This is a genomic window from Actinotignum urematis, from assembly GCF_051264595.1.
Classification (GTDB): Bacteria; Actinomycetota; Actinomycetes; order Actinomycetales; family Actinomycetaceae; genus Actinotignum; species Actinotignum timonense_A.
In genome coordinates this window covers 57,672-283,235 of sequence record NZ_JBOZBG010000002.1, presented here as the reverse complement: position 1 = coordinate 283,235, position 225,564 = coordinate 57,672, and the positions used below count along the sequence as shown (strand labels likewise).

Here is a 225,564-nt window from a genome sequence, read left to right as displayed (position 1 = left end):
GTTGAAACGGTTGGTGCGGACGTTGAAGAAGTACCGCTCGTTCACGCTTGAGGTCGGCGGGCAGGTCGTTCATGCTCGCACCCCGCTGCCGGCGGATGTGGCCGTGCTTATCGAGTCACTGCCAAAGTCGCACTAAATGAGCCAAGTCAGGTTATAACGCGAGGTTTGTGGCGACCACGTCCGCGAGTTCATGGGCCACGGCATCTGCCTCCTCCTGGGTGGCGGCCTCGACCATGACGCGCACCAGCGGCTCGGTACCCGAGGGGCGCAGCAGCACCCGGCCGGTCTCCCCTAGGCGTTCCTCGGCCTCGCGGACCGCGCGCTGGACCTGCTCGTTTGTGGAGGCCGCGGCTTTATCCACATTCGGCACATTGACGAGGATTTGCGGGAGGCGGGTGACCACGCTCGCGAGTTCACGCAGGCTGCGCCCGGATGCCGCGACCTGTTGGGCGAGGAGCAGGCTGGTGAGGGAGCCGTCGCCGGTGGTGGCTTTTTCGAGGGAGATGACGTGGCCGGATTGTTCGCCGCCCAGGCTGTAGCCCCCGCGGCGCATTTCTTCGAGGACGTAGCGGTCCCCCACCCCGGTTTGGATCGTGCGCACGCCGTGCTCCTTCATGGCCAGGAGCAGGCCGAGGTTGGACATGACTGTGACGACGAGGGTGTCTTTCGCGAGTTTGCCGGCGTCTTTGAGGGCGAGGGCGAGGATCGCCATGATTTGATCGCCGTCCACGAGCTCGCCTTCGTGATCGACCGCGAGGCAGCGGTCCGCGTCGCCGTCGAAAGCCACTCCGAAATCGGCGCCGTTATCGACGACCGCGCGCTGGAGGGCTTCCGGGTGGGTGGAGCCGCAGCCGTCGTTGATGTTGTATCCGGAAGGATCGGCGTTAATAACAATAACCTTCGCTCCCGCGCGGCGCAGCGCCTCGGGGGCGATAGCGGAGGTGGCGCCGTTCGCGCAATCGGTCACGATGGTCAGGCCGTCCAGCCGGGTGGTGATCGCGGTGGTGAGGTGGTCGAGGTAGAGGCGATCCCCGAATTCCGCGGTATCGCTAATGCGGCCAATGCCGGCACCGGTGGGGCGGCCCCAGTCCGTGCCGAGGAGTTCTTCGATTTCGTCTTCGAGGCTGTCTTCGAGTTTGAAGCCGCCTTTGGCGAAGAATTTAATGCCGTTGTCCTGCATGGGGTTGTGGGACGCGGAGATCATGACGCCCAGGTCATAGCCTCCTTCCGCGGTGAGGAAGGCGATGCCGGGGGTGGGGATAACATCCACGTGTTCCACGTCCACTCCGGCGCCGGCGAGCCCGGCCGCTACCGCCTGGGACAGCATCCCGCCCGAGACGCGCGAATCCTGGCCGATGACCGCGCGCGGGCGGCCCTCCCCGTCGAATTCGCGGGTGAGGACCCGGGCGGCGGCCTCACCCAATTTCACAGCGAGGTCCGCCGTGAGCGCGCGGTTTGCGAGTCCGCGGACGCCGTCTGTTCCAAAAAGTCGTGGCATTACTCAGCCTTTCGCCGGGGCGCGGCCGGTGCCGCGCCACATGTGCTTCCCTCTGTTCTTACTTCGCCCGCGGGCCAGGAACCGGGGCGGCTGTGGAGCTTGTTGAAGCTAGCCGCTCTGGCTGACACCGCGGGTGCGCTGTGTTCTACTGTAACGCGCGCGGCCGGCCGGCGGAAAAAGGAACGCGGGGTGGACGCGTGATGGCCAAAGGGTGAAAGGCGAACGGGGCGCGGGGCACAGGGCACGGCGAACCGCAAACCGAGAACCGCAAACCGAGCACACCCACCCCGCGCACATACAACAAGGGAGGCCCCGAATGGGACCTCCCTTGTAAAAACTGAGCGCTGCGCCGAAATGGCGCATAGCCCCGAAGCTTAACGCTTGGAGAACTGCGAAGCCTTGCGGGCCTTCTTCAGGCCGGCCTTCTTGCGTTCCACCGCGCGAGCATCGCGGGTGAGGTAACCGGCCTTCTTGAGGGCCGGGCGATTCGCTTCGCGGTCAATTTCGTTGAGGGCGCGGGCGATGCCAAGACGCAGCGCACCGGCCTGGCCGGAAATGCCACCGCCGTTGATACGGGCGATAACATCGAAACGGCCTTCGAGATCAAGCAGGGTGAAGGGGGACTTCACGAGCTGCTGATGGATTTTGTTGGGGAAGTAATCGGCCAGGTCGCGGCCGTTCACCTTCCATTCCCCGGAGCCGGGGACGAGCCGGACGCGGGCAACGGCTTCCTTGCGGCGGCCGAGTGCCTGACCCGGGACAGCGGCGGATACACCCTGACCGACCTTGGGGGTTTCGGTCTCTGTGGTGTAGGAGCCGCTGAACTCCTCCTCCACCTGGGTGTCAATTTGAGTTTCTGACATTGATGTAAATCCTGTTCCGAAAAAAGCGGCCGAACGCGACTCGCTTATTGGGCGATCTTCTTCAGCTCGTAAGGTTCGGGCTTCTGAGCTCCGTGCGGATGCTCAGCGCCGGCGAAAACCTTCAGCTTCTTCAGCTGCTGGCGGCCGAGAGATGTGTGCGGAAGCATGCCGCGCACCGCCTTAATAACGGCCTGCTCGGGATTCGAGGCAAGGAGTTCGGCGTACGAGGTGGCCTTAAGGCCCCCCGGGTAACCGGAATGCCGGTAAGCCATCTTCTGCGTTGCCTTGCTTCCCGTGAGGGTCACCTTGCTCGCATTCGTGATAATAACGAAATCGCCGGTATCCATGTGAGGAGCAAAATTCGGTTTGTGCTTCCCACGGAGCAGGGCGGCAACCTGAGCTGCCAAACGCCCGAGGACAACATCGGTGGCGTCAATGATGTACCACTTCTTCTCAATGTCGCCGGGCTTAGGAGTGTACGTGCGCACGTGCGTAGCCTTCGTTTCTGATATTGGTTCCGAACATCCGCCGTGGTGGCGGGCGAAACCGTAACGGTCAAAAGTTAGATGTGCCCTTCACAGCGCGCGACGAGTGGGAATAAGCATCGCGCCGATGGTATGGACAACAACGCTCTATCATACCCGTAGCGCCTATGCCGGTCAAAGCTTTGCCGGCGCTGTGAGGTACTCCACCGGCGCTTCCGCGCGGGAAAGTACGACGACGCCGCACCGGCCCGCCGCCTCACTTTCCCGCGCGCCGCGGCAGTTCGGGTGGGAGCTAAAGAAGCGCGGGTGGGAGCTAAAGAAGCGGGCATGACAGGATCGGGTATTACAGGATTGGGGTGGGCAGATCCACCACGGGTTCGGCCCGGCCTTCTGTGACCCACAGGCGCACATGCGGTGCGGTGATTGCCAGCACCACCAGCACCGAGATCCCGGCCGGGTACATGGCCGCGGTTTCCCCCGTGGTTGCAAGCAATAGGTAGAGCAGCGCAATACCCGCTTCGCAGGCGAGGAAGAGCACCCAGGCCACCCGGGAATGGTTGGCCACCCCGAACAGGAGCAGCAGCATAACCAGGTAGAGCACCACATCTACCGCGGAAGCCGGGAGCATATCGGTGACCAGCGCGGCCCCCAGCAGCACCGTGATCGCCACGGCGGAAAAGAGCAGAGCCCCGGGCGGGACGCGGTGTTCGGCCGCGGTGCGCGCCAGCTCGGTGGCCTTTTCTGCCATAGCACTGGAATTGCGCCACCCCGGCTTGCCCGCCGGGCCAGCGTGCCGGCGCCGGCCCGGGTATCCCGAACCCCGCCGGCCCGCGCGCGGATGGCCAGAGCGCCCGCGGCCCGGCAGCGCCGTCGTACCATTACCGGAACCACGCTCACCACGCGTTCCCTCACCGTACGTTCCCTCCGCATCGGGGAAGCTCTCCTCTACGCCCTCTTCCAGACGCGCGGCCGCGCCGGTGACATCGAGGATGGGAAGATCGCCGTCGGTTTGAATCTCATCCCCGCCGCCGTTACGCGAGCTATAGGCGTTGAAATACTGCTCGATCACGCTCACGTGGCTATCGGGATCCGCGTAACGCACCGTATTGATAATGAAATCCCGCTCGGCATCAATATTCGGATCGATTTTGTGGGTGAATTGCCCGGTGAAAATGGATAGCCCCACGCTGCGATCAAAGGTTCCGGCCGCGAGCCAGGTGATGCGTTCCCCGCCCGGGAGCGTCCAATCCGGCGGGCAGCGCCAAAAGCGTACGTGGTGGCGCCGGGCCGCATTGCCATCCACTTCCTGCTGGTAGGCGAATTCCTGTTTTCGAGAAAACAAATACAGATCGGAGACCGGCGCCGAAGGATAGGAGCGGCGCAGCACCGCGGCCACGATAATGCGCCAAGAAGTGCGGAAAGTAACGGGTTCGGCTTCGATCCAGCCCGCGGCCCGCATGGCGGCGTGAATATCCGCTTCGCTGCCCTCCCAGCCGATATTGACCGGGTCCCCGAGGATGCCGTCCGCAGTTTTGGTGCGCCCGAAGAAATAATCCGGCACATACATCAGCGAAAACAGCTGGTGCAGGCGCGGGAAAGCGAAATACGCCGCGAGCGCCCAAAATACCAGCAGGTGGAGCCACCACAGCGGTTGCCCGGGAAGCCCGCGCAGCAAAAGCAGCACGGCCAGCCAGAAACTATAAATCAGGGCGACGACGACGAACAGGCCCGCCAATACCGCATACAAAGGGAAGCCGCGCCGCAGCCGCTGCCGGGGCAGGCGGGTATAGGCGGGCGGGCGCGCGGGGACTGGCCAGCGCTGATCAGCGCTGTGCCGCACCGAGAGCACCGGCGTTGTTTGCCCGACATCGCTTTGTTCCTGAGTCACGCCTCGATTTTACTCGGAGCCTACGACACATTAAATCGGCCTGAATTGACGATGCTCGTCACGCGGGGAGCAGCGGGGGTACGTTTCGCCGCGCCGAGCTTGCGCAATGGTAGCGCCCGGCTAATCCTCGAGCAGGGTGCGGATGGCCCGGGATGCCGCGGCGCGCGCGGCCCACTGGCTCGGTTCGGGATAATTCACTTTTTCCAGGGTGAGGGGATGGGGCGGGGCCACCACCACCTCGCCGTCGCGGCTCGCTTCGCGCAGGCGCCGGAGTGGCCAGGCGGCGTCGCGCTGCCCCTCGCCCACCCGGAGCAGCGAGCCGACCAGGGTCCGCACCATGGAATGGCAAAAAGCATCGGCCACCGCGTGGATGGTTACTAGCTCGCCTTCTTCAGCCACGTCCAGAGCCAGGAGCTCGCGGACCGTCGTCGCTCCCGGGCGCGGTTTGCAATAGGAGAGGAAATCGTGTTCGCCCAGGAGGGAGGCCGCGGCCTCCCTCATCGCGTTGAGGTCGAGCGGGCCGGCCAGCCAGAGGACGTCGCGTCGTCGTAAGGGATCAAAGTGACCCACCGCAATGCGGTACGTGTATTCGCGCGAAACCGCGGAAAAACGGGCGTCGAAATCGGGGGAAACTTCGCGGGCGCTGTGGAGCACAATATCGGCACTCCCTCGCGGTCCGCCCGCACCCCGCGCGAGCAGGCCCTGCACGCGCCGCACCAGCACCCGGGTGGGGTCATCTTGAGAGCGCCCCGCCACCGCAGCAAGAGCCGTGCGCGGCACATCCATATGAGCGACCTGCCCGCGGGCATGCACCCCGGCGTCGGTGCGCCCGGCAACGGTGAGGGCGACCGGCACGCGCAGCACCGTGGCGAGGGCTTCGGTGAGAGTGCCTTCCACGGTGCGCAGGCCGGGCTGCGCCGCCCAACCGTGAAATTCAGTACCGTCGTAGGAAAGATCAAGCCGAAGCCGAAGGTTTTGCGCTAGCGTGTCACTCATGGATCCAGTTTCCCACGCCGAGCCCTCCGCCCGCATACCCGCGAGCCGCGCGCCAGAAGGCCGCGGGCTCGAGGGGCACGTAGCCGAGGCCTGTGTAGCCGAGGCCTGTGTAGCCGAGGGCCGTGCACTCGAAAGCGAAGAGCCGGCCCTCCCACTCGGGACCGCGCCACTGTACGCGAGTGCACCCAGCCCGGAGGACGCCGCGAACGCCACCACCGCGGCCGCTGTTTCCGGGCCGCGCACTTTCGCGGTGGATTGCGGCGGGGGCGGTATCAAAACGGCGCTGCTGGACGCGGCCGGCACCCAGATCGGGCCGGCCCGGCGCACCCCGGTCCGCTACCCCTTCTCCCCCGCGGCCCTGGAAAATATCATTGCCGCGGATGCCGCCGCACTGCGCGCCGAGGGCTGCGATTTTGAGCGCCTCACGGTAGGAATGCCGGGGATGCTCCGCCACGGCGTGGTGGTTTATACCCCGCATTACATTCGCCGTGCCGGCCCGCACACCCGCCTCGACCCGGAGATGGAGGCCGCCTGGAACGGCCTGGATATTCGCGCCGCACTCACCACGCGTTTTTCCCGGTCCACCCTGGTGCTCAACGACGCTGAAGTAGCCGCCGCCGCAACCGTGACCGGCCAGGGCCTGGAAGTGGTGCTCACCTTCGGAACCGGGCTGGGCAATGCCATTGTTGATAACGGGGTTCTGGCTCCCCACCTGGAGTTTTCGCATGCCCCGCTGCGCTGGGGCCTCACCTATGATGATGTGATCGGCGAAATTGAGCGCATCCGCCTGGGCGATGCCGCGTGGAGCCGCCAGGTGGCCCGCGCTATTGAGTCCCTCTACCCGGTGATCCGCTGGGACACCCTCTACCTCGGGGGCGGCAACGCGGCGCGCATCACCGAGAGCGTGCGCGAACGCTTGAGCGGTTCGGTGGTCTTTATTCCGAATGCCGCCGGGATGAGTGGCGGGGTGCGCGCTTGGGATCTGGTGGCCGCTTCCGAGCGGGCTCGTGCGGAACAGTAGCCCCGCTCCCCGCAGGCAACAGTAGCCCTGCGTCCTGCGGGCAGCGAAAAGGGCTCCGGAAACTCACGTTTCCGAAGCCCTTCTCTCAAGCTTCCCGGCGGTTCGGTTTACTCACGTGACCGAACCAACCGCAGGCGCTTCTCTGGCTTACTTAGCTTCTTCGGCCTTCTCGGCCTCCGCAGCTTCGTCCGCGCTGGGAGCCGATTCCGCAGATTCGGCGCTTTCCGCAGATTCAGCAGATTCCGCAGACTCCGCGCTTTCGGCCGACTCAGCGGATTCCGCGGATTCAGCCGACTCGGCTTCTTCCGCGGCAGCGGCGCGCTCGGCGGCCTTTTCCGCTTCCTTGACAACGGCCTGCTTCGGGGAAACCTTCTCGGTCACCAGCGAAATAACGGCCATCGGGGTGTTATCACCGCGGCGGTTGCCCACCTTGGTGATGCGGGTGTAGCCACCCTCGCGTTCCGCGAAGAGCGGGGCGAGTTCCTCGAAGAGGATGTAGGCGGTTTCACGATCGCCCAGCACCTTGAGGGCCAGGCGGCGATTGTGGGTATCACCCTTCTTCGCCTTCGTGATGAGCTTTTCGATATGGGGACGCACCGCGCGAGCCTTCGCTTCGGTGGTCTTAATCGACGTGTGATGAATAAGTTCCTTGCACAGGTTGGCAAGAATCTTGCGCTGGTGGGCGGGGCTACCGCCGAGGCGCGGACCCTTGGTGGGCTTAGGCATTGTCTACTCCTAGTAAATTATGTGGCTGCTCAGGCCTGAGAATCGTCGCTGAACTGCATCCCGAAATCATCGAATCCGCCACCGAGGAAGCTCGATCCGGAATCCTTGAGGCTCAGGTCCATCTTCGCCAGTTCATCCTTGACATCATCGATGGACTTCGCCCCGAAGTTGCGAATATCGAGCAGGTCGGCTTCCGAGCGCTGCACCAGTTCCCCAATGGTGTGGATACCTTCGCGCTGCAGGCAGTTCTGGGAACGTGCGGGCAGGTTGAGGATGGTGATCGGGCGCTGCAGATCCGAGGAGCGCTGCTCGGTGACCGGTGCCGGACCAATTTCGATGCCTTCGGCTTCGTCATTGAGATCCACGGCCAGGCCGAAGAGCTCCACGAGGGTCTTGCCGGCAGAGGCGAGGGCGTCCCGCGGGGTCGTCGATTCCTTGGTTTCCACATCCACCACGAGGCGATCAAAGTCGGTGCGCTGTTCCACACGGGTGGCTTCCACCTTGTAGGAAACCTTGAGCACCGGCGAGTAGATCGAGTCAATCGGAATGCGGCCGATCTCATCGTTATCGCCCTTGTTGAGAGCCGCGGAAACGTAGCCGCGCCCGCGTTCAACCGTGAGGTCGATTTCGAGCTTGCCCTTGTCATTGAGGGTGGCGATATGCAGATCCTGGTTGAGGATCTCCACGCCCGCCGGCGGGGTGATATCCGCGGCGGTCACTTCGCCCGGGCCCGTCTTCCGCAGGTACATGAGGACCGGTTCGTCGTTATCCGAGGAGACAACAAGTTCCTTGAGGTTGAGGATGATTTCCGCAACATCTTCCTTCACACCGGGAATGGTGGAGAACTCATGGAGCACCCCATCGATGCGGATCGAGGTGACCGCAGCACCGGGAATGGAGGACAGCAGGGTACGGCGCAGGGAATTACCCAGCGTGTACCCGAATCCGGGTTCGAGCGGTTCGAGGACGAACCGGGACCGGAATTCGGAGATCTTCTCTTCACTCAGAACGGGACGTTGTGCAATAAGCACGATTCTTTCCTTTCCGCAAACAACCGCTATATGAGGTTTGCGTAGCCTCGCGAAACTCCGTCTGTCCGCGAGGTTCGGGCGCGGCTTTTCCTGTCAAAGCCCGCGCCCTGGGAGGGGTGCCGCAGCGGCCGGTGCCGCTGCGGGCGGCGTCGTACCTACAAAGGCGACGCCGCTGCACCGCGCCGCTACTAGACGCGACGGCGCTTGGGCGGGCGGCACCCGTTGAAGGCCTGCGGAGTCACATCGGAAATGGAGGTGACTTCCAGCCCGGAGGCGGTCAGGGAACGGATCGCGGTTTCGCGCCCGGAACCCGGACCCTTGACGAACACATCAACCTTCTTCATGCCCTGTTCCATGGCCTGACGCGCGGCGTTTTCCGCGGCGAGCTGCGCGGCGTAGGGAGTCGACTTACGCGAGCCCTTGAAGCCAACCATCCCGGAGGACGCGGAAGCGATCACCGCACCGGTGGGATCGGTGATGGACACGATGGTGTTATTGAAGGTGGACTTAATGTGGGCCTGACCCACGGTGACATTACGACGCTGATTGCGACGCGGACGGCGCGCACCGGCGTTAGCAGAACGAGTCTGACGAGCCATAATCTATTTCTCCTGAACTACGACGAAGCCTACTTGGCCTTCTTCTTACCGGCCACGGTGCGCTTGGGGCCCTTGCGGGTGCGCGCGTTGGTCTTGGTGCGCTGCCCGTGCACGGGCAAGCCGCGACGGTGACGCAGGCCCTGGTACGAACCGATTTCGATCTTGCGGCGAATATCGGCCTGGACTTCGCGGCGCAGGTCGCCTTCAACCTTGTAGTTCTCGTCGATATGGTTCTTGAGTTTCACCAGATCGTCTTCAGTGAGATCACGCACGCGGGTATCCGGGTTCACCCCGGTAGCGGCGAGGGTCTCGTGGGCGCGGGTGCGTCCAATGCCAAAAATGTAAGTGAGCGCGATCTCAATCCGCTTTTCGCGGGGGAGATCAACGCCGGAGAGACGTGCCAATTTCTTAGCTCCCTTAGTTATGCCGGAGGTGTCGGGCACTGCTGTTCCCACGGGTCTCTAATCCGTGAGCCCCGGCCTCCGGACCGGGGGTTGCCTTGCGGCTAACAGTGCTGGTGCAACGGGGCTTTAGCCCTGACGCTGCTTATGGCGCGGATTCGAGCTGCAGATCACCATGACGCGACCGTGGCGCCGAATGACCTTGCAGTTATCGCAAATGCGCTTAACGCTCGGCTTGACCTTCATGAATAACTTTCCTTGTTGATCACTTGTAGCGGTAGACAATCCGCCCGCGGTTCAGGTCATAGGGCGTGAGCTCTACAACCACCCGATCCTCGGGCAGGATACGAATGTAGTGCTGACGCATTTTGCCGGAAATATGGGCCAGAACTTCGTGCCCGTTTTCCAGCTCGACCTTGAACATCGCGTTGGGCAGCGCTTCGATCACGCTACCTTCAACTTCGATGACGCCGTCTTTCTTCGCCATGTTCCTCGCTAACAGTGTTGCCCGCACCGGATTGTGCGGGACATCAAAATCGGTGCGCAAGCGTGCGCCATATGGGCACACGGCACCGACGTTCAATACTACTGCACGAAGCCGCCCCTACGTAAGGGGCGGCAGCGATGTTATGGGTCACGTGTAGCGCGGGAATTGCGCCGGGAACGGTTGTGCGCGGCGCGCTTTTAGTACGACGGCGCAGCTGCGGCGCGTGGGTTCGTAGCCCTGCACCGCGCTATTAGTACGACGACGCAGCTAGTCCCCGAGGGGAACCGGCACCACACCGTACTTCGCAAGGCGGGCCGCTCCCCCATCGGGCTCATTGAGCACCCAAATACCGCCGGCGTGCTTCGCGATTTGGCTTTCCCAATGGCAGGCATCCTGGCCATCCGCAGTTTTGACCGTCCAGCCATCGGCCAGGGTGATGTTCTCCTGGGAGCCGGCGGTAAGAATCGGTTCGATGCACAGCACCATGCCGGCCTTGAGCCGGGGCCCGCGCCCGCGGGTGCGGTAATTGAAGACCGTGGGGTCTTCGTGCATGGCCCGCCCAATGCCGTGCCCGGTGAATTCTTCCACGATGCCCGGTTCGGGATCTTGGGATACCACGAAATCGTCAATGGCTGCCCCGATATCGGAGACGAATTTGCCGGTGGCCATCGCGGCGATACCCACCCACATGGATTCTTCCGTAATATCGGAGAGCCGCTGGCGGGCGGCCATCTGCTTCTCATCCCCACCCGGAAGAACAATGGAGAAACAGGAATCCCCATTCCAGCCGTTGAGGAGTGCCCCGCAGTCAAAGGAAACCAGGTCCCCCGGCTTGAGGATTTCCTCTTCGCTGGGGATACCGTGCACCACGGTGTTATTCACCGAGATGCAGGTCTGGGCCGGGTAATCGTAATACCCGTAAAAATTCGAGACGGCCCCGTGTGCCTCCAAGACGGCCTTGGCGCGCTGGTCGAGCTGCGCCGTCGACATTCCGGCTTTCACGTGGGCGCGCAAGTCATCGTGAATCGCGCGCACCACGAGCGCGGCCTGGCGCATGCCCAGGATATCCGCCTCGCTGCGAAGATTAATCATCGGTACGCCTACCGGCCCAGGAAATCGCGCAGCGCGGTATCAATCGCGGCGGCGACTTCCTCCACGGTGCCCAGGCCATTGACGGAGACCACGAGGCCGCGGCTGGCGTAAGCGTCGATAATCGGCTTGGTGGTGGCGTGGTAAACCTCGATGCGGTGGCGGATAACATCCTCGGTATCGTCGGCGCGGCCCTGCTCAAGAGCGCGCCCGAGGAGGCGCTGGACCACCACGTCGTCGTCGGCCTGCAGTTCCACCACGGCGTCCACGTTCTTCTCACCGAGCATGGTATCCAGAGCGCTTACCTGATCAAGATTGCGCGGGTAACCATCGAGGAGGAAACCGGCGGCCGCATCGGCTTCGCCCAGGCGCTCCTCCACCATCTGGTTCGTCACGGAATCGGGAACCAGCTCGCCCTTTTCCGAATAGGAGGCCGCCAGGCGCCCGAGTTCATCCTGAGCCTTGGCGTGCGCGCGGAACAGGTCACCGGTGGAAATCGCCGGGATACCGTAGCGCTGCGCAATACCGGCCGCCTGGGTGCCTTTGCCCGCGCCCGGGGGGCCAACCAAAATAAAACGTACTGACATGAGTGGCACCTTTCTGTGTTATCGATGCGGAGCGCCCGCGCGCCCCGCCGGAAAGAAGGGGCGAGGCCGCGCTAGCGGATACCGCCGAGGAAGCCTTCGTAGTGGCGCTGCTGGAGCTGTGCGTTGATGTCCTTGACGGTCTGGAGGCCCACACCCACCAGAATCATGATGGAGGTACCGCCGAAGCCGGACTGTACGATGCCGAGCGCGCTGAAGAGCAGCAGCGGGATGAGGGCCACGATGGTGAGGTAGGTGGCACCCACCCAGGTGAGGCGATTCGACACAAAGTGGAGGTAATCCGCGGTGGGTTTGCCGGCGCGCACATTCGGAATGAAGCCGCCGTACTTCTTCATATTGTCCGCCACTTCGTCCGTATCGAAAGCGATGGAGGTGTAGAAGAAGGTGAAAGCGAAGGTGAGAAGCGCGTAGGTGAGGATATAGGCCCAGCCATTGTGCTGGAAGTTGCGCTGGATCCAGACCACCCACGAAGAGTTCTGATTCCCGAAGGTGGAAATCATGGTGGGGAGCATGAGGATCGAGGAGGCGAAGATCACCGGGATAACGTTCGCCATATTGATCTTGATGGGCAGGTAGGTGGTGGACCCGCCGTAGGTGCGCCGGCCGATCACGCGCTTGGCGTACTGAACCGGAATGCGGCGCTGGGATTGCTCCACGAAAGTAACAACCAGGGTGATGAGCGCGAAGACCACGATCACGATGAGAAGGGTGCCGATGCCGTGCCCGGCGTAGATCTGGCCCATCATCGAGGGGAAGCCGGCGCAGATACCGGTGAAGATAAGGATGGACATACCGTTGCCCACCCCGCGTTCGGTGATGAGTTCGGCCATCCACATGATGAGGCCGGTGCCGGCCGTCATGGCGAGGATGGTCATGGTGTAGGTCCACCAGGTGGCATTCGGGATCACCGGTTCTTTACACCCGGCGAAAAGCGTGAAGTTCGCGGTGGCCACCACCACCGAGGACTGGAGCAGGCCCAGGCCGATGGTGAGGTAGCGGGTGTATTCCGTCAGCTTCGCGGTACCCGACTGGCCCTGCTTATGCAGTTCCTGGAAACGCGGGATGACCACGCGCAGCAGCTGCACAATAATCGAGGCCGTAATATAGGGCATAATTCCGAGGGCGAAAACGGAGAGCTGCATCATCGCACCACCTGAGAACAGGTTGAGCATATCGATGAGATCCTGCGCGCCCGACTGCTGCGTGGTGCACTCCCGAATATTACTCAGGCTCACGAACGGAGCCGGGATGAAGCTGCCCAAGCGGTAAATCACCATAATCATCATGGTGAAAAGCAACTTGCGGCGCAGATCCGGGGTGCGGAAAGCAGCTGCGAAAGCCTTAATCAAGATTCCTCCTGATGGTGACGGATCGCGCGGGGCAGTCCGTTATCGTCGAGAACCGTCGGGTGACGGAAATGGGGACAAGCGTATTTTCTGGGAAAGTACGTACGACGGCGCACCGGCAGCTCTGCTTATTCGCCACTGAAAGCAATCTTTCCGCAGCAAAGCAATGCTTGAGCGGCGCTGCCTGCGCCCAGAAAAAAGCTCGCCCCCGCCATAATAGCGGGGACGAGCAAATTTCGCACTGTTCATCCACAGAGTGTGGGTGAGTGCTCAGTCAAACGGTGGCCCGCAGGCCAACGCGTATTACTTGGATTCGACCTGCGGCGCGGAGATGGAACCCCCGGCAGCTTCGATCTTTTCCTTAGCCGAATTCGACCACGCTTCCACTTCGACGTCGAGCTTGACGGAAATCTCACCGGTTCCGAGAACCTTGACCGGGGAGTTCTTGCGAACCGCGCCCTTGGCCACGAGATCCGCCGAGGTCACCTTCCCACCTTCGGGGAAGAGCTCGCCGAGCGCCGAAACGTTAATGACCTGGTATTCGACCCGGAACGGGTTCTTGAAACCGCGCAGCTTCGGAAGGCGCATATGCAGCGGCATCTGGCCACCTTCGAAACCGGGACGCACGGTATTACGTGCCCGGGTACCCTTGGTACCGCGACCGGACGTCTTACCCTTGGATCCTTCACCGCGACCAACGCGAATCTTCGCCTTGTTCGAACCCGGAGCCGGACGCAGGTCGTGCAGCTTAATGATGGAATCCTTTTCTGCTTCCGCCATTAGTCAACCTCCTCCACGGTAACGAGGTGAGCCACGGCGCGAACCATGCCCTTCACCTCGGGGGTATCCTCGCGCACAACGGACTGACCGATCTTGCGCAGACCGAGCGTGCGCAGGGTGTCCTTCTGGCGCTGGATCGCACCAACAACACCCTTCACCTGGGTGATCTTAAGATTTGCCATTACGCACCAACTCCCGCGGCCGCGGCCTCATTTTCCGCCTTAGCGGCTTCAGCCTCTTCGATCTCGCGTTCCTTGGCTTCCGCTTCGGCGCGGGCCCGCAGCATAGCTTCGGGAACAACGCGCTCGATGGGGAGCCCACGCCGGGCGGCAACCGCTTCGGGCTGCTCAAGCTGCTTGAGGGCAGCCACGGTGGCGTGCACGATATTGATCGCGTTCGAGGAACCGAGCGACTTGGAGAGCACATCGTGAATACCCGCGCACTCCATAATGGCGCGCACCGGACCGCCGGCGATCACGCCGGTACCGGGAGCGGCCGGGCGCAGCAGCACAACGCCGGCGGCGTCTTCGCCCTGCACCACGTGCGGGATGGTCCGCGCGATACGCGGGATGCGGAAGAAGTTCTTCTTCGCTTCCTCGGTACCCTTGGCGATAGCGGCGGGAACTTCGCGGGCCTTGCCGTAGCCGACACCCACGAGGCCGTTACCGTCACCCACCACCACGAGGGCGGTGAAGGACATCCGGCGGCCACCCTTGACCGTCTTCGCGACGCGGTTAATGGTCACCACGCGCTCGATATAAGCGTTCTTTTCTTCACCGCGACGGTTGTCACGGCGGTTCTCACGACGGTTATCGCGGCGGCCGCGACGACCTTCGTTGCGATTTTCCCGGCCGTTCTGGGCCGGATCCTGCTGCTCTGCAGCCATTTTCCTCTGCCTTTCCTCAGCCGTTAGAAATCGAGTCCTGCTTCGCGCGCACCTTCGGCGACAGCTGCAACGCGACCGTGGTACTGGTTGCCACCGCGGTCGAAGACCACGGCGCTGATACCAGCATCCTTGGCGCGCTGACCGACGCGTTCGCCGACCTTCCGCGCGATTTCTGTCTTGGTACCCTCCGCTTCGCGCAGGTCAGCCTCGTAGGACGAGGCAGCCGCGAGAGTGCGGCCCACGACGTCGTCGATAACCTGGGCGTAAATATGGCGGTTGGAACGCGAGACCACGAGACGCGGCCGCGCGGCGGTACCGGAAATACGCTTGCGCAACCGGAAGTGGCGGCGCGCACGAGCGATGTACTTGCCCTTGCCCTTGATGGTAACAGCCATCACTTACCAGCCTTTCCAGCCTTGCGACGAATAACTTCGTCCGCGTACTTGACACCCTTGCCCTTGTAGGGTTCGGGCTTACGAAGCTTGCGAATCTTCGCTGCGGTTTCACCCACGAGCTGCTTATCGATACCCGAGACTGTGAACTTGGTCGGGGTCGTCACCGTGAAAGTGATGCCTTCGGGAGCTTCGAAAAGAATCGTGTGGGAGTAGCCCAGCGAGAATTCCAGATCAGAACCCTTAGCGACGACGCGGTAACCGGTTCCGACGATTTCCATCGCCTTGGCGTACCCGTTGGTGACGCCCTCGATCATATTCGCGACGAGGGTGCGGGTCAGGCCGTGCAGCGAACGCGATTCGCGCTCGTCATTGGGCCGGGTCACCAGAACCGTATTGTCATCAACATTCACCGCGATCGGCTCGGCCACGGAGAGCGCGAGCTGACCCTTGGGGCCCTTGACGGTGACGTCCTGGCCGGAAACCGACACTTCAACGCCGCCGGGGATAGCGATGGGAAGCCTACCAATTCGAGACATTATTGCACCTACTTCCCATTACCAGACGTAAGCGAGGACTTCCCCGCCAACGCCCTTATCCTTGGCCTCGCGGTCCGTCATGAGGCCGGAGGAGGTGGACAAAATAGCCACACCCAGGCCGTCAAGAACGCGCGGCAGGTTCGTGGACTTCGCGTAAACGCGCAGGCCCGGCTTGGAAATACGCCGGACGCCAGCGAGGGCGCGCTCACGGTTCGATCCGTACTTCAACGTGAGGGTGAGAGTCTTGCCCACCTGGGCGCTCTCCACCTCGTAGGAGTCGATGTAGCCTTCGCGCTTCAAGATGTCCGCGATATGGGACTTAATCTTGGAGTACGGCATAGACACCGACTCATGGAACGCCGAATTGGCGTTACGCAGACGCGTCAGCATGTCTGCGATTGGGTCAGTCATTGTCATTTTGGGCTGTGGCCCTTCCTCGTCGCGGTTTCCGATGGACCTGCGACGTAGTCTTTACCAGCTGGACTTCTTAACACCGGGGAGTTCGCCGCGCAGGGCCAACTCACGCAGGCAAATACGGCACAGGCCGAACTTGCGGTAAACGGAATGCGGACGGCCGCACCGGTTGCAACGGGTGTACGCACGAACGGCGAACTTCTGCTTACCGGCGGCCTTTTGCTTCAGAGCGGTCTTTGCCATATTTAGGCCTCCTTGAAGGGGAATCCGAGATGCTTGAGAAGAGCGCGCCCTTCGTCGTCGCTCCCGGCAGAGGTCACCACGGTGATGTCCATACCGCGCACGCGATCAATCTTGTCCTGGTCGATCTCGTGGAACACGGTCTGTTCGGTCAGACCGAAGGTGTAGTTCCCGTTGCCGTCAAACTGCTTGGGCGAAAGGCCGCGGAAGTCGCGGATACGCGGCAGCGCGGTGGAAATAAGCCGGTCGAGGAATTCCCACATGCGGTCACCGCGGATGGTGACGAAGCACCCGATGGCCTGGCCTTCACGCAGCTTAAACTGCGCGATGGACTTCTTGGCCTTGGTGATCATCGGCTTCTGGCCGGTAATCGCCGTCATATCGGCGACGGCGCCGTCGAGCACCTTGGAGTCGCGCGCAGCATCACCCACGCCCATATTCACCACGACCTTGACGATCTTGGGAACCTGGTTGACGTTGACGTACTTAAATTCTTCCTGGAGTTCCGGGATGATGTGTTCCCGGTACTTCACCTTGAGACGGGGGGTATCGCTCACAGTTCGATTTCCTTCCCGCCGCGGCGTCCGATGCGCTCACGGACAATCTTCTTCTTACCGTCGCGCTCCACCTCTACCTCGCGGTAGCCCACGCGAATCGGCTTGCCATCGTGAACGAGGGCAACGTTCGAAATGTGAATCGGTGCTTCAACGGTTTCAATACCGCCGGTGGTGCCGCCCCGCGAGGTCTGCCCCACACGCACGTGCTTCTTCACGCGCTGGACGCCTTCCACGATGACGCGATCACGCTTGGTATCAACGGAAAGCACGCGCCCCTGCATACCCTTATCGCGCCCGGCGATAACCTGGACGAGATCATCCTTCTTAATCTTCGCCATTAGATCACCTCCGGAGCCAGCGAAATGATGCGCATGAACTTCGCGTCGCGAAGCTCACGCCCAACGGGCCCGAAGATACGGGTGCCGCGGGGTTCGCCGTCGTTCTTCAACAGCACGGCTGCGTTTTCGTCGAACTTGATGTAGGACCCGTCCTTGCGGCGCGTTTCCTTAACTGCACGGACGACGACCGCCTTGACGACGTCGCCCTTCTTTACGTTTCCGCCCGGAATAGCATCCTTGACGGTGGCGACGATGGTGTCACCAATTCCGGCGTAGCGCCGGCCGGAGCCGCCGAGCACGCGGATGCACAAAAGTTCCTTGGCACCGGTGTTATCGGCGACGCTAAGCCGCGTCTCCTGCTGGATCATGTGTTTCTATCTCCTATTGTCGTGCCGGTTCTCGGATTCGAGCCTTGCCGAACGAATGGGTTCGCGCGAACTGCGCCGGCCCAAACGCCTTTGGCCCACATGCGAGGGCCGCCTGCGTTCAGGCCGGTCACATTCGCTCAAGCTAGGAAAGCCCTAACTACTTCGCCTTCTCGATGATCGTAACGACCCGGAAGTGCTTGGTCGCGGAGAGCGGGCGGGTTTCCATAATGGAGACCAAATCGCCTACGCGAACTTCGTTATTTTCGTCGTGCGCCTTCACTCGCTTGGTGCGGGTGATAACTTTACCGTATAGCGGGTGCTTTACGCGATCTTCAACTTCAACAACAACGGTCTTGTCCATTTTGTCGGAGACCACGTAGCCGCGCAGCGACTTGCGATGATTACGTGTTTCGGTGCTTGCGTTCTCGCTCATCTCATCCTCACTTACTGAGCGGCCGGAGCGGTTCGAATGTTCTTCTCCCGCTCGCTCTTAATGGTGTAAATGCGAGCAATCTCGCGACGAACTTCCCGCAGGCGGCCACTGTCCTCCAGGCGGTGAGTCACCGCCGAGAAGCGGAGGTTGAACAGTTCCTTCTTCGACTCGGCAAGCTTCTCGAGAAGCTCCGCGTCGGTCATCGCGTCGAGTTCCGCGGTGGTCAGTCCCTTAGCCATTACTCAACCTCCTCACGGGTGATAAAGCGGGTCTTGATGGGCAGCTTGTGCTGGGCGCGGCTCATGGCCTCACGGGCGAGAGCCTCATCCACACCGGCCATTTCGAACATGACACGGCCGGGCTTGATATTGGCAACCCAGGTTTCCACCGGGCCCTTACCCGAACCCATACGCACGCCGAGCGGCTTCTTGGTGAGCGGGCGATCCGGGAAGATGTTGATCCAGATCTTGCCGCCACGCTTGACGTGACGCGTCATGGCGATACGGGCTGCTTCAATTTGACGATTGGTGATGTAGGCCGGCTCGAGCGCCTGGATACCGTATTCACCGAAAGCCAGCTGAGTTCCGCCCTTGGCCATACCCTTACGGTGCGGACGGTGCTGCTTGCGCCATTTAGTACGACGAGGAATCAGCATGAGTTATGCCTCCGTTCCGGTTGATTCCGGCGCGGCCACCGGAGCTTCGGCTCCGGCTGCCGGGCTCTGAGCCTGTTCGCTGCGGGCTTCCCCACGCTGGCCACCGCGACCGCGCCCGGCGCCGCGGCGACCGCGACGATCCGAACGGCCCCCGCGCCCACCGCGCGGAGCTTCCGCGAGGCTGCGGTAGTACTCAGCGTCGGTCAGATCACCGCGGTAGATCCACACCTTCACGCCGATGCGGCCGAAGGTGGTACGCGCTTCGTAGAAACCGTAGTTGATATTCGCGCGCAGGGTGTGCAGCGGCACACGCCCTTCGCGGTAGAACTCGCTACGCGACATTTCGGCGCCACCCAGACGGCCCGAGCACTGCACGCGGATGCCCTTGGCACCGGCGCGCTCGGCGGACTGGATGCCCTTGCGCATGGCGCGGCGGAAGGACACGCGCGAGGCGAGCTGTTCCGCGATACCCTGCGCCACGAGCTGGGCGTCAGCTTCCGGGTTCTTCACTTCGAGAATATTGAGCTGCACGGCCTTGCCGGTCAGCTTCTCCAGATCGGCGCGGAGGCGATCAGCTTCCGCACCGCGCCGGCCAATGACGATGCCGGGGCGAGCGGTGTGGATATCCACAACCACGCGCTCGGCGCGGCGCTCGATGTGCACGCTGGAAATCCCGGCGCGCTCAAGCGTCTTTTCGATCATGTCACGGATTTTGACATCTTCGAGGACGTAGTCCGAGTAGCGCTGCCCCTTCTTGGTGGAATCAGCGAACCACTTGGAGCGGTGGTCAGTCGTGATGCCGAGACGGAACCCAATAGGGTTGACTTTCTGTCCCACTAGCGGGCCCTCCTCTGCTTCTTGGCCTTCGGCTTCTCGTCGGTAACGATAACGGTGATGTGACTCGTCCGCTTGTTGATGCGGTTCGCCCGGCCCTGGGCACGCGGCTGGATACGCTTCATCGTCGGGCCTTCATCGGCGTAAATCTCGCCAATGAACAGCTCGGACTCATCGAAGCGCTCCCCCGCCTGCTCGGCGGCGTAGCGCGCGTTGGCGATGGCCGACTCCACGATCTTACGAACCGGAGTGGCGGCCGCAAACGGTGCGAACTGCAGTACGTCAATAGCGTCCAGGGCGCGCCGGCCGCGGATGGTGTCCACGACACGACGGGCCTTCATGGGCGACACGCGCACGAAGCGCGCCTGCGCCTTTGCTTCCATAGTTCTGCCTTACTCTCTCGCTCGAGGCCCCGGCTTAGCGCCGGCGGCCCTTTCGGTCGTCCTTGTCGTGCCCGCGGAAGGTGCGGGTCGGGGCGAACTCCCCGAGCTTGTGGCCAACCATGGATTCGGTAATGAATACCGGCACATGCTTGCGTCCATCGTGCACTGCAAAGGTGTGACCCAGGAAATCGGGGGTGATAACCGACCGACGCGACCAGGTCTTGATTACGTTCTTGGTGTTCTTCTCGTTCTGCTCGTCGACCTTCTTGTAGAGGTGCTCGTCGACGAACGGACCCTTCTTCAAACTGCGGGGCATCAGCTAATCCTTCCTCAGCGCTTCTTGCCGGTCTTGCGACGGCGCACGATGAGCTTGTCGCTGGCCTTGTTCGGACGGCGGGTACGGCCTTCCTTCTTGCCCCACGGGCTAACGGGATGGCGCCCACCGGACGTCTTACCTTCACCACCACCGTGCGGGTGGTCCACCGGGTTCATCACGACACCGCGGACGGTCGGGCGCACGCCCTTCCAGCGCATACGGCCGGCCTTACCCCAGTTGATATTCGCCTGCTCGGCATTACCGACTTCACCGACGGTGGCGCGGCAACGCACGTCCACGTTACGGATTTCGCCGGAGGGCATGCGCAGCTGCGCGTACTTGCCTTCGCGGGCAACCAACTGCACGGAAGCGCCGGCGCTGCGGGCGATCTTCGCCCCGCCCAGCGGCTTGAGTTCCACATTGTGCACCGTGGTACCGAGCGGGATATTGCGCAGCGGCAGGTTGTTGCCGGGCTTGATATCCGCATTCGGGCCGGTTTCGATGAGATCGCCCTGCTTCACGCCGCGGGGAGCAACGATGTAACGCTTCTCGCCATCAACGAAGTGGAGCAGCGCGATACGCGCGGTGCGGTTCGGATCGTATTCGATGTGCGCAACCTTGGCCGGCACGCCGTCCTTATCCCAGCGACGGAAGTCGATGAGACGGTACTGGCGCTTGTGCCCACCGCCCTTGTGACGGGTGGTGATGCGTCCCTGGTTGTTACGCCCACCGGTCTTCTTCAGGGGACGAACGAGGGACTTCTCCGGGGTCGAACGAGTGATCTCGGCGAAGTCGGCAACGCTCGCACCGCGACGACCCGGGGTCGTCGGCTTGTACTTACGAATTCCCATGAGTTCTTATTCCTCAGTTCCTCGAATCGCCTATTAGACGATTTCGCCGTAGATGTCGATGGAGCCTTCACGCAAGGTGACGATGGCCCGCTTGGTATTCTTGCGCCGCCCGATGCCGTTGCGCGTACGCCGGGTCTTGCCCTGGCGGTTCTGCGTATTGACGGAGGCAACCTTGACGCCAAAAATCGCTTCGACGGCCTGCTTGATTTCGGTCTTATTCGAACGCGGATCAACGAAGAAGGTGTACTTACCCTGTTCTTCGAGCAGCGCGCTCTTCTCCGACATCACCGGGGCGAGGATGACATCGTGCGGGTTCTTATTCCAGAAGTTACCGTTCTCAGTCATTACTTCTCATCCTTCTTGGTGTTCTTCTCCACGAACGCGCCCAGCGCGGCTTCGGTGAAGATAACGTCGTCAGCAGCAAGAACGTCGTAGCTATTGAGCTGATCAACGTAGAGGACGTGGATCTGCGGGAGGTTGCGCACGGAAAGCACCGAGGCATCATCTTCACGCTGGACCACGACGAGCGCCTTGCGCCCCTCGTTCATCTTCTCGATGAGCGCACGCGCCGCCTTGGTGGACGGGGTCTCATCGGCAACAAAAGCGGTCACGGCGTGAATACGCTCGTGGCGAGCCCGATCCGAGAGGGACTGCAGCAGCGCGGCCGCAATCATCTTCTTGGGGGTGCGCTGCGAGTAGTCACGCGGCTGCGGGCCGTGGACAACGCCGCCACCGACCCACTGCGGAGCGCGGATCGAACCCTGGCGGGCCCGGCCGGTTCCCTTCTGGCGCCACGGCTTCTTGCCGCCGCCGGACACCTGACCGCGGGTCTTCGTGGCGTGGGTACCCAGGCGAGCGGCAGCTTGCTGCGCGTTAACGACCTGGTGGACCAGCGCCATATTGAAGTCGAGATCAAAGAGCTGAGCCGGGAGGGTGGCCTGCGAGGTCACCTTGCCGGTTTCATCGAGAACGTCAATCTTGAAGTCTGCCATTGTTAGGCTCCCTTCACGGACGTGCGGACCACAACCGAGCCACCCTTTGCACCGGGGATGGCGCCAACCACGAGCAACAGGCCGTTCTCGAGGTCAACGGAGTGGATGGACAGATTCTGCACCGTGACGCGATCCTGACCCATGCGACCAGCCATGCGCAGACCCTTGAAGACGCGCGAAGGGGTGGCGCAGGCGCCGATGGAACCGGGCTTGCGGTGGTTGCGGTGCGCACCGTGGGAGGCCGACACACCGGCGAAGCCATGACGCTTCATCACACCGGCGAAGCCCTTACCGCGGGAGGTACCGATAACGTCAACGGACTGACCGGCTTCAAAGATATCCGCGGTCAGTTCCTGCCCGAGCGTGTATTCACTGGCATCGGGGGTGCGGATTTCCGCCAGCTTCTTGCGCGGCGTAACACCGGCCTTAGCGAAGTGGCCCTGGAGCGGCTTGGTGACGTTCTTCGTCTTTTCATCGCCCGAGGCGAGCTGCACGGCGGAATAGCCGTCAACCTCGGGGGTGCGAACCTGGGTCACCACATTGGTGCCCACGCGCACAACGGTAATGGGAAGGAGGCGCCCGTCCTCATCCCAGAGCTGGGTCATCCCCAGCTTCGTGCCCAGCAACGCCTTCACGGGCTTGCTGGCAACAGCTTGCTTGGAGTTCATTGCGTATTACCTCAGAGCTTGATTTCCACGTTGACGTCAGCCGGAAGATCGAGACGGCGCAGGCTGTCAATCGTCTTCAGGGTGGGATCCACGATGTCAATAAGGCGCTTGTGTGTGCGCATCTCAAAGTGATCGCGGGAATCCTTGTACTTGTGGGGCGAGCGGATAACGCAAAAAACGTTTTTTTCCGTCGGCAGCGGGACGGGTCCCACCACGGTCGCGCCGGTACGCGCAACTTCATCGACGAGCTTCTTGGCCGCGCTATCAATGACCTCATGGTCATATGACTTCAGCCGAATGCGGATCTTCTGTCCCGCCATGGCGCGTCTACCTCTCTTTAGCTTCGGTGCCCGGTACCCGCACTCGGGCGTGTCGTACCGGAGGTAAATCTAGTAGCCATGCCCTATGTGAGGTTACGGAGAACCCTTTATACGATAATCGGCGTTGGGTAACCGATTAAGTTCCTTCGCTCGTAATCCGAGCAACTTGTTAAGTATGCCAAAAACTTCGGCGTACTTTCAAGACTTTCACGGCGAACGTGCGCCGTTTCTCATTCCCAGCGAGCCCGAAGGCCGGCCGGCACGGGTAAAAATTTTACCGAAAGACCACGTTTCGTGCAAGAAACGGTTGCGGTGAAGCGCTTCACGTCACGGTACGACGACGCCGCAGCCTCCCGGACTCTCGGCCACGCGGGCCGCCAGCGGCGCCGTCGCCCCACCCTTGCCCCGGATGCCGCCACCACCTAGCATGGCTTTAAGTGATCTACATCGCTAAGCGGCGCAGGTGCCGCGAGCGGGTGATCATCCACCATACCGAGGAGGTAGACAACGATGTCCTATCGATCAACAAATCCCTATACCGGTGAGGTGCTCGCCGAATTCCCCTATGCCACCGACGACGAGGTGGATAAGGCACTCGAGCTGGCGCACGGAACATTCCAGACGTGGAGCCGCACCTCCATCGCCGAGCGCGCCGCTATTTTGCGCCGCGCCGCGGATATCGCGGAAGAACGCGCGAGCGAACTCGGGGCGCTGGCCACCCTGGAAATGGGCAAACTCATTGGAGAAGCCACCGGGGAAGCCGGCGGCACCGTTCCAACAATGCTGCGCTGGCTCGCTGATGAAGCGGAAAATATTTTAGCTCCGCGCCCTGTCAGCTCCACCGCCGCACCTTTTGAAGGCTATATTGACTATCGCCCGGAGGGCGTCGTCGTCGAAATTGAACCGTGGAACTTCCCGTACTACCAGGCCATTCGCGGTTTCGCGCCCGCAATGCTCTGCGGCAATACGGTTATCCTCAAGCACGCGTCGATTCTGCCGCAATGCGCCGCAGCGATTGTCCAGGTGCTCTACGATGCCGGGCTGCCGCGCGGGGTATGGCAAAATCTGTACGCCACCCACGCGCAGGTGGAGCGGCTCATCAGCGACGACCGGGTACGTATTGTTACGCTCACCGGTTCGGAAGCAGCGGGAGCGAAAATCGCGCAGCTCGCTTCCCGGCACCTGAAGAAATCCGTCATGGAACTGGGTGGTTCCGATCCCTTTATTATTTTGGACGACGCCGATATCGAGGCCACCATCCAGCTGGCAATTATGGGACGCTGCTTCAATGCCGGCCAGGTATGCGCCTCCCCCAAACGCATGATTGTTCCCGATGCGCTCTATGACCGTTTCGTCGCCGGCCTCAAGGAAAGCACCGCGCAGCTGCGGCCCGGGGACCCGGCAGCGGAAGAGACCACCGTGCCGCCCATGTCGTCCCGCGAGCAGGCCGCCACGGTCAATGATCAAATCCGGCGGGCTATCGAAGGTGGAGCGAGCGCCACTCCCCTGGGCCATATCGTTCCGGAAGGAGATACCTGGGTGCAACCCACCCTCCTCGAAAACGTGGAGCGGGATAACCCCGTCTTCTACGAGGAGATTTTCGGGCCGGTCTGGAGTGTGTACCGGGTATCCTCGGAAGAAGAAGCAATCCGACTGGCTAATGACTCGTGCTACGGGCTGGGCGGAACGGTTCATTCGGTCGACGTTGCGCATGCCGCGCGCGTCGCCGCCCGGGTAGATACCGGCACCGTTGCCATTAACTCCCCGGTTCCCGCTGTTCCCGCCGGCATGCCTTTCGGCGGTGTCAAGCGCTCCGGTTTCGGGCGCGAGATGGGCTACGAAGGGGTACGCGAATTCGCCAATATCCAGTCGATTCTTCTCCCGGAGGGAATCTCCGCGGCGGAGTTCCTCTCCTCGCTTTCACGAAAGGAGTAAGAATGAAAGCAGCAGTAGTTAATTCTGTGGGCGGTGGGTTCACCACCGAAGATATCGAGATTGCCGAACCCATCGGGCGCGAGGTACTTTTCGACGTCAAGGCTTCCGGCCTGTGCCGCTCGGATCTTACGCTCTCCACCACCAATTTCGGATTCCCCTTCCCGCAGGTGCTCGGGCACGAAGCCGCCGGCGTGGTTACTGCCGTCGGCCCGGACGTGAAGGAAATCAAGGTGGGTGACCACGTGGTTGCCTCCCTCATCCAGTATTGCGGGCACTGCCGGGCCTGCCGTGAATCGCGCATGTACGAATGCGAATTCCCGGAGGAAACACTGCGCGGCCCGGATGAAGCCCCGCGGCTGAGCCGGAACGGCGAACCGATTTTCCAGACCTACGGTATTGCCGGCTTCGCGGAGCAGGCGCTCGTGCACGAACACCAGGTCGCGAAGATCAATCCGGACATGCCTTTCCCGCAGGCCTGCGTGATCGGCTGCGCGGTCATTACCGGCGCGGGCGCGGCTCTCAATACCGCGCAGGTGCGCCCGGGTGACACCGTGGCGGTGGTGGGCTTGGGCGGGGTGGGCCTGAGCATCGTCAACGGCGCCCGCATTGCCGGGGCCAGCCGGATTATCGGGGTGGATACCAACCCGGAGAAGGAAGAATTTGGAAAGAAATTCGGGATGACCCACTTCGTGAACGCGGGCGACCGGGATGTTATCGAGCAGATCTTCGCCGCGACCGAGGGGCGCGGGGTGGATAAGTCCTTTGAGGCGCTCGGCATCGTGCCTACGATGGAGACGGCTATCGCCGCCACCCGCCAGGGTGGAGACGTGTACGTAGCCGGGGTCTTCAAGCCGGAGATGGAGTGGACCATTAATCCGCTCAATGAATTCTTCGTGCACCGGCGCCATATCCACGCGGTATACATGGGGAATACCGATATTAAGACGGATATTCCCCAGTACGTGGAGTTCTACCAGCAGGGGCGCCTCCACCTGGATGACCTTGTTGCCACGGAGATTGCCCTCGATGATATCGACGCGACCTACAAGGCAATGGTGAATCATCACGCCGGGATTGGCCGCGTGGTTATCACGTCCTTCTAGCGGGTGGGCTGCGCGGCGGCGCGCTAGAGCTCGACGGCGCGCGAGTGCAAGGCCGCGGCCCCGCAGAACCGCGGACCGCAATATGGCTACAAGCTAAAGTAGCGCCGCGAGTTCAGCCAGGGGGAACTCCCCCACATCCACGGTGAAAGCGCCGGCACTCCGGGCCGCGGCCAGCCCCGGCCCAGAATCCTCGAAAGCAAGGCAGCTATCAATAAGGACGCCGAGGCGCTGCGCACCCAGGAGGTACGGGGCGGGATTCGGTTTACCGGGGACGTCATCGTCCCCGGTAACCGCCGCCTCCAGCCGGCTACCCGGCCCGGCCAGGAATATTTCCACCGGGCGGCCCGGGGTGGCCGTGACCAATGCCTGCGGAATGCCGGCCGCGGAGAAAGCATCGAGGAGCTCAGCCGCCCCGTCGATGAGTTCCGCATCGGCCATATGATCGGCCATGGCCCTTAGCACCTCGGCAAACATTTTCCAGGGATCCACTTCTCCCCCGCCGCGGCGTACCGCGGCCATCATGCGCCGCCCGTGCGCAATCGTATCCGCACCGCGGATAGCCAACACATCCTCATCGGTCCAGATTCCACCGTGGGAACGCACCACATTTCCAGATACCCGGGCCCATTCCTCTTCGGAATCCACCAGGGTTCCGTCCATATCCCAGAACACCGCTGCCGGGGCTGCGTTTCCTGCTGCCGGGGTAACGCTGCCCGCCACATCACCGGGAAACCCGATTTTCTTATACACATCCTCAAGAGCCATAGCGCCACTCTGCCAAGTTCTGCGTCGTCGTGCAAATATACGGCGGCACGCAAGCATCAAGCGTAACGGCGCACCGCACAGCGCCCCTAACACCCACGCATAGCAAAGGGACCCTAGCGCAGTGCTAGGGTCCCTTCCCGCCTCGCGGCGGACGTTTTGCTCAGTTACCCGGTGACCGGGTAGCTGCGCCCAGATGCATCAAAGTTACTTGATGATCTTGGTGACACGCCCTGAACCAACGGTGTGGCCGCCCTCGCGGATAGCGAAGCCGAGGCCTTCTTCCATGGCGATGGGCTGGATGAGCTCAACCGACATCTCGGTGTTGTCGCCGGGCATAACCATCTCGGTGCCTTCGGGCAGCGTGATGACGCCGGTGACGTCCGTGGTGCGGAAGTAGAACTGCGGGCGGTAGTTGGAGAAGAACGGGTTGTGACGGCCGCCTTCTTCCTTCTTCAGCACGTAGACCTGAGCTTCGAACTGGGTGTGCGGGGTAATGGTGCCGGGCTTGGCCACAACCTGGCCACGCTCAACATCTTCACGCTTGGTGCCGCGGAGCAGCAGACCGCAGTTTTCGCCAGCTTCGGCGTAGTCCATCTGCTTGTGGAACATTTCGATACCGGTGACGGTGGTCTTCTGGGTATCGCGGATACCGAGAATTTCCACTTCCTCGTTGAGGTTGAGGATACCGCGCTCCACACGGCCGGTGACCACGGTGCCACGGCCGGTAATGGTGAAGACGTCCTCAATCGGCATGAGGAACGGCTTGTCGGTGTCACGCACCGGATCCTCGAAGTAGTTGTCCACCTGGTCCATGAGCTCTTCGATGGAAGCAACCCACTTGGGATCGCCTTCCAGCGCCTTGAGAGCGGAGATCTTCACGACCGGGAGGTCATCGCCCGGGTAATCCTGGGAGGACAGAAGTTCGCGAACTTCCATTTCCACCAGTTCGAGCAGCTCTTCGTCGTCAACCATATCGGACTTGTTAAGAGCAACGATGATCTGGGGCACGCCCACCTGACGGGCGAGCAGCACGTGCTCGCGGGTCTGGGCCATCGGGCCGTCGGTCGCCGCAACCACGAGGATCGCGCCGTCCATCTGGGCCGCACCGGTAATCATGTTCTTGATGTAGTCCGCGTGGCCGGGGGCGTCAACGTGTGCGTAGTGACGCTTCTCGGTCTGGTATTCCACGTGGGACACGTTGATGGTAATACCGCGCTGGCGCTCTTCGGGAGCGTTGTCAACCTGATCGAACGGGGTGTACTCGTTCAGATCCGGGTACTTATCCGACAGAACCTTGGTGATCGCAGCGGTCGTGGTCGTCTTTCCGTGATCGACGTGACCGATGGTGCCAATGTTCATATGCGGCTTGGACTTATCGTACTTGGCCTTCGCCACTGGGCCCTCCTGGGACTCTAGAAATTACTTACAGCTATGTGGATGATGCTCGCGCATAATCCGGTCTGTTCCGAACAGTTACCTATTGTAAACGAAACCGGCGACTATTCACCACGAGATTCCGCGATGATCTGTTCCGCAACGGCCTTCGGGACCTCGGCGTAGGAATCCATCTGCATGGAATACACCGCGCGCCCCTGGGTCTTCGACCGCAGGTCACCAACGTAGCCGAACATTTCGCTCAGCGGCACGTTGGCGCGCACGATCTTGACGCCCGTCGCATCCTCCATGGACTTGATCATACCGCGCCGGGAGTTCAGGTCGCCGATAACGTCGCCCATGTACTCTTCCGGGGTGCGGACTTCCACGTCCATGATGGGCTCCAGGAGCACCGGGTTGGCGCGGCGTGCACCTTCCTTGAACACCTGGTTACCCGCGATCTTGAACGCCAGCTCCGAGGAGTCGACGTCGTGATAAGCGCCGTCTTCCAGGGTGGCCTTGACGCCCACCACCGGGAACCCGGCGAGGACACCATTCTGCATGGCTTCCTGGATACCCTGATCAACAGACGGGATGTATTCACGCGGAACGCGACCACCGGTCACGGCGTTGACAAATTCGTAAGTATCGCCGTCTTCGTTGGAGTCAAGCGGCTCAAACGTGACGATGACACGCGCGAACTGGCCCGAACCACCCGTCTGCTTCTTATGGGTGTATTCGACGCTATCGACCTTCTTGCGGATCGTCTCGCGGTAGGCAACCATCGGAGCACCGACGTTCGCATCAACCTTGAACTCACGCTTCATACGGTCGACGAGGATGTCGAGGTGGAGTTCGCCCATACCGCCGATAACGGTCTGGCCGGTTTCCTCATCCTGACGAACCGTGAAGGTCGGATCCTCTTCCGCGAGCTTCTGAATAGCCACGGAAAGCTTTTCTTGGTCACCCTTCGACTTCGGCTCAATTGCCACGTGAATCACGGGCTCCGGGAAGGACATGGACTCAAGAATAATCGGGGCGTCCTGGGCGCAGAGGGTATCACCGGTGGTGGTGTCCTTCAGCCCAATGAACGCGTAAATATGCCCGGCATGCGCTTCTTCAACAGGGTTTTCCTTATTGGAGTGCATCTGGAACATCTTGCCCACGCGCTCCTTGCGGCCCTTGACTGAGTTGAGCACCTGGGTTCCGGCCGAAACCTTACCGGAGTACACGCGGATGTAGGTGAGCTTGCCGTAGAAGGGGTGCACCGCAATCTTGAAGGCCAGCGCGGAGAACGGTTCGTTCTCGCTCGGGTGGCGTTCTTCGGTTTCACCGTCTTCTTCGTGGCCCGGCTTGAAGCCCTTGATAGCGGGAACGTCAATCGGGGCGGGCAGGAAGTTCACCACGCCGTCCAGCGCGGGCTGAATACCCTTGTTCTTGTAGGCCGAACCGGCGTACACGGGGTAGATTTCCGAGGCGATGGTGCGGATACGCAGACCCTTGATCATATCCTCGGTGCTCAGCTCGCCGTCCTCAAGGTACTTCTCCATGAGTTCATCGGAGGCTTCGGCGGCATCTTCCATGGCGGCCATGCGCAGTTCTTCGGCCTTGGCCTGCAGTTCCGCGGGGATATCCTCTTCCACCACCACGGCGCCCCAGGTGTCATTACCCTGGGCGTCCTTTTCGGGGAAGCGGATCGCCTTCATCTTGAGAACATCCACCACGCCGGAGAAGTCATTCTCCGCACCGATCGGGAAGGTGATGACCGTCGGGTGCGCGCCGAGGCGATCCCGAATGGTCTGGACGGAGAAGTCGAAGTTGGCCCCCAACTTATCCATCTTGTTGATGAGGCAAATACGCGGCACATGGTACTTATCAGCCTGGCGCCACACGGTTTCCGACTGCGGCTCCACGCCTTCCTTACCGTCGAACACCGCGATGGCGCCGTCCAGCACGCGCAGGGACCGCTCCACTTCCACGGTGAAATCAACGTGGCCAGGGGTGTCGATGATATTGAACTGCGTACCCTTCCAGAACGCGGTCACAGCGGCAGACGTAATCGTAATGCCGCGTTCCTTTTCCTGTTCCATCCAGTCGGTCGTCGAGGCGCCGTCATGGGTTTCACCCAGCTTGTGGTTGATGCCGGTGTAGAGCAGGATGCGTTCGGTGGTCGTTGTTTTGCCGGCATCGATGTGCGCCATGATGCCGATATTGCGAACCTTGGAAAGGTCCGTAAGCACTTCTTGTGCCACTTTTCGCTCTCTTCTATATCGCGGGTCAGATAACCCTGGTGATTACCAGCGGTAGTGGGCGAAGGCCTTATTGGCTTCCGCCATGCGGTGGGTATCCTCGCGGCGCTTCACAGCACCACCAAGGCCGTTGGAGGCATCGAGGATTTCGTTGAGGAGACGTTCCGTCATGGTGTTTTCGCGGCGCTGGCGCGCGAATTCCACCAGCCAGCGCAGGCCGAGGGCCGTGGAACGGCCAGCCTTGACTTCCACCGGCACCTGGTAGGTGGCGCCACCAACACGGCGGGAACGCACTTCCAGCTGCGGACGGATGTTATCCATAGCGCGCTTGAGAACCGCCAGGGCATCCTGCCCGGACTTTTCCGCCACGCCTTCCATCGCACCGTAGACGATGGACTGCGCCAGGGACTTCTTGCCATCCACGAGGACGCGGTTGACCAGCTGGGTCACCAGCTGGGAATTGTAAACCGGATCGCTAACCAGCGGACGCTTCTTAACCGGACCCTTACGAGGCATTACTTCTTCTCCTTCTTGGCGCCGTAACGGGAACGAGCCTGATTGCGGCTCTTCACGCCCTGGGTGTCAAGGGCGCCGCGGACGATCTTGTACCGCACACCGGGGAGGTCCTTCACGCCACCGCCGCGAACGAGGACGATGGAGTGTTCCTGCAGGTTGTGACCTTCACCGGGGATGTACGCCGTCACTTCGATACCAGAGGACAGGCGAACACGGGCAACCTTACGGAGCGCAGAGTTCGGTTTCTTGGGGGTGGTGGTGAACACGCGGGTGCACACCCCACGACGCTGGGGGCTCCCCTTAAGCGCCGGGCGCTTAGGAGCGCGCTTCTTCTTCGCGCGGCCCTCGCGGACCAGCTGCTGAATTGTAGGCACTACTTCTCCTGATAGACAGATGAATATTATAACGTTTGCCAAATCTGCCCGAACGCACACCGCTCATTACGGGACGGCCGAGGGCCGCCACAACAGACCCGCAAACAGGCAACCTAAACAAGAATAGCGGTTAATGCGAGGAGCCGTCAAAGCTTCGCGGGCTGAGGTGTTAGGAAACACACGGGCTACGGGCCCGCCCCGGCACTTCTTTTTACGACGACGCCGCAGCGGGGCGGCCACACCGTGGCCGCCCCGCTGGGAACTCCCCCGCTACCGGGGAACTTATTTAGGAGAACATTCCGTAGCCGGCTCCGAGATCGAACTCTTGGAAGTCGGTATACGGGAAGGTGTCATCGAACATATCGAAATCGGTGGCGGCGAAGCCGTTGTTCTTTTCGAACTCCACCCGAGCTTCGGCAGTCGGTTCGATCTTGGCCGAGCGCATCGTCTCCAGGCCGGTACCGGCCGGGATGAGCTTACCGAGGATAACGTTTTCCTTCAGGCCCTCGAGCGGATCGGACTTGGAATTGAGCGCGGCCTCGGTGAGAACGCGGGTGGTCTCCTGGAAGGAGGCCGCCGAGAGCCAGGAATCCGTGGCCAGGGAGGCCTTGGTAATACCCATGAGCTCGGGGCGCCCGGAGGCGGGCTTGCCACCTTCGGCCATCGCCGCGCGGTTCTCATCTTCAAAGCGCGCCACATCCACGAGTTCGCCCGGGAGCAGCTTCGTGGTTCCGGCTTCCAGCACGGTAATACGGCGCAGCATCTGGCGCACGATGACCTCGATGTGCTTGTCGTGGATTTCCACGCCCTGGGAGCGGTACACCGCCTGCACTTCGGAAACGATATGTTCCTGGGCCACCCGGCGCCCGGAAATACGCAGCACCTTCTTGGGGTCCACGCTACCTTCCACGAGCTGCTGACCAACGTTGACGTGGCCACCTTCGGGAACGAAGAGCTTGGCTCGCTTGGAGACCTGGTAGACAAGGTCCTCTTCGGCGTCGTCGCGCTGAATAATGAGGCGACGTACGCGCTCCCCGTCCTCGATCTGGAGGATGCCGGCCGCTTCCGCGATCGGGGCCTCGCCCTTCGGGGTACGGGCTTCGAAGAGTTCCTGCACACGGGGAAGACCCTGGGTGATGTCGTCCGCGGAGGCCGAACCACCGGTGTGGAAGGTACGCATCGTCAGCTGGGTACCCGGTTCACCAATGGACTGGGCGGCCACGATACCCACCGCTTCGCCGATATCCACGAGCTTGCCGGTGGCCATGGAGCGCCCGTAGCACTTGGCGCAGGTACCGGTGCGCGACTGGCAGGTCAGCACGGAACGCACCGAAACCTGAGTCACGCCATTCTCAATGAGATGCTCAATAATCGCATCGCCCAGATCGGTTCCGGCAGCCGCCAGCACCTCGCCATCCTCGGATACAACATCCTTGGCAAGAGTGCGAGCGTACACGGAGGTATCCAGCTGCGGATCGGGAATGAGGGTGCCGTCGGCGCCCTTTTCCGCGATGGTCTTGGTCAGGCCGCGGCTGGTTCCGCAATCGGATTCGCGCACGATAACATCCTGGGCCACGTCCACGAGACGGCGGGTGAGGTACCCAGAGTCGGCGGTACGGAGCGCGGTATCCGCCAGGCCCTTGCGGGCACCGTGGGTTGCCACGAAGTATTCCAGAACCGAGAGGCCCTCGCGGTAATTCGAGGTAATCGGGCGGGGAATAATCGCGCCTTTCGGGTCGGCCACCAGGCCGCGCATACCCGCGATCTGGCGGACCTGTTCCCAGTTACCGCGCGCCCCGGAGGACACCATGCGATTGACGGTGTTATCCGCGGTGAAGTTTTCGCGCATCTCCACGGCAATCGCATCCGTCACTTCCGACCAGAGGTCCACGAGGTCGCGGCGGCGATCCTCGTCCTCGATACGGCCGGTGAGGAACTGGTTTTCGATAACCGCGGCCTTCTTTTCGGCTTCCGCCAAAATTTCCGGCTTCGATTCGGGTACGACGACGTCCGATACCGCAATGGTGGCGCCGCTGCGCCCGGCCCAGTAGAAACCAGCTGATTTCAGGGCGTCCAGCGAGGCGGCTACGTAGACCTTCTCGTAGCGTTCGGCTAGCCGATTGACGATCCCGCCGAGTACCTTCTTATCGACAGTCTCATTGACGTAGGGGAAGTCCACCGGGAGCGAATCATTAAAGATCGCCCGGCCCAGGGTGGTTTCCAGCAGCAGCCGGTCGCCTTCTTCGAAGTTCTCCGGGGCCTTCCAGCCGCGCGGGGGAACAACGTCCGCTTCGAAACGAATCTTCACCTTCGCATTGAGGTCAAGACTGCCCATGTCATAGGCCATCTGCGCTTCATCAATGGAGGTGAAGTAGCGGCCTTCCCCGGTGGCGCCGTCGACCTGAGATGTCAGGTAGAACAGCCCGATCACCATGTCCTGCGAAGGCATGGTCACGGGGCGCCCGTCGGAGGGCTTGAGAATGTTATTCGAGGAGAGCATGAGGATGCGCGCCTCGGCCTGGGCTTCCACGGAAAGCGGGAGGTGCACGGCCATCTGGTCGCCGTCGAAGTCCGCGTTGAAGGCGGAGCACACCAGCGGGTGCAGACGGATCGCCTTGCCTTCAATCATGAGCGGCTCGAAGGCCTGAATGCCCAGGCGGTGCAGGGTAGGTGCGCGGTTGAGGAGCACCGGGTGCTCGCGCATAACCTCTTCGAGAACGTCCCACACTTCGGGGCGCTGGCGGTCGATGAAACGCTTGGACGCCTTGATATTCTTGGCGATTTCCAGGTCCACCAGGCGCTTTTGCACGAAGGGCTTGAACAGTTCGAGGGCCATCACACGCGGCAGCCCGCACTGGTGCAGTTTCATGGTCGGGCCCACCACGATCACGGAGCGGCCCGAGTAGTCCACGCGCTTACCCAGCAGGTTCTGGCGGAAGCGGCCCTGCTTGCCCTTGAGCATATCGGAGAGCGACTTGAGGGGGCGGTTGCCCGCGCCCTGCACCGGGCGCCCGCGCCGGCCGTTATCGAAGAGCGCGTCCACGGATTCCTGGAGCATGCGCTTTTCGTTATTGACCATGATTTCCGGGGCGCCCAGGTCCAGCATGCGCTTGAGGCGGTTATTCCGGTTGATCACGCGGCGGTAGAGGTCGTTGAGATCGGAGGTCGCGAAGCGGCCACCGTCCAGCTGCACCATGGGGCGCAGGTCCGGCGGGATCACCGGGAGGGCATCAAGCACCATCGATTCGGGCTTGGTATCCGAGTGCAGGAAGGCGTTGACCACCTTGATGCGCTTGAGGGCGCGAGCCTTGCGCTGGGCGGTACCCGATTCGATGACCTCCACGAGGCGGTCATGTTCGGCCTGCAGATCGAAGGAACGCAGCCGGGCCTGGATCGCTTCCGCACCGCGGGCGGCCTTGAAGTAGTCGCCGTAGTGCGCGTCCATTTCGCGGTAGAGGTCTTCATCGCCTTCCAGATCCCCCACCTTGAGCTTGGTGAAGCGATCCCACATGGTTTCCAGGCGCTCGAGTTCACGCTCTGTATTCTTGCGGATCTTGGCGAGGTCGTTATCGGTCGCGCGCTTGATCTTCTGCTTCTGGGAATCGGTGGCGCCATCTTTTTCCGCCTGCGCGAGCTCCTTTTCTTGCTCTTTCTGGCGGTTTTCGAGGGCAACATCCCGGTTCTTTTCCAGGGCGCGGCGCTCCAGTTCGTATTCGGACTGGAGGGTGGGCATATCCGCGCGGCGGGCCTCTTCATCAACTTCGGTCACCATATAGGCGGCGAAGTAGATGACCTTTTCGAGGTCCTTGGGGGCTACGTCCAGGAGGTAGCCCAGGCGCGAGGGCACGCCCTTGAAGTACCAAATATGGGTGACGGGAGCGGCGAGCTCAATATGGCCCATCCGTTCGCGCCGCACCTTCGAGCGGGTGACTTCCACGCCGCAGCGTTCGCAGACGATGCCCTTGAACCGCGGCCGCTTGTACTTACCGCAGGCACATTCCCAATCGCGGGTAGGCCCGAAGATCTGTTCGCCGAACAGGCCGTCCTTTTCCGGCTTGAGGGTGCGGTAGTTGATAGTTTCCGGCTTCTTCACCTCACCGTGCGACCAGGCACGGATATCATCCGAGGTTGCCAGACCAATGTGGAGCTGGTCAAAACGATTAACGTCGAGCAAGATTCCTACTTCCGATGTTGTGCGCCACTAAGAAGATTTGAGAGTTTAGAAGTCGGCTCCGGTGGACAGATCCTCCAGACCGGTCTGCAGCACGGGCTCCTCAGGGCCGGCCGCAGCGCGCATGCGATCTTCTTCCGCATCCTGGAGGTCAATGACCTGACCGGATGCATCGAGAGCTGCCACATTCAGGCACAGCGACCGCATTTCCTGCATAAGAACCTTGAAGGATTCCGGAATACCAGCTTCGGGGACGTTATCGCCCTTAACGATGGCTTCGTACACCTTGACACGGCCTACGGTGTCGTCGGACTTGATCGTGAGCATTTCCTGCAGGGTGTGCGCGGCACCGTAAGCTTCCAGGGCCCACACTTCCATTTCGCCGAAGCGCTGGCCGCCGAATTGTGCCTTACCGCCCAGGGGCTGCTGGGTCACCATCGAGTACGGACCGGTGGACCGGGCGTGGATCTTATCATCCACGAGGTGGTGCAGCTTGAGCATGTACATGTAGCCAACCGAGACCGGATCCGGGAAGGGATCGCCGGTGCGCCCGTCGAAGAGCCGAGCCTTGCCGAAGCGATTGACCAGGGTGTGGCCTTCCGCATCCGGGAGGGTGGACTGGAGCAGTCCGTCCAGCTCATCGGCCTGGAGGCCGTCGAATACCGGGGTGGCAACCCGGGTACCCGGAGCGGCCTTGACGGTATTTTCGGGCAGGCGCAGGGCCCATTCTTCGCCCGCTTCCCGGGCGGCGCTGGCATCCCAACCGCGGGAAGCGACCCAGCCCAGGTGCAGTTCGTACACCTGACCGAGGTTCATACGGCCGGGAACGCCCAGCGGGTTGAGGATGATATCAACCGGGGTGCCGTCTTCCATGAAGGGCATATCTTCCACCGGAAGAATGCGGGAGATAACACCCTTATTTCCGTGGCGGCCGGCCATCTTATCGCCCACCGTGATCTTGCGGCGCTGGGCGATGTACACGCGAACGGTCTCATTAACATCCGAGGGCAGTTCGTCGTTATTTTCCTTATCGAACTGGCGGATATCGATGACGATGCCGGATTCGCCGTGCGGGACGCGCAGCGAGGTATCGCGCACTTCCTTGGCCTTTTCCCCGAAGATGGCGCGCAGCAGGCGCTCTTCGCTGGTGAGTTCTGTTTCACCCTTGGGGGTAATCTTGCCCACGATGATATCGCCGGCGCGCACTTCCGCGCCGATGCGAATAATCCCGTGATCATCGAGATGCGAGAGCATTTCCTCGGACACGTTGGGGATATCGCGGGTGATTTCCTCCGGGCCGAGCTTGGTATCACGCGCATCGACCTCGTGTTCCTCGATATGGATCGAAGTGAGGAGGTCATCGCGCACGCAGCGCTCGGAGAGGATGATGGCGTCCTCGTAGTTGTAGCCATTCCAGGACATGAAGGCAACGAGCAAGTTCTGCCCCAGCGCGAGTTCGCCACCTTCGGTAGCTGCGCCGTCGGCAATAAGAGTTCCCGCTTCCAGGCGGTCCCCAGCGGAAACAACCACACGCTGGTTAATGCAGTTGCCGGGGTTGGAACGCTCGAACTTGGACATCTTGTAGATAACGTGGCGGCCGTCGTCCTGCTCCACGTGCACGGCGTCGGCATCCACTTCGGTGACCACGCCGGGGGCCGCGGCCACCGTCACGTCACCGGAGTCAACCGCGCAACGCATCTCCCAGCCGGTACCCACGTACGGGGAAACCGGGCGGATGAGCGGCACGGCCTGGCGCTGCATATTCGCACCCATGAGGGCGCGGTTGGCGTCGTCGTGCTCGAGGAAAGGAATCATGCCGGTACCGATGGAAACCATCTGGCGCGCGGACACGTCCATGTAATCGATTTCGTCCACCGGAACGAGGGCCGGTTCGCCGCCCGGTACGCGCACGAGCGCTTCTTCTTCCAGGAAGTGGCCGTCCGCATCGATGGGCGCTTCGGCCTGGGCGATATTGTGGTTATCTTCGTCGCCGGCCTGGAGGTAATCGATCTCATTCGTGACCCGGCCATCGACCACGCGCCGGTAGGGCGTTTCGATGAAGCCGAAGGAATTAATCTGCGCGAAGGAGGCCAGCGAACCGATCAAGCCGATGTTCGGACCTTCCGGAGTTTCGATGGGGCACATGCGCCCGTAGTGCGAGGGGTGCACGTCGCGCACTTCCATGCCCGCGCGATCACGGGACAGACCGCCCGGACCGAGGGCCGAGAGGCGGCGCTTGTGGGTCAGGCCCGCCAGCGGGTTGTTCTGATCCATGAACTGCGAAAGCTGGGACGTTCCGAAGAACTCCTTAATCGCGGCAACAATCGGGCGGATATTGATGAGCGAGGAGGGCGTAATCGCTTCCACTTCCTGAGTGGTCATGCGTTCGCGCACCATCCGGTCCAGGCGCGCCAAACCGGTGCGAACCTGGTTCTGGATGAGCTCACCGACCGCGCGCACGCGCCGGTTGGAGAAGTTGTCAATATCATCGGTGCTCACGCGCACCGGGGTGGCACCTTCGGCGCACAGGATGGTCGGGAATTCGCCGTCCTCCCCCATGCGATCCATGCCCTGGTGGAGGGCGAGCAGGTAGCGCAGCGCCGCGGTGATATCCGTGAGCGTGAGCTGGCGGGCGGTGTTATCTTCCGGCAGGCCCAGCTTCTTGTTGATCTTGTAGCGCCCCACCTTCGCGGTGTCGTACCGCTTGGGGTTGAAGTAGAAGTTATTGAGCAGGGTACGGCCCGCTTCCGCCGTGGGCGGTTCGCCCGGGCGCAGCTTGCGGTAGAGATCCTGCAGGGCTTCTTCCTGGTTGTGGACGGTGTCCTTTTCCAGGGTGTCAATGAGGATGGGGAATTCGGAGAAGGTTTCGCGAATTTCCGATTCCGTCATGCCCAGGGCCTTGAGGAAGACGGTCACGGACTGCTTGCGCTTGCGGTCCACGCGCACGCCCACCGCATCGCGCTTATCGATTTCGAATTCCAGCCAGGCACCGCGGGAGGGAATCACCTTGGTGTTGTAAATGTCCTTATCGGAGGTCTTATCCGCGGTGCGCTCGAAGTACACGCCCGGGGAACGCACCAGCTGGGACACCACCACACGCTCGGTACCGTTCACGATGAAGGTACCGCGGTCCGTCATGAGTGGGAAGTCGCCAATGAAGGTGGTCTGCGACTTGATTTCGCCCGTTTCGTAGTTCTGGAATTCCGCGGTGACGTACAGGGGGGCCGAATAGGTGAGGTCACGTTCGCGGCATTCGAGGATGGAGTACTTCGGTTCCTCGAGATGCGGGGCGGAGAGCACCAGGCCCATGGTTTGCGCGGCATTTTCGATCGGGGAAATTTCTTCGAAGATTTCTTCGAGCCCGGACTGAACGCCGGGGTTTTCCGCGACCCATTTATCCGAGCCGATCAGCCAACCGAAACTATCGGTTTGGAGGCCGAGCAAATTCGGCACTTGCAGTGGTTCATGGATTTTCGCGAAAGATACGCGGTCAACAACCGGCTTGCCGTTATGTGCAGCGAGCGAGTATGTGCGCGAAGCAGCCAAAGTGGATCCTTCCCTGACGAATCTGGCAGAAGGACAATCCAGTCACCCTCACCGAAAACCGCGATATCACGCCGAAAAGCGCTGCGGAGGTGATCAAGGGCATAGGAGTGTCAACGCAAGTTTCTACACTACACGTTTTAACGGCAAGAACCAAGACCCCAGGCCTATGCGAGGGGTCACACATAGGGATACCAGCGCTTGGCGGTGCCGGTATCTCAGCTGAACTTCATCGTCCGAAAGTACTTTCGCACAAGAACGGCGTACATGCAAGTGCGGGCGCGCCGGGGCACCGTTGCGCGGGGTGTTCGCGCAGGTCTGCGGGTGCGTGCGTATGTGGCGCGGCCCGGGCCGGGTGGCGAGCTTGCGTGCGCCGGGGTACCGTTGCGCGGGGCGTTCTAGTAGCACGACGACGCCGCAGCCCCGCGTGGTCACCTCCCCTAGCGCAAGCGTTTTTCGAGGGTCACCTCGGCGCAGTAGCCTTCAAACCCGTGGGCGGTGTACAGCCGGCCGGCCCCGGTGGAGCTATGGGTATCAACGTCTAGGCCAACGGTGGCATACCCGGCCCGCGCCGCATTGGTGATGACACGATCCACGAGTTGGCCGCCCACCCCGCGCCCACGCACGGCTCGCAGCGAGCCGAGGTATTCGATATAGAGCTCGGTGCCGTAGTCATTGGCGAGCGCGTAGCCCACCACCGCGCCGGTTTCTTCGCTGAGCGCCACGACGGAGCAGTCCAGGCGCATGCGCCACCCGGTGAGGAAGGAGTGCCAGGATGCGGCGTCGTAATCGTAACGCCCGTAGTGGTCACGGAAAGCTTCGGCGTGGGCGAGGCGCAGCGGCTCTTCGTCAGCGAGGGTGGGGGCGCGGAAGGTCACGCCATCAATGTGGACGGCGGGGATTTGCGCGGCCGGGCGGCGCATCACTTCGTATTTTCGGGTGAGGCGGTAGCCGAGCTCCCCCAGCGCCGCGTTGGTTTCTTCTGCGTCATCATCGCGCGCTACCTGCACCGACAGCCCGGAGTAGCGGGTTTCGGAGCGTTCGGCGAGCCCGATGGCGAGCTGCTCGCAGCGGCGGAGGAGTTCGGGGAGGTACGTGAGGTCCGGGCAGGCATAGCCAATATAAATATCGAGGTCATCATCTTGGTCGACGTCGCCCATCGTGGACACCGTGGCTCCGGCGAGGAGGTGTTCCCCGCGGTACAGCGCGAGGGTTTCGGTGGCCGGATCGACCTCAGGATTGGCGAGGAAATCGCGCAGATCACGCTCTGTGGCGGAGTGAAGCAGGGAGGGATCCGCGGCGCCCAGCGCAGCCCAGGCCGGGATGTCGCTCGGGGTGAGGGGGCGCCAGCTCAGGGCTTCGCTTGAGCACTGGTTCGGGCTTTGCTTCGGGTTTTGCTCCTGGGGCGATTCGGAGCTGTGATTCGTCGTTGTTTCCTGCGTCATCTTCACGTTCGTCTTCGTTATCATCGTTGAGTTTGTATCCGGGGCGCTTCCGGGGCGTTTCCGGCTCGTTTCCGGGGCGAGCTGCTCTCCGTTCCCGGCCCTGTCTCCGGCTTTGCATCCGCCTATGCGCCGATGCTCACTCGTGCCAGTGTAGCCGGCTACAACCTTCTTGCGTACCTTTGCGACAAAGTGGTACTGGAGAACATCGGGCCTTACAAAGTGGTACTCCACGACAGGAAATCGGGGATTGACTGTAGCTCCAGTACCACTTTGCGATCCAGCAGGGCGCCGGACGGCCCGCATCGCAGAGCCTCACAGCCCGGAAACCAAACAAGCGGATACGCCGGGGCGTATCCGCTTGTGGAGTGGAGCGCGGGCATGAAGCCCGCGCTCCGATGGCTGATTGTTCAGCCGACTAGCCGAGTTTTCGGCGTGCCGTGTTACTTGAGGGTAACGGTGGCGCCGGCGCCCTCGAGGGCTTCCTTGGCCTTTTCGGCGGTGTCCTTGTCCACACCTTCGAGGACGGCCTTGGGAGCCGAGTCCACGAGGTCCTTGGCTTCCTTGAGGCCGAGGGAGGTGAGGGCGCGGACTTCCTTGATGACCGCAACCTTCTTGTCGCCAGCGGCTTCGATAACAACATCGAAGTCGGACTTCTCTTCGGCGGCAGCACCGGCGTCGCCACCGGCAGCGGCCGGAGCGGCAACGGCGGCAACGGGAGCCGCGGCTTCAACGTCGAATTCCTCTTCGAACGCCTTGACGAAATCGTTGAGCTCAACGAGGGTGAGCTCCTTGAAAGCTGCAATGAGCTCTTCGGTCGAGAGCTTAGCCATGATGGCCTTCCTTTCCGCTCTAGCGAGCAGACTCTATCTGATGGGCAGAAGTACCTGCCGTGCAGATCTAACTGGGTGCGCGGCTGGGGGCCGCTCCGCGACGCGTATGCCGAGCCGCGAAAACTCCGAAATATCCGTGATAGTCGCTATTCGATACCCGTGATATTCCGAGGTGGAAGTGGCTACGCAGCCGCTTCCTGCTTGGCGCGCAAGGCGTCGATGGTGCGAACGGCCTTGGTGGCCGGCGCGTTGAGTACGTACGCTGCCTGGTACATGAGCGCCTTGAGAACACCGGCGGACTTGGCCAGCAGGACTTCGCGGGATTCGAGTTCCGCGAGCTGCTTGACGTCGTCTGCGGACAGCTGGGCACCGTCCATCACGCCGCCCTTGAGGATAAGGGCTTCGTTCTCCTTGGCGAAGGTCTTGAGGGCCTTCGCGGCTTCCGGAGCTTCACCGGTAACGAAAGCAACGGCGGTCGGACCCTGGAAGGTCCCCTCCGCTACCTCGACTCCGGCCTGCTTCGCGGCGATATCAAGAAGGGTGTTCTTGGCGACCTTGTAGACAGCTCCACCCTGGAACGACCGGCGCAGATCTTTCATCTGGCCGACCGTCAGGCCACGGTACTCAGTAAACAGCACAGCGGTGGAGTTCTCGAAGAGCTCCTTGAGTTCCGCAATCGCTGCAGACTTATCGGTCCGTGCCATGGGGCCTCCTTCCGGTCTTACCCGCAGGATCGGCAACGAAAAAGCCCCGCGCGGTAAGGCACGGGGCTTGGATGACCTGCCGTGAGCACGGCAACATTCAGCTCTGTTCTTACCTGCGCTGGCCTCGCGGTGCGAGTTTGATCCCGTTGGAACCTGCGGTCTTTGGCATCGGTTAGTCTATCGTTTTCGCGCGGCCACGCCAAGGCCGTTCCGCGTGGCTTGCCTCACGGGCGCGGATAGGTGGCCCTCCGCGAAGATCCACTTCCGGCCCGTGCCCCGCCGGCGGTCCGACACACGCACTGAAGGCGTACATATAGCGTGTGCCGGCCCCGTCCATATAGGTACGACGGCGCAGCTACGCCAGCACCGGCCCGGCGAGCAAACACAGGTACCCCAGCGCCCCGGCCCCCATGAGCACACCGCGCCAGATAGGCCGGTCTGCCAGGTGGGCGATAGCGGCCAGCGCCCCGGCCACATTGGCGATCCCGTAGCGGCGCGGAATGGAACGGAAGTAAAGGCCGCCGTTGATAATTTCCCGCGCCTGGACCACCACGCCCACAATAAGGGGCCCGGTAGCGCCCGATAGACCGAGCACCCGCCCGCGCACCGAGCGCAGCCCCGCCACCAGGGCGAGGAGCGGCCCGGCCAAGAGAATCCCGTAAGCCACCGTGCCCCAGATCTGGGTGGAAGCGGAGATGAGCTCCGGGGAGAAGTGGTACTTAGCCCCGGGATTGGTCAGGCCATAAGGATTGAGAAGGCTGAGAAGGAGGCGCCCGGTACTGGCTTCGCTGACCGGGGAGGTGGAAATCGCGTTGATGGCCGGCACGTAGCCTTCCGGGGTACGGGCGCCCTGGATAGCATCCCAGCCCAGGTAGCAGGCGGCCACCGTAAGCACCTGGGTACCGAGCAGCACCGCGAGGGGGCGCCGCTGCACCCGCCCGAAGCCCACCAGGCCCGGCCAACAAATCGCCAAGGTGACCGGCACCAGAATTGCCAAAATTCCGGTAATAGAAATGACCCGGGAGAGGCAGATAGCCGCGGTTATCAACGCGGGCAGCACCCAGCCGGTTTTCTTACCTACCACGATGCGCGCGCTCAGCCATACCGCGGCCGCGCCGGCCAGCGGGCCCACGGCGTCGTTATGCACCATGGTGGCGCTGGCCGCCACCGAGGGCACCGCCAGGAAGAACAGCGCCGCGGCGAAGGACACCGCCGGACTCAAGCGCCAGGCGCGCAGCGCGGCGTAGAAAAGCCCCACACCGGCGGCTACCAGCACCGCCGAACCCAGGCGGGCGCCCGTGAGGAAGCTCAATCCCGACAGGCCACCCAGGCGCGCGATGGCGCCGTCGACCAAAAAATACAGGGGCGGGTGGAAAGCATTGTAGTTTTCCGCGCGATAGGGCCAATCTGCCGGGGCCACCTGATCCCAGGTATCGCAGGGTGGTGGAGTGATGGCGGTGCCGGCCGGGGCATGGCAAGCCCACGCCTGCCGGGCCTGCGGGGCCATCACATCCCCGGGGGCGGGGACGGTGCCGCTGGATGCCTTGAGGGAGTAGTCCAGGTAGGTCCACTCCCCCACCGGGTTGATGGACGGGTTGTGCGCAAAGGCCCACGCCGCCCACCCTAGGCAGAGCAGCATGAGGAGGCAGGCGAGCAAAGCGTCACGTACACGCGGATGGAAAGTCACGGCTCTAGCCTAAAGCACGGTTACGACAAGAAAAAACGGCGGAACGCGCGCGCCCAAAGCCCGCGGAACGCGCGGGCCCGTCACAGCCAGGTATGCGCGCAGATACGCGAACCGCCGTACATATAACAAAGGGCGGAGACCCCTGAGGATCCCCGCCCTTCGCGTTACGCGTATATCCGCTTAATCGCCAACCGGCCCTTAGGCTTCGGCGCGAGTCTTGGTGGCATCAATCGGGATGCCGGGGCCCATCGTGGTGGACACGGTGGCCTTGAGGATGTAGCGGCCCTTCGAGGAGGAGGGCTTGAGACGCATGATCTCCTCGTAGGCGGCAGCGTAGTTCTCCAGGAGCTGCTGCTCGGTGAAGGAGGTGTTGCCGATGATGAAGGGCAGGTTGGAGTTCTTGTCCACGCGGAATTCGATACGCCCGCCCTTGATATCGCTGACGGCCTTCGCCACGTCCATGGTGACGGTGCCCGTCTTGGGGTTCGGCATGAGGCCGCGGGGGCCGAGCACGCGGCCGAGGCGGCCGACCTTGCCCATCATATCCGGGGTGGCCACAGCCGAATCGAAATCGGTCCAGCCGCCGGCAACGCGTTCAATGAGTTCGTCGCCGCCAACTTCGTCCGCGCCGGCGTCAATAGCCTGCTGGGCACGCTCGCCCTGGGCGAAGACGATCACCCGGGCGGTCTTGCCGGTGCCATTGGGCAGGCTCACGGTACCGCGAACCATCTGATCCGCCTTACGCGGATCCACGCCGAGACGGAACACAACTTCCACGGTTGCGTCAAACTTCGTCACCGACGTTTCCTTCGCGAGGCGCATTGCCTCCACGGGGGTGTAGAGCACACCGGGCGCAATCTTTTCTGCTGCGGCGCGGTATGCCTTCGAGCGCTTTGCCATTTCTGCTTCTCCTTTAGTGCAGGTGTGGTCAACGAGCCTGCGTGGCCCTTCCACGGTTCCACTCGGGAACCTGCGGATGCTAAGAGCGCGGTTGCTCGATGCTCTTAGCTCCGGTTACGTTGTGGTCTCAGATTGCGGTGGAACGACGGCGCTGCCGCCTTCCAGCACGCGCTATTTAGATAGCGTCCGAGGTGATGCCCATGGAGCGGGCGGTGCCGGCGATGATGCGGGCGGCGTTGTCAATGTCATTCGCATTGAGGTCCGGCTCCTTGATCTTCGCGATTTCGCGAAGCTGATCGGCCGTGAGGTGCCCAACCTTCTGGGTGTGCGGAGTGGGCGAACCCTTCTGCACCCCGGCAGCCTTCTTGATGAGCTGCGCCGCCGGCGGGGTCTTGAGAACGAAATCAAATGTGCGGTCTTCGTAGACGGTGATTTCCACCGGGACGATGTTTCCGCGCTGGGATTCGGTCGCGGCGTTGTACGCCTTCGTGAACTCAACAATGTTCACGCCGTGCTGACCGAGAGCCGGACCAACCGGCGGGGCCGGGGTGGCCTGGCCGGCAGGAATCTGTAGCTTAATGAAGCCTGCAACCTTCTTCTTCGGTGCCATATCTGGTCCTTTTCTCATTGAACAGCCGTCGCAATGGCTAGCGACGGCACGCCTATCTATATTACGGGAAAGTGAGCGATGCACAAAGCCCCGCCTGTGTGAGACACACCGCGGAGCTTGTGTTGAATTGCGCGAGATACGAGCCTGCGTTGCCGCCGTGCTCGCGTTTCTGCGCTCTTACGTCTATGCGTGCGCCGGTTTACGGAAGTACGACGACGCCGCAGCTGCCACGTGGAACTTAGTCTTCCTTGCGCACCTGGGCGAAGGAGAGCTCCACCGGGGTTTCCTGACCGACGAGCGTCATCATCACGGTGAGGCGCTGGTTTTCCGCGTCGATTTCCGAGACGGTGGCCGGCATTCCGGCCCACGGTTCGGCGGTGAGGGTGACCGGATCGCCCACTTCGAAGGGAGCGATGGTTTCCGGAGTGGCGCCGGTGGGCAGACCCGCGGCGCGTGCCTCATCTGCCGCGGCGGCTTCCACCACCGGGGTCAGCATGGTGACAACCTCATCAAAGGTGAGGGCCACCGGGGTACGGCCATTGCCTACGAAACCGGTCACGCCATTGGTGGATTGCACCACGCGCCAGGAATCATCGGTGAGGTTCATGCGAATGAGCACGTATCCGGGCATGCGCACCCGCGATACCAGCTTGCGCTGCCCGCGGCGCACTTCGAAGACTTCTTCCATGGGGACTTCGATCTGGAAGATGTAGTCCTCCATGTTCATGGAGACAAGGCGGACTTCCAAGTCCTGCTTGACGCGCTTTTCGTAACCGGAGTACGTGTGGAGAACGTACCAGCGGCCTTCCAGGCCCTTGAGCTTGGCCCGCACCTCTTCTTCGGTGACGATGCCGTCCTTCTTCTTGCCCTTCTTGGAGGAAGCCGGAGCGGTTTCCTCACCGGGCGCAGCATCCGCGGTTTCTTCCGCGGCTACGCTTTCCGGGGTGGTGGTATCGGTGAGGGAATCCGCGCTGGGAGCAGCCTCCTCAGCGGGCGCGCTTGCACCCGGTTCCATAAAAAGATCGTCGTGCGCGGTATTGTTCTCAGACACGCTGTTCCCTCACTGTTCTTGGGGCCGGCCCTGGTTCTGGACCTACCCGAAGATCCAGACGGTGGCGCGACCGAAAATAAGATCGAAGATTCCGATAAAGACCATCACGGCGAGGATGAAGAGCACCACCGTGGTGAACAGCTGCCCCAGTTCCTCCCGGGAGGGGCGCTGGACGCGCTTCAATTCACCGAAGATTTCGTGGAAGAACTGCGCGAGCCGGGCAAAGAAGCCCTTCTTCTCCGCAGCGCCCTTGGAGGACTTGGATGCTGCAACTTCCTTCACAGTGCGTCCTTTTCCTCGTCGTAACAATGCCCCGTCAGTATTGGCGGGGCAGGAGCAGGGTAGGAGGGACTCGAACCCCCAACCGCCGGTTTTGGAGACCGATGCGCTACCAATTGCGCCACTACCCTAGGTTGGCAACTCCACCATTATGCCTGAAACCGGGGTGCTCCGCGAGCTCCGGCCGCCAGGTGGACGTTGGAGTATCACGACCGCGAGGCCGTCATACCCGGAATAGCATAGTCGATAACGCCCCGGCCGTCCACTTCCGCACCTTCCCTTGGAGAAAGGTCACAGCCTCGGCCGGGACAGTGTTTAATGGGAGGGTGAGTACTACACCGAGCCCCCATACCCCGCGCCGCGTTTCCGCGCGCCTGGAAGCCCTTGCTCCCTCCGCCACCCTCGCGGTGGATGCCCGCCAGCGTGAACTGCGGGCCGCCGGCCGCCCCATTATTTCCTTCGGGGCCGGGGAACCGGATTTCCCCACCCCGGATCATATTGTTGCCGCCGCGGCTGCCGCCACCGGCGATATCCGTAATCACAAATACTCCGATCCCAACGGCTTGCCGGAGCTGCGCGAGGCGATTTGCGCCAAAGTCGCTTTCGATGCCGGGGTGCGGATTGACCCGAGCTGCGTCGTCGTTACTAATGGCGCGAAACAGGCCAATTTCGAAGCGTGGGCGGCGCTCATCGACCCGGGCGATAATGTGCTCCTCCCCTCCCCCTACTGGGTGACCTACCCGGAAGTCATTAAGCTCTTCGGCGGTACCGTCACCGAGGTGTACGCGCCCCCGGCGCAGGGCTTCAAGGTGAGCGTGGAGCAGCTTGAGGCCGCCCGCACCGAGAAAACGAAGGCGCTGCTGCTGTGCTCGCCCACCAATCCGACCGGCGCGGTCTACAGCGCCGCGGAAGTGCGCGCTATCGGCGCTTGGGCCCTTGAGCACGGGATTTGGCTGGTGGTCGATGAAATTTACGAACACCTCACCTACGACGGCGTGCGCACCGCCTACCCGCTGGCCGAAGTGCCCGAGCTGGCCCAGCAAGCCCTGGTGATCGGCGGGGTTTCGAAGTCCTTCGCGATGACGGGTTGGCGGGTTGGGTGGCTCTACGGCCCGGCGGATGTGATGGCCGCGGTCAAGCGGGTGCATTCGCATCTGACCGGGAACGTCAATAACGTGGCGCAGCGGGCCACCATCGCCGCGCTCACCGGCCTGCGCGACCGCATCGAGGAAATGCGCGAGGGCTTCGCGCGCCGCCGCGGCCGCATCGTGAGCGAACTGGCCAGTATTGACGGGGTGGAGGTCGCGCCCCCGGATGGCGCCTTCTATGTTTTTGCCGACGTCGCAGGCCTGCTGGGCGGGGCGGGCCCCCGCCGCGCCACGAGCTCCCTGGAGCTGGCCGATCAGCTCCTGAGTGATATTAATGTGGCCGCGGTGCCCGGGGAAGCCTTCGGGGTGGGCGGCTTCCTGCGCTTCTCCTACGCGCTTTCCGATGCGGAGCTAGCCGAGGGCATGGCGCGGCTGCGCGATTACTTCGCCTAGCAGCCGGAGAGCTGCCTAGCCGGCCGGCTGTGCTCCGCATGGTCAATCCGGCACGTTTCCAACACCTGTGGGCCGCGACGTTTCCGCCGCGGCCCACAGTGCTTGACCCGTTATTCAGGCAGCTGAGCGCCAGTATTGACCGCCGGTGCGCAGTGCCGTGTTTATCGTGCCGGCGTACAGTGCCGGCACCTAGCGCCAGTACTTAGCGCCGCACCGCCGGGGTATCGGTGCCGTTACCGTCCCAGTCACCAACGAAGAGCTCGTCGGCCACGCATCCGTAGTGGAGCGTGAGATCGGCCGGGCCGGCGTTGAGGGAGTTCTTCACGAGCAGCGCGTTGCCGCGGCGCACCGCGAAGGTATCCGTGCCGTTACCGTCGAAATCTCCGGTGAAGACTTCGTCCGCGGCCTTGCCGTAGGAGAACTGGGTATCGGCGTTACCCGAGACAATGGCGTTCTTGACGAAGATGACATTGCCGCGGCGTACCGCGAAGGTGTCCTTGTCATCGCCATCCCAGTCACCGACCAGCGGGGTATCTCCGTAGCGGCCGTAGCTGATGACCTCATCCGCGTCCCCGCTCTTGAGGGAGTTCGCCACGTAGAAGGTGTTGCCGCGCTGAACCGCGAAGGTGTCCTTACCGTCGCCATCCCAGTCACCCACGAGCACGGTGTCACCGGCCTTACCGTAGGAGAATTCGATGGGGGCCTTGCCGCCCGCGAGGGTATCGGAGACGTAGAAGGTGTTTCCGCGGCGCACCGCGAAGCTATCCTTGCCATCCCCGTTCCAGTCGCCTACGAGCACATCGTCGCCGGCGCGCCCGAAGCTGAAGACCGCCTGGGCCACGGTGGCGGTCCAGTTATTGGATACGTAGAAGGTGTTGCCGTTATCGGACGGCTCGGCTGGAACGGTGGGATCACCGCTCGGGTCCGTACCCGGTTCCGGAGTCGGATTCACGCTCGGATCCACGCTGGGCTCCGGCTTCGGCTCCGGCTTGGCACCTTCCTTGACGAACTGATTGACAACCGGCTGCGATTCCTTATCCAGGCCGAGCGCATTCGCTACGGTGTAGTGCAGGTCGGTCTGGTCGGTACGCCCGATTACGTTTTCCGCACCCGGGCCCGAGGCCGCGATACGCAGCTGGGCACCGGTGTGGCCCTGGCCGCCGCGCGCCACCTCATTGGAGGCCGCGGTGTTATAGGACATCTGCATGTAGTCGCCATCAACCGTCTTGAGGATGGTGTTCACACCGGAGGTCGTGCTTCCCGCACCCACGATCTGCGAGGTGTGGGCATGATCGGCGGTCACGAGGATAAGAGTGGGTTCACCATTCTCTTTGGCCCAGCGCTGCGCTACCGCAACTGCCTGGTCCAAATCGTCCAGTTCGCCAATCTGACCGCAGGCATCCGCCCCGTGATCAGCCTTATCAATCGAGGCGGCTTCCACCTGGAGGAAGAATCCGGCGTCGTTCTTGAGCAGATCCATGGACTTCTGGGTCATGGCCGCCAGGGTGGGAACATCGGCGGTCCGGGCTTCGTTAATCGTGCAGGTTTCGTAGGTTGTCGGCTTGCCCGGGGTGGGCACCGACTCGTTGAACATGCGCGGCATATTGCCCGGGGTGAAGAGGCCGAGGACCGGCTTATCCTGGTTGGCTTCGGTCAGGGCAGCCATCTGCTCCGCCGTCGTCACAATCTGGAAGTCATTATCGCGCGCGTTTTCCAGCACGGATTTACCGGCCGTCCACCGCGTCGTCTCACCCCAGGTACCGGACACCTGGACTTCGGCATCGAAGTACTTCGCGCCGCCACCCATCGTCACGTCCGCACGGGTATCCACGAGCTGTTCGGAAATCGAACCCATCCCGCCGTTTTCACGCAGATCGGAACCCTTGGCGGGCTTTGCGTTCCCGGAGGGCGCGTAATGCGAGCGGCTGGTCACGTGAGCACCCATAACCGCCGGGGTGGCATCCTGCACTTCCGAGGTGGTGATATTACCGGTCTTGAGCCCGGCCCGCTTCGCCTTCTCCAGGAGGTTCTCCTGGGGCTTCTGGGCCAGGTCCACGCCGATAGCGCCGTTGTACGTCTTGGTGCCGGTGGCCCAGGCGGTACCCGAAGCGGCCGAATCGGTCACGTAGTTGATGGCGCCGTCGCGATCAATGGAGAAGTGGGTGTAGGACCCGGTGTAGTCGAGGTTATCGATACCGGGCAGGCGCCCGTTCGCCCCGTAAAGGTAGTTGCGGGCGGAGGTGATTTCCGAATCGCCCATCCCGTCACCGATGAAGAGCACCACGTTCTTAGCCTTGGCATCCGAGCGCTGCTCGCCGTCCTTGCCGTACTGGGCGAAATCACCGGGGGCCGGCACGGTCACCTTGCCGTTTTCGTCCACGGCGATGGCCATCTTGGCCCCGCCGGCTACCGGCTTGGCCAGATTGGCATCGCTGGCGGCGGTGGAGGCTTCGGCGTTGAGCGAGAGTGCGTTACCGATGGTGTAGAAAAGATCGGTCTGGTCGGTTTGACCCAGCACATTTTCTTCACCGGGGCCGTAAGCAGCCACGCGCAGCTGCGCGCCGGTGTGCTGCTGGGAACCGGCATTCGTGCCATCCTCGGCGACCTTCGTGGTGCCGTAAAGGATGGACATGGGCGAACCATCGGCGGTGGTCAGGCGGGTCACGGGGCCCACGTGGTCGTCGCCGTCGGACACAATCTGCGCGGTATGCGAGTGATCCGCGGTCACGATAACGAGGGTCTGCCCGTCCTTCTTCGCGAAGTCCAGGGCAACCTTGGTGGCCTGGTCGAGGCGGTCAGTTTCCCCGATCTGCCCGCAGGCATCCGAAGCGTGATCGCGCTTGTCAATGGAGGCGGATTCAACCTGGAGGAAGAAGCCCTTCTCCGCGCTCGGGTCATCGAGAAGTTCAATGGCCTTGCGGGTCATATCCACGAGTTCAGGCTCGGTGCCAATATCTTGCTTTTCGCAGGTGAGCGGATCAGCCTTCGCCCCGCCGACCTTCGCCTGGGAGGACTTGTAGGCCGTGGTCATATTCGAGGGCGCAAACAGCCCGAGAACCGGAGAATCCTGGTTCGCCTTGGTGATTCCCGCGAGTTCATCGGCGGTGGTCACCACTTGGAAATCATTCGCGCGGGCATTGTCCAGAACCGACTTATTGGCTTCCCACTGGGTGTTGTACTTGGCCGCACCCTCGAGGAAGGGGTTGGTGTTCCCGGAGGCGGTGGTCACCATGGCGTCGAAGTACTTCGCGCCGCCGCCCAGGGTCACGTCCGCGCGGGTGTCCACAATCTGCTCCGAGATGGAGCCGAGCCCGCCGTTTTCACGCAGGTCCGCGCCCTTGGCCGGCTTCGAGTTACCGGAGGGAGCGTAGTAGCTGCGGCTGGTGGAATGCGCACCCATCACGGCCGGGGTGGCGTCCTGAATATCGGAGGTGGTCACGTTGCCGGTACGCATCCCGGCGTTCTTGGCCTGCTCGATGAGGTTCTGCACCGGCTTGCCGGCCAAATCCACGCCGATGGCTCCGTTGTACGTCTTCGTACCGGTGGCCCAGGCGGTTCCCGAGGCGGCCGAATCAGTCACGTAATTGAAAGCACCATCCTTGTAGAGGGAATGGTGCGTGTACATACCTTCGGAGGTGAGTTCGTCAATACCTTCGAAACGCCCCGAGGCGCCCTTGAGGTAGTTGCGGGCCGCGGTGATTTCCGACTGGCCCATGCCATCACCAATAATGAGGATGACGTTGCGGGCCTTGGCGTTGGAACGCCCCTGACCCGCCTTACCGAATTGCGCGCAATCGCCGGGTTTGGGCGGAATAACGTTGCCTTGCGAATCAAAAATAACGCAGTTTTCCGGCCCGTTCGCGGTGCGGTAGGTGGTATTTTCCGCCGAAGCGGCACCTCCCGCGAGCGCCGAGAAGCCGACGGCGGCCACAGCTGCTGCTGCCACCGCGCGCCGGGCAGTGAAATGTGAGGATCCCATTGTCCTTTTATCCCTTCTAACAGAACGTGGGCCCTCTAAGGTTCACTTAACTCATTTACCGGAAAGCAAGCACAATGTAACGAGCGGGTGAACAGTATTGTTTGTGCGTGGTGGTTGCGGCACTGTCAGGTGACGAAAATTCCGGGGTTTTAACGACGACGCCGCTCGCCGGGCAGCGGGTGTATCGGGAGCGCAGCTAGCCCCGCGGGTAGGCATTTCCTCCATATCCGGCCAGGTAGCGCGCCCGGGAGAGCCAGTATTCAGCTTCGCGCAGCCGCCCGAGGGCATCGTGTTCCCAGCGGGTGCCGTCGGTGCGGGCGGCCCCGGCAACGAGGGAGAGCGTGACCCCGGCTGCCCGCGCGTACACGGGCGCGGCAGGTAAACGCTGTTCCAGCAAGGCGCACCACTGGCCCAGGATGGAACGCAGGTGCGGGTAGGCGGCCGGGGCCAGGTGGGGCAGCACGCTCATATGCCCGAGCAGGCAAGCCCAGTCATCGGCGCGGTAGCCCGGGCCGAGGGAATCCACGTCAATAACGCCGGCCATCCAGCCGGTGGGGCTTCCCGCCGCGCGCCCCGTTGGCGTGGGCACGTCTACGGCAGTCCCCATTGGCGCGGGCGCGCCTACCGCCGGCCCGCGCTGCACGAAAATATTGGCTTCGTAAAAATCGCCGTGCACGGGCACGATGGGCCCGGGATCGAGGCTGGCCATCATCTCCGTGACTCCGCTGGCCACCGCGTGGGCGCGAGCCGCGATACCGGGGAGGGCTACCGCGGCGGCGTGCGCGTAGTGGCCCACCCGATCCGCCCAGGCAGGCCGGTGGGTGAGGTGGATGGCCGCGGCCGGCAGGCTTTCTTGCAGATTCCACAGGGTGTCGAAAAGCGCGACGCTCTGCTCCCCCAGCCCTCGGGCCAGCCAATTGGCCAGCGGCTCGCCCGGGAGGGTGGAAATAAGAACGAGGCCGCTCGAATCTTCGCGCACCACCCGCGGGGCGAGCACCCCGGCCTCCCCTAGCATGCGATGGCGTTTGGCCAGGGACTGCGCGGCCGGTGGGCGCAGCACTTTCGCGAAAGCACTTCCGCCGCCCGCGGTGGTGACTTTGACGACGGCACGCCTGGTGGGCCGGTAGCTTTTGAGCTCCACCGCTACTTTTTCTCCCAGGAATGCCGACATTCGGCTCGGGGTAACGGCCAGCGGGAGCGCGGGAAGCTCGGGATCATGGGGGTATTCCCAGACCCACACGGCAGTATCGCGGTGGGTGAGGCGCACGAGGCTCGGGGTGAAAGTTTGGGAGAGCTGCGCGGTGGAGGCGCACACGTATTTTTCGCGCGCTTGGCCGGTGGGGCGCCCGCCTTCCCCGCGGGCGCGCGCGGTCACGGTGTAGCTCACGGTCACGCCGGCCCCGGGGCGGTGATTGACGCGGTGGACCGCCCAGGAGATGAGCTGCCAAGCGGGAAGCGCGGTGGCGAGCATCGACCCGGCGTCCGGGCCGGTCAGCAACGCTAAATCAGCGCTTTCCGAAGATGCAGCCATAGAACAATAGTGCCGCATCCACCCCGGTGGCACAATGCGGGCGCGCGCCACGCTGCGGGTGCCCGCACCTCACGCGTGCCGCCGGCGTGGGAAGATGGAGTGGTGCGTGACCTTGCTGCCCTTCCCAAAGCCCATGTGCATCTGCACTTCACCGGTTCGCTGAGCGTGCCCAGTCTCGTGGATATGGCCCGCCACGCCGGGGTGCGCCTGCCCGAGAACCTCACCGATAACGTGGCGATGCAGGTGCCCGCGGACCAGCGCGGCTGGTTCCGATTCCAACGTGCCTACGATGCCGCGCGCGCCGTCGTTCGATCTGAAGAAGCAATGCGGCGGATCGTACGCGAAGCGGCTCGGGCCGACCGGGCGGAAGGATCGCGGCGCCTGGAAATTCAAATCGACCCGACCTCCTACGCCCCTTACGTCGGCGGTATCACCCCGGCCCTCGAAATTGTTCTCGACGAGGCGAAAGCGGCCACCCGGGATACCGGTGTGGAGGTGGGTGTTATTGTGGCGGCCTCGCGCACCCGCCACCCGCTCGATGCGCGCACCCTGGCCCGTCTGGCCGCCCGCTACGCCGGGGATGCTCCCGGCGAGGTAGTGGGTTTCGGGCTTTCCAATGATGAGCGGCGCGGGCACACCGCGGAATTCGAGGCAGCTTTCCGCATCGCCAGGCGGGCCGGCCTGCGTTCGGTTCCCCACGGCGGGGAGCTGCTCGGCCCCGAGCATTTGCGCGAGGTCATCACGCACCTGAATCCGGACCGGCTCGGCCACGGGGTGCGGGCCGCCGAGGATCGCGCCCTCATCGATGAGATTGTGGAGCGCGGGATCGCGCTGGAGGTATGCCCCGCCTCGAATGTGTCGCTCGGGGTATTCCGCGAAAATGACGATGTTCCCCTGCGTACCCTTTTCGACGCCGGGGCAATCATCGCCCTGGGTGCCGATGACCCGCTGCTCTTCCTGGCCCGCCTCAATGACCAGTATGAGATTGCGCGCCGGCAGGGCTTCTCCGATGCGGAGCTGGCCGAATTAGCCCGCCGTTCCATCCGCGCTTCCTTCGCCTCCGCTTCCTCCAAACGGGCCTGGCTCGCGGAGGTTGATGCCTGGCTGGCAGAAGAGGACTAGGCTTCCAGGCCGCCGAGCACCACCGGCTCGGGATGGAGCACCACCCCGAAGGCTTCTTTCACACCGGCCTGGATTTCCCGGGCGAGCGCGCGCAGCTGAGAACCGGTGGCTCCCCCGGCATTGGTGAGCGCTAGGGTGTGCTTGGAGGAGAGCCGCGCCGGGCCGTGCCCGTAGCCCCGGGTGAACCCGGCATGCTCAATCAACCAGGCGGCTGAGGTCTTGACCAGCCCGTCTACTACGGGAACACCGCCGCTCAGAGTTGCGTGTGCGGCGTCGTGCACCTCGTAACGCGGGGCGTCTTCCGGCAGCCGCTGCGCCTGCGCGGTGGTGAGCACCGGGTTGGTGAAGAAAGAACCGCACGAATACGTATCGCGGTCGGCATTATTGAGGACCATGCCTTTGCTACCGCGCAGCTCCAGTACCGCCTCTCGCACCGTTTCCGAAGGCACCCGCGCCCCGAGCTCCACCCCGAGGTGGCGGGCCAGCTGCGCGTAGCCGATGGGATCGGACACATTGGATAGCTTGGTTTGGAAAGTCACCTCAAGGACGATATACCGCGGGCTCGGCCCGTATTCCCCGATGGTTTCCTTGAGGATTGAGGTGCGGTAGCCCAGGCGCATATCCGCGAGGAACAGCGTGCGGATGCGTTCTTCGCGCCGGTCATAAACCTTGAGACGCGCGAGGGTCGCGGCGACTTCCTGCCCGTAGGCCCCGATATTTTGCACCGGGGCCGCGCCAACCGTTCCCGGAATCCCGGAGAGCGCTTCAAAACCGCCCCAGTCCTGGGAAATCGCGTGGACCACGAGGTCATCCCACGGGGTTCCCGGCAGCGCGGAAAAATTCGCGCCTTCGCAGCTGCCCAGCGAATCCAACACGATCCCGGAGCGCATATCGCGCAGCACAATCCCGTCAAAATGGCTATCCGCGGGCAGGATATTCGAGCCGCCCCCAATAACGAGGAGCGGGGTGCCGGCCGCGTCCGCCCGGCGTACGGTATCCACCACCTCGGTTTCGGTGGTGGCTTCCACGAGTTCGGTGAAGGTTCCGCCCACGCCGATGGTGGTGAGTTCGGCGAGGGTGGTAGCTCCGCTGCGGGCCCGGGTGGAGAGCACCGGCGCGCTCACGTGATGCGGTTCGGGTGGTTCGGGAAGAGTACAGCTCATTGTTCTAGCCTACGGCTTTCACGGCGACGGCGCATGCGCTGCGCGCGCGATTGGTACGACGGCGCAGCTTCAGCCCGAGCGCGATTGGTACGACGGCGCAGCTGGAGCCACCAGATACGCAAAAAGGGAAGCCCGTTCAGGCTTCCCTTGAGCTGTGCATCCCGGCCGGGGTTCATCCCGGGTGGGATACCGTCACGCTACCGCGCTATTAGCGGGTTTCGCGATGGTTCGTGGAGGCATTGCACCGCGAGCAGTACTTCTTCAGCTGCAGACGATCCGGATCGTTGCGGCGGTTCTTCTTCGTGATGTAATTACGTTCCTTGCACACCTCGCAGGCGAGGGTGATCTTGGGACGCACGTCAGCAGACTTGCTAGCCATTCCTTTTTCTCCTCAAGGTTGTGCCCTACTGGTAGTCAGTAGCGGGGGCGGGGATTGAACCCGCGACCTCACGATTATGAGTCGTGCGCTCTGACCATCTGAGCTACCCCGCCTCATGTCACCGCATGAGGCGGCAACGGAGCCCCGAAAGAGAATCGAACTCTTGACCTTCTCCTTACCATGGAGACGCTCTGCCGACTGAGCTATCGGGGCGATGCCGATTTCGCAACGAGTACCAAGCTTACTCGATTCACGCTGAAAAACCAACAATGCGAGAAATGTGAAACAGATCAACCATTTCGACATTTCGTGGCGGGTGTAGGATTCGAACCTACGAAGCGTAACGCATCTGATTTACAGTCAGGTCCCTTTGGCCGCTCGGGAAACCCGCCAATATAACTTCCGAAGAAGTGTTTTTCACCCCGCGGAAGAAAGGCTTCGTGGCCGCCCTTCCGTAAGGCACCAGATGAGATTACCCAGGGAGGAAAGTTACTGTCAACTTTTGAGGCGGGAACGTGGCCACCACCACTCCCCCGGCTGCCCGGCGAGCGCGCCGACCGCTAGCTGCGCCGTCGTACCTACGCGTGCAAGGGTGCGTACGCACGTGCCGGAGCGCGCATACACACGCTTACGCGCACGCACGCGCACTACCGCGCACGTACGCAATGCAATAGCGCGCCCATGCGCCGCAACCGAACTTAGGGCAGGCGGTGAATCCATTCGGGCGTGGAGAATTTCGCCTCGTAGCGTTCCTGGGCCACGCGCAGGTCCTCCGCGGTGATCTGCCCCTGGCTCGCGCCGTATTTCTGGGTGAATACGTCCTTGAATACCTCGATAATGGCGTCGCGTTCCATCCCGGTCTGGCTCTTCATCGGGTCCACGCGCTTGTTCGCGGAGCGGTGCCCGCGGTTCTTTTTGCCCGCGCTGCCCATATTGAGCACGTCCATCATTTTGTCCGCGTCGATGTCATAAGCGAGGGTGACGTGATGAACCATATAGCCGGTCGCGAAATGCTTCTGGGCCGCGCCGCCGATTTTGCCGCGGTCGGAGGCGATGTCATTGAGGGGAACGTAGTGGGCTTTCACCCCCACCCGCGCGAGGGCTTCGATCACCCAGGCATCCAGGAAGGGATAGGACTCCAGGAAGGACATCCCGTCCACGAGCGCGGTGGGCACTACCAGCGAATACGTGATGCAATTGCCCGGCTCCATGAACATGGTGCCCCCGCCGGTAATGCGCCGGCCCACGGTGATCCCGTGGCGATCCACCCCGTCCTGGTTGATCTCATTGGAATAGGACTGGTAGGAGCCCATGACCACGAGCGGGCGGTCCCATTCCCAGATACGCAAGAAAGGCTTGTGTTCCCCGCGGGCCACCGCTTCGGGGAGGGTCTCATCCATGGTCATATTGAGAACCGGGTGGATAACCGGGGTGTGAAGGACCTCGAAATCGATATCTTCCCAGGCCAGGGCATGGCCGACGGCGCGGCGCACCGCCACGGCAACCCCGCGCGGGCTCAGCCCGAAGAGGTTATCGGTGGGGAGCACCGCCGCTTCCACCGCCTGGGCAATATCCTCCGCGGAAGCATCCGCGCTCAGCCCCTCGATGGCATCGGTGATGCGCCACAGCGCGCTATCCGGTTCGATGAAGAAATCACCAGAGAGGCGAACATTCGCGAGTTTGTTATCGACCACGTCCAGGTCAACAATGGCCATTTTCTGGCCGAGTTCCTTGTATTCGCCGTGCATAAGCGTTCTTCTTTCTGTCGCGGAAGGTGAGGGATGAGCGGATGGTTAGAGAAGTGCGCCGTCGTGCGACTCCCCGCGGGAAATCGCGGTCATCGTGTCACGATTGACCACCTTGACGCGGGCGCGGCCCTGCTGGGCGCCGAGGTTTTCCTCGAAAGCTTCCAGGAGTTCCCAGCCTTCCCAAGTGGTCCATTTCACGCCGCGTTCGGTGAGGAGGTCGAGGAGCCCGCGCCCGCCCGAGCCGTCCCCGGTGGCGCGCGCGATGCCGGCTTGAGCGTCGGCAACGAGGTGGCGGATGGTTTGGCGCGCATCGGATTTCGTGGAGCCGATCAGGCCCACGGGACCGCGTTTGATCCAGCCGGTCACGTAGTAGCCGGGGATAGCCTCCCCCGTATCGGTGACGATACGGCCTTCCTCATTCGGGATAACCCGGTGGATGGGATCCCAGGGAAGTCCGTCCAGCGGTTCGGAGGCGTAGCCGATAGCGCTATAGACGGCCTCCACCGGGTAATCGACGGTTTCGCCGGTGCCGGTCACGGTACCATCCCCCTGGAGCTGGGTACGTTCCATGCGGATGCCGGTCACGTGATCCGTGCCGAGGATCTCCACCGGGGCCTGCATGAGGTGGATATGGATCCGGCGCGGGGCGGTCATTTCTTCCGGGTCGTTGAAGACCCAATCTGTGAGAAGATCCACCACCTGACGGGTCATCTTCGAGGAATCGAGGGCTTCTTGGGAGCCGGCATCATATTGGAAATCTTCGGGGTAGACCTGGATATCCACCCCGGCCACTTCGCTCAATTCTCGCAGCTCAAGCGGGGTGAACTTTACCTGGGCCGGGCCGCGCCGCCCAAAGATATGCACGTGTTCGACGGGGTTGGCGCGCAGCCCGCGCTCCACATTCTCCGGAATATCGGTGTGGGCGCGCAGGTCATCGGCGGAACGCACGAGGATACGGGAAATATCGAGGGCCACATTCCCCACCCCGATAACCGCGACGTTGCGGGCGTTCAGGGGCCAGGTGCGCGGCACATCCGGGTGGCCGTCGTACCAGGAAACGAAATCCGCGGCCCCGTAGACTTCCGGAAGATCGGCGCCCGGGATGGTGAGAGGTACGGATTGATCGGCGCCGGTGGCGACGACGACGGCATCGTAAAACTCGTGAATTTCGGACATGTGAACGTCTTCCCCGATTTTCACATTCCCGAGGAAGCGGATATCGCCGCGTTTGAGGATGGCGTGGAGGGCTTTGATAATCGAGCCGATGCGCGGGTGGTCAGGCGCAACCCCGTAGCGGACCAGGCCGTAGGGAGTGGGCAGCTTATCGAAAAGGTCAATGCTGACCGGGATATCGGATTTGCTGAGGATATCCGAGGCGTAAATCCCGGCCGGTCCCGCGCCGATCACCGCTACCCGATAGGTGCGTTCCGGGGTGGCTTGCTCGGGGGCGGGGGATGCATGTGTCACGGCTAACTCTCCTTCTGCGTTCACCTCCCCTATCTTAGCGAGCCGTGCGCACGGCGGGCAGGGTGGTACTGGGGAACATCGAGCCACACAGAGTGGTACTGCACGACAGAAAATCGGGGATTGGCTGTAGCTCCAGTACCACTTTGTTATCCGACCCGGTCTCTCTCCTCCTCAGAGTGCGCATTTCGAACCGTCAACCCCGTCAAGTGCGCGTAAGGAACATGAAACCGGGTGAAAACGGTGCTCTTATGCGCACTTTGTTTTCGGAGGCGGCTGCGCATGGTCAGTTACGATCTGGGAAATAGGGCGAGGGGCCGAGCACAGGGCGAGGGACCGGGCATGATGCTCGGTCCCTCGCCTTGGTGTGTATTCGTGGCTTCGGCCCGTTTGGAATTCCGCTGCTAGCCCGCTACTCAGCGCGGGAGGCGCGGCGCGGGCCACACCCGGGTGCGGTCTTTAGTGCACCGTGGTGTCGAGACGAATAATCCCGTAGGTCCAGCCGTGGCGCAGGTAGACCGCGCACGGTTGCTTCGTTTCTTCGTCGATGAAGAGGTAGAAGGGGTGGCCCACCATTTCCATTTCGTAGAGAGCCTGGTCCACGGACATGGGATTGGCTTCGTAGAGCTTATCGCGCACCACAACCGGGGAATCCCCCAGCTGGGTTTCTACCGCTTCCCCGGTAGTTTCGGGGCGGGTGGGATGCGCTGCTTCCACCTCGACTTCGGGCGCGGGCTCTGCCTGGGCTTCGGCCGCGAGGTCCTCCGCGGTGAGCGTGAGCGGTTCGCCCACCTTCTCAACCACGCGCCGATGGGACTTGCGGCGATCACGCGAGCGGCGCAGCCGCTCAAAAAGCTTTCCGGATGCTAGATCGAGGGCGCTGTACTGATCAGCGGCTGAGGCCTCAGCCCGGATAACCGGGCCCTTATCAATAACCGTGATTTCGATAACTTTCGAGTTATCCGCTTGGGCGGGGTTCTTTTCCTTCGACACCTCTACCTCAACGCGCTGAGCGCGCGGAGCGAACTGTTCCACCTTCGCGATTTTTTCTTCAATGTGATTGCGGAAACGGTCCGAAACTTCAGTGTTCCTACCCTTGACGATAATCTCCACGGTGTCCTCCTTGGGATGTAGTGGCGGGCGCACGGCCCGCTGAAAAAAATGCCCGCTTCTCACGCGGATAAGAGAGGCACCACCCCCTATCCTGGGTCACCCGGCACGCATGCGGCTCAACGTTCACCATTGCTCGTTTCGCCCGCTCGCGCGGCCGGCACCGTTATTTCTTGGCATTAAGTGTAGTTCAGTTCACAACATTCTGAAAGGGCTGGAGCAGCGATAACGCTGTGCGCGAGTTCGCTGGACGCGGATCCGGAGCGAGGGCTAGGACCAATGCCGCAACCACCTGCCCACCCACCTGCGCGATGGCTCGGGCACACCCGGCCAGGGTAGATCCGGTGGTGAGCACATCGTCAATAAGAATGACCCGCCCGGGAATGGTGATGCCCGGGCTCAGCCGAATCCCGCGGCCTTTCGCAGCCCGCTCCCGCTGACCGGCAAGGTGGCGCTGCCCGGCCCGGGCCCGCTTTTCTTCCGCCGCGTGTTTTGCGCGGGCCAGGAGCCGCGCCGGAAGCGCGCCGAGTGCCCCGCCGCCAGTTCCTTCACCGCGCAGGATGCCGCCGAGTAGCCCACTACTAGCGCTTTCCCCGCTGATGAGCACCGGTGCGGCCTGCGCATCTACTCCCCCGGCAACCAGCCCCCGCGCGGCGGCCTGCGCCAGGTGCCCGGCAACGAAACGCCCGGCCCGATGGCGAGCCGCGCCCGAGGGCGCGGGAATAACGCTGAGCGCCGTGCCCTCCCAGAGCGGAGCGAGCTGCCGGCAGCGCTGCGCAAAAAGAGTGGCGAAGCGGGAGGTGAGTGCGGCGTCGTTCCCGTGTTTCCAGGTGAGGAGTGCTTGCCGGCGTACCCCGACGTATTCCCCCAGGGCGAAAACCGGGAAGAGGGCTTCTTCATCGCCGTTGGGGAGAACTTGCATGAGGGCGGGGGCGCGGCCTTCCCCGCCGCGCCAGCTGCCGGCTACCGCGCGGGTGCAGGCCGGGCACAGGGTGGCATCCCAGACCCCGCATCCGGCGCACCAGCGCGGGAAGATGAGGTCGCCCAGGGCACCGGCCCAGGAGCGCAGCGCGCCGGTAACGCCACCGCAATGTGCGAGCAGGGCGCGGGGTGGCGAGGGCGGCGTCGTACCAATAAACATGGCTCCAGCGTGCCGCACGTGCTCCGAAAACGCAGCCACCCGTAAACGGCCTGTGGATACGCGCGACGTTTGGGAACTTGTGGACAGTTCCGCGACAAGCGCAGCTACCCGAGAAACCCAGCCCCGCGACAAGCGCAGCTGCCCGAAAACCCAGCTACCCCGGCAGCACAATATCCGTGACGCCGGTGGCAACCGGGCGCCACGCCCCGCCGTCGCGAGTGGCAACCACCTGCTGGTCGGTGAGGACCACGATGGATTGTTCCCCGCGCCCGGCGGTGAGCCGCACCGAACCGGGATAGGGAGTGACGTTGAGGCGTTCCATGGGCCCGCCCACCTGAACCGCGAAAATCAGCGGATCGGTGCCGGCGGTGGCGCGCCCGAGCACCGCGATATCCGTGCTGGAAATCCAGGCCACCGAGCTCACATCCGCCAGGCGCTGGCCCACTTCCAGGGGATCGCCGAGCGCCGTCGGCTCGTGGCGGGCATCGCGCTGGATGGGAGCAATGAGCATCTGCACGGTATCCCCCACCTGCGCCACGATAAGCAGCCGCGCGCCCTCACGCGAAGCCCGCACCTCGCGAATCCGCGCCCCCTTGAGGAACGGCGCGGTCAACTCGCGCACCCGGCCGTCATCGGCCGCGGCCAGCACCACGCCCTTATTATCGGTTTCGGAGGTCCACACCCAGCCCCAGTAGTCGTAGGAGGGCTCCACCAGGCGTTCCCCGCGCACCATCGTGAAGGGCTGGAAACCATCGCTTCCCACCCGCACCAGGGCATCGCGCTGGGCAGTGAGCAGGGCGTAGGAGGCCACCGAATCGGAATAGTTCCCGGCCATGCGCGCCACCTGGATATCGTCGAAGACCCCGCTGCTGAAGACCGGGCGGGTCTTGCCTTCTTCTACCTTGTAGGGCCGGTTATTTTCCAGCACCGTGAGGTCATAAGCCCCGTAAGGATACGTGGGCAGGTCAGCGATGGCGATGGTATCGAGCGGCTCACCGGACACCGTAATATTCACCGAATGCACCGGCACCACGCTCTGGCCGGTGAAGGAACGCTGGATTTGCTGGACGGCACGCGCCTGGGATTCCCGGCTGAGGGTGGAGATTTCCGCGGTGACATCCAAGGTCAGCACCCCGCTTTCCAGTTTCGGGCTGGAGGCCATGCGCAAACTGGTAGGAATTTCCGAGTGCACCGCATCGGCAAGCCACGGCGAAGGCCCGGCCAGCAGCCCGGCAATCGTGGAGGAAATAAAGGTCATCCTCGGGTAGAAACGCAGGTCGGGCACCATGGTATCCGAGCCGGGACCGATGAAATACAGCGGGGTGCGCACGTACATGGAGGCGAAGAGGCTATCGGTCATCATGATGCCGTCTTCCAGTTCCGCGATGCGCCATTCGCCGCTGGCATTGCGGTCCAGTTTGAAGGTGGTGGAGTGGATGGCGTCCGTGGAGGCTTCGGTGTAGCGCCCGCCGGTATCCACGGTTCCCTGCGCGGTCACCGAAATAACGTAGGTGCCGTCCTCGCGTTGGGTGGGGGAAATATTTTGAGAATTCGGGTAGACCCGCACCTGGGAGCGCGGGTTCCAGGTGCGGCCGGCTTCTTTGGTGAGGAATTGGCGGGCGGTGGCATAATCGTCGCCCGCCCCGCTGCTCCCGGCCAGCAGGAAACCGCGGATCACTTCTTCGGGTGAGGCGCCGGTGGCCGGCCCGGCCGGGGTGAGGCCGAAAACAGCTTCTTCGGTGGGAGGCACGCTCGCCTCATTGACCGGCCCGGAGCGCGGCAGCCGCCCGCAGCCGGCCAGCGCCAGGATCACCACGCTGAGCAGCACCGCGAGGGCACGCCCCCGCCCCGCTTTCTTCAGCACCTGCGTGTTCATGCGTCCTCCTTCCCCGCCGGCCCGGTAGGCGCCGCCGAACCGGTGGGCGCCATTGTTCCGGTGGGCGCGCTTGGGGTGTGCGTCGTCGTACCGGAAACGCCCGTGCCCGGTACCGCATTTTTCGGCGACGCCGCCGCAGCGGCCCCGCTACTTGCGTCCACTGGCGCTACCGCAGTTGCGCGGATAGCTGGAATCGTGCCGGTGGTACCCACCGCGGGCAGGGACCCGGTGGTATCCGCCCGCGCGATCTCAATGGGAATATCCCCGCTGTCCTGCCAGTCTTCGGCGGCCGCCACCCGCAGGGGCAGCGGCGGGGTGAACGCCGCTTTTTGGGTGCGGGGCACGGTGAGGAGGAAGGTGGATCCCACCCCCAATTCGCCGGTGGCTTGCAGGCGCCCTTCGTGGAGCAGGGCGTCCTCGCGGGCGATGGTCAGGCCCAGGCCGGTTCCCCCGGATTTGCGGACCCGGGAGGTATCCGCGCGCCAGAAACGGTCGAAAACGTGGGAGGCCTGCTCGGGGCTCAGGCCGATACCGCGGTCGGATACTTCCACCGCCACCGCGGTATCCGAACCGACCACCCGCACTTTGACGGGCCCGCCTTCGGCATGCTCCACCGCGTTCACCACGAGGTTGCGCACGATGCGTTCGATGCGGCGCGAGTCCACGCTCGCCACGGTTTCCCCGCGCGCGGAGAGCGTGACGGGCACCCCGTTCGCTTCGATCAGAGGCGCCTGGGAGATAATCACGCGCCGCACAATTTCTACGACGTCGATTTTGCTGGTTTCCAGCACCATCGAACCCGCATCGAAGCGGGAAATCTCCAGCAGATCGGAGAGCATGGTGTCCAGGGAAATAAGTTGGGAATGCTGGAGTTCGGCCGAGCGGCGCAGGCTGGAGGGCAGTTCGGAGCGCTTATCGTAGATAAGCTGGCCGGCCATTCGGATCGTGGTGACCGGGGTACGTAATTCGTGCGAGACCGCGGATACGAAATTCTGCTGCACCTGGGAAAGCCGCTCGAGGCGGGTGAATTGGTCCTGGAGCGATTCGGCCATCTGATTGAAAGCGGAACCGAGCTGGGCCAATTCGTCTTCCCCGCGGTCATCCATGCGAACATCAAAAGCGCCCCCGGCTAGCTGGCGGGCATTTTCCGCCGCCGCCCGCACCGGCTTCAAGACCACATTGACGAGCACCCCGGTGGCCACCGCCACGATGGTGAGCAGGGCGATGGTGGCGAGCATAAGCACCCGGGAAACCTGCGCCACCGTCACTTCTTCGTTTTCCAAGGAATAAAGCGTGTAAAACTCATACATGCCGGCATTGGGCAGGCGCACGGTCGCGCCGATAAGAATCCCGGGGAGGGTGTATTCCTCCCCTTTGGCAATCGCCACCGCCTGCCATTGCGGGCTGGAGGATTCCTGCACGGCTTCGCGCAATTCGGGGGTGAGCACATCCATAACGGTTGCCGGGGTGGGTGCCCCCACATCCGCCACCAGATAGTTACCGGTATTCTGCCCCGGGGAGCGGATGAGGGCCGTGCCCACCACTCCGCGGATCGGCTCGAATTGGGAACGCACCTGCGCGTTGGCGATTTCTTGGACCGCTCCGGAGGTCTGGGCGTTCGCGGAGTCAAAAACGTACTGGGCTTGGGAGCGGGCGCCATAGAACTGTTCGGTGGCGGCGCTCACCGCGCGCTCATAGAGTTGCGAACGCGTTTGGTTGGCAACAATCACCGCGGTGACGATACTGGTGAGCACCCCGATCGCCACAATTGCGGAAACCACCCGCGCGTTGAGGGAGGTGCGCCACGATTGTGAAAATGAGGTGAGGGCGCCACGCCCCATGCTCCCGAGGCTGCGATGAATATAGCCGCGCCGCGAAAATTGACTCACTCCTGGGTTGCCCCCGCCCGGTAGCCCACCCCGCGCACCGTAATAACCACCTCGGGATTATCCGGATCCTTTTCCACCTTGGAGCGCAGGCGCTGGATATGCACATTAACGAGGCGGGTATCGGTGGAATCGTGGCGGTAGCCCCACACCTGCTCCAGGAGTTCTTCGCGGGAAAACACCTGGTAGGGCTTGCGCGCCAGGGTGGTGAGCAGCTCGAATTCGAGGGGTGTCAGGTGCAGATCTTCCCCGTTACGGGTGACCTGGTGGGCGCGCGGATCGATAACCAGATCGGCAACCCGCAGGGTTTCCGCTTCCGGTTCGGTGCGCCGCAGCCGCGCCTTAATGCGGGCCAGCAGCACCGAGTTCTCAAAAGGCTTGGTGACGTAATCATCCGCCCCGGCCTCCAGGCCGGCCACCACGTCCACCGAATCGGTGAGCGCGCTCATCATAATGATGGGCACATCGCTTTCTTCGCGCAGCTGGCGGGCCACTTCCACCCCGCTCATTCCGGGCAGCATGACGTCCAGCAGCACAATATCCGGTGTTTCCGCCCGGAAAATAGGCAGGGCATTGGTGCCGGTGGCACACACCGTCACGGCGTATCCTTCCGATTCCAGCAGGATCGCCACCATTTCAGAGATACCGGGATCGTCATCGACCACAAGAACGCGCATAGTCATAGCGCCATTTTCTCACGTTCGTGCCAATCGTGCAGAAAAACGCACGAATGGGGTGCGCGGTTGCGTGCGGCGGCTGCGGGGCGTGCGGCGTGCGGCGTGGGTACGAAGCCGGGACGCGGTAGGCGCGGGGCCGACGATGCGCCGTCGTACCTCTAGTTGTCTTTCGGCGTTTCCGGCTCTTCACTGCGCACCACGCTCAGGCGCGGGCGCACCTCCACATCGGAGGGGCGGCTCACCCGCCGGGTAGCGCGGGTGGGTTCGGGTGGCTGGCGGGTGGCGGTTTCGCGGATGGCATCCGCGAGCGCCATGAGGTCGGTATCCGAGGGCGGGGCCGGTTCAAATTCGGTGCGCAGGCGGATCATCTGCCAGCCGCGCGGGACGGTCACCGATTCGGCGTGGGCTTCGCACAGGTCGAAGGTGCCCGGGGAGGCCACCGGTGAGAGCGGCCCGATCACGGCGGTTGCTTCCGCGTACTGGTACGTCAGCGTGGCAACGGCCGGCTGCTGGCACGTGGTGCGGGAACACTTTCTCAACGGACTCACGCCTTAGACGTTAGCACGCCCGTGTAACCTTGGGGTATGGACACTTTTCCTTCCCAGCCTCGCCCCCGCCGCCGTGATCGGCACGGACGGGGCATTCGAGGACCGGTGATCCCCTATACCCTGCCGGCCTGGCGCACCCGCGCCGATAAATTCGACGATATTATCGCCGCCGAACTCGCCACCTACCGCGCCCATTTCGGTGAGGATATGCGCGATCTTGATTTCGCGGTGATGGATGTTCCGGCCTCGGATCCTTCGCCGTGGGAGGATGGCGTGCCGCTCGCGCGCCTGCTGCCTTTCGAACGCGGCGGCGCGGTGCGGGCGCGGCTGCTGTTTTACCGGATGCCGATGATGCGCACCGCGATGGCCAGTCCCTTCCCGCGTATCGTCATCCACGATATCGTCACCGAGCAGCTCGCCGCGGCGATTTCCCGCCACCCCGAAGACATCGATTTTTTGCGGCGCGGTTTCTAGTTTTTGGTACGACGCCGCAGCTGCGGCCCGCGTGCCTGCGTTCCTGCGCGCCGCGGCGACGCGGTGGTGCGCTTTTATGTATCGCGCACGCCTAGGTGGCTCGCCCCGTGGTTTCTAGTTCTGGCGCACCGCAACACGGGCAGAGAGCGCTTCGCGCTGGTCGGCCACCGCGCTCACCCAATCAATTCCGCTGGCCCCGCCGGCTTCCCCATTCGGGGCTAGGATCAGCGCCGCGGCACTCACCGGGTTTTCCGCCTCGATGCGGTAGCCGCGGGCCGCCTCAGGTAGCTCAACCGTGGCGTATCCGCGCACCTGGGCATTCACGGGATCGAGGTCCACGCCGTCGGCTCCCACCGGGGTGATGTCAACGTGGCCGCGCCCGGCCAGTGCCAGGCGGGCCGGGCCGGGCCCGAAGCTTCCCGCGGTGCGAGCGGCCGGGGCAACCGGACTGGCCCACGCCGCATCTCCCCCACCGCTCAGTAACGCGCCCGCGGCGAGGGGCTGCGCCCCGCGCACCTGCACCGCGTAGGTGCCCGGGTCGATACCGGCCAAAGTGAGGTCCATAACGGAATTCGCGGCGATCTGCACATCTTCCCCACCGGGCAGGGTGCGGGTGGTGCCATCTTCCCCGGTGAGCTGCACCGTGAAGGTGGTGGCCTCCCCGGGGTTGGCGATGCGCAGGGTGGAGCCCTCCGGGATTCCCGGAATGGTCAGCTCCGTGGCGGCCGGGGCGCCGGTCGCGAAGTCCACCCCGGCGCCGCTGGTTCCGGAAATATGCTGGTTTTGCAGGGTGGCTCCGAAGGTGCCGGCCTGGGTGCTCAGGTGGAGGGCCAGGCGGGAATCTTCGGCGAGCAAGCCGTCCAGGGTGTGGCGTACGGTGGAGCGCCCGGGTACCGCCACTCGCACCGTGCCGAGCGGCCCGGCCCCGCCCAGGCCATCCACCCGCACGGTAATAGGCGCGGCTCCCGGATTGGTGAGGAGAAGCTGGTTGGAGTACCCCACGCTGGTGGCCGAGGCGGTAATCCACAGGTCTCCCGCCCCGCTCACGCAGGTATTCGTGGCCAGACCGCGCCCGTTACCGCCCTGGGCGCTATAGGCGACCGCGCCGGAAAGAACCTCGCCGGGATCGGCGCTGAGGATGGTGCCGGTGGGGAGCGCCGCGCGCGCTTCCTTATCCGCGGTGCCGAAAAGCAGCACCTGGGTGGCGATATTTTCCGCGTTTCCCCCGGGGGTGCCCTCCACGGTCATGCCCGCGGAAATGGTTTGTTCGAATCCGCCCCCGCAGAGCAGCTGGGTGGGGGCTTCTCCCGCGCTCGCCACTTCGGCTTCTACCGCGCGCGGCGCCCCGGTGGGAAGAACGACGCCGGCCGCCGCTACCGCGGCGGCGATTCCCGCCGCCGCGAGCGCACTACCGGCCCGCACCGTGAGGTGGCGCCAGCGCGCCCCGCGCCCGTTGGCACGCCCCACTTCGGCTTCATCGCGAACCTGGTCCATTACTCCACCACCTTCCGACGCACCGGAATAGCCACCACGAGCGCCGCGGCCACGGCCAAGATCCGCGCGGAGGCCACCAGGGCGTCCCCGGTGCGGTTATAGGTAATCGTGAGGCGCCCGGAGCTCCCGGCCGGTATCTCAAAAGCTTGGGCCCACCCGGCGTTATAGACGGGGAGGCGCTCGCCGTCCAGGCGGGCTTCCCACAGCGGGTCCTGGCGTTCGGCCAGCCGCACAATTCCGCCGCTGCGGCCCGCGCTCGCGGGTAGTTCGGTGTCCACACTGTAGCGCCCGGCGGGTAGCGCGCTGCCGTCCAGGGTGAGGCGCGCGGCATCCACGGCGCTCGCCTCGCTGCGGGTCAGTCTCCAAGAAAGCTGCTGCTCAGTGGCGCTAATCATATCGAAACGCCCGGTGGAACCCAGGGCGCGGGCGAGCTCCCCGGCCCGGGGTGCCTGGGCGGGGATCACCACGTAGGAGATGGCGTGTTCGGCCAGGATATCCGCGGCGCGCGGGTTTCCAGCGTTCATATCGGCGACGGCGCTGGCCACGTCCGCCGCGGCGGCATCCCCGGAGTAGGTTCCTTCCAGGGCCGCGAGCGCGCCGGCCATGGTGTTATCGGTGAGTTGGCGGCCCGGCCCGCGCCAGATTTCGGCGCGAATACCGTTCTCGGCCGGATAGAGGGCGAGGACTCGCACCCGGTCCGGGGAGGTGGCTTCGAGGGTGGCAGCGGCCGGCACCGGCCTCCCGGTTTCCTGCTGGAGCTCGGTGGTGCCGGTGAGGGCCCGGCTGAGGTAGAGGCCCGATCCGGCCAGGGCGCTCAGGATCAGTACGGCGACCGAGCCCAGGCCGAAGAGCTGGTAGAGCCCGAAGGAGCGGCCGCTCATATCGGTACGTAGGCCATCCCCGGCGCTCACCAGCGCGATCCACAGCCCGCCGAGCGCCACGCTCAAGCCGATACCGCTCCAGGCTGGCGCGCTGAGTGCGGTGGCGCCGTCGTACACCTGGGCCACGGATACGCGAGTGGAGGCAAGCGCCCAGGCGAAACCGGCCGCGGCGATCAACCAGCCGGCGCGGATGCGCTGCCAATTGCGCGCCCGCCCCAGGGCCAGTACCGCGATCACCACGAGGCAGGCCGCGCAGATGAGGGCGATCTCCCCGAGCCACGGAAGGGCCTCAGGTTGGGCGAGGGGGAAGAAGGAAAGGAGGTCGAGGGTGCCCGGGCGGGCCGCGAACGGCTCCCCCGGGGTGGCAAAGAGCAGCCGCCAGGAAGCTTCGAGCCCGGGAATAACCACCACGGCCGCGGGAATCACCACCCACAGCCAGCGCAGGCGCCGCCAGCGCAGCGCCCCCACCAGAGCAATGAGAAGAAGCACGGCGAGCATGACCGGGGCGGCGGCGGCCAGGTAGATGCCGGCGAGCGCCGCGGTGCCCAGGCCCGCGGTGGATTCGATGCGGTCGCGGGTGCGGGGTAGGCGCCACACGGAGAGCACCGAGGCGGCCAGCACCGGCACAAGTATATGGACAAGCGCCCCGGCCACGTGGCCCGCGCTCAACGCCCCCACCAGGGGCCCGGCCCCGGCCCACACCAGGCCGGCCACCGCGCGCACATGCGGGGAGAAAGTGAGGGTGCGGGCCGCCCAGAAAGCCGTCATGCCGGCCAGCACGGGGGCGCTCAGGAGCAGGAGCACCGCGGCGTCCCCCAGGGTGCCCCCGAAGGGCTGGAGTGCCAGGGCGAGCGGGGAGAGCAGGGTCCATAGCGCGTCGATGCGCCCGGGGCTGCCATCCCCCACCGCGAGCCAGCCAGGCAGGCTGGCTCGCAACACTTCGGTGCCGGTAAGAGCATCGGGGCGCAACGCCCCGCCGCTCAGGTACCCGCCGCGCAGCAGCGGGAAGGCCGCCACTCCCGCCACGAGGGCGGTCAGAAGGAGGACGGTGCGCCGGGCACGTGCGGTGGACCGGTGCCAGCGCCGTCGTTCCGCTTCTTCGAGCGGATTCGGGCGCGCCACCAAACGGATTTTCTCCCGCTCGCTGCGTGTCATTTCGCGCCGTGCCGCGCGCACATCACGCCCGCGCGCTTCGAGGGCCGCGAGTCCGGCACGGCTTTTTTCGGTGCGCCGGCGCCGCCGCCGAGCCCGCATCAGCGCAGGAAGGCTCCCGAGCAAGCGCGCGGCCCCGCGTATTTCACCGTCCGCGAGCCGTGCCTCTTTGCCCAGCAGCCGCACCAGTGCCCGCACCGGGCCGAGCAGCACATACCCGAGGAACAGGAAGGGCGCGAGCAGCGCGGGGGCGGCGAGCACCGCGTTGTAGAGTTGCGCGCCGCGGCGGGCCGCGAAAGAATCGCGGCCGTCGTTGCCGAGGGAGACGCGCGCGTGGCGCACGGTGGCGGAAGGTTCAACGACGACGCGCCAGCCCGCTCCGCGCAACCGCCGCGAGAGTTCGAGCCCGTCCCCGAAGGGCCCCAGCCAGGTATCGAAACCGCCCACCTCGCGCAGGGCGCTGGCGCGCACGAGCATGCCGGCACTTCCCACCGCGAGCACGTCGGAGCGCCCGTCCAGCTGCCCACCGTCGCGGTCATCGAGGGCGACTTCCGGGACTCGCCGCGCGCTGCGAGTGGCGCGGATGCCGACTTCCAGGAGGGCGCCCGGGTCCGCCCAATCCACCTGTTTGCAACCCACCGCGCCAATATTGGCGCCGTTTTCCAGAGTGCGGGCGAGGTTCGCGAGGGCATCCGGGGCGGGTGCGCTATCGTCGTGCAGGATCCAGTAGGCGTCATAGCTGCCGGTGGTGGATTCTGCGGCAGTCGATTCAGCCGGGGCGGACTCGCCGGTGCCGCGTGCTTCGCCGCTTGGTGTGTCACGGGCATCCGCGGCAACCGCGTCATTGACAGCTACCCCGAGTTTTCCGGTGAGCACGCTGATGGCATCGGGTTTTCGGGTGGAGGATTCCAGCGCGGCGAGGGTGTCCTCCAGGTAGGCGGAGCCCGGCCGGGTAATAACGAGAGCGCGAATTCTGAACTGCATTGCTGTTGATGCTACGCCAGCGCGGGCGCTGGGCGGTTATGCCTCGCCGACGCGGCGGCGTTGCCGGCTCAGGCGCCGGCGGTCATTATCCGACATACCACCCCAAATACCGTGACGAATATCATGTTGGAGGGCGTATTCTAGGCATTCCTCCCGCACCGGGCATTCGTGGCAGATCGACGTGGCAGGGGCGGTTGAGCCACCTTTTTCGGGGAAGAAAATATCGGGATCGGTTTGGGCACACAGCGCGGATTCACGCCAATGCAGCGATGCCGAATCCGCTTTATCGTAACCGAGGTCGAAGATATCGAGCATGGCATCCTGGGCGTCCTGCGGTGTCAATCCGCCGCTCCCCGCGACGCGCAAGCCGGGGTTAATCCTCCGCACATGTCCTCCTCTAACCAAGGTCTCTTTGTAAATTACAAGCGTGTCATACCCAAAAAGTCAAGCGAAAGCGGTATATTGCCCACCCGAACTTTCGTTCGAGTCCGGCGTGTTGCCGCGGCCAGGTGCGCTTTAGGCCACGTGAGCGATTTGCTCACAATCACGAGGAGCGTAACCGGCCGGCGGCACTCGAACCCGGCCAGCAGTACCAGAAACCGGCCTGAAGGCACTGAAACCGGCCCGGCAGCCCCCGAAAGCGGCCCGGCCGGTGGCGCCCGGCCTGCAAATAAGCAAAAATGACCCTATGCGTGGAATCATTCTGGCCGGAGGCTCCGGCACTCGACTTCATCCCGTTACGCTGGGCACCTCCAAGCAGCTGGTACCCGTGTATGACAAACCGATGATCTACTATCCCCTGAGCACGCTCATGCTCGCCGGGATTCGCGATGTCATGGTTATTACAACGCCCGAAGATGCCCCGGCGTTCCACCGGCTCCTCGGGGACGGCAGCCAATTCGGCATCAGTATTTCCTTCGCGGTGCAGGAAGTTCCTAACGGCCTGGCCACAGCTTTCACCATCGCCGCCGATTTCATCGGTAACGAACCGGCCGGCCTGGTGCTGGGCGATAACATTTTCTACGGCCCCACGATGGGACGCCGCTTGGAACGCAATACCAATCCGGATGGTGGCGCTATCTTTGCGTACCATGTTTCGGATGCGCGAGCCTACGGCGTCGTCGAATTTGACGAGAATTTCAAGGCGATCTCCATTGAAGAAAAGCCCGCCCACCCGAAGTCCAATTTCGCGGTACCGGGCCTGTACTTCTACGACAATGATGTTATCGAAATCGCCCGGAACCTCGAACCCTCCGCGCGCGGGGAATACGAAATCACGGACGTCAATCGCAAGTACCTAGAGGCAGGCAAGCTCAAAGTTGAGGTGCTCGACCGCGGTACCGCGTGGCTGGATACCGGCACTTTCGATTCCCTCGCGGATGCCACCAGCTTCGTGCGCACCATCCAGGCCCGCCAGGGTCTCTCGGTGGGCTGCCCGGAGGAAGTGGCGTGGCGGCGCGGATTCCTCAGCGATGAGGAGCTGCGGGTACGCGGAGAGAAGCTGCGTAAATCCGGGTACGGGGACTACCTGCTCGGGCTACTGGAAGCCCAGCACGATATTCCTTCCGCGAGCTACTAGAGCGGGCGCTCGCGCGAACGCGGCGGGCGAGTAACTCGGACCCATTCACACAATCGGGGCGGCTGACATGGTGTCGGCCGCCCCGTTCGTATGCCGCGCTAGTCCACTGCTAGCCCAAGTACTCCGCGAGCACGCTCGGGGCCGCGGTCTCCCAGCGTTCCTTCCAATCCCCGATGGGCTCGATACCGGCCCGGCGCAGGGCGCCGTGGGATAGCACCGAGAAATGCGGGCGCGGAGCGGGCCGGTTGAAGGCAGCCGCCGTCGTCTCCCCCACCATCGCGGGGTCTTTACCGAGCGTCGAGACGATCTCGCGGGTGAAATTCCACCAGTTCGTCTTCCCCGAGGACGTGCCGTGGTAGGTCCCGGAGGGAATATTCGCCTCGACCATGCGGTAGATAAGATCGGCAAGATCCACGGTCCAGGTGGGCTGCCCCACCTCATCGGTCACCACGGACAGCGCATCGCGTTCGGAGGCCAGGCGCGCCATGGTTTTCGGGAAGCAATTGCCCTGGGCGCCGTACAGCCACGCGGTCCGCACGATGTAGTAGTCCTCCGTTTCGGCGCGTACCGCCCACTCCCCGGCCGCTTTGGTGCGCCCGTAGGCGCCCTTGGGGTTCATAACGTCATTTTCTTCGTAGGGGTCCACGGCGTCGCCGGAAAATACGTAATCTGTGGAGACCTGTACCAGTTTCGCGCCGATCTGCGCGGTGCGCCGCGCCAGGATTTGCGGGCCGGTTGCGTTAATGGTGAAGGCTGCCGCCTCCTCACTTTCGGCTTTATCTACGGCCGTATGCGCAGCAACATTAACGACGACGTCGACCTTATCGACCAGGTGCGCCACCGCGGCCGGATCGGTAATATCCAGCTCGCTCTTATCCACAGCGAGCACGTTCTGCCCCCGCTGTGCCAGCAGAGCAACGAGATCCTGGCCGAGCATTCCCCGGCTTCCGGTAACCATCCAGCGCATGGGTGTCCTTTCCTTGGTCTATACCCGCGTTATTGTACTCATTGGACCGCAGCCGCGGCAGGGTGGGAGGAGCCGGCGGGGCAGTACGCCAGCTCCGCGGGGCGAAACTGGGGTAGTAGTTCCACCCGGGTGAGCCGGTAGCACACCAGTCCGGCACCCAGAAGCGCGGCGTATCCGAGCGCCAGTGCCGCGCCGAGCACGGGTACCGGCAGCCCCGCCGCGAGCGCCCAGCGCTCCAGATTCATCCCGAAAAATGCTCCCGGGTAGCACGAACGCAGCCACAGCAGCATCGCGTACGCAGAGAGCAGCATGCTTGCGGCCACCACTGCGGGCAGGAGGAAACTGCGCCATCCAGCTTCTTCACGGTAGCGCGGCCGGCCCGCGGGCGCCGTGAGCGGCGGATCCCAATGGCGCCCGGCTGCCCCCATCGCAATAACCACCAGCAAGCCCAGGGCTCCGGCGAAAAGATAGCGGCCCTGCACCCCACCGATAATTCCCAATCCGCGGTACTGGTTGTAGGCCTGCACGATGAGCATGCCCAGAACCAGCACAATATTCGCGGTGAAGAGAAGGAGGCGCCAGCTTTTATCCGGATGGGTGCCAAGGGCACGCGCGAGGAAAAGAACGGTGAGGAGGGTGAGAAGAATGAGGAGGAGCGGTGCGAAGGTGATATCCAGCCACCCGAAATCCGACCAGAAAGAGTCCACGAAAGAGGTGGTCACCCGCTCGGCGAAGAAACCGATATCGGTGCCCGGCTCCGTGGCTTGGGCCTGGAAACCATCGGGTTGGATCACCCCGTAGCGCACGATATTACGCAGCCACCAGTAGCCGCCGGTGAGAACACCGATGAGTCCCGCGCTCAACCCCTGAGCCAGGCGCCGCCCCCATCCACCTATACGCGGATTAGCGAGGAAGGCGAGGAAAACCACCAGCCCCATGGGGATGAAGGTTCCTTTGCTCCACAGGCCAAGCCCTAAGGCAAGCCCGGCCGCGAGCACGGTGCGCCACTGCCCGGCACCGAACATAGCTGCACTCACTGCCGCTATGGTGAGTGCCCCGGCCCCGATGAAGAGGGCGTCGTTAGTGACCGAAGCGGAGATAAAGCTGAGCATGGGGATGGCGTATACCGTGCCGGAAGCCAGGAGCGCACCGCGCCGGCTCAGTCCGGTGCGCCGCGCCGCGAAAACAAGGCAGGGCACCAGAGGTGAGGTCAGCACAATGGAGTAGAGCCGCAGGATAAGAATCTGGCGGTCCCAGGGGGCATCCGTCATTCCGGTGGCGCGTAACACCAGGGCCCCGCCGGCGTAATAAAGCGGGGGGTGCTGGGTCATCTGATCCAGAATAGGGACTGTGCTTTCAGCTCGCGCAGAGCGGCGTTGCTCGTGCGGGAGGAGTTTCTGGCTGCGGTAGGAATCCGGATCCGCGCCGATCCAGGCATCTCGCCCCAACCGGGTGCGGTAGTGCAGGGAGTAGCTGGGAGCTCCTTCCACCAGCAGGCCGCTGGCCCGGGAGGCTTCAAAAATATCGCGGTAGAGCCAGCTTGTTCCCGGATCGGGCCACTGCCCGGTCTGCTCGAGTCGAATAACGGAATTGAGGTGGTGAGGTTCATCCGGGGTGCGCAGCGGCGGGCTGGCAAGCGCCCAGAGCATCTGCCAGATAAGGAAGAGAACCGTGAGGAGCCCCGCGCACGTATAGAAACGGCGTGAGCTCATGGTGGTATCACTGGTTCGCATACGGTCCTTCGGGGAATTCACGGGGCGCCCGGCGATCCCCTCCTCACCGGATGGTACCGGTAGGGCCGCGGGAAACGCGCTGGTTATCCCAGTCTAGCTTCCGCATCACCGGCGCGGAGAAGGTATCGTAGTTCCCGTACATCGAGTAGCCGAGTGAGGGAACATTATGGAGATTCGGGAATTAGCGATTGCGGGCGCATGGGAAATCACCACCAAGCATTTCCCCGATGAACGCGGTATTTTCTTGGAAGCCTACAAATCCTCTGTTTTTGAAGAAACAATCGGCCACCGTTTGGATGTGCGCCAGGTGAATACCTCGGTATCCAAGGCCGGCACCGTTCGTGGTATCCATTTCGCCGATGTGCCGCCCAGCCAGGCGAAGTACGTAATGTGCCCGCGCGGTGCAGTTCTCGATTTCGTTATTGATATTCGGGTGGGCTCCCCCACCTTCGGGAAGTGGGATTCCGTTCTTCTCGATGATGACACCCGGAAGGCGATTTATATTTCGGAGGGCCTGGGCCACTGCTTCGTGGCCCTGGAAGATGATTCCACCGTGGTTTACCTGTGCTCGGCGCAATACGCTCCCGGGCGGGAACACGGGGTGAATCCGCTGTGCTCGCAAGTGGGCCTGGTATTCCCGGAAACTGATCGCCAGGGTAAGAAGCTTGAGCTGCTGCTCTCCCCGAAGGATACCGATGCTCCCGACCTGGATGAGGCCGAACGCAGCGGGCTCCTCCCGCGCTATGAGGATGTCCAGGCTTTCCTCGCCACCCTGCGGAGCTAAATATGAAGCGGGCTGAACTGTCCGCCCTCGCCAACCAGGTCACCGCGGTTGTCATTACCTATAACCCGGACGGGAACTGCGAAACCCGTCTCACCGCGTTGGTCTTGCAGGTGGGGCACGTGGTGGTTATTGATAACGGTTCGGAAGAATCGCGCCGGGCAGCTGTAGCGGAAAGTGCTCGTGCGGTGGGTGCCCAGTTCGTTCCGCTCGCCCAGAATCTCGGGATTGCGGCGGCCACGAATATCGGTATCGAACAGGCCCGGGCTCGCGCTGCTCGTTTCGTGCTGCTCATGGATCAGGATTCCCTGGTTGGCTCGGATATGGTGGCCCGCCTGCTTGAGGTACTGGCCGGCAATCCGCAGATCGGTGCGGCCGGCCCCCTCCCCAGCGAAGAACGCGAAGGGGAGGATCAGCTGGTTTACGTTGCCCGCGAGTGGGCCCCCAAGCGTGCCACCGCGGCCGAGCTGGAACGCCCGGTGCTTGACGTGGCTTTCCTTATTGCCTCCGGGTGCCTCATCCGGATGGAAACGCTCGATGACGTGGGGGGAATGGGCACCGCTCTCTTTATTGACCACGTGGATCTGGAGTGGGGCGTGCGAGCCCGGAGCCAGGGGTGGCGCCTGGTATGCGTGACGGCCGCCCGGCTCTACCATTCCCTAGGTGACGCCGTCGTTCTTCTTCCCGGTCGCACGCAACCGGTGCACGTGCACGCCCCAATCCGCAATTATTACCTGGTGCGCAATACCGCCCGCGTTATTGGCAGTTCGCTATTCCCGGGCAAGTGGCGGGTGCGCTATGCCTGGTGGCTGGCGAAATACCTGGCCTTTAACGGCTTCCTCCTGGACCGCGGGGCCGAGCGGCGCCAGCTTATGCGCCAAGGCTTACGCGATGCGCGGCGGCGGCGCGGCGGGCGCATAGGTGACGCGGCAGTATGACATCGCGCTCGCACCGCCAAGCTCATCCAGCTCATCCAGCTCGCCCCGCGGACCCGCAAGCTCCGGATGCGCCGCCCTCCCGCGGGCTGTGGTCCCCCCGGGTTTTCCTTTTTTCTTTCCTCGCTTTTCTTTGCTACACCACCGGCTTGAGCCTGCTCACTCCGCTGCACGGTTCCCCGGATGAACCCGTGCATGAAATTTACGGCTACCAGGTGGTCACGGGGAATATTCCCCTCGAATCGGAGCGGGTGCTCGCCCCGCGCTACCTGCGTTCGGGTGCGCCCGATTGCTGGCGTACCACCCGCTCCCAAACCGCGTGGTGTTCGCCCCCGATCAGCTCGGATGCCACCCTGCGGGAAATGGGAACAAGCGCGGTCAATTACCCGCCCCTCTACTACGCCCTCACCCACCAGCCGCTGCGCTTCCTCAGCGGAGCGGCGGCGCTCTGGGCGGTGCGCCTGTGTTCAGCGCTCCTCTTTTCCCTGCTGGCGGCTTTCGGGGTATCGGCTTTCGCGGCCGGCCTGCCCCACCGCCTCGAATCCTTTATTGCCCTCACTGTCCTCACCCCGGCGTTCTTCACTTTCGCGGGTTTTTCCAATCCCCAAAGTCTGGAAATCGGGGCGGCCCTCGCCATGGCCGGATGCCTCATCCCGCTCCTCCGGCCCCTCCCCCCTCGGGAAACAGCGCGGCGCTGGATCGCGGGGGGCTGCGCGGCGCTGCTGCTCATTATGGCGCGCCCGGTGGGCCCGTACTGGGCTATTGCCATGTGCCTGCTCCTGGCCGGGGTATTCGGGCGCGAGCGGGTGCGCACGTATATTCGCACCCGCGCCTTCGCGATATTCATGGCCCTGTGCGCTGCCGGCTGCCTGGCCTGGCTGGCCTGGACCCGCATCTCCACCATCTACGGCCCCACCCCCACCGAAGTCACCAATGACGGCTGGAGCGCTCTCACCCTGCGCCTCCTCGGGAATTTCCGCTACTACATGCACGAGACGATCGGCACGGGCGGGTGGCGCTCCGTGACTACCTCGGTGCCGGTCACGGTGCTCTACTGGGTGGTCCTCTTCGCCGTGGTGGCGGCCGCGTGGCGCTGGGGGCAGCGGCGGCACCGCCTCTCCATCGCCCTGGCTTTTATTTCCCTGCCGCTCAGCGCCATCCTTATGAATACCCTGGTGCTCAGCCGCACCACCTTCCCCATCTGGCAGGGCCGCTACGGCTTCCCCTTCCTCTTCCCGCTCTTCTGGGTGTGCGTGGCTGTTATAGCAACCTCCGGGCGCCGTCGTACCAATATAAGCGGGGCCCTGGCGCGGGCAACCTCCACCCTCTTTTTCCTGGCGACCGTTGATATTACGGTGCGGATGGCCTGGCGTTTTTACGCGGGTATCACCACGGCGCCGCTGTGGCGGGTCCTCACCGATACCCCGCCGCACGCCCTTATCGGCGCCGCGCTCGCTATCGCGGTAGCGGGCACGTACCTGGTGCTCACGTGGCGTTCCACCCGCAGATGTGCCGATTCTTGCCTGCCCGTCATATAATTCCAGGGGCTTATTTGTTATGAGATGTACGTCAATCAATAACTCATCGAGGTGATCATGGGCGGCAATGCTGCTGAGGCGCGTTCCATCGATTTTTCGCAGGACCGCCGGCGGGTAGTGCACGGGAAAATGTTCCTCCTCGCATTCGTCGGGTTCTTTATCTATGCGATGGGGCTCAGTTTGCTCACCCCGCTCAACGGCGGCCCCGACGAAACCCAGCACGAAATTTACGGCTACGCGGTGGTCACCGGGCAAATCCCCCAAAAAAGTATTCGCGTGGAGGCCCCCGCGTTTTTGCGGCGCGGCGCCCCGGATTGCTGGCGCCACGACCCGGCCGCCACCGCCTTCTGCTCGCGCATTTTCACCACGAACGACGAACTTATCTCCCAGGGCACCTCGGCGGTTAATTACCCGCCGCTCTACTACTACCTCACCCACTGGCCCCTGCTGTTCGCTTCCGGGAAATACGTGCTGTGGGGTATCCGGGTGCTTTCTGCCGGGCTTTTCGCCGGGCTGGCAGCGCTCGGCTTTTCTTCTCTGTACGCGGGGTTGCGCAGCGCGGCGCTCCCCTATCTCACCATCGGTCTGCTGGCCCCGGGTTTCTATTCCCTCAGTGGTTTTTCTAATCCGCAGTCGATGGAAATCGGGGCGGCCCTGGCCCTCACCGGTTTCCTCCTCCCTCTCCTCAACCGGGTTCCCGCCCGCGAAGAATTGTGGCGGTGGATTGGCGGGGGGCTGGCCGCCATCCCCCTCATTTGCGCGCGCCCGGTAGGCCCCTACTGGGCGATCCTGCTCTGTTTACTTTTCGCTATTATTTTTGGGCGCGTGGCGGTGCGGCATTACCTGCGCACCCCCGGATTCTGGATTTTCCTCGGGCTGTGCGCCCTGGGATGCCTGGCCTGGTTCGGCTGGAATTACCTGGCCTCCACCTACGGGAAAGCACCCGATCCGGTGGCCAATAAGGGTGCTTTCCGCATGGGCCTGCAAATCCTGGGGACCATGCCCTATTACATTCACGAAACAATCGGAACCGCGGGCTGGCGCAACGTGGAGCCGAGCAGCCCGGTTTCCCTGTGCTACGTGATTTTCTTCGCCTGCCTGCTCATTGCTGTCTACCGGGCCGGGGCGCGCCACCACCGCCGCGCGGTTATTTTCGGGGTGGTGGTGCTACCCTTCAGCGCCCTGCTCCTCAATACCGCGGTGGCGGATCGCATCCCGCTCGTCATGTGGCAGGGCCGCTACTGGTTCCCCTTCTTCTTCCCCTTCTTGGTGACCTGCGCGGCGGCTCTCCTCCAGCACCACGAGCTGCGTGAACGCACCGATTCTGCCCGCGATTCGCGCCTGATTCCGGTACTTTCGTTGGCCGGGGCCCTGCTTTTCGCCGTGACGACCATTGATTTCACGGTGCGGATGGCCTGGCGTTTTTATGTGGGCTTGCGGACCCCCGTCTTCGCGGTTTTATGGACGACGCCGCCCCGCGCGCTGCTGGGTCTCCTTTTGTGCGTGGGACTTTCCTGCGCGGTTGCGTATCTTGTGGTGCGCCGCTACCGCCCGCACCTGAGCGCGCTACGCCGCGCCTGGCGCGAGTATCTGCATCCGCACACCTTAACGGCGGGCCGCGCGGCGCGCGGCGAGGCCGGCGAGGAGTCCGAGGCTCACGTCCGCGAGGGTCGTGAAAACACGCGAAAGTAGTACGACGACGACAACCGGCCCGCTTCCAACCGCGGTAGAAAGTACCGCGGCAAGAGCCAATTCCCGCACTCCCACCCCGGCCGGGACGAAGAACACCAGAAAACCTACGGTCCAGCCCAGGGCGTAGCCGCCGGTGGCGAGCAGGAAGGTCGGCAGCGAAGCGGCCATGCCCTGGTAGATGAGCATGAGCCAGAGTTGGGCACCCATGAGGAGCCAGCCGGCCGCGGCCCACAGTGCCGCCAGGCCGGTACCCCGCCAGCTCAGCTGGGCTTCCAGCGCCCCGCGCCCCAGAATTTTCAAGCCCAGGCTAATGATCCTATTGAGAACAGGCGGGATAAGGGCCACCACGCCCACGGGAATGGCCAGGGCGAGCCAGCCGTATTCTTCCATGAGGCCGGCCGGGCCCAGGAGCAGCGCGAGGACCGCCAGCACCAGGCCGGTCACGATAGAGACCACCATGGAGAGAAGCAGCGCCACGAAGGAGCGCCGCCGGGCGATGGAATGTGCCGCGCCCATTTCCGCGGCCGCCACAAAATTCCACACTCCGCCGGGCAGGTATTTCGCCACCTGCGAGGTGTAAAAAATACGCCGGGCCACCCGGGCGGGCACGGGTTGGCCCACGTCATTGAGAAGATAGCGCCAGGAAACCATCGTGCAGGCCACGTAGAGCAGGGAGAGCGCGATTCCGGCCAGGCTCACCCACCAGGGCAGCGCCGCGAGCGCCTCCCCCACCGCTTCCCGGTTGGCCACGATTGCCCAGATCGCGGCAATCACCGCGAGGAGCATAAAGCCGGCCCGCACAGCTGGTGCTTGCAGGACGCTGAGGATTTTCTTCACCGGGGGCTCTTTTCTTTGGCGTGGTGGGTGGCCGCGCCCGTACCCCGCCTGCCCGGTACCCGGTCGAGGGCCGCGAGGAGAGGGCGTACCACTTGAGCGGGGTGGAAAGCATTATCCGCGCGCTCGCTGGCTCGGGTACGGGCCGCGGCGATGGATTCCGGATCCGCGGCGAAACTGTCCAGCATATCGGCTAGGGCACTCGCATCCCCCGCGGGAACATAGGAGGCGGCGTCCCCGAGCATATCGCGCTGCGGGGCGGTATCGGAGGTGATGAGGGCCAGGCCGGCGGCCATGCCCTGGTAGGCCTTATTGGGAACCACGCGCTGGGCCTTATCCGAAGTCCCGAAGATGCCTAGGCAGAGGTCATGGCCGGCAATTTCGCGCGGTAGCGCGACGGCGTCGACCCAATCCCGCCACGTTACCCGCACGTGGGTGCTTTCGTCTTCCAGAATCGCGCGCGCTTCGGCGTAATCTTGACCGGTACCGATGAGGGTGACCTCGAGGTCTACGCCGCGCTCCTCGAGGAGGCGCAGGGCGCGCGCAATCGTGACGGCGCCCTGGAGCGGGGTGAAAAGGCCGTAGAACACCACGCGGGGCGGGGTGTGAACCGGATGCGGGCTGCGGGCCGCGAAGAAACTTTCGGGCGAGCCCACGGGCACGACGACACCGCGAGCGCGCAGGCTTTCGGGCATCTGCGCGAGGTGCGCGGGGGTATCCAGGACCGTGATGGTGGAGGCGCGAATGGCGGCGCTATCCAGGGTGCGCAGCAGGCGGTCTTTGATACCGGTGTTGAGGCCGCGGTCGGTGGCGGTGGTGGAGGCGAAAATGAGGTGGTCGAGCACGATGGGGGTGCGCGGGAAGAGGAGGCGGGCCAGGAGCACATCGAAGTGGCCGAGGTAGCCCACCACGATAACGTCCGGTGCATGCGGGCCGCGGAAGCGCCGGGAAGCGCGCACCAGATGCCACCAGTGCCGGGCAATATCCGCTCCGAAGGAAAGAGCCCCGCGGGCGCTGGCGAGGGCCGCTACCCGGCCGGCGGTGCCGGTATCGAGGGGAATATTGAGCTCGCGGACCGTGTGGCCGTGCTCGGCCAGCCCGCGCAGCAGCACCCCGACCCGGGGGTGGTTCGCGGTGTTGTAGGTGCCAAAGCCAAGGATTCTCACCGGGTGGCTCCCCCGTTCGCGGCGGCAGCCGGATCATCTGGGTGATCTGGGTCATCCATTTCGGGAACGTCGAGGGCATTGGGGGCTTGGTCGGTGCTCGCGGCGGCAGCCAGCGGGCGCGGCGGGCCGAAACGCAGGGCTTTGATACCTTCTAGTTGCTGTTCGAGGAGGACGCGGTTGGTTTTGAGGAGGTCGGCGATGATGAGGATGGTGATGGAGATAATGGAGGCCACGATCATGGCCGAGCCGAAAATAAGGGATTGGATATGGCCGGCGCCCTGCCCCATGAAGTAGAAGATGAGGAAGCGAATGAAGGGGATGGCACCCAGGATCCCGGTGATTGCCGCCGTCCAGCCCAGGGGCACATGGGGTTTGAACATGAGGTAGGAGCGCACAATCGCGGTCCCGGATTTGAACATGTGCTGGAAAATATTGGAGAACAGGCGTGATTCGCGGGTTTTTGGGTTGGTGGTGATGGGCACGGAGTCGATGCGCAGCCGCTTATTTCCGGCTTGGATAATGGTCTCCATGCAGTAGGAGAATTGGGTGACCACATTGAGGCGGTAGAGCGCGCCCTTGGAGTAGGCCCGGAATCCGGAGGCGGCGTCCGGAAGTTTGGTGCCGGCCGCCCGGTTAACCACCCGGGAACCCACATTCTGCATGAGCTTCTTGAAGCGGGAGAAGTGCGCGATTTTTGAGGTTTGGCGATCAGCAATAACGATATCGGCGTGCCCGGCCACGATGGGAGCTACCAGTTCCGGGATGGCTTCCTGGGGGTACTGGTTATCGCCGTCGGTATTCACCACAATATCCGCGCCGTTCGCGAGCGCGTATTCCACCCCGTCCCGGAAGGAGCGGGCCAGGCCCTGGTTGCGGGCGTGGCGCACAAAGTGTTTCACCCCGTAGGATTTCGCGACCTCAACGGTGGCATCGGTGGAACCGTCATCAATAATGAGGATCTCAATGCTATCGATGCCCGGAATTTCCTTAGGGATGGATTCCAGTACCAGGGGCAAGGTCTTTTCCTCGTTCAAACACGGAACCTGCACAAATAGTTTCATATCCCTCTCCGCCGCAGTCGCGATGATCCAGCACCTAGCCTAACAAGCTCCGCGGCACCGCCACGTCCTCGCCTCCCGCGTGCCGCGGGTCCGCTACAGTACAATTCAAAGAGCAGAAAGCCGATGCCGCCTCTTCAACCAAAGGATTCCGCCGTGACCACTATTTCTTCCTCCTCGGCCAAAGCCGCACTCCGCTCCGCACTCCGCCACGTTCCGGGTGCGGAAGCTGCCGGTCGCAAAGTGCTCCAGAAGGTTCACTACCGGGTGCCCTGTTCGGAGCAGCCCCTGGTGTCCATCATTATTCCGGTGTACGGGCATTGGAAGGAAACATTTGCCTGCCTGAAGGCGGTGGCGGCAACCGCGGGGAATATTCCTTATGAAATCATCGTGGTGGATGATTGTTCTCCGGATTCCACCGGGAAGAAACTGGATCGTATTTTCGGCTTGCGGGTCATTCATATGCCGAAAAATGGCGGCTTTATTCGGGCCTGTAATACCGGCCTCCAGCATGCTCGCGGTGAGATTGTTGTCTATCTCAATAATGACACCGAGGTCAGCCCCACCTGGCTTATTCCTATCGTGGAACGCATGGAAGATCCCTCCATCGGGCTGGTAGGTGCTCGTTTGGTATATGCGGATGGCACGCTTCAGGAGGCAGGTGGCGTCGTTTTTGCCGACGGCGTTACGGAAAACTATGGCAACGGCAATAACCCGGAAAATCACTCCTATACCTATTTCCGGGATGTGGATTATTGCTCCGGGGCCTGCTTGGCGGTGCGCAAGTCGATTCTTGACGAGTTAGGTGGCTTCGATGAGCGCTATATCCCCGCCTATTACGAAGATACCGATCTAGCTTTTGAAGTGCGGCGCCTGGGCTACCGTACCGTTTACGAACCGCGCTCCCTTGTCATTCACCACGAAGGCGTCTCGAATGGAACAGATACCTCGCAGGGTACGAAGCGCTACCAGGTCATTAATAAGGCAAAATTCGCTCAGAAATGGGCAAAAGAATTAGCATCACAGCCGCTGAGCCGCTACCAGGACCCGGACTTCGAAATGGAGCGTGCTGTTCATACCAAAAATGTTGTTATTGTATGCGACGGCGCCGTTATCACCCCAGATCTGGACTCTGGCTCGGTGCGGATGGAGCAGATTCTGCTGGAGCTGCTCCGGCTCGGATACCAACCGATATTCATCCCGCAAAATAAGGAACGTCCCGAACCTTATGTTGGAAACCTGACGAAACGTGGAATTCAAGTAGTCTACGACTCGTTCAATGAACACGGCCAAACTAATATCAGCGCCTACGCTCTTACTATTTTGCTTCGTGGAAATGTACGCGGAGTGATCCTGTCCCGGGTCGGGGTGGCCGCAGCTGCCATCTTCCCGGTGACCCACGCACTTCCGGGCGTCCCCGTTATTTTTGACACGGTGGACCTGCACGGCACCCGCGAATTACGCGAAGCGAAACTGGCCGGTGATGATGCCCTTATCACCGCTGCGCACCAAACCAAGGAATTGGAGCTCGGGGTTATGCGGGCCAGCACCGCCACCCTGGTTGTTTCTTCCGAGGAAGCAAAAATGCTGCATGCGGTCCATCCCGAACTTCCGGTCTTTGTGGTGGGGAATGTGCACGTTCCGGTGGAGCACCCCGCGGGATTGCAGGGGCGGCGCAGCATAAGTTTTATTGGTTCTTTCGCCCATCCCCCGAACGCGGATGGCCTGCACTGGTATTTCACCGAGGTGCACCCGCTGGTCCGCGAGGAACTGGGCGATGTTGAGGTCAATGTATACGGGAAGAACCCACCGGAATCGCTGCGCGTTTTCGAGGGGAACGACGTGAAGCTGTGCGGCTACGCCGCTGATTTAGCTGATGTGTATAATCCGGCCCGGCTCTCCATCGCGCCGCTGCGCTACGGTGCGGGCGTGAAGGGCAAGGTTGGAGAATCTCTTTCCTGGGGCGTGCCTATTGTGACCACCGATATCGGTGCGGAAGGCATGGGCCTGGAGGACCGCGAGACTGCGCTGATCGCCAATAGCCCGGAGGACTTCGCGCGAGCCATTGTGGACGGTATGCGTGATGATGCGCTGTGGGAACGCCTCTCTACCGCGGGTGAACGCCATATTCAGGAGATCATGGGTGTGCCCCGCCTCCACCACGATCTCGCGGCCGCCTTTGACTTCGCGGGGATCACGCGCGTCTGATCGTGCCGCTTGCTCACTAACGCACTGGCGCACCGGCCTGCTGCTGGTGCGCCAGTGAGCTATTCCGCCAGCGTGACGATGGTGAAGTCCGCGTGCGGTTCTATCCGCAGGCGCGGGTCGGAAGCAATCTGCTCACGCAGGGCCTGCGCTTCCGCGGCGAAAGCATCCGCGGATCCCTGTTCGATTCCCCAGCGGAAATCAAAATTCGGGATGACCACCGCTTGCACCTGCCCGGTGTAGAGCACCTGCCACACCGAATGCCCGAAGTTCGCGTGTGGGCCGATCACGTCCTGCATTTCCGGCGTCCAGTTTTCCCGAGCCTGGGCCACGTCTTTATCGCCGAAGGTGTTGTAGAGAACCAAGTCAGATTCGCTCGCAATCACCCCGGCCAGGAAATCATTACCGTCCGAGACCGGGGAACTGAAAGCCACCACGGCATCGTCCGGCAAGGCAGCATCAAGTTTTTCTGGAATCTCACCGATAAGCACCCCAAGATGTGTGGCCCGGTCGCTAGCACCTACCGCCAAGCCCGCGAGGTTCGGGGCGGAAGCCAGCACTGCCAGCGCGGCCAAGATTCCGCAGGCCACCCGCCGCCCGCTGCCTCGCGCTTCCCGGCGCACCAGCGCGCTGATGCCGCTCGCGAGCGCCGCGAGCAGGGCCAGGCGAACCACCAGCATCCAGCGGTAGATAGCCCGCATAAGATCAAGGCCGGGAAGTTCCTCGTAGAGCGGTGCCCACGGGAAGGTCCATAAGGCTTCCGAGCGGGGCATAAGATAATCAGTCACCTGAATCGGCGGGGTCAAAGGCCCTCGGATTTCCCACCATTTCAGGGAGGGCCCTAGGGCAATAACAAAGGCCACCAGGGCTACGCCCACCCACAGCAGCACGTAGCGGCGCGACCCGCGCGCCCACACCAGCACGCAGATCAGCAATACCAGCGCGGTGATACCGATGTAATTCCAGCGGACGTTGGTGCCGTCCCCCCACAGCAGATCTGCATCCAGCCCGATTCCAAGGAGCTCCGCCCACCACACACTCGAGGTGGGGATAACCGTGGTGGCAACATCCACGCCCATGGAACGGAAGAAATCTTCGCTGGTACCCATACCGGCCAGGGCCCCACCGGCGCTGCGGTAATAGACCACGAGCGCCACGGCGCTGGCCACCGCCATATAAACAAAGCCCAGACCGGCATCCCGCAAGCCGCGGCGCCCGCGCAGCAGCGGAAGCACAATAACCACCACCCCGGCGGTGAAACCGAGCATGACGAAAGAATATCCGTCAAGGAAAACAGCCCAGGTGAGAACCCCGCACCAGCCAGCTAGAGCAAGAAGCCGGCGCCACCAGGGGGGCCGCAGCCAGAATTGCAGCAGCACCACGCCCACGTAGACGGTGGCGGGTAGGAGTAGCGCACCCCAGAAGGTGGTACCGAAATTCCCCATGCCGATAACGGAAGGGTTGATCATCCATACCGCTGCCGCTATCCCGGCGATCAGGCGGTGCGAGGTGAGCCAGAAGAACAGCCCGTACGCGCCCACCAGTGCCAGGACGATCCAGATGAGGTACCACGCAGAGAGCGCGGCGGCGTCGTCGCCAGGAAAAATGAGTGCAAAGAAGGTGGCCGCGCGGCTAAAAATACCACCGTTGACCGTGGCGGTACCTTCCGGGAAACCGATGATCGGGCAGCGGCCTTCTTGCAGGTACAGGCGCGGGAACTCGGTTCCGCATTGGAGGCGCCCGAGGTCGGCCACCCAGGCGTGTACCGGGCCGATGGCCCACGCGTTCACGCCGTAGATAAAGGACAGGGCGATGGAGTAGAGGAGGGCGCCCAGGCCCGCGAAGCCGCGGGTGCGCCACCGCAGCGGCGCGCTGCGTGGGTGGGCTTCGATAACTGGCACGTGGTTCCCCTCTATCCGCTCTATCCGCGGGAGCGATGGTGACCGCGAACGGTATTATTGCTCGGTTCCGCTCCCCGCCTCGATCTTAACATTGTGAACATAGACTTCGGGGAAGGTTTTGACGAATCCCGTGGTCATGCCATCGGATTTGGTGGTGAAGAGAGCAACGCTATTGCGCCGCTCGATTTCAATATCAGCACTGTCGAGAATCGCGATATTGACGATGTAATCGCCCTCCCCGATATGCAGATCGGGGAGCACCACCATGATGGTGGCGTAGTCTTTTTCTACCGCGGGGAGGGGAAGCTGGAGGCGGCGGCTGGACATTCCGAAAACCGGGGTGCCCTCGTTCATGGTGGCGATTTCCACCACCACGCCGTAATCGCGCATGGGTTCGTGGGCCACCAGATCGAAGGCAATGCGCATGGTATCACCGGAAATATGTACGAAAAGCCCGTCGTCGGAGGTACGCACGCCGTCCACAATCGCGGCATTGTCAATACTGCACGGGTGGGTATCCACCGCGGTGAGCACCCCGCCGTTCTTTTCCGCGAGTTCGGCGAGCATTTGTTCCTGGTAGCCCTGGTGGAGGCGGGACATCGCGTCACGCACATCCCCCACCATAACCATGGCGCCTTTATCCAGAACGACGGCGCGATCGCACACCTCAATCACTTGCGCCGCGGAATGTGACACCAGAATAATGGAGCGCCCTTCGCGCTGGAATTGGCGAATTTTCTCCATGCATTTCTTCTGGAAAGGCTCATCACCCACCGCGAGGACTTCATCCACGAGCAGGATATCCGGGTCGGAATGCACCGCCACCGCGAAAGCGAGGCGCACGTACATCCCGGAGGAATAGAACTTCACCTGGGTGTGGATGAAATCTCGAATCCCGGAAAACTCAATAATGGAATCAAGCTGGGCGTCGATCTCCGCTTCGGACAAGCCCAGGATAGAAGCATTGAGATAAATATTTTCCATGCCGGTGAGATCCGGGTGGAAACCGGCACCCAATTCGAGAAGCGCGGCCATGCGCCCGCGGGTGCGGACCTGGCCGGCATCGGGGGTGAGGATCCCACCGATCACTTTGAGGAGGGTGGATTTACCCGAACCGTTCGCCCCCACCAAGCCCACCGATTCTCCGGCGGCCACGTTGAAGGACACGTTCTTAAGCGCCCAGTATTCTTCCGCGTGGGTGCGCGAACGGGCGGCATTGACCAGGCGTTCCTTGAGGGATTTATCTTTGTGGACGATGAATTTCTTCGAAACTCCGTCAACTTGAATGACGTCGGGACGTGACATGAGAATCCTTGACTCGCCTTTCCTTTAGAGTTCCTGCGCGAAGTTACGTTGCATACGGGCGAAGTAGCGCTGCGCGAGCCAGAGAAGCACCAGCCCGATGATAAGGAAGATTCCCAGGCGGGTGAGGAGATGGGAGGGCAGCAGGGCATCCTGCCCGGCCGCCCAGAAGGAATGCTGGAAGCCCATAACCGCCACCGAGGTGGGGTTGAGGAGATAGAGGTTAATCATCCAGCTGGGCGCCGCCCCGGCGATCATCGCGAAAGAATAGACGGAGGGGGTGAGCCAGAATCCGATGAGAAGAATAACCTCCACGAGGTATTGCACATCCCGCAGATAAACATTCGCGGCGGAGAGGAACAGCCCGAAGGCCACCGCCCACACCACCACCACCGCCAGGGAGATGGGGAAGTAGATGAGGGCGCTCCCCCACGGCACCCCGCGAATAATAAGGGCCCCGCATACCAGAATGGCCAGTTGGGAGAGGAAGTCCACAAAGGCCGCACCGGCCGCGGAGAGCGGGAAGATTTCGCGCGGAAGATAAACCTTCTTGACGATCCCGGAATTACTCACGATCGCCCCGGTGGAGGCCGCCACGATCTGGGAGAAAAGCCCCCAGGCGGTCAGCCCCGCGAAAACATAGATGGCGAAATCGGGGATGGCGCGTTCGGCGCCCAGCACCTTGCCGATGGCGAAATAGTAGATGAGCAGGTTAATGAGGGGCCGCACCAGGGTCCACACGTACCCGAGCACCGAATCCTTGTAGCGTGCTTTGAGTTCGCGCCGGGTGAGCAGGCCCAAGAGGTGGCGATGGTCGAAAATATCGCGGACGGAAGCTCGCCATCCGCTAAAGAACCCGGTGTCAATAGCCACGCGCGTGAGATCCTGGCTGGCGAGTTTCTCGAAGCGTGTTTGCGCTTCGGGGCTCACCTCGCGTTCGCGCTCTGCTGCCATACCCGACCTTTCCTGCCGGCATCCGCGCTGATGGCTCCCCACCCGGGTTAGCCGCGCGTATGCACCTATCTGTCTCATACTACCTAGCTGCGGGCCAAGCCGCGCGCACAGCCGCGCACCGTCAGCGCCACCTCGCATCGCCTTGTACGATAGAGAAAGTAAGTTTCACCCGGGAGCCGCCGCGGCTATGCGAGCCGCGCTTGCCGCCCCGCGGAGGATGATAGGCAGTCATGAGTGTTTGTGTTCTTGTTCCCGCCGGAGCCGGGCCTGCTTTAGCGCGGGCCCTCCCCTACCGTGTTGCGGAGCTCATTCCGGGCCAGCCCGCCCCGCGCGCGGATCTCGCGGCGGGAGAAACGATCACCGCGGTGGTGACCACTCCCGGTGCCATCACGAAAACAGCCCTCGCGCAGCTCCTGAGCACCCCGGGGCCTAATACCGCGTGGGGCGCGGCCGCGGATTCTTCACCGCAACCAAGTGCGGATACCACCGCGAGCGCCAGCGCGGATACCACCGCGAGCGCGCCGGAAACCCCCGATTCCCGCAGCGTCCTCGCGGTTCCCGCCCCGGTCTACACTTTTGATTCGCGGGCGCTCCACCTGTGCGGCGGTCTCGATACCGCGTTCTCGCTTCCGGCTCTGGCCGTGGATGCCCAGTGGCGCCTCACCGCCGCCGGAGTACCGGGTGAGCAGCGCACCACCGCCCTCCTCGAAACCGGCACCCCCGATCTGGATACCACCGATTACCTGCGCATCCTCACGAAGAATCTTTCCCCGGCCTACCAGCTGGAATTCCTCGCCCCGCTCTTCACCGCGCTGATCGATCACCCGATCCGCAGCTCCGGGGTGGATACCGCGGCCCTGGATCTAGCCCGCCGCCCCGGGAACGACGACGTCCCCTCCCTCCCCGTCCCCTCCACCACTTTCAGCGGTGCCCAGGTGGTGCGCGACTGGAGCGCCTCGCTGGCCGGCCTGGAAGACCGGCACGCCGCGGCCACGGCCGCCGCCCGCATCCCGGATCGCCGCCTGCCCCATATGGCCGATTTCCTTGACCGGGTCTGGGCCAGCGCCGGTATTCCCGCCGCCGAACGGGATTTCCTGGAAAGCGCTTTCGCTGATGTGCGCCGCGATGATGAGCCGAGTATTGCTTTCGCGGTGGCGGCTTCCGATACCGCGGCCCGCGCCCGTTTCGAGCAGATTGCCGGCGCGCTTTCCGAGCCGCTCTACCTGTGGGATCCGGAAAGCAAAGAGCTGAGCGAGCGCAGCGCCGATCCCGCCGCACCGTTCCAAGCGGCGCGCCGCGATATGGCCAGCGCCGTCGACACAATTGCCGTGACCTATATTCTCAATCTCCCGGCCCGCGCGGTTCCGTGGACCGGAACCCACGGGGTGGTGATTGCCGATGTCACCACCGCGAATCTCACCGCGATGGTCCGCACCGATTGGGTGGGGGTGACCGGCACGGAAAGCGTGGGCGCGAACGCCAGCGTCCTCAACGAAACGCTCACCGTTGCGGATCGCGTGATCACCGCGGATACCGCCCAGCGTGATTTTGTGCTCGGGGCCCTGTCCGGGAACTATCGTTTGGATCAGAATACGTACGACGACGATCACTCCCTCACCAGCCTCGTCGCCCAGGAAAACGGCGGTATTGCGGCGGCCCTCGCCGCGCTACGCTCCCCCGTCCACTCCTATGAACGGGTGGAAACCACCCAGCTGTACGAAGAGCCCGGCAAGCCCGGTGCCCGCAAGCATCCCCACCTGCGCCGCGCGCTGCGCGGCCTAGCCAGCACTCTCAAGGGAGAACGCAAGTGACCTCTGTTTCCGTTATTCTTGTCAATTTCCGCGGGGCGGAGGATACGATTGCCGCCGCGCACTACCTGCGTGAATGTGATTGGCCCGCGCAGGATCTGGAGATCGTCGTCGTCGATAATAATTCCGGGGATGGTTCCTACGAGCGCCTGCGCGCCGAACTACCCGACTGCCAGGTACTGCAATCGGGCGCCAACCTGGGCTTCACCGGGGGCTGCAACTTCGGGGTGGAGCATTCACGCGGGGATATCGTGGCTTTCCTCAATAATGATGCCCGGCCCGGCAAGAAGTGGATTCGCGCCGCGGTAGAGGCGATTAAAGCGGACCCGAAGGTGGGATGCGTCGCCTCCAAGGTGCTCACCTGGGAAGGCGACAGAATTGATTTCGTTGATTCCTCGATGACGTGGTTCGGGATGGGCTACAAGCGCGAGGCAGAACGGGAAGATACCGGCGCCTGGGATACCCCGAAGAATGTACTCTTCCCCACCGGGGCCGCCATGTTCGTGCCGCGCCGTGTTTTCGAGGAACTGGGCGGTTTCGATGACCGCTACTTCATGTTCTACGAGGATGCTGATTTCGGCTGGCGCGCCAACCTCGCCGGATACGATGTGCGCTACGTGCCTGAATCGGTGGCCTACCACCGTCACCACGTCACCATGAAGAAGTTCGGGAATTTCCGCGAAACCTATTTCCTGGAACGCAATGCGCTGGCCTGCCTGTACAAGAATCTCGGCGATGACCTGCTCCGCACGGTTTTCGCTCCCGCCCTCGCTTTTGCCCTGGAGCGCAGCGCGGAACGCAGCGAAGTGGAGGAGCGCCGCGGTCCGGATTCCTACCGTGCCGCGGAAGGCACCATCACGAAAATGGCGGCCACCGCACCCTACGCGGTCTCGTATTTCCGCGATATTTTGCCCTCTCTCGTGGAATCGCGCCGGGAGATCCAGGCCGGGCGCAAGAAATCCGATGCGGAGATTATCACCCTCATGCGTAATGCCATGGAGCCGGCCTATCCGCTGCCGCGCTACCTGGACCTCCACGAGGCACTGGCGCGTTTCTTCGGCATCGCGAAGCGTTTTTCCGGGCAGGCGAAGGTGCTGGTGGTCACCGGTGAACCCATCGGGGAAAAAATGGCCGGTCCGGCTATCCGGGCCTGGGAGATGTGCACCCGCCTGGCACTCGAGCACCCGGTGCGGTTGTGTTCCACGGCCGGAGTTGGCAAAGTAGCCCCCCAGGCTTTCGAGATCCACAATGGCGATACCGATACCCTGCGCGCCTGCACCGATTGGGCCGACGTCATTATTTTCCAGGGCTTCCTGCTGGAAAGCGCCCCGTGGCTCATGAGCTCGGAAAAGATCATCGTGGCCGATATTTACGATCCCATGCACCTCGAGCAGCTCGAACAGGCCCGCGACCAGGGCCCGGAGGGCCGCGAACGCTCCATTACCGGGGTGACCGGGGTGCTCAACCGGCAGCTGGCCCGTGCCGATAAATTCCTGTGTGCCTCGGATAAGCAGCGCAATTTCTGGCTCGGGCAGCTGGCGAGCATGGGCCGTATCAACCGCAATGTCCTCCCCGACGGTGCGGATGTGCGCAGCCTCATCGATATTGCGCCCTTTGGCCTGGGCGAAGAAGCACCCCGGCAAACCGAGCACGCCATCCGCGGGAAGGTTCCCGGCATCGGCATGGATGACAAGGTCATCCTGTGGGGTGGCGGGGTCTATAACTGGTTCGACCCGCTCTCCCTCATCCGCGCGGTCGCCCAGCTTTCCCGCACCCACCCGGATGTGCGCCTCTACTTCCTGGGGATGAAACACCCCAATCCGGGAGTGCCGGCCATGCGGGTCGCATCCGAAGCGGTGGCCCTGGCCGACGAGCTGGAGCTCACCAACCGCTTTGTATTCTTCAACCACGACTGGGTCCCCTACCACGAACGCCAGAACTACCTGCTGGACGCAAACGTGGGAGTCTCCACCCATTTCGAGCACGTGGAAACCCAGTTCTCTTTCCGCACCCGCATCCTCGACTACCTGTGGGCGGGGCTACCCATCGTCGCGACCAGCGGGGATTCCTTCGGGAACGCCCTCGATAGCGAAGGCATCGGCATCTCGGTGCCCCCGCGCGACGTGGAGGCCCTGGCCGCCGCGCTCGAAACACTGTTATACGACGACGCCGCAGCGGCCCGCGCGCGTGCGAATATTGCCGGTTTCGCCCAGCAGTTCCACTGGGATCGGGCGCTGGCCCCGCTGCTGGAGTTCTGCCGGCACCCGCGCCGGGCCGCGGATCTGGCTTTCCGCACCGGCGACGATGTGCCGGGAACCATGCTCGGCTTTATCGACCCCGGTTTCAACCCGGTACGCGATCTCAAACTCGTGGTGGATTACCTGCGCACCGGCGGCCCGAAGGTGCTGGCCTCCAAGGTGAAGTCCCGGCTGCGCAAGTACATCTAGGACGCCTCGTGCGCCGCCCTACGTTGCGGAGGGAATAATGAGGGCGTAGCCGTACATGCAGGCGGTCACAATTGCCAGGCCCCAGGTTACGGAATGGCGCAGCTTAATCCAGGCAGCAGCCGCGCAGAAGAGCGGGATAAGAACCATGCCGTAGCGGTGCTGCATAAAGGTGAGGGAGCCGGCGAGGATATTGAAACCGAGCACCACCCCCGGTGCGATACCGAGGAAGGACACCGCGGCAGCCTGGCAGAAACGCTGCTCCAGAGTAGAGTGGCGTTCCAGGATCCAGGCCACGCTCACAATGGCGGTAATTCCCAGCCAGAGCGCCACGCTCGCGAAGGGTGACTTCGGGTATTGCTCGGCTGTCCCACCAATCCCGGCGAAAACAATTTGAAGCGCATCATCGGTCATATAGGGCAGCTGGCGCAGATCGAGCACCCCGGTTGGATCCACCACAATATCCGGGCGTGCCACCGTAATGAAGGGGCGAATCACCAACCAGGCCCCGCCCGCTACCGCGGACACTAGCCCGAGAATGCCAATTTCCCACCAGCGCGGCAAGGTGGCAGGATCCGCAGCAGCTTTCTTACCCCAGCCGTTGCCGGGCCGCATCCGGTACCACACCAGGAAAATAAGGGCCGCCACCACCGCGAAAATATTTTGCATTTTCACCACGCAGGCCACCGTGGTAATAAGGAGGAGCCAACCGAGTGACCATTGCCGGCGCGCGTAGAAAATACTCCCGAAAATAATGAGGGTGCCCACCAGGAGATTGAGAGCATCCGGGGTGATATAGCAGTTCGTGGTGCGGAAGGTGGGCATGGAGGTGATGAGGAGCGGCACCGTGAACGCCATCGCCCAGGTGGCACCAACGCGGCGCATTCCCCAGGCAAGGACCGTCATTCCCAGCACCAACCAGAGCACGCTGGTGAGGCGGGCACTGCCCAGCAAGCCCATCCCGAGCATCATAAACGGCTTAGCCAGCCAGGCGGTGAGGAAGTAGTAGACCGGGGAATGCACCCCGGCGGTGGTGTAGCCCGCGAAGGGGAGCTTCTCATCCGGGAAATCGCCCCCGCACACCCCGATAGTTGCCGAACTGACCGGATTGGAACCGAAACCGAGGCAGGCCAGCACCTCACGGGCATAGGAATCCGTGGTCATCCCGTCACGCACCACGATCCCGCGACCGGCCTTATCAACCGCATCGAGGTACACGTATTCATCGAAGGGAGACAGGTGCGGATTGGTGATGATGAAGTGCAGATTGAGTGCCCCACCCAGAATCCCGAAGAACACCAGAACGGCTAACCACACCACCCAGGGGCGCCCGGCACTGATTCTGCGCAACCGCGATACCAGAGCCGCCCGATGCGGCGAGCGTTGAGAAGACGAAGCGGCCTGGGGCGCCCGGACATCTGCGTGTGTGGCTGCAACCATGGATTTCCTTGAGATGGACAACGTTTCACTTGCCGCGTTATCTTATCGCGAAGTACCACCCCTCATATAGGGCACACAGCACGGGCGTTCGTTCAAGCCCGGGCTTAAATGGCCTAAAATCAAAGAATGACTTCTGAGCAAGACAGGCACCCACGTCTCGTCGTCCTCATTCCGGCCTGGAATGAAGAAGAGGCGCTGCCGGCGGTTCTCACCGAATTACGCCAGGCAGTACCGCACGCATCCCTCGTGGTCATTAACGATTGCTCCCGGGATGCCACCGCCCAGGTGGCCGCGGCCGGCGGGGCAACAGTCCTCAATCTGCCCATTAACCTCGGGGTGGGCGGGGCGATGCGCACCGGCTACCTGTACGCCTGGCGCCACGGTTTTGACCGCGCCGTGCAGGTGGATGCCGATGGCCAGCACCGCCCCGAAGATATTGCCCGCCTCCTCGAAAAAATGGATGCCACCGGTGCCGATATTGTGATCGGGGCACGTTTTGCGGAACGGGGATCCTATCGGGTGCGCGGCCCGCGCGCCTGGGCCATGCGCTTCCTCTCTCACGTACTCTCCCGCGTGCATCACACCCGGCTCACGGATACCACCTCGGGTTTCAAGCTCACGAACCGGAAGGCCATCGGGGTGCTCGCCGATGAACTCCCAGCCGAATACTTAGGCGATACCATCGAGGCTCTTATTATCGCCAGCAAAGCCGGGCTGCGCGTTACCCAGGTGGGCGTGGAGATGCGCGAACGGCAGGGCGGCACCCCCTCCCATAACCCACTGAAAGCCGCGCGCCTGCTGCTGCGCGGTATTATCGCCATGGCGGTAGCCTCTACCCGCCCCGGCCAAAAAGATCTTGACGGAACCGAAGGAAGGCAATAACGTGCTCTACCGCCTCTTGCCGATCGCCGCGAGCATCCTCTTCCTCGTGTACCTGTTTATCCTGCTGCGCTCGCGGCGGATGAAACAAACCTACGTGTATATCTGGTTCCTTATCGGCATCGGCCTGCTCGTTATTTCGATCTGGCCCCAGGTTGTTTTCCTCGTCTCCCAAGCCCTCGGTTTCAAACGCGCTTCCAATATGATTCTGGTAATCGCGTGCGTGGTGCTCCTCATGGTGACGATCCAGCTGTCCACCGCAGTCTCCCGCTTGGAAGAAGACCGGCGGCGTTTGGCTGAAGAAATAGCTTTACTGCGCGCGGAGCGCGCTGCGCCCCCAGCCGAGGCGTAAACTTCATGTGCATCAATACAGGAAGGACTTCCATGCGCATTCTTGTTACCGGTGGTGCCGGTTTCATCGGAGCGGCGATGTCAACATACCTCGCCGACCATCACGAGCAGGTTATCGCTTTCGATAATCTGCACCCGCAGATCCACCCGGATCACCAGCCCACGGCCGGCTTCGATAAGCGCGTGGAGCTCTACGAAGCCGATGTGACCGACCCGGCCGCCTGGGATACCTTGCTGGAGCGCTTCACCCCGGATGTTGTGGTCCATTTGGCAGCGGAAACCGGAACCGGGCAGTCCCTAACCGAATCCACCCGGCACGCCTCCGTGAACGTGGTGGGCACCACCACGATGCTCGATGCCTTCGCGCGCCACCAGGTTATCCCGCAGCGCATTGTTCTTGCCTCCTCGCGCGCGGTCTACGGCGAGGGTGCCTGGCGGCATACCTCCGGGGAGCACGCCGGTGAGCTGTTCTACCCCGGTTCGCGTACCGTGGCCATGTTTGAAAAAGAAGAGTGGGATTTCCCGGAGGCCGAGCCGGTGGCCATGAACGCCGCCCTGGTGGAGCCGCATCCTTCCTCGGTCTACGCGGTTACCAAAATCGCCCAGGAACAGCTCCTGCGCATGTGGGGCGATGCTTTCGGCTGTGAGATCGGGATTGTGCGCCTGCAAAACGTGTACGGCCCGGGCCAAACCCCTTCCAATCCCTACACCGGAATCATGTCCCTCTTCTGCCGGGTTGCCTACAATAAGCAGCAGATTTCCGTCTACGAAGACGGCCTCATCCGCCGCGATTTCATCATTATTGATGATGTGGCCCGCGCCCTCATTAAAATGATCGAAATTGAAAAGTGCCCGGGCGTGTCCGTGGATATCGGAGCGGGCCACTACACCACCATCCTCGAAGCCGCCCAAATTATCGCGAAGATTTACGGGGCTCCCGAACCGAAGATCACCGGCCAGTGGCGCCACGGCGACGTACGCCACGCCTGGGCGGATCCGGCACCTGCCCGCGAGCTCCTCGGATTCGAGGCCGAAGTAGACGTGGAAGAAGGCTTCACGCGCCTTGCTTCCTGGATTAACACCCAGACCCAGTATCTCTAAACCCGATAACCGCAGCGCGGCGTGCGGCGACGACCCGGCAACCGCGGCGTCGTCGCCCCGCCGCGATGGGACCACGCGAAGGAACGTATGCGCACATGGCTTGACCCCCGCAATAATTCGCTGAATCTGATTCGGCTTGTTTTTGCGCTGATGGTACTTTTCCACCACGTGGGGCCGGTAACCCAGCTCGTCGGGGAATTCGAGATCACCCCCGGCGAATCCGTGGGTGCCTGGGCTGTTTTCGGTTTCTTTATGATTTCCGGGTATCTCATTACCGCGGCCCGGCTGCGTTCAGACGTGGGGCGCTACCTCAAGAACCGCGTGGTCCGTATCTTCCCGGCCTTCCTGTTCATCAATGTGGTGACGGCGTTCCTCCTCGCGCCCTTCGTCTATATCCTCGACCACGGCACCCTGGATGGCTACCTCACCACCGGCCCCACGCCGATCAGCTATATCCTGGGCAATTTCTTCCTCTACATGAACCAGTGGGGCATCGCGGATACCCTCCACAATGTCCCCTACCCCATTGCCTGGAACGGCTCGCTGTGGTCGCTCTACTACGAGTTCGTGTGCTACCTCATTGTGGGCGCGCTACTCACCATCCCCTTCTTCAAGCGGCATATCTGGCCCACGGCCGTGATTTTCCTGGGCACCTGCGCACTGCGGGTCTTCCTCCCCACCGCCACGGTCTACCTGGGCACCATGAACGGCACCCTCGACCAGCTCTCGCGGCTGCTGCCCTTCTTCTTCGGTGGCTCGCTGCTTTTCCTGGCGAAAGACCGCCTCAGCCTCACCACCTGGGGTGCGCTGGGGGCAACGGTTGCGGCCGTGGCGATTATGGTGGTGGCTCCGCATTCCGGGCCGCAGATTTCCGCGCCCCTCCTCACCTACGTGCTGCTGTGGATCGGGCAGACGCTCCCCTCCCCGCGCCTCTTCCAGGTCCACGATTTCAGCTACGGCATCTACATTTGGGGCTTCCCGCTCACCCAACTACTCACCCGCCTCGGCTTGGCCGACGCGGCGCCCTACCTGGTTTTCTGCGCGGTTCTTTTCGTGCTCACCGCCCTGGGCGCGGCATTCTCCTGGTTCCTGGTGGAACGGCCCGCCATGCGGGCTTCGCGCGGCAAAAAGAATCCCTTCGGGGAGTTGCGCGCGCCGGCGCGCTAGTGGGTGCGAAGAAGCGCGCTGCGGGGCGTGCGCCGTCGTATAAAGAACGACGACGCCGGGCCTAGCTGCCGAGCAGGTGACGCAGCAGGGTACGTACCCCGGTGGAGCTGCGCTCCTTGAGGGCCCGCGGCAGCAAGGTGGCGGCGTAAAGGCGCGAGGTGGCGTGCAACCGGGCCGCCCGCTGGGCCTTGGTCCAGCCGCGGCGCTTCATCTCCTCCGCCGCGAGCGCGAAATAGCGCCGTTCCCCGGCGAAGCGGGTGCCGTCCAGAAGCTTGGAGGCGGAGGCGGAAGAATCGTGGCGGCGGTAGCGGAAGCACACCGTGGGCTCCACGAGCATAGAGGCGCCGGCGGCCAGCATATCGACAACGATAGCGAGATCCTGGATGAGCGGGAAACCGGGGCGGAAGGGAGTGGCGCGAATGGTCTCGGTGCGGAAAACGAGCGAGGGCCAGTAAAGCCAGTCCCCGGTGAGAAGTACCGCGGCCGCACCTTCCCCGGAAATAACATTGCCCATCCGGGTGGAGCGCTTGCGCAGGGAAGTTTTGATACGGTCCCCGAGCGGAGAGATCACGGTGCCCTGAGCGTCAATGGGGCGCACCCCGGGCTGAATAATATCGATGGTGGGGTGGGCGGTAATAGCGGCCTGGATGGTAGAAACAAAATTCGGTTCCATGATGTCGTCGCAGCCCATGAACATCATGTACTCGGCGGTGGCTAGCTTCAGGCAGGTTTCGTAGTTTTCGGTAATGCCGCGGTTCGTTTCGTTGCGGATATAGGTGATGCGCTCATCACGCAGCTGGGCGAAGTAGTCGGGAACGCTCTTATCGGGATAGCAATCGTCCACCACGGTGAGCTTCCACTCATCGCTATCCTGGGCCAGGACCGATTCCACGGTTTGGAAGAGGTAGTCCGGGTTCCCCCAGAAGGGCAGCATGATATCGAGGCGCATCGGGCGTGATCCTTTCTGTGGCGAAGCGGCTTTCCGTTTCGCCGCCATCCGTACTAGCGCCTATTATGGCACGGGCGCGCTCAGGGCGCTGGTCCGGGCGGGCTGTGCGTAACGCGCCGTTAGCACGCCTGCCCGAAACGCCGCGCACCCTATACTTAAGAAATCCTGCGAAGAGAAAGGCCATCCGTGATGTCCACCGCCGCTGGCCAGAACTCAGAAACTGCCGGGGCTGCGCTGCCCGTCGCCTTAGGGGGTGCCTCCGGGGCACTCTCCGGTTTCTTCATTACGGTGGTGAGTGCGCGCTCGCTCTCCCCTGCCGATAACACCCTGTTTTTGACCTTCTGGGCCGCCCTTTTCGCCATTATTGCCATCGTGGCGGGCCTTCAAAATGAGGTGACGCGGGCGGTGCGCCGGGACCGGGTGGAGGGCGGCGAACGGATGGACAACCCTGAGCGGGTGGAAAACCGTGACGCCGGAGAAAGCCGCGCGGGCGTAGCAAGCCGCGGGGGTGTGGATTCCGGGGCCGCGGGCCCGCGCTACCGCACCTCGCCGGTCCTCATCTGCGCGGGGGTGGGCGTATGCGCCGCGGTCCTGGTGCTGGCTGCCACGCCGCTGTGGCTGCGGGTCTTTCACGGGTTTTCCGGGCGCGGGCTCCTCATTGCTTTTATTGCCCTGGGGGTACTTCTCAATAGCGTGCATTTAGGGCTCCTTGGAGTTTTCGCGGGGCGCGGGAAATGGAAGGTTTTCGGTACTCTCACGTCGCTGGAGCCGGCCCTGCGTTTCCTCTTCATCGCGGTGGCCGGATATCTCAGTCTTGCGCTCCACCTCTACGCCCTCGCCTGCGTGCTGGCCTGCGGTACCTGGCTGCTGCTCAGCGCCGCGCCGGGGGTGCGGGCTTTGGCACGCACCCGCATTAATATTGCGCCGCGGGGTTTGGTGCGCCGCCTCCTGCTGGCCATGGCCGCGACCGGGGCCAGCGCGCTTCTTATTAACGGTTTTCCGCTCCTCATGAGCCTGACCACCGAGCCGGTGGTGTTCTCTAAAGCAGCCCCGCTCATTCAAGCGGTGTCCGTGACTAGGGCTCCCCTCATGCTTCCCCTGGTGGCTTTCCAGTCCATGGTGATCACGGTCTTCGTCCAGCACCCCGAACGCACCCGCGGCTATTTGCTGCGTCTGGCTGTTATTGTGGGCGGAATTGGCGGGGTTGGCGCCCTGGCCGCTGCCGCGTGCGGCCCGTGGCTCATGGCGGTTATTTTCGGGCCGGCTTATGCGAATACTCCCCTGATCCTGGGCTTCTTGGTGCTTGCTGCGGCCTGCCTGGCTCTTCTTACCCTGACCGGGGCGGTGGCACTGGCTGCCGATCACCACCGGCTCAATATTCTGGGCTGGTGCGTGGCCCTGGTGGTCTCCGTCGTCATTATGCTTCTGCCCGTTTGCCTGGAAACGCGCACGGTTGCCTCTCTGGTGGTGGGCCCGCTGCTGGGGAGCATCTGCCATATCCTCGGCCTGGTGCGCCGCACTCGATAGCGCGCTAGCGCCGGAGCGGCGCGCGGGTACCATGGAGACTACTGAGCTGACCTAGGAGGAAACATGGCACGGGTATCCGTTATCACTCCCGCCTACCGCGGTGAGGACACTATTCGGCGCGCGGTTGTATCGGTCCTGGGCCAAACCATGCCCGATGTGGAGCTCATCGTTGTGGATGATCACTCCCCGGATAACACCGCCGGCGTGTTGCGCGACCTGGAAAAAGAACTTGCCGATTCCCGCCTCACCGTGATCTACCACGAGAACAATACCGGGGTCTCCGGGGCCCGGAACTCCGCCCTTGAGCGCGCGTCCGGGGACTATATTGCTTTCCTTGACGGGGATGATTACTGGGAACCCACCTATCTGGAACGGATGCTGCGTGAGGTAGAAAGCGGGCCCGATACCGATGTGGTGTGCTGCGGGCGCACTATTCATCTTTCCAACGGCCAGACGCGCACCGAACACTCCCGTTTCCTCGGCACCCTGGCGGGCCCGGAGGCGGTACGTGCTTTCCTTACCGATAACCTCACCCCGTTCCTCTGGGATAAGCTTTTCGCCGCTGCTACTTTCCAGGGACTACGTTTCCCCGAGCATATTCACCGCGGGGAAGATCAGGTTGTTGCCGCGATAGCGCTTTCCCGGGCCCGGCGCGTCACCTCAATTCCCGATGCCCTGGCCAATTACGTGGTGGGCACCCAGTCTCTCACTTGGGGTCGCGTTCCCGATCCGCAAGAATACGAGGATGCCGCACGTTTCCTAGCCGAGCAGCTCGGGCCGGAATGGATGGCAGAACCGGAGAACCTTTCCGCTTTTTTGGTGTACCGCACCCTCGCCATGATGATCTTGGCGCAATCGGCCATGCGTTCGGAGAAAGACACCGCCGATATTGTGCGTGCGGCACGGCGTGCTATTAGCTTGCCCATGCTGCGCGCTACCGCGCAGGCCCGCCCGCAGCTGGCAGCCGGAGCCGCCCTGCTGCGTACCTGCCCGGCGCTCTACCGCAAGATCTACCTGCGCTACGTGCGCAGCACCTACGCCATCGCGGATTAATAGCGGATTGGGAGCAGAGTAGGAACGGCTTAAGAGCGAATTGGGAGCGGCCTAGGAGCGGATGAGAGCGGCGCTTAGAAAGCCCAGCGCCATCCCGATCCCGGCACGCCCCAGGGATTGTAGACCAGGTAGCCGTGCTCCAGGGAGGTTTCCAGGACCACCTTGCCACCCGCGTTTTCCCCCGGGTTGATAAAGGGGGTGACCCGCTCCGCGGTGGAATAACACCCGTAGGATGCCACCGTGTGGCTATCTTCCTGGATATTTCCTTCCCGGTCCGTGAGATGGAAAGCATCCCGATCCAGGGTGAGGAAGGGAGCATCCGGGTCGTAGGAAGCATAATCAGCTGCCATCTGCGCGCTGAGATCAACCACGAGGAAGGTGCCGTTCTCGGGAGTGAAAACAGCTGGCTCCGCGATGCGCGAGGGGCACTCCTGTGCCCGGGTAATATCCGTGACTGTCAAAGTGAATGCCGCCCGAGTGGCGCCGTCGACCGAAAGACCTACCGGCACCCCAAGCTGAGCTTCCACATCTCCGCTGGGCGCAACCGTAACCGGGCGTCCGCCTTCCGAACCGTCAGAACCGTCAGAACCGTCAGAACCGTCGGTCACTGCGGCCCGGTCTTGCATAGTGCGATTCCCGGTAGTGGATTCCCCGGAGACTCCCGGAACGCTCGGCGCGGCGGTAGCCACCGGAATTGGGGTCACCGGGTCAGGATCGCCCACCGCAACGCTGGAGCATCCGCCTAAACCAAGAACCGCTACCGCGCCGATAATGGCGAGCGAGCTCCCTAGTGCCCGGCGGCGCAGGCCGGGGATGGAAGAAGGAGTGGTGTGAGAATTCTGCATCGTCTCATCGTCTTTCTTTTTCATGACTTCATCCCCTTAGAAGCGGTGGAAATCGCCGTGGGGTACAACATAACCCCAGCGCCGCGCGAAATCCTGCCGCCATTTCGTTGCCACGTACATCCACGCCGGCCCATCCACGGTGGTGACGAGGTCACGGGTGTAGTTCATATAGGCAGGGTTCTTACCCGGAACATAGCCTTCCCAATCATCCATTTGGGCCACTTTGGCATCGTAATTCCACGGTCCGTACTTCAAGAGGTCGCCGCGCAGCCCGTGCGGGCCGGGAAGAGCCCAGGGCCACGGATTCCACCGCGGGCCGGTAATCCACAGTTCATAACCCGGCACCCAACTTTCTTTGATACCGGAGTAGTTATTGACCACAAAGGCAGCTTCTTCACCCTGGCGCAGCGTTCCGTAAACCAGGATGGGGTACCCACCGGAATTAGGATCAAGGGTGGGCGGGCGCTCGCTATTGGGAGCCGGCGGCACATAATCGCGGCGCACCGCCAGGGTGTCCACCCCGTCACGGTTCCAGTCACCCACCAGAACGTTATCCCCGTGGCGCCCGTAAGAGAATTCGGTCGAGGCATTCCCACCGGACACGGTCGAATTATTGACGTAGTACATATTGCCGCGGCGCACCGCGAAACTATCGATGCCATCTCCGTCCCAGTCACCCACGAGGACGGTGTCACCGTGGCGCCCGAAGGAGAAGACCGTGAAGTTCTCATCATCGTCGAGCACATTGCTGACATAGAACATATTGCCGCGCCGGATGGCGAGGGTATCGGTGCCGTCCCCGTTCCAATCCCCCGCGATCACTTCATCATCGGGTTCACCAAAAGTGAAGGTATGTTCCCCGCCCCCGGTGGTGAGCTCATTGCGCACGAAATACGTATTGCCGCGGCGAATAAGAACGGTATCTCCCACTACCGCATCCCAATTGCCGATAAGGAATTGATCAGTGGGCAGCCCGAATTTAAAGTGGATATCCGCATCCCCGGACAAGAAGGTGTTCTTCATATAGAAATCGGAACCGCGGTTCACGCCCAAGGTGTCCCGCCCGTCGCCATTCCAATCCCCGGTGAACACCACGTCCGTATGCCGCCCGTAGGACATCTCCATATCGGCAGTACCCGAGGTGAGAGAGTTTTTGAAGAAATAGTAGTTTCCCGCGCCTTCGTCCAAAGCGGGCGCACCCTGCGCTGCCGGCATGAGCCCCAGTGAGCTCACGATCAGCGCCAGCGCTGCGATCACGCCAACCAGCAGCCCGGGGGTGCGGGCGCGCGCGTATGAATACCTCTCCAAGAGAACCTCCTCGAGTTGTTCGCGCCCCGGAGTGGTGCTAAATCCAGGCCGCGATGCGTGGACGATAGTTCCAGCCTAAACCCTCCGGGCGGCACAATTGTGGAGATCGCCCGTGTCGCCCTCCTACTGAAAACTATGGCGCGGCGGGATGGGCTGACTCCTTACCCCGCAGTTCCGGGTAGAATTAGCCAGGAACTGACCCACGAAAGGAATAATATGCGTGTCCTGGTTACCGGCGGTGCCGGATTTATTGGCGCGAATTTCGTTCACCAAACTGTCGAGGATTATCCGGATGCCGAAGTTGTCGTCCTGGATAAACTCACGTACGCGGGTAATCCCAAGTCCATTGAGGGCCTGGACCGCGTCACCCTGGTCCAGGGCGATATTGCGGATATGGATACCGTTGACCCCCTGGTCAAGGACTGCGATCTGGTGGTGAATTTCGCGGCGGAATCCCATAACGATAACTCGCTCGTTGATCCCTCCCCCTTCATCCGCTCCAACCTGGTGGGCACCTACACGATTCTGGAAGCGGTGCGCCGCCACGGGGTACGCCTCCACCATATTTCCACCGACGAAGTGTACGGGGACCTGGAGATTGACGAACCGCGCCGCTTCCAGGATGGCGATCCCTATATCGCTTCCTCCCCGTATTCGGCTTCCAAAGCCGGCTCTGACCTGCTGGTGCGCGCCTGGGTGCGTTCCTTCGGGGTGGAAGCCACCATCTCCAATTGCTCGAATAACTACGGCCCCTACCAGCACGTGGAGAAGTTCATTCCGCGTACCGTCACCAACCTCCTGGACGGTATCCGCCCGCGTATCTACGGCACCGGCCTCCAGGTGCGCGATTGGATCCACGTGCGCGATCACAACGTGGCCGTGTGGGAGATCATCAATAAGGGCCGGATCGGGGAAACCTACCTCATCGGCGCGGATGGCGAAAAGAATAACCTCGAGGTCGTCAAAATGATCCTCCAGGAGTTCGGCCGCGAACCCGATGATTTCGATCATGTGAATGACCGCCCCGGCCACGATCAGCGCTACGCCATTGATAATTCCAAGCTGGTGGAAGAAACCGGCTGGCAGCCGAAGTTCAAGGACTTCGCCGCGGGTCTGCATGACACCGTGGAATGGTACAAGGCCAATGAAGAGTGGTGGCGCCCGCAGAAGGAAGCCGTGGAGGCCAAGTACGCCAAGACCGGCCACTAAAGCGCCCCGCCCCGGCCCTCGTGCGCTGCCTGCATGAGCCGGCTTTCCGCTGCCCCGTTCGCACTTCTCCGATGCGCACCCTGAGTGCCACGAGGAGCGCGAGCGGGGCAGCGCTATGCGTGGGAGCCTCGCCGCGGCCCCCCTTCCGTGTCCCACCGGGCCGCCGCGCGGCAGTCCGGCTATACTGAACGCAACCCAAGAGCTAGGAGCATCATGCAGATTGCTGTGATCGGGCTGGGCTACGTGGGCTTGGCCAACGCCGTCCTTCTTGCCCAACACCACGATGTTGTCGGATCGGATCTCAATCCCGCGAAAGTGGATGCGATTAACGCCCGCACTTCCCCGATCCAGGATGCCAAAATCGAAGAGTTCCTCGCCACGAAGCCGCTTTCGCTGCGGGCTACCACCTCGAATATTGAGGCGCTTGCAGGTGCTGATTACGCGGTGATCGCCACCCCCACCGATTACGATACGGAGACCAATGCCTTTGATACGGCCTCTGTTGAAAGTGCGATTACGCAGGTCGCTGAGGCGAATCCCGGTGCCGTCGTCGTTATTAAATCCACTATCCCCATCGGTTTTACCGCGCGGATGCAAGAAACGTTCCCGCAGTTGCGCATCGTCTTTTCCCCGGAGTTTTTGCGCGAGGGTAAAGCGCTGCACGATAATCTCAACCCTTCGCGCATTGTTGTTTCGGGCGACGACGCCGCAGCTGCCCACTTCGCCCAGCTGCTGAGCGAGGGAGCTGAAGCGCGCGACGTCCCGATTATCCAGGTGGGAACCCGGGAAGCCGAAGCAATTAAGCTCTTCTCCAATACGTATCTGGCCATGCGGGTCGCTTATTTCAATGAGCTGGATTCTTTCGCGATGGCGCGCTCCCTCAACGCCGCGGAGATTATTCGCGGGGTGGGTCTCGATCCGCGTATCGGGGATCATTACAATAATCCTTCCTTCGGCTACGGCGGCTACTGCCTGCCCAAGGACACCAAGGAATTACGCGCCGATTTCGAAGGCGTGCCCGAAAATCTCATGTCCGCGATTGTCGAATCCAATGACACCCGGATTGACTTCCTGGCTACCCGCCTGGCGGGGGCCGGCTACGCCACGGTGGGGATCTACAAGGTCGCCATGAAATCGGGCTCGGATAATCACCGGGCTTCGGCAGCCCTCAGCCTCGCGGCGCACTTGCGGGCGCGGGATGTGGAGGTGCTCGTTTACGATCCGGCACTGAAACCGGGCGGTCTCGGGGATATTCCGGTGCTGGATTCCTGGGAGGAATTCCAGGATCGCGCGGAGGTGATCATCACGAATCGCCTGGATGGCACCATGCCGGAAACCTCCACCCCGGTGCTCACCCGCGATATCTTCGGGCGGGACTAAAACCGGTAGTCAAGCGCAGCGGCGCGCTTAGGCCTAAAGGTACGGGCCGGGGATCTTGCTTCGTCGTGAAGCATCCCCGGCCCGTATGTTGTGACCGAAACTCGTGCCTATCGGTACTTAGCGCGAGCGCACCACCCCGAGGGTTTGGCCGCCCCGGCCGTCCCAATCACCGAAGATGACCATATCGCTGTGGCGCCCGTAGGTAACATCTTCGGTCACCTCCGGGCCGTTGAGCGGGCCGCGCACCACGTACACATTCCCGCGGCGCACCACGAGGGTGGAACGCTGGGGCTCAATCTTCGCGGCGAGCACCTCATCGCCCGGGTTCCCGTAGGCCATTTCCTCGGAGACCGCGCTGGTGGCCAGGTTATCGGTGAAGATAAAGACGTTGCCGCGCCGCACCGCCAGGGTGTCCACGCCGTCGCCGTTCCAATCGCCCACCAGCCAGGTATCCCCCGGATTACCGAAGCAGTAGACCTTATCGGCCGGGCCGGACGTGAGGGAATTGCGCACGAGCAGTAGGTTGCCGCGCCGCACCGCGAAGGTGTCCACGCCGTCGCCGTCCCAGTCGCCTACGTACACTTCGTCATCGGCACGCCCGAAGCTGAAGACCCGGGTGGCAACCCCGGAGGCGAGGGTATCGCGCACGTGGAAAATATTGGAGCGGCGAATCGCCAGAGTATCCCGCCCATCAGCATTCCAATCCCCGGTGAGGATTTCATCGCCGCGCAGGCCGTAGTCCATCACAATATCGGCGGTGCGCCCCCAGCCATTAGCGAGGAAGAAGCGCGGTGGGAAAGGTGCCACATTCGAGGACGGGCGCGGATTGCTCGGCGCGGGCGCCGGCGGAGCGGGCGGGCGCGGTGCCGGTGGCTGAGTGGGGCGCGGCGCGGGCTGCGTCGTCGTACCACCACCGGAACGCAGCTGCGTATAGATACGGTAGGCGTTCTCACGAATGGAGCCGATGGAATCGTAAATCGTGCCTGGGCAGGAAGTATTGCCCACATCGCGGTGCCCCACGATACGCGGCATCGCTTCGCCGGAACGGTAGCGCGCCGAATTATTGCGCTGCGGAATGGTCAGCGAGGTGGTGCCGCGCGGATCCAGGCCCGCGAGCGCGAATTTCCAGCCGGCCACATCGGCGAGGGTGTTAAGAATGGTTTGCGAGGGGCGGTGGTCCGCGGTGAAGGTGCCGAGCACGGACACACCCATGGTGCCGGTATTGCGCCCAGCGGCGTGCGCGCCAATCGCCATGGTGCCATCCTGGGATTGCAGGGTGCCGTAGCGCCCTTCCCATTTCCCGCCGTACTTATCAACGATCACGTTATAGCCAATATCGCCCCAATCGCGAGTGACGGCGTGGAACGCGTAAATCCCGCGGATAACACGCGGTACCCCGGCCTGGGTGTAGTTATTCGAGCCGGCGGTGTGGTGGATAACCATGCCCTGGAAGGTGGCGTATTCCACCGGCCAGGTCATGAGGGAGCCGTCCGCGCCCCAATCGGCGCGGGTGTGGATCCCGCGGGTGCCGATGCGATTAGTCCAATCGCGGGCGGTGGGAAGTAAGCCGTTCGCCACCACGCTGCCCTGCTCCAGGGTGCCCCCACCGCGCGCGGCGGAAAGCGAAGCACCCAAGGCAGGAATCTCTTCCTCGCCCTCTTCGGGATTGACCACCGGATCGGTTTCCGTTCCGCGTTCGGGCAGAATCGGCGCGGTTTCGGCCTCCTCCACCTCCACGGTGTCACCCTCGGCGGTGTAGGCAATATCGATGCGCAGGCCGGCCGGGAGCGGGCCCTCGCCCTGGGTAATACGCACCTGAATCCCGGTGGACTCCCCCGAGACGTTGTATTCCGTGCCGGGCCGTTCGCGCTCGGTTTGGGATTCCTCGCCCACTTCGTACCAGTCCGACCACTGCTTCCCGTCCAGGGTGCGCATTTCGATAGAGGCACCCTCGGGCAGGCTCTCCCCGCGGTTCCAGGTCAGCCCGGCCACCGCGAAGGGTTCGTCCACCCGCACCGGGCTGGTGAAGACGGCGTAGTTGTCGGCCAGTTCCGCGCCGTCCGCACTATCCTCGGCCCCGTTTTCGGCGCTTTCGTTTTCGGTTCCCGCGGCGCGCAGTACATTCGTGCGCACCGCATTCGGTACGACGCCGCCCGCGCGCCCGGCACTCGCTTCTTGGGCAGGCTCAGCTTCCCCGGTGGGGTGCGAGGCCTCGGTGGGATGCGCTGCCTCGCGCGGCTCGGCTTCCTTGGAAGAGTCAGGCTTGCTCGCTGCTTCTTCCTCGATTTGTGCGGTGGCGGTGGTAGTGAGATCCCCCGCTTCGGTTGTTAGCGGAATAACAATACTGCCCTGTGCATCATCGTTCTCGGCAAAAGCGTAGCCCACAATCGGGACGGCAAGGCCCGCACTCGCGAGCGCCAGCACGGTTCCTAGAACAAGACCGCGACGTTTGGTCATTTTTCCCTCCGGTTCACGCCGCCCGCCACGATGAGAACTCATACGGGCAGCTTCCAGACTTACCTTACGGCAAAAGTCCCAACTTTCACACCCTTAACTCCGTTTTACTTTAACCTCATAAAAATACATCGGTGTTATTCGATTGAGGTCTCGGAGTGAGGGGTGGAGCCGCCTCGCGGATACTCGCAGCTCCACGTTGATTTTAATACGTTTTAGTTAGTGGGAACGACGACGCGCCGCGCGCGCCGCCCGCACGTGCAGCTGCGCCCGCAGCGCGAGCCCGCCCCGGATCGCCCAGCGCAAGGGCGCCTGCCAGGGGCGCGCGTAAACGCTATCTATATAGTGCGCCGCGCTGCGGTGGTGTTCGCGCAGCATGGCGGCCGGTTGGTCTTTCCAGGAAGCACCCTGGGAGTGAACCACTTCCGCTTCGGGGAGGAAAACCGAGTGCCAGCCCGCCCGGGCCAGGGCCTCCCCCAGGGCCACATCCTCGAAGAACATGAAATAGGAATCATCGAAACCGCCCACGGCTTCGAAAGCTTCCCGGCGAAGCAGCAGGCAGGCCCCGGAGAGCCAGTCCACCGGGTGGGCGCGGGTAACATCCGCATTGGAGCGGTAGGAGCGGGAGAAAGGATTATTCGGCCAGATATTCCCGAGCAGAGCGTGCCCCACCCCGGAAACGATGCGCGGGAATTGGCGGGCCGATGGGTAAATCTCCCCTTCCGGAGTGCGAATGAGCGGGCCGAGCGCGCCGGCCCGCGGGAAGCGTTCCGCCCCGCGCACCAGGGCATCGAGGGAGCCGGGGGTGAACACCACATCGGGATTGGCCACCACCAGCCATTCGCCGGTAAAGCCCTGGGCTCCGCGGTTGGCGGCCCGCCCGTAACCGATATTTTCGCCGGTGCGCACCACCTGCGCCCCGTGGGCGCGGGCTACCCGATCCACTTCGGCGTGCTCGGAACCGTTATCCACAATGATGCATTCGTGGGCTTCCTGCAGGGCTTCCGGGAGGGAGGCGAGAAAAGCTTCCAGTTCCGGCCCGGGATTGAAAGCCACGGTGATGACACGAATGCGCATGGTCCTAGCCTAGCCGAGCGCGCCGCTGCCCGCCGCCGCACTCGCGCCGAGGCCGTGCGCAGTGGCGCTCCCGCACGCCGCCGCGCACCCGCTAGCGTTCGCTCGCCCTTGCCCGCGCCACCGTGCTTAACACCGCAGTGCGGCGCTTCTTCCAGCGGGCGACGCGCCCGAACCCCTATGATGAGGTGGTGGCAAAAAACTCACGCGCCGCAGCGCATCTGATCGGTGGACGCCGCACCTCTTCATGGTGGCGGGTCGTGGTGCTGGTGCTGCTTGCACTTCTGCTCACCTTCGGCACGGCCCTGTGGTCCGCGTGGGCGCGCTACCAGGGGAATATCACCCGGGCGGATATTGATGATCTGGTTCCTTCCGCCGCCGCGGCGGAGCCGGTGGATCCTTCCGCGGGCCGCCCGCTCAATATCCTTGTTCTCGGTTCGGATGTGCGCAGCGGGGCTTCCGATATTGATAACGCTGGGGAATCCGGTGAAGTCGGGGGGATGCGCGCGGATACCACCATGATCATGCATATCAGCGCTGATCGTAGCCGCGTGGATATTGTGTCCGTGCCCCGCGATACCCTCGTGGATATTCCTTCCTGCACGATTCGTACGTCTTCCGGGGGTTCGGAAACGGTCACAACCCGCCCCGCCCCCGAAACCATGTTCAATTCCGCCTTCGCTATTGGCGGCCAGTACGGCGATGTTGCCAGCGCGGCCGCCTGCACCATGACCACGCTCCACCAGATGACCGGCATTACCTTCAACGGTTATATCGTGGTGGATTTTGCGTCCTTTATTTCCACCGTGGATGCCCTGGGCGGGGTTCCCATGTACTTCGCGGATGATCTGTACGACGAGCGCGCCGGCCTCGATATCGCTTCCGGTTGCCGCCTCCTCAACGGCACCCAGGCCCTGGCCCTGGCCCGGGCCCGCTACAGCGTGGGGGACGGCTCGGATATTTCCCGTATTGGCCGCCAGCACGAATTGGTGAGCGCGGTGGCCGCCGAGGCCCTCCGCTCCAATCTCCTCACCGATTTCGGCCGCCTCATGCGCCTGCTCGACGCCGCCACCCAATCCCTGCAAACCTCCCAGGAGATCGGTTCCATCAGCAATATTGTGGGCCTGGCAAATTCGCTGCGTTCCATTGACCCGGCCAATATCCGCTTCTGGACCATGCCTTTCGCGTGGGCCGGCAACCGCGTGGTCGCCACCGATAGCGCCGACTACGTGTGGGAGGCGCTCCGCCGCGACGTTCCGGTGCGTGCGGAAAAGAATGCCGACGGCGTTTTCGTTGGCCTTCCCCCGGAAGGCAGCCCCGATGCTCTTCCCAGTACCGCCGCGGATGCTACGCCAAGTACCGGCAGCGCCGCAGCGGGCAGCGAAGGAGCGTCCGGAGTGGCGGGTGGCGCCGATAGCGATACCGCCGCCACCGACGCGAATTCCAAGAACGCTTCCGCGCCGGCCTCCCCCAGCGCGGATGAGACCGCGTCCGCCACTTCTCCCACCACCGCCCAGAGCACCGAGTCCGCGCCCGTGTGCACCCGAGAGAATGCGATTCCCTGAGCATGAACCGTTTCCATGGGGCTACCCCACCACCGTCCTTCCCGCCTAAGCGCCGGCTTCCGCGGCCTTCCGCGCAGGGCGCGCAGCCGGTCGGCCGCGGCAGCGCGGTGCCGCCCCAGGCACGCGAACACCACCCTGATGTTTCCGGGGATCCCCGCGCGGCCGGGATTGCCCCCGCCGCCGGTGCTATCGCCGCTGCCGGAGCCACCCGCAATGCCGGGGCGCCGCGCCGGCCCGCTCCCGTGCAGCCCCCGAGTTTCGCGCCGCAGCGCCAGGTAGCGCCCGCTCGCCCGGCTGAATCTTTCGAACAGGCCCCCTCCTACCCGCCGGCTGCTTCCCAGGCGCCGGCTCGTGCCTACGCTCCCCACGCTCCCAACGGCGGCTTTGCGCAGCACAGCGGCTTTGCGCAGCCCGCCGATTTTGGGCAACCCGCACCGGAGATGCCCGGAATGGGTGCGCCTGCCCGGCGCGCGCGGCGCCGCCATCCGTGGCGCTGGGTCGCTGGCGTCGTCGTCGTTCTTCTTATTCTTGCGGTGACCTGGCCTACCTACCTGTTCTTCTACGGCAATTCCAAGCTCACCCGCACGGATGCGCTGAGCGGGGCCGCGGGAACGGCCGGGACCACGTACTTGATTGTGGGCTCGGATGTGCGCGAGGCGGACGGGATCGATGACCCGACCGAAGGCGAGCGCGCGGACACCATTATGCTGCTGCACGTGCCCGAATCCGGGGTGCCGGCGCTGGTCTCCCTCCCGCGTGATTCTTACGTGAACGTGCCCGGGGAAGGCGAGCAAAAGCTCAATTCTTCCTTCGCGCTGGGCGGGCCGCGGCTGCTGGTGGAAACGGTGGAGGAACTTTCCGGGATGACCGTGGACCACTACATCCAGATTTCCATGGCCGGGGTGCAACAGATTGTGGACGCCGCCGGTGGGGTGCGCCTGTGTTACGACGCCGACGTGGACGATGCGGACTCGGGCATGGTGTGGGAAGCTGGCTGCCACGATACCAACGGCGCCCAGGCCCTCGCTTTCGCGCGGATGCGTAAATCTGATCCGCTGGGTGACCTGGGGCGTACCAACCGCCAGCGCCAGGTGGTTTCCTCCCTGATTGGTAAGCTGAAGACCCCGGCAACGCTGGTGAATTTCCCGCTGCAGCGGCGCATGGTCGGCACCGCCGGCTCCATTCTCACCGTGGATGAAGGGACCTCGCTGTATAACGTGGGGCGGGCCGGTTTGGCGCTCGGGAGCGTGCTGGGCGAAGGCGGCCTGGCCGGAGTTCCCCCGATTGCCGATCTGGACTACCGGGCCAACGGGCAGTCCAATGTGCTCCTCGATCCGCAGCGCACCCCGGAATTCTTCCGCAAGATGCGCGAGGGGACCCTGACTCCCGCCGATATGCTTCCTAGTTTCTAAAGCGTGATAGTCTCAGCGCGATGACTAGCCCAGCACCAGAGCCAACACCAGAACCGCGTTCCTCCGCCCGCGCCCGGGTGGACAAGCTCGTGCGCCGTTTACTCAAGGGCCAGACCTTCCGGCAGTGGCTCGTGGAATTCATGCAATTCTGCACGGTGGGCTTGGGTGCCTATATCGTCAATGTGGGTATTTTTAATCTGCTGGCGCATACCGGCCTGGTGCGCCTGCCCGGCGATCAGTCCATGACCGCGAAAGTCATTTCCGTTACCCTTTCCGTGATTTTTTCTTGGGTGGCGAACCGCTTGTGGACCTTCCGTACCCAGCGTTCGGAGGAAAAAATGCGGGAATTCCTGCAATTCGTGGCGGTGAATCTGTGCGGAATGGCTATCGAGCTGGGTTGCTTGTGGTTCTCCCGCTACGTGCTGGATATGCGCTCCCAGCTGGCCGATAATATTTCTTCCAATGTGGTGGGGCTGATTCTAGGGACCGCCTGCCGCTACGTGCTCTACCGCTACGTGGTGTTCCGGGTGCGCGAGTAGCAGATTTTAGAAACGCCGCCGGCGTGCTCCCACCGAAATTTCCCCGCCTGCCGGGAAAACTTTCGCCGGGTCGAGGGCCGCCGGAAGCGCGGCGAGCACCACCGAAAAAATAGGGGGCTGGGCCTGGGATAATTCCAGGCGCCCGCCATTGCGTTCGGCCAGCTGGCGGGCCAGCGGCAGGCCGAATCCTGTGGAGCCCCCCAGGGAGAATCCCTGCGTGAAAATAGCTTCCACGAATTCGGGGGCTACCCCCTCCCCCTCGTCGCTAATATCGATAATGACGCCCCGGCCGGCTGGGCGCGAGGTGACCGTCGTCGTTCCCGCCCCGTATTTCAGCGAGTTTTCCACGCACGTGGCAATAATTTGGGAAAGCGCCCCGGGATCGGAGAGCACCGGGCCGTGCTCCCCCACCCTGAAAACCACCTTGCGGCCCGCGGCCGCGAAGGCACGCTCCCACTCCACGCCCTGCTGGGTGAAAATCGGTTGCAGCGCCACCGCTTCCGTGGCGCTTTCCTGGGCGCGCGAGGCGTGGAGCAGATCGGTGACCACCCCGGTGAGGCGTTCCACCTGTTCCAGGCAGCGGGTGGCTTCTTCTTTGACGTCCGGATCGTTGCTCAGGTACTGGATTTCTTCCAGGCGCATGGATAGCGAGGTGAGCGGGGTGCGCAGCTGGTGGGAGGCGTCAGCGGCGAATTGCCGTTCGGCGGAAAGCCGCCCGGCCATGCGATCCGCGGCCCGCGCGATCTCCTCAAAAACCAGGTCGATTTCTTCGATGCCGGAGGGCGCCATTTGCGGGCGGGTGGTTCCCGCGCCCAGCTGTTCCGCGGCGGCCGCCAGGTAGATAAGCGGCGCGGAGATACGGCGCGAGACCCGCATGGCGATCCCCACCGCCACCAAAATAGCCACGATAATCGCCAGGATTTCCGCACCCAGGAAAAGCAGCATATCGCGGCGGGCTCGGGCTTCATCGAGGGCATTGCGCGGGATCGTCACCCCGCCCATCACCAGCGCCGGAATCCCGACCAGCAAAATGGCGGCCAGCGCGGTGCGGATCGTCATCCGCAAAGAACGTGCGCGCATGGGTTCTTCTTAGCGTGTTTCGAAACGGAAGCCCAGTCCCCGCACCGTGGAGATATAGCGAGGGCTGTCAACGTCGTCGCCCAATTTACGGCGCAACCACGAAATATGCATATCGAGTTTCTTCGAGGCGGACGCCTTTTCATCCCCCCACACTTCACTGAAGAGCGCTTCGCGCGAAACCACATCCCCCGCGCGGCGAATGAGCGCGGTGAGCAATTCAAATTCTTTCGCGGTGAGCGCCAGTTCCACGCCCCCGCGCAGCGCCCGGCGCGCCCCGGTATCCACCGAGATATCTTGGGCGGTGAAATGATCGGTGCCCTGTTCGGTGCGCCGCAGCAGCGCCCGCACCCGGGCCAGCAGTTCCGCGAGCCGGAACGGCTTGGTGACGTAATCATCCGCCCCGCTATCCAGGCCCACCACCATATCGACTTCTTCGGCGCGTGCGGTGAGAATAAGGATGGGGAAGGTGTGGCCTCGCCCGCGGGCCTGCCGCGCCACGTCCAGGCCGTCCATATCCGGCAGCCCGAGGTCCAAAACCATAATATCTACTCCGTGAGCGAGCTGTTCCAGAGCATCCAGCCCGGTATCAACACACGTCACGGCATATCCTTCCCGCGTGAGCGCACGGGCCAGCGGTCCGGAAATAGCGGCGTCATCCTCAACAAGAAGCAAAGTAGTCACACTGAAAGTCTAAGCTATTTTCTTTTTTCACTCAGGGGCGTGGCCTGGGGGCGCGAAGCGGCGCCGAAACACCGTTTTTAATGCGCCCGGATGCGGCGCAGCTCCAGCACCTCGGTGGCACCCAGGCCCTGGAGGGTAGGAGTCCCCACCGAGATCGTGGTAAAGCGATTCTCCCCCACCGCTTTGAGCGCGGTAGCCACCGGCCGCGAGGTGAGGACCGTGCCCGGGGAGGCCACGTCCGCCAGCCGGGACGCCATATTCACCGAGGGCCCGAATACATCACCGAAACGCCCGAGCACCGGCCCCCAGGTGAGGGAGGCACGCACCGCCGGAATTTCCGGGGTATCGCGCAGAGCCTGGGTCACATCGCACACAATATCCGCCCCGGTGACGATATCGTCCGCGATAAAGAGGAAAGCATCGCCCATGGACTTCACCACGCGCCCGCCCCCGCCGGTAATCACGGCCCGGCAGGTGTAATCGAAACGTTCAATAAACTCCATGAACTGGCGCGATGTCATCCGTTCGGTCCGGTTCGTGAAGGACACAATATCGATAAAGCCGACGGCGCGCGGCAGCTGCGGGATCGCATCATCCTCATTAATATGCGCGATTTCCGCTTCGGTGTGGCGCAGCAGCGCAGCGGCCTGCCGCGACCAGGTGTAGGCCGCGGTGCGCCGCAAAAATTCTTCAATATCCGGGAAATGATCAAGCACCCAACGCCGTGCATCCACCGGCCCGAGCCCGCCGCTAGTTTCCGCCAGCTCCAGGAGCGTTTCCACATGCCATTGCAGCATGCGATCCACGTTGTGGGCACTGGCGCGCAGCAGCGAAGTGAGGGCCGATTCGGTGAGCGGAGATTCCCCGAGCGATTCCGCCATCGCCCGCATCGCCCGAATATCCCCGTCCGTGAAAACAAGTTCACTATCTTCATCCACGATGGAGGGGAAACCGAGGGCCAGCCAAAAACGCCGCACCCCTTCCGTATCCATATTGGTCAGCTCCGCCGCCTGACGCAGGGTGTAGCGCGGCAGCCCACCCTCGAGGTGTTCCATATAGGCGGAGAAAGCGGTGCCTTCCGTTTCCGCAGGCTGCGGCTCATTGCGCGGTTCTTTGTGTTGCGACGACGCCGGCGCAGCCGGCAGTGCGGACTGCGGAACGCGCGTGGCACCCCCGGGCCGGCTACCACTATCCGGGAGGGAGGTGCGCGAACGCTGCGGGGTGCGGGCGGCGGTTTCCCGGCTCGGCACAAAATTACGATCCACCGGGGCTTCCATACGGGCGGCATTCCCGGAGCGCGGCACCCCCGATTCGGGGCCAAGGGGCAGATCAGCTGCGGTATTGCGCCGCAACTGGGCCATATCATCCGCGCTCAGCTGCGCGCTAGCGGCCGGCTGGGCCCCGCCCCCGAGGAGGTAGGCGATGAGGTCCGGGCTCATGGCCGGGCCGATGCTGGAGTGCTCCCGCGCACTCCGGCCCGCCCCGGCGCCGGTTCCGCGTGATGTTTCGGATTGGGATGCGGGGCGCGGCGCGCTAGCGAATTGCTCAGCCACACTCGCCCCTTCCCTAGCTGCTTAGCACCGGCGCGGCGCCACCTCAGGTGAGGAGAACGGGGAGCGCCAACCGCCAGCTATAAATAAAGTGCCTTCCATCACAGTATACTAGTCGTCCTTGACACTAACGTCCATGTTTTCATCCGGGGATTTTGCTGGGAGTGGAGTGGCGGGTAGCCGCGGGCTATTCTGGAGCAGTGGAGAATAAACGAGAACACACAGAGATTGATGCCCTCGCGGACCGCTATTTCCAGCGCGTCCTCGATACCTCACCCGAAACGGTGACGTTCACCGGCCTGCCCGGTGCCCCTGAAACCAAGCTTGATGATTACTCCCCCGCCGGGATTGCCGCGCATATCGATAATGTGCGGGAGACCCTGGCGGCCCTCGATCACCTTGAAGAGCGCGATGCCACGGATCGGGTGACCGCCGCCGGCCTGCGCGATCGCCTCGGTCTGGAAATTGAACTGTATGAAGCCGGCGAAGAAGTCGGCAAGCTCAATGTTATTGAATCCCCGCTCCAGGGGATTCGCGATGTTTTTGATGTGATGCCCCAGGAAAATGCTTCCGATTGGGAAACCATCGCGGCGCGCCTGAGTGATGTGCCGCGGGCCCTGGCCGGCTACCGGGAATCCCTGGCCCAGCGGGCCGCGTCCGGTCCTGTTTTCGCGGCTCGGCAGGTGGAGCGCTGCTTGGAGCAGGCCCTCGCTGCCGCCTCCGATTCGGGTAGTTTCGCCGGGCTGGCCCAGCGCGGTGCGGCCACCGCCCCGGAACTTACTGAGGCTTTGGAGCAGGGCGCAGCTCAGGCCCGCGCCGCTTACGGGGAACTGGCGGAAACCCTGCGGGGTCTGCTCCCGGGGGCCACCGAAAATGATGCGGTGGGCCGGGATCGTTACGCGCTGCATTCGCGCGAATTCCTGGGCGCCGTCGTCGATCTGGATGAAACATACGAGTGGGGTATCCACGAACTGGAGCGTATCGACGCGGAACAGCAGGCCATCGCGCGCGAGCTGTACGGGGAGGGCGTGAGCGTGAACGAGGCCCTCACCCGCCTCGATCAGGAGGAACGCTACACCCTGCACGGCGTGGAGGAATTGCGTTCGTGGATGCAGCAGACCGCCGATGGTGCCATGGCCGCTGCCACGCAGTACTTCGATATTCCCGAGGCGATGCGCACCATCGAATGCATGATCGCGCCTTCGAATTCGGGCGGTATTTACTACACGGGTCCCTCCGATGATTTTTCGCGGCCGGGGCGTATGTGGTGGTCGGTGCCGGAAGGCGTGACCGAATTCCACACCTGGCAGGAAAAGACCACCGTCTACCACGAAGGGGTGCCGGGTCATCATCTCCAGCTGGGTCTGGCCGTCTACCTCAAGGATCAGCTCAATGCGTGGCGCCGCCAGGCCTATTGGGTTTCCGGGCACGGGGAAGGCTGGGCGCTGTACGCCGAAGCCCTCATGGCCGAGCTCGGCTTCCACGAGGATCCGGGTGACCGCATGGGCGTGCTCGATTCCGAGCGGCTGCGCGCGGCCCGCATCGTGGTGGATATGGGCGTGCACCTGGGTAAGGATGCCGGGAAGGTGGCCGGCGGGCAATTCGGCACCGGCGCTTGGGATCACGACGCCGCCTGGCGTTTCCTGCGCGCGAATGTGGCTATGGAACAGTCCTTCCTCTCCTATGAGCTGGATCGCTACCTCGGCTGGCCGGGGCAGGCCAGCGCCTACAAGGTGGGCGCGCGGATCTGGAAGGAGCTGCGTGAGGAAGCCCGGGCCCGCGCGGGTGCCGGTTTCGACCTCAAGGCGTGGCATATGAAGGCCCTGCGCCTGGGCGGGGTGGGCCTGGACGTGCTGCGCAGCGAGCTCTCGCGCTAGGCCGGTCTTTCCTATGCCGATGACTCATGACGGGGGCGGCGCGGCGCATACGCCCGCGCTGCCCTCCCTTACCTTGGCGCTGGCCAGCCAATCCCCCGCGCGCCTCGCCACCTTGCGGGCCGCGGGCGTGGAGCCGCTGGTGCAGGTTTCGCACGTGGATGAAGATGCACTGCTCGCGCGAGTGCACGGGGGTCCTTCCCAAGGGGTGCTGGCGCTGGCCGCGGCCAAAGCCCGCGATGTGGCCGCCACTCCCGGGCCAGCCCAGGGCGCCGATTTTGTGGTGGGCTGCGATTCCATGTTCGAATTCGAGGGCGAAGTTTACGGGAAACCGCATTCCCCGGAGGTGGCCCGCGAGCGCCTGGCCCGCATGTCCGGCAATTCCGGGATTCTCCACACCGGGCACTGCCTGGTTCACGTTCCTTCCGGGCGTTCCCTGGCCGGGATTTCCCGCGCGAAAGTGACCTTCGCGCACCTGAGCGAAGCGGAGATTGAGGCGTATATCGCCACCGGGGAACCCCTGGAAGTGGCCGGTTCCTTTACCGCGGACGGCTTGGGAGGCCCCTTTATTGACCGCCTTGAAGGTGATTACCACGGGGTGGTGGGGATTTCCCTACCGCTGCTGCGTTCCCTGGTGGAGCACCTGGGCCTGTCCTTCACCCAATTCTGGGCGAAGCCGGCCCGCCCGGCCCTCGGGGTGCTCCCGGAGGCCGCGCAGCGTTTCTTAGCCGATAGCCACCACGGCACGGTTCATCACGGCGCGGACGGTTTCCTGCTGTGCGGTTGCGGGAAACGCCATTGGGGGATGAACGGGGCGGCCGGAATCGCGGCTTTCCGGCGCCACGCCGGGCATATCCAGATCCTGCTTCAACACCGCTCCCCCTGGAGTCACGGCGGTGCCACCTGGGCTTTCCCGGGTGGAGCACGCGAATGGGACGAGGAGCCCTGGGAGGGTGCCCTGCGCGAATTCACCGAGGAGACCGCACTGGCTCCCACGGATCTGCGCCGCGGCGGGGAGCTCACCACCGCGCATGTGGATTGGTCCTATACCAGTTTTGTGGCGCGCTGCCGCGATGGGCTGGAGGCGGTGGCCGACGGGGAATCCATGGAGTTGCGCTGGGTGAACGTGGAGGATGTTGCCTCCTACCCGCTGCTTCCTTCCTTCGCGGCCACCTGGCCGCAGGTGCGCGAGCTGGCCCGCACCACCCTCGATTGGAACGACGGCGCGCGCGGCTAGCGCCGCGCGATCGCTCTCCCGCGCGTAATTAGCGCGGCATGGAAGCCGTGGTCGAGCAGGTCTCCGGCTCAGGAATCCTCGTTGACGTTCGCCGGCAGGCCGGCCACATAGGGGTGGTCGGTGCCGGTGGGCCCGAGGCTTTGCGCCCCGCCCGGGGAGCCCAATTCGGAGAAGAATTCCGCATTGACTGCGGTGAATACTGACCATTCTTCGGGAACATCATCTTCGTAATAGATGGCTTCCACCGGGCAGGCCGGTTCGCAAGCCCCGCAATCCACACATTCGTCCGGATTAATGTAGAGGGTACGGTCCCCTTCGTAAATGCAATCCACCGGGCATTCGTCCACGCACGCCCGATCTTTGGTATCGACGCACGGCAAGGTAATGACATAAGCCACCGGTGTCACCTCCTCCTCTACCGTAATCCGAGCTCACGCCCAGCACCAAATCTAGTGACCGGGCGCGGGGGCTGGAGCTGGTGCGGGAGCGCCTTCGGCTTGCGGAGCGGGGGCGGGCGGAGCGGCCGGCTCCGGCTTCGGGCAGGTGCGGCCGTGATCGGGCTGGTAGGTCCAGTCATAGGACGAATCCTCAACGACCTTATCCCCCAATTTCACGGTGCGAGACACGGTCACGGTAAATCCGGGATCGCCCAAGCCTTGGGGCTCGCAATCCGGCCCCTTACCTTCCGTCATAACCGGCTGGCGGTAATTGCGCGGTTCCGAGGTCCAGGTTTCGACGTCGTAATACTTCGTCGACCACAGCTTCGTGACCACGTACCCGCCCTCGAGATAGGTGTCGATCACCGCGCCGTACGGGGTGGTGTTCTTCCATTTCACGTCTATGGAACCGGACCACAGCGTTGATTCGCGGCCCATGGGGTAACGGGAAAAATGCTTGGTGTGGGGGCGGTGCTCCACATCCTCGTAACCGGCCAGGTAACCAATATTGAACACATTTGTGGCCAGCTGGGAAAGCCCGCCGCCCAGGGCCTCGTTATTGAAGCCGTTCATAACCACCCCGGAGGACACGAAGCCTTCTGAGTATTCGATGGGGCCGAGCGCTGCTTCCAGGGAGAACGTCTCATCGGGTTTGACCAGGGTATCGGTGATTTTCCGGGTACCCACCCGCAGGTTGGTGGTACGCACCGAATCGCTGGTGAGCGGGGTGGAAATCTCCGAGACCACTTCCTTGACCCCGAGCTTTTCCGCATCCGCGGTGCTGAAGGCCGCCGGAATCGGAGCGGGGCTCAGTTCCACGAGGCGCTCGGCGGCAGCGGTGCGCAGCGCGGCCACCTGGGCGCCGGAAGCGAGGGCGGCGTCGTCAATACCCACGCCGTCCTGGGAGGGAATAATCGTGGGCGTGGTGTGGTCCACGATCTCAATGCGGGCATCCACACCCGGTTTGAGCAGGTCCGGGGCGGCGGCCCGTACCGCATCGCCCAGAACCTTGCCGTCCAGCTTGAGCTGAAGCGCCGCGCCTTCCGGCACGAAAGAGGCCGCCTGCGCCAGAGTTTCCGGGCTAAGGTTCACGGCCCGGTCCCCCACCTTCGCGGTGAGATCGCCGGATACCAGCGGCCCAGCCAGCTCCGCGCGCGCCTTTTCGGCAGCTTCGGTGCTAATGGCAGGCTCGGCGGGCACCGCTTCCAGTTCAATACGTTCTTGGCCGCGCAACGGTTGCTCAATCAGAGCGGTGCGGGTAGCCTCCGGGTCGACGGCGCGCCCGGCTTGCGCCGGGCTGAGCTGCGCCGTCGTACCTTCCATCATGAGGGTGGCATTACGCGCTTCCACCCCGGTGCTGTTACGAATGGTATCTACCTGGGCGGATAATGCGGCGTCGTCCACGGTGACCTTCGGGGCGACCTCGCCCTTGCCCGTGAGTTGGTGGAAAATCTCCACGGGGTTGAGGGTGAAACCGGTCAGGCTCTCCACCGTGGCCGCCGCGTCCACGCTCAGGGAGTAATCGCCCGGGTTCACGCTCACGCTGGTGCCCTCCACAACTACCTCAACCGGGCGGGCCACCCGCGCGGCGACCTCACCACTGAGATGTTCGGTGGCGGTGGCGGTATTCATCCCGCCGATCTCAATGCCGGCCACCGTGGTACCCCGCGCGACGCGGTCGGCGCTGTACCAGGCATAACCCACGTAGGCGAGCAGCAAAATCGCAATAACCGCGGAAACAATCCAGGGCCAGCGCAGCTTGCGGGTAGCTTCCACCTGCCGGAATTCCCCGGTGTCGAAAGGCGTGTCAGAACCCGCGGGGCGCACCGCGGTATCTTCGAGACCTACACTTTGCGGCGTGTGCTCAGGTCGCATGCGTCCTCCTGTGGTTGATCCTGGTTGGCCTGCGGGTGTGGGCCCGGAGGCGTGGAATGCCGGCGGCGCACCAGAGCGCCGATCAGCGGGAATGCCCCGGCGAGCGGAGCCAGAACAAGCCAGAGATTCGCGGCCACCCCGTGGAAGACCACGATGTCACCGTAGCCGGGGGCGGCAAAAGCCCAGAAGGTGAGGGCCACTTCACCCAGCCAGAATCCAGCCCAGCACCATGATCCTAGCCAATCGCGGGCGAAAGATGCGCCACTGGCAATGAGCAGCGTGGCGAGGAGCGGGCCGACCCACACAATATCGGTGGCCAGGCCGGGAATTCCCGCCAGCCCCGCGTGAGTGACCGCGGCCAGCGCCCCGGCGAAGGCCCCGAGCAGCAGGCCGGTGGCGAGCTTCGCGCACGTCCGCAGCGCGGTTCCCAACGTATTCGGGCGCGCGGACCGGGCCGAAAGTGGCGCATGGGACGAGGCGTCCCCCGAGACGCGGGGTACGTTCGGGCGCGGGGTGCGGTTCCTCATCTCACTCCTTGTCTGGGCGGGCGCGCCGCTGGTAGGCCGGGCCGCAACCGCGGGCGGGTAGAACAGCCGCGCCGCGGGCGGGCGCTACTTCTTCGCGCGCTTCTTCCGCCCGGCGATTTTGCCGCGTTCCACCGCGCTGAGCACGACTTTGCGCACCCGCACCGATTCCGGGGTTACTTCCAGGCATTCGTCATCAGCAGCGAATTCCATAGCTTCTTCTAGGGTAAGCCGTCGGGGCGCTTGCAGGGTCTCAAACACGTCGGCGGTGGCCGAGCGCATATTTGTCATTTCCTTGGCGCGCACCACATTGACGTCCATATCCTCGTCGCGCGGGTTTTCGCCCACCACCTGGCCCTCGTACACTTCCTGGCCCGGGGTCACGAAGAACGTGCCGCGATCTTCCAGGCGCTGGAGAGCGTAGGCGGTGACCTGCCCAGCCCGGTCAGAGACCAGAGAGCCGGTGGCCCGCGAAGAAATTTCGCCCATCCAGGGGGCGTAGCCCTCCGAAATGGAGGCGGCAATGCCGGTGCCGCGGGTCTGGGTGAGGAACGCGGAACGGAAACCAATCATGCCGCGCGCCGGCACCACAAATTCCATGCGCACCCAGCCGGTACCGTGATTCGCCATCGTTTCCATGAGCCCCTTGCGGGCGGCCATGAGCTGGGTGACCGCGCCGAGGTATTCTTCCGGCACGTCAATAGTGGTGCGCTGCATCGGCTCGCATACGGTTCCGTCAATGGTGCGGGTGACGACCTGGGGCTTGCCCACCGTCAGCTCGAAGCCTTCGCGGCGCATCTGCTCTACCAGAATCGCCAGGGCCAATTCCCCGCGATCCTGCACTTCCCAAGCGTCAGGGCGGCCGGTGGGGAGCACCCGGATGGACACATTACCCACGAGTTCCTGATCGAGGCGATCCTTGACCTGCCGCGCGGTGAGCTTATGGCCTTTACCTTCGGTCCCGGCCAGCGGCGACGTATTAATCCCGATAGTCATAGAAATAGCCGGGTCATCCACGTGGATGGGCGGCAGCGGGCGCGGATCCTCCGGATCCACCAGGGAATCACCAATCGTAATATCCGGAATACCCGCGATCGCCACAATATCGCCGGCCCGGGCAGAGGTGGCCGGCTTACGTTCCAGGCCTTCGGTCAGGAGCAGTTCCGAGATATGGGCCGACGACGTCGTACCATCAGCGCGTACCCACGCAACTGTCGCGCCCTTCTTAATGGTGCCCGAATAAATACGCAGCAGGGCAATACGGCCAAGGAAAGGCGAAGCATCCAGATTGGTGACCTGGGCGGCCAGCGGGGCATCCGCCTCGAAATGCGGGGCGGGAATGTAGTTGACAATCGCCTCGAAAAGCGGCTCCAAATCGGCACTATCGGGCAGCTGGCCGTCCGCCGGGCGGGTCAGGCTCGCGCGCCCGGCCTTCGCGGAAGCGTAAATCACCGGGGTTTCCAGGAGCGAATCGAGCATATCCGGATCGGGATGATCCAGGTCGGAGGCGAGGGAAAGGAGGAGATCCTGGGTTTCGGATTCCACCTCGGCGATGCGCGCGTCCGGGCGATCCACCTTATTAATAACAATAATGACGGGCAGCGAGGCTTCCAGGGCCTTGCGCAGCACGAAACGAGTTTGCGGAAGCGGGCCCTCGGAGGCGTCCACGAGCAAAATAACGCCGTCCACCATGGACAGGCCGCGTTCGACTTCCCCGCCGAAATCGGCGTGGCCGGGGGTATCGATCACGTTAATGGTGATGCCCTCAGGTGCGCCGGCTGCGGCCGCGGCCGGCCCGCGGTAATGGATCGCGGTGTTCTTCGCGAGGATGGTGATGCCTTTTTCGCGTTCCAGTTCTCCGGAATCCATGACGCGCTCCCCGGTTTTCTCCACGGTGGCGCGCTCCCCGAAAGCCCCGGCCTGCCACATGAGCGCGTCCACGAGAGTGGTTTTCCCGTGATCAACATGCGCCACAATGGCAACGTTGCGAAGATCGTTGCGACTATCCATAACCTACTTCCCTGCCGGCCCGCGCCGGCGTTGTGACATACGGGCTGCGCGAGCGCAAACCCCTGGCAATGTTACTCGCCTGGCCCGCACTGTATATGCCACCATGTCAAGAATCACCACGACCGGCTGCGGGAATCGGCAATCGGGGCGCGAACGTGGGAAAATATGCTTATGTCTGCACGTTATCGTCTTCGCGGCGCCTCGGCCGCCCCCGCCGCCGGGCTGTGCGGCGCCATCGGAATCATCGCGCTGGTCATGCAGGTGTGGCAGGGCGGATGGGGTTATTTGCCGCCCGCGGCCGTGTTCGCCGCCGGCATGTGCCTGGCCGGGTACGCGCTCTTCTACTTGCCCAGCGTAGACGTAGACGGTTCCGGAGTGACGATACGCAATACCTTCCGCGACCTGCGGGTTCCGTTCCCGCGGCTGCGCGGGGTCGAATCCGGGTACGGTCTTGTTATCACGACGACGGACGGAGCGGCCATCCACGCCCGCGCCTTCGGCTCCGTCGGGCGCCCCACCCCGGATACCCGCCGCGCCGTCCCGGTCCACGATTCCGGGGATCATACGGTCACCACGGCAACGCTGCCGGTGCGGAAGTTCATTGAGTCGGTGGCCTCCCGTTATGTTCCCGCGGGGGCCCCGAGCGAGCATCCACGGGTGGAGCGGCACTGGGCCTGGGATCGGCTCGCTTTCGCGGTAGCTGGAGTGCTCGGGGTGCTCGGCGGTATTGCCTGGTCGGTGGCGCTATGAGTGCCCAACCCGGTGAGGTGACCCTGCGTTCGCGCGGCCAGATCGTTAAAGGCGGCCTCCTCAGTGCCCTTGGCATCGCGCCCCTGATTCTCATCGCGGCCGGGGTTCCCATGCCGCTCTCCGCTCTTGCTGCCGGCTTCCTGGGGGCCGGGGTGGCCGGGGCCGCCTATTCTTTTTTCTTCCTCCCCGAGTTGCGCTATAGCGCAGCGGGCCTGACCATTATTAACCCGTTGCGTACCATCTACCTGCCCTGGGGCGCGGTTGCGCGCTTCACAACCCGCTTCTATCTCACCACCCATGCTCGGGGCGGGCAGCAGTGGGATGCGGCGGCGTTCCCGGCCGGCGGTGCGTTGGCGGCCGGGCGCCGGCTTCTTCCCGCCCGGCATCCGGCTGCCGCTCGCCACGCTGATCTTCCCGCGCTGCCCGGGCGCGGCGCTACTACCCGCACCCGCTGGGTCACCCTCGCCCGGGCCGCGGAACAGCTGCGCGCCGCCCACTCCCGTGCCCTTGAGACTGCGGACCACCCGGATAGCACAAACCGCCCGGTACGATCCGTGGATCGTAACCGAGCGGTTCTGTGTGTGGCGTGGGTGGCTTGCCTAGCCGCGGCCTGCGGCCTGGCATTCACCTGAGCGCCAAAGTAACTCTCGCCTAGTTGGCGGCGTCGTCGTTCTCATTCAAACGCAAACGCGAGACTTCACGGCCCTGCTTACGCAGCAGCGCGTGGCGTTCTTCGCGGCGGCGGCGCTGCTCAATCGGTTCCGGAACCGGAGCGGCAGCCAGGAGGCGCTGAGTGTAGGCTTCCTGCGGGTTGTGGAGAACATCCTCGCGCTGGCCCGCTTCCACGACCTTGCCGTTTTGCAGCACCACCACGCGGTGCGAGAGCATATCGACCACCGCGAGATCGTGCGAAATGAAGAGACAGGCGAAGCCCATGTCGTCCTGAAGTTCGGAGAGCATGGTGAGAACCTGGGCCTGGACGGACACGTCCAGCGCGGAGGTCGGTTCATCCGCGATGAGGAGCTTGGGGCGCAGGGCCAGGGCACGGGCGATGCACACGCGCTGGCGCTGCCCGCCGGAAAGCTCATGCGGGTAGCGGTTGAAGGAGGAACGCGGCAGGCGCACCGCATCGAGCAGGTCGTACACCCGCTGGCGGCGTTCCGCCTTGGTGCCGACCTTATGAACATCGAGCGGTTCCATAATGCAATCGCCCACCGGGAAACGCGGGTCGAGCGAGGCGGCCGGATCCTGGAAGACCACACCCACGTGCTGGCGCAGTTCCTGGGCGTGCTTACGCGAAGCGCCCACGAGGTCCTCACCGAAGATCTTCACCTCACCGGAGGCCGCCGGGATGAGCCCGAGCACGCACTTGCCGATGGTGGATTTACCGGAACCGGATTCACCCACGAGGCCCACGATTTCACGCTCGGCAACGTCCAAGGACACATGGTCAACCGCGCGGAAGGGCTCCTTGCCGGGAATCTCGTATTCGATAACGAGATCCTTAGCTTCCAGCACCTTCTTATTGAGGTCAATAGAAGCTTCCTTTTCCAGGGAGAAACCGAATTGCTCGCGGCCCTGGCCCAGATGCGGCACGGCTTCCAGCAGACGGCGCGTATACGGGTGCTTGGGGTGGTTCAGAACCTGAACGACGTCGCCCGATTCCACAATCTCACCCTTGAACATCACATGGACCCGGTCGGCCATATCCGCGATAACACCCATGGAGTGGGTGATGAGGAGGATGCCGGTATTCAGCTGGTCCTTGAGGGAGCGCAGCAGGTCGAGGATATCGGCCTGGACCGTCACGTCCAGGGCGGTGGTCGGTTCGTCCGCAATAATGACGGAGGGGTTGGCGATGAGCGCAATCGCGATGACCACGCGCTGGCGCTGCCCGCCGGAAAGCTGGTGCGGGTACTGGTTCATGCGCTCTTCGGCATCGGGCAGCCCGACAGCCTTGAGCATGGCAACCGCGCGATTACGGGCGTCTTCCCCGAAGGCGAGCCCGTGGGTTTCCAGACCTTCCGTCATCTGGCGGCCAATGGTAAGCACCGGGTTGAGGGCGGTCATGGGTTCCTGGAACACCATGCCCACTTCGGCGCCGCGCAGGGCGCGCATGCCCCGCGAGGTCATCCCGCGCACTTCCCGCCCGGCCACCTGCACACTTCCGCTAATAACAGCGTTGGAAGGGAGCAGGCCGAGGGCCGTGGTGGAGGTAACGGACTTGCCGGAACCGGATTCGCCCACCAGGCCCACCACTTCACCCGGGCGCACATCAATACTCACGCCGCGCACGGCGTGAACCGCACCGAATTCGGTAGCGAATTTGACGTCCAGTTCACCGAAGCCGAGCACCGGCTTATCGGTTTTCGGGTGCGGGGTGACGACGGGCTGGTCAGCCTTCAGCGTGGCCGTGGCCGCGGAGGCAGCTTTATCGTGCGTTGTTGCAGCGCGTTTTCCGAGACGCATTTATTCGCCCTTCCTTTCGGTGGCGTCCGATGCGGGAGCGGCGTGCTCGCCACCCGTCGCGGTGGTGGCCGCGGTGGTCACCGGCATGAGATCAGCTTCGACGTCGTTCTCAATATGTCCTTCGGCAAGGGCCTTCATCTTGCGGCGCGAGACCGCAGAACGCTGGCGCGGATCGAAAGCATCACGCAGGCCGTCACCGATGAAGTTAATGGACAGCGCGATGATGAGGATCAGACCGGCCGGGGCGAAGAAGAGCCAGGGGCGGGTCGAGAACGTGGTCTGGTAGGTAGAAATAAGCAGGCCGAGCGAAGTTGCCGGCGGGCGCACCCCGAAACCGAGGAAGGACAGCGACGTTTCCAGCAGAATTGCCGAAGAAATCGACAGGGTTGCCGAAACAATAATCGTGCCCAGGCAGTTCGGGAGGATGTGGCGGAAAATAATACGCCACGGGGAGGCTCCCAGCGCGCGGGCCGAGGCCACGAATTCGCGTTCGCGCAAGGAGAGCACTTCGCCGCGCACCAGGCGCGCCAGGCCCGTCCAGGAAAGCACACCCAGCATAACCGCGAGGAACAAAATGCCCTGGCTTCCCACCATCTTGCCGATAACCGCGGCGAGGATGAGCAGCGGGATCACGATGAAGAGGTCGGTGATGCGCATGAGGATCGCTTCGGTCCAGCCGCGGAAATAACCGGCGGCCGCGCCGATAACCGTTCCAATAATGGTGGAAACCAGCCCGACGACGAAAGCGATAATAATAGAAATCTGGGTGCCCTTCATGGTGAGGGCGAAGTAGTCCTTACCGATATTGTCCTGCCCGAAGGGGTGTTCGCCCAGCGAGGTCCAGGTCAAGGTCGGTTTGCCGTTATTGACGACTTCCAGGACATCCGTGTAATTGTGGCGCCACAAACCGGAGAAGTGCCAGTGCAGCCCAAAGAAGCTCATATTCCAGCCAATGGACAGGAAGGCCACCAGCGTCACAAGAATAAGAACGACAGCGGATACCATCGCGGGCTTATGCCGCAGGAAGCGGCGCAGCACCAGGCGCCCCTGGGAATAGGAAGGGCTGGAGGAAGCGAGCTGAGCGTCGTCGACCTCAACAACGTGTTCCGGGTCGAGCGACGCGACGGTTGTTTTCGAGCGATTCTCACTCATCGGATTCTCCTCGGGCTTGGTGACGATTCATGGGGGTAGTCAGGCTCATGCTTACCGCCTAATCCGAGGATCGACGTAGGCGTACATGATGTCCGCGACCATATTCATGAGCACCGCGGCTCCGCCGGTGACCAGGAAGAAGGCCATGACGGGGGCCGGGTCTACCTGGGCCAGGCCGGTTCGGAAGAGTTCACCCATGCCCTTCCAGCCGAAGACCGTTTCGGTAATAACTGCGCCGCCGATGAGGCCCGCGAAATCGAAAGCGATGATGGTGAGCAGCGGCAACATGGCGTTGCGGAACGCGTGCCGGGTGATAACCGTATGTTCGGGCAGGCCCTTGGCGCGCGCGGTACGGATGTAATCCTGACCGAGCACTTCCAGCATGGACGAGCGCGTATAGCGCGTATAGGACGCGATGGACATGAGCGTCAGCGAGATCGTCGGCAGCAGGAGGTGGGTGAAGGAATCCAGGAAGCTGAGCCAGAAGACGTGGCTGCCCTGGAAATTCGGGGTCATCGAACCGATGGTGGAAATCGGACGGTTCTGGGTGAGCGGCAGGTAGGTGGACCAGTAGCGGGCGGCGAAATCGAAGATAATCGCGATCCACACCGAGAACACGGCCCAGATCGAGGCCCAGGTGACCGAGCGGCGGGCGTAGCCACCGAAGAAGTAGGACACGCCCACGGAGGCGGCAATCCCGAGAGCCAGAATCAGGAAGAGGAAGCCCCACGTGGGCTCCCAGAGCATATTCGAGCAGGCCGCCACGATAACGAACATAATCGCGGCATTGGCGCCCACCACAGCAAAGCCGCGCTTATTGGAGAAGCCGAGGAAGAGGCCGGTGAAGAGCACTGTGCCGGCCAGGCCCATGAGGGCTTCGATCCACAGCCCGCCGGTGGGTTCCAGGAAGGCGCGGGTTACGGAAATGTATTCCATGACGCCGAAGGCGATAGCGAAGCTGATGCCCGCGGCCATGGCGCGCCGCTTCGGGCCGCCGGCCACGAGGGCCTGCACAAAGAGTGCGAAGATACCGGCAAATATGACGATGGTAACCAGTGAGATTGTTGGATCTGCCAGCCAGTCATTAAAGCGAATAGCGCCGTATTCCTTCAGGAGCACCGCGAAGACGAAAGCGGGCAGTGAGTAGAAGGTGAAGGCGAGGAAGGTCACGACGTAATCGAAACCGGTGTAGCGGCGGATAGCGCTCATAACACCGAAGAAGATTCCGAAGAAGATCGCGAGGAAGGTGGCCGCCAGCACGAGGCGCAAGGTGGCGGAAGCGGCCTGACCGAGCATGTCATTAACAGACTGTCCGGAACGATTGACGCCCAGGTCGCACTGGCCGATGAAGCATTTCGCTGCTCCGGTCAGCCAAGTCCAATAGCGCTCGTACCAGGGCAGGTCGAGGCCCATGAAGGAGGAGCGCTGCTGCATGAGGTTTTCGCGATTCGGGTTATTGGATTCGCGAAGGTCCTCGAGGGGGTCGCCCGAATTAATCGTAAGAACGAAGATAAGGAGCGACGCGGCCCAGAGGATAAGTACTGAGATGCCAATTCGTTTGGCGATGAATTTATACACCGCGAGACTTCTTTCCGTTCTGTGTGCCGATGGGCGCCGGTTCGGACAATTTTACTCGGTGACTATAGTACATAAGCATTTCCAGACGAAATGGGACGTGGGATGTGACACAGGAAGGGTGATAAAACTGCACGCCCGGAGGGGCCGCAAGCGCGGCCCCTCCGGTGCAGCTAGAAAATAACTATTACTTCCTGTGCATAAGGCTAATTACTCAGCCTTGGCGGGTGCGGAGCCCCAGCTCCACTTTTCGGCGTTCCAGGCGATACCGGACTGGGTGACGTTGCGCTCAACGTTCTCCATACCGGTGGTGTACGCCGCGATGCCCGGGTGGGTGAAGAGCGGGATACCGAAGAGGTCATTCCACAGTTCCTTCTCAATCACCTTCTTGGCTTCCTTCTGGACCTTCGGATCCAGGCTGGAGGAAACCTTGTCCCATTCGGTATCAACAGTGGCGTTGTTGTAACCGGTCTGGTTCTGGCCACCGTTGGACTTGTAGATATTCGCGCCGGAAACGATCTGGCCGGAGCCGGACCAGGCGAAGAGCACCATATCGAAGTCGCCGCTCTCATAGCCGCCACCCGGAGCCATGAAGCCCTGGGCCCCGACGTCCTGGACGGTGATGCCGGCCTGGGCGCAGGAGGAGGTCACGAGGGCAACCTCATCGGAACGGCGCTGGTTGGGCTGGTTGTAACCAATGCGGACCACCGGGTTGGCGATACCGGATTCAGCAACCTTGGCCTTGGCCTTTTCGATGTCGACCTTGTCATATTCGCCGTTGTAGGAGGCGGCCACAACTTCCTTGTACTCGGGGTTATCCGGGAAGTATTCGCGGGAGTTGAGGACTTCAGCGTTAGCGTTGAGCGGCTTGATGAGCGAATCAACGATCTGCTGGCGCGGGATGCAGTAGGCCATGGCCTGGCGCAGCGCGAGGCCGCCCTTGTCATTGGCGAAGATGGAGCCCGGCTTGAAGTTGAAGTCGAAGTGCTCCCAAATCATGGTGTTACCTTCGAGGACGGTCACGCCCTGGGTGCCGTTGAGGGCATCAAGGGTGTCCTTGGTGGCCTGCGGCTCAATGACGTTCACGTTCTGGTTGGCGAGGGCCTGAACCTGGCCTTCCGGCGGGATGAAGCGGATCACGAGCTCATCGAGGCCGGGCTTCTCACCCCACCAATCCGGGTTGGGAACCATGGTGATGTACTGACCGGCTTCCCAGCCACCTTCCTTGAGGGTGTAGGGGCCGAAGGACGGGGCATCTTCCGCGGAGGGAAGCTGGCCCGGGGTGGGCGAATTCCAGTTGTTCCAGAATTCAGCGGCCTTCTTAGCGGTCTCGAAGTCCTTGTTCTTCAGAGCTTCGAAAAGCTCCTTCTTGGACATGCCGATCTTCTTGGCTACCACGTGCGAGGGAAGCTGACCGGAAACAACGAGCTGCCAATCCGGGTTCGGTTCGGCGTAGGTGATGGTGAAGGAACGGTCGCCAGCATTGCACTGGGGGCCTTCCGGAACGCCGTCCGCGTAGGTATCCGGGCTGGACACGTGGTTGAACAGCGGCTCATCGGAGCCGGCCGCAGCCTGGCCATCCATGATCCACTTCGGGTTCTGGGAAACCCAGTCCAGGTAGGCATCTTCACAGGTAATAAGTTCGCCACCCTGGTACTTGGCCTCATCGTTGTAGGTGTACTTCACGGTGAGGGGATTCTCGGAAACCAGTTCGTAGTCACCGAGAGCGGTGCCGTGCTTCCACTCGCCATTGGCGGAGTAGTAGCCGAAGCCGGGCATCATGCGGTCAACAACAAGGGAGTTGGCCGAGCTGTAGGTAGTGGGCGTCAAGCCGTTGTAGCCCAGGAATTCATCGGCACCGACGGTGACCGAAGCGGTCCGGTTGACATTTCCTTCGACCTGGGTGGGGCCACCCTTGCCGTTGGAGGAACAACCAGTCATGACCAGAGCAAGCGCGGCTGCTCCGGCCACCAAGGGATAAGCGGTCTTCTTCACGAAGGAACCTCCTCATTGACTGTTTCCGTACCGCGGGGGCAGTCCCCCGGTACGGAGTGATCATGTTCGCGCTGTGGGCGCGTGGAATATGCAAAAGCGGTGCCGGATTCTCAAGAATCCGGTGCGTTGACGATCTCCACAGGATGGAACACGCATTGACATCCTGTGCGGATAGCCAGCGCCACCGCTCTAACCATGGAAAAAGCCTACACGAGTCTTGACGATTTCTTTACGTTTAGGCTCAGGCTTTTTTCATGTGCGAATGTTCACGCCCGCAGAAATTGGAGAAACCCGCAGCATAGAGCCATTTTTCGAAGTTGCGAGAGTCTGGACACTTTCAGGAAGGAGTCACGTCTCACGCCGCACATATCTCATATGCTGAGATAGTTTTTCTCAAAATCATTCCAGAAACGAGATGCGGGGCCGTTGTAGGGCGAGGCCGAAGCGTCCACAGGCACCGCGGCCGCAGCTGAAGGTGTGCGCAGAGCCGTTTTAGAGGACTGCCGGCGCCGCGGGAGCCGGCGCTGCGGTGCCGTGCCCGAAGAGGTCCCGCAACCGCGCCCGAGATACTTTCCCGTCATCATCCACCGGAAGCTCATCGAGAACCACGAGCAGGCGCGGAAGCTTGAAAGAAGCGAGCGCCTGGGCGGCAAAAGCCCGAAGCTGATCAAGGCTAGGCACGGGCAGGCTTTGGGGCACCACCGCGAAACCGCCGGTGGCCGGATCCGGGGTGGCGAAGTTTTCTGGGCTGGACTCGTGGGAATCCATGACGATGGCGGCGCCCACCACCTGGCCCCACACCGGATCGGGTACGCCCGTGACGAGGGCAGCTCGCACCCCCGGGTACTGGTGGAGCACCCGCTCAATTTCTTCGGGGTGAACAGTATCTCCCCCGGTTTTGATGGTATCGGTAACCCGGGCAACCAGGCTGATATACCCGTCCGCATCCACCCGAGCGTGATCCTGAGAGCAGAACCATTCCCCCGCGAAGGATGAGCGCTGGTAATTATCCCCGTGCCAGTATCCGGCCGAAATGCTCGGCCCGCGCAACTGCATTTCTCCGATCTCCCCGGGCGCCACCGGGGTATCGGTGCCCGGCTCTACCAGGCGAATCTCCACGTGGGGCATGGCGCGCCCCACCGTTTCAGCTTTGTGCGCCACCCGCGCGGTAGGAAGATAGGGGCCGACGCCGCCCGTTTCGACAGACCCCCACATATTAAGAGGATGGAGACCGGCCGCATCCAGGCGCCCCATGAGAGCCGGCGGAACCGCCGCCCCACCCACGAAGGCGTACCGGAGACTGGAAAGGTCCCGGGTGAGGAAGGTGTCGTCGTCGAGCATAAAAGAATAGGTGGTGGGGGTGCCGAACATGGTGGTGACCCGGTGTTCTTCAATGAGGTGCAGCAGGCCGGCCGGGGAGGGAGTGCGCGCAATAACAATGCGGCCTCCGCGCGCGAAGTGGAAGAGCGTGCCGCCGTTGAAACCGGCAATAGAGGAACATCGCGCGCTGTGTAAGAAAATGTCATCACGCCCGTAGCCCAACGCATCGTGGAAAATGCGATCCGCCCACCACAAATTATCGTGAGTGAGTTCGAGGGCGCGGGGTGCTTCCGGGGGCGCGGGCCGGAACATCATCACGGCCACGCCGCTCGGGTAGCCCTCGGTATTAAAGGCGGGATTTCCGGCAGGGCCATCGGCTACGAAATCAGCTGTGAAACTCCCGGTTGCCGCACTCAAAGCAATATAGCCGTTGGTGAGGGCGGGAGTGAAGGGTGGCGCGAGGACGTCGTCGTCGATAACAAAATGAATAAGAGTGCCGGTGGAGGTGAAGGCGCCGGCGGTGCCTATTTCCGCGCACGCGATGAGGACGCGCGGGGCCGCAAAATCAACGAGGCGTTGAATTTCTACCGGGTGGAGGCGGGCGTCCACCGGAACGAAAACCGCACCGATGCGGGCGCACGCCACCGCAACCAGGTAGTGGTAGGGAGAGTTATGGGCCACGATCATGACGCGGTCCCCGTGGGAGACGCCGGCCTGGACGAACAGCTGGGCGAGACGGGAGGTGGTATCCCGCGCTTCGCCGACCGTCAGGGTGGTGGCGTCGTAGTAGAGGCAGGTGCGATCCGGGTTGGCGAAAGCGGTGCGATCAAGCAGATAGGCAACGTTCGTGACGGGGACGCTACTCATTGCGCTCACTTTCTGCGCTCGGGCCCGCTCCCCCGCCGGTATCCGTGAGATCGGCGGGATTCTCTATGTCCGCGAGATCCGCGTCCGGAAGAGTGGCCGCGCCCTGACCGAAGAGGAAACCGCGGATGAGGCGGCGCAGCTGGTAGAGGTCTTCCACGTGGGAGAGTTCGCGCGCGGAGTGCATGGACAGGAGGGGAACGCCCACATCCACCGTGCTGATACCCAGGCGGGTGGCGGTGAGCGGGCCGATGGTGGTTCCGCAGGGGATGGAGTTGCGGGAGATGAAGAATTGGTAGGCGGCGCCGGCATCGCTGGCCGCGCGCAGGGCGAGGGTCACTGATTCCGCATCCGAGGCGTAGCGCTGCTGGGCGTTCATTTTAATGAGCGGGCCGGCACCGGCGCGCGGGGCGGAATCCGGATCGTAAAACTCGGCGTAATTAGGGTTGAGGGCGTGACCGGCATCGGCGGACATGCAGGCCGAATGGGCCAGTAGCTGGTACCAGCTATCCCCGCGCACCCCGAAGCTTTCCGCGATGCGGGCCAGCACGGTTTCCAGGAAGGGCCCGCTGGCTCCGCTAGTGGTTTCCGAGCCGACTTCTTCGTGATCGAAGGCGGCGAACACCGGGAAGTACGGGAGCTCGGCGCCATTTTCTGCCGTCTGCCCCGCAGCGCCTGCAACGTGCCCTGCGCCGGCCGTCACTCCGTCGAGGAGCGCCCGCAGCCCGGCGTATACGGAGGACAAATTATCCTGGCGCCCGGCCGATAGGTACATCCCATTGCGCCGCGGCGGCTCAACATCATAAGCGTAAATATCATGCCAGCCGATCCATTCGGCGCCGGGCGCTTCCCGGCCGTCCTTCCGAGGCTGGGCATAGCGCGCCAGGGTTTCAAAAAGATCGCTATCGGTGCCGAGGCTGGAGTCCGCCTCGGCTTCCGCGTGCGCAGCATTATCAGTGCAATCCGCGTGCGCAGCGTTATCGGCGCAATCCGCGCCCGCGGCGCAGTAAGTATCCCCGCGCGCCCCGGTGAATATCGGGTGGAGATGCTGCTGGCGATCCAAGCTCAGGGTATCCCGGTTGCCGGAAATAAGATGCGGGGCGAGCTGCGGAATCACCATGCAGGCCGGGGTGCGCACCAGGTATTCCCGGCCGGCCATATCCGTGATGCGCCCGGCCAGGCCGAGGTCACGGTTGAGCCATGAATTGAGCAGCGGCCCGCCGTACACCTCCATATCCACCTGGGTGTAGCCCCCGTGGCGGGATGTTCCGGCCGGCTTGAGTTTGAGGGTGGGCGAATCCGTATGGGCACCGAGGATGCGGAACGGCGCCAATTCACCGTTCCCCGCGCCCCGCGGGCTCACCCAGGCGATGAGCGCCCCGCCGCGCCGCACATAGCGTGCTCCGCGCGCCTCCCAGGCTTCCGTTTCCCGCTGCTCGGTGAAACCGTGGGCTTCCAGAATCTGAGCTAGCTGCGCCGCCGCGTGGTACGAGGACGGGGACGCCGCGATGAATTGCGCGTATCCGCGGGCGTGGCGATCGGCGGCGGTACTCCCCTGCACCTGCGCCGGATCCGCTGGCGCGGTACCCACCAGCGTGGTATCCGCCTGCGCGGCATCGGGCGTGGACTCAGCAAACTCAGACATGCTCATGGCCTCCCAGTCTAGTGATTGCCAGGTTCGCCGGCGGCCTCAGCTGCGCCGTCGTTCCCCATCCCATCATTTTCCGAAACGGCACCGGCCGCAACTTCCGCGGGCGTGACCTCCATGGTGCCGCGCGCGGCGTGGCGGCGCGCCAGGAACAGCAGCAGAATCCCGAGGGCCAGTACCAAAACGCTAATAACCACCCAGGCGAGGACCTGCGCCCCGCTATTGGCGAGCTGGGCGCCACCGTGCATTGCCATCATTGTTATTGAACTCCTCACCGCAACGATTAGCTTCCTGGGACGATGGTACACCGGGTGACTAGAACATCACACCGGACCTTTTCGATGCTTTTTCGTCAGCGAGGGTGGCTAGGATTCCCGCTCATGACAAAAATTTTTCGCGCTGCGTCGCTGCGGCGTGACGGTGGGGAACACAGTGCCCACCGTGGCGGGGCCCTGGCCCGCGCCGGGCTTGGTTTGGCCGCTCTCGGAGTGGTTTTCGGCGATATCGGGACCAGCCCGCTCTATGTTGTGCGCGCGGTTTTCACCGTGCACGGCGGGGCCGTTCCGCTTACGGACGCCTCGATTTACGGAGTGATTTCCCTGGTGGTGTGGATGCTCCTTCTTATCGTGTCCTTCAAATACGTCATTCTTGTGTTGCGCGCGGATAATGACGGCGAAGGCGGCATCATTGCCCTCGCCACCCTGCTGCGTACCCTCAGCGGTGGGAGGCCGCGCGCCGCGGCACTTTTCACGGTGGCGGGCATGTTCGGGGCGGCGCTCTTTTTCGGCGACGCCGTCATCACCCCGGCCATTTCAGTGCTCTCCGCTATCGAAGGTATCCGGGTGGCCCTGCCAAGCTTCCCCTCCACCCTCATCGTGCCCATCGCACTGGTGATTCTTCTCACCCTAGGCTGGATGCAGCGCTACGGCACCGGGCGAGTGGGCGCTATTTTCGGCCCCTTCATGCTGCTGTGGTTCACGGGGCTAGCGCTGATCGCGCTCCCGCATATTGCCGCGCATCCGGAAATTATCGCGGCACTTTCCCCGCACCAGGCGCTGATATTTGTGGGCAGGCACCCGACTATCGGTTTCCTCGCCATGGGCGCGGTGGTGCTCGCGGTGACCGGCGCCGAGGCGCTCTACGCCGATATCGCGCATTTCGGGCGGCGCCCCATTTCCGCGGTGTGGTTCGCGGTGGTGCTGCCCGCGCTGGTGTGTAACTACCTGGGGCAGGGCGCGCTGCTGCTCGAACACCCGGAGGCTATTGCCGATCCGTTCTTCCACCTGGTTTCTTCCCAGTGGGCCCTGGTGCTCATGCTGCTGGCAACCGGCGCCACGGTCATCGCCTCGCAATCGGTGATCGCGGGGACCTACTCCATTGCCCGCCAGGCTTCCCGGCTCGGCTACCTCCCCCACCTGCGGATTCGCTATACCTCCGCGAGCGGGGCGGGGCAGATTTACCTGCCGGATATTACCGGGCTGCTGGTAGCGGCGGTGGCGGCCGTGGTGGTGATTTTCCGTGATTCGGCGCGGCTGTCCTCCGCGTACGGGCTGGCGGTCTCCACCGATTTCCTTCTCACCACCGCGATGCTGCTGGCTCTCACGGTGATCGGCTGGCACTGGCGCTGGTGGCAGAGCGCCGCGCTGGCGGTGGTGTTGGGAGTGGTAGAAGTGCCTCTTTTCGCCGCTAATGCCGCGAAATTGGTGACGGGTGGCTGGCTGCCTCTGCTTATCGCCCTCATTCTCATGGTGGTTATGCTCACGTGGCGGCGCGGGGAGGCGGTAGTGGCGGCCACCCGGGCGCGCACCGAAGGCACCCTCGCGGAGTTCGCGGCGCACTTGCAGAAAAACCCGCTGCGGCGAGTTCCGGGTACGGTTATTTATCCGCATTCCCTGGCTACCACGGTCCCGGCGGCGTTGCGGGCCACCACCGAGCTGCATCGCAGTATGCGCGACCACGTTATTATTCTCTCCATCAAAACGGCCCCGCAGGCCCATATTGAGCGCACCGAGCGCATTACCTGCACGCAGGTGAGCCCGCGCGTGGAGGGCGTTGTTCACCTCACGATGCGCTACGGCTTCATGGATATCCGCAATATTCCGGCCGACTTGGAATGGGCGCAGCGCGAATACGGGTGGGGTTCCTGGAAGCTGAGCGAAGCCCAATGGGTGCTCAGCCACCTGGGGGTCCGCTCGCGCGGGAAGAACGACGACGCAGCTAGCGGCGGTGCGGACTCGGGCAGTGCTGTTGATATTCCGCAGCTGCCCCGCTGGCAAGCCTGGCTTTTCGCTCGCATCGCGCGGCATTCTGCTTCGCCGGCCTGGGTGAAGAGCCTCCCGGCGGATCGCACCGTGGAGATTTCCCGCGAGGTCATTGTGTAGATGACGGCCCGGGAGGGAAGGTCACGGGTTCGGCGGGAGGCTCACGGCGCGAAGCGACGCTCGTGGGCCTCCCGCCCGCTGAGAATGTCGAAGCGCCTGGTAGCGTTCCTAGTATGACGACAACAACGCACTACCTCGAGCAGCTTCGCCTCGATGAACTCACCCTTACCGTCCCGCTCACCGCGGATCGGGAAGATACCCGCACCATTGAGGTGTTCGCTCGTATCGCCACCCGCCCGGGCGGGGAATCCCTCCCCTATCTCTTCTATCTGCAGGGCGGGCCGGGCTATGAAGCCTGGCGGCCCAGCCTCTCCCCGCTGGAGCCCTCCTGGCTGAACGTGGCCCTGGAACGCTACCGGGTTGTGTTCGTGGATGAACGCGGCACGGGCCGCTCCACACCCGTCGGGGAGGATATTCTCAGCACCGGAAGTACCGCGGAGGTGGCCGAATACCTCAGCCATATGCGTGCCGATGGCATCGTGCGCGATTGCGAGGCGCTGCGCCAAGAACTCGGGGTGGAGAAAATCAATCTCCTCGGGCAGTCCTTCGGTGGTTTCACCACCGTGCATTACCTTTCGGTAGCGCCCGAACATATCGACCAGGCCTTCCTCACCGGCGGGCTTACCGCGGTGCGCCGCAGCGCTGATGATGTCTATTCCCTCACGTGGGAGAAGATGCGCGAGCACAGTGAAGAGTACTACCGGCGTTTCCCCGAGCACCGCGACCGAGTACGGGAGCTGGTGGAGCTGGCGGGTAGCGGTTCTATCGAATTACCCACCGGGGAAATAGTCTCGCCCTCGCGGCTGCGTTCCCTTGGGCACCTCCTCGGTTCGGATAACGGATGGCGGGAACTGTATTACCTGCTGGAAAAGAATCCGGCCTCCACAGCTTTCCGTTATGACCTGGCCGCGGCCATGCCTTTTGATGGGCGTAACCCGCTCTACTACGTGCTGCACGAATCTTCCTACGCGGATGGTGTGGTCACCAATTGGAGTGCGGAACGCACCCAACCGGAAGCTTTCCGCACCGATACCTCGCTCCTTTACGGCGAACACGTGTGGGCGGAATGGGCGGATACCGTCCCGGCTTTCCAACCGTGGAAAGATGTAGTTGAAAAACTGGCCACCTGGGAGTGGCCGCAGCTCTACTTCCCGGAAGCTTTGCGGGAATCGGGGGCACGCGGGGCGGCCGCGGTGTACGTGAATGACGCCTATGTGCCCCTGGAGTTCTCCCTCGAAACGGGGGCGCTACTTCCCGGGATTCACCGGTACGTGACCTCCACCCACGAGCACAGCGGTTTGCGCTCCAGTAACGGGGCGGTGCTGCGCACGCTCTTCGAATTGGCGGATGGCACGCGACTGCGCTAACCGGGCGCCGGGCGCGGCTCCCCCCAGTTGTTCGGAATTTCCGGACAACTGGTTGCGGGGCGTGCACTCCAGGAATAGTGGCTAGCCCGCGCGGGAGGGCCGGCGGTAAGAAAGTGAGGACATATATGTGGAATGATGCGGGTACGGACGCTGTGGTGTTCGGGGATAACCTACCGGTACTCCGGGCCCTACCGGCCGAATCATTCCAGCTTATTTACCTCGATCCTCCTTTTAACACCGGCCGGCCCCAGCGCCGTTCCACGGTGGTCACCCGACGTTCCACCACCGGGGATCGGATCGGTTTCAAAGGCCAACGCTACGAAACAATCGTGGAGCGGGTACTCGGCTACGACGATAGCTTCGCCGAATACTGGGGTTTCCTGGAGCCGCGCCTCGAAGAAGCCTGGCGGCTCCTCACCGATTCCGGGACCCTCTACCTGCATCTGGACTACCGGGAGGCGCATTACGCAAAGGTGCTCCTTGATGCACTTTTCGGGCGGGAGTGTTTCCTCAACGAAATAATTTGGGCCTACGATTACGGCGCCCGCACGAAAAAACGCTGGCCCGCCAAACATGACACCATTTTGGTGTACGTGAAGAACCCGGCCAGCTACTACTTCAACTCGGAAGATGTAGACCGCGAACCGTATATGGCGCCCGGCCTGGTTACTAAGGAAAAGGCAGCGCGCGGCAAACTTCCCACGGACGTGTGGTGGCATACCATCGTCTCCCCCACCGGAAAAGAAAAAACCGGCTACCCCACCCAAAAACCGCTCGGGATCCTGCGCCGGATTATCACCGCGTCCTCGCGCCCCGGGGATCGGGTCCTTGATTTCTTTGCCGGCTCGGGTACCACCGGTGCCGCGGCACGCGAATTAAACCGTCACTTCCTGCTCATTGACGCCAATCCGGAAGCCATCGCGGTCATGCGCACCCGCTTCCCCGATCAGGTGCGTTTCGGGGAATGGGCTGGCGCGGCGGTGAGCTGGGAGTAGCGCGCCAGCGGCACGCGCCCGGCAACTCGCCTGCGCCCCGGCTTAGTTATCCGCCCGCACCTGGGAATAGAGGGCGCAGGCCCCCACCCGATAGGCCGGCTCCAGGGAAAGCTCCGGATCGGCATAGAAATCCGGGGAATGATTCGAGGCCGGCTCCCCGCTGGCTGGGTTGAGCTGCTCGGGTGAAAAGCCACCGAAGAGCCAGAACACCGATTGCGCGCCAGCGGCCTGGCCGAGCACCGCGAAATCCTCACTGAAACCGAAAGTTTCGCTGGCCAGATTTTCCTCCCCGAATTCCGCGCCGATCACGTCACGCAAGGCTGCAACAGCTGCGTCGTCGTTCACGGTGGCATCCACCTGGCGGATCTGGCGGATCAGCGGTTCGGGGGCGCCGGCTGCGAGCGCCTCGGCCCGCACGATCCGCTCGATACCGGTATTGATAATCGCGCGGGTTTCCTCGTCCCGGAAACGGGTATTAATGCACAGGCGCGCGGTGTCCGGAATGATATTGTCCTGGCTGCCGGCCTGGAATACGCCCACGCTCACCACCGCGTTGCGGTCCGGATCCGTCATGCGGGAACGGATTGTTTGCAGGCGGGTGACGATGGCCGAACCGATAACAATAGGGTCGACGGCGCGGTGGGGCTGCGAGCCGTGCCCGCCCACCCCGTGCACAATAATTTCGAAACCGTCCGAGCCGGGCAGCACCCCACCCGGATAGAGATTGACCCAGCCGGCCGGGCGCGGCACCACGTGTCCGCCGTACATGATCTGCGGGCGCGGAGCTTTCTCCCACAATCCGGCCTCCACCATGGCGCGTGCTCCCAGGCCGTTTTCTTCCGAGGGCTGGAAAACAAAAACAATGGTGCCGCGCCACAGTTGCGGGTGCGCCGCGAAAACCCGGGCGAGGGCGAGCGCAATCGTCATATGGGAATCGTGCCCGCAAGCGTGCATGACCGGCACATTTTTCCCGGAGGCGTCGATTCCGGTGGCCCGCGAAGCGTAGGCGAGGCCGGTGCGCTCGGCAACGGGCAGGCCGTCCATATCCGCGCGGTAGCCCACCACCGGGCCGGGGCCGTTGCGCAGCACGCACGCAAAACCGGTATCGGTCACGGGGATGATCTGGCGGGTGATCTCACCGGAAAGGTCGATGGCTTCCAGGCGTGCGCGGAGCGCGCGCGACGTCTCCACTTCCTGGAAAGACAGCTCAGGATTGGCGTGGAAATACTGGAAATCCGCGGTCATAGTGGCCCGGTCCGAGGCGGTGAGGTGAAATTCCTCGGGAAGATACTGCACGGCGGTCCCTCTCATCCGATGCTAGCTTTGCGGGCGGCCCGGGCGCGGGGCGCACAGGGCCGCTCACCTGGTTTATTTTACCGCCGGGATCAGTGCGGACGCTCGGGCGCCCAGGTATGTGCGCGGAACCCCGGCGGTTTTTGGGCGGGCTAACCGGGCGCCGCGCCGAACGTCCGTAGCAGGCCGGGGCGGTGACTAGCTAGGCTGGAGGGAGTGCGCGGGCGAAGCGCTCCGGTAAGTGCGCGGGCCAGGCACGCCGATACCCGCGGCGGCAGCGCCCAGGCGAGGAGGATTATGTTCCACAACATTATTTGGGATATGGGCGGGACCATGGTGGATACCTACCCGCATGTGGATGCCACCTTGCAGGCGGTGGTTCTTGATTCCGGCCAGGAGGTTTCCCTCCTGGAGGTTGCGCGCCTCACCCGCCGCTCCACCAATCTGGCCATCACCGAGTTATCGCGCCGTTTCGGGATTCCGGAAGCGGAGTTTCGGGAGCGCGAGCAGGAGCTAAAAGACTCGTGGAAAATCACGCCACCGCCCGCGATGGCGCATGTGCATGAGGTGCTGGCCGCGGTTCCGGGGATTAATGTGGTGGTCACGCACCGGGATCGCGCGAGTGCCCGCACTCTCCTGGATGGTTTGAATCTCCGGGTTGCCGATATGGTCTGCCCCGAGGACGGCTTCCCGCGTAAACCCGACCCGGCAATGTTCACCCATATGCTCAACAAGCATAGCTTGGATCGGGCCCGCACCCTCGCTATTGGGGATCGGCCTATCGATATCACGACGGCGCATAAAGTTGGCGTGGCCGGTGCCCTCCTGGAAACTCCCGGTATTGAGCTGGAAGCCGATGCCGATTATCGCATCACTGATCTTGCGGAGGTTCTCCCGCTTCTCGGCTGATGAGCTAGCGGAGCGGGCACGCGCCCACGCGGGAGCTTTCCAAGCGCAACAGCTCCTTTTTCATATCCAGCCCGCCCGCGTATCCGCCCAGCCCACCGCGCGCGGCAAGCACCCGGTGGCACGGCAGCACGATAGGTATTGGGTTACGCGCGCACGCCGATCCCACCGCCCGCACGGCCCTCGGGTTGCCCAACATGGCGGCAAGCTCGCCATAGGAGCGGGTCTGCCCGTAGGGAATCTCCGCCAGGGCGCGCTGCACCCGGGCCGCAAAAGGCCCGCGGGTAAGAACCAGATCGGTGGGGAGCGTAAAGCAGGTGCGTTCCCCCGCGAAATATTCGCTGAGCTGGGCGCAGGCCCGCGCGGCGAGCCCCTCCGCCCGGCGCCGATCTTCACCATCTTCTAGTTCGGTTACTGCCTGCGGGCGCGGCCGCCCGGGAAGTACTACCGCGATGAGAGCATGCGCCTGCGCCGCAACGGCGAACTGTCCCAGTGGGGAATCGCACGTCCGCCATATTGCTGCGGCGCAGGCACGTGTCATCGTGGGTCCTCTGATCGCTCCTCTTGCTTTTTACTTCGCTAGCTGAGCGGTGAGCTTTTCGAGGCCGCTCAGCACGGCTTCCACTTCACCCGCGCGGCGTTCCAGCGGGGTGAATGCGCCGTCCGTCCAATCCTCAAACATCATGAAATTCACTTCGGAGCGGATGGCGGGCATATTGAAATTAGCCGTGATCTGGCGCCATTGCTCGATAGCGCGCACGCCTCCGATGGAGCCGTGCCCCACGAAAGCAACCGGCTTATTCATCCACTCCACACCCAGCGCATCCACCGCGTTCTTGAAGGCCCCGGGCACCCCGTGGTTGTATTCCGGGGTCACGAAAATAAAGGCGTCGAATTCGCTGATTGTATCGGCCCAGCGCTGGATGGCCGGATGATCGTACTGGCCGTTCGCCGCGGCTGGAACCACCGGGCTGGTGAGCAGCGGAATATCAAAATCCTTGATATTCACGAGTTCGTACGTAGCCTCCCCCGCCCGCTGGGCTGCGAGCTGAGCGACGTAACCGGCCACACCCTCGGTAGCCTGACCCTCGCGAATTGATCCGGAAATAATGGCGATCTTCATATAAGTGTCCTTTCGTTGAGGTGAGCGACACCCAGATTACCAATCACTCATTTACCTTTCAATCGGATATGTGGCGCTCCCGTTTAGCTCGGTGCGAACATCGCCCGCCTCAGCATCGGCTCCAACATCGCCATTGGCTTCAGCACATAGATCAGTACTGCCCTCCGCAGCGCTGCCGTTTCCAGCCACCCCACCGGCACCCTCGTCCAGATCACTGGCGAGCACGGCGTAGACGATGGTGTCCGTCCACTCCCCTTTGAGCCAGAAATCCTGGCGCATATGCGCTTCCTTATACATTCCCGCGTGCTGGAGCATGAGCTCACAGACCCGATCCCGCGCATCCATTTGCGCGGCAACGCGATGCACCCCACACTCCAGGCAGGCGTAGCGAATCATGGCTCTCATGGCCTCCGAAGCATAGCCGTGCCCGCGAAAATCCGGGTGGAGCACGGTGGCAATTTCCGCGACGCCGTGCTGCGGATCGGTCATCCACAGGCGCACGTCCCCGATGGGTTGCGCATCAAGTTCGATAACGACGGCGAGCGCGGCCTGCGGGCCGCGCAAATCCCGCGCCTGGGCGCGCTGGGCAGCTTCGTTGACCGCCCGTTCGGGATTCCAGGCATCGGTCATGAGGTATCTGGTGACATCTTCGCGGCTGTAAATGCTATGCAGCCACGGCGCATCATCGGGCCGGTGCAGCCGAAGCCGCAACCGCGCAGTTGTCACCGAAAATTCTTCAGGTGTCGTGGTATTCATAACTCCTTAAGTGTAACGAAAAACACTTTTGAGGGAAGAGGTTCTGAGCTGGTTATCCGCGAAACGGGACGGGGCGGTAGTGCGGCAGCGGATCGCTTGCCAGCCTCCCGTACAGATCAACGTCAATCCGCTGCCCGTTGATCAGGAATTTCCCGCGTTCGGTGCCTTCCTTAAGGAATCCAGCCGCGCGGGCCACCCCGCCGGAGGCGGGGTTATTCACCCGGTGCCCAAGTTCCAGGCGCTCCAAGCCGCACTCACGCAGAGCCCAATCCGCCACCGCTGCCGCGGCCCGGGACATCATCCCACGCCCCCAGTAGTCGTGGTGCAGCCAATAGGAAAACCACCCGTTTTTCTCATCCCAATCCGCATCGATACGGACCATGCCGATGAGTTCATCGCTATCGTCCCGGGCAATTACCCAGGCCAGCTGCGAGTCCGGGGCCTCCAAAATACGCGCGATATAGCGGCGGGCACCGGCCAGATCCGTAATATTGCCCTGCCGGATCATATCCGGGTGGGAAGCGAAGGCCGCCGCGATAGCTGCGGCGTCGCCCTCACGTACCGGACGCAACGCAATATCAACATTCATGGCCATTCCCGCGCGCTACCTACACATTAAAGCGGAATTCGACCACGTCGCCGTCCTGCATCACGTAGTCCTTGCCTTCTTGGCGCAGTTTTCCGTGTTCGCGAGCGGCGGCTACCGAGCCGTATTCCACCAGGTCATCGAAGGAGACCACCTCCGCTTTAATGAAGCCGCGCTGGAAATCGGTGTGGATCACACCGGCGGCCTGCGGGGCGGTATCGCCCTTGTGGATGGTCCAGGCGCGGGCTTCTTTGGGGCCGGCCGTGAGGTAGGTTTGCAGGCCGAGGGTATCGAAACCCACCCGGGCCAGCTGGTCCAGGCCGGATTCTTCCTGACCGGTGGCCTCCAGCATTTCCCGGGCTTCTTCTTCGCTGAGTTCCACCAGTTCCGCTTCGAATTTAGCGTCGAGGAAAATGGCTTGGGCAGGTTTCACAAAGTCACGTAGTTCCTGCTGCATGGCAGTGTCAGCGAGGCCGTCGTCGTCGGTATTAAAAACGTAGATGAAGGGCTTCGAGGTCATGAGTTGGAAGGAACGCAGGGTGTCGGCGTCGAATTCGGCGGCATGGTTGGAGAGCACCTCCCCCGCCTCGAGGAGCGCGTAGGCTCGCTGCGCGGCATCGAGCGTTTCCTTCGGGGTTTTCTTCCCCGTCACTTCCTTGGTCAGGCGCGGGATCGCCTTTTCCAGGGTTTGCATATCGGCGAGGATGAGTTCGGTGGTGACCGTTTCGATATCATCCTTCGGATCCACGCGGCCTTCCACGTGAACCACGTCCGGATCCGCAAAAGCGCGGGTGACCAGGCAAATCGCATCCGCTTCGCGAATATTGGCGAGGAATTGGTTGCCCAGGCCCTCCCCCTTGGAGGCCCCGCGCACAATCCCGGCGATATCCACAAAATCAACCGTCGCCGGCAGAATTTTCTGCGACCCGAAAATTTCGGCGAGCTTGGTCAGCCGCGCATCAGGGAGGGGCACCACGCCCACATTCGGCTCAATCGTCGCGAAGGGGTAGTTCGCCGCGAGCACCGTTGCGCGCGTGAGCGCATTAAATAGGGTCGATTTTCCGACGTTGGGAAGTCCTGCAATACCAATTGTTAAAGCCACGCCCTCCATTCTAGCTAAGAGAAAGGAGGGCGGGCTGCTATTCCCCGGACTCGCAATCCGGGCGCGGCACTACCGGGCTGCGGCGTTGCGCTACCGCGTTACCGGGGCGTTCACGCTACCGGGCCGTTGAGGCTACCGCGCGGGCGCGTCCATGGACTTCGGGGCGTGCCAAATATCTTCGCCGCGCAAAATCGCATCCGCGCCGCCGTCGATATAGAGAATCTGCCCGGTGATGGTCCGCGAGAGGCCGGTCACGAAGAAAACGAGTGCGTCGGCAATATCGCGAGCTTCCGAGGCGCCGTGGTACGGGGCGGGTAGCGCACCGAATGCCTGCTTGCGCCCTTCCTCGGTGGAGAGAAGTTCCTTCGTCATCGGGGTGGCAACCACGCCCGGCCCCACCGCATTGAGCCCCACGCCCCGACCGGCAAATTCCTCACTCACGGCCGCGCGGCGCACCCACGTGGCAATAGCGCGCTTGGAGGAGGCGTAATTGGCGTAGCCCTGCATCGGACCCTGATCAGCCAGCTCCTTGCCGTAAGCGAGGGCTTCTTCGCGCTGATCATCGAGGAGCAGCTGCACGAGCTTGGGATCGCTGGGCTGCAAACTTGCGCAGGAGGCGGTAATGACCGCGCGCCCGTTTTCCGCCTTTTCCAGGTAGGGAAGGAAAGCGCGCACGGTATCGCGCGCGCCGAAGTAATTCACCTTGAGATCGAGAGGCGAATTGCTCTGGGTGCCCGCATTCGCGATCACCCCGTCAATCTGCGGGTACTTTTCCACCACCCGAGCGACGGCATCCGCAATCCCCTCCGGGGTGGACAGATCCGCTTCAAATTCTGCCCCGCGCAAATCAACACCGACGGGCGTATGCCCGCGTTCTTCCAGAATCTGCCCGCAAGCAGCGCCAATACCCGAGCCCATTCCGGTCACGACGATAGTAGACATGGTGTTCCTTTCTCCCCGGCGCCGCTTCCTCGCGGCACCGCCCGCGGAGCCGTACGTCCTAACTCTGATGCGAGCTGCGTTATACCCCGCTTTTTGAAAGCTATCAGAGTTTTTTGCGGGGAACAAGGGGCGACGACGCCGCCAGCCCGCTTCCCTCCCATTTTTCTGTCGTAGGTGGATGTTTGAATACCGCTATGGATATTTCGATTGTTCTAGGTGCTCTTATCGCGGTGGGATGCGCGTGTTTCGCCCTGGGGTTCTTGAGCGCGCGGGTGCGCTCGGGCGGGGCGGTTTCGGGCCGGGAGCTGGCACTGGTACGCCAGCAACTGGAGGAAGCCCAGCGCGATGCCGGAGCGGCGCGGGCGCAGCTGGCGGCCGCCCAGGCTCGTTCGGATCGTTTAGAGGAGGAAAATAACGGGCTCATCGCCCGGGCTAAAACCGATAACGATATTTTGCGTTCCCTGGCTCCTATTACCCAGCAGCTTGAGGTGATGGAACAGCGGGTTCGGGATGTGCAGGTTCTCCAAGGTGAGCAGCGCACCGAAATCCGCACCCAGCTCAGCGCGGCGGCGCGCACCCAGGAAGATCTGGCGCGAGCCACCCAGGCGCTGCGCGGGGCGCTCAGTTCTACCTCCGCGCGCGGCATGTGGGGTGAAGTGGAATTGCGCCGGGTGGTGGAAGCCGCCGGGATGCTCCCCCACGTTGATTTTTCGGAGCAGGTTTCCGCGCCCGCGGGCGGTGGGCGCGCGGCGGGATCGCGCCCGGATATGATTATCCACCTGCCCGGCGGCGCTCATCTCCCCCTCGATGCCAAGGTTCCCCTCACCGCGATGCTCCAGGCTCAGGCCGCCCCGGCCACCACGGCGGAGGAAATCGCGCGGCGCCAGGATCTTCTCAAACAGCACGCCAAGGCGGTGCGTGCTCACGTGAACGCGCTAGCCAAACGAGATTACCCCGCGCTTTTCCCGGGTTCACCCCGGATCACCATCATGTTCCTCCCGGGGGAATCCCTCCTCGCGGAAGCGCTGCGGGAAGATCCTCCCCTCCTCGAGGATGCCCTGAACCTCGGGGTGGTCCCTGCTTCTCCTGCCTCGTTGCTAGCGCTGCTACGCACCGTGGCAACGCTGTGGGCCTCCAGCAAAGTGAGCGAAGAAGCCGGGCATATTATTGCGCTGGGCCGGGAAATGACGGACCGGCTGCGGGTGGTGGCTGGCCACCTGGAAAAGCTCGGGAATTCCCTTACCTCAGCGGTGAAGAACTACAACTCGGCGCTCTCTTCTTTCGATACGCGCGTGCTGGTCACCGCGCGGCGCCTAGAAAGCCTCGATGCTGATTTTGCTACCCCGCCGGCCATTGCCGCAGAAGAAGGCCAGGTCAAACGTTTCCACGATGCTGCTTTGCGGGAAGCACTGGACGGCGAAGAAGATCATGAAACTCGGATTGTCCCGTAGCAGTGCGGGGCAAAACATGGCACGATAACTGATATGGCTTCAACAACTCCGGTACCCGCCAACCTGCCGCAACGGGCTGCGCAGACAACACCGGATCACCCGTGGCCGCTGCGCCTCCTCTCGGTAAAAATCCGGGAATACGTGGCGAAAATGTCACGCCTCTGGGTGGAAGGTGAAGTCATTACCCTCCAGCGCCGCCCCGGAGCCAAAGTCCAGTTCCTCACCTTGCGGGATCTGGAAGAAAACGTCTCCATGACGGTGAAAATACTCAGCCATTTGCTTCCCGCAACCGTCACCTCCGGAAGCCGGGTGGTGGTGTGGGCGGTCCCGGATTTTTATACCGGTAATGGCTCGCTCTCCCTGTGGGCACAGGAAATCCGCCCGGTGGGCGTGGGCGATATTCTGGCCCGTTTGGAAGCCCTGAAAGCCAAACTCGCCGCCGAAGGCCTGTTCGCACCCGAACGGAAAAAGCCGCTCCCCTTCTTACCGCGCGCGGTGGGTCTTATTGTGGGGCGCAATACCAAAGCCAAAGAGGATGTCATTATTAACGCCTCGCTGCGCTGGCCCGGAGTTCGTTTCGAGGTACGCGAAGTAGCGGTCCAGGGCCGGGATGCCGTGGCCCAGATGATTCCCGCATTGCGTGAACTCGATGCCCATCCCGGGGTGGATGTTATTGTGCTGGCGCGCGGGGGCGGTTCCGTGGAAGATCTCCTTCCCTTCTCCGATGAGCACCTTGTGCGTGCGATTGCGGCCACCCGCACTCCGGTGGTCTCCGCTATCGGGCACGAGGGAGATAATCCCATCAGCGATTATGTGGCGGATCTGCGGGCCTCCACCCCCACGGATGCCGCCAAGCGCATCGTCCCGGATCGGGAAGCTGAACGTGAAGGCGTGCAGGCGGCGGTACGCCGCTTGCGCCAGGGCATGCGCCACCGGGTGGAACGCGCCACTAAGGAACTCGAAGCATTACGCGCCCGGCCGGTACTGGCCCGCCCCCGCACCATGGTGGAGGTACGCGAACAGGATATTCATTCGCTGCGCTCCTGGCTGCGGGCCCATATTCGGCGCGATATGGCCTCCAATTCCCAAGATATTTCCTCGCTGCTTTCCCAGCTGCGGGCCCTCTCCCCCCAGGCCACACTGCAGCGCGGGTATTCGGTTATCCTAAGCGAGGATGACAGAGTAGTCTCACAAGAAAACGATGTCCGAATCGGAGAACACCTGCGTGCCATTTTGGCCGCGGGAAGCCTCCATCTCGAAGTGAAAGGGAGCGCGCATGGCAGCTAAGGGAACCACTCCTGAGGGATTCACACCCCCGGCGCCAGCGCCGGGCTCCTCCCAGCCCCACGCAGCGGGCGCCTCCGCGTCCCAGGTACCCGGATCACCCGGCCCTCAGATACCCGGCGCCTCCGCACCCCACCCGCGCGAAGATATTGAGGCGCGCGTGGCCACCCTCAGCTACGAAGATGCCCGGGCCCGGCTGGTTGATATCGTCTCCCGCTTAGAACAGGGCTCCATTCCCCTCGAAGAATCCCTGCGCTTGTGGGAAGTTGGCGAATCCCTAGCTCGCCACTGCCAAAGCTGGCTTGATGGCGCTGCGGCCCGGATCGATGCTGCCGAACGCGGGGAAAGCCTCGCGGCTGCTCCGATGGCAGCCCCGCAACCGGCAGCCGCCGCTGCTCCTGCCACAGGGACCCCGCCCGTGAACCAGGGCGCGCCTGTGAACCAGGCCGCGCCGGCCGCAACGCACACGGGTGGCTATCAAGCACCCGCACCCGCGATCTCGCCGCAGGCCTCCAAGGAGGATCGAGTGGCAGCCCTGCGGGAAGCGGTGCGCGAAGTACGCGCTGAAGATGTACCGGCTATTCAGCCAGCTCCGGAAGCCGTGGCTGAAACGGCACCCGCACCCGCCACCCCGCGCGGCGCCTCCGTTCCCGCGGGTGGTCCTGCCGGTACACCCGCTGGTGGCCCCGTCGGCGCTCCCGCTGGTGCCCCCGCCGCCGCACCACCCTCCACTGCGGAACCCGCGGCCGGCGAAGATGACGATGATTTCGATCCGGAAGAATTCGCGGACGGAACAGGCCTGGATACCACCCCGCTCACTCGCCACCCCGAGGATTTCGCATGACGATTCTCGTAATTGGCGATGCCATCGCCAACCAGCGTGAAGCGGAGACCCCATTTCGCGCCGGCACCATGTTTAAGGTGGCTGTCAATCTAGCCCACCTGGCTCGCGAAGTTCGGATGGTCACCAATATTTCCGAGGCTTCCGACCCGCAAGTCGTACGCGATTACGCCGCTGCCCACGGTGTCGAGCTCCTCTTGCGCCCCGCCACAAGCCCGGTCAGCGCTGCCTCAAATCCGCTCAGCGCGGCTTCATCCCCGGTCAGCGCTGCCTCAAACTCGGTCAGCGCAGCTCTCACCTCTGGCCTGCCCACCCCGCACCCGGCGGCTTTCACCGATGCTCATTACGGGGACTCACACGCAGACCCGGAAGAAAGCTGGGATATTTTGCCAGCTCCAGAACGCGGCGCCCGCAAACTCGATTTTGATCTCTTCAGCCCCTCCGCCACCATTTTCGGTGGAGACGCCTGCCATGCCATGCCCGCGGCCCACACCGTGCGCGAATGGCTGCGAGTATGCCGCTCCACCTCCACGATCATTTACTCGCCGGCGCTGCGCCACCCCCGGGCCCGCAACCTGGACCGAGTCCGTATTCAAGCCGAAAGTTTCTTGCAGCTAAGTGACGTCGTCGTCGCAACCTCAAAAGACATCCGGCTGCTTTACGGTATTAGCGGCCCCGAAAACGAATTCGCCGCGGTGGCCGAACACTGGTTTAGTTTCGGGCCGCGGCTCGTCGCCATTCTTCTTGAGGACGGTGCCGCGCTCATGATCACCGCTTCGGGTGACCGCCTCCACGTGGCATCCCTCCCGCGCCCCTTCGTGGACGTGGCCGGGGCTCGCAGCGCTTTTATAGCAACCACCATCGACACTCTGGACCGGGTGAGTCTGCTCGGACGGGAAGCAAGCCCCGGCCTGGCCACCATGTCCATGTCACACCTGTATACCGTGGGTGCTTTCGCCACCACCGCGCGCAGCCTCATGACCGCGCATGCCGGCTGGGAGCCACTGACCCGCAACGAACTGAGCGAAGGATTCTTCGAATACCAAAGCCGCGAAGGGCTTATTTAGCGCACCTTTCGGTGTGAACGCCCCACTCCGGCCGCGGCCACGTGCTCGCAGCTTAGCGGCCGCGGCGCCGGTCACGTTGCGTATAGTCACGCAGCGCGCGCAAAAAATCCACGCGCCGGAAATCCGGCCAGTAGGTTTCACAGAAATACAGCTCGGTGTGGACGGACTGCCAGAGCATGAAGCCGCTCATGCGCTGCTCCCCGCTCGTGCGGATAACCAAATCCGGATCGGGCTGGCCGCGGGTGTAGAGATGATCGGTAATATCCGCGAGGGAAAAATCTTCCGCGACCTCCGCGAGGCTGCGCCCGGCTGCCGCCTCATCGCGCAGGTAGGAACGCACCGCGTCGGTAATTTCCTGGCGCCCGCCGTAGCCCACCGCGATATTCACGTGTAAACCGCGGCAAGATTCAGTACTCGCCGCGGCGGCACGCAGGCGCTGGGCGTACTCCTCAGGAAGAAGATCAAGATTACCCACCGCGACCAACCGGAAACGACCCGAGCGCGCCAGATTTTCAACAGTTTCACAAATGATGGTGAGCAGCGGGCCTACTTCTTCAGCCGCCCGGGAGAGATTATCAGTGGAGAGCAGCCACAGAGTAACCACCTCAATGCCGGCATCTTCGCACCAGCCGAGCACCTCGGCAATGCGCTCGGCCCCGGCCCGATGCCCGAACGTGGCAGATTCACCCAGCTCACGCGCCCAACGCCGATTGCCATCCAACATAATGGCCACGTGCTGCGGCATGCGTTTGCCGGCCAGCTCCCGCACCAAGCGGCGTTCGTATGCGGCGTAGAGCCATGATGACATCCCCACGCTGTCTCCCTCCCTCGTTCTAGCCAGGGCAACCTAAGCCGCGCCGGCCCGAGCCGCGCCGATCACGCGCCACGACTAGCTGCCTAACCGTTTAACTGTAGCCCGCCCATCCTGAGCGAACAGGAAAAGATACCCGGAAAATACTCAGGCAAGCAGCGTACACTTGCGCCAGCGGCTCAGACCGGTGTGGGGAACCGGAGCCACACGTCCCGCTTCACCCACCGCCGCGTTGTGCCGGCCTGCGGACACCCCGGAGGCATACACCGATTACGTGGGGAGCACCATGACCCGTCTTTGTCACGCCACTAGCGAACGCCACCGCGGTAGTGATTCCCCCGCGCCTCGCGGTGCGACTCGTGGTGAGAAGAAAACCGGCGCATCGAAGGCCGGGGCGGCACAGCCCGCGGTAGCGCGGTCCAGCGCACGCAGCGCCCGGCGGCGCCTGCCCGCATCGGCGCTACCGAAGCCAGTATTGCGCGGCTGGCAGCACGCCATTATTGCCCCGCTCGCGCTGGCGAATATGATCGTCCAGATTGTTTTTGCACCCACCGCCGCACTCACCATCGGAGTCATTGTGTTCGGGCTGAGCGCCGTGGTGCTCTTCGGGCATTCCGCGGTGTATCACCTGGGATCCTGGGGGCCGAAAGTCCACGCGATTCTGCGCCGCCTGGATCACTCGAATATTTTCCTGCTCATTGCTGGAACCTACACTCCGCTCTCCCTCGCCCTGCTGCCGGGCAGTACCGCCGCCCTAGTGCTCGCCATTGTGTGGGGCGGGGCGTTCGGCGGGATCGCGCTCTCCAATTTCTGGCCGGCCGCCCCGCGCTGGCTGTATGTTCCCCTCTATATTGCTCTCGGCTGGGTGGCCATCTGGTTCCTCCCGGATATGTGGGAGGCCGGTGGCCCGGGCATCGTTTGGCTCATTATTGCCGGCGGCATCTGCTACACGGTAGGCGCGCTCGCCTACGCTTTCCGCTGGCCCAATCCCTGGCCGCGCACCTGGGGATTCCACGAATTCTTCCATTCGGGAACAGTCGCCGGCTACGCCTGCCATGCGGTGGCGGTCTGGCTCACTCTCTTCGCCGTCGCCTAGTGAGCGCGCGCCGCACACGGTCAGCTCAGAGCTCAACGCGCTGAGCGCTCCTCAACCTGCGTGCCTAGCGAGCCCGCTTGGCCGATCCCGCGGCCCGGAGGGCCGCGGCGGCGTCGTACCCCTCCTTTAGACTGGTACCCAGCACCACACGAAACAACAACGCACAGGAGCACGGATGAGTAAAAAGAAGAACCCGGAGGCGCGCGAGCACGCCGGCACCTGGAGCACGGCGCCCGGGATTGCGCTGCGAGTTCGGGAGGGTTTTCAGATAGCGTCGGTTGATACCGGTTCCACGCCGGGCTGGCACGGGGATAAAAAGGCCGGGAAAGCCGCCATGAAAGAGCGCGGGAAGCTGCTGGCTGAGCTGCAAGAACGTCTCTATGCTGAAGCGCGTCAGGGAGGCGAGCGGCGGGTGCTGCTCGTAGTGCAGGGCATGGATACGGCCGGGAAGGGCGGGATTTGCCGGCACGTGCTCGGCATGGTCGATCCGCAGGGCGTACATCTGCGCTCTTTCGGGGTGCCCACCGCGGAGGAACTCTCCCACGATTTTCTGTGGCGGATCCGGCGCGCGCTACCGCCGGCCGGCATGATCGGGGTTTTTGACCGCTCGCATTATGAGGATGTGCTGGTCGGGAAGGTTGATGAGCTCGCCACGCCCGCGGAAATTGAAGCGCGCTACGAAAAAATCAATGAATTCGAGCGGGAGCTGGTGGATGCGGGCTATACGCTCGTCAAGGTCGCCCTGCTTATCGGCTACGAGGAGCAGGGGCTGCGGCTGCTGCGCCGGCTGGCGCGCCGCGATAAGCACTGGAAGTATTCGCCCTCCGATGTGGAGGCGCGTGCCCAGTGGCCTGCCTATATGGATGCCTACCAGGCTATGTTCGAGCGCACTTCCACGGAGTACGCGCCGTGGTATGCGGTGCCGGCGGATCGCAAATGGTTCGCGCGCCTCGCGGTGACCGAGCTCCTTGCCCAGGCGCTCGCCCGGCTGGCCCCGCGCTGGCCTGAGGTCTGTTGGGATCCGCGCGCCCAGGCCGAGCAGGTGCTCGCCACCATGCCGCGGCACACCGCGCAGCTCTCCGCGGAGGAACTGCGCAAGGAAGCGGAGGAAGTTGCCGCCGAATCCGAAGATTATCGGAATGGCGTAGAAATGCTTATCACCCGGGATTCCCGCAAGGATGCCGGGGAGCGGGTCGGGAACGGGCAGTAAATAGCGGTTGCGGGCTCAGGCCTGGTTGCGCGGGGTGGTTAACGGTACCGCGCCGCCGCTTGCTCTTCGCTCTCCAGCCCGGGCACCCGCGCGAACAGATCCGTCTCCCCCTCCGCGGGCGCCGGGCCCACGGTGGAAGCCGCCAGGTAGAAGTCCTCATGCGGCCACACCTGCGCCTCCAGGTCCCGCGGCGCCGCGAAGAACAGCCCGTTCGGGTCAATTTGGGAGGCGTGCGCGCGCATGGCCGCGTCGCGCTGCGGGAAATATGCGACGACGCCGACCCGCGTGCTTGCGGCATGCCGCGGGCGCGGGAATTGCGCGGCCTCTTTCAGCCACTCGGTAAAAGGGCTGGTGCGGCCGGCCGCAAGAATTGCTTCGTGCAAGGTGGTGAGCCGGGTGAAAGAAAGATTGGCGTCGTAATACAGCTTGGAAACCTGCCAGGGCTCGCCCAGCTCCGGCCAGCACGGCTCCCCCGCCAGCCGCACCGCCGCGAGGGTGGCGGTATGGGTGCGCAGGTGGTCGGGATGCGGGTAGCCACCGTTTTCGTCATAGGTGGTCACCACCTGGGGGCGGAACTCGCGGATCTGCGCCACGAGGGCGCGGTGCACATCCGCGTCCGCGGCCCGGGCGAAACTATCGGCGGGGAGCTCCGCATCCGGGTAGCCCTCGGGCAGCCCGGAATCCACAAAGCCGAGGAAAACGTGCTCAATGCCGATGATGCGGGCAGCGGCAGCCATTTCTTCCCGGCGTAGCTGCGCCATGGTGCGCCCGGCCAGAGCTGCGTCGTCGAATAAAGGATTGAGGATATCCCCGCGTTCGCCGCCCGTGCAGGTGACCACCCGTACCCGGCCGAGGCGGGCGTATTTCGCCATGGTTGCCGCGCCTTTCGATGATTCGTCATCCGGGTGGGCGTGGACGCAGAGGAGGCGGCGTTCGTCCATCATCCTTCTCCTTCCGCAGCTGGTGCTCTTCCGCAGCTGGTGCTGGCGCTGGCGCTTATCGCGCGGGCTTTCTGGCAATCGATGCGGGCTCGCGGCCGCGTTTTCGCGGCGCGGCGGCACCAGCCCGATTCACCGCGCTACTCTACCAAGGAGGCCCGCGCGCTGCCCCGCGGTGGTAGCGGAGTGGAACGCGGCCCCCGCCAGCAGAAAATCCAGGGTCATGTTGCATCGCCCGGAAGGCTGGTATGCTTAGCCGGAGAAACATGCCTGTCAGGGCATGAATTTTTTTATCCGAGTGGGGCGTCCCACCCGCGCCCAGCGCTCGGGCCCCCGCAACCGCATCGCCGCACGAAGGCGTGCCGAGCTGCGCCGCGCGAGCGCGGGCTCATAACAGAATGACCAACCGGGCAGGTGCGCGGAGCACCCGCCCGCCGTGACGAGAAAGAGAAGAGATGTCTGAAAACACCAAGGGGGCTTGGCTCTCCCCCGAAACGTACGAGCACCTCAAGGCCGAACTCAATGACATGATTACCGTGCAGCGCGCGGAGATCGCCAAGAAGATCGAAGCGGCGCGCTCGGAGGGCGACCTGCGTGAGAACGGCGGCTACCAGGCGGCTCGCGAAGAGCAGTCGAAGCTGGAGGGGCGGATCGTGGAGCTGACCGCGCTGCTGGAAAACGCCCACGTATCCGAGCCACCCTCGGGTGATGAGGTGGCTTCCGGCACGGTTGTGACGGCCACGATTGGCGGGATGGAAGAAACCTTCCTCCTCGGTTCGCGCGAAGCCGCGGATATTGTGGGAATGGAAGTGTATCCGGAGAGCGCGCCGCTCGGGCAGGCGATCCTGGGCCTGAAGAAGGGGGAGAAAACCACCTTCAAGAACCGCCTGGGCCGCCCCGTCAAGGTCGAAATTCTCGATATCAAGCCCTACGAAGGCTAGAAGGCCAGAACGCTAGGGCGCGACCAGAGAGCTAAGGAGCTGATCGTGAATCTATCTGCTACCCCCGCACTGCCGGGCCGGCCCGACCCGATTAATCCGAATCCGGCGCCGCATGTTGTTCTGGGCACGCCCGTCCTTGCCGAACCCGGCCCGGGCGAGGAGCTCATCTACCTGGCTTCCGGGTGTTTTTGGGGCGCGGAAAAGCTGGCCTGGGAGGCGGGCGCGCTGAGCACCGCGGTTGGCTATATGGGCGGCACCACACCGAATCCCACCTACGCGGAGGTGTGCACGGGTCGCACCGGGCACGCGGAAACGGTGCGGGTGGTATTTGATCCGCGCGAGCTTCCGCTGGAAAAGTTGCTCCAGCTTTTCTTCGAGTCCCATGACCCCACCTCGCTGAACCGGCAGGGAAACGACGTGGGCACCCAGTATCGCAGCGCTATTTTTACGACGACGGACACCCAGGAGCGCACCGCCCGGGCCATGATTGCCGGCTATGAAGATGTGCTTCGCCAGGCCGGGCGCGGCGCTATTGTGACGGAGGTGGTGCCGGCGCTGGCCGCCGGGCCTTTCTACCTGGCCGAAGAAGAACACCAGGGGTATCTCCATAAGGTGCCCAACGGCTACCAGTGCCATGCGCGCACCGGGATCGCCTGCCCGCTCCCGGGCGCGGGCCCGCTCGGCTAGCAGCCCCGCGGCCGGCGGCTCGGCTAGCACCGGGCCATAGCGCTACCGGGTCGGGCCATCCCCCGAATAACGCCACACGGAACCACGAAGGCCGGGACGGAGAAACATCCGTCCCGGCCTTCGTTATCGCTATCAGCCTTAGTTCCGCAGTACTGCCAGTTCCCCGGGGCTAATCCTGCCCGCGGTACTGGCTAGTTCCGCGATTCTCTTAGTTCCGCGAGGAGGCGGCCAGGTAGGCCACGATGCGCAGCACTTCGAGGTAGATCCATAGCACCGTCATGACGATGCCGAAGGCTGCCGTCCACGCGAATTCCTTCGGGGCGTGGCGTTCCACCGCGAGCTTGGCGGTTTCCAGATCGGAGATGAGCACGTAGCCGGCCACCGCGATCATGACCAGCCCGAGGATGATCCCCAGGTGGAAGCCACCCACCGTAATATTGCGCAGCGAGTTGGTCACGCCGGTCAGCATCAGGATGAGATTGACGAAGCCGAAGATAATGTAGGCGATCATAATGGTGAGGACCACCCGCCGGCCCTTGGCCGTGGTGCGGACCTTCCCGGACATGTGGAGGAATACCGCCACACCCACCACAATCGCGGTACCCAGAATGGCCTGGAAGGCCACCCCCGGGTAGAGAGTGTCAAAAGCATTGGTGATCGCACCGAGGGCCACACCCTGGAACAGGGAGTAAGCAATGGAAATACCCGGGCCGACCATCGGGCGCCAGGCCCCGAACATGCCCACCGCGAAAGCGATGAGGGAAGCCGGAATCGCGAGCATCATCGCCGAATCCAGCGGCACGAAGAGCATGGTAGCCGCGCCGGCAACAATGGAGACCGCCAGCAGAATCGCGGTTTTCACCATGGCATCGTCGTAGGTCATGGTGGCAGTTGCCGGAGCCCCGAAAGTACCGGGCTGGCCGGAGCCGCCCGCGTACTGGTTATAGCCCTGCTGCGGATACGCCTGGCCAGAGCCCTGCTGATCGAAGCCGTACTGGTTGTACCAGCCGGGCTGCTCCGTACCGTAACCGCTCGGCTGTTCATAAACACCCGGGCCGGCCTGGTAACCCTGGCGCGGTTCCGTTGCAATATTGCCACCGCGGAACTGCTGGTTCGGTGTGGCAGCACCCTTGCGGAAATACGGGTTGTTACTCATCACGGGATTCGACAAAATACCCTCCTGTATTGTGGTGGACCGCCGGATAGGCGGCCCGCCTACTGTCAGACGCGACCATCGTCCGGTTAGCATCCAGGTCATGTACAAACTTGGTTATAACTCGTCCAATATCGTCTCCAGGGTTATTCTCAAGCCCCTGCCTGAATTTTTCCTGAAAGACTTCTCGGTTTCCTCCATCAGTACCCCCGGACGGACTCGAACCGACACTGAACCGATTTTAAGTCGGGTGCCTCTGCCAATTGGGCTACGGGGGCTGAACATGCGAGCCCAACGGGCGCGTATGAACATCCCTAGAATACTACCTTGTTGCGCCACCCTGTAGAGTAGGAGGGATCCTAAGCGCGTCGCTTCACCGGCTTTACCTGCGTCGAGGGCCGCCCGCCGGTAGCTGCGCCGTCGTACCACCAAAACCTGGGCAGACAGAATCGAGAGGGAATGACACAGCGCGAGAACCGCGACACCACCGCGCACGAATCCGCCACCGCCGAAAGCGCCGAAACTCCGGAAACCACCGCGCAAACCGGGCAGCGCAAGCTCCGCACCGGGCTGCGCCGGGTGGGGAAACTCGCCGCACCGGTCACGCGTTACAGCCAGGCGCTGCGCAATGAATCTTTTGCCGGGCTGGTGCTGGTGATTTCCGCGCTCGTGGCGCTCATCTGGGCAAATTCCCCGGGCCGCGATACCTATTTCGCGCTGGCCGCCACAAAAATCGGGCCGGAGAGCTTAGGGCTCCACCTCGATTTAGCGCACTGGGCCGCGGATTTCGTGCTCGCGCTTTTCTTCTTCGTGGTGGGCATGGAACTCAAACAGGAATTCACCATCGGCTCCCTCAACGACCCGCGCAAAGCCGCCCTGCCGGTGCTGGCCGCGCTCACCGGCATGCTCGGCCCCATCGGGGTGTATTGCGCCACCCAGGCGATTTCCGGCGCACATATTTATGATGGCTGGGCCATTCCGGTGGCCACCGATATTGCTTTCGCGCTCGGGGTGCTGGCGCTGGTGGGTAAAGGGCTGCCAAAAGCCGCCGGTATTTTCCTCATGACGCTCGCGGTGGCCGACGATCTGGGCGGAATTATCGTCATCGCGATTTTCTTCTCCGACGGCGTCAATTTCCTCTTCCTGGGCGGCGGCTTGCTGGTGGCGGCGCTTTTCGGCCTACTGTGCTGGAAAGGTTGGAACCGCTGGTGGCTGCTGTGGCCGCTGGCGCTGGTGTGCTGGTACTGCTTCTTCCGCGCCGGCGTGCACGCCACGATTTCCGCGGTGGTCCTCGGTTTCATGATCCCCACCTCCACCACCGACGCGGACGACACCCCGCTCACGGAACGCTATAGCGAACGGCTGATTTTCTGGTCGGCCGGGATTGCGCTGCCGATTTTCGCGTTCTTCGCCGCGGGCGTGAATATTACCGAGGCCGGCGGGATCACCGCGCTGCTCGCCGACCCGGTCGCTATCGGCATCTACCTGGGCCTCCCGCTGGGCAAATGCATCGGAATTTTCTGCGGCACCTGGCTTTTCGTGAAAGTCTTCCGCCTCAAATTGGGCGAGGGCCTGCACCTGGGCGATATTTTCCCCATGTCGATCCTGGCCGGAATCGGCTTCACGGTCTCGCTGCTTATCGCGCAGCTCTCCTTCGCGCCCACCGACCCGCACGAAGCCCACGCGCGCGTGGGCGTACTCCTCGGCACGTTACTTTCTGTGATTCTCGGGGCGCTCGCTACCCGGATACGGGTGCGGCATCACCGCGCTTCCGGTACCTTGCACGACGACGCCGCCCGCGGCAGCGCGGACTCGGCCGCCTAAACGGCGGGCCGGGCGGGAGGCTGGGGTTCGCGAGCGGCCCAGAGGGCCAGGCCGTCAAGGATGTCGTGTTCCGAGGTGGTGATGGTGGCGAGCGGGCGACCCGCGGCGGCGCGGCGCTGGGCGATGCGGCGCACCACTTCTTGCCAGACCAGCGCCCCGGCTCCGATCACGGGGGCACGCCCCGGGTGCATAAAGCCGAGCGCGGCGCGTTCTTCCAGGGTGGCGTGGATAAACCAGTCGGTAACCTTCTCAATATCGGCGAGCGGCATCGCGGTGCCGTGCACGGCCGCCGAATCGTAGGTATCGAGCCCGAGCCAGGTGGCGGTTACCGAGGTGACGGTACCGGCCACCCCGACCACCTCTTCGGCTTGCCCGAGGGGAACGTGCTTTTCTGCTTCGTCCAAGGCCGCGCGGATATCGGCGCGGGCGCTTTCTAGCTCCGCCGGGGTGGGTGGATCGTGGCGCAGGTGGCGTTCGCGCATCCGCACCGAGCCAATATCCATGGAGTGGCTGGCGATCACGCTGCCGTCCGCGCGCCCGAGCACGAGTTCGGTGGAGCCACCGCCCAGGTCAATGAGGAGTACCGGGGAGGCCGGTGAGCTCAGCGCCGAAATTGCGCCGGAGAAAGAGGTCTGGGCTTCTTGGGTGCCGGTGAGCACCTGGGGGCGCACCCCGATCCGGGCCACTACCCCATCGAGGAAGTCCGCCCGGTTGGAGGCATCGCGGGTGGCGGAGGTGGCAGCGAAACGAATCGAGGTCACTCCCGCTTCCCGGCACAGGCGCGCGTATATATCAACCTGGTTGAGGGTACGCTCAAGAGCTTCGGGGGCGAAGTGCCCGGTGGCATCCACGCCCTGGCCCAGGTACACAATTTCCATCTGGCGGGTGATATCGCTCAGGGAACTGCCGTCTTTTCCGGGAACGTCGGCGATGAGGAGGCGGATGGAATTGGTGCCGCAATCGATGCCGGCAACCCGCTGCGCAGGCGTGGTAGGAGTGGAGGTAGCTGAAACCGCCATGGTCGGTTCTATGTCCTTTCTAGTGTGCTGCCGCGCTGGTTTCATCATCGCGGGAATTAAGCACGTCCTCGCAGTGGCAGGTGGTGCCATCCCAACCGACGAGGTCAAGGGCACGATCCCCCAGCGGGCATACTCCCCGCCCCGCGCTCAGCGCGTAGCCGGCCAGCGCGTGCAGGCATTTGACCCGCTCGGGCATGCCCCCGGCGGATACCCCGGCAATTTCCGGGACCTCACCGAGCAGGGAGCGGCGCGCTATATAGGATTCGTGGGCTGCCTGGTGGGCGGCCCGCAGTGCGGCGTCGTCGGATAAAGCAGCGGTCATGGTGGCCATTTCCCCGCGCGCTTCCAGGCGAGAAATTTCTTTGACCAGGTAGGGCAGGCACAGGTAGAAGAGGGTCGGGAAGGGTTCGCCGTGGCCGAGGCGCGGCAGGGTGATGGTGACCGCGGGGCGGCCGCAGGCGCAGCGTGCCCCGATGCCGACGAGGCCGCGCGGGACGCGCCCGAGCTGGGCGGCTACCTCGGCGCGGTCGGTGGGGCGCAGCGGGGTGGCGTTCGCGGCGATGCGGGTGAGGAGCTCCGGGGTGACGTCGCGCTCGGTGAGGACATCGGTCATGCTTATTCTCCTTCGGGGGCGGGCGCGGTATCTTGGGCAGGCGCGGTATTAGGGGCCTGGTTTGCGGCGTCTTCCGGCGCGGGTTCTTCTGCGGGCGGTTCTGCGGGTTGTTCTGCCGGGGCGGGAGCCGAGCCGTCCGCCGGTGTTTCACCTGCCGGCTGCGTGGCATCTTGCGGTTGCGGCGTGGGCGGCGTATACATCGGGGCTTCGTCCGGGTTATCGATCTGCCCGTCCACAGAATTACCCGCGATGGTGATGGAATCCCAGCCGGTAATGTACCACGGGGTATTCGCGCGGCGTTCCCGATTGACGGTGGCCACGCGTTCTTCCAGCTGCTCCTGGGCGGTGCCCTCATTCGGATCCGCGCCCACGAAGAGCCGCTGGCCGGGAACAACGTAGCCAAGCCGCACCCGAGCCTGGGCCCGCACGTAATCCGGGTCGTTCCACAGGGCTTTTTCCACTTCGAGTTCGCGGGTGTGCTGCTGCACATTTTCCAGCTCCGCGCGCACCGCCCGCAATTCATGCTGCTGTTCTGAGAAACGCGAAACCGTGGGGGTCACAATAATAATGGCGAGGATCGCGAAAAGCGCGATGGCCACGGCTCGCAAGCTCACGGTGTGCTGGCGCTGGCCGGATTCCACTTTTATGGCGCGGCGCTGGCCTTTTCGCCCGGCTTTCTTCCCCCGCGAACCGCCCGGCCCGGAATGGCTGGTTTTATCCGAGCGGTTAATGGTGGCTTGGCGCTGATTGCCGCCCTGCCACGGCTTCCCTCCGGTGCGGGGCTTGGTTCCGGGCCGCGGGGCAGCCCCCGGGCGTGATGACGTTTCACTGCGGTAAGCAGCCCCGGCTCGCGCCGGGGAGCTGGCTGAACGAGCAGCTGAGTGAGGTGATCGAGCTGTGCGGGCTGAGCGTGCCTGCGCATCGCCGCCCGCTCCCCTACCGGGTCGCTTCGGTTTCCGACTACCTGCTTTACCGCGCGGCATGAGGTCGGATGCTTTTCGCGGGGTACCACTTGAGTGGGGGTTCGCCCCGGCTTCCCGGGGATTCAGCGCCGCATCTCGGGGGCGCAGCGCAGCATCCCTGCGTTTCAGCGCCGCGTCGCGGCGCTTCGCCTGATTTCCTTGGTTCGCTTCAGATCCTTGATTCCCCTGAACTCCGCGCGCGGAGATGCGGCGGTTGCGCTCGGGGCGCGAGGGTGGACGGCGAACACTCATGACTACCAGTCTAGGCGCCTGGCATCACCGCCCGCGAATAGGGCGCGCCCCCGCCAAGCTCACACAATGCATCCGGGTGATCAAGTCCCTCACAGGATGCAACCTCACGGCAGCGAGCCCCACAGGATTCAACCTGGCGACATCAAAACAATTTCTTAACGTAGCTGCCGTTGCACTTTGATTTCGACAAGCCTCAGCGACCAGCCCGCGCGAATCTCACGAGCCTCACAAACCTCAATAGTCACACCAGCACCTGGGGAGGGGGCATGTGTTGTTCGCGCTGTAGTGCATATGTCGTACACGCGAAGTACACCTCGGAAAAAGCACCCCACCTCCCGCCGGGGCGGTGAACCGGCGGGAGCCAAAGTGCGCATTTCGAACCGTGACCCCCGTCAAGTGCGCATTTCGAACCATGCCCCCCGTCAAGTGCGCGTTAGAGACAGGAAATCGCCCCAAAACGGTGCTCTTAAGCGCACTTCACTTCGGGACCGCCGGGGCTAACCCGCTGACACCCGCCGCTACCCAACAAAGTGGTACTCCACGACAGCGGAACGAACAGAGTGGTACTGCACGACAGAAAATCGGGTGTTGGCTGTAGCTCCAGTACCACTTTGTGAACCGCCCCAATGATAGGCGGTCAGTTCTGCCGAGGGTTCACAAAAAGCAACTGGCCGCACACCCGCCCCATAACAAAGCGCCGCCCCTTCCCCGAAGAGAAGGAGCGGCACTCAGCGCTATATATGCAAGCCAGCAGCGCTACGGGCAGGCCAGCAGCCCTATCAGCAAGCAGCGCGCTATAAGCGAACCGGAAAACCGACCACCCGGCTACTCGCCACCGGCTACCTGATTACCCAGCTAGCCAGCCCGGAGCTTCCAGAGCCTTAGGCCTTGAAGCGCGGGAAAGCAGCGCGGCCGGCGTAGACTGCGTCTTCACCGAGTTCGTCTTCGATGCGCAGCAGCTGGTTGTACTTGTTGATGCGCTCGCCACGGGCCGGAGCACCGGTCTTGAGCTGGCCGGAGTTGGTGGCCACCGCGAGATCCGCAATCGTGGTGTCCTCGGTTTCGCCGGAGCGGTGCGAGGTCATCGTGCGGAAGCCGTTGCGGTGCGCGAGCTCCACGGCTTCGAGGGTTTCGGTCAGCGAACCGATCTGGTTCACCTTCACCAGGAGCGCGTTCGCGGCCTTGGTTTCGATGCCCTTCTGGAGGCGGGTGGGGTTGGTGACGAAGAGGTCGTCGCCAACGATCTGGACGCGATCACCGATTTCGGAGGTGAGCTTCTTCCAGGCATCCCATTCGTCTTCCGAGAGCGGATCCTCGATGGACACGAGCGGGTACTTCTCCACGAGCTCTTCGTAGTAGGCGATCATTTCGTCCGAGGACTTGGTGCCGCCCTCAAACTTGTAAACACCGTTCTCGAAGAATTCGGTGGCGGCAACGTCCAGGGCGAGACCGAAGTCCTTGCCCGGGGTGTAGCCGGCACGCTCAATAGCCTCGACGATGAGGTCCAGAGCTTCGGCGTTGGAATCCAGGTTGGGGGCGAAGCCGCCTTCATCGCCCAGGCCGGTGGCCAGGCCGCGTTCCTTGAGAACGCTCTTGAGGGTGTGGTACACCTCAGCACCCCAGCGCAGCGCTTCCTTGAAGGTTTCGGCGCCGATCGGAGCGATCATGAATTCCTGGATATCAACGTTGGAATCGGCGTGCGAGCCACCGTTGAGGATGTTCATCATGGGAACGGGCAGGATGTGGGCGTTCGGGCCGCCAATGTAGTGGTAGAGCGGCAGGCCGGCCGATTCGGCGGCGGCGTGCGCCACGGCGAGGGACACACCCAGGATGGCGTTCGCGCCGAGCTTGCCCTTGTTATCCGTGCCGTCCAGGTCAATGAGCAGCGCGTCAAGAGCGCGCTGATCGTTGGCGTCCATGCCAATGATTTCCGGAGCGATGATTTCGTTCACCGCTTCCACTGCCTGCTCGACACCCTTACCGAGGTAACGACCCTTATCACCGTCACGCTTTTCCACGGCTTCAAAGGCGCCGGTGGACGCGCCGGAGGGAACCGATGCGCGCTTGTAGGTGCCATCATCCAGGACAACTTCAACCTCAACGGTGGGGTTGCCACGGGAGTCGAGAATTTCGCGGGCGTTAACTGCCTCAATGAATGCCACAGGTACTCCTTCATATAGACCGTGCCACATAGTTGTGGCTACCTGCGCGGAATATCCGCTGTTTCTATTGTCTCTCAAAACACCCGCGCGCGTCATGTTCAGGCCGTGATTAACTCGGCGTTTTCGCCCTGAGCCGCGAAGATTTTCGCCCACTCGGGACTTTGGCACCGCGCGCGAACCACCCGGGTGCTAACTAGCTCACGAACACGTGGGGAGAGTTTAGTGCGCCGCGGTTTCTTCCGCTGCGCCGTTAGGTACGACGACGCCGCCCGCCCCGCTTTCTTCCTCTTTCACCACCGAGGTCAGCACGGGGTGAGCCAAGAAGGCGATGAGCGCGGCAACGCCGGCCAACTGCAGGGTAAAGATATCCATGAGCACCTTGACCACATATGCCAAGCCAACCTTCACCGGATCCGCGGTGCCAGCGGGAAGCTCATTGAGCTCCAGCATGGCGAAGGGCCCCGCAATCTGGAGGAAAATCGCGATGACCAGCAGCGCCCCCGCGACGCCGTACGTGCGCCGCGCAAAATTCTTGAGAAGATTCGGACTCACGTTCATCGTCATAACAACTCCTTTGTTGTGCTTTCCATCATTCTAAAGCAAGAAAATGTAACGTCACTAGTTTTTCAAAAAAGCGGGCCCGGCACGCGCTTGTATATCGCACGTGCCGGGCCCGCCCGAGCATCAGCTCATTTAATGGTCGCGTTTAGGCAGCACGACGCCGCCGCACCGCGAGCGCCCCACCGGCGAGCAGGGCACCGGAGAGGAGCGCCAAGGAAGCGGCTTCCGCACCGGTATTCGGGAGCTTCTTCGCCGACTTCTTCACCACGGTCTTGCCGGGCTTAGCAGGAGTGGCCGGTTTGGCGGATCCTGCCGGGGCCGGGTCCGCAGGAGCCGGCGCAGTGGGCTGCGCAGGCTGCGTCGGTTCCGCAGGCTGGGCCGGCTGAGTCGGTTCGGCCGGCTGGGTCGGGGCCGGGTCGGCCGGCGTGCATTCCTTGAGGGCGGAAACCTTCTGCACGATGCCGCGCACGGTTGCCTCGTGCTCGGCACGAATCGAGGTCAGCACGCCTTCGTCCACAACCGGCTTGAGCTTCTCGAGCGCCGCAGCGGTGGCTGCCTGAATATCGGCTTCGGCCTGGGTACGCGCGGCTTGCGGAGCGCAATCCAGCGCGGCCAGGGCCTTGAGCTGGGCGGCCTGTTCGGCTTCAATAGCGGCTTTCGCTTCACTCAGCTTGGTAGCCCAGGCATCAAGGAGCGGAAGCACATGAGAGAAGGTATCGGCAGCATAGTTATCCGGGGAAGCATCGAAAAGCTGCTGGGCCGCATTGCGTACCACCGGGTTCTGCAAGCCCGCGATGAGAGCAGCGGTATCCGCCTTGGCCTTGAGGGAGCCGGCCTTGCGGACCAGGTCACGCACCCGGTCCGAGCTCTGCCCGTAAGTGGTTTTCACGCCGTTGAATTCTTTTTCACCGGAGATAATCCAGCGCAGCTGTTCCAGGCGAGCATAATCGGCATCCCCAAGCGGGGTAATGGTGGCGGGATCAATATCCTTCCACCACGTCTTACCGGTCAGCTTCTCAGCTTCGGGGCGGTACGCGGTAGCTTCACGCAGGTAAGCAACATCCTTCTTGAGCTGGGCGAGGGTCTCCGCATCAATATAGGAAACATCCCCGTTGAGCACCGCGTCACCGGCGATGATCATCTTCTCGTAAGCTTCGAGGTTCTGCAGCACAATAATGCCGTTGAGGCACTGGTTGAATTCCTTGCTCTTACCCTGCTTAGCGAGGTCGATGCAGGAACGAATCTTCTGAACGACTTCGCTCTTATTTCCGGCCGCGGACTTCTGGAATTCTTCGTTGACCCGGCGATCCATTTCCGCAACAGTCTTGGCCGTCTTGGTCACTTCAACAATGGCCTTGTCCAGGTCAGATACCCCGTTGGAGTAAGCATTTACATAGGCTTGCGCGGCCGCAACGAAGCGCTGATCCACATAGGCCTTGGAGTAATGAGAGGCCTGATTCTGCAGCGCACTGACCATCCAGGCATCGGCCTGATCGGCCGGGGTAGCCCCCAGGGCTTCGTTAATCTTGCCCGCGGCGTAGTCGGCGGTGCTGGTATCAGCAGCGGCGGCATCTGCCGGCGCGCCCGCACCGCCAGCGCCCGCAGCTCCGGCACCCGAAGAGGCATCTGAAGCAACCGGCGCGGTGGCTCCGTTCGGGCTCGTCGAATCCGCGAAAGCCGCGCCCGCGCCGCCCAGCATCACCGTGCAGGCGGTCGCGGCAGCCACGACACCTCTGAGTACTTTCTTCATATTCTTCCTTACGCTAAGAGCAGCCACTCCACAGGGCCACCACCATCGGTGCCGTTGCGTCATCCTATGTCTTGGATTTAGGCGCCCTTAACGAACATAAACACACGAGCACGCCAGCTTTCCACGCGGGTACCCGCAGCTCATCCCATCTATTCCACCGCCACAACGTACAATTTAATTTATCAAATCACGACAGGATTGATAAAGGTACTTCAAAATCACAATCGTCACACAGGTAAGCATGCGGGCAGGCCAGCGAGCCAGAAACACCGGCTACACCGTGTGACGAAGCCCGCTGGGGCATCCCGAAACGGGCCCTATAGTACAAACCCCGGAACCTCGGCCACACGTCCGGAATAACCCGCGGCGGCCCCGCCGCTACCCCACCGAGGAAATAAATACCGCGGTAATGAGATGGGACACCCAGTCAAGCAGGTCATCACCTTCCATGGGCGCACCGCTCCCGAGGCGCGCGGAGGTCTGCGCCACCCCGAGCGTTCCGGGGCGAAGGCCGCCCGCTCCAGCGCGCGTGCTTCCCCCGGCAGCGCCCCCGCCGCTCCCCGCGGCGGGCGCGGGCGGGACAGGCACCATGAGGACTCGAACCGCGGGCTTGAGCATCGCCCCCGGATACAGGCGCTTGAGGCGCGCCTGCCGGGAATCGGGCAGCGCCACCGGCGTGAAACGCACATTGCGCCCCATCTGGGTAATTTCCTCCAGCCCGGCACTGCGCGCCAGGTCACGCAGCTGCGCGATCCGGAAGAGCCGCGCTGCCACGTCGGGAATCTCCCCGTAGCGGTCGCGCAATTCCGCCCGAATTTCCTCGCGCTGGTCCTCCCCGCGCGATGCCGCCAACTTGGTGTAAATCTCCAGGCGCAACCGTTCGGAAGGCACGTAATCCTCGGGTAGGTAGGCTTCCACCGGCAGCTCAATGCGCACATCGCTGCTGGCGTCGTCGTCGCCCGGAATCTCCCCGCGCATTTTCGCAACCGCTTCGGAGACCATGCGCACGTACAAATCGAAACCAACGCCCTCGATGTGACCGGATTGTTCGCCGCCGAGCATATTGCCGGCCCCGCGGATTTCGAGGTCCTTCATGGCGACCTGGGTGCCGGCCCCGAGGTCGGTATTCGCGGCGATGGTGCGCAGGCGTTCCAGGGACGTTTCCGTGAGCGCGCGGTCCGGGTCGTACAGGAAATACGCGTAGGCGCGCTCGCGCCCGCGGCCCACGCGCCCGCGCAGCTGGTGGAGCTGAGAAAGCCCGAGCTTATCGGCATTATCCACAATGAGCGTATTCGCATTGGAAATATCGAGGCCCGTTTCCACGATGGTGGTGCAGATAAGGACGTCGATCTCGTGATTCCAGAAATTCTGAATAACATTTTCCAGATCGCGTTCGCTCATTTTTCCGTGGGCGACGGCGATGCGCGCCTCGGGCACCAGCTCGCCGAGCTGCGCGGCCACCCGGCCCATATCCCCCACCCGGTTATGCACGTAAAAAACCTGGCCGTCGCGCAGCAACTCGCGGCGAATCGCAGCACTGATCTGGCGATTTTCCCGCGCGCCCACGTAGGTGAGAATCGGGTGGCGCTCCTCGGGCGGGGTGGCCAGGGTGGACATTTCCCGCACCCCCGTGACCGCCATTTCCAGCGTGCGCGGAATCGGGGTGGCCGACATCGAGAGCACATCGATATTCGGGTACATCTGCTTGAGGGTCTCTTTATGTTCGACGCCGAAACGCTGCTCCTCGTCAATCACCACCAGGCCGAGGGCTTTGAAACGCACATTTCCCGTGAGTAGGCGGTGGGTACCGATGACCACATCGATACTGCCGTCGGCGAGCCCGGAGATGACCTCCTCCGATTCGCGCGCGCTCTGGAAACGCGAAAGCGCCGCCACCCGCACCGGGAAGCCGGCGTAGCGTTCCTCGAAAGTCTCGCGATGCTGCTCCACCAGCAGGGTGGTCGGCACCAGAACCGCCACCTGGCGGCCATCCTGCACCGCCTTGAAAGCCGCCCGCACCGCAATCTCGGTTTTGCCGTAGCCCACATCCCCGGAAATAAGGCGATCCATGGGAACCGGCTTTTCCATATCGGCTTTCACTTCGTCGATAGTGTGCAGCTGATCGGGGGTTTCCACGTAGGCGAAGGCGTCTTCGAGCTCGCGCTGCCAGGGCGTATCCGGCGAAAATGCGATACCCGGGGTGGCCATGCGCTGCGCGTAGAGGCGAATAAGCTCCGAAGCAATTTTGCGGGTGGCAGCGCGGGCCTTCGACTTGGTTTTCTCCCAATCGGCCCCGCCCATTTTATTGAGGCTCGGGGATTCCCCGCCCGAATACTTCGACACCTGGTCAAGCTGATCGGTGGGCACCCAGAGCTGATCGGGTGGCCCGCCGCGCCGCGACGGCGCATACTCGAGAACAATATATTCGCGCTGCCCGCCTTTACCGCCAATCGTGCGTTTTTCCATCCGCACGAAACGGCCCACCCCGTGGCGGTCATGCACCACAAAATCCCCGGGAGTTAGCGAGAGCGGATCAACGGCATTCTTGCGGCGCCGCTTGGGCAGCGTGCGCATATCCCGAGTGGAGGAACCGCCCCGCCCGGTCAGGTCCGCGCCCGCGTACACCCCGAGCTGCTGACCTTCCATAACGAAGCCCTCGGCGATGGGGGCGGCCACCACGTAGACCACCCCGGGTTCGAAGTGGGCGGGGAGCTCCGCTACCGCGCTGGCGGGAACGCCCAGCTCACCGAGCTGTTCGGCGTAGCGGCGCGCCAAGCCGGGCCCGTCCACCACCAGCACCTGGCGCACCCCGCGCCGTGCCTGCTCCCCGATAGCGGCGAGAGCCTCATCGACTTTCCCGAGGAATTTGCGCGGTTCGCGCGCCGCGACAGCGGCGCCGGCGTCGTCGTTCTTGGTGGTGCCCCCGGTGGAAGCGACGTTGCCGGAACTGGTGCCGGTGGAAGCGCTGTTTTCGGCGACGGTGCTACCGGACGGAGCGTTCCCGGACAATGCGTTGCCGGAAAAGCCGCCGAGCGTCCACCAGGCCTGGCCGCGTTTCAGCGCTTCCGCCCGGGTGGCCGCGACGGTCGCGAAACTCGCCGCATTGGCCTGCACCGGAGGCGTGCCACCGGCCGCCGCCGCGCTCCAGGCCGCCGCCAGGAATTCCTCCGTGGTGGCGATGAGCGATTCGGCGCGCTGGTCCACGCGTTCCGGCTCGATAATGAGGAGCCGGGCGGTGGCGGGAAGCACGTCCACGACGGCGTCCATGCCGTCCACGAGCACCGGCGTGAGGGATTCCATGCCCTCCGGGGCGATGCCGGCGGCGATTTTGTCGAGCATATCGGTGGCGCCGGGCAGCTCGCTGATGAGCGAGCGGGCGCGGGTGCGCACCGATTCGGTGAGGAGAATTTCGCGGCAGGGCGGGGCGTAGAGTTCTTCGCGTTCCTCCATGGAGCGCTGGTCGCCCACGGAGAAGGTGCGGATTTCGTCCACGGTATCGCCGAAGAATTCCACGCGGATCGGGTGGCGTTCGGTAGGCGGGAAAACGTCCAGAATTCCGCCGCGCACCGCGAATTGGCCGCGGCGTTCCACCATATCAACCCGGGTGTAAGCAGCGTTCACCAGCGCATTTTCCACCTCCTCCATGGGGGCGTCCTCGTTGAGGCGGATGCGCACCGGCGCCAGATCACCCAGACCGCGGGTAATGGGCTGAAGCAGCGCACGCACCGGCATAATAAGCAGGCGCAGCGGCTCGAATTCTTCCGGATGAGCCAGGCGGCGCAGGGTGAGGAGGCGGCGAGCCACCGTATCCGAACGCGGAGACAGGCGCTCGTGCGGCAGCGTTTCCCAGGAGGGAAACACCGCGATCTGCTCGGCCGGAAGGTAGGCGCGCATAGCCCCCTCAAGGATTTCGGCCTCCCGCCCAGAGGCGGTGACGGCCACGTGGAGGGGGGTGGTGGTTTGCTGAGCGGCGTTTTCCGAGGCATTCGCGGTTTCAGGGGCGGGGGCGGTTTCTGCGGTGGGGTTTTTCGGGGCGGCGGTGTCGGTTTGCTGAGCCGCGCTTTCCGAGGCATTCGCGCGCGCGAGGTACGCCAGGGCCGGCGGCACCACCCCGCGCGGCATCGGAATATCCAGGCGGGTGGCGGTCGAGGCGGCAGCGCTGCTCAGGGCGGGATCAGCGCCGATGAGCGGCAGCAAGGATTCTAATTGCACGGGACGCTCGTTTCCTTCCTCGTCCTTCTTGGGTTTCGATTCGCGCTCGGCGCGGCGCGGGCGCGGTGCCGGCGGTTTAGCGCAGCGCGGGCGATTCGGCACACCGCATTCGCGCAGCTCCGCGCCGTATGCCGCGGCACCGCAGCTCCACACCGCAGCCGGCTAATGCTTCGTGTGCAAACGCATCGTGGCGCTCACCAGTCCGTTGCGCAGCACATCTTCCACGGCGTCCGCGGCCTGCGCGATGAGCACATCAAGCTCCTTGCGCTCCGTCGAACTAAAGGGGCGCAGCACAAAATCGGAGGGGTCCTGGCGCCCGGGCGGCCGGCCGATACCGAAACGCAGCCGAATATAATCCTTCGAGCCCGTGGACTGCGAAATCGACTTGAGCCCGTTATGCCCGCCTTCGCCCCCGCCGCGCTTGAGGCGCAGAGTCCCGAAGGGCAGGTCAAGCTCATCGTGAACCACAATAAGATTCTCCACCGGGCAGTCGTAATAGCGCAGCAGCGCGCTGACCGGCCCGCCCGACGTATTCATATAGCACTGGCACGTGGCAAGAATGACCTGCTCACCGGCCTGCCCGGGCGCCACCCCGACCCGCGCGGAAAGCTGATTCGTCTGGGTCGCGCCGTGCGAGCGCAACTGCCCCCCGCAGCGCGCGGCGAGCTCCGCCACCACCATATACCCACAATTGTGGCGAGTTCCGGCATAGGTAGCACCGGGATTGCCTAATCCAACAACAGCGTACATGCGTTCCTCCTGTGCATATTCAACCGTACCCGCTTGCCCGGGATTGTTCCGCCCCTGCGTGCTTCGTATTTTTTACGACGACGCCGACACGGCACGCGGCCGCGGACATTGCGTCCGCGGCCGCGTGAGAGTCACTCGTGGCGAGTGAGGTGCATCGCCGAATTACTCGCCGGCACCTTCGGAAGCTGCCGCTTCTTCGGCTGCTTCTTCTGCCTGAGCTTCGGCCATGGCGGCGTCGGCTTCTTCCAGAGCCTTATCAACCTGGGGCTCCATGACCAGGGACACGATTTCTTCGCCATCGACCAGGGCTTCCACATCCTCGGGAAGCTTGAGGTCGGCCACGGTCACGCGAGCGCCATCTTCGAGACCTTCCACATTGACCTCGATGGATTCCGGAATATCGATCGCCGGGGCGGAGACCAGGATATTGAGGAGTTCCAGGGTGTTGATAAGGCCGGGAGCCGGTTCGCCCACAACGACCACCGGAATTTCAACCTCGACCTTTTCGTCGCGCTTGACGCGCAGGAAGTCCACATGCTCGATGGAGCGGGAGAGCGGGTTACGCTGAATGTCCTTGACCAGCGCGAGGGTCAGTTCACCGTCGATGGTGAGGCTGACCAGAGCATTCGGATTGCCCTTGACCGCGAGGAACAGATCGTGAGCATCCAGGTGCACGTGCACCGGCTCGATTCCGTGCCCGTAAAGCACGGCGGGAACGCGCCCATCGCGGCGCAGGCGGCGAGCCGCGCCCTTGCCAAATTCATCACGGGTTTCGGCAGTCAGCTTCGCAGCATCAATAGCCATGATTCTCCTTCGTCAGATTAGCGGTCACCCGAGTGGCGGGCTGACCTCGATATTGTCGATATGAACACCCGCGCCGCACACGCCGCGCCGGGTGGTGGCCTCGTTAAAGCAGGCCACCCGAAGGAGCGCCTGCCGCGTCGATAACGGAAGAGTCCGCGAGCGCGAATCCCGATTCCCAGCTCCCCTGCCCCGCAGGCTTACCAGAATCGCCATCCCGTAGACCGGGCGATTCCCCAATTCAACGACCGGGTGATTCCGCGCTTCGAGCTCCCTCCCTCGCCGAAGCAACGCCGTCAATTTTAGGGCGACGGCGGCAAAAAACAAAGTTTTTTGCCGCTCCTCACACACACGCGCCCTTCCTGCCCTACCAGCGCCTCACCGCCAGCCCACCCCGCTGGCACATCCACTGGCACACCCGCGACCCGAGCCCGGAAGCCTCCTAGCACCGCAACACACTCACACCCGCCCGACCTGGGCATACGCACACAGCCACGCCACCACGGGCCACTCAACCCCGGAATCCCCCCGTTGCCACACCGTCCTCCTCGCTAGAATCCGCCCCACCAGCTGGCGCCGTCGTCGTACCACCCCTTCCCACACGCAAAGTGCAAATCCCGGACCGTAGGGGGCACAAAGTGCAAGCCCAGGACAGAAATCGGGCCAAAATGGTGCGTAGATTTGCACTACGTTTTTGCTCGGTTACCGGACTACGCACCCGAAGCTCCTCGATACCTCTCTGCACCAACTTTGCCTGTGGATATCACCTTGTCCAAATCGTCATCTGGCTCAATACTCGCTCTATGACCAAGCCAATTCAGCACCCACCTATTTTTAGCCTCGCACAGCTGGACGCTCTGGGGCTACCCAGAACCCTCGCTCGCCGCGGTCAGTTTCAGCGTTTAGCGCACGGTATTTACCGGGACACGACGCGTGACATCACGGAAGCTGACGCACTCCTGGCGGTACAACATCAGTTTCCGGGCAGTGTAGTAACTGGATTATCGGCGATGCGTTTATGGGGGCTGCCGCTCCCTTATCGGGTAGATTCGTGGACTGAACAAATGCAGCTAGACTGCGGCTTTCCCTCGAAGAGGTACTGTTCCCCCCACCCCCTCATCCGCTGGGATCGCACGCAGCTGCTGGACAGCGACATCGAAACGATCCGCATGCCCGGTGGGAACCTGCGCATTGCGTCGCGGCCGCGTGCTGTTCTGGCGAGCGTGCCGGATCTATCGTTTTACCAGCTCATCGCGGCAATCGACGCGCTCCTGCGCATTCCTCGTCGGCGCTTCGAGGGGAGGTCGGCGCCCTACACCACCCGCGAGGGACTGGAGACTTTCCTGGCCGAACACCCGAGCTGGAATTTTGTGGTGCACTTCCGCGCGGCGCTGGCCTGGGCGCGGGTGGGTGCGGATTCACCGATGGAAACTCTACTGCGGCTCATGATCGCCATGGCGGGATTCCCCGAACCGCGCCTCAACCAGCGGCTTCTCACCCAGGACGGGCGCTCGCTCGGCCAGCCCGATATGCTCTTCGAGGAGCAGCGCATTATTGTGGAGTACGACGGCGCACCTCACCGAGACGCTTCTCAGCAGGTCAAGGATCGCCAGCGGCGCGAGCTCCGCACCAGCTACGGCTGGATCGAACTGCAGATTTTCCACCCGGATCTCCACCTTCCCCGGCGGCTCGTCCGCATGATGTTCAACCCGGGCAAGCCCGTGCTTCCGCGCATCACGAGCGGCGAAGTTCCAGCAACCGCTCGCCTGGCCGAGGCATTCCGCCAGCGCGGGTGGCGGGTGAGGGAATGAGCCGGTAGAGGGTAAGTAACTGAGTAGGTGGCCGACCAGGAATTACGGCAGCCGCGCACATTCTCACAGGGTTTACTCAATGCCGTCTACCTCAACGCGCCGCCCTACCCCCATGCGCGCAGTAACAGCCAAACCGCGAGCGCGGTTCCGAATATGCCGACTAGCCAGCGCACCACACCTCCGGGGAGGAAACGCTGAAGGTGCGGGCCAACCATCCCGCCCAGCAACCCGCCGAGCATCATGGTCAGCGCCGCCGCGTAATCCACTTCCCCGGACCAGATGAAAAAGAGCAGGGCCGTGAGGTTAGCGCAGCCCAGTACCGGGGATTTGAGCAGCAGTGCTTCGTGGGTGGTCATCGGGGTGAGGATCGCGGCGATGCCAAGATAAACAACCGCGGAGGCCGCGCCGAAATAACCTCCGTACACGCCCAGCACTCCCACCAGCACCAGGAAGGTGGGAACCGGAACATTCATGTGGATGCCGCGGCGCTCCAGGTAGGGGCCGATCAATGTGCAGAGGGTAGCGATGAGCACCAGCCAGGGCACCACGAACTCGAAAACTTTCGGATCGAAAGCCAGCAGTAGCACCGCGCCGATAGCTCCGCCCACCGCGCTGATAAACATCTGCGGCCACAACGGATAGGCCCGCACTGCTCGCATGGATCGCCACCCGGTGAGTACCGACCCCAAGCTGCTCCCGAAATTATTGATCGCGTTCGTGACATTGGCGGTAATCGGTGGGAATCCGAGAGCGAGCAGCGCCGGGTAGGTAACCAGCGAGGCCACCCCGGTCAGGTACCCCACGATGCCCCCAAGCAGGCCGGTAGCGAAGACAAGTACGGACAGCGCCCAAGTCGATGTGACCACCACGTGCGTTACCTTCTTTCCTAGCCGCAAAGAATGCCGACTTCCTCACCACATTGAGTTCTGGCTTCCCGGCGCCAGAAAGTACTGGCCTACCACCACAACAATGGAGGCGCCGGCGCGCTCAAAGCGCACCAGCGCCTCCTCGTGAGGCTACCTCACCTTTAGTACGCGCCGTCAAATAGCGAGGTCACCGAGCCGTCCTCGAAGACTTCGTCAATGGCGCGGGCCAGGGTGGGGGCAATCGAAAGCACCGTCAAGCCCTTGAAACGCTTTTCATCGGGAATCGGCACGGTGTCGGTCACCACGAGTTCGCGAATCGGAGCGTTCGAAAGCCGCTCCACCGCTTCCCCGGAAAGCAGCGCGTGGGTGGCCGCCACGATAACGTCCTTCGCGCCGGCATCCTTAACCACGCGAATCGCGCCGACCAGCGTACCGGCGGTATCGATCATGTCATCGACAATAATGGCGGTTTTGCCTGCCACATCACCAACCACGCGGTTGGCCTTCGCGGAATTGGCTTTCTCAATATTGCGGGTCTTATGCACAAAAGCCAGCGGAATTCCGCCCAGGCGCGAAGACCACTGCTCAGCCACCTTAATACGGCCGGCATCGGGTGAGACCATAACGGCGTCGTCGCCGGTAATAATCGAGCGGACGTATTCGACCAGGGTGGGCATCGCCCACAGATGGTCCACCGGCCCATCGAAGAAACCCTGGCTCTGCGCGGCGTGCAAATCCACGCTCATAATGCGGTTCGCGCCGGCCGTCTTGAGCAGATCAGCCACCAGTCGCGCGGAAATCGGTTCGCGGCCCTTATGCTTCTTATCCTGGCGGGCGTAGGGGTAGTACGGTGCCACCACGGTGATGCGCTTGGCCGAGGCACGTTTGGCGGCATCCACCATGAGCAGCGTCTCCATCAGCCATTTATTAATGGGGCTGCTGAAGGCCTGCATAATAAAAACATCCGCCCCGCGGATTGACTCCTCATAGCGGATGTAAATTTCTGAATTTGCGAAATCGTAGATGGTGGTGGGCAGCATGCTGATATGGAGGCAGCGTGCCACCTCCTCCGCCAGCTCCGGATAAGCGCGGCCCGTGGCTAGGACCAGCCGCTTATCGTTCGATACCCGCATTCCCGTGCTCATTGTGCTCCCCCGATGTGTTTCGCCTGCTTGGGTTTTTCGACGTTGTCAGCTTATGTGATCGCGGCGCTACCCGCTACCTGGTAAACGGCGTTTACCGCCAGAACAGTGTTTACCCGCCACAGCGGTGCTGGGCGGCTTCCCCGAGCGCCACCGCGTGCCGGGCGCATTTCCCGGCTGGGATGAGGCAATCGCGCAGGTACACATGCCGCGCCCGCGCGCCTTCTTCCACGATGACATCGCTCAGTTCCCCGGGCCCCACGTGCCCGAACCGCGCCACCCGCGTGCATCCGCGCAAAATAGTATGGGGCTCGACGACGCAATCCGGCTCCAACTCCACCTGGACATCAATCCACGCCGTGGCCGGATCAATAATGCTCACCCCGCTGCGCATCCACCGTTCCCCGATGCGCCGATTCATTTCGCGGCGCAGCGCCGCCAGCTGGACAAGGTCATTCGCACCTTCCGCAGCCAAGTAATCACTGCTCACATAGGAACCGACCCCAGCGCCGAGCTGATAGGCACGCGCTACCACATCGGTCAGGTACATTTCCCCCTGGGCGTTATCCGTGCCCAGAGTTGCCAGTGCCTCGCGCAAAAACGCAGCATCGAAAATATACGTGGAGGTATTGATTTCGTTGATGGTACGCTGCTGCGCACTTGCGTCTCTATCTTCTACGACGGCGCAGATGGTTCCCTCCCCATCGCGCACAATCCGCCCGTAGCCAGCCGGGTCGGGAACCCGAGCACTCAGCACGGTGACAGCGGGACTGGCGGAAAGCGCCGGGGCGGTAGCGGCGGCGTCGTTCTTATCGGCACCGTTCCCGTGGGCGCGCGCAAGCTCCCCGAGAATCTCCCCACCCAAAAGCGGGGTATCCCCGGCCATAACGAGAACCGGGCCGGTCACATCGGCTCCCAGGGCTTCCATCCCGCACCACACCGCGCGGCCGGTGCCCTTGATCTCATCCTGGTCGGCAATAATAACGGAATCGTCCAGCTCACGAGCATGTGCGGCCACCCGCTCCCGCTCGTGGCGCACCACCACAACAATATGCTGGGGATTCAAGCTGCGGGCAGCGGTGATGGCATGCCCGAGCAGCGTGCGGCCGCACACCTCATGCAAAAGTTTCGGGGTGGCTGATTTCATGCGAGTTCCCTGGCCAGCAGCCAGGATGACGACAGCGGAGAGATCCATGCCTTCCCTTTTCCGGCGGCGATGCGCCCTATAGTTCGCCACGGACGCCGACGCTGCGCCCGAAAACGTTCCGCCACTAGGATTCGAACCTAGAATAACGGTTCCAAAGACCGCTGTGTTGCCGTTACACCATGGCGGAGAACTGCCGACGCGCGGGCCGGCACCGATATAGTCTAACCGACCGAAGCGCTCCTGGCATAATACTAAGTATGAAACAGACCTCGCCTGAGGGCACGAACGGCATCGATGCTGCGCGCGCCGCCAACAACACTCTTACTCACCCCACCCAGAACACCGCTGCCACCACCGCGGCTGCCTCCCCGAACACCTCCACTCCGGCCACCACACCGGCCACCACACCGGCCCCCGCTTCGGAAAAGAAACGGGTGCGCATGTCGCGAGCGGACCGGCGTAAACAATTGGTGGGCGTGGCCCGCGAACTTTTCGCGGCGCAGGGTTTTGACGGTGTTTCTATTGAAGAAATCGCCGCGGCCGCCCAGGTCTCCAAGCCGGTTGTGTACGAACACTTCGGGTCCAAAGAGGGCATTTACAACGTGGTGGTGGATCGTGAACTCGTCACGCTCACGGAATTGCTCTCCGCGCGTATGAATATTGGCTTGCCCGAGCGTGAGGTACTTGAGTCCATCGTCGTCGCCGTACTGGATTACATCGAGCATAACGACGACGGTTTTCGCCTCCTCGTACAGCGCTCGCCAGCTACCCTCGGCGGGGATTCCTTCTCCACCGTGATCGCGGATGTGGCTGATTACGCCTCGGATTTACTGGCGCCCATGCTGGGGCGTAATGGTATTTCTCCGCAATATGCCCGCATTTACGGGCAGACCCTGGCCGGGGCACTCGGCCAGGTGGGCCAGTGGTGGGTGGATGTGCGCCAGCCCGATAAGGAAACAGTGGCGGAGCACGTGGTGAACTTTATGTGGAACGGCTTACGCGGGCTGGAATCGCAACCGCGCCTCCTCACCCGCGGTGGGCACTGAGCCAGCGCAAAGGAACGCATTGAGCGGGAAGTGCAGTTTTAGGTTTGCCCCGGGCTGTGACATAGAATGGACAGCGACACGCAAATAGAACGATGGCGCTCTAGGTGACGTCACCGGTCTTGCGCGCGGCGGTTGCCCGTGTCTGGGCGCGTGGCGTGCTACCCCTAGAATTTTCATCAATCGCACGACAGCAAGGACGTACCCCTCATGCTCTCCGTTGAGAATATCTCCAAGAGTTTCGGGTCGCGCAAAGTATTGCAAAATCTCACCTTCGCGGTTCGCCCCGGTGAAATCTTCGGTTTCGTCGGCTCGAACGGCGCCGGGAAAACCACTGCAATGCGCATTATGCTCGGCCTCCTGAGTAAAGATTCCGGGCAGGTGACCTGGAATGGTGGCCCTATTGATTTCGCGGCGCGCCAGCGCATCGGCTATATGCCAGAAGAACGCGGTCTCTACCCAAAAATGCCGGTCGATAAGCAGCTGATCTATTTTGCGCGCCTGCACGGGATGAGCCCGGATGCGGCGCGGGCCGCCATGGAGCGCTGGACTGATCGCCTCGGGGTGGCTTCACGCCGGGAGGATGCCGTCCAGAAACTTTCCCTCGGTAACCAGCAGCGCGTGCAGCTGGCCGCCGCCCTCATTCACGATCCAGAACTCCTCATTCTTGACGAACCTTTCTCCGGGCTAGACCCGGTGGCGGTGCGCACCATGAGCGATACGCTGCGCCAGAAGGCCGATGAGGGTGTTCCGGTTATTTTCTCCTCCCATCAGCTCGATCTGGTAGAACGCCTCTGCGATAGCGTTGGGATTCTCGCGGGTGGAAATATCGTGGCCCGTGGCACCGTCGATGAGCTGCGAAATTCCGGTAATCCGCCCTACGCGCTGGCGGTACGTGCCGAGGAAGCCACGCTGCGCACGGCCCTCAGCCAGGCCGGATTTACCGTCCATCCCGATCTGCTGGCCGGTACCTCGGAGGCGCCGCTGAGCGCCGGGATTGCCCGGGTGCTCGTGGAAACCCCAGCCGCCGGTATCACCGCAGGAACCGGTATCAACACGGCCGCTGCACAAACCACCGCCGATCCCACCGCCGCGCTTCTCGCGGCGGCCCAGCAGGCGGGCACCGTGGTGGAATTCACCCAGCGCCGCCCCCACCTCACGGAATTGTTCCGCGACGTTGTTCAGGTGCCCTCCGCGGAGGAAGGCGATGCGGCCACCCCCAAGAAAAAGCGTGGCCTGTTCGGCTCGCTGTTCGGAAAGAAGGCTAAGTAATGGTACGCATTGTTTTCGCACGCGAGTTCAAGAATGTTTTTGCCTCCCGCGCCACCATGATTTCCTTGGCGGTTATGTGGGTGATCGCCATTGTGGCCGGCTTCGCGGGCCGCGTGTTCCTGGGCGGGGATGATGAAGCTAACGGAGCCGCCCCGGCCCCGCAAGCCCAGGGCATTTACCTGGAAGCCAGCGCCGCGGAGCTCCAGCCCTACCTCGAGGGCGCCGGTTTTTCCGCCCTCCCGACCACTAATATCGCCGCCGAGCTAGCGGCTGAAGAACCGGAAGCGGAGATCGGTATTTCCGGTACCGCCCTCGATCCGCAGATCGTGGCCACGTCCCCGAATCCGAAGGAACTTCCCGCTCTCAAGAAGATCCTCAGCACCTACGTGCTGGAGCAATCCGGGGTGGATGCCACGGTCCTCGCCCACCTGGATACCATTAATAATCTTCAGGTGCAGACGGTGAATTACACTCCCTCCGGCATCGAAGCTAATCCCATCGGTTTCCTCATCGGTTCGGTGAGTGCCATGCTGATTTTCTTCATGGTGATGGGTGGAATTGGCGCCGTTGGTGCCGGCGTCGTCGAAGAAAAATCTTCCCGCGTGGTGGAAATTATTTTGACCACAGTCCGCCCGCGCGTCCTGCTACTGGGCAAAGTGCTGGGCTTGGGAGCCGGTTGGGTAGTTATCCTCTTCGGCTATATCGGCGCAATTATTACCGGTGTGGCGATTTCCGGGCTGGTTCCCGATCTCAGTTTCCTCCAGGAATTCGGACTGGCCGGGATGGTGGCGCGCACGGTCCTGTGGATGGTGCTCGGCTATTTCACCGCCACCGCGCTGGTGGGCGGGTTGGCGGCCACGGTGTCCCGCCAGGAAGACCTGGCCGGAATCAACACCCCGGTCATGTTCGTCCAGTTCATCCCCTTCTACACCGCGATCTACCTCATTCCGGCGCTGCCCGAGGCCGCGGTCACGAAGATTCTCTCCGTGCTGCCCTTCTTCGGCCCGTTCATGATGCCCATGCGCAGCGCGGTCGGCGAGGTCCCGCTCGTGGAAGAACTGGCGGCGGTTGGCATCAACGCGCTTGGGGTCTTCCTGCTGGCGATCCTGGCCGGCAAGATTTACGAACGCTCGATTTTGCGGATGGGTGAGCGCGTCAAGCTCACGCAGATTTTCCGTAAAGCCGCCTAAGTTCTCATATAGTACGACGACGCACGTGGGGCCCGGGAATTCTCCCGGGCCCCACGTGTATATACCTGGCCGAAGTGCGGCTCTGGCTGGACGGGTGCGTCCGCCTTAGCCCTCGGCTACTTCAGCTGCCTCCAGCCACTGTTCTTCCAGCTCGTCAAGCTGGCCGCTTGCATCACTCAGCTCTTTGCCAATCCGCGCGAGTTCCTCATAGTCCCCGCTCACCGCGCAGGCGGCACTGCGCTCCTCCAGCTTCGTGATCTGCTCGCGCAACCGGCCCATGCGTTTTTCGATGCGTTGTACTTCTTTGCGGGCTTCGCGCTGGAGGGCACTCGCACTTTTTTCAGATCCGGTTCCGGAAGTGGCAGTCGTAGCCCCGGAGTTGCTCACGCCGCCGGCACCGCCGGCGCCCTCACGCTCTTCTCGTTCCCGTTCGCGCAGCCGTAAATACTCATCTACCCCACCCGGCAGGTCCCGCACCTGGCCGTCGAGCACCGCAATCTGGCGGTCCGTCATGCGTTCGAGCAGGTAGCGGTCATGGGAGACCACAATGAGGGTGCCCGGCCAGCCGTCTAGCACGTCCTCCATCGCGGCGAGGGTATCGGTATCCAGATCGTTCGTTGGTTCGTCCAGAAGCAGCACATTCGGCTCGGCCATGAGCAGGCGCATGAATTGCAGGCGGCGCCGCTCCCCACCAGAAAGTTCACTCACCCGGGTCCAGGCACGTTCGCGGGTAAATCCCATCCGCTCGGTCACCTGGCTCGCGGTGAGTTCCTTCTTCCCCACCTGCACGCGAGCTGCGACGTCGTTCACGGCTTCCACCACGCGCAGATCCGCAACCTCATCGAGTTCGCGAGTGTGCTGGGATAGTTCCGCGAGTTTCACGGTGACGCCACGTTTGACGTGCCCGGAGGTGGGCTGGAGCCGCCCGGCGATGAGTGCGAGCAGCGAGGATTTCCCGGCGCCGTTCGCGCCCAGGATCCCCACGCGTTCGCCCGGCGCAATCCGCCAGGTCACCCCGCGTAAAATTTCTGGGCCCGCGCCGTAGCGCAGGCTAACGTCCTCAAGATTGACCACTTCTTTGCCTAAGCGGGAGGCGGCCATACGCGTCATTTCCACGGTATCGCGCGGGGCCGGGACGTCGGCAATAAGGCTTTCCGCCGCTTCGATGCGGAAGCGCGGCTTGGAGGTGCGGGCCGGGGCACCGCGCCGCAGCCACGCCAGCTCCTTCCGCACTAGGTTATTGCGTTTTTCTTCGGCGAGTGCAGCCTGGCGTTCCCGCTCGGCGCGCTGGAAAATATAATCCGAATACCCGCCCTCGTAGGTTTCCACCCGGCCGGGAATCTGCCCGCGCGGGCCTTCCACCCCGGGCACCACTTCCCACAGGCGGGTGGCCACCGCATCCAGGAACCAGCGGTCGTGGGTGACGGCCACGAGAGCTCCGCGCGGGCGCGGCCCGCCGAAACGTTCCTTAATATAATTCGCCAGGAAGGTAATCCCTTCGACATCCAGGTGGTTGGTCGGCTCGTCAAGAATAATAATATTTGCCTCGCGGGTGAGGGTGTGGGCCAGGGCCACCCGCCGGCGCTGCCCACCGGAAAGCTCACGCACCCGAGCCTGGAGGGGAATATCGGGGAGCAGCCCGGCATGCAGGTCCCGCACCCGCGCGTCACTGGCCCATTCGTGGCGGGCAGTGCCCGCGTGAATCGCCTCGAGCACCGTGGTATCGGGAAGCTCATCGGCCTGGGTGAGGGTGGCAAATGTTGCGGTATTGGTGGGAATCACCTCACCGCTGGTGGGCGCGAGCGCCCCGGTGATGAGGCGCAGCAGCGTGGTTTTCCCTCCCCCGTTTGGGCCGACGACGCCGATGCGGCTGCCGTCCTCTAAACTCAGGGAAACGTTGCTGAGAATATCGCGACTTCCCAGGCTGACGCCCACGTCATGTACCGAAAGTAAATGTGCCATAGCTGGTGGTCCTTGGAATATGAATATTAGTTGGGGAGTTCGCGAGCCTGCGCGATCCGCACAAAATCGTCAATGGTAAGGGTTTCCCCGCGGGCCTGGGGCGATACCCCGGCCCGCTCGAGGATAGTTTCGGCGGCGGCGGGGCTGCCGGCCCAGGAACCCAGGGCGCTGCGCAGAGTTTTACGCCGCTGAGCGAAAGCGGCGTCGATCACCGTGAAAACACGTTCGCGCAGGTCATCGTTACCGGGCGCGGGCCGCAAGCGCAGGTGGACAAGGGCGGAATCCACGTTCGGCTCCGGGTAGAAAACGTGACGGGATATTTTCGCGCCGCGAGTGGCGCTGCCGTACCAGGCGGCTTTGACGGAGGGCACGCCGTAGGTGCGCGAGCCGGGGGCAGCGGCCAGGCGGTCGGCAACTTCCAGCTGCACCATCACGGTGATGGTTTCCAGGCTGGGCAGGGCCTCCATGAGAGTGAGGAGCACCGGCACCGCCACGTTATAGGGAAGGTTGGCCACCAGGGCGGTGGGGGCGAAGGTACGCGTGCTATCTGCAGCCTCGGTCTGGCCGGTGCGCAGCGCGGGCGGGCAAGCGAGTTGTTCGGGCCCGGTGATGCTCAGGGCGTCCGCGTGGAGCAGCGCGAAATTTTCCGGGGCGCTGTGGCGGCGCGCCACCGTATCGGGGAGAGCTGCGGCCAGTGCGGCATCGATCTCCACCGCGGATACGTAGGCACCGCTTTCCAGGAGCGCCAGGGTAAGTGAGCCCAGGCCCGGGCCGATTTCGAGGACCCTATTCCCCGGGCCCACCCCGGCTTCCCGCACGATTTTGCGCACGGTGCCGCCATCGTGCACGAAGTTTTGCCCCAGGGTTTTGGTGGGGCGAATATTCAGAGCCGTGCACAGCGCACGCACGTCCACCGGGGTGAGGAGGGCAGTTCCAGCCCAGGTGCTGCCAGCCGGATCACTACCTGCTGGCGTGTTACCGGCCGGTGTGTTACCGGGCAAGTCCTGTTGAGCAATATGATTGGCGACCACAGATGCAGTGTACCCGGCTTGGTGAATACCGTCCGCATGCGCCTTGAAAATCCGCATCCGCCAAGGAACGCGAATCTCCGACCACTATGCCCACATGCCCAAGCAGAGATACATAAGAATAAGGACCACAGCCGCCACTGCCGCGATCAGCAAAGCAAGTGCGCGGCGCTGCTGCCGGCCAATACCGTGCTTCTCACCACATTCATGGTGTAACTGTATACCCGGGGCTGCAGCCTTAGCGCTGCAGGCTTAGTACCACCCGCGGGAATTGGAATGCCCGAGCGCGGCGCAGGGGCTGCCGTAGCGGCCCTCAATATAGCCCAGGCCCCAGCGGATCTGGGTGGCGGGATTGGTCTGCCAATCGGCGCCGGCGGAAGCCATCTTGGAGCCGGGCAGTGCCTGCGGAATACCGTAGGCCCCGGAGGAGCTGTTTTCCGCCAGGTGATTCCAATTCGATTCCCGGTTCCACAGCGTCACCAGGCAGGAGAACTGGTCCTGGCCCCAGCCGTAAGCGGAGAGCATACCCGAGGCGATTTCCTGGGCAGTGCCGGCCGGAACCACGCTGGCGCTCCCGAGCGCCGCGCTACCACCGTCACTGCTCGCGCCCGCCACCGCGGCGGCGCTTTCCGAGGTCCCCACCTTGACCACTTCATCCACGCGGGCCTGCTTGACCGCGGAGAAAGTCAGGGTGCGAGCAACTTCCTTGCCGTTTTCCACCCGGATTTCGTAGGTATTGGCAGAAATGCCATCCTTGCCTTCCGTTTCCACCTTGGTGGTGCCTTTGGCAAGCGCGGCGTCGTCGACCTTGGTGGAACCGTGCGCGTCCACCACCTCTTCGGTGACCACGCGCTTTTCCACCCGAGTGATGGTCACCTTCGCGCCGGGGGTGACCGCTTCGGCGAGGCTCTGCGAAACAACGTCGTCCCCGGAAACCGTGATCCCGGCTTCCTGCAAGGCTTCCCCGAGGGTGCCCGCCGTGGTGGTGAGAGTGCGTTCTTCGCCTTCAAAATTAACAGTAAAAGAGTATTCGGCAACCGTGGCGCCGGCCGCGCGCGCCACCGGGAAACCATCCGCATAAGCATTGGCGGGCATGGACATATGCGACATCAGGCCGATACCACTACCGGCCAGCAGCACGGCCCCGAGCGCGGCAACCCCGCGCCGGCTGAGCGGGAAAGCACTGAGCTGGGCGTTCGCGGCGGTATCCTCCACCGCGGCGGGTGCCTGGAATGCGGTACCGGTGGCCTGCGGCCGAGTGGCCAGCGCGGCCTGGACTGCCTCACTTACCGCGCCGCGTTCCATCATGAGAGCCCGCGACCGCGGACCCGGGGTACGAACCTCAGCCCGAACGAATTGCTCGAGTCCCATTCCCTGTGCGCTGTGACGCCCCACTAAACTTCCTCCGTTGCTTGCGCGAGTACCCTCCGGCCCCGCTTTTATAACGAAACTATATCGAGTGTAATCATTTCGTAACATTTGGACAATGATCCGGAGGGAAAGGCTCGCTTTTCTTGAGATTTTCAAGAACGCTCACATGGTGCTCGCGCGATTTTTCCGCGGATTCTCGCGGTTTTTACGCGTACGGTACGACGACGCCGCCAGCTGGCACATCGTAATCTGAGCGTTATTTCACACTGCCGAGGAGGGCCAGGGAGACCCTGGCAGGGAGACATAGCTAACGCGCCCCCAGCGCGGGCGTTACATCGATTACATTTAAGGCTATGAGCACTCAATATCCCGGATACGCACAGCAGCCTGTTCCTCCGAGCTACCCCGTTCCCTCCGCATCGAAGCGTGGCACCGGCGCGCTGCGCGGCCTGGCGGCTCTGACCACCACGCTGAGCATCGCTCTTATTATCTTGTGCTTCACGCCGGTCCTGGCCCTGGGTGAAGATAATGCCTCGATCTTCGGGCTGGCGCATCCGGGTGGCGTGTGGCTGCCCGTGATCCTATACGGCGTGGGCCTTCTGTTGGCGTTGCTGGCGGGAGTGCTCGGTTTGTTCACCACCGGCCGGGCAGCCCAGGCTTTTTCTTGGCTGGCACCGCTGGGCGGGGCGGTCACCCTGGGTGGGCTCGTGGCGCTCTCCTTGGATAGTTCGGTGGGTGCGCTCCGTGAATTCGGGGCGCAGTACACCCCGCTTTTCTGGGTGACCGGCGCGTTGGCCCTCATTCTGGCGCTGGTGGGGATCACGCAGGGCGTGGCTGCGGGAACGGCCGCGAAGAAATCCGCACGCCCCGCATATCAGGGCTATCCCGGCTATCCCGCAGCGCAGCCCTACGGGCAGGGCTACCCGGCGCAAGGGTACCCGAGCCAGGGCGCGCCGATGCAGGGGTACCTGCAGGGCTACGGGCAGGGCTACCCGGGTCAAGCTCAGTATCAGGGCCAGCAGCCCTATGCCCAGCAGTACCGCCAGCCCTACGGCCAGCAAGCGTACGGGCAGCAGGCTTATGCACAGCAGGGATACCCGCAAGGTAGCGGCCAGCCGCAAGCCCAAGCTCAGCAGACGGTTTCACGCCAGTCGGCTGCCAAATCCGGCCCGTCCGCCCAAAGTCCCGAATCGGAAAGCCCGCAGAACTAAACGAGCCGCGAGGCTGACTCAGCCGCAGCACCAACTAAATCCCAGAACTAACTAGGCCGCGCCCAGTTCCCCGTACACCGCCCGGGTGTTCTTCAGGAGCTGGGCGCACCAGTCTGCTTCGTTCACGCCGCGCAGCTCGGCCCCGAAACGTACCGTCCACGCCATCACGTAGGGGGCGTTGGGGTGGCCGCGCCAGGGCACCGGCGTCAGGTAGGGGGCGTCGGTTTCCGCGAGGAGCAGCACCGGATCAAAAGCTTGGAAGGCCGCGCGGAGCTCATCATTGGCCGGGTAGGTCATTTGCCCACCAAAACTTCCGTACCAGCCTTCCTGGTTGCATAGCTCGGCAAGCGCGGCGTCGCCGGAAAAAGCGTGGAAAACTACGCGACTCGGGGCGCCGTCACGGCGCAGCACCTCCACGCAATCGGCGTGGGCTTCGCGGTCGTGAATCTGAACGGGCAGGTCGAGCTCGCGCGCGAGGGCGAGGTGGGCGCGGAACGCCTCGATTTGGGCGGCGCGGCCCTCCTCGGAGGTGCGGAAATAATCGAGCCCCGTTTCCCCAATAGCAACGACGGCGCTGGAGCGGGCCGCCTCCGCTACCCGACCGATGGCATCCTCCAGACTGAGGGCGTGGTGGGCGGCGAGCTCCTGGGCTAACCCATCCGGGCCGGTCGCGGTGATCCCGCGGTGCCGGGCGGCCTCATTGGGGTGAATCGCGAGCGCGGCGGAAAAATGCGCACGGTCCGCTTCTGCCACCGCAACCGTCGGCAGCAGATCCGGGACCTCGCAGGCGCAGGTAATGGCGTGGCATACCCCGGCGGCGTCCATGGCAGCGGCTTCCTCGTTCGGCAGCATCCGCCCGCGCGGCGGGGTGAGCGCCGAACCCGAGCCGCCGGCCTGCGCCTCCCCCGCCGGCACCCAAATATGGGTGTGATTATCGATGACCGGACCGGCAAGCTGGGCCGGGGCATCGGGCAGGTACCAGCGGCGGGCCCGCTTTTTCTCCTTCGCGGAGAGGGCCGCGAATTCTTCCGGCGCTAATTCATTGCGCACGGCACCGTTCGGCACCGCACCATTCGGCGCCGCGTCACGCGCGGCCCCGTCTCGTACCGATTCATTGCGCACGCTTAGCCCTCAACACCGCATCGAGACGCTCCAGTTCCTCATCAACCACGCTGGTATCCAGCTTGGTGAAAACCGGGGACGGCTTCGAGATCGGGCTGCCAACCGCCACGTCCACCCGCGCCCACGGGTGCGGATCGGAATAATCCCCGGTAATAATCGGGTAGGGCTTACCGGAATCCAGGTCGGTGACTTCTTCCAGGCGCGGCATCGGGGCAATATCACCGGCCCCGCCCAGCACCCGGTCCACCGCATTCGAAGAATGCGGAAGGAATACGCTCATCATGGTATTAAGATCAGAAACCACCTGGATGAGGGTGTGGAGCACCGTGCCCAGGCGTTCACGCTGGGAAGGATCCTTCATCTTGAAAGGCTCGGTAGCGGAAACGTAACCATTGGCTTCGCCCACCAGCCGCATAATTTCCGTGAGCGCGGCGCGCTGGCGGTGCGCGGCAATGGCATCACCCACGGTAGCGAACCCGGCTTCCACCGCATCCAGGAGCTCCCGGTCCACATCCTCGAGCGGCCCGGCCGCCGGGATTTCCCCGAAGTTCTTGGCAATCATGGCCGCGGTGCGATTGACGAGGTTCCCCCAGCCGGCCACCAGCTCGGAATTATTACGCCGCACAAATTCCGCCCAGGTGAAATCAGCGTCGGAAGTTTCCGGGCCGGCAATGGAAATAAAGTAGCGCAGCGCATCGGGCTGGTAGCGCGAAAGCACATCGCGCACGTAAATCACCACGCCCTTGGACGAGGAGAACTTCTTACCTTCCATGGTGAGAAATTCCGAAGCCACCACCTGGGTGGGCAGGTTGAGCGTGCCCAAATCCCCGGGCTGGCCGCCCCGGCTCCCCTCCCCGTTATAGGCGAGGAGTTCGGCCGGCCAGATCTGGGAATGGAAAACAATATTATCCTTCCCCATGAAGTAGTAGGAGCGGGCATCCGCATCATTCCACCAGGCCCGCCAATCCTCCCGGCTTCCCACTCCGCGCGCTTCACGCCGGCGTGCCCATTCAATAGAGGCGGATAGGTAGCCGATAACGGCGTCGAACCATACGTAGAGGCGCTTGGAGGGTTGATCTTCCCACCCGGGTACCGGAATGCCCCAGGTAATATCCCGGCTCATGGCACGCGGGCGTACATCTTCCAGGAGGTGCTTGGAAAATGAGATAACGTTCGGGCGCCACTTCCCAGATTCTTCCACCTCATCAAGCCACTGGCCCAGGCGCTCCGCCAGCGCCGGCAAATCCAAGAAATAATGCTCGGTTTCGCGGAATTGCGGGGTTTTCCCGGAGACCTTGGAGACCGGGTCGATAAGATCCTGCGGATCGAGTTGGTTACCGCAACTATCACACTGGTCCCCGCGGGCCGAGGTGTTACCGCACAGCGGGCAGGTGCCTTCAATATAGCGATCCGGGAGGGTATTCCCGGTTTCCGGATCGAAGGCAACCGGGGCGGAGTGCACCACCATATAACCGTTATCCCGGCACACCTCAAACATCTGCTGCACAACCCGCTCGTGATTAACCGTGGTGGTGCGGGTGAACAGATCGTAGGAAAGCCCGAGCGACACGAGGTCCTCCACAATAATGCGATTATTGCGGTCCGCGAGTTCTTCCGGGGTGATTCCCTCCGCGTCGGCCGAAACCAAAATTGGGGTGCCGTGTTCATCGGTACCCGAGACCATGAGGACATCCTCCCCCACCATGCGCATATAGCGCGAGAACACATCCGAGGGAACACCGAATCCAGCAACGTGACCAATATGGCGCGGGCCGTTGGCATACGGCCAGGCAACAGCGGAGAGAATATGAGTCATGGCCACCATTCTACTAGCGTGCCGGCGCGCGTGCCCGCTGGTTGGCTAGCAAGCGCGCCCACTAGCTGGTTACCACGCGCGCCCGCTAGCGCGCCCGCATCCCCGCGCCTAAACTATAAGGGCGCGGCGCCACCATTGCGAAACCAGCCGGCCGCCGCGCACCGCGTGATGACCCGCTTCATCAGGAGGATGACTATGGATGAGACCCGCGCACTCATCATTGTTGACGTGCAACCCACATTCTGCGAAGGCGGCAGCCTCGGGGTAGATGGCGGTAACGCCGTTGCCGAACGCATTGCAGATTTTGTCACCGATAACGCCGAGGAATACGCTCTCATCGCCACCACCCAGGATTGGCATATTGATCCGGGCCCGCATTTTTCCGAGAACCCGGATTTTGTGGATAGCTGGCCGCCGCACGGCGTGGCCGATACTCCGGAGGCGGAGCTGCACGAATCCATCGCGGCGCTTCCTATTGACGTGCAGTTCAAGAAGGGCCAGTACGCCTCCGGTTATTCCGGTTTCGAGGGCACCGATCCGCAAGGTAATCTACTCGAGGACGTGCTGCGCACCGCCGAGGTCACGGATGTGGATGTGGTGGGTATTGCCGAATCGCATTGCGTGCGCGCCACCGCCATTGACGCGGTCCGTAACGGTTTCCGCACCCGCGTTTTTTCCGACCTCACCGTACCCACTTCCCCGGAACTCGGGGCCGCGGCCCGCGTGGAGATGGACGAAGCGGGCGTCGAGCAGCTGCAATCCTCGGAGGCCTTCGGTTTCTACGAAGAGTCTGAGGTTCCGGATGAATTCGATGATCCGTACGACGACGCCGCAGCTGGCGAGGAGGAACTCGAGAACCTCGATGAGGATTACGAACTCTACGAGGACGATGATTTCGACGACTACGCCGACGAAGACGAAGATATCGACTTTTCGGATGAGGTCAATGAGGCCGATTTCGATTTCTCCGATATCGACTACCGCCCCGGAATGGACTCCGCGAAATAGCGCGGGTGTACCAGCCGGCCCGCGAGACCCGCGAGCGGCCCGCTAAACCGAGCGCCAGAAGTCTTTGACCAGCTCTTCGCGGTTAGCCACCTGGCTTTTCTTGAGGATATTGTGCACGTGCACCTTCACCGTGGAGGGCGATAGATAGAGCTCGGTGGAAATCTGGGAATTTGTTTTCCCGCGCATAAGGTAGCCGAGCACTTCTTCTTCGCGCTTCGATAGCCCCCGGGCCTGAGAATAGAACACCAGGGAGGATTCGATGAAATCCTCCTCCAGGTGATTAACGGTTTCCGGGGGCCGGTCGAAGTGGATGCGCAGCACCCGCACCCCGAAACGCATCACGTGGATCACCCAGCAGATGTACATGAGGTTTTCCAAGAAATTGCGTTCAGGAAGGAAGGCCAGCGCAGAAGCGCTATCCGCGTGGGGAGCCACGAGGAAAATAAAAGTTATATTCCAGGCGAAGGTTCCCAGTACCGCCACCCAGGTAGCAACGTAAAGCCAGCGGTGGCGGCGCTGGCGGATCTTCTCCACCCCGGTGGTGGCATGCAGATAATTCCACGTTGCCACGCTGAGGATCCCGATCACCACGATGCCGCGCATGGAGAAGAACACGAATTCCCGCCAGGCCGGATCGGGAATCAGCAAAGCCCCGGCACTGCCCACAATAAAAATCCCTGCCGGGATGAGGGTGCTGTGCCACTCCACTTTCGCTTCCGGTTCCGTCATGAAAGTGGCGTAGGTCAGCCAGATCAGCCCCATGAGCAGCGCCCCCAGGGTGATGGATTCCAGGGGCGCGGTGATGTGGTAGACGCTGTCAATATTGCGTGGATGGGTGAAGTCCGTGCGGGCCACGGTTGCGACGTCGAAAAAATACACGAGGAAAAGGGCGGCGCAACATACAAACATGCGACGGCGCGAAACGAGATAACACGCAAGCGCCGTCGCTGAACCCATGAGGATAAAGAGTCCCACCATCCAGGTGTAATAAAACAGTCCTATCGTCATTGCATAGCTCCGTTGCCTTCACCACGCGATTCCGCCACGGTTGCCCGCCACGCGGGATCGCGAGCGCGAGTGTCTCGCGCCACACCGTCACATTATAAAAGCATTAACCGCCACGCCGAAATGCCGGGCCGGCGGAATGCACGCTGCGGCCCCGGCGGTACCACGCCCGCCGGAGCCGCGCGTTTCGGCTATTTTTTAGCCGTATTCTTCGCGCCTACGCGCCGTAGATAAGCACCTGAGCCACGCAGGCCACCCCGCCGAAGCCGAGTACGAAGAGCACCATCGGCCACACGAAGCGGAACCAATGCTGGTACTTCATATCGAGCATCTGCAGCGTTGCCATGACCAGGCCCGTGGGTGCCAGGAAGAGCATCGCGTACTGACCCCATTGATACGCACAAACGATGATCCACCGCGGGATACCCACGGCGTCGGCCAGCGGCGCCATAATCGGCATGGCCAGCACGGCCAAACCGGAGGAGGACGGCACCACAAAACCGAGCACGAAGAAGATCAGCAGCATAATGATGATGAAGAGCGGGCCGGACATCCCCGAAACCAGGTTCGTTGCCGAATGGAGCAGGGAGTCGGAAATGAGGCCGTCGTTCATCACGATATTGATGCCGCGCGCCAGCCCGATGATGAGCGAGACGCCCACCAGGCTGGAGGAGCCTTCAATGAAGGCGTCCGTCAGCTGTTTCTCATTGAGCCGGTCTTTCCCGAAGAGGGAAATCGCCATGACCGCGATGGTAATGGTGAGGAAGGAGGCCGCCATGGTCGGGAACCACCAGCCCATGGCCATAACGCCCCACACCATAATCGGGAAGGCGGATACGAAGAGAACGAGGATGATTTTCTTCTGCCAGTTGAAGGCGGGAACATCATCGGCGTGGGTGGTCATCGCCCACTGCTTCTCGAAAGCTTCGTGATCTTCGTAAACATAGGACTTCGTGAAGTCCTTCTTAATCATTTTTGCGTAGCGGTGCAGGTACCACACCACCACGATGGCGCCCACGATACAGCCGCCCACGCGCCAGATAATGCCATCCGTGAAGGGGATACCGGCGGCATTGGAGGCGATCACCACGGAGAAGGGGTTGATCGTAGAGAAGGTGGTTCCCATGGATCCGGCCAGGAAGATCGCGCCCACGCAGATAATGGAGTCGTATCCCATAGCCAGGAATATAGGCACCAGGATCGGGTAGAAGGCCACCGCTTCTTCTTCCAGGCCGCACAGCGATCCGCCTACCACCATGAAGACGGATACCGCGAAGACGAGGAGGAATTCGTGGCCTTTAGTTTTCTTCGTCAGCGCGATCAGCCCTGACTCGAATGCACCTGTTTTTCTCACCACCCCGATGAGGCCGCCGAGCACGAAGATGAAGACCATAATGTCCACCGCTTCGATCGTGCCGTGCACCATGGCGACCGGAATATCGGCGACGCTGGCCGGATTCTGCTCGAGGGACTCATAGGATCCCGGCACCGAGATCGGCTTATTGAGGGCCCCGGAGGTGAATTGGGAGAGGTCAATATCCATGCCCAATTCGCTCAGGGTGTCCTGAGTGCCGGGGTATTCCTTGGTTTCCCCCTGCGGGCTGAGCACGGAGAAGGTGCCGGTATCCGAGCTGTAACTCAGCTTGGCGTAGGAGCCGGCCGGCACCAGCCACGTGGCGATAGCCGCCACGATGGTCAGGAAGAAGAGAATCGTGAAAGCGCCCGGGATGGTAATACCGCGCCGCTTCTTGCGGGGTGTTGTTGTGCCGGTGTCTTCGTCGGCCCCATTGCCGACGGGGGCATCGTTTGTGCGTGTTGTCATGATGGTAGTCCTTCGGACTTAGGCGATGATCGCGGTGCCGCTCTCCCCGGAAATACCCTGTTCGGCCTTTTCCAGAGAGGTAATAATGGCGCGTTTGCCGGCCGCTCCGTCCACGAATTCGAGGCAGGCTTCGACCTTGGGCAGCATGGACCCGGGGGCGAATTGTTCTTCCTCGATGTACTGGCGGGCTTGAGCCACGGTCATCTCGGGCACATCGCGCTGCGTGGGTTTGTTGAAATCAATGGCGACCGCGTCCACGGCGGTGAGGATGAGGAGAGTATCGGCGTCGACCTCCCGCGCCAGCAGCGCGGCGGTGCGATCCTTATCGATGACGGCCGCGACTCCGCGGTATCCCGAACCTTCCTTGACCACCGGGATGCCGCCGCCACCGGCCGCGATCACGATGGTGCCGGCCTCCACGAGCGAGCTAATAACATCGCGTTCCACGATGGAGACGGGGAGCGGGGAGGCCACCACCCAGCGCCAGCCGCGCCCGGCATCCTCCACGTACTTGTTTCCGGTTTCCTCCATGAGGACCCGGGCCTGTTCCTCGGTGAAGAAAGCCCCCACCGGCTTGGTTGGGCGCCCGAAAGCGGGATCTGCGGCGTCGACCTCCGTTTGGGTGACCACCGAAATAACCGGGCGGGCAATCTGCCGCGCCGCGAGTTCGGCCTCGATGGCCTGCTGGAGGTGGTAACCAATATAGCCCTGGGACATGGCACCGCATTCGGCGAAGGGAATCGACGGTGTTTCCCCGGCGGCCGCCGAATTATCTGTTGCGACCTTGATCATGCCCACCTGCGGACCGTTTCCGTGGGTGACAACGACGTCATTGCCGGCTGCCACCAAATCCACGATGGACCGAGCGGTTTCCTTAATAAGTTCCAGCTGCTGCTCCGGGGTCTTCCCGAGCGCATTGCCGCCCAGCGCGACCACAATTTTCTCGCCGGCGGTGTGGATATTTTCCTGAGTCATCATCTGTCCTTTTCACGCGCGGGCGACGCGCCGTGGGGTGGCTCTGCTACCTGCAGCCAGCTCCCCCGGCATCGTCGCCCGCGCTTATCTCGGCACGGCCGCGCGGGCGCGTGCCTGAACCCTCCTAGGAGAGGGTCGCGTACATAACGGCCTTAATGGTGTGCATGCGGTTCTCCGCTTCATCGAAGACGCGCGAACGCGGACCTTCGAAGACCCGGTCTTCCACTTCCATTTCCGTCACTCCGAACTTCTTGGCGATTTCTGCGCCGATAGTGGTGTTCGTGTCATGGAAGGAGGGCAGGCAGTGCATGAAGATCGCTTCCGGATCTGCCTTGTCCATGAGTTCCTGGGTGACGCGGTAAGCTTCCAGCTCCGCGATACGCGAGGCCCATACCTCGTCCGGTTCGCCCATGGATACCCAAATATCGGTGTAGATCACGTGGGCGCCAGCCGCGGCAGCCGCGGCATCTTCAGTGAGCGTTACGCTGCCGCCGGACTCCGCGGCGAGTTCCTTGCAGGTATCCACCAGCCACTCTTCGGGCATGCGATCCTTCGGGCCGCATGCCACGAAGTGGAGACCCAGCTTCGAGCAGACCACCATAAGCGAGTTCGCCACGTTATTGCGCGCATCGCCGAAGAACACGAACTTCTTGCCCTTAATGCCGTCCTCAAAGTTTTCCTGCACGGTGAGGATATCGGCGAGCATCTGGGTGGGGTGGAAGAGGTCGGTCAGGCCGTTCCATACCGGCACCCCGGCCTTGGCGCCCATTTCTTCCACGAGTTCCTGGGAGAAGCCACGGTATTCGATGCCGTCGTACATGCGGCCAAGCACCCGGGCGGTATCCTCAATGGATTCCTTCTTGCCCATCTGGGAGCTGCCCGGATCCAGGTAGGTCACTCCCATGCCCAGGTCCATGCCGGCCACTTCAAAGGAGCAGCGGGTGCGGGTGGAGGTCTTTTCGAAGAGCAGCACAATATTCTTGCCTTCGAGGTAGCGGTGCGGGGTACCGCTGAGCTTAAGTTCCTTGAACTGCGCGGATAGACGCAGCAGGTAGCGGATTTCATCGGGCGTAAAATCGAGCAGCTTGAGGAAGTTGCGTCCGCGGATATTGACAGCCATTGTCGTTCCTTTCCTTGCGCGGTCCGTGGTCCCGTTCGGGCAGAGCGGCCAGCGGTAACGGGGTCTTCTTTGGCCCCTGGGATCACTGTTGGCTGTCCAACCCGTACCCGCCTCGCGGCGAGAGGATCATGTCCCGGCCCCGGTTCCCCGGGGGTTGTTTTTACTGTGCATGATCTGGGTCACGCGCGCTAGGAAAATCCGGGTGGAGCGCGGGTGGAACGTGGTTTAGCTGCGTTTTTCAGGTCCTAAACCCCACTAAACCCGCATATTTTCGCGCTTTAATCGCCCTCGTTGAGCGCGGCGCGGTAGAGCTCATTCGTGCGCAATCCGGTGCGAGCGGCCACGAAAGCTGCGGCGTCTTTGCGGCGCAGGCCGAGCTGACACAGTTCGGCGACGTCGCCCACGGCCCGCGTGCGCACCTGTTCTTCCCTTTCCGCCGCGCTACTTCCGGTTACAACGACGACGATTTCCCCGAGCGCCCCCGCTTCGAAACGCCGCGCGAGTTCGGCCAGGGACCCGCGCACGATTTCCTCGTGCGTCTTGGTGAGCTCCCGGCATACCGCCGCTTCGCGCCCGCCACCGAAAGCGGTGACGAAATTGGCGAGGGTGGCACCTAGGCGGCGCGGGGATTCGAAGAAAATCATGGTGCGTTCTTCGCTGGCCAGAGCCGCGAGCGCGGCGGCCTGCTCCCCGGTTTTACGCGGAAGGAAACCTTCGAAAGTAAAACGGTCAGTGGGAAGACCCGAAGCGACGAGCGCGGTGAGCGGAGCCGAGGGGCCGGGAACCACCGTCACGGGAAGACCGGCGTCGCGTGCGCGTACTACCAGGCGAAAACCGGGGTCGGATACAGAGGGCATACCCGCATCACTGACCATGAGCACCCGAGCGCCCCCGCGCGCCAGGTCAATGAGGTGGGCACCGCGTTCGGCTTCGTTATGTTCGTAATAGGAGAGCACCTGGGCGCTCACCTCAATGCCGAGGCGCGCGGCGAGCTGGTAAAAACGCCGGGTATCTTCCGCGGCCACGGTGTCGGCCCGCGCAATTTCGGCGCGCAGACGCGGGGAAGCGTCGGCGTCATTTCCGATGGGTGTGGCGGCAAGAACAATTCCCGCGTGCTGACTTTCGTGCTGATCGGGGTGGTGGCCTTCGTGCTGTCCCGCGTAGTGACCTGTGCTCATTCTGCTATTCTGCCACGCGCAGCACCACGGCGCGGACGCCTAGTTATCGATAGAATCCGCACGTGAGCGAAAAACGAAGCGAACCCATCGGGCACCTCCCGCGCGAGTGCGCGGAGCGCTATGAAGACGAGCTACGCGGCCGGCTCGGGCTGGCCCCGCGCGGATTAGAGTGGCTCACCCGCGGGGAAAAACGCCTGGGGTGGTGGATCACGGGAGCGGTCACGCTTATCGCCGCCCTCACGCGTTTCTTCCGCCTGGGATTCCCCGACCGCCTCATGTTTGACGAAACCTACTACGTCAAGGGCGCGAATTCGTTGCTGCGCCTGGGCTACGAGGTGGATTGGCAGGGCGGCACGGAATTCGACGCCGCTTTCGCCGCCGGCGACTTCTCCCACACTTCACCGGCCGGGGACTACGTGGTTCATCCCCCGCTCGGGAAATGGATCATGGCGGTAGGCCAAGCACTTTTCGGGGAAACCTCCCCCGTCGGCTGGCGTTTTATGGTGGCGCTGGCCGGTACCCTCGCGGTGGCGCTCCTGGTTCGCGTCGCCCTGCGCCTCTTCCTCAATCCGTGGCTGGCCGGAGTGGCCGGCATCGCGATGGCCCTGGACGGCATGGGCATCACCCTCTCTCGCATCGGAATCCTCGATAACCTCCTCGCTTTCTTTGTACTGGCCGGATTCTGGACGCTGCTGCGCGACCGCGATTGGACCCGGGAGCGCCTGGCCCACCGGGTGGCTTTTGGGCCGGTGCGCGCGGACGGCCGCCCGGCCGCCTGGGGCCCGCGGGTCTGGTGGCGCCCCTGGATGCTGGCCACCGGAGTATTCCTGGGGCTGGCCTGCGGGGTTAAATGGTCCGGTATTTACGCCGTGGCGGTTTTCGGTCTGGTGGCCTTCTTCTGGGGCATGGCGGCCCGCCACGCGGTGGGCCTGCGCCTGTGGGTAGGCGCGGCGGTTTTCCAGGAAGGAATTCCGGCTTTCGTGCATCTGGTTCCCACCGCTGCCGCCACCTATGTAGCTTCGTGGTTCTCCTGGTTCCGCGATAGCCGTTCCTGGGGGCACGGCTGGGCGGCGGGCGTGCGCGAGAGCACCCCGGAGGCCCTCCCCTTCCCCTGGCTCCCCAATTCCTTCAACGATTTGGCGCACTACCACAGCCAAATGTGGGATTTCCACAACGGGCTCTCCACCCCGCACACCTACCAATCCTCGGTCTGGCAGTGGTTCGTGCAATGGCGCCCGGTCTCGTTCTGGTGGCCCACCTCCGAAGAAATGGCCGGCCAATGTCCGAGCGGCGAGCGCTGCGTCCAAGCGGTCACCTCGGTGGGCAACCCGGTGGTGTGGTGGCTGGCGCTCCTCGCCCTGGTGGTGGTGCTCTGGGTGGCTTTCACCCGTTTCGACTGGCGCGCCTGGGCAATCCTCAGCGGCTACCTCGCCATGGCCGCGCCGTGGTCGCTGTACATGGACCGCACTATTTTCCAGTTCTACGCCGTTGCTTTCCTTCCCTTCGTGGCCCTCGCCCTCACCTACGGCCTCGGCTATATCACCGGCGCGCTGGGCGCCCCGCACGCGCGCGGGAACGGGAGCGTGCGTGCTGATAGGTACGACGACGCAGCCTGGGGCCACGCGGACTTTATCCGCGATGAGCCTCCTGGTGTATGCGCCTATCCCGTGCGCTGGTGGCGGTGCCGGATTAGCCGCCGCACGCTCGCGGCGTGCGGCGCCGTCGTCGTTCTTATTATTCTGGCGGCGCTGTTCTGGTACCCGATCTGGACCGGGCAAACGGTTTCCTATGAGTTTTGGCGCCTGCATATGTGGCTGCCGTCGTGGATTTAGCGCGGCGGGCAATGCTCGCATTTTCGGACAACGTTCAGAAACTTTCCAGAATCGGCGGGCATGCTACCCGGTGTGACCGGACCACCGCGGCAGCCGTGGCGGCGGCTAGGTGCGGAGTGAGGAAAGGACGTTTCACATGACAGACGAGTGGCGTAATGACTCGGGCGATCCGAGCGCGCAAGCTGGCGGGACCCAACCGGGTGGCACGCAGGCAGGCGGCACGCAATCGAATAGCTACACGAATGCGTATCACTACCCCAGCGCCCCCTCCGCCGGGCACGCTTCCACCGCGGGCAGCGCCTCGGCCGCGGCTAGCAGCTCAAACGCGAGCGGCACCCCGGGCGCGAGCAGCGGTGCCGCGCACTACGGGTACGCTTCCGCGCAGCCGCCCTATCCGGGCAGCTCAGCAGGGAACGGCTCAGGCGGGTACTCGGGAGGTTATTCCGGAAGCTATCCGGGCTCGTACCAGAGCGCTTCGCAAGGCTCCTATCAGAGCGCATTTCCCGGGGCGTATCAGGGTGGGTACCAGGGCTCCTACCAGCAACCTGGCTACGGGTACGGCTATGGCCCCCAATTCGGGGCCGCGCCGGCGCCGGTCAAGCGGCGTTCGAAGGGTACCACCGCCATTCTCGTCATTATCGGAATGGTAGTCGCGCTGCTCGTGGGTACCGGGGTAGGGTATTTCGGCCTGGCTCCGGAACCGCAAGCGAGCTCCCCTTCCGTCAAGGATCCTTTTAGCTTCCAATATAACGACGGCCTGACCGCCCCGAATGACGGACGCCAGCAGGGCGGAGCGGAACCGTATATGCCGATTCCGCGGGATTTCCCCACCCAGCTGCCCGGCGGTAACCACGGCGCGGACGGGCCTATTGACCGCGGTGAAAAGGTAAGCCCGGCGGGCGTGGCCATTATTAATGCGCGGATGGGCTCCGGCATGGGGGCTGGCAGCGGGATTGTGCTGACCGCCGACGGCCAGGTGCTCACGAATTACCACGTGGTGATGGGATCGGATGCCATCCAGGTGGAGATTCCCGCGGCTGGGAAAACCTACGCGGCCAGTGTTATTGGGCATGACGAGAAGCGCGACGTCGCCCTATTGCAACTCAAGGACGCCTCCGGGCTCACCCCGGCAAAAATTGCTAGCACCCCCGCCAAGCAGGGCGATAAGGTCAGCGCCGTGGGCAACGGGCGCGGGCAGGGCTATCTCACCGAGATTAAAGGTGAGGTAACCGGGCTGGGTATGGACGTGCGGGTGGCCACCGAGGACGGCCTGAGCTTTGACACCCTCAAGAATATGATCGTCACCGATGCCGATGTGGTCCCCGGATACTCGGGCGGGCCCATGATGAACGCCCAGGGTGAAGTGGTGGGGATGAATAGTGCCGCGTCGCAGGGCACCACCTCCGCGCAGGTGTACGGTTTCGCGATTCCCATCGAGCGGGCGCTGTCCATTGTGGAGCAGATTCGCGCCGGGAAGAGCGACGATAATGTGACCGTGGGCAAGAATGCGGCCCTCGGGATTACCGTGGGGCTCAGCGAGCAGGGCGGGGTGACCGTGCTGGCCGTCGGCCCGAATTCCGGGGCGGCCAAGGCCGGCGTCAAGGAAGGGGATACGATTCTCAGCCTGGATGGCCAATCGGTTTCCAGCCCGGCGCAGGTGGCTAAGCAGGTGCGCACCCACAAGGTCGGGGACACCATTACCCTGGAGATTTCGCGCGGCGGCGGTACCCCGCAAACCATCGAGGTGACGTTGGGCGAATCGCCGGTGAACTAGCGGGAGGTGGCGCGGCCGGTATACCGGAACTGATACCGGGACGGGGCCGCACTCCGCATAAAACTGGACCACCGCGCGCCGCTGGAATCTCGCGGCTAAATACCAGAAGGGGACCTGAACAGCTTCTGCTGCGCAGGTCCCCTTCGGTGTTCCACAGGGAGCGGCGTGCCGCTCCGGTACTTCAAGGCGCGGGGATCATTAGGCCCGCTGCCCTGGAGACTTTACTTCGAGGCGAGGCGGGCGCCTTCCACGAGCGTCTCGAGCTTCGCCCAGGCGATGGACGGGTAGATGCGCCCACCCAGCCCGCAATCGGTGGAGGCGATCACGCGCTCGGGGCCCACCAGCGAGGTGAAATGCTCGATGCGCTGGGCCACCAGCTCGGGGTGTTCCACCACGTTCGTGGAGTGGGAAACAACGCCCGGGATAAGAACCTTGTCATCCGGGAGGGTGATATCTTCCCAAATCTTCCATTCGTGGGCGTGGCGCGCATTGCCCGCTTCAAAGGTCAGGCCCTGTGCCTTCACCTTCAAACACAGGTCCACGATGTCGCGGAAGGGAATATCGGTGGTGTGCGGGCCGTGCCACGAACCCCAGCACACGTGCAGGCGCACGAGTTCCGGATCGATGCCTTCCAGCGCGTAGTTGATCGCTTCAATACGGCGAGCCACCCAGGTGCGGTAATCGGCAACCGCCGGTTCCGGATTGACCTGGTCCCAGCCTTCAGCCAGCGAGGGATCGTCAATCTGGACGGTCAGGCCGGCATCGGTGATGATCTTGTATTCCTCGTGGAGGGCATCGGCCATCGCGGTGAGGACTTCATCTTCCGACTTGTAATACGTATTGGAAATACGCGCCGCCGACCCAGGAGACAGCGCCGCGATGAACCCGGAAGAAGCATCAAGCCCGTTGGCCTTGAGTGCCTTGAGAGTAAGGTCGACGTCGCGCTGAGTTTGTTCGGCACCGATGTAGGTCACGGGGCCGGTGATGGTGGGCATGGCCACTTCCTGGCGCTTAGCCTGGTGGATTCCCGATTCCGGATCCGTGTAGGCATCCTTGAACCGCTGCCAATCCCGGCGCTGGTCGAAGGGAACGAGCTCGACCGCTCCCCCGCCCGCGGTGGCCGCCGCGTGGAATTCGTTATCCGTGAATTCCAGCCCGCCCAAGCGCGAGAAGGAGTACCACCACCAGGAACCGTAATTGGTTACTTCGGTCATGACGTGACCGTATTCGCCGTCGTTAATAATATCGAGGCCGATGTCCTTCTGGCGTGCAACAACGCCAGCAACTTCGGCGTCGAGCTTTTCTTTGAATTCAGCTTCGCTAATCTGGCCGTTCTGGTGCGCTTCGTTGGTAGCGCGCAGCGAATCGGTACGCGGGAGGGAGCCGACGTGGGTGGTCTTGATCTTCGTCATATTAATATCCTTTATGCTGGGTGTGGTGATGGAGATCGGTCCGACTCAGCGTATCCCATCAACGATACGACGCCGCAGCGGCGGGTGCTCAGTGAGACGTAACGGACCGGGGCGAGATGTCCTCGCGCGCGGAATCGCCCGAAGGCCAAGTGGAATCCGCGCTAGCCCAGCATTCGCATTCGGGCGGCGGGCATCGTCATGGCAGAGCGAGGATCAGTGAGAACCATGGTGCATCCTTTCCGTCCGAATCGGGGCGCCGGGGCCGTGCCGCCGGCAGTGTTACCAGGTGATGCCCCGTGTGGGCATCCACCTCCAGTAGCCTAGAGGGAATTATTAAGCCACGTCAAACTATTGACCACTATATGAGATGAGGGTTATAGGTTGGGCTATAAGGCCAGGTGCTTCAGCAGCTCGATGCACATAACAGGCCCGGCTTACAGAACCGGCCGGACACGCGGTACCTGCCAGGTATACAGAATCTGCTAGAGATACAGAATGGGCCCGGGTAAAAACCCGGACCCATTCAGCGTGAAACGATGAAACAGTTGAGGATGAATTACCTAGTGGCAACCAGCCTCGGAACTGTTGTTAGTGCCAGAGGCAGGTTCGCTTAGGCAAACTTGCGGTAGGCAACGAAGGCACCACCGGCCAGCAGGAGCAGAGCAGCTCCACCGGCAGCCGCACCGGCGTCAACACCGGAGTTGGCCAGCTTCTTACCTTCGGCCTTCTTGGCTTCCTTCTTGGGGTCAGCCTTCTTTTCAGCCTTGGGATCAGCCTTCTTATCGGCGCCCTTCTTCGGCTCAGCCTTCGGGTCAGCCTTAGGATCGACCTTCTTGTCGCCGTCCTTCTTCGGGTCAACCTTGGGGGTTTGGCCCTTCAGAGCATCAAGAGCCTTCTGGGCGGCATCCAGTTCGGCAACGGCCTTGTCGTAGGCACCCTGAAGCGCCTCAACACCCGGGAAAGCATCAAGGGCTTCTTCAGCGTAGCTGAGGGTACCCTTCTGAATGTCGATGTAACCCTGGATGTCAGCGATATCCGTCTTGATATCTTCCACCGCGCGGAGACCGGCAACGCCAGCCTGTGCGGTGTTCATAGCCGTCTTAGCATCGGCCATAGCCTTCTGGAGAACCTCATCGTTCGGGTTGGCTTCGAAAGCCACGCGAGCCTTGTTGTAATTCTCCTGGGCGGTAGCCAAAGCCGCGTAGGCAGCCTCAGCCTTCTTAAGTTCCTTGGGAAGTTCAGCCTTAGCGACCTCAAGTTCGGTCAGCTTGGCCTTCGCGTTCGAGACGGCGATCTCGAGCTTCTCAAGCTTTTCGGAAGCGGCCTTCAGCTCAGCTTCCGCGGCAGTAACCTTCGCCTTGGCGTCGGCCACAGCCTTTTCAGCCGCCGTGGTATCGGCAGCGGTCACCTGGGGTGCATCAGGCGCGGCAGGAGCAGCGTAAGCTACACCCCCCCCCCGCGGCGAGCATCACACCAAAGGTAGCGCCAGCCACAATCTTCTTCAACTGCATGTCTACTCCTATAAACGTATGTCCATGGCATGCCTACCTCAGAAGAGCCCTTTTACCGACCGATCCCATTCGCCAGCCGTGCACTCCACTGAGCACCTGCCACAACAGTCACAATACTTTATTGCGCTCTATTAATATACGGGAACGATGAGATTTCCGAAACTCTGTGACCATCGTCACTATCGGCAGTTTAGCTTCAAATTCCGCGCCAAATTAACACGTACTTTTTATTGAAGAAATGTAAGTTACCAGGTAGAAGTGCATGCGGGCGAATTAATATACCCCGTTTCCCACAATCCATCCGAATGGCACCAGCTGTTAATCATGTGTCTATAGTGACAATTGGTGTCTGTACCACTCCGCAAGCGCGTCATGTTTCACTATGCACGGCGGCGGGCACCACCTACTCACCGGAAAGGCTCCACCGCTCCGGCCAAGCATCTCACGGGCGGGCAGCTCTCACCCTCACCCTTTCCATCACGCGCCCATAATTCCCCACCCGCGCACTCAAGGCGATAAGCTCAAGGCGCTATAAGCACATTCCTCACATATCGGGAAAGACCTCTATGTCCACGAATTCCACGCCGGCACCCGCCGGAACTCCAACACCCGGCACGCCCACGGCACCCGGCACACCCACGTCCAGCTCACCGGCACCCGCCGGCACACCAGCACCGGGTACCCACACCAAGCATCACGCTGCCCACCTGCACCGCGACCTCCACAATCGCCATATCCAGATGATCGCGCTGGGCGGGGCCATCGGCACGGGCCTCTTCTACGGCTCGGCTTCCTCCATCAGCCTGGCCGGCCCGGCGATCCTCTTCGTCTACCTCATTGGCGGTTGCACGATCTACCTTGTTATGCGCGCCCTGGGTGAGATGAGCGTGCACGAGCCGGTCCCCGGCGCCTTCTCCCACTACGCCTACAAATATTGGAGCCCGCGCGCCGGCTTCATCTCGGGTTGGAATTACTGGTTTAACTACATTTTCGTGGCGATGTCGGAGCTGTCCGTCGTCGGCCTGTATATCAACTACTGGTTCCCGGCGGTCCCCACCTGGCTCACCGCGGCCTTCTGCCTGGTGTTCATCACGGCGGTCAACCTACTCGGGGTGCGCGCCTTCGGCGAATTCGAATTCTGGTTCGCGCTGGTCAAAGTGGTGGCGATTATCGGCATGATCGTGCTGGGAATCCTGGTGCTCGTCGTCGGGCTCCAAGAACCCCACCAGGTTCCGCCCGGAACCTCCTTCGCCGAGCTGGTTTTCCCCAATGGCCTGAAGGGGGCGACTTTTGCTTTCGTCGTCGTTATGTTTAGTTTTGGCGGCATTGAGCTTATCGGCATCACCGCCGGGGAGGCGGACGACCCGCGCCGGTCCATCCCGCGCGCCATCAACCTGGTGATTCAGCGCATCCTCATTTTTTACGTGCTCTCGCTCGCCATCATCATGGCGGTCATCCCGTGGCGCTCCATCGACGGGCACGCCAGCCCCTTCGTCCAGATTTTCGATTCGGTAGGGATCACCTTCGCGGCCCATATCCTCAATTTCGTGGTGCTCACCGCGGCGCTCTCCGTCTACAATTCCGGCCTGTATTCCAATGGCCGCATGCTGTATTCCTTGGCGCAACAAGGAAATGCGCCGCGGATTTTCGCCACGCTTTCGCGCGCGGGCACGCCGTACGTGGGAATTTTGACGTCCTCGGCCGTGACGGTGGTGGCGGTCATTGTAGTCTTCGCGTTCCCGAATTTCGCTTTCGGGTACCTGCTTTCCATCGCCCTCATCGCCGGGATTATCAACTGGACGATGGTCATGATCACGCAGCTGAAATTCCGCGCCGCACTCGGCCCGGAACGCGTGGCGGGCCTTAGCTACAAACTCCCCGGTGGCCTCGCCTCGAGCATTTTCGTGCTGGTGGCGCTGGCGGCCTGCGTGGTCCTCATGCTGTTCCAAGACGCCTACCGCGTGGCCGTTTTCGTTGGCCCAGCCTGGCTGCTGCTCCTCACCATCGCCTACCAGGTGAAAGTTTCGCGTGAGAAGCGCCATGCGCGCGCGTAATTATTATTAAAGTACGACGACGACCGGGCCGGGATGTGAGCATCCCGGCCCGGTGCATCTGGCCCACGGGAGATTGGGCCACCCGCGGCTGCTTGGGCCGCGGGCGATCAGGGCTTAGAATTCGCCGTCGATGGGCGAATTGGCCACCACCTTGATATTGACGAATTCGTGAATACCCAGGTCGATGAGTTCGTGGCCGTAGCCGGAGTTCTTCACGCCGCCGAAGGGAATATCCGCCGCGACCGCGGTGGGATGGTTGAGGTAGACCATTCCGGTATCCAGCCGCGCGGCTACCTTCTTGCCGCGTTCCAGATCCTCGGTAAAGACCGAGCCGCCCAGGCCGTAGGGCGAATCATTAGCGAGGGTAATCGCCTCTTCTTCGTCCTTGACCCGGTAAATCTGGGAGACCGGCCCGAAGAATTCCGTATAGCGGCACTTCGCGCCCTCGGGGATTTCCGTGAGGATAGTGGGCTGGAAGAAGTTGCCGTGCTCGGGTAGCTCAATTCCGGCTTCTTCGGCCTTGGCGCCCTCAGCGATAGCTTCCTCGAGCTGCTTGGCCAGATCACGCTTTGCTGCCGCGGAGGAGAGCGGCGCCAGGGTGGTTTCCCGATCCATCGGGTCCCCGGCCTTGAGCTGCTTGACGCCTTCCCGGTACTTCTCCAGGAATTCGTCGTACACGGAATCCACCACGATCATGCGCTTGGATGAGCAGCACACCTGCCCGGCATTCCAATGCCGGCCGGTCACCGCCCAGGCGACCGTCTTATCGATATCGGCATCCTCGAGCACGATAAAAGCATCGGCCCCACCCAGTTCCAGCGTGGACTTCTTAATGTACTTGCCGGCCAGCTGCGCGATAGCCGCCCCGGCTACTTCCGAGCCGGTGAGCGCCACTCCGCGCACCCGCGGATCGGCCAGCACAATTTCCGACTGGTCATGCGAGAGGTAGAGATTCTGGAAGCAGCCTTCGGGCAGGCCCGCTTCGCGGAAGATCTCCACGAAGGCAGCGGCCGATTCCGGAACGATGGATGCGTGCTTGAGAATGAGGGTATTGCCCGCGAAAAGCTGTGGGGCAGCCACGCGGACAATCTGGTAGTATGGGAAGTTCCACGGTTCCACCATGAAGAGCACCCCGAGCGGCTGGAAGAGCAGCTGCACGGAATCCTTCCCGTATTTATCCGAGGGGAGCGTGCGGGTGGCCAGATACTTTTCGCCATTGCGCACGTAGTCTTCAAACATCGCGATGCAGATATCGACTTCCGCTTCCGCTTCCCCGATCACCTTGCCCATTTCCTTGGTGATAATCGAGGCGTATTCGGTGCGGCGTTCGCGCAGCAGGTCGGCAGCCTTCTGAAGCACCTGCGCGCGCTGTTCATACGATGTTTCCCGCCACGCCAGGAAGGCGTTATGGGCAACGTCTACTGCCTTCTTGACTTCCTCATCCGTGGCAGTGGGATATTCCTTGAGTATTTCACCGGTGTACGGACTGACTGTCTTGTACGCCATTGTTCGACCTCCGCGTATCGGTGCGAGCAGACCCGCGGCCCGCCCGCGTAGTGGATATATTCGATGGACTTCCCGGCGTATCCCGCGCGCCTCGCCCCCCTTGCACGAGCAGCGCAGATACAGGGACTTAGGGCCGGGTAGAGAGGCGACGGCGCTTCGCTACCCGCGGGAAGAGAGCATATATACGGTTATGGGCGGAACGCGGAATCTCCCGCATTCCTACCTATCACTCTACCTATTTTTGGACACATGTGAGGGGTTTCATATCTCTGGGTGAACATGGGAAAGCCTTGGGACCCCTGTCCCGGTGCTGCGTCGTCGTTCCACTGCGCACGCGCTACAACGTGCCCGCCATGCCCGCCGCCGGGGCGCGGCCCCTACACTAGGGGTATGAGTAATACTTTCCCCCAGGGGGCAGACGTGCCCTCGGAACGCTCCTCGAATCCGCCCGAGCCCAACGGCACTCCCGCGCCTATCCCCGCGCCTATGCCCGCACCGGCGCCAATGCCAACGCCGGCGCCCGCGGTTCGCACCACTCCGCCGCTGGCGGCTCCGCTCGGCGTGCTGGCCGGGTCCATTATCGGTTTTATTGGTACGGCGCTGCATTTCTGGACTCTGCATATGAGCGCCGGCACCCAGTCGGAAGATTTCGGCGTCAAGCTGTGGGAAACCGATACCAAGTCGGTGGCCATTTTCATCACCATCGGGCTGGCCCTGGGCGCGATTGGCGCTTTCGTGGGGCTGGTGCGCCAGGCGCCCGCCGCCGTGCGGAAAACGTGGTCTTCGGGTGGCATCGTCGGCGCCGTTATCGTGGGGATTTACCTGGTCATTAATATCAAACCCTCGGATGCGGATACCATCATTGCTTACGGGCAGGCCCAGGGCGTGGATGTGGATATTGCTCCCGGTATTGGCTACTACCTGCTCGCGGTGGCCGCGGTGCTCATGTTGGGCTTCGGCATCTGGCAAATCGCCAAAACTCCGGCCACGGTAGCCAGCCCCGCGCAGCCCGGAACCGGTGCCGGCGCCGCCGCGCAGGCACCTTTCGCCGGCCAGAGCCCGCAGTTCCCGCCGCAGGATCCCGTTTTCCCGCCGGCACCGCCCGCTGCGCCAGCAGCGGCGTCGTCGCCCGAAAATACGGACCGCGCAGAAAGCGCAGCGCCCGCGGAAACGCAGCTCGTGCAAGAACCGCGCGAGGGCGAAGAACCGCAACAGCCCCGCGAAGGTGAAGACCCGCAAGCACCGCAGGCCCCGCACAACTAGCGAAGCTGACGGCTACAGGCCCAGCTCGAAGAGGTCGTTGAGCACGGTGAGCACGCCTTCTTCCGCATTGGAGGGCGCCACGTAGCGGGCGGCCGCCACCACATCGGGCTGGGCATTCGCCATGGCGAAGCTGAAGCGGGCGTGCTCGAACATGGGGATGTCATTATTGAAATCCCCGAAGCACAGGGTTTGCGCCGGGCTGATGCCCAGGCTGGCCTGGAGACCGGCCAGGCCGGTGCCTTTCGTGGCGGCGGAGGGATTCACATCCGTCCACAGTTCGCCGCTGCGCACCACATCCACGCCCGGCCCGAGGGTTTCCAGCAGCGGAATCACGCGCCGGAGCGGGTCGGCGAAACTGAGCACCCCAATTTTGTAAATCCCCTCGGTATGGGGCATGAGGTCAGGGACGATCGCATTCGCGTGGTAGTAGGCGAGGGTTTCGTCCAGGAACGCGCTGTCGCGGCGTTCGGCGTAAGCCTTCTCACCGCAGAGCACCGTGCCCACATCCTCCCCGGACGCGCTGAGCTCGCGCACGATCTCCACCACCCGCGCGCTGGTTTCCCGCGGCAGGGTGGTGGTGGCCAGCGGCTCGCCGTCCCGGCGCACATTCGCCCCGTTCTCCGCGATAATCGGCATGCCTTCCACGTGGGCGGAAAACATATCCGCGAGGGTCTGGTACTGCCGCCCGGAGGCCGGGCAGAAAATAATGCCACGCTCGCGCAGGCGCGCCACCAGCTCATCGCCGCGTTCCGGGAAAATCTTCCCCGGCAGGAGGAAGGTGCCATCCATATCAACGACGACGAGTTTCACGCTGGCGGCGGCCTCACGCAGGAGGCTCAGATCGGTGGGGGCGGGCTCGGTAGGTGCGGGAGGCACGAAAAAACCTTTCTGGGTAGTACTGGGGTCAAGCGCCGTGCTTAGTTTTCCGTGGCGGGTACGCGGCGAAAAAGCCCGCGGCACCCGCTCCGGTTGCTTAGTTTTCCGTGGCCGCGGCGTCCGCTCCAGCACCGCTAGCGGCGCCAACACCGGCCAGCGCCACCACATCCGCGCGGCTGGCCGTATAGCCTTGCGCCCCGGAGGCCCCGGTGGCGATAGCGCCAAGCGCCGTGCCCCACCGGGCCGCGGTAGCCAGGGATTCACCCACCGCCAGTGCGGCCGCAAAAGCCCCCACAAAAGCATCGCCCGCGCCGGTGGTATCCACAACATCCACGTGGTGGGCGGGTAGCGCATCGGCCTTGACATCAGCATCGGGCAGGTAGGCGTCAATATACTGGCAGCCGTGGCTTCCCAGCGTCACCACGATGGAACCGCCGTAACGCAGATGGAGCTGCTGGGCGCGGTCGGTCACCTTGGTTCCCAAGATGGTATCCGCCTCGGTTTCATTGACGATGAGCACGTCCACATTCTCCAGTAGGTGACCCACCGGGGCGGCCGGGGCGGCATTGAGCACCGTGGTGGCCCCGCGTTTCTTCGCCTCCGCCAGGGCGGCCGCCACCGCGGGTTCGGGAATTTCCAGCTGGCAGACCACAATATCCCCCGCCTGCACCGCGGCGAGGCGCTCCACCACATTCTCCGGGGTATTCGCGGCGTTCGCACCGGCCACCACCACGATGGCATTTTCGCCATCCGCATCGGATTGGATCATGGCCTGCCCGGTGGGTTCACTCACCCGCAGCACGGCAGTCATATCAAGATTTTCTTCCGCGGCGAGCTCCGTGGCAACGGCATCCCCCACCGCATCGCGCCCGAGGGCGGCCACCATCGTAACGGGAATTCCCATGCGGGCCGCGGCAACCGCCTGGTTGAGGCCCTTCCCGCCCAGCGCGGTGTGGGAGCTGAGCGCGGAAATTGTTTCTCCCGGCTCCACAAAATTCTCCACCTTGAGGAAAGTATCGGAATTCATGCTTCCAACAACGAAAATGCGTGCCATGGATACACCCCGTTCTATTTAGGCTCGTGCGCGGGCGACGGCGCCAATCGCGCGGCTCATCACCCCCATACTACCCGGAGCCGCTCCGGTTCCGGGCGCGCTCACCCAAAGGTGGTACGACGACGCGCGCGGCGCGCAGCGCCGCGCGGGGAACCCACCCCCTGCCCACTAAGCGCAATGCGTGGCGATGTACTCGCGCACCGCTTCCGGACCGGCGGGAACCTGGGTTGCACGCTGCGGGAGGGCGAGCAGCCCGGCCAGGCGTTCCTCCAGGCCATCGGCCACATCCCCGACCGCTTCACGCACGGTATGCGCGAATTTCTCCGGGCGGGCGGTTTCCATGGCGAGCACCGTGACCGCGCCGTCGCTCAGGCGGCGGGCCACCGTGACCGCGTCCGCGGTATGTGGGTCAATGAGAATCCCGCTGGTCCGGTAGGTCCATTCGATAGCAGCCAGGCGGTCCGCATGGTGGGATGAGGAGGCCGCGAAACCGAATGTCTCCCCGAATTCCGGCAGATAATCGCGCATATCTAACGTCCCGGTGGCGCTCAGCTGCGCCCAGGCGGCCGGGAAATCCTCCCCCAGCACCTGCCAGATGAACCGCTCCACATTGGAGGCCTTGGAAATATCCATGGAGGGGCTGGAGGTGGCGAAGGTGTGCTCGCGCGAGCGCGGGGTATAGCGCCCGGTGGTGAAGAATTCTTCCAGCACATTATTTTCGTTGGTGGCCAACAGCAGGCGGCGGATGGGCAGGCCCATGCAGCGGGCCAGGTGACCGGCGTAAATATTGCCAAAGTTACCCGAGGGCACACAGAAATCCACCTGGCTGGCCCCGGCCCCTTCCCCGCCGGCCCCACCGGGAGCGGGAGGGGCGGCCGCGCCAGCGGCGGCGTCGTCGTTCAAAGCCTGCGAAAAAGTGCCATCGGTATAACGCAACCACGCCCAGAAGTAGTAGACGATCTGCGCGGCGATCCGCCCGAAGTTGATGGAATTGACCGCGCCGATGCGGTAGCGGGTTTTGAAATCGATATCCGAGCTGAGGGTTTTGACGATATCTTGGCAGTCGTCGAAAACGCCATCGACGACGAGGTTGTGGATATTGGCGTCCTGGAGGGAATACATTTGGGCGCGCTGCACCGCGGACATGCGCCCGCGCGGGGAGAGCATAACCACCTGCACGCCCGGCTGGCCGCGGAAGGCGTATTCCGCCGAGGAGCCAGTATCCCCCGAGGTGGCGCCCAGGATGGTGAGTTCGCGCCCGGTGGCGGCCAGCACGTAGGGAATGGCCTGGCCCAGGAATTGCATGGCGAGATCCTTGAAGGCCATGGTGGGGCCTTCGGATAGGCCCACCAGCACGAGGGTGTTATCCACGCGGCGCAGCGGCACCCCGCCCGGGAAATTCTGCGGGCTATAGGCGGCCGCGGTGAGGCGCGCGAGGTCCGCGGTGGGAATATCGGTGGCGTACAGGCCAATAATCGCGGCGGCCAGCTCCGGGTAGCTCAGGGTGCGCCAGGCTTCGAGCTGGGCAGCATCCACCTGCGGGATGCTGGCGGGCACCACCAAGCCGCCGTCCGGGGCCAGGCCGTCGAGCAGAATATCGGTAAAAGAAGCCGGTTCCATCCCGGAACGCGTGGAGATGAACTGCATGCTCGCCTTTCGCTGAGGGTGGGCGCGGGGAAGAAGGCCGCTCTCCCATCATAGTGGCTCCCGGCGCGCAGAGCCTCGCGAACGGCTCTTCACATTCTCTTCACGAAGCCTCCAGGAAGTCTCCAGTAAGCTGAGAAAAGCTACTACCTATCAGAAATTTTCCCGAAAACGTGAAAGGTACCCGGTAGTGACCTTAGCTGGACGCGCGTGGCGTTACGTCGCCCGAAAACATATCCGTACCCTGCTTCTTTTCGTCATTATCACAGTGGTGGTGACCGTGCTGGTTTCGGCCGGGGCGGTGCGCACAGCCTCAGCCGCCGCGGGCCGCGACGCGGAACGCACCCTGGGCTCCGGTTTCGTGCTGGAGAACTCCCCCTATAACTCCGGCACCCCGCGCGGGGGCGGCACGGTCAAACCCGCGGACGTGGAGCGAATCGCCGCCCTGCCCGGGGTGGATCGCTACACCGCGCGCCAGGATGTGACCGCGGATCTGGTGGGTGCCAAGGTGGCTCGGCTGGATCGCCAGGAATATGACGCCAAGCGCGAGGCGCAGCTCGGCAACGCGGTGAGCGTGCGCGGGGTGAGTTCCAGCGCTGATGAAACGAATATTCGCAGCGGCACCCTCGAGCTGGTGGCCGGGCGGCATATTACCCGCGAAGATAAAAATAAGGCGATTATTCACGAGGATTTGGCGCGGCTCAACGGCCTGACCGTGGGCTCGAAACTCACCCTGCGCGGAAACCCCTACGATTACGACAATACGAAGAAATCCACCGCGGAAGTCACCGTGGAAATCGTGGGGCTGGTGCGCGGGGATAATCCGCAGCCGGCCGCGCGCCGCCTCGAACTTTTCGCCAACGCGGTCTACACGGACCTCGCCACCACCCGCACGCTCTACGCCTACACCCCGGAAACCGAGATCTACCAAGACACCACCTTCTTCGTGGCCGACGGCACCGATAGCGAAACGGTCATGAAGGAGGCGCGCGGCCTGCCCATCGATTGGCGTAACTATCAGCTCACCCGCACCTCCCAGCTGCTCACCGGGATTACCGGCGCGGTGGCCGGGGTACAGAGCGTCATGACCGGCGCGATTATTACGACGGCGCTCCTTGCCCTCGCGCTTCTTAGCCTGGTTCTGGTGCTCTGGCTGCGCGAACGCCGCCGCGAAACTGGCGTGCTGCTCGCTATCGGCACCTCGAAAGCGAAGATTCTGGGCCAGTACCTGGTGGAGCTGCTCTTTATTACTATTCCGGCGGCGGCGTGCGGGGTGGCGCTCAGCACCGTGGTCGCCCAGCGGGTGGGGACCAGTGTGCTGGCCTCAGTGAAGAAATCCGGGATGGAGGAGCTCACCTCGCAGGCCCCGCTCGGGGGCGGGGTGGATGTCACCACGGCCACCCGAACCTTGGATGATCTTGCGGTCCAGTTGAGTGCGGGTACGACGACGCTCGCTCTGGCCCTCACCCTCGCCGTGCTTATCGGGGCAACCGTGCTGGCGGCTCTTCCCATGCTGCGCACCTCCCCGCGCAAGCTGCTGGTGAGTGCGGCATGAGTGGGGTAACTCCCGAAAGTGGGCACGTGGGTGACGGTGCGCTAGTGGGCGATGGTGCGCGAGTGCGCGATAGCGAGCCACAGGGGACTCAGCTCCCCGCACCCATGAGCGCAGCGAGCCGCGCCGGGCTCGCGCTGCGGCGCCGCCCGGTTCGCAACATCCTGCTTTTCGTGGTTATTAGCGTGATTTTTACGGCGCTGGTGGCGCAGGCAGGAGTGCGCGGGGCCATGGGACAGCTGCGCACTGCTATTGACGCCCAGGTGGGAGCCGGGTTCGTGGCGAGCGCGCCGGCTACTTCGGCAGATGGTTCGGCCGAAACTTCGCCTGCTGGTTCGCCGGGCAATGCGGGTGATGCGGTCCCAAGCGATAGCCCACATACCACCCCCCGCGATAATCCGCTGACCCAAGCCGCGCCCACCCTGAGTCCGGCCCAGGCCAGCCAGCTCGCGGCGCTGCCTGGAGTGGCGAGCACTGCCACCGAGCAAGATATTCTGGCCACTCCGGTAGGTGCTACAGCGGTGGCGACCGCGGGCGGGGTGCAGCTGGATGCCGGAGTCATGGGCGCGGTGACGGTGACCGCGAGCTCGGATCCGGCGCGTTTCCCGGCTTTCGCGGCCAAGCTTTACCGGCTCACGTCCGGACAGATGAACAGCAGCGCGAAACCGGGCGCCCTCATCCACCGCGATTTCGCCGAGGCGAATAGCTTGCGGCTTGGCGATGAGCTACGGCTACGCGGCCCGGCCGGCGAGGTCACCCGCCAGGTCACCGGGATTTTCGACGGCACCACCCCGAATCCTTCCGGGTTGCCGGCAAACGCAGCCGCGAATCGCATCCTCGTGGATAGCGCGGCCGGCCGTGAGCTCAGCGGGGACGCGGGTGCCACCCGGGTGCGGTGTTTCACCGCGAGCGCGAGCGAGTTACCCGCCAGCCTGGCCGCGGCCCGCGCCACGCTCCCCGATCTCAGCTACGAGCACAATGCCGCGAGTTTCACCGGGGTGCTGCGCGCGGTGGATAGCGTGGAGGGGCTGCTGAGTGCGCTGCTCAGCGGTGCCTGCGCTGCCGGCGTGGTGATTGCCGCGGCGGTGTTGGCCCTGTGGGTGCGTGGGCGTATGCGGGAAATTGGGGTGCTGCTCTCGCTCGGGCAGCGGCGCCGCGTGATTGCCGGCGGTTTCGCGCTTGAGTTGGGCGCGCTGGCGCTGGCTGGCGGCGTCGTCGCTATTCTTGCGGGGCGCCAGCTTACCGCGCTCGTCGGGCGGGCCGTTGTGGACGGTGCGGCACCGGGCGCGCTGGCCGGGTTGCCGCCGGTGGCGGTGAGCGGCGCGGATATTGCGTGGGCGCTGGGTGTTGGCGCCGGGATTCTTGCCGTGGCGCTGGCTATTGCGCTGTTTCCGATTTTGCGCCGGTCTCCCCGGCAGATTCTTTCGTCACTGAGTTAGGAAAAGATTATGAATGTTATGGAACTTGATCACGTGAGTTACAGCTACCCGGGTAGCGGCGCGAAGGTGCTGACCGATGTGTGCGCGGGTTTCGAGCCGGGTACGGTTACGGCGCTGCTGGGAGCTTCGGGTGCCGGGAAATCGACGCTGTTGAGTTTGCTGGCGGGTTTGGATACGCCCACGAAGGGCGCGGTGCTTTTTGAGGGCGTGGATATTGCGACGACGGGCTACGCCCATCACCGCCGCGCCCATATTTCGCTGGTGTTCCAGAATTACAATCTCATTGATTACTTGACGCCGCTGGAGAATGTGCGGTTGGTGGATCGGCGGGCGGATAGTTCCGTGCTGCTGGAGCTGGGGTTGAGTGAGGATGAGATTCACCGCAATGTGCTGCGGCTTTCTGGTGGGCAGCAGCAGCGGGTGGCGATTGCGCGGGCGCTGGCCTCACCCGCGCCGGTGATTCTTGCGGACGAGCCGACGGGGAACCTTGATGAGGACACCGCGCGCGGCGTGGTCCAGATTTTGCACGACGCCGCACATCTGCACGGCAAGTGCGTCATTCTTGTCACGCACTCCGCGGATATTGCCCGCGGCGCGGATCGCGTTCTCACGCTCTCCCACCGGCGCCTCACCGAGCGTACGGCTGCACGCTAAGCAGGCGGGATGCGGGCGGGGAGCGGCCAGAGCTGAGGCGTGTATTCCGCAGCTGATGGGAATTTCCTAGCAAGCTGTGCGCATCCGTTGCGGAATAACGCGTTCCGTGAGCCCGAAGTGCGCGTGGGCCTCGGTCGCGGTGAAAGAAAGTAATGCTTCATCGCCGAGCGAGGTGAATTCACCGCGGGTAGGCGTTACGTTATCAGCCTTGAGTAGCTCTGCGGCTACCGCGCGGCCAAGCATGACAGGAACGGAATTTCCGATTTCTCTGAATCCGTTCCACTTGGTTACGTGGAATCTGAACCAATCCGGGTAGCCATGCAAACGTGCTGCTTCCCGTACTGTAATTACCCGAGGATGGACGGGATGAATAGGGCGGGGAGCTGTGTACGCACCACGGTCTGAGGCAGTACCGGCCCGCAAGGTATTGCAGATTCCTTCTGGGTGAAGCCGAAGGAATCTGCTGATACGTTCGGTTGTTCCGGGAAGAGTAGCGGTGAATCGGTCAATTGATTTTTGAGTATGAACTGTTCGTGCGGATGCAGTAAGCCGATTACCCACGGCCGGGCGCGGCCGGGCGTAATTCCTCAGATCTTGTGTGATACCACGCAGGATTGCCGCGTAGGGGCTTGGTTCCGAATATTCAGTGCTCGCCACCGAGTCACCGCGCAGCAATTCCTCAAAAGTATCTGCATCGGGTAGATCTGCAAGAGCGTCACTGACACTGGGACCCAACGGGAGCAGACTCTCTTCCGGGAGTGAACCATCGATACGGCGTGGCGTATACCGTGGACTCGGGTAGCTGGGGCGCGGGCAGTCCTGCCGATAGCCCAATAAGAAGAGCCTTTTTCGGGATTGTGGAGTGCCAAAATCTGCTGCCTGTAGCACCGATACTGGCTCGACAATGCGATAGTCCCCGTGAGAGACAAATAGTGCGATAACTTCGTCGAGGAGCTGCCGGTGCGAACCGATAGTTAGCCCCGCAACGTTTTCCATAACGAAGTAGCGCGGGCGCAATTCCAGGACTAAACGGACATATTCCTTGAGGAGGGAATTACGTTCATCGTCCAGAGCTCGTTTGCCTATCAGTGAGATCCCCTGGCAGGGTGGACCTCCTGCCACAAGGTGAATCTCTTGATCCTGAATATCTGATTCGGAGCGGATCATAGCGCCGCTGACGTTACGCACGTCCGCGCAGAAAGTCTTACCGTAGGGGAAATTAAATTCGTGGACAGTAGCGTGGATCGGATCGTATTCAACGGACGCGGTAACGTCATACCCGGCTTCCTCAAGGCCGAGAGAAAGCCCGCCGGCACCCGAAAAGAGGTCCACAGCAATGGGACGACGAATACTCTGTGACATGCTCGCAGTTTATCAGTGGCCTACGACAGAATTTTGGAGTAGAAGGAAGCCTCCGCGACCGTATCGCCCATGGTAGCCTGAATATCGAAGACCCCGGAACGATCCCTAGCCTCGGCTAAATCGCCGGGGTTACGACTTTCCAAGATCCGCACATACGTCACAACCGGTCCAATAGGCCGGGTTCGGAGTCGGAATGATTAAATGGCCGCCAAGGCAAATCGGAAGAGGGTTAACAGTACTCCTAAGCGTCATTGTTATGCTTTGGGGTTGTTCAAACGGCAAAACCACTTTGCACTCGGAAAAGCTCATCAACTGGACGCAGTACGAAGTTACAGATTCACACGAGCTGACTTTCACCGTTATCACGGGTGACCCCAAATGTTTCAAGTTGCGTACCGTCACCAAGGAAACTGATGGACGCATTGAGGTGGCAGTTATCGAAGGAGTACTACCGAATGCTCCACAGCACTGCACGGCTGTAGGCCGGATCGAAAAGCTCATTGTTAAAACTGAAGCCCCAGCGCTAGAACTGGATGTCCACGTTTTACCAGCAGAAGAAGTCCAACTAAATCCCTGACTTCCGAAAAGCAGACTTCGGTAAATGAATAGAAATGTGGTGTGAGTATTTATTAGCCAGAATGGTGGAGCTAAGGGGATTCGAACCCCTGACCTTCTCATTGCGAACGAGACGCGCTACCAACTGCGCCATAGCCCCAAAGACCTGATTAGTTTAGCACCCGAACGGCCCGGAATGAAATTTCGGGGAGTGGTTCCCATTACACCACTCCCCGATCTTCCTTTTCAGTTAGTACCCGCGGCGCGGCAGCACATCAGTCAACCAGGCTGCCTCGGCCTACCACAGCTACGCGCGGCGCTTGCGCAGCAGCTCGTCCAGAGCCGCCCCACCCGCGAGGCCGTCATGCGCAGGTGCAGCCACCTGGGCAGGAGGCACTGCGGCTTCGGCCTTCGGTGCCGGCGCGCTGCTTTGCGACGCAGCTTGACCCGCCGGCACTGCGGAAGCCGCCGCGCCTTGCGCCACAGCATCCACAAACGTCACCCGCTCGCCAATCTCCTTCGGGCGGTATGGTACCGGAGCTACCGGAGCTTCAGGGGCTTGGTAGGGCGCTACCGTTCGCTGTTGGATCTGCGGCTTGAGCGTATAGCTGGGCAGCTGGCGGCGCGGGACCGCCCCCGCAACGAAACGCTTAGGAAGTTTCTCCGCTTGTTCACGCTGCGAACCGGCGATAGGAGCGAAATCTTCCGTGGCGATAATCCCCTGTTCAAGGGTCACCGAAATGCCGGAACGGCGCTTAGGCGCCCGCGCCCCCGCGTTCCGGCTCCGTGCTTTTCCCGGGTTCACCCCGGCATCATGTTCCTCGGTACTCGCAGCCTGAGCATCGCGAGCTTCACCAGCGGCACCGTCACGAGCATCGCCAGCAGCTTCACCTTCGCCAGCCGCATTTGCGCCGCCGGTGGCCGCCGAAGCAGCCGTTGGCGTGGTGGCCGCGCTCCTACTCCCCGCACTCGCGCTCGCCGCGCTCCGGCTGAGATCAGCGCTCCGCCCCAGGTCCGCACTGCGGCTCGCATCGGCCGTCAGCGCCCCGAGGTCATCGCTTCCCAGGGCCGCGCTGGCCGCGCTCAAAGCCGAATGGGCGGAAGCCGCCGAGACCGCCGAACGCCCGGGGCGCGGGCGAGCCGGGCGGCGCGAATGGCGCTGCGCCCCGCGGGTCTTCCGGATACCAAGTTCCTCGGTGAGCTCGGCAATATCCTCACGGTCACGAGCGGTTGCCTTCCCCATTTCACTGAGGAGGTAGCCGAAGCCCGCCCCGTACAGCACCCCGATGCCCACAGCAACGTAGAAAATCCAACGTGGCATCGTCGTCGTAAAAGCAAGAGCGCCGAGCACCACAATAAGCAAGCCTAAAGCGCCCGCAACCACAAAACCGCGCTGCCGATTTGCCGCGCGTTGGGAAATACGTGCCTTACGGCGCGCGCGTTCCCGCGCCAGGGTGCGCACATTACCCCCCGCGCTGGGTGGAAGAATATCGCGTTCGTCGTTCTCTGCCATGATGACCTCCGGCTTCCGGAAAAAAATGGCCCCGGTTGGCCCGCCCGTTTCCACGCCCGCCGTTCCGTCCGGCAGCGCGAGGGTGCGTAGCTGGGGTGAATAGCGTTCGTCGATGCGCACATCCGCGAGGATGACGCGCCGCCGATACACACCAGGGATGACATAGACCATGAGCAGCACAACTACTGCCATCAACGCGTATCCCTGGAATCCCACACAGCCACTTTAACCAATCGCGGGGCGCTCAGGCAGGGACGCGCCGTTACTTTCGTAGAGAGAATAACAACGATGTGATTCGTGGGACGAATGGGGTTGTTGAGCAGGGCTATCCCTTCAAGCTGGGCTTACCCGTTGAGAATCATGCACTCTAATTCGTCGCCAATTCCCACGCTTTCCTTATCCGCGGGAACCACCGCGAGCCCGTTCGATTTCGCGAAATTCGCCAGGGAGAGCAGCTCCACATCCCCCACCGGGTCAAATTCGTAGCCGGCGCGCGGATCGCCGTACACCTGCACCCGCACGTAATCTTGCACGCCGGGCCGGGAGAGCAGCCCGCGCGCCGCCCGAGCCCGGATCGAGCGCGGGGTCACATGCTTGTAGCCGGCCATTTTCCGCAGCGAGGGGCGCACAAACACCTCGAAGCACACCAGCGCGGCCACCGGGTTGCCCGGAAGGCAGAACATGAGTGCCGAATTTGCGACGTCGCCCCCGATGGTACCCACCCCGACGTGCCGGCCCGGATTCATAGCGACGGCGTCGAACCGCATCGAACCGAGCGGGGACAGGACCTCCTTGAGGGTATCTCCACCCCCGTAACTCAAACCGCCGGTGGTGAGGATAACGTCAGCGCGCAGCAGCTGGTCCTCCAAGGACTCGCGCAAAAGATGCCGGTCATCGGAAACCGCCGGTACGCGATACGCAACCGCCCCGGCGTTACGCACCGCGGTGGCAAGCGCGTGCGAATTCGCGTCGTAAATCTTTCCGTTCCCCAAAGCTTTTCCGGGCGCCACCAGTTCATCGCCCACAGACATCACGACGACGCGCGGCGCCGGGCGCACCCGTACCCGGTCGCGCCCGGCCGCCGCCAGCAAGGCAATATGGCGCGCCCCGATACGGGTGCCTTCTTCCAGAATCGTGGTGCCGGCCCGCAGGTCCTCACCCTGCGCGCGCACATTCTCCCCGGGGGCCACGCGCGCCGTAATATCCACCTGCGCTTCCCCGTGATCCGTATCGATAAGGGGAACAACGGCGTCCGCGCCCGTGGGCATCCGCGCCCCGGAAGCAATGCGGGCCGCCGCGCCGGGAGTGTGGGCGATGCGGTCGGTGGTGACGGCGAAAATATCATCGGTCACCGGGAAATGCACCGGGCGTGCGGGCTCGGCACCGAAAGTTTCGTCCGCGCGCACCGCGTACCCATCCAGAGCCGCCAGGTCGGTGTGAGGAACATCAACAGTTGCGACGACGTTTTCGGCAAGAATACAACCCATCGCGTCGGCAAGCTCCACATCGAGAGCCTCCAAAGGCTGGGCGACCTTTAAGAATTCATCGAGTTGCTCGGCTACTGTTTTCACGTATTCCTCCTCGGTACACAGCACAGCGTACCGGTTTGGGGGCCTGCCGGCGCTCACGCCGCGCGCACGGGCCTTGTTATTAGAGCACGACGGGCCTTGACTCCACACCACAAGGGCCTTACTCCTAGCGGGCATCCAGCACCTCGTGCCACACTGGTGCCATGACCGACCACACCATATCTCTTCCTGACGTCTCCGCGATGGCGGTGCCGGAAGCCAAACAGGCCTTGCGCGCAACGGTGCGCGCGGCTCGGGCCAAGCGCACGCCCGCAGCCCGGGAGGAAGCCGAAGCCCGCTGGGTCACCACCGTGCTGGATTTCCTCGGCACCGCCACCACGGTTGCCGGCTATATTTCCGTCAATAACGAACCGGGCACCCGGGCCCTATGCGATGCCATTGTGGCCAGCGGGCGCACCCTCCTTGTCCCCAAGCTCGGCCCCGGGCTCACCCGCCAGTGGGCGCGCTACACCGGCGCGGAGAATCTCACCGACCAGGCCCCCGGCCGCCCGCCCGCACCCCGGGGCGAAGCCCTCGATTCCACGGTATTACGCGAGGTAGACGCCGCTTTTATCCCCGCGCTGCTCGTCAATCACGACGGCGTGCGCCTGGGCCAGGGCGGGGGCTGGTATGACCGCGTGCTCAAGCAGCTCGATAGCGCCACCCCGGTCGGCGCCCTGATATGGCCCGAAGAATACGTGCACACGCCCCTCCCCCACGATGAGATGGACGTGCCGGTGCGTTACGTTCTGCTCCCCGAGACCGTGGTGGACCTGGGCGGACATTCTCCCCTGCACTAGGGTTGCGGGCGACTTCCCCGAGGGCACGTGTCACGCGCTAGAATAATGCGCCGTACGGCTTGTGCCGGCCGCCCCTCGGCTCGGCCACCGGCCCGGAAAGGAAGAACGTGCCTACCTACAGTTACCGTTGTGACAATTGCGGTCACCATTTTGATGCGCACCAGTCGATGACAGCCACCGCCCTGGTCACGTGCCCGGAGTGCGGGAAAGACGCATTGCGGAAGGTAATGGCAGGGATTAGCGCAATCGTGTTCAAGGGTTCGGGTTTCTACCACAATGACTCGCGTTCTTCGGGTGGGAGCTCCACGCAGAACTAAGTACGACGGCGCAGCTCGGTTTATCCCCAGCTTCGCGAAACGCTGCCGGTATCCACAGGCGGGCCCACTTCTGGTTGGCGGCTGAGCATTCCTCGCTAGCCTCAAGCTATGACTGGTATCCACACGCGGCTGTGGCGGGCACGCCATCTGCTGCTGGCCGGGGTTGCCCTCCTGGCTTTTTTCACTATTCTTCAGGCGATTGAGCGCCGCTACCCGGAAACCGGGCAAGTGCTGGTCGCGCGCCGCAATCTAGCGGCCGGGCATGTGCTGAGCGGGCGTGATGTGGAGGCGCGCACCGTGGCCCGGGATCTCATTCCGGAGAATGCGCTTTCTTCGCAAGCTGAGGCCAGCGGGCAGCGCCTGGCCGCTAATATTCCGGCCGGGTATCCCCTAGCCCGCGGGGTGCTGCTCTCCCAAGAATTCTTACGTGATCCACCCGCCGGGCACGTGGTGGTGGCGGTGCGGGTGGCTTCCGATGGGACCGGGAGCTTTATTGAGCCGGGCAATTTTATTGGCTTATATGCGCCGGCCCCGGAACATAGTACGGAGGCCGGAGCAGTCCGGGTGGTGGAACGAGCCGCGGTGGTGGGAATCGGCGAAGAGGAAAAGAATGCCGGCATGCTCTCCGAGGGTGTCACATATCGGGTGCTCTACCTGGTTGTTCGCGAAAAAGACGCTAATCTTATCGTGGGCTATGCTGCCGCGGATTCTTTGCGGGCAGTGTTGGTAGCCCCTCCATAGTTTCTGCCGCCGGGGCATTCCCGGTGGCGCTCCGCGCGAAAGGATGGAAGGTGCTCGCGGGTTTCAAGAAATTCATTATGCAGGGTAACGTCATGGACCTCGCCGTCGGTGTTATCGTCGGTGCGGCTTTCTCAGCCGTGGTGAAGTCCCTGACGGACCATATTCTCATGCCGCTTATCGCCGCGATTTTCGGCCAGCCGAATTTTGACGGTAATTTTGTGTGGCACCTGGGTGGGGGCGAAATCCAATTCGGGAGCTTCCTCACCGCGGTGGTCAATTTCTTCATCGTGGCTTTCGCGCTGTACTTCTTCCTGGTACTCCCCATGAATAAGAT

Annotated in this window: 197 protein-coding genes, 7 tRNA genes and 1 pseudogene (1 of these 205 cut by a window edge); 64 read left to right on the top strand and 141 right to left on the bottom strand. The window is 63.1% G+C overall.

Annotation, left to right across the window (positions count from 1 at the left end):
* Positions 1-151: 151 nt before the first annotated feature.
* From glmM to truA, 5 genes are all read right to left on the bottom strand, one after another.
* Positions 152-1,498, bottom strand: coding sequence for a phosphoglucosamine mutase (gene glmM, locus ACRQDJ_RS02525; RefSeq protein ID WP_284904066.1), 1,347 nt, complete (start codon positions 1,496-1,498; stop codon positions 152-154).
* 374 nt (positions 1,499-1,872) lie between these two features.
* Complete coding sequence (rpsI, locus tag ACRQDJ_RS02520; RefSeq protein WP_016443070.1) at positions 1,873-2,361, bottom strand: 30S ribosomal protein S9; 489 nt, start codon at positions 2,359-2,361, stop codon at positions 1,873-1,875.
* A gap of 44 nt (positions 2,362-2,405) precedes the next feature.
* Positions 2,406-2,849, bottom strand: a complete 444-nt coding sequence (gene rplM / locus ACRQDJ_RS02515) for a 50S ribosomal protein L13 (protein WP_087070545.1) — start codon at positions 2,847-2,849, stop codon at positions 2,406-2,408.
* A gap of 340 nt (positions 2,850-3,189) precedes the next feature.
* Entirely contained in the window at positions 3,190-4,734 is a 1,545-nt protein-coding gene (locus ACRQDJ_RS02510; protein WP_284904067.1) for an LssY C-terminal domain-containing protein, read from the bottom strand.
* A gap of 120 nt (positions 4,735-4,854) precedes the next feature.
* The gene (gene truA / locus ACRQDJ_RS02505; protein WP_284904068.1) at positions 4,855-5,730 is read right to left on the bottom strand and encodes a tRNA pseudouridine(38-40) synthase TruA; all 876 of its coding nucleotides are present in this window, start codon (positions 5,728-5,730) and stop codon (positions 4,855-4,857) included.
* Positions 5,731-5,980: 250 nt separating this feature from the next.
* Here truA and ACRQDJ_RS02500 point away from each other — a divergent pair, with 250 nt between their 5' ends.
* Positions 5,981-6,751 carry an ROK family protein gene (locus ACRQDJ_RS02500; RefSeq protein WP_284904133.1) on the top strand — a complete coding sequence of 257 codons (771 nt, stop codon included), beginning with the start codon at positions 5,981-5,983 and terminating at the stop codon, positions 6,749-6,751.
* A 147-nt stretch (positions 6,752-6,898) separates the two neighbouring features.
* Here the strand turns inward: ACRQDJ_RS02500 and rplQ are convergent, their stop codons facing one another.
* The 30 genes from rplQ to rpsJ form a co-directional block, all read right to left on the bottom strand.
* On the bottom strand, positions 6,899-7,477 hold the full coding sequence (gene rplQ, locus ACRQDJ_RS02495; protein ID WP_284904069.1) for a 50S ribosomal protein L17: 579 nt from the start codon (positions 7,475-7,477) through the stop codon (positions 6,899-6,901).
* Between the two features lie 29 nt (positions 7,478-7,506).
* Positions 7,507-8,508 carry a DNA-directed RNA polymerase subunit alpha gene (locus ACRQDJ_RS02490; protein WP_026428269.1) on the bottom strand — a complete coding sequence of 334 codons (1,002 nt, stop codon included), beginning with the start codon at positions 8,506-8,508 and terminating at the stop codon, positions 7,507-7,509.
* Between the two features lie 188 nt (positions 8,509-8,696).
* Complete coding sequence (gene rpsK, locus ACRQDJ_RS02485; RefSeq protein ID WP_016443077.1) at positions 8,697-9,107, bottom strand: 30S ribosomal protein S11; 411 nt, start codon at positions 9,105-9,107, stop codon at positions 8,697-8,699.
* 29 nt (positions 9,108-9,136) lie between these two features.
* Positions 9,137-9,511, bottom strand: coding sequence for a 30S ribosomal protein S13 (gene rpsM / locus ACRQDJ_RS02480; protein ID WP_026428270.1), 375 nt, complete (start codon positions 9,509-9,511; stop codon positions 9,137-9,139).
* A gap of 126 nt (positions 9,512-9,637) precedes the next feature.
* Positions 9,638-9,754, bottom strand: a complete 117-nt coding sequence (gene rpmJ, locus ACRQDJ_RS02475; protein WP_016443079.1) for a 50S ribosomal protein L36 — start codon at positions 9,752-9,754, stop codon at positions 9,638-9,640.
* A 19-nt stretch (positions 9,755-9,773) separates the two neighbouring features.
* Positions 9,774-9,995, bottom strand: coding sequence for a translation initiation factor IF-1 (gene infA, locus ACRQDJ_RS02470; protein ID WP_016443080.1), 222 nt, complete (start codon positions 9,993-9,995; stop codon positions 9,774-9,776).
* A 267-nt stretch (positions 9,996-10,262) separates the two neighbouring features.
* Complete coding sequence (gene map, locus ACRQDJ_RS02465) at positions 10,263-11,087, bottom strand: type I methionyl aminopeptidase (RefSeq protein WP_435717762.1); 825 nt, start codon at positions 11,085-11,087, stop codon at positions 10,263-10,265.
* Positions 11,088-11,095: 8 nt separating this feature from the next.
* On the bottom strand, positions 11,096-11,671 hold the full coding sequence (locus ACRQDJ_RS02460) for an adenylate kinase (RefSeq protein ID WP_435717761.1): 576 nt from the start codon (positions 11,669-11,671) through the stop codon (positions 11,096-11,098).
* A 71-nt stretch (positions 11,672-11,742) separates the two neighbouring features.
* Positions 11,743-13,038, bottom strand: a complete 1,296-nt coding sequence (gene secY / locus ACRQDJ_RS02455) for a preprotein translocase subunit SecY (RefSeq protein WP_016443083.1) — start codon at positions 13,036-13,038, stop codon at positions 11,743-11,745.
* Between the two features lie 300 nt (positions 13,039-13,338).
* Complete coding sequence (rplO, locus tag ACRQDJ_RS02450; protein ID WP_087070541.1) at positions 13,339-13,815, bottom strand: 50S ribosomal protein L15; 477 nt, start codon at positions 13,813-13,815, stop codon at positions 13,339-13,341.
* Positions 13,815-13,997: a 50S ribosomal protein L30 gene (gene rpmD, locus ACRQDJ_RS02445; RefSeq protein ID WP_026428275.1), complete on the bottom strand. Its 183-nt coding sequence runs from the start codon at positions 13,995-13,997 to the stop codon at positions 13,815-13,817. The genes rplO and rpmD overlap by 1 nt, the downstream gene beginning before the upstream one ends.
* A complete protein-coding gene (rpsE, locus tag ACRQDJ_RS02440) occupies positions 13,997-14,701 on the bottom strand; it encodes a 30S ribosomal protein S5 (RefSeq protein ID WP_026428276.1) in 705 nt (234 codons plus the stop codon). The genes rpmD and rpsE overlap by 1 nt, the downstream gene beginning before the upstream one ends.
* A gap of 23 nt (positions 14,702-14,724) precedes the next feature.
* The gene (gene rplR / locus ACRQDJ_RS02435) at positions 14,725-15,096 is read right to left on the bottom strand and encodes a 50S ribosomal protein L18 (RefSeq protein WP_016443087.1); all 372 of its coding nucleotides are present in this window, start codon (positions 15,094-15,096) and stop codon (positions 14,725-14,727) included.
* The gene (gene rplF, locus ACRQDJ_RS02430) at positions 15,096-15,632 is read right to left on the bottom strand and encodes a 50S ribosomal protein L6 (RefSeq protein ID WP_284904074.1); all 537 of its coding nucleotides are present in this window, start codon (positions 15,630-15,632) and stop codon (positions 15,096-15,098) included. Before rplF ends, rplR begins: the two co-directional genes overlap by 1 nt.
* 18 nt (positions 15,633-15,650) lie before the next feature.
* On the bottom strand, positions 15,651-16,049 hold the full coding sequence (gene rpsH / locus ACRQDJ_RS02425) for a 30S ribosomal protein S8 (RefSeq protein ID WP_026428278.1): 399 nt from the start codon (positions 16,047-16,049) through the stop codon (positions 15,651-15,653).
* Positions 16,050-16,103: 54 nt separating this feature from the next.
* The gene (locus tag ACRQDJ_RS02420; RefSeq protein ID WP_016443090.1) at positions 16,104-16,289 is read right to left on the bottom strand and encodes a type Z 30S ribosomal protein S14; all 186 of its coding nucleotides are present in this window, start codon (positions 16,287-16,289) and stop codon (positions 16,104-16,106) included.
* Positions 16,290-16,291: 2 nt separating this feature from the next.
* Positions 16,292-16,843 carry a 50S ribosomal protein L5 gene (gene rplE, locus ACRQDJ_RS02415; RefSeq protein ID WP_016443091.1) on the bottom strand — a complete coding sequence of 184 codons (552 nt, stop codon included), beginning with the start codon at positions 16,841-16,843 and terminating at the stop codon, positions 16,292-16,294.
* Entirely contained in the window at positions 16,840-17,181 is a 342-nt protein-coding gene (rplX, locus tag ACRQDJ_RS02410; protein WP_016443092.1) for a 50S ribosomal protein L24, read from the bottom strand. The genes rplE and rplX overlap by 4 nt, the downstream gene beginning before the upstream one ends.
* Entirely contained in the window at positions 17,181-17,549 is a 369-nt protein-coding gene (gene rplN, locus ACRQDJ_RS02405) for a 50S ribosomal protein L14 (RefSeq protein ID WP_016443093.1), read from the bottom strand. Before rplN ends, rplX begins: the two co-directional genes overlap by 1 nt.
* A gap of 157 nt (positions 17,550-17,706) precedes the next feature.
* On the bottom strand, positions 17,707-17,982 hold the full coding sequence (gene rpsQ / locus ACRQDJ_RS02400) for a 30S ribosomal protein S17 (protein ID WP_026428279.1): 276 nt from the start codon (positions 17,980-17,982) through the stop codon (positions 17,707-17,709).
* An 11-nt stretch (positions 17,983-17,993) separates the two neighbouring features.
* A complete protein-coding gene (rpmC, locus tag ACRQDJ_RS02395) occupies positions 17,994-18,221 on the bottom strand; it encodes a 50S ribosomal protein L29 (protein ID WP_016443095.1) in 228 nt (75 codons plus the stop codon).
* Positions 18,221-18,637 (bottom strand): 50S ribosomal protein L16, encoded by a 417-nt coding sequence (rplP, locus tag ACRQDJ_RS02390; protein ID WP_016443096.1) that lies wholly within the window; start codon positions 18,635-18,637, stop codon positions 18,221-18,223. Before rplP ends, rpmC begins: the two co-directional genes overlap by 1 nt.
* A gap of 3 nt (positions 18,638-18,640) precedes the next feature.
* Positions 18,641-19,474, bottom strand: a complete 834-nt coding sequence (rpsC, locus tag ACRQDJ_RS02385) for a 30S ribosomal protein S3 (protein WP_026428280.1) — start codon at positions 19,472-19,474, stop codon at positions 18,641-18,643.
* Complete coding sequence (gene rplV, locus ACRQDJ_RS02380; protein ID WP_026428281.1) at positions 19,474-19,854, bottom strand: 50S ribosomal protein L22; 381 nt, start codon at positions 19,852-19,854, stop codon at positions 19,474-19,476. The genes rpsC and rplV overlap by 1 nt, the downstream gene beginning before the upstream one ends.
* 34 nt (positions 19,855-19,888) lie before the next feature.
* Entirely contained in the window at positions 19,889-20,170 is a 282-nt protein-coding gene (rpsS, locus tag ACRQDJ_RS02375; RefSeq protein WP_026428282.1) for a 30S ribosomal protein S19, read from the bottom strand.
* Between the two features lie 14 nt (positions 20,171-20,184).
* A complete protein-coding gene (gene rplB / locus ACRQDJ_RS02370) occupies positions 20,185-21,021 on the bottom strand; it encodes a 50S ribosomal protein L2 (RefSeq protein ID WP_026428283.1) in 837 nt (278 codons plus the stop codon).
* A gap of 33 nt (positions 21,022-21,054) precedes the next feature.
* A complete protein-coding gene (rplW, locus tag ACRQDJ_RS02365) occupies positions 21,055-21,366 on the bottom strand; it encodes a 50S ribosomal protein L23 (RefSeq protein ID WP_016443101.1) in 312 nt (103 codons plus the stop codon).
* Positions 21,366-22,013 carry a 50S ribosomal protein L4 gene (gene rplD / locus ACRQDJ_RS02360; protein WP_016443102.1) on the bottom strand — a complete coding sequence of 216 codons (648 nt, stop codon included), beginning with the start codon at positions 22,011-22,013 and terminating at the stop codon, positions 21,366-21,368. Before rplD ends, rplW begins: the two co-directional genes overlap by 1 nt.
* Positions 22,014-22,015: 2 nt before the next feature.
* On the bottom strand, positions 22,016-22,681 hold the full coding sequence (gene rplC / locus ACRQDJ_RS02355) for a 50S ribosomal protein L3 (RefSeq protein ID WP_016443103.1): 666 nt from the start codon (positions 22,679-22,681) through the stop codon (positions 22,016-22,018).
* An 11-nt stretch (positions 22,682-22,692) separates the two neighbouring features.
* Positions 22,693-23,001, bottom strand: coding sequence for a 30S ribosomal protein S10 (gene rpsJ, locus ACRQDJ_RS02350; RefSeq protein ID WP_016443104.1), 309 nt, complete (start codon positions 22,999-23,001; stop codon positions 22,693-22,695).
* Between the two features lie 294 nt (positions 23,002-23,295).
* Between rpsJ and ACRQDJ_RS02345 the strand changes: the two genes are divergently transcribed.
* From ACRQDJ_RS02345 to ACRQDJ_RS02335, 3 genes are all read left to right on the top strand, one after another.
* On the top strand, positions 23,296-23,427 hold the full coding sequence (locus tag ACRQDJ_RS02345) for a hypothetical protein (RefSeq protein ID WP_257960040.1): 132 nt from the start codon (positions 23,296-23,298) through the stop codon (positions 23,425-23,427).
* A gap of 84 nt (positions 23,428-23,511) precedes the next feature.
* Entirely contained in the window at positions 23,512-24,936 is a 1,425-nt protein-coding gene (locus ACRQDJ_RS02340; RefSeq protein WP_284904078.1) for an aldehyde dehydrogenase family protein, read from the top strand.
* Positions 24,937-24,938: 2 nt separating this feature from the next.
* Complete coding sequence (locus ACRQDJ_RS02335) at positions 24,939-26,039, top strand: zinc-binding dehydrogenase (protein WP_284904080.1); 1,101 nt, start codon at positions 24,939-24,941, stop codon at positions 26,037-26,039.
* A gap of 93 nt (positions 26,040-26,132) precedes the next feature.
* Here ACRQDJ_RS02335 and ACRQDJ_RS02330 read toward each other — a convergent pair whose 3' ends face one another.
* The 16 genes from ACRQDJ_RS02330 to ACRQDJ_RS02255 form a co-directional block, all read right to left on the bottom strand.
* The gene (locus ACRQDJ_RS02330; protein WP_435717760.1) at positions 26,133-26,804 is read right to left on the bottom strand and encodes an HAD family hydrolase; all 672 of its coding nucleotides are present in this window, start codon (positions 26,802-26,804) and stop codon (positions 26,133-26,135) included.
* Positions 26,805-27,008: 204 nt separating this feature from the next.
* Entirely contained in the window at positions 27,009-28,199 is a 1,191-nt protein-coding gene (tuf, locus tag ACRQDJ_RS02325; protein WP_026428288.1) for an elongation factor Tu, read from the bottom strand.
* A gap of 104 nt (positions 28,200-28,303) precedes the next feature.
* Positions 28,304-30,430, bottom strand: coding sequence for an elongation factor G (gene fusA / locus ACRQDJ_RS02320; RefSeq protein WP_026428289.1), 2,127 nt, complete (start codon positions 30,428-30,430; stop codon positions 28,304-28,306).
* Positions 30,431-30,472: 42 nt separating this feature from the next.
* Positions 30,473-30,943 carry a 30S ribosomal protein S7 gene (gene rpsG / locus ACRQDJ_RS02315; RefSeq protein WP_016443110.1) on the bottom strand — a complete coding sequence of 157 codons (471 nt, stop codon included), beginning with the start codon at positions 30,941-30,943 and terminating at the stop codon, positions 30,473-30,475.
* Entirely contained in the window at positions 30,943-31,317 is a 375-nt protein-coding gene (rpsL, locus tag ACRQDJ_RS02310; protein ID WP_016443111.1) for a 30S ribosomal protein S12, read from the bottom strand. Before rpsL ends, rpsG begins: the two co-directional genes overlap by 1 nt.
* A 286-nt stretch (positions 31,318-31,603) precedes the next feature.
* Positions 31,604-35,491 (bottom strand): DNA-directed RNA polymerase subunit beta', encoded by a 3,888-nt coding sequence (locus tag ACRQDJ_RS02305; protein ID WP_435717759.1) that lies wholly within the window; start codon positions 35,489-35,491, stop codon positions 31,604-31,606.
* A gap of 45 nt (positions 35,492-35,536) precedes the next feature.
* Complete coding sequence (gene rpoB, locus ACRQDJ_RS02300) at positions 35,537-39,034, bottom strand: DNA-directed RNA polymerase subunit beta (RefSeq protein ID WP_284904083.1); 3,498 nt, start codon at positions 39,032-39,034, stop codon at positions 35,537-35,539.
* 437 nt (positions 39,035-39,471) lie between these two features.
* Positions 39,472-40,500: a GNAT family N-acetyltransferase gene (locus ACRQDJ_RS02295; RefSeq protein WP_284904084.1), complete on the bottom strand. Its 1,029-nt coding sequence runs from the start codon at positions 40,498-40,500 to the stop codon at positions 39,472-39,474.
* Between the two features lie 416 nt (positions 40,501-40,916).
* Positions 40,917-41,306 carry a 50S ribosomal protein L7/L12 gene (gene rplL, locus ACRQDJ_RS02290; protein ID WP_026428293.1) on the bottom strand — a complete coding sequence of 130 codons (390 nt, stop codon included), beginning with the start codon at positions 41,304-41,306 and terminating at the stop codon, positions 40,917-40,919.
* Positions 41,307-41,488: 182 nt separating this feature from the next.
* A complete protein-coding gene (rplJ, locus tag ACRQDJ_RS02285) occupies positions 41,489-42,010 on the bottom strand; it encodes a 50S ribosomal protein L10 (RefSeq protein ID WP_026428294.1) in 522 nt (173 codons plus the stop codon).
* Between the two features lie 355 nt (positions 42,011-42,365).
* The gene (locus ACRQDJ_RS02280; RefSeq protein ID WP_284904085.1) at positions 42,366-43,697 is read right to left on the bottom strand and encodes a glycosyltransferase family protein; all 1,332 of its coding nucleotides are present in this window, start codon (positions 43,695-43,697) and stop codon (positions 42,366-42,368) included.
* 198 nt (positions 43,698-43,895) lie between these two features.
* On the bottom strand, positions 43,896-44,597 hold the full coding sequence (rplA, locus tag ACRQDJ_RS02275) for a 50S ribosomal protein L1 (RefSeq protein WP_284904086.1): 702 nt from the start codon (positions 44,595-44,597) through the stop codon (positions 43,896-43,898).
* 175 nt (positions 44,598-44,772) lie between these two features.
* Positions 44,773-45,207, bottom strand: coding sequence for a 50S ribosomal protein L11 (gene rplK / locus ACRQDJ_RS02270; protein ID WP_016443119.1), 435 nt, complete (start codon positions 45,205-45,207; stop codon positions 44,773-44,775).
* Between the two features lie 238 nt (positions 45,208-45,445).
* On the bottom strand, positions 45,446-46,258 hold the full coding sequence (nusG, locus tag ACRQDJ_RS02265) for a transcription termination/antitermination protein NusG (RefSeq protein WP_284904087.1): 813 nt from the start codon (positions 46,256-46,258) through the stop codon (positions 45,446-45,448).
* Between the two features lie 42 nt (positions 46,259-46,300).
* Complete coding sequence (secE, locus tag ACRQDJ_RS02260; RefSeq protein ID WP_016443121.1) at positions 46,301-46,540, bottom strand: preprotein translocase subunit SecE; 240 nt, start codon at positions 46,538-46,540, stop codon at positions 46,301-46,303.
* Positions 46,541-46,595: 55 nt separating this feature from the next.
* Positions 46,596-46,668 (bottom strand) — tRNA-Trp (locus ACRQDJ_RS02255).
* A 195-nt stretch (positions 46,669-46,863) separates the two neighbouring features.
* Here ACRQDJ_RS02255 and ACRQDJ_RS02250 point away from each other — a divergent pair.
* Positions 46,864-48,078, top strand: coding sequence for a pyridoxal phosphate-dependent aminotransferase (locus ACRQDJ_RS02250; protein WP_435717758.1), 1,215 nt, complete (start codon positions 46,864-46,866; stop codon positions 48,076-48,078).
* A gap of 202 nt (positions 48,079-48,280) precedes the next feature.
* On the opposite strand, the gene phoA is transcribed toward ACRQDJ_RS02250, so the two are convergent.
* Both phoA and ACRQDJ_RS02240 read right to left on the bottom strand, forming a co-directional pair.
* Positions 48,281-52,057 (bottom strand): alkaline phosphatase, encoded by a 3,777-nt coding sequence (gene phoA / locus ACRQDJ_RS02245; RefSeq protein ID WP_435717757.1) that lies wholly within the window; start codon positions 52,055-52,057, stop codon positions 48,281-48,283.
* A gap of 196 nt (positions 52,058-52,253) precedes the next feature.
* Positions 52,254-53,588, bottom strand: a complete 1,335-nt coding sequence (locus ACRQDJ_RS02240) for a phosphotransferase (protein WP_284904089.1) — start codon at positions 53,586-53,588, stop codon at positions 52,254-52,256.
* 102 nt (positions 53,589-53,690) lie between these two features.
* On the opposite strand from ACRQDJ_RS02240, the gene ACRQDJ_RS02235 reads away from it, so the two are divergent.
* Positions 53,691-54,710 (top strand): adenosine deaminase, encoded by a 1,020-nt coding sequence (locus tag ACRQDJ_RS02235; protein ID WP_284904091.1) that lies wholly within the window; start codon positions 53,691-53,693, stop codon positions 54,708-54,710.
* Here ACRQDJ_RS02235 and ACRQDJ_RS02230 read toward each other — a convergent pair.
* The 13 genes from ACRQDJ_RS02230 to ACRQDJ_RS02170 form a co-directional block, all read right to left on the bottom strand.
* On the bottom strand, positions 54,707-55,873 hold the full coding sequence (locus ACRQDJ_RS02230) for a UDP-N-acetylmuramate dehydrogenase (protein WP_284904092.1): 1,167 nt from the start codon (positions 55,871-55,873) through the stop codon (positions 54,707-54,709). The genes ACRQDJ_RS02235 and ACRQDJ_RS02230 overlap by 4 nt on opposite strands.
* A 208-nt stretch (positions 55,874-56,081) precedes the next feature.
* Positions 56,082-56,252, bottom strand: a complete 171-nt coding sequence (gene rpmG, locus ACRQDJ_RS02225; protein WP_016443127.1) for a 50S ribosomal protein L33 — start codon at positions 56,250-56,252, stop codon at positions 56,082-56,084.
* Positions 56,253-56,291: 39 nt separating this feature from the next.
* Positions 56,292-56,365 (bottom strand) — tRNA-Met (locus tag ACRQDJ_RS02220).
* 27 nt (positions 56,366-56,392) lie between these two features.
* Positions 56,393-56,465 (bottom strand) — tRNA-Thr (locus tag ACRQDJ_RS02215).
* 97 nt (positions 56,466-56,562) lie between these two features.
* Positions 56,563-56,644, bottom strand: a tRNA-Tyr gene (locus ACRQDJ_RS02210).
* Positions 56,645-56,950: 306 nt separating this feature from the next.
* Positions 56,951-58,000 (bottom strand): lipoate-protein ligase small subunit, encoded by a 1,050-nt coding sequence (gene lplB, locus ACRQDJ_RS02205; protein WP_284896430.1) that lies wholly within the window; start codon positions 57,998-58,000, stop codon positions 56,951-56,953.
* Positions 58,001-58,045: 45 nt separating this feature from the next.
* A complete protein-coding gene (locus tag ACRQDJ_RS02200) occupies positions 58,046-59,467 on the bottom strand; it encodes an FAD-dependent oxidoreductase (protein WP_284904093.1) in 1,422 nt (473 codons plus the stop codon).
* A gap of 456 nt (positions 59,468-59,923) precedes the next feature.
* Entirely contained in the window at positions 59,924-60,577 is a 654-nt protein-coding gene (gene hpf, locus ACRQDJ_RS02195; RefSeq protein ID WP_284904095.1) for a ribosome hibernation-promoting factor, HPF/YfiA family, read from the bottom strand.
* 187 nt (positions 60,578-60,764) lie between these two features.
* Positions 60,765-61,715 (bottom strand): ComF family protein, encoded by a 951-nt coding sequence (locus ACRQDJ_RS02190; RefSeq protein ID WP_284904096.1) that lies wholly within the window; start codon positions 61,713-61,715, stop codon positions 60,765-60,767.
* Positions 61,716-61,869: 154 nt separating this feature from the next.
* Positions 61,870-63,591 carry an LpqB family beta-propeller domain-containing protein gene (locus tag ACRQDJ_RS02185; RefSeq protein WP_284904097.1) on the bottom strand — a complete coding sequence of 574 codons (1,722 nt, stop codon included), beginning with the start codon at positions 63,589-63,591 and terminating at the stop codon, positions 61,870-61,872.
* Complete coding sequence (gene mtrB / locus ACRQDJ_RS02180; protein ID WP_284904098.1) at positions 63,588-65,480, bottom strand: MtrAB system histidine kinase MtrB; 1,893 nt, start codon at positions 65,478-65,480, stop codon at positions 63,588-63,590. The genes ACRQDJ_RS02185 and mtrB overlap by 4 nt, the downstream gene beginning before the upstream one ends.
* A complete protein-coding gene (mtrA, locus tag ACRQDJ_RS02175) occupies positions 65,477-66,160 on the bottom strand; it encodes an MtrAB system response regulator MtrA (protein WP_026428307.1) in 684 nt (227 codons plus the stop codon). Before mtrA ends, mtrB begins: the two co-directional genes overlap by 4 nt.
* A gap of 152 nt (positions 66,161-66,312) precedes the next feature.
* Positions 66,313-66,702: a DUF3499 domain-containing protein gene (locus ACRQDJ_RS02170; protein WP_087070520.1), complete on the bottom strand. Its 390-nt coding sequence runs from the start codon at positions 66,700-66,702 to the stop codon at positions 66,313-66,315.
* Between the two features lie 105 nt (positions 66,703-66,807).
* Between ACRQDJ_RS02170 and ACRQDJ_RS02165 the strand changes: the two genes are divergently transcribed.
* Positions 66,808-67,176 (top strand): metallopeptidase family protein, encoded by a 369-nt coding sequence (locus tag ACRQDJ_RS02165; RefSeq protein WP_284904099.1) that lies wholly within the window; start codon positions 66,808-66,810, stop codon positions 67,174-67,176.
* A gap of 114 nt (positions 67,177-67,290) precedes the next feature.
* On the opposite strand, the gene ACRQDJ_RS02160 is transcribed toward ACRQDJ_RS02165, so the two are convergent.
* Genes ACRQDJ_RS02160 through ACRQDJ_RS02150 form a run of 3 tightly spaced genes read right to left on the bottom strand, consistent with a single transcriptional unit; the run spans position 67,291 to position 72,074 of the window.
* Complete coding sequence (locus ACRQDJ_RS02160) at positions 67,291-68,670, bottom strand: DUF5719 family protein (protein WP_284904100.1); 1,380 nt, start codon at positions 68,668-68,670, stop codon at positions 67,291-67,293.
* Entirely contained in the window at positions 68,670-71,687 is a 3,018-nt protein-coding gene (locus ACRQDJ_RS02155; protein ID WP_284904101.1) for a glycosyltransferase family 2 protein, read from the bottom strand. The genes ACRQDJ_RS02160 and ACRQDJ_RS02155 overlap by 1 nt, the downstream gene beginning before the upstream one ends.
* A 36-nt stretch (positions 71,688-71,723) precedes the next feature.
* The gene (locus tag ACRQDJ_RS02150; protein ID WP_425319833.1) at positions 71,724-72,074 is read right to left on the bottom strand and encodes a WhiB family transcriptional regulator; all 351 of its coding nucleotides are present in this window, start codon (positions 72,072-72,074) and stop codon (positions 71,724-71,726) included.
* 301 nt (positions 72,075-72,375) lie between these two features.
* Between ACRQDJ_RS02150 and rfbA the strand changes: the two genes are divergently transcribed.
* Positions 72,376-73,266 (top strand): glucose-1-phosphate thymidylyltransferase RfbA, encoded by an 891-nt coding sequence (rfbA, locus tag ACRQDJ_RS02145; RefSeq protein ID WP_284904102.1) that lies wholly within the window; start codon positions 72,376-72,378, stop codon positions 73,264-73,266.
* Between the two features lie 109 nt (positions 73,267-73,375).
* On the opposite strand, the gene rfbD is transcribed toward rfbA, so the two are convergent.
* Both rfbD and ACRQDJ_RS02135 read right to left on the bottom strand, forming a co-directional pair.
* A complete protein-coding gene (gene rfbD / locus ACRQDJ_RS02140) occupies positions 73,376-74,233 on the bottom strand; it encodes a dTDP-4-dehydrorhamnose reductase (RefSeq protein ID WP_284904104.1) in 858 nt (285 codons plus the stop codon).
* A gap of 38 nt (positions 74,234-74,271) precedes the next feature.
* Positions 74,272-75,966 carry a DUF2142 domain-containing protein gene (locus ACRQDJ_RS02135; protein ID WP_284904106.1) on the bottom strand — a complete coding sequence of 565 codons (1,695 nt, stop codon included), beginning with the start codon at positions 75,964-75,966 and terminating at the stop codon, positions 74,272-74,274.
* A 166-nt stretch (positions 75,967-76,132) separates the two neighbouring features.
* Between ACRQDJ_RS02135 and ACRQDJ_RS02130 the strand changes: the two genes are divergently transcribed.
* The 4 genes from ACRQDJ_RS02130 to ACRQDJ_RS02115 all read left to right on the top strand — a co-directional run bounded on the left by ACRQDJ_RS02130 (position 76,133) and on the right by ACRQDJ_RS02115 (position 80,912).
* Positions 76,133-76,750, top strand: coding sequence for a dTDP-4-dehydrorhamnose 3,5-epimerase family protein (locus ACRQDJ_RS02130; protein WP_284883091.1), 618 nt, complete (start codon positions 76,133-76,135; stop codon positions 76,748-76,750).
* A 2-nt stretch (positions 76,751-76,752) separates the two neighbouring features.
* Entirely contained in the window at positions 76,753-77,685 is a 933-nt protein-coding gene (locus ACRQDJ_RS02125) for a glycosyltransferase family 2 protein (RefSeq protein WP_284904109.1), read from the top strand.
* Positions 77,686-77,831: 146 nt separating this feature from the next.
* The gene (locus ACRQDJ_RS02120) at positions 77,832-79,220 is read left to right on the top strand and encodes a DUF2142 domain-containing protein (RefSeq protein WP_435717756.1); all 1,389 of its coding nucleotides are present in this window, start codon (positions 77,832-77,834) and stop codon (positions 79,218-79,220) included.
* A gap of 57 nt (positions 79,221-79,277) precedes the next feature.
* Positions 79,278-80,912: a glycosyltransferase family protein gene (locus tag ACRQDJ_RS02115; protein WP_435717755.1), complete on the top strand. Its 1,635-nt coding sequence runs from the start codon at positions 79,278-79,280 to the stop codon at positions 80,910-80,912.
* On the opposite strand, the gene ACRQDJ_RS02110 is transcribed toward ACRQDJ_RS02115, so the two are convergent.
* From ACRQDJ_RS02110 to ACRQDJ_RS02100, 3 genes are read right to left on the bottom strand one after another with little or no spacing between them, the layout of a single operon-like run.
* Entirely contained in the window at positions 80,826-81,749 is a 924-nt protein-coding gene (locus ACRQDJ_RS02110; RefSeq protein ID WP_284904113.1) for a lysylphosphatidylglycerol synthase domain-containing protein, read from the bottom strand. The genes ACRQDJ_RS02115 and ACRQDJ_RS02110 overlap by 87 nt on opposite strands.
* A complete protein-coding gene (locus ACRQDJ_RS02105; protein ID WP_284904114.1) occupies positions 81,746-82,912 on the bottom strand; it encodes a glycosyltransferase family 4 protein in 1,167 nt (388 codons plus the stop codon). Before ACRQDJ_RS02105 ends, ACRQDJ_RS02110 begins: the two co-directional genes overlap by 4 nt.
* On the bottom strand, positions 82,909-83,973 hold the full coding sequence (locus ACRQDJ_RS02100; protein ID WP_284904115.1) for a glycosyltransferase family 2 protein: 1,065 nt from the start codon (positions 83,971-83,973) through the stop codon (positions 82,909-82,911). The genes ACRQDJ_RS02105 and ACRQDJ_RS02100 overlap by 4 nt, the downstream gene beginning before the upstream one ends.
* 153 nt (positions 83,974-84,126) lie before the next feature.
* On the opposite strand from ACRQDJ_RS02100, the gene ACRQDJ_RS02095 reads away from it, so the two are divergent.
* On the top strand, positions 84,127-86,178 hold the full coding sequence (locus ACRQDJ_RS02095; protein ID WP_284904116.1) for a glycosyltransferase: 2,052 nt from the start codon (positions 84,127-84,129) through the stop codon (positions 86,176-86,178).
* A gap of 59 nt (positions 86,179-86,237) precedes the next feature.
* Here ACRQDJ_RS02095 and ACRQDJ_RS02090 read toward each other — a convergent pair whose 3' ends face one another.
* The 3 genes from ACRQDJ_RS02090 to ACRQDJ_RS02080 are packed head-to-tail and all read right to left on the bottom strand — an operon-like array spanning position 86,238 to position 90,332.
* Positions 86,238-88,076 (bottom strand): glycosyltransferase family protein, encoded by a 1,839-nt coding sequence (locus ACRQDJ_RS02090; protein WP_284904118.1) that lies wholly within the window; start codon positions 88,074-88,076, stop codon positions 86,238-86,240.
* A gap of 54 nt (positions 88,077-88,130) precedes the next feature.
* A complete protein-coding gene (locus ACRQDJ_RS02085) occupies positions 88,131-89,381 on the bottom strand; it encodes an ABC transporter ATP-binding protein (protein WP_284904120.1) in 1,251 nt (416 codons plus the stop codon).
* Between the two features lie 24 nt (positions 89,382-89,405).
* Entirely contained in the window at positions 89,406-90,332 is a 927-nt protein-coding gene (locus ACRQDJ_RS02080) for an ABC transporter permease (protein ID WP_284904121.1), read from the bottom strand.
* 230 nt (positions 90,333-90,562) lie between these two features.
* Here ACRQDJ_RS02080 and ACRQDJ_RS02075 point away from each other — a divergent pair, with 230 nt between their 5' ends.
* Positions 90,563-92,143, top strand: coding sequence for a hypothetical protein (locus ACRQDJ_RS02075; protein ID WP_284904123.1), 1,581 nt, complete (start codon positions 90,563-90,565; stop codon positions 92,141-92,143).
* Entirely contained in the window at positions 92,140-94,587 is a 2,448-nt protein-coding gene (locus tag ACRQDJ_RS02070) for a glycosyltransferase (RefSeq protein ID WP_284901181.1), read from the top strand. Before ACRQDJ_RS02075 ends, ACRQDJ_RS02070 begins: the two co-directional genes overlap by 4 nt.
* Positions 94,588-94,605: 18 nt before the next feature.
* On the opposite strand, the gene ACRQDJ_RS02065 is transcribed toward ACRQDJ_RS02070, so the two are convergent.
* Positions 94,606-96,024 (bottom strand): glycosyltransferase family protein, encoded by a 1,419-nt coding sequence (locus ACRQDJ_RS02065; RefSeq protein WP_284901179.1) that lies wholly within the window; start codon positions 96,022-96,024, stop codon positions 94,606-94,608.
* Between the two features lie 126 nt (positions 96,025-96,150).
* Between ACRQDJ_RS02065 and ACRQDJ_RS02060 the strand changes: the two genes are divergently transcribed.
* The 4 genes from ACRQDJ_RS02060 to ACRQDJ_RS02045 all read left to right on the top strand — a co-directional run bounded on the left by ACRQDJ_RS02060 (position 96,151) and on the right by ACRQDJ_RS02045 (position 99,522).
* Positions 96,151-96,906 (top strand): glycosyltransferase family 2 protein, encoded by a 756-nt coding sequence (locus tag ACRQDJ_RS02060; protein WP_284901176.1) that lies wholly within the window; start codon positions 96,151-96,153, stop codon positions 96,904-96,906.
* On the top strand, positions 96,881-97,255 hold the full coding sequence (locus tag ACRQDJ_RS02055; RefSeq protein ID WP_234984475.1) for a DUF2304 domain-containing protein: 375 nt from the start codon (positions 96,881-96,883) through the stop codon (positions 97,253-97,255). The genes ACRQDJ_RS02060 and ACRQDJ_RS02055 overlap by 26 nt, the downstream gene beginning before the upstream one ends.
* A 32-nt stretch (positions 97,256-97,287) precedes the next feature.
* On the top strand, positions 97,288-98,355 hold the full coding sequence (locus ACRQDJ_RS02050; protein ID WP_087070499.1) for an NAD-dependent epimerase/dehydratase family protein: 1,068 nt from the start codon (positions 97,288-97,290) through the stop codon (positions 98,353-98,355).
* A gap of 87 nt (positions 98,356-98,442) precedes the next feature.
* Positions 98,443-99,522: an acyltransferase family protein gene (locus ACRQDJ_RS02045; protein WP_087070498.1), complete on the top strand. Its 1,080-nt coding sequence runs from the start codon at positions 98,443-98,445 to the stop codon at positions 99,520-99,522.
* 61 nt (positions 99,523-99,583) lie between these two features.
* Here the strand turns inward: ACRQDJ_RS02045 and ACRQDJ_RS02040 are convergent, their stop codons facing one another.
* Entirely contained in the window at positions 99,584-100,471 is an 888-nt protein-coding gene (locus ACRQDJ_RS02040; RefSeq protein ID WP_284896451.1) for a glycosyltransferase family 2 protein, read from the bottom strand.
* A 189-nt stretch (positions 100,472-100,660) separates the two neighbouring features.
* Here ACRQDJ_RS02040 and ACRQDJ_RS02035 point away from each other — a divergent pair, with 189 nt between their 5' ends.
* Together ACRQDJ_RS02035 and ACRQDJ_RS02030 are read left to right on the top strand one after the other, a co-directional pair.
* Entirely contained in the window at positions 100,661-101,998 is a 1,338-nt protein-coding gene (locus ACRQDJ_RS02035) for a hypothetical protein (protein ID WP_284896453.1), read from the top strand.
* Positions 101,999-102,061: 63 nt separating this feature from the next.
* Entirely contained in the window at positions 102,062-103,051 is a 990-nt protein-coding gene (locus tag ACRQDJ_RS02030) for a glycosyltransferase family 2 protein (RefSeq protein WP_284896454.1), read from the top strand.
* Between the two features lie 74 nt (positions 103,052-103,125).
* On the opposite strand, the gene ACRQDJ_RS02025 is transcribed toward ACRQDJ_RS02030, so the two are convergent.
* Positions 103,126-103,920: a hypothetical protein gene (locus tag ACRQDJ_RS02025; protein WP_284896455.1), complete on the bottom strand. Its 795-nt coding sequence runs from the start codon at positions 103,918-103,920 to the stop codon at positions 103,126-103,128.
* A gap of 12 nt (positions 103,921-103,932) precedes the next feature.
* On the bottom strand, positions 103,933-105,204 hold the full coding sequence (locus ACRQDJ_RS02020) for a gamma-glutamylcyclotransferase family protein (protein ID WP_284896457.1): 1,272 nt from the start codon (positions 105,202-105,204) through the stop codon (positions 103,933-103,935).
* A 216-nt stretch (positions 105,205-105,420) separates the two neighbouring features.
* Between ACRQDJ_RS02020 and rfbB the strand changes: the two genes are divergently transcribed.
* Positions 105,421-106,413: a dTDP-glucose 4,6-dehydratase gene (gene rfbB, locus ACRQDJ_RS02015; protein ID WP_016443166.1), complete on the top strand. Its 993-nt coding sequence runs from the start codon at positions 105,421-105,423 to the stop codon at positions 106,411-106,413.
* A 213-nt stretch (positions 106,414-106,626) separates the two neighbouring features.
* Entirely contained in the window at positions 106,627-107,793 is a 1,167-nt protein-coding gene (locus tag ACRQDJ_RS02010; RefSeq protein ID WP_284896459.1) for a nucleotide sugar dehydrogenase, read from the top strand.
* Positions 107,794-107,910: 117 nt separating this feature from the next.
* On the opposite strand, the gene ACRQDJ_RS02005 is transcribed toward ACRQDJ_RS02010, so the two are convergent.
* Together ACRQDJ_RS02005 and ACRQDJ_RS02000 are read right to left on the bottom strand one after the other, a co-directional pair.
* Positions 107,911-110,292 carry an N-acetylmuramoyl-L-alanine amidase gene (locus tag ACRQDJ_RS02005; protein WP_284896462.1) on the bottom strand — a complete coding sequence of 794 codons (2,382 nt, stop codon included), beginning with the start codon at positions 110,290-110,292 and terminating at the stop codon, positions 107,911-107,913.
* A 174-nt stretch (positions 110,293-110,466) separates the two neighbouring features.
* On the bottom strand, positions 110,467-111,324 hold the full coding sequence (locus tag ACRQDJ_RS02000; protein WP_284896465.1) for a glycosyltransferase family 2 protein: 858 nt from the start codon (positions 111,322-111,324) through the stop codon (positions 110,467-110,469).
* 188 nt (positions 111,325-111,512) lie between these two features.
* Between ACRQDJ_RS02000 and ACRQDJ_RS01995 the strand changes: the two genes are divergently transcribed.
* From ACRQDJ_RS01995 to ACRQDJ_RS01985, 3 genes are read left to right on the top strand one after another with little or no spacing between them, the layout of a single operon-like run.
* On the top strand, positions 111,513-112,886 hold the full coding sequence (locus ACRQDJ_RS01995) for an LCP family protein (protein ID WP_284896468.1): 1,374 nt from the start codon (positions 111,513-111,515) through the stop codon (positions 112,884-112,886).
* 2 nt (positions 112,887-112,888) lie between these two features.
* Positions 112,889-114,298 carry an LCP family protein gene (locus tag ACRQDJ_RS01990; RefSeq protein ID WP_284896471.1) on the top strand — a complete coding sequence of 470 codons (1,410 nt, stop codon included), beginning with the start codon at positions 112,889-112,891 and terminating at the stop codon, positions 114,296-114,298.
* A 20-nt stretch (positions 114,299-114,318) separates the two neighbouring features.
* Positions 114,319-114,837, top strand: a complete 519-nt coding sequence (locus ACRQDJ_RS01985; RefSeq protein WP_284896473.1) for a GtrA family protein — start codon at positions 114,319-114,321, stop codon at positions 114,835-114,837.
* A 6-nt stretch (positions 114,838-114,843) separates the two neighbouring features.
* On the opposite strand, the gene ACRQDJ_RS01980 is transcribed toward ACRQDJ_RS01985, so the two are convergent.
* The 3 genes from ACRQDJ_RS01980 to ACRQDJ_RS01970 form a co-directional block, all read right to left on the bottom strand.
* Complete coding sequence (locus ACRQDJ_RS01980; RefSeq protein WP_284896476.1) at positions 114,844-115,917, bottom strand: sensor histidine kinase; 1,074 nt, start codon at positions 115,915-115,917, stop codon at positions 114,844-114,846.
* Between the two features lie 9 nt (positions 115,918-115,926).
* Entirely contained in the window at positions 115,927-116,598 is a 672-nt protein-coding gene (locus ACRQDJ_RS01975) for a response regulator transcription factor (protein WP_284896479.1), read from the bottom strand.
* Between the two features lie 77 nt (positions 116,599-116,675).
* Complete coding sequence (locus tag ACRQDJ_RS01970; protein WP_087070484.1) at positions 116,676-118,151, bottom strand: hypothetical protein; 1,476 nt, start codon at positions 118,149-118,151, stop codon at positions 116,676-116,678.
* A 197-nt stretch (positions 118,152-118,348) separates the two neighbouring features.
* Here ACRQDJ_RS01970 and ACRQDJ_RS01965 point away from each other — a divergent pair, with 197 nt between their 5' ends.
* Together ACRQDJ_RS01965 and ACRQDJ_RS01960 are read left to right on the top strand one after the other, a co-directional pair.
* Complete coding sequence (locus tag ACRQDJ_RS01965; protein WP_234984472.1) at positions 118,349-120,025, top strand: DUF885 domain-containing protein; 1,677 nt, start codon at positions 118,349-118,351, stop codon at positions 120,023-120,025.
* Between the two features lie 19 nt (positions 120,026-120,044).
* A complete protein-coding gene (locus tag ACRQDJ_RS01960) occupies positions 120,045-121,259 on the top strand; it encodes a Maf family nucleotide pyrophosphatase (protein ID WP_234984471.1) in 1,215 nt (404 codons plus the stop codon).
* Between the two features lie 68 nt (positions 121,260-121,327).
* Here ACRQDJ_RS01960 and fdxA read toward each other — a convergent pair whose 3' ends face one another.
* The 4 genes from fdxA to typA form a co-directional block, all read right to left on the bottom strand.
* Positions 121,328-121,657 carry a ferredoxin gene (gene fdxA / locus ACRQDJ_RS01955; RefSeq protein ID WP_026428348.1) on the bottom strand — a complete coding sequence of 110 codons (330 nt, stop codon included), beginning with the start codon at positions 121,655-121,657 and terminating at the stop codon, positions 121,328-121,330.
* Positions 121,658-121,708: 51 nt separating this feature from the next.
* Positions 121,709-123,571 (bottom strand): VanW family protein, encoded by a 1,863-nt coding sequence (locus ACRQDJ_RS01950; protein ID WP_234984470.1) that lies wholly within the window; start codon positions 123,569-123,571, stop codon positions 121,709-121,711.
* Complete coding sequence (locus ACRQDJ_RS01945) at positions 123,541-124,098, bottom strand: hypothetical protein (RefSeq protein ID WP_087070480.1); 558 nt, start codon at positions 124,096-124,098, stop codon at positions 123,541-123,543. The genes ACRQDJ_RS01950 and ACRQDJ_RS01945 overlap by 31 nt, the downstream gene beginning before the upstream one ends.
* An 84-nt stretch (positions 124,099-124,182) precedes the next feature.
* On the bottom strand, positions 124,183-126,105 hold the full coding sequence (typA, locus tag ACRQDJ_RS01940; protein WP_087070479.1) for a translational GTPase TypA: 1,923 nt from the start codon (positions 126,103-126,105) through the stop codon (positions 124,183-124,185).
* Positions 126,106-126,276: 171 nt separating this feature from the next.
* On the opposite strand from typA, the gene ACRQDJ_RS01935 reads away from it, so the two are divergent.
* Entirely contained in the window at positions 126,277-126,855 is a 579-nt protein-coding gene (locus tag ACRQDJ_RS01935; protein WP_087070478.1) for a PH domain-containing protein, read from the top strand.
* A complete protein-coding gene (locus ACRQDJ_RS01930) occupies positions 126,852-127,487 on the top strand; it encodes a hypothetical protein (protein ID WP_087070477.1) in 636 nt (211 codons plus the stop codon). Before ACRQDJ_RS01935 ends, ACRQDJ_RS01930 begins: the two co-directional genes overlap by 4 nt.
* A 19-nt stretch (positions 127,488-127,506) precedes the next feature.
* On the opposite strand, the gene ACRQDJ_RS01925 is transcribed toward ACRQDJ_RS01930, so the two are convergent.
* The 7 genes from ACRQDJ_RS01925 to ACRQDJ_RS01895 all read right to left on the bottom strand — a co-directional run bounded on the left by ACRQDJ_RS01925 (position 127,507) and on the right by ACRQDJ_RS01895 (position 138,135).
* Positions 127,507-129,324, bottom strand: a complete 1,818-nt coding sequence (locus tag ACRQDJ_RS01925) for an ABC transporter ATP-binding protein (protein WP_026428353.1) — start codon at positions 129,322-129,324, stop codon at positions 127,507-127,509.
* Positions 129,325-130,476 (bottom strand): ABC transporter permease, encoded by a 1,152-nt coding sequence (locus ACRQDJ_RS01920; RefSeq protein WP_026428354.1) that lies wholly within the window; start codon positions 130,474-130,476, stop codon positions 129,325-129,327.
* A 51-nt stretch (positions 130,477-130,527) separates the two neighbouring features.
* Positions 130,528-132,054 (bottom strand): ABC transporter permease, encoded by a 1,527-nt coding sequence (locus tag ACRQDJ_RS01915; protein ID WP_026428355.1) that lies wholly within the window; start codon positions 132,052-132,054, stop codon positions 130,528-130,530.
* Between the two features lie 207 nt (positions 132,055-132,261).
* The gene (locus tag ACRQDJ_RS01910; RefSeq protein WP_284889338.1) at positions 132,262-134,046 is read right to left on the bottom strand and encodes an ABC transporter substrate-binding protein; all 1,785 of its coding nucleotides are present in this window, start codon (positions 134,044-134,046) and stop codon (positions 132,262-132,264) included.
* 492 nt (positions 134,047-134,538) lie between these two features.
* Positions 134,539-136,233 (bottom strand): class I adenylate-forming enzyme family protein, encoded by a 1,695-nt coding sequence (locus ACRQDJ_RS01905; RefSeq protein ID WP_320753578.1) that lies wholly within the window; start codon positions 136,231-136,233, stop codon positions 134,539-134,541.
* On the bottom strand, positions 136,226-137,881 hold the full coding sequence (locus tag ACRQDJ_RS01900; RefSeq protein ID WP_320756015.1) for a M18 family aminopeptidase: 1,656 nt from the start codon (positions 137,879-137,881) through the stop codon (positions 136,226-136,228). The genes ACRQDJ_RS01905 and ACRQDJ_RS01900 overlap by 8 nt, the downstream gene beginning before the upstream one ends.
* An 11-nt stretch (positions 137,882-137,892) precedes the next feature.
* The gene (locus ACRQDJ_RS01895; RefSeq protein WP_284889342.1) at positions 137,893-138,135 is read right to left on the bottom strand and encodes a hypothetical protein; all 243 of its coding nucleotides are present in this window, start codon (positions 138,133-138,135) and stop codon (positions 137,893-137,895) included.
* A gap of 123 nt (positions 138,136-138,258) precedes the next feature.
* Here ACRQDJ_RS01895 and ACRQDJ_RS01890 point away from each other — a divergent pair, with 123 nt between their 5' ends.
* The 3 genes from ACRQDJ_RS01890 to ACRQDJ_RS01880 all read left to right on the top strand — a co-directional run bounded on the left by ACRQDJ_RS01890 (position 138,259) and on the right by ACRQDJ_RS01880 (position 142,621).
* The gene (locus ACRQDJ_RS01890; protein ID WP_284901256.1) at positions 138,259-140,259 is read left to right on the top strand and encodes a potassium transporter Kup; all 2,001 of its coding nucleotides are present in this window, start codon (positions 138,259-138,261) and stop codon (positions 140,257-140,259) included.
* 113 nt (positions 140,260-140,372) lie between these two features.
* Positions 140,373-141,626 (top strand): alpha/beta fold hydrolase, encoded by a 1,254-nt coding sequence (locus ACRQDJ_RS01885; protein ID WP_284901258.1) that lies wholly within the window; start codon positions 140,373-140,375, stop codon positions 141,624-141,626.
* 125 nt (positions 141,627-141,751) lie between these two features.
* On the top strand, positions 141,752-142,621 hold the full coding sequence (locus ACRQDJ_RS01880) for a DNA-methyltransferase (protein ID WP_284901265.1): 870 nt from the start codon (positions 141,752-141,754) through the stop codon (positions 142,619-142,621).
* Positions 142,622-142,663: 42 nt separating this feature from the next.
* Here the strand turns inward: ACRQDJ_RS01880 and ACRQDJ_RS01875 are convergent, their stop codons facing one another.
* Positions 142,664-143,917: an amidohydrolase gene (locus ACRQDJ_RS01875; protein WP_435717754.1), complete on the bottom strand. Its 1,254-nt coding sequence runs from the start codon at positions 143,915-143,917 to the stop codon at positions 142,664-142,666.
* A gap of 294 nt (positions 143,918-144,211) precedes the next feature.
* Here ACRQDJ_RS01875 and ACRQDJ_RS01870 point away from each other — a divergent pair, with 294 nt between their 5' ends.
* Positions 144,212-144,823 carry an HAD-IA family hydrolase gene (locus tag ACRQDJ_RS01870; protein WP_435717753.1) on the top strand — a complete coding sequence of 204 codons (612 nt, stop codon included), beginning with the start codon at positions 144,212-144,214 and terminating at the stop codon, positions 144,821-144,823.
* 4 nt (positions 144,824-144,827) lie between these two features.
* Here the strand turns inward: ACRQDJ_RS01870 and ACRQDJ_RS01865 are convergent, their stop codons facing one another.
* The 6 genes from ACRQDJ_RS01865 to ACRQDJ_RS01840 form a co-directional block, all read right to left on the bottom strand.
* Complete coding sequence (locus ACRQDJ_RS01865; protein ID WP_284903805.1) at positions 144,828-145,361, bottom strand: methylated-DNA--[protein]-cysteine S-methyltransferase; 534 nt, start codon at positions 145,359-145,361, stop codon at positions 144,828-144,830.
* A 30-nt stretch (positions 145,362-145,391) separates the two neighbouring features.
* The gene (locus tag ACRQDJ_RS01860; RefSeq protein ID WP_284903803.1) at positions 145,392-145,943 is read right to left on the bottom strand and encodes an NADPH-dependent FMN reductase; all 552 of its coding nucleotides are present in this window, start codon (positions 145,941-145,943) and stop codon (positions 145,392-145,394) included.
* 51 nt (positions 145,944-145,994) lie between these two features.
* Complete coding sequence (locus ACRQDJ_RS01855; RefSeq protein WP_284903801.1) at positions 145,995-146,699, bottom strand: GNAT family N-acetyltransferase; 705 nt, start codon at positions 146,697-146,699, stop codon at positions 145,995-145,997.
* Between the two features lie 52 nt (positions 146,700-146,751).
* Positions 146,752-147,294 carry a GNAT family N-acetyltransferase gene (locus ACRQDJ_RS01850; RefSeq protein WP_284903800.1) on the bottom strand — a complete coding sequence of 181 codons (543 nt, stop codon included), beginning with the start codon at positions 147,292-147,294 and terminating at the stop codon, positions 146,752-146,754.
* A gap of 13 nt (positions 147,295-147,307) precedes the next feature.
* Positions 147,308-148,387 (bottom strand): redox-regulated ATPase YchF, encoded by a 1,080-nt coding sequence (ychF, locus tag ACRQDJ_RS01845; RefSeq protein ID WP_284903799.1) that lies wholly within the window; start codon positions 148,385-148,387, stop codon positions 147,308-147,310.
* 132 nt (positions 148,388-148,519) lie between these two features.
* Positions 148,520-149,329, bottom strand: coding sequence for an SDR family oxidoreductase (locus tag ACRQDJ_RS01840; protein WP_087070460.1), 810 nt, complete (start codon positions 149,327-149,329; stop codon positions 148,520-148,522).
* 194 nt (positions 149,330-149,523) lie between these two features.
* On the opposite strand from ACRQDJ_RS01840, the gene ACRQDJ_RS01835 reads away from it, so the two are divergent.
* The 4 genes from ACRQDJ_RS01835 to ACRQDJ_RS01820 are packed head-to-tail and all read left to right on the top strand — an operon-like array spanning position 149,524 to position 153,972.
* Entirely contained in the window at positions 149,524-150,780 is a 1,257-nt protein-coding gene (locus ACRQDJ_RS01835; protein WP_284903798.1) for a DNA recombination protein RmuC, read from the top strand.
* 33 nt (positions 150,781-150,813) lie between these two features.
* Positions 150,814-152,067: an exodeoxyribonuclease VII large subunit gene (gene xseA, locus ACRQDJ_RS01830; protein ID WP_284903796.1), complete on the top strand. Its 1,254-nt coding sequence runs from the start codon at positions 150,814-150,816 to the stop codon at positions 152,065-152,067.
* Positions 152,057-152,908 carry an exodeoxyribonuclease VII small subunit gene (locus tag ACRQDJ_RS01825; RefSeq protein ID WP_284903793.1) on the top strand — a complete coding sequence of 284 codons (852 nt, stop codon included), beginning with the start codon at positions 152,057-152,059 and terminating at the stop codon, positions 152,906-152,908. The genes xseA and ACRQDJ_RS01825 overlap by 11 nt, the downstream gene beginning before the upstream one ends.
* The gene (locus ACRQDJ_RS01820; RefSeq protein ID WP_284903792.1) at positions 152,905-153,972 is read left to right on the top strand and encodes a carbohydrate kinase family protein; all 1,068 of its coding nucleotides are present in this window, start codon (positions 152,905-152,907) and stop codon (positions 153,970-153,972) included. The genes ACRQDJ_RS01825 and ACRQDJ_RS01820 overlap by 4 nt, the downstream gene beginning before the upstream one ends.
* 52 nt (positions 153,973-154,024) lie before the next feature.
* On the opposite strand, the gene ACRQDJ_RS01815 is transcribed toward ACRQDJ_RS01820, so the two are convergent.
* Complete coding sequence (locus tag ACRQDJ_RS01815; RefSeq protein ID WP_284903791.1) at positions 154,025-154,780, bottom strand: isoprenyl transferase; 756 nt, start codon at positions 154,778-154,780, stop codon at positions 154,025-154,027.
* 289 nt (positions 154,781-155,069) lie between these two features.
* Here ACRQDJ_RS01815 and trhA point away from each other — a divergent pair, with 289 nt between their 5' ends.
* The gene (gene trhA / locus ACRQDJ_RS01810) at positions 155,070-155,879 is read left to right on the top strand and encodes a PAQR family membrane homeostasis protein TrhA (RefSeq protein ID WP_284903790.1); all 810 of its coding nucleotides are present in this window, start codon (positions 155,070-155,072) and stop codon (positions 155,877-155,879) included.
* Between the two features lie 175 nt (positions 155,880-156,054).
* Positions 156,055-157,089: a PPK2 family polyphosphate kinase gene (locus ACRQDJ_RS01805; RefSeq protein WP_284903789.1), complete on the top strand. Its 1,035-nt coding sequence runs from the start codon at positions 156,055-156,057 to the stop codon at positions 157,087-157,089.
* 38 nt (positions 157,090-157,127) lie between these two features.
* Here ACRQDJ_RS01805 and mca read toward each other — a convergent pair whose 3' ends face one another.
* Positions 157,128-158,033, bottom strand: coding sequence for a mycothiol conjugate amidase Mca (gene mca / locus ACRQDJ_RS01800; protein WP_284903788.1), 906 nt, complete (start codon positions 158,031-158,033; stop codon positions 157,128-157,130).
* A 449-nt stretch (positions 158,034-158,482) separates the two neighbouring features.
* Here mca and ACRQDJ_RS01795 point away from each other — a divergent pair, with 449 nt between their 5' ends.
* Positions 158,483-158,968 carry a GreA/GreB family elongation factor gene (locus tag ACRQDJ_RS01795; protein ID WP_016443212.1) on the top strand — a complete coding sequence of 162 codons (486 nt, stop codon included), beginning with the start codon at positions 158,483-158,485 and terminating at the stop codon, positions 158,966-158,968.
* A gap of 45 nt (positions 158,969-159,013) precedes the next feature.
* Positions 159,014-159,655, top strand: a complete 642-nt coding sequence (gene msrA / locus ACRQDJ_RS01790) for a peptide-methionine (S)-S-oxide reductase MsrA (protein WP_284903785.1) — start codon at positions 159,014-159,016, stop codon at positions 159,653-159,655.
* A gap of 208 nt (positions 159,656-159,863) precedes the next feature.
* On the opposite strand, the gene ACRQDJ_RS01785 is transcribed toward msrA, so the two are convergent.
* Entirely contained in the window at positions 159,864-160,811 is a 948-nt protein-coding gene (locus ACRQDJ_RS01785) for a Bax inhibitor-1/YccA family protein (protein WP_435717752.1), read from the bottom strand.
* Positions 160,812-161,012: 201 nt separating this feature from the next.
* Positions 161,013-161,086 (bottom strand) — tRNA-Leu (locus ACRQDJ_RS01780).
* A 181-nt stretch (positions 161,087-161,267) separates the two neighbouring features.
* Here ACRQDJ_RS01780 and nhaA point away from each other — a divergent pair.
* Positions 161,268-162,632 (top strand): Na+/H+ antiporter NhaA, encoded by a 1,365-nt coding sequence (nhaA, locus tag ACRQDJ_RS01775; RefSeq protein WP_284903782.1) that lies wholly within the window; start codon positions 161,268-161,270, stop codon positions 162,630-162,632.
* Here nhaA and ACRQDJ_RS01770 read toward each other — a convergent pair.
* Genes ACRQDJ_RS01770 through ACRQDJ_RS01760 form a run of 3 tightly spaced genes read right to left on the bottom strand, consistent with a single transcriptional unit; the run spans position 162,629 to position 164,863 of the window.
* Complete coding sequence (locus tag ACRQDJ_RS01770) at positions 162,629-163,651, bottom strand: Ppx/GppA phosphatase family protein (RefSeq protein WP_284903780.1); 1,023 nt, start codon at positions 163,649-163,651, stop codon at positions 162,629-162,631. The genes nhaA and ACRQDJ_RS01770 overlap by 4 nt on opposite strands.
* A 19-nt stretch (positions 163,652-163,670) precedes the next feature.
* The gene (locus tag ACRQDJ_RS01765; RefSeq protein WP_284903778.1) at positions 163,671-164,264 is read right to left on the bottom strand and encodes a DUF501 domain-containing protein; all 594 of its coding nucleotides are present in this window, start codon (positions 164,262-164,264) and stop codon (positions 163,671-163,673) included.
* A 2-nt stretch (positions 164,265-164,266) separates the two neighbouring features.
* A complete protein-coding gene (locus ACRQDJ_RS01760; RefSeq protein WP_284903775.1) occupies positions 164,267-164,863 on the bottom strand; it encodes an FtsB family cell division protein in 597 nt (198 codons plus the stop codon).
* Here ACRQDJ_RS01760 and ACRQDJ_RS01755 point away from each other — a divergent pair.
* Together ACRQDJ_RS01755 and ACRQDJ_RS01750 are read left to right on the top strand one after the other, a co-directional pair.
* The gene (locus ACRQDJ_RS01755; RefSeq protein WP_284903773.1) at positions 164,856-165,011 is read left to right on the top strand and encodes a hypothetical protein; all 156 of its coding nucleotides are present in this window, start codon (positions 164,856-164,858) and stop codon (positions 165,009-165,011) included. The genes ACRQDJ_RS01760 and ACRQDJ_RS01755 overlap by 8 nt on opposite strands.
* A gap of 67 nt (positions 165,012-165,078) precedes the next feature.
* Complete coding sequence (locus ACRQDJ_RS01750; protein ID WP_284903771.1) at positions 165,079-165,249, top strand: hypothetical protein; 171 nt, start codon at positions 165,079-165,081, stop codon at positions 165,247-165,249.
* Between the two features lie 1,110 nt (positions 165,250-166,359).
* Here the strand turns inward: ACRQDJ_RS01750 and eno are convergent.
* From eno to ACRQDJ_RS01720, 6 genes are all read right to left on the bottom strand, one after another.
* Positions 166,360-167,640: a phosphopyruvate hydratase gene (gene eno / locus ACRQDJ_RS01745; protein ID WP_016443220.1), complete on the bottom strand. Its 1,281-nt coding sequence runs from the start codon at positions 167,638-167,640 to the stop codon at positions 166,360-166,362.
* A gap of 219 nt (positions 167,641-167,859) precedes the next feature.
* Positions 167,860-168,204, bottom strand: coding sequence for a hypothetical protein (locus ACRQDJ_RS01740; protein ID WP_435717751.1), 345 nt, complete (start codon positions 168,202-168,204; stop codon positions 167,860-167,862).
* 142 nt (positions 168,205-168,346) lie between these two features.
* Positions 168,347-169,951 carry an LPXTG cell wall anchor domain-containing protein gene (locus ACRQDJ_RS01735; protein WP_284903768.1) on the bottom strand — a complete coding sequence of 535 codons (1,605 nt, stop codon included), beginning with the start codon at positions 169,949-169,951 and terminating at the stop codon, positions 168,347-168,349.
* Positions 169,952-170,329: 378 nt separating this feature from the next.
* Positions 170,330-174,163 (bottom strand): transcription-repair coupling factor, encoded by a 3,834-nt coding sequence (gene mfd / locus ACRQDJ_RS01730; RefSeq protein ID WP_435717764.1) that lies wholly within the window; start codon positions 174,161-174,163, stop codon positions 170,330-170,332.
* 162 nt (positions 174,164-174,325) lie between these two features.
* Positions 174,326-174,913, bottom strand: a complete 588-nt coding sequence (gene pth / locus ACRQDJ_RS01725; RefSeq protein ID WP_284889394.1) for an aminoacyl-tRNA hydrolase — start codon at positions 174,911-174,913, stop codon at positions 174,326-174,328.
* Positions 174,914-175,075: 162 nt separating this feature from the next.
* Complete coding sequence (locus ACRQDJ_RS01720) at positions 175,076-175,717, bottom strand: 50S ribosomal protein L25/general stress protein Ctc (protein WP_087070445.1); 642 nt, start codon at positions 175,715-175,717, stop codon at positions 175,076-175,078.
* 665 nt (positions 175,718-176,382) lie between these two features.
* On the opposite strand from ACRQDJ_RS01720, the pseudogene ACRQDJ_RS01715 reads away from it, so the two are divergent.
* Together ACRQDJ_RS01715 and ACRQDJ_RS01710 are read left to right on the top strand one after the other, a co-directional pair.
* A pseudogene (locus ACRQDJ_RS01715) lies at positions 176,383-176,625 on the top strand (type IV toxin-antitoxin system AbiEi family antitoxin domain-containing protein); the annotation flags it as partial.
* 153 nt (positions 176,626-176,778) lie between these two features.
* Entirely contained in the window at positions 176,779-177,525 is a 747-nt protein-coding gene (locus tag ACRQDJ_RS01710; RefSeq protein ID WP_435717765.1) for a putative endonuclease domain-containing protein, read from the top strand.
* 104 nt (positions 177,526-177,629) lie between these two features.
* On the opposite strand, the gene ACRQDJ_RS01705 is transcribed toward ACRQDJ_RS01710, so the two are convergent.
* From ACRQDJ_RS01705 to ACRQDJ_RS01690, 4 genes are all read right to left on the bottom strand, one after another.
* Positions 177,630-178,391, bottom strand: coding sequence for a sulfite exporter TauE/SafE family protein (locus tag ACRQDJ_RS01705; protein WP_320757262.1), 762 nt, complete (start codon positions 178,389-178,391; stop codon positions 177,630-177,632).
* Between the two features lie 161 nt (positions 178,392-178,552).
* The gene (locus ACRQDJ_RS01700; protein ID WP_274736270.1) at positions 178,553-179,536 is read right to left on the bottom strand and encodes a ribose-phosphate diphosphokinase; all 984 of its coding nucleotides are present in this window, start codon (positions 179,534-179,536) and stop codon (positions 178,553-178,555) included.
* 109 nt (positions 179,537-179,645) lie between these two features.
* Positions 179,646-180,728 carry an NTP transferase domain-containing protein gene (locus ACRQDJ_RS01695; protein ID WP_320757261.1) on the bottom strand — a complete coding sequence of 361 codons (1,083 nt, stop codon included), beginning with the start codon at positions 180,726-180,728 and terminating at the stop codon, positions 179,646-179,648.
* A 68-nt stretch (positions 180,729-180,796) separates the two neighbouring features.
* Positions 180,797-180,867 (bottom strand) — tRNA-Gln (locus ACRQDJ_RS01690).
* A 70-nt stretch (positions 180,868-180,937) separates the two neighbouring features.
* On the opposite strand from ACRQDJ_RS01690, the gene ACRQDJ_RS01685 reads away from it, so the two are divergent.
* The 3 genes from ACRQDJ_RS01685 (at position 180,938) to ACRQDJ_RS01675 (ending at position 184,185) form a co-directional block, all read left to right on the top strand.
* A complete protein-coding gene (locus ACRQDJ_RS01685; RefSeq protein WP_320757260.1) occupies positions 180,938-181,726 on the top strand; it encodes a TetR/AcrR family transcriptional regulator in 789 nt (262 codons plus the stop codon).
* A gap of 207 nt (positions 181,727-181,933) precedes the next feature.
* Positions 181,934-182,995, top strand: a complete 1,062-nt coding sequence (locus ACRQDJ_RS01680) for an ABC transporter ATP-binding protein (protein ID WP_320757259.1) — start codon at positions 181,934-181,936, stop codon at positions 182,993-182,995.
* Complete coding sequence (locus ACRQDJ_RS01675) at positions 182,995-184,185, top strand: ABC transporter permease (protein ID WP_320757258.1); 1,191 nt, start codon at positions 182,995-182,997, stop codon at positions 184,183-184,185. Before ACRQDJ_RS01680 ends, ACRQDJ_RS01675 begins: the two co-directional genes overlap by 1 nt.
* Positions 184,186-184,290: 105 nt before the next feature.
* On the opposite strand, the gene ACRQDJ_RS01670 is transcribed toward ACRQDJ_RS01675, so the two are convergent.
* The 3 genes from ACRQDJ_RS01670 to ACRQDJ_RS01660 form a co-directional block, all read right to left on the bottom strand.
* On the bottom strand, positions 184,291-186,147 hold the full coding sequence (locus tag ACRQDJ_RS01670; RefSeq protein ID WP_320757257.1) for an ABC-F family ATP-binding cassette domain-containing protein: 1,857 nt from the start codon (positions 186,145-186,147) through the stop codon (positions 184,291-184,293).
* 26 nt (positions 186,148-186,173) lie between these two features.
* Complete coding sequence (gene rsmA / locus ACRQDJ_RS01665; RefSeq protein ID WP_320757256.1) at positions 186,174-187,178, bottom strand: 16S rRNA (adenine(1518)-N(6)/adenine(1519)-N(6))-dimethyltransferase RsmA; 1,005 nt, start codon at positions 187,176-187,178, stop codon at positions 186,174-186,176.
* A 249-nt stretch (positions 187,179-187,427) separates the two neighbouring features.
* Positions 187,428-188,570, bottom strand: a complete 1,143-nt coding sequence (locus tag ACRQDJ_RS01660; RefSeq protein WP_284889414.1) for a resuscitation-promoting factor — start codon at positions 188,568-188,570, stop codon at positions 187,428-187,430.
* A 329-nt stretch (positions 188,571-188,899) separates the two neighbouring features.
* On the opposite strand from ACRQDJ_RS01660, the gene ACRQDJ_RS01655 reads away from it, so the two are divergent.
* The gene (locus ACRQDJ_RS01655) at positions 188,900-189,757 is read left to right on the top strand and encodes a hypothetical protein (RefSeq protein WP_284889415.1); all 858 of its coding nucleotides are present in this window, start codon (positions 188,900-188,902) and stop codon (positions 189,755-189,757) included.
* A gap of 51 nt (positions 189,758-189,808) precedes the next feature.
* Here the strand turns inward: ACRQDJ_RS01655 and ACRQDJ_RS01650 are convergent, their stop codons facing one another.
* On the bottom strand, positions 189,809-190,807 hold the full coding sequence (locus ACRQDJ_RS01650; RefSeq protein WP_284889504.1) for a TatD family hydrolase: 999 nt from the start codon (positions 190,805-190,807) through the stop codon (positions 189,809-189,811).
* Positions 190,808-190,868: 61 nt separating this feature from the next.
* Entirely contained in the window at positions 190,869-192,695 is a 1,827-nt protein-coding gene (gene metG / locus ACRQDJ_RS01645) for a methionine--tRNA ligase (RefSeq protein WP_284889417.1), read from the bottom strand.
* Between the two features lie 195 nt (positions 192,696-192,890).
* Between metG and ACRQDJ_RS01640 the strand changes: the two genes are divergently transcribed.
* Positions 192,891-193,703, top strand: coding sequence for an isochorismatase family protein (locus ACRQDJ_RS01640; RefSeq protein WP_284889419.1), 813 nt, complete (start codon positions 192,891-192,893; stop codon positions 193,701-193,703).
* Positions 193,704-193,745: 42 nt separating this feature from the next.
* Here the strand turns inward: ACRQDJ_RS01640 and ACRQDJ_RS01635 are convergent, their stop codons facing one another.
* The 5 genes from ACRQDJ_RS01635 to rsmI form a co-directional block, all read right to left on the bottom strand.
* A complete protein-coding gene (locus tag ACRQDJ_RS01635; RefSeq protein WP_284889421.1) occupies positions 193,746-194,711 on the bottom strand; it encodes a helix-turn-helix transcriptional regulator in 966 nt (321 codons plus the stop codon).
* 214 nt (positions 194,712-194,925) lie between these two features.
* Entirely contained in the window at positions 194,926-196,530 is a 1,605-nt protein-coding gene (locus tag ACRQDJ_RS01630) for a YfcC family protein (RefSeq protein WP_284889423.1), read from the bottom strand.
* Positions 196,531-196,548: 18 nt separating this feature from the next.
* Positions 196,549-197,508 carry a carbamate kinase gene (arcC, locus tag ACRQDJ_RS01625; protein ID WP_435717750.1) on the bottom strand — a complete coding sequence of 320 codons (960 nt, stop codon included), beginning with the start codon at positions 197,506-197,508 and terminating at the stop codon, positions 196,549-196,551.
* A gap of 121 nt (positions 197,509-197,629) precedes the next feature.
* The gene (gene argF, locus ACRQDJ_RS01620; protein ID WP_284894963.1) at positions 197,630-198,625 is read right to left on the bottom strand and encodes an ornithine carbamoyltransferase; all 996 of its coding nucleotides are present in this window, start codon (positions 198,623-198,625) and stop codon (positions 197,630-197,632) included.
* A gap of 278 nt (positions 198,626-198,903) precedes the next feature.
* A complete protein-coding gene (rsmI, locus tag ACRQDJ_RS01615) occupies positions 198,904-199,803 on the bottom strand; it encodes a 16S rRNA (cytidine(1402)-2'-O)-methyltransferase (protein WP_320757248.1) in 900 nt (299 codons plus the stop codon).
* A 62-nt stretch (positions 199,804-199,865) separates the two neighbouring features.
* Here rsmI and ACRQDJ_RS01610 point away from each other — a divergent pair, with 62 nt between their 5' ends.
* Together ACRQDJ_RS01610 and ACRQDJ_RS01605 are read left to right on the top strand one after the other, a co-directional pair.
* Complete coding sequence (locus tag ACRQDJ_RS01610; protein WP_435717749.1) at positions 199,866-201,635, top strand: dolichyl-phosphate-mannose--protein mannosyltransferase; 1,770 nt, start codon at positions 199,866-199,868, stop codon at positions 201,633-201,635.
* 136 nt (positions 201,636-201,771) lie between these two features.
* On the top strand, positions 201,772-203,409 hold the full coding sequence (locus tag ACRQDJ_RS01605) for a S1C family serine protease (protein ID WP_284903723.1): 1,638 nt from the start codon (positions 201,772-201,774) through the stop codon (positions 203,407-203,409).
* A 221-nt stretch (positions 203,410-203,630) separates the two neighbouring features.
* Here the strand turns inward: ACRQDJ_RS01605 and ACRQDJ_RS01600 are convergent, their stop codons facing one another.
* Both ACRQDJ_RS01600 and ACRQDJ_RS01595 read right to left on the bottom strand, forming a co-directional pair.
* Positions 203,631-204,821, bottom strand: coding sequence for a cobalamin-independent methionine synthase II family protein (locus ACRQDJ_RS01600; protein WP_284903721.1), 1,191 nt, complete (start codon positions 204,819-204,821; stop codon positions 203,631-203,633).
* A gap of 610 nt (positions 204,822-205,431) precedes the next feature.
* A complete protein-coding gene (locus ACRQDJ_RS01595; RefSeq protein WP_435717748.1) occupies positions 205,432-206,229 on the bottom strand; it encodes a hypothetical protein in 798 nt (265 codons plus the stop codon).
* 669 nt (positions 206,230-206,898) lie between these two features.
* Between ACRQDJ_RS01595 and ACRQDJ_RS01590 the strand changes: the two genes are divergently transcribed.
* Complete coding sequence (locus ACRQDJ_RS01590; RefSeq protein ID WP_284903717.1) at positions 206,899-208,386, top strand: amino acid permease; 1,488 nt, start codon at positions 206,899-206,901, stop codon at positions 208,384-208,386.
* Between the two features lie 114 nt (positions 208,387-208,500).
* Here ACRQDJ_RS01590 and ACRQDJ_RS01585 read toward each other — a convergent pair whose 3' ends face one another.
* Positions 208,501-209,892, bottom strand: a complete 1,392-nt coding sequence (locus tag ACRQDJ_RS01585) for an NAD-dependent succinate-semialdehyde dehydrogenase (protein ID WP_435711054.1) — start codon at positions 209,890-209,892, stop codon at positions 208,501-208,503.
* 390 nt (positions 209,893-210,282) lie between these two features.
* Between ACRQDJ_RS01585 and ACRQDJ_RS01580 the strand changes: the two genes are divergently transcribed.
* Positions 210,283-211,155 (top strand): hypothetical protein, encoded by an 873-nt coding sequence (locus ACRQDJ_RS01580; RefSeq protein ID WP_435711055.1) that lies wholly within the window; start codon positions 210,283-210,285, stop codon positions 211,153-211,155.
* 12 nt (positions 211,156-211,167) lie between these two features.
* On the opposite strand, the gene ACRQDJ_RS01575 is transcribed toward ACRQDJ_RS01580, so the two are convergent.
* The 3 genes from ACRQDJ_RS01575 to ACRQDJ_RS01565 form a co-directional block, all read right to left on the bottom strand.
* Positions 211,168-212,031, bottom strand: a complete 864-nt coding sequence (locus ACRQDJ_RS01575) for a Cof-type HAD-IIB family hydrolase (RefSeq protein WP_284903710.1) — start codon at positions 212,029-212,031, stop codon at positions 211,168-211,170.
* A 97-nt stretch (positions 212,032-212,128) separates the two neighbouring features.
* A complete protein-coding gene (locus ACRQDJ_RS01570) occupies positions 212,129-213,085 on the bottom strand; it encodes a ribokinase (protein ID WP_284903709.1) in 957 nt (318 codons plus the stop codon).
* A 168-nt stretch (positions 213,086-213,253) separates the two neighbouring features.
* Positions 213,254-214,732 (bottom strand): threonine synthase, encoded by a 1,479-nt coding sequence (locus tag ACRQDJ_RS01565; RefSeq protein ID WP_284903707.1) that lies wholly within the window; start codon positions 214,730-214,732, stop codon positions 213,254-213,256.
* Positions 214,733-214,919: 187 nt separating this feature from the next.
* Between ACRQDJ_RS01565 and ACRQDJ_RS01560 the strand changes: the two genes are divergently transcribed.
* From ACRQDJ_RS01560 to ACRQDJ_RS01550, 3 genes are read left to right on the top strand one after another with little or no spacing between them, the layout of a single operon-like run.
* Entirely contained in the window at positions 214,920-216,284 is a 1,365-nt protein-coding gene (locus ACRQDJ_RS01560) for an ABC transporter permease (RefSeq protein WP_284903706.1), read from the top strand.
* Positions 216,281-217,720 (top strand): FtsX-like permease family protein, encoded by a 1,440-nt coding sequence (locus ACRQDJ_RS01555; RefSeq protein WP_284903704.1) that lies wholly within the window; start codon positions 216,281-216,283, stop codon positions 217,718-217,720. The genes ACRQDJ_RS01560 and ACRQDJ_RS01555 overlap by 4 nt, the downstream gene beginning before the upstream one ends.
* 9 nt (positions 217,721-217,729) lie before the next feature.
* A complete protein-coding gene (locus ACRQDJ_RS01550; RefSeq protein WP_284903702.1) occupies positions 217,730-218,374 on the top strand; it encodes an ABC transporter ATP-binding protein in 645 nt (214 codons plus the stop codon).
* 66 nt (positions 218,375-218,440) lie between these two features.
* Here ACRQDJ_RS01550 and ACRQDJ_RS01545 read toward each other — a convergent pair whose 3' ends face one another.
* Positions 218,441-219,736, bottom strand: a complete 1,296-nt coding sequence (locus tag ACRQDJ_RS01545; protein WP_435717747.1) for a DNA cytosine methyltransferase — start codon at positions 219,734-219,736, stop codon at positions 218,441-218,443.
* Positions 219,737-219,929: 193 nt separating this feature from the next.
* Between ACRQDJ_RS01545 and ACRQDJ_RS01540 the strand changes: the two genes are divergently transcribed.
* Positions 219,930-220,313, top strand: a complete 384-nt coding sequence (locus ACRQDJ_RS01540; protein ID WP_284903700.1) for a hypothetical protein — start codon at positions 219,930-219,932, stop codon at positions 220,311-220,313.
* Between the two features lie 62 nt (positions 220,314-220,375).
* On the opposite strand, the gene ACRQDJ_RS01535 is transcribed toward ACRQDJ_RS01540, so the two are convergent.
* The 3 genes from ACRQDJ_RS01535 to ACRQDJ_RS01525 form a co-directional block, all read right to left on the bottom strand.
* Positions 220,376-220,451, bottom strand: a tRNA-Ala gene (locus ACRQDJ_RS01535).
* A gap of 147 nt (positions 220,452-220,598) precedes the next feature.
* Positions 220,599-222,020 (bottom strand): DUF6667 domain-containing protein, encoded by a 1,422-nt coding sequence (locus ACRQDJ_RS01530; protein WP_435711062.1) that lies wholly within the window; start codon positions 222,018-222,020, stop codon positions 220,599-220,601.
* Positions 222,021-222,148: 128 nt separating this feature from the next.
* Positions 222,149-223,375 carry a molybdopterin molybdotransferase MoeA gene (locus tag ACRQDJ_RS01525; RefSeq protein ID WP_284903697.1) on the bottom strand — a complete coding sequence of 409 codons (1,227 nt, stop codon included), beginning with the start codon at positions 223,373-223,375 and terminating at the stop codon, positions 222,149-222,151.
* Between the two features lie 161 nt (positions 223,376-223,536).
* On the opposite strand from ACRQDJ_RS01525, the gene ACRQDJ_RS01520 reads away from it, so the two are divergent.
* From ACRQDJ_RS01520 to mscL, 4 genes are all read left to right on the top strand, one after another.
* Complete coding sequence (locus ACRQDJ_RS01520) at positions 223,537-224,172, top strand: 5-formyltetrahydrofolate cyclo-ligase (RefSeq protein WP_284903696.1); 636 nt, start codon at positions 223,537-223,539, stop codon at positions 224,170-224,172.
* 107 nt (positions 224,173-224,279) lie between these two features.
* Entirely contained in the window at positions 224,280-224,489 is a 210-nt protein-coding gene (locus ACRQDJ_RS01515; RefSeq protein WP_284903695.1) for an FmdB family zinc ribbon protein, read from the top strand.
* 108 nt (positions 224,490-224,597) lie between these two features.
* On the top strand, positions 224,598-225,230 hold the full coding sequence (locus ACRQDJ_RS01510) for an SAF domain-containing protein (protein ID WP_284903694.1): 633 nt from the start codon (positions 224,598-224,600) through the stop codon (positions 225,228-225,230).
* A 50-nt stretch (positions 225,231-225,280) separates the two neighbouring features.
* A protein-coding gene (mscL, locus tag ACRQDJ_RS01505; protein WP_026428418.1) for a large conductance mechanosensitive channel protein MscL crosses the window boundary here: on the top strand, positions 225,281-225,564 show its 5' portion. It continues 100 nt past the right edge of the window; the window shows 284 of its 384 coding nt (coding positions 1-284); it begins with the start codon at positions 225,281-225,283; its stop codon lies off the right edge, out of view.

Excerpts from the sequence above, each read along its gene's own strand:
- ACRQDJ_RS01720 (WP_087070445.1), bottom strand. The coding sequence starts at position 175,717 with ATGGCTATTGATGCTGCGAAGCTGACTGCCGAAACCCGTGATGAATTT.
- ACRQDJ_RS02240 (WP_284904089.1), bottom strand. The coding sequence starts at position 53,588 with ATGGCTGCATCTTCGGAAAGCGCTGATTTAGCGTTGCTGACCGGCCCG.
- ACRQDJ_RS02185 (WP_284904097.1), bottom strand. The coding sequence starts at position 63,591 with ATGAACACGCAGGTGCTGAAGAAAGCGGGGCGGGGGCGTGCCCTCGCG.
- ACRQDJ_RS01880 (WP_284901265.1), top strand. The coding sequence starts at position 141,752 with ATGTGGAATGATGCGGGTACGGACGCTGTGGTGTTCGGGGATAACCTA.
- infA (WP_016443080.1), bottom strand. The coding sequence starts at position 9,995 with ATGGCGAAGAAAGACGGCGTCATCGAAGTTGAAGGTAGCGTGATCGAA.
- rpmC (WP_016443095.1), bottom strand. The coding sequence starts at position 18,221 with ATGGCTAAGGGACTGACCACCGCGGAACTCGACGCGATGACCGACGCG.
- ACRQDJ_RS01920 (WP_026428354.1), bottom strand. The coding sequence starts at position 130,476 with ATGAGTGAGAATCGCTCGAAAACAACCGTCGCGTCGCTCGACCCGGAA.
- ACRQDJ_RS01540 (WP_284903700.1), top strand. The coding sequence starts at position 219,930 with ATGATTAAATGGCCGCCAAGGCAAATCGGAAGAGGGTTAACAGTACTC.
- ACRQDJ_RS02100 (WP_284904115.1), bottom strand. The coding sequence starts at position 83,973 with ATGAAACTATTTGTGCAGGTTCCGTGTTTGAACGAGGAAAAGACCTTG.
- ACRQDJ_RS01935 (WP_087070478.1), top strand. The coding sequence starts at position 126,277 with ATGTCTGCACGTTATCGTCTTCGCGGCGCCTCGGCCGCCCCCGCCGCC.
- rplC (WP_016443103.1), bottom strand. The coding sequence starts at position 22,681 with ATGAACTCCAAGCAAGCTGTTGCCAGCAAGCCCGTGAAGGCGTTGCTG.
- ACRQDJ_RS01905 (WP_320753578.1), bottom strand. The coding sequence starts at position 136,233 with ATGAGTAGCGTCCCCGTCACGAACGTTGCCTATCTGCTTGATCGCACC.
- trhA (WP_284903790.1), top strand. The coding sequence starts at position 155,070 with ATGACCCGTCTTTGTCACGCCACTAGCGAACGCCACCGCGGTAGTGAT.
- rfbA (WP_284904102.1), top strand. The coding sequence starts at position 72,376 with ATGCGTGGAATCATTCTGGCCGGAGGCTCCGGCACTCGACTTCATCCC.
- rplP (WP_016443096.1), bottom strand. The coding sequence starts at position 18,637 with ATGCTGATTCCTCGTCGTACTAAATGGCGCAAGCAGCACCGTCCGCAC.
- ACRQDJ_RS01990 (WP_284896471.1), top strand. The coding sequence starts at position 112,889 with ATGAACCGTTTCCATGGGGCTACCCCACCACCGTCCTTCCCGCCTAAG.
- ACRQDJ_RS01765 (WP_284903778.1), bottom strand. The coding sequence starts at position 164,264 with ATGACCGATGTCCTCACCGAGCGCGACGTCACCCCGGAGCTCCTCACC.
- ACRQDJ_RS01545 (WP_435717747.1), bottom strand. The coding sequence starts at position 219,736 with ATGTCACAGAGTATTCGTCGTCCCATTGCTGTGGACCTCTTTTCGGGT.
- ACRQDJ_RS01755 (WP_284903773.1), top strand. The coding sequence starts at position 164,856 with ATGGCCACGGCTCGCAAGCTCACGGTGTGCTGGCGCTGGCCGGATTCC.
- ACRQDJ_RS01980 (WP_284896476.1), bottom strand. The coding sequence starts at position 115,917 with ATGCGCGCACGTTCTTTGCGGATGACGATCCGCACCGCGCTGGCCGCC.
- map (WP_435717762.1), bottom strand. The coding sequence starts at position 11,087 with ATGATTAATCTTCGCAGCGAGGCGGATATCCTGGGCATGCGCCAGGCC.
- rplN (WP_016443093.1), bottom strand. The coding sequence starts at position 17,549 with ATGATCCAGCAGGAGACGCGGCTTAGCGTCGCCGATAACACCGGTGCC.
- ACRQDJ_RS01570 (WP_284903709.1), bottom strand. The coding sequence starts at position 213,085 with ATGGCACGCATTTTCGTTGTTGGAAGCATGAATTCCGATACTTTCCTC.
- ACRQDJ_RS02060 (WP_284901176.1), top strand. The coding sequence starts at position 96,151 with ATGACTTCTGAGCAAGACAGGCACCCACGTCTCGTCGTCCTCATTCCG.
- rfbD (WP_284904104.1), bottom strand. The coding sequence starts at position 74,233 with ATGCGCTGGATGGTTACCGGAAGCCGGGGAATGCTCGGCCAGGATCTC.
- rplJ (WP_026428294.1), bottom strand. The coding sequence starts at position 42,010 with ATGGCACGGACCGATAAGTCTGCAGCGATTGCGGAACTCAAGGAGCTC.
- ACRQDJ_RS01795 (WP_016443212.1), top strand. The coding sequence starts at position 158,483 with ATGTCTGAAAACACCAAGGGGGCTTGGCTCTCCCCCGAAACGTACGAG.
- ACRQDJ_RS02065 (WP_284901179.1), bottom strand. The coding sequence starts at position 96,024 with ATGGTTGCAGCCACACACGCAGATGTCCGGGCGCCCCAGGCCGCTTCG.
- ACRQDJ_RS01855 (WP_284903801.1), bottom strand. The coding sequence starts at position 146,699 with ATGAATACCACGACACCTGAAGAATTTTCGGTGACAACTGCGCGGTTG.
- ACRQDJ_RS01600 (WP_284903721.1), bottom strand. The coding sequence starts at position 204,821 with ATGACGAAGATCAAGACCACCCACGTCGGCTCCCTCCCGCGTACCGAT.
- ACRQDJ_RS02420 (WP_016443090.1), bottom strand. The coding sequence starts at position 16,289 with ATGGCAAAGACCGCTCTGAAGCAAAAGGCCGCCGGTAAGCAGAAGTTC.
- ACRQDJ_RS01900 (WP_320756015.1), bottom strand. The coding sequence starts at position 137,881 with ATGAGCATGTCTGAGTTTGCTGAGTCCACGCCCGATGCCGCGCAGGCG.
- ACRQDJ_RS01945 (WP_087070480.1), bottom strand. The coding sequence starts at position 124,098 with ATGAGGAACCGCACCCCGCGCCCGAACGTACCCCGCGTCTCGGGGGAC.
- rpsH (WP_026428278.1), bottom strand. The coding sequence starts at position 16,049 with ATGACAATGACTGACCCAATCGCAGACATGCTGACGCGTCTGCGTAAC.
- rplX (WP_016443092.1), bottom strand. The coding sequence starts at position 17,181 with ATGGCGAAGATTAAGAAGGATGATCTCGTCCAGGTTATCGCCGGGCGC.
- ACRQDJ_RS02130 (WP_284883091.1), top strand. The coding sequence starts at position 76,133 with ATGGAGATTCGGGAATTAGCGATTGCGGGCGCATGGGAAATCACCACC.
- ACRQDJ_RS01870 (WP_435717753.1), top strand. The coding sequence starts at position 144,212 with ATGTTCCACAACATTATTTGGGATATGGGCGGGACCATGGTGGATACC.
- ACRQDJ_RS02460 (WP_435717761.1), bottom strand. The coding sequence starts at position 11,671 with ATGTCAGTACGTTTTATTTTGGTTGGCCCCCCGGGCGCGGGCAAAGGC.
- mtrA (WP_026428307.1), bottom strand. The coding sequence starts at position 66,160 with ATGACTATGCGCGTTCTTGTGGTCGATGACGATCCCGGTATCTCTGAA.
- ACRQDJ_RS02125 (WP_284904109.1), top strand. The coding sequence starts at position 76,753 with ATGAAGCGGGCTGAACTGTCCGCCCTCGCCAACCAGGTCACCGCGGTT.
- ACRQDJ_RS01590 (WP_284903717.1), top strand. The coding sequence starts at position 206,899 with ATGTCCACGAATTCCACGCCGGCACCCGCCGGAACTCCAACACCCGGC.
- ACRQDJ_RS01805 (WP_284903789.1), top strand. The coding sequence starts at position 156,055 with ATGAGTAAAAAGAAGAACCCGGAGGCGCGCGAGCACGCCGGCACCTGG.
- rpmD (WP_026428275.1), bottom strand. The coding sequence starts at position 13,997 with ATGGCAAATCTTAAGATCACCCAGGTGAAGGGTGTTGTTGGTGCGATC.
- ACRQDJ_RS02030 (WP_284896454.1), top strand. The coding sequence starts at position 102,062 with ATGGCACGGGTATCCGTTATCACTCCCGCCTACCGCGGTGAGGACACT.
- ACRQDJ_RS02155 (WP_284904101.1), bottom strand. The coding sequence starts at position 71,687 with ATGCAGTTCAGAATTCGCGCTCTCGTTATTACCCGGCCGGGCTCCGCC.
- rplW (WP_016443101.1), bottom strand. The coding sequence starts at position 21,366 with ATGACTGAGAACGGTAACTTCTGGAATAAGAACCCGCACGATGTCATC.
- ACRQDJ_RS01740 (WP_435717751.1), bottom strand. The coding sequence starts at position 168,204 with ATGACGATGAACGTGAGTCCGAATCTTCTCAAGAATTTTGCGCGGCGC.
- ACRQDJ_RS02230 (WP_284904092.1), bottom strand. The coding sequence starts at position 55,873 with ATGAGCTGTACTCTTCCCGAACCACCCGAACCGCATCACGTGAGCGCG.
- rplF (WP_284904074.1), bottom strand. The coding sequence starts at position 15,632 with ATGTCTCGAATTGGTAGGCTTCCCATCGCTATCCCCGGCGGCGTTGAA.
- ACRQDJ_RS01695 (WP_320757261.1), bottom strand. The coding sequence starts at position 180,728 with ATGGATCTCTCCGCTGTCGTCATCCTGGCTGCTGGCCAGGGAACTCGC.
- ACRQDJ_RS01655 (WP_284889415.1), top strand. The coding sequence starts at position 188,900 with ATGAGCACTCAATATCCCGGATACGCACAGCAGCCTGTTCCTCCGAGC.
- ACRQDJ_RS01585 (WP_435711054.1), bottom strand. The coding sequence starts at position 209,892 with ATGGCGTACAAGACAGTCAGTCCGTACACCGGTGAAATACTCAAGGAA.
- ACRQDJ_RS02040 (WP_284896451.1), bottom strand. The coding sequence starts at position 100,471 with ATGCGCCTCGATATCATGCTGCCCTTCTGGGGGAACCCGGACTACCTC.
- ACRQDJ_RS01960 (WP_234984471.1), top strand. The coding sequence starts at position 120,045 with ATGACTCATGACGGGGGCGGCGCGGCGCATACGCCCGCGCTGCCCTCC.
- rfbB (WP_016443166.1), top strand. The coding sequence starts at position 105,421 with ATGCGTGTCCTGGTTACCGGCGGTGCCGGATTTATTGGCGCGAATTTC.
- ACRQDJ_RS01985 (WP_284896473.1), top strand. The coding sequence starts at position 114,319 with ATGACTAGCCCAGCACCAGAGCCAACACCAGAACCGCGTTCCTCCGCC.
- ACRQDJ_RS01925 (WP_026428353.1), bottom strand. The coding sequence starts at position 129,324 with ATGCGTCTCGGAAAACGCGCTGCAACAACGCACGATAAAGCTGCCTCC.
- ACRQDJ_RS01885 (WP_284901258.1), top strand. The coding sequence starts at position 140,373 with ATGACGACAACAACGCACTACCTCGAGCAGCTTCGCCTCGATGAACTC.
- ACRQDJ_RS01930 (WP_087070477.1), top strand. The coding sequence starts at position 126,852 with ATGAGTGCCCAACCCGGTGAGGTGACCCTGCGTTCGCGCGGCCAGATC.
- rplL (WP_026428293.1), bottom strand. The coding sequence starts at position 41,306 with ATGGCTAAGCTCTCGACCGAAGAGCTCATTGCAGCTTTCAAGGAGCTC.
- ACRQDJ_RS01860 (WP_284903803.1), bottom strand. The coding sequence starts at position 145,943 with ATGAAGATCGCCATTATTTCCGGATCAATTCGCGAGGGTCAGGCTACC.
- ACRQDJ_RS01890 (WP_284901256.1), top strand. The coding sequence starts at position 138,259 with ATGACAAAAATTTTTCGCGCTGCGTCGCTGCGGCGTGACGGTGGGGAA.
- ACRQDJ_RS02075 (WP_284904123.1), top strand. The coding sequence starts at position 90,563 with ATGAGTGTTTGTGTTCTTGTTCCCGCCGGAGCCGGGCCTGCTTTAGCG.
- ACRQDJ_RS01510 (WP_284903694.1), top strand. The coding sequence starts at position 224,598 with ATGACTGGTATCCACACGCGGCTGTGGCGGGCACGCCATCTGCTGCTG.
- ACRQDJ_RS01835 (WP_284903798.1), top strand. The coding sequence starts at position 149,524 with ATGGATATTTCGATTGTTCTAGGTGCTCTTATCGCGGTGGGATGCGCG.
- mca (WP_284903788.1), bottom strand. The coding sequence starts at position 158,033 with ATGATGGACGAACGCCGCCTCCTCTGCGTCCACGCCCACCCGGATGAC.
- rplK (WP_016443119.1), bottom strand. The coding sequence starts at position 45,207 with ATGGCACCGAAGAAGAAGGTTGCAGGCTTCATTAAGCTACAGATTCCT.
- rsmI (WP_320757248.1), bottom strand. The coding sequence starts at position 199,803 with ATGAGCACAGGTCACTACGCGGGACAGCACGAAGGCCACCACCCCGAT.
- ACRQDJ_RS01815 (WP_284903791.1), bottom strand. The coding sequence starts at position 154,780 with ATGTCATCATGGCTCTACGCCGCATACGAACGCCGCTTGGTGCGGGAG.
- rplR (WP_016443087.1), bottom strand. The coding sequence starts at position 15,096 with ATGGCTGTTACCATCAAGGGCAAGGGCAAGTACATCGCTCGTGCGCGC.
- ACRQDJ_RS02005 (WP_284896462.1), bottom strand. The coding sequence starts at position 110,292 with ATGAGTTCTCATCGTGGCGGGCGGCGTGAACCGGAGGGAAAAATGACC.
- ACRQDJ_RS01565 (WP_284903707.1), bottom strand. The coding sequence starts at position 214,732 with ATGCAGTTCATCTCCACGCGTTCCGGGATGGAACCGGCTTCTTTTACC.
- lplB (WP_284896430.1), bottom strand. The coding sequence starts at position 58,000 with ATGCACGGCGAATACAAGGAACTCGGCCAGAAAATGGCCATTGTTGAC.
- arcC (WP_435717750.1), bottom strand. The coding sequence starts at position 197,508 with ATGATGACTCAGGAAAATATCCACACCGCCGGCGAGAAAATTGTGGTC.
- ACRQDJ_RS01605 (WP_284903723.1), top strand. The coding sequence starts at position 201,772 with ATGACAGACGAGTGGCGTAATGACTCGGGCGATCCGAGCGCGCAAGCT.
- rpsJ (WP_016443104.1), bottom strand. The coding sequence starts at position 23,001 with ATGGCGGGACAGAAGATCCGCATTCGGCTGAAGTCATATGACCATGAG.
- ACRQDJ_RS01680 (WP_320757259.1), top strand. The coding sequence starts at position 181,934 with ATGCTCTCCGTTGAGAATATCTCCAAGAGTTTCGGGTCGCGCAAAGTA.
- ACRQDJ_RS02045 (WP_087070498.1), top strand. The coding sequence starts at position 98,443 with ATGCGCACATGGCTTGACCCCCGCAATAATTCGCTGAATCTGATTCGG.
- ACRQDJ_RS01640 (WP_284889419.1), top strand. The coding sequence starts at position 192,891 with ATGGATGAGACCCGCGCACTCATCATTGTTGACGTGCAACCCACATTC.
- ACRQDJ_RS01865 (WP_284903805.1), bottom strand. The coding sequence starts at position 145,361 with ATGACACGTGCCTGCGCCGCAGCAATATGGCGGACGTGCGATTCCCCA.
- ACRQDJ_RS02135 (WP_284904106.1), bottom strand. The coding sequence starts at position 75,966 with ATGCGAACCAGTGATACCACCATGAGCTCACGCCGTTTCTATACGTGC.
- ACRQDJ_RS02330 (WP_435717760.1), bottom strand. The coding sequence starts at position 26,804 with ATGGCTCTTGAGGATGTGTATAAGAAAATCGGGTTTCCCGGTGATGTG.
- truA (WP_284904068.1), bottom strand. The coding sequence starts at position 5,730 with ATGAGTGACACGCTAGCGCAAAACCTTCGGCTTCGGCTTGATCTTTCC.
- ACRQDJ_RS02050 (WP_087070499.1), top strand. The coding sequence starts at position 97,288 with ATGCGCATTCTTGTTACCGGTGGTGCCGGTTTCATCGGAGCGGCGATG.
- metG (WP_284889417.1), bottom strand. The coding sequence starts at position 192,695 with ATGACTCATATTCTCTCCGCTGTTGCCTGGCCGTATGCCAACGGCCCG.
- ACRQDJ_RS02025 (WP_284896455.1), bottom strand. The coding sequence starts at position 103,920 with ATGAAAAAGAAAGACGATGAGACGATGCAGAATTCTCACACCACTCCT.
- ACRQDJ_RS02335 (WP_284904080.1), top strand. The coding sequence starts at position 24,939 with ATGAAAGCAGCAGTAGTTAATTCTGTGGGCGGTGGGTTCACCACCGAA.
- ACRQDJ_RS01825 (WP_284903793.1), top strand. The coding sequence starts at position 152,057 with ATGGCAGCTAAGGGAACCACTCCTGAGGGATTCACACCCCCGGCGCCA.
- rpsQ (WP_026428279.1), bottom strand. The coding sequence starts at position 17,982 with ATGAGCGAGAACGCAAGCACCGAAACACGTAATCATCGCAAGTCGCTG.
- ACRQDJ_RS01770 (WP_284903780.1), bottom strand. The coding sequence starts at position 163,651 with ATGGCGGTTTCAGCTACCTCCACTCCTACCACGCCTGCGCAGCGGGTT.
- ACRQDJ_RS01700 (WP_274736270.1), bottom strand. The coding sequence starts at position 179,536 with ATGAGCACGGGAATGCGGGTATCGAACGATAAGCGGCTGGTCCTAGCC.
- argF (WP_284894963.1), bottom strand. The coding sequence starts at position 198,625 with ATGGCTGTCAATATCCGCGGACGCAACTTCCTCAAGCTGCTCGATTTT.
- ACRQDJ_RS02010 (WP_284896459.1), top strand. The coding sequence starts at position 106,627 with ATGCAGATTGCTGTGATCGGGCTGGGCTACGTGGGCTTGGCCAACGCC.
- ACRQDJ_RS02115 (WP_435717755.1), top strand. The coding sequence starts at position 79,278 with ATGGGCGGCAATGCTGCTGAGGCGCGTTCCATCGATTTTTCGCAGGAC.
- rplO (WP_087070541.1), bottom strand. The coding sequence starts at position 13,815 with ATGGCGGAAGCAGAAAAGGATTCCATCATTAAGCTGCACGACCTGCGT.
- ACRQDJ_RS01785 (WP_435717752.1), bottom strand. The coding sequence starts at position 160,811 with ATGAGTAACAACCCGTATTTCCGCAAGGGTGCTGCCACACCGAACCAG.
- ACRQDJ_RS02160 (WP_284904100.1), bottom strand. The coding sequence starts at position 68,670 with ATGGACCAGGTTCGCGATGAAGCCGAAGTGGGGCGTGCCAACGGGCGC.
- rplA (WP_284904086.1), bottom strand. The coding sequence starts at position 44,597 with ATGGCAAAGCGCTCGAAGGCATACCGCGCCGCAGCAGAAAAGATTGCG.
- ACRQDJ_RS02080 (WP_284904121.1), bottom strand. The coding sequence starts at position 90,332 with ATGGCAGCAGAGCGCGAACGCGAGGTGAGCCCCGAAGCGCAAACACGC.
- ACRQDJ_RS02035 (WP_284896453.1), top strand. The coding sequence starts at position 100,661 with ATGTCCACCGCCGCTGGCCAGAACTCAGAAACTGCCGGGGCTGCGCTG.
- ACRQDJ_RS02000 (WP_284896465.1), bottom strand. The coding sequence starts at position 111,324 with ATGCGCATTCGTGTCATCACCGTGGCTTTCAATCCCGGGCCGGAACTG.
- rpsS (WP_026428282.1), bottom strand. The coding sequence starts at position 20,170 with ATGCCCCGCAGTTTGAAGAAGGGTCCGTTCGTCGACGAGCACCTCTAC.
- rpmG (WP_016443127.1), bottom strand. The coding sequence starts at position 56,252 with ATGGCTAGCAAGTCTGCTGACGTGCGTCCCAAGATCACCCTCGCCTGC.
- ACRQDJ_RS01895 (WP_284889342.1), bottom strand. The coding sequence starts at position 138,135 with ATGATGGCAATGCACGGTGGCGCCCAGCTCGCCAATAGCGGGGCGCAG.
- ACRQDJ_RS01675 (WP_320757258.1), top strand. The coding sequence starts at position 182,995 with ATGGTACGCATTGTTTTCGCACGCGAGTTCAAGAATGTTTTTGCCTCC.
- ACRQDJ_RS01630 (WP_284889423.1), bottom strand. The coding sequence starts at position 196,530 with ATGACAACACGCACAAACGATGCCCCCGTCGGCAATGGGGCCGACGAA.
- ACRQDJ_RS01580 (WP_435711055.1), top strand. The coding sequence starts at position 210,283 with ATGAGTAATACTTTCCCCCAGGGGGCAGACGTGCCCTCGGAACGCTCC.
- ACRQDJ_RS02295 (WP_284904084.1), bottom strand. The coding sequence starts at position 40,500 with ATGATAACGAAGACGAACGTGAAGATGACGCAGGAAACAACGACGAAT.
- ACRQDJ_RS01735 (WP_284903768.1), bottom strand. The coding sequence starts at position 169,951 with ATGAAGAAAGTACTCAGAGGTGTCGTGGCTGCCGCGACCGCCTGCACG.
- ACRQDJ_RS02340 (WP_284904078.1), top strand. The coding sequence starts at position 23,512 with ATGTCCTATCGATCAACAAATCCCTATACCGGTGAGGTGCTCGCCGAA.
- rpsK (WP_016443077.1), bottom strand. The coding sequence starts at position 9,107 with ATGGCTCGTCAGACTCGTTCTGCTAACGCCGGTGCGCGCCGTCCGCGT.
- rplV (WP_026428281.1), bottom strand. The coding sequence starts at position 19,854 with ATGGAAGCAAAGGCGCAGGCGCGCTTCGTGCGCGTGTCGCCCATGAAG.
- ACRQDJ_RS01710 (WP_435717765.1), top strand. The coding sequence starts at position 176,779 with ATGCAGCTAGACTGCGGCTTTCCCTCGAAGAGGTACTGTTCCCCCCAC.
- ACRQDJ_RS01550 (WP_284903702.1), top strand. The coding sequence starts at position 217,730 with ATGAATGTTATGGAACTTGATCACGTGAGTTACAGCTACCCGGGTAGC.
- rplD (WP_016443102.1), bottom strand. The coding sequence starts at position 22,013 with ATGGCAGACTTCAAGATTGACGTTCTCGATGAAACCGGCAAGGTGACC.
- rpsI (WP_016443070.1), bottom strand. The coding sequence starts at position 2,361 with ATGTCAGAAACTCAAATTGACACCCAGGTGGAGGAGGAGTTCAGCGGC.
- rplQ (WP_284904069.1), bottom strand. The coding sequence starts at position 7,477 with ATGCCTAAGCCCACCAAGGGTCCGCGCCTCGGCGGTAGCCCCGCCCAC.
- ACRQDJ_RS01635 (WP_284889421.1), bottom strand. The coding sequence starts at position 194,711 with ATGACGATAGGACTGTTTTATTACACCTGGATGGTGGGACTCTTTATC.
- rpsG (WP_016443110.1), bottom strand. The coding sequence starts at position 30,943 with ATGCCTCGTAAGGGTCCGGTTAAGAAGCGTCCGCTGGTTAGCGATCCG.
- glmM (WP_284904066.1), bottom strand. The coding sequence starts at position 1,498 with ATGCCACGACTTTTTGGAACAGACGGCGTCCGCGGACTCGCAAACCGC.
- rpsE (WP_026428276.1), bottom strand. The coding sequence starts at position 14,701 with ATGGCTGCAGAGCAGCAGGATCCGGCCCAGAACGGCCGGGAAAATCGC.
- ACRQDJ_RS01555 (WP_284903704.1), top strand. The coding sequence starts at position 216,281 with ATGAGTGGGGTAACTCCCGAAAGTGGGCACGTGGGTGACGGTGCGCTA.
- ACRQDJ_RS01820 (WP_284903792.1), top strand. The coding sequence starts at position 152,905 with ATGACGATTCTCGTAATTGGCGATGCCATCGCCAACCAGCGTGAAGCG.
- pth (WP_284889394.1), bottom strand. The coding sequence starts at position 174,913 with ATGTACGCTGTTGTTGGATTAGGCAATCCCGGTGCTACCTATGCCGGA.
- rplB (WP_026428283.1), bottom strand. The coding sequence starts at position 21,021 with ATGGGAATTCGTAAGTACAAGCCGACGACCCCGGGTCGTCGCGGTGCG.
- ACRQDJ_RS01950 (WP_234984470.1), bottom strand. The coding sequence starts at position 123,571 with ATGCGACCTGAGCACACGCCGCAAAGTGTAGGTCTCGAAGATACCGCG.
- ACRQDJ_RS02085 (WP_284904120.1), bottom strand. The coding sequence starts at position 89,381 with ATGTCACGTCCCGACGTCATTCAAGTTGACGGAGTTTCGAAGAAATTC.
- ACRQDJ_RS01840 (WP_087070460.1), bottom strand. The coding sequence starts at position 149,329 with ATGTCTACTATCGTCGTGACCGGAATGGGCTCGGGTATTGGCGCTGCT.
- ACRQDJ_RS01520 (WP_284903696.1), top strand. The coding sequence starts at position 223,537 with ATGACCGACCACACCATATCTCTTCCTGACGTCTCCGCGATGGCGGTG.
- xseA (WP_284903796.1), top strand. The coding sequence starts at position 150,814 with ATGGCTTCAACAACTCCGGTACCCGCCAACCTGCCGCAACGGGCTGCG.
- ACRQDJ_RS01670 (WP_320757257.1), bottom strand. The coding sequence starts at position 186,147 with ATGGCACATTTACTTTCGGTACATGACGTGGGCGTCAGCCTGGGAAGT.
- ACRQDJ_RS02190 (WP_284904096.1), bottom strand. The coding sequence starts at position 61,715 with ATGTTTATTGGTACGACGCCGCCCTCGCCACCCCGCGCCCTGCTCGCA.
- ACRQDJ_RS01850 (WP_284903800.1), bottom strand. The coding sequence starts at position 147,294 with ATGGCCATGAATGTTGATATTGCGTTGCGTCCGGTACGTGAGGGCGAC.
- ACRQDJ_RS01685 (WP_320757260.1), top strand. The coding sequence starts at position 180,938 with ATGAAACAGACCTCGCCTGAGGGCACGAACGGCATCGATGCTGCGCGC.
- typA (WP_087070479.1), bottom strand. The coding sequence starts at position 126,105 with ATGGATAGTCGCAACGATCTTCGCAACGTTGCCATTGTGGCGCATGTT.
- phoA (WP_435717757.1), bottom strand. The coding sequence starts at position 52,057 with ATGGGATCCTCACATTTCACTGCCCGGCGCGCGGTGGCAGCAGCAGCT.
- nhaA (WP_284903782.1), top strand. The coding sequence starts at position 161,268 with ATGACACAGCGCGAGAACCGCGACACCACCGCGCACGAATCCGCCACC.
- rpmJ (WP_016443079.1), bottom strand. The coding sequence starts at position 9,754 with ATGAAGGTCAAGCCGAGCGTTAAGCGCATTTGCGATAACTGCAAGGTC.